At 63.3% G+C, this 187,018-nt stretch carries 152 protein-coding genes, 7 pseudogenes and 2 riboswitches (1 of these 161 cut by a window edge); of the genes and pseudogenes, 97 read left to right on the top strand and 62 right to left on the bottom strand.

Annotation, left to right across the window (positions count from 1 at the left end; all coding sequences use genetic code 11):
- Window positions 1-258, top strand: a pseudogene (locus AB0H22_RS08280) (hypothetical protein); the annotation flags it as partial.
- Here the strand turns inward: AB0H22_RS08280 and AB0H22_RS08275 are convergent.
- Entirely contained in the window at window positions 247-489 is a 243-nt protein-coding gene (locus AB0H22_RS08275; protein WP_358145942.1) for a hypothetical protein, read from the bottom strand. The pseudogene AB0H22_RS08280 and the gene AB0H22_RS08275 sit on opposite strands and share 12 nt — an antisense overlap.
- Before the next feature lie 91 nt (window positions 490-580).
- Here AB0H22_RS08275 and AB0H22_RS08270 point away from each other — a divergent pair, with 91 nt between their 5' ends.
- Window positions 581-1,831: a hypothetical protein gene (locus tag AB0H22_RS08270; protein WP_358145940.1), complete on the top strand. Its 1,251-nt coding sequence runs from the start codon at window positions 581-583 to the stop codon at window positions 1,829-1,831.
- Between the two features lie 171 nt (window positions 1,832-2,002).
- Here the strand turns inward: AB0H22_RS08270 and AB0H22_RS08265 are convergent.
- The 3 genes and pseudogenes from AB0H22_RS08265 to AB0H22_RS08255 all read right to left on the bottom strand — a co-directional run bounded on the left by AB0H22_RS08265 (window position 2,003) and on the right by AB0H22_RS08255 (window position 6,162).
- Window positions 2,003-4,050 (bottom strand): annotated as a pseudogene (locus AB0H22_RS08265) (phosphoenolpyruvate carboxylase).
- Between the two features lie 49 nt (window positions 4,051-4,099).
- Window positions 4,100-4,945, bottom strand: a complete 846-nt coding sequence (locus AB0H22_RS08260; RefSeq protein WP_358145938.1) for a glycoside hydrolase family 16 protein — start codon at window positions 4,943-4,945, stop codon at window positions 4,100-4,102.
- Between the two features lie 56 nt (window positions 4,946-5,001).
- Complete coding sequence (locus AB0H22_RS08255) at window positions 5,002-6,162, bottom strand: FAD-binding oxidoreductase (protein ID WP_358145936.1); 1,161 nt, start codon at window positions 6,160-6,162, stop codon at window positions 5,002-5,004.
- Window positions 6,163-6,281: 119 nt separating this feature from the next.
- Here AB0H22_RS08255 and AB0H22_RS08250 point away from each other — a divergent pair, with 119 nt between their 5' ends.
- On the top strand, window positions 6,282-7,526 hold the full coding sequence (locus AB0H22_RS08250; RefSeq protein ID WP_358145934.1) for a M20 family metallopeptidase: 1,245 nt from the start codon (window positions 6,282-6,284) through the stop codon (window positions 7,524-7,526).
- Window positions 7,527-7,535: 9 nt separating this feature from the next.
- Here AB0H22_RS08250 and AB0H22_RS08245 read toward each other — a convergent pair whose 3' ends face one another.
- The 4 genes and pseudogenes from AB0H22_RS08245 to AB0H22_RS08230 all read right to left on the bottom strand — a co-directional run bounded on the left by AB0H22_RS08245 (window position 7,536) and on the right by AB0H22_RS08230 (window position 11,240).
- On the bottom strand, window positions 7,536-8,186 hold the full coding sequence (locus tag AB0H22_RS08245; RefSeq protein WP_358145932.1) for a thioredoxin domain-containing protein: 651 nt from the start codon (window positions 8,184-8,186) through the stop codon (window positions 7,536-7,538).
- Window positions 8,187-8,208: 22 nt separating this feature from the next.
- Window positions 8,209-8,650: pseudogene (locus AB0H22_RS08240) on the bottom strand (DNA starvation/stationary phase protection protein).
- A 52-nt stretch (window positions 8,651-8,702) separates the two neighbouring features.
- Complete coding sequence (locus AB0H22_RS08235) at window positions 8,703-10,601, bottom strand: KUP/HAK/KT family potassium transporter (RefSeq protein ID WP_358146168.1); 1,899 nt, start codon at window positions 10,599-10,601, stop codon at window positions 8,703-8,705.
- A gap of 111 nt (window positions 10,602-10,712) precedes the next feature.
- Complete coding sequence (locus AB0H22_RS08230; protein WP_358145930.1) at window positions 10,713-11,240, bottom strand: helix-turn-helix domain-containing protein; 528 nt, start codon at window positions 11,238-11,240, stop codon at window positions 10,713-10,715.
- A gap of 61 nt (window positions 11,241-11,301) precedes the next feature.
- Between AB0H22_RS08230 and AB0H22_RS08225 the strand changes: the two genes are divergently transcribed.
- Window positions 11,302-11,946: a dihydrofolate reductase family protein gene (locus tag AB0H22_RS08225; protein WP_358145928.1), complete on the top strand. Its 645-nt coding sequence runs from the start codon at window positions 11,302-11,304 to the stop codon at window positions 11,944-11,946.
- 27 nt (window positions 11,947-11,973) lie between these two features.
- Here AB0H22_RS08225 and AB0H22_RS08220 read toward each other — a convergent pair whose 3' ends face one another.
- Together AB0H22_RS08220 and AB0H22_RS08215 are read right to left on the bottom strand one after the other, a co-directional pair.
- Window positions 11,974-13,170, bottom strand: coding sequence for a GGDEF domain-containing protein (locus AB0H22_RS08220; protein ID WP_255485633.1), 1,197 nt, complete (start codon window positions 13,168-13,170; stop codon window positions 11,974-11,976).
- A gap of 53 nt (window positions 13,171-13,223) precedes the next feature.
- Window positions 13,224-14,081: a LysR substrate-binding domain-containing protein gene (locus tag AB0H22_RS08215; RefSeq protein ID WP_358146166.1), complete on the bottom strand. Its 858-nt coding sequence runs from the start codon at window positions 14,079-14,081 to the stop codon at window positions 13,224-13,226.
- Between the two features lie 71 nt (window positions 14,082-14,152).
- Here AB0H22_RS08215 and AB0H22_RS08210 point away from each other — a divergent pair, with 71 nt between their 5' ends.
- Entirely contained in the window at window positions 14,153-15,157 is a 1,005-nt protein-coding gene (locus AB0H22_RS08210) for a bile acid:sodium symporter family protein (RefSeq protein ID WP_358145925.1), read from the top strand.
- Window positions 15,158-15,205: 48 nt separating this feature from the next.
- The gene (locus AB0H22_RS08205) at window positions 15,206-15,862 is read left to right on the top strand and encodes a restriction endonuclease (RefSeq protein ID WP_358146164.1); all 657 of its coding nucleotides are present in this window, start codon (window positions 15,206-15,208) and stop codon (window positions 15,860-15,862) included.
- Here AB0H22_RS08205 and AB0H22_RS08200 read toward each other — a convergent pair.
- Window positions 15,819-16,463, bottom strand: coding sequence for a DUF3159 domain-containing protein (locus AB0H22_RS08200; RefSeq protein ID WP_180749463.1), 645 nt, complete (start codon window positions 16,461-16,463; stop codon window positions 15,819-15,821). The two genes, AB0H22_RS08205 and AB0H22_RS08200, sit on opposite strands and share 44 nt — an antisense overlap.
- On the bottom strand, window positions 16,460-18,337 hold the full coding sequence (locus AB0H22_RS08195) for a S9 family peptidase (protein WP_180749462.1): 1,878 nt from the start codon (window positions 18,335-18,337) through the stop codon (window positions 16,460-16,462). The genes AB0H22_RS08200 and AB0H22_RS08195 overlap by 4 nt, the downstream gene beginning before the upstream one ends.
- Before the next feature lie 117 nt (window positions 18,338-18,454).
- Here AB0H22_RS08195 and AB0H22_RS08190 point away from each other — a divergent pair, with 117 nt between their 5' ends.
- Window positions 18,455-19,207 (top strand): MerR family transcriptional regulator, encoded by a 753-nt coding sequence (locus tag AB0H22_RS08190; RefSeq protein WP_358145923.1) that lies wholly within the window; start codon window positions 18,455-18,457, stop codon window positions 19,205-19,207.
- A 17-nt stretch (window positions 19,208-19,224) separates the two neighbouring features.
- Here the strand turns inward: AB0H22_RS08190 and AB0H22_RS08185 are convergent, their stop codons facing one another.
- A complete protein-coding gene (locus tag AB0H22_RS08185; RefSeq protein WP_180749460.1) occupies window positions 19,225-19,425 on the bottom strand; it encodes a hypothetical protein in 201 nt (66 codons plus the stop codon).
- Between the two features lie 10 nt (window positions 19,426-19,435).
- Entirely contained in the window at window positions 19,436-19,591 is a 156-nt protein-coding gene (locus AB0H22_RS08180; RefSeq protein ID WP_219602940.1) for a DUF6131 family protein, read from the bottom strand.
- Between the two features lie 313 nt (window positions 19,592-19,904).
- On the opposite strand from AB0H22_RS08180, the gene AB0H22_RS08175 reads away from it, so the two are divergent.
- A complete protein-coding gene (locus AB0H22_RS08175; RefSeq protein WP_358145921.1) occupies window positions 19,905-21,347 on the top strand; it encodes a hypothetical protein in 1,443 nt (480 codons plus the stop codon).
- A gap of 59 nt (window positions 21,348-21,406) precedes the next feature.
- Here the strand turns inward: AB0H22_RS08175 and AB0H22_RS08170 are convergent, their stop codons facing one another.
- Entirely contained in the window at window positions 21,407-22,819 is a 1,413-nt protein-coding gene (locus AB0H22_RS08170) for an NAD(P)/FAD-dependent oxidoreductase (protein ID WP_358145919.1), read from the bottom strand.
- Between the two features lie 200 nt (window positions 22,820-23,019).
- Between AB0H22_RS08170 and AB0H22_RS08165 the strand changes: the two genes are divergently transcribed.
- Window positions 23,020-23,220: a three-helix bundle dimerization domain-containing protein gene (locus AB0H22_RS08165; RefSeq protein ID WP_180749458.1), complete on the top strand. Its 201-nt coding sequence runs from the start codon at window positions 23,020-23,022 to the stop codon at window positions 23,218-23,220.
- Window positions 23,221-23,224: 4 nt separating this feature from the next.
- On the opposite strand, the gene AB0H22_RS08160 is transcribed toward AB0H22_RS08165, so the two are convergent.
- On the bottom strand, window positions 23,225-23,902 hold the full coding sequence (locus AB0H22_RS08160; protein WP_180749804.1) for a TrkA family potassium uptake protein: 678 nt from the start codon (window positions 23,900-23,902) through the stop codon (window positions 23,225-23,227).
- A 60-nt stretch (window positions 23,903-23,962) separates the two neighbouring features.
- Between AB0H22_RS08160 and AB0H22_RS08155 the strand changes: the two genes are divergently transcribed.
- From AB0H22_RS08155 to AB0H22_RS08085, 15 genes are all read left to right on the top strand, one after another.
- Entirely contained in the window at window positions 23,963-25,456 is a 1,494-nt protein-coding gene (locus tag AB0H22_RS08155) for a potassium/proton antiporter (protein WP_180749457.1), read from the top strand.
- 87 nt (window positions 25,457-25,543) lie between these two features.
- Window positions 25,544-25,713, top strand: a riboswitch (M-box (ykoK) riboswitch).
- Between the two features lie 410 nt (window positions 25,714-26,123).
- A complete protein-coding gene (locus AB0H22_RS08150; RefSeq protein WP_180749803.1) occupies window positions 26,124-27,794 on the top strand; it encodes an NRAMP family divalent metal transporter in 1,671 nt (556 codons plus the stop codon).
- A gap of 4 nt (window positions 27,795-27,798) precedes the next feature.
- On the top strand, window positions 27,799-28,071 hold the full coding sequence (locus tag AB0H22_RS08145; RefSeq protein WP_358145916.1) for a WhiB family transcriptional regulator: 273 nt from the start codon (window positions 27,799-27,801) through the stop codon (window positions 28,069-28,071).
- 303 nt (window positions 28,072-28,374) lie between these two features.
- Window positions 28,375-28,770, top strand: coding sequence for a pyridoxamine 5'-phosphate oxidase family protein (locus AB0H22_RS08140; protein WP_180749802.1), 396 nt, complete (start codon window positions 28,375-28,377; stop codon window positions 28,768-28,770).
- Window positions 28,771-28,779: 9 nt separating this feature from the next.
- Entirely contained in the window at window positions 28,780-29,061 is a 282-nt protein-coding gene (locus AB0H22_RS08135; RefSeq protein ID WP_180749455.1) for a glutaredoxin domain-containing protein, read from the top strand.
- 181 nt (window positions 29,062-29,242) lie between these two features.
- Complete coding sequence (gene car / locus AB0H22_RS08130) at window positions 29,243-32,788, top strand: carboxylic acid reductase (protein ID WP_358145914.1); 3,546 nt, start codon at window positions 29,243-29,245, stop codon at window positions 32,786-32,788.
- Window positions 32,789-32,805: 17 nt separating this feature from the next.
- On the top strand, window positions 32,806-33,252 hold the full coding sequence (locus AB0H22_RS08125) for a helix-turn-helix transcriptional regulator (RefSeq protein WP_180749453.1): 447 nt from the start codon (window positions 32,806-32,808) through the stop codon (window positions 33,250-33,252).
- 5 nt (window positions 33,253-33,257) lie between these two features.
- Window positions 33,258-33,668, top strand: coding sequence for a VOC family protein (locus tag AB0H22_RS08120; protein WP_180749452.1), 411 nt, complete (start codon window positions 33,258-33,260; stop codon window positions 33,666-33,668).
- Window positions 33,669-36,059 carry an excinuclease ABC subunit UvrA gene (locus tag AB0H22_RS08115; protein WP_358145910.1) on the top strand — a complete coding sequence of 797 codons (2,391 nt, stop codon included), beginning with the start codon at window positions 33,669-33,671 and terminating at the stop codon, window positions 36,057-36,059.
- A 90-nt stretch (window positions 36,060-36,149) separates the two neighbouring features.
- On the top strand, window positions 36,150-37,421 hold the full coding sequence (locus tag AB0H22_RS08110) for a lipase family protein (RefSeq protein WP_358145908.1): 1,272 nt from the start codon (window positions 36,150-36,152) through the stop codon (window positions 37,419-37,421).
- Between the two features lie 72 nt (window positions 37,422-37,493).
- The gene (locus AB0H22_RS08105; RefSeq protein WP_358145905.1) at window positions 37,494-38,828 is read left to right on the top strand and encodes a hypothetical protein; all 1,335 of its coding nucleotides are present in this window, start codon (window positions 37,494-37,496) and stop codon (window positions 38,826-38,828) included.
- Between the two features lie 557 nt (window positions 38,829-39,385).
- Complete coding sequence (locus AB0H22_RS08100; RefSeq protein ID WP_180749801.1) at window positions 39,386-39,796, top strand: MmpS family transport accessory protein; 411 nt, start codon at window positions 39,386-39,388, stop codon at window positions 39,794-39,796.
- Complete coding sequence (locus tag AB0H22_RS08095; protein WP_180749448.1) at window positions 39,793-42,696, top strand: RND family transporter; 2,904 nt, start codon at window positions 39,793-39,795, stop codon at window positions 42,694-42,696. The genes AB0H22_RS08100 and AB0H22_RS08095 overlap by 4 nt, the downstream gene beginning before the upstream one ends.
- Window positions 42,697-42,736: 40 nt before the next feature.
- Window positions 42,737-45,598 (top strand): RND family transporter, encoded by a 2,862-nt coding sequence (locus AB0H22_RS08090; protein WP_358145903.1) that lies wholly within the window; start codon window positions 42,737-42,739, stop codon window positions 45,596-45,598.
- 110 nt (window positions 45,599-45,708) lie between these two features.
- Window positions 45,709-46,047, top strand: coding sequence for a hemophore-related protein (locus tag AB0H22_RS08085; protein WP_358145901.1), 339 nt, complete (start codon window positions 45,709-45,711; stop codon window positions 46,045-46,047).
- A gap of 39 nt (window positions 46,048-46,086) precedes the next feature.
- Here AB0H22_RS08085 and AB0H22_RS08080 read toward each other — a convergent pair whose 3' ends face one another.
- Window positions 46,087-47,502 (bottom strand): hypothetical protein, encoded by a 1,416-nt coding sequence (locus tag AB0H22_RS08080; RefSeq protein ID WP_358145899.1) that lies wholly within the window; start codon window positions 47,500-47,502, stop codon window positions 46,087-46,089.
- Between the two features lie 332 nt (window positions 47,503-47,834).
- On the opposite strand from AB0H22_RS08080, the gene AB0H22_RS08075 reads away from it, so the two are divergent.
- Window positions 47,835-48,614: a methyltransferase domain-containing protein gene (locus AB0H22_RS08075; protein ID WP_180749800.1), complete on the top strand. Its 780-nt coding sequence runs from the start codon at window positions 47,835-47,837 to the stop codon at window positions 48,612-48,614.
- Window positions 48,615-48,803: 189 nt separating this feature from the next.
- Entirely contained in the window at window positions 48,804-49,760 is a 957-nt protein-coding gene (locus AB0H22_RS08070) for a sulfotransferase family protein (protein WP_180749444.1), read from the top strand.
- Between the two features lie 8 nt (window positions 49,761-49,768).
- Here AB0H22_RS08070 and AB0H22_RS08065 read toward each other — a convergent pair whose 3' ends face one another.
- The gene (locus tag AB0H22_RS08065) at window positions 49,769-50,554 is read right to left on the bottom strand and encodes a GAP family protein (protein ID WP_358145897.1); all 786 of its coding nucleotides are present in this window, start codon (window positions 50,552-50,554) and stop codon (window positions 49,769-49,771) included.
- 133 nt (window positions 50,555-50,687) lie between these two features.
- Window positions 50,688-51,455, bottom strand: coding sequence for a GAP family protein (locus tag AB0H22_RS08060; RefSeq protein WP_180749442.1), 768 nt, complete (start codon window positions 51,453-51,455; stop codon window positions 50,688-50,690).
- 162 nt (window positions 51,456-51,617) lie between these two features.
- Between AB0H22_RS08060 and AB0H22_RS08055 the strand changes: the two genes are divergently transcribed.
- The 3 genes from AB0H22_RS08055 to AB0H22_RS08045 all read left to right on the top strand — a co-directional run bounded on the left by AB0H22_RS08055 (window position 51,618) and on the right by AB0H22_RS08045 (window position 55,493).
- On the top strand, window positions 51,618-52,604 hold the full coding sequence (locus AB0H22_RS08055) for a class I SAM-dependent methyltransferase (protein ID WP_358145895.1): 987 nt from the start codon (window positions 51,618-51,620) through the stop codon (window positions 52,602-52,604).
- Window positions 52,605-52,891: 287 nt separating this feature from the next.
- Window positions 52,892-54,172, top strand: coding sequence for a glycosyltransferase (locus AB0H22_RS08050; protein ID WP_180749440.1), 1,281 nt, complete (start codon window positions 52,892-52,894; stop codon window positions 54,170-54,172).
- Between the two features lie 40 nt (window positions 54,173-54,212).
- Window positions 54,213-55,493, top strand: a complete 1,281-nt coding sequence (locus AB0H22_RS08045) for a glycosyltransferase (RefSeq protein ID WP_358145893.1) — start codon at window positions 54,213-54,215, stop codon at window positions 55,491-55,493.
- Window positions 55,494-55,504: 11 nt separating this feature from the next.
- Here AB0H22_RS08045 and AB0H22_RS08040 read toward each other — a convergent pair whose 3' ends face one another.
- A complete protein-coding gene (locus AB0H22_RS08040) occupies window positions 55,505-56,911 on the bottom strand; it encodes a cytochrome P450 (RefSeq protein WP_180749438.1) in 1,407 nt (468 codons plus the stop codon).
- Window positions 56,912-57,474: 563 nt separating this feature from the next.
- Here AB0H22_RS08040 and AB0H22_RS08035 point away from each other — a divergent pair.
- From AB0H22_RS08035 to AB0H22_RS08020, 4 genes are all read left to right on the top strand, one after another.
- Entirely contained in the window at window positions 57,475-57,702 is a 228-nt protein-coding gene (locus tag AB0H22_RS08035; protein ID WP_358146160.1) for an MbtH family protein, read from the top strand.
- 20 nt (window positions 57,703-57,722) lie between these two features.
- The gene (locus tag AB0H22_RS08030) at window positions 57,723-82,112 is read left to right on the top strand and encodes a non-ribosomal peptide synthase/polyketide synthase (RefSeq protein WP_358145891.1); all 24,390 of its coding nucleotides are present in this window, start codon (window positions 57,723-57,725) and stop codon (window positions 82,110-82,112) included.
- Window positions 82,109-90,289: an amino acid adenylation domain-containing protein gene (locus tag AB0H22_RS08025; protein WP_358145889.1), complete on the top strand. Its 8,181-nt coding sequence runs from the start codon at window positions 82,109-82,111 to the stop codon at window positions 90,287-90,289. Before AB0H22_RS08030 ends, AB0H22_RS08025 begins: the two co-directional genes overlap by 4 nt.
- Window positions 90,290-90,350: 61 nt before the next feature.
- A complete protein-coding gene (locus tag AB0H22_RS08020) occupies window positions 90,351-91,025 on the top strand; it encodes an isoprenylcysteine carboxylmethyltransferase family protein (RefSeq protein ID WP_358145887.1) in 675 nt (224 codons plus the stop codon).
- Between the two features lie 15 nt (window positions 91,026-91,040).
- On the opposite strand, the gene AB0H22_RS08015 is transcribed toward AB0H22_RS08020, so the two are convergent.
- Together AB0H22_RS08015 and AB0H22_RS08010 are read right to left on the bottom strand one after the other, a co-directional pair.
- Complete coding sequence (locus AB0H22_RS08015; protein ID WP_358145885.1) at window positions 91,041-91,484, bottom strand: hypothetical protein; 444 nt, start codon at window positions 91,482-91,484, stop codon at window positions 91,041-91,043.
- Window positions 91,481-92,434, bottom strand: a complete 954-nt coding sequence (locus tag AB0H22_RS08010; protein WP_358145883.1) for a carbon-nitrogen hydrolase family protein — start codon at window positions 92,432-92,434, stop codon at window positions 91,481-91,483. The genes AB0H22_RS08015 and AB0H22_RS08010 overlap by 4 nt, the downstream gene beginning before the upstream one ends.
- A 106-nt stretch (window positions 92,435-92,540) precedes the next feature.
- On the opposite strand from AB0H22_RS08010, the gene AB0H22_RS08005 reads away from it, so the two are divergent.
- Window positions 92,541-93,071 carry an ester cyclase gene (locus AB0H22_RS08005; RefSeq protein ID WP_358145881.1) on the top strand — a complete coding sequence of 177 codons (531 nt, stop codon included), beginning with the start codon at window positions 92,541-92,543 and terminating at the stop codon, window positions 93,069-93,071.
- 10 nt (window positions 93,072-93,081) lie between these two features.
- Here AB0H22_RS08005 and AB0H22_RS08000 read toward each other — a convergent pair whose 3' ends face one another.
- Together AB0H22_RS08000 and AB0H22_RS07995 are read right to left on the bottom strand one after the other, a co-directional pair.
- Window positions 93,082-94,314 carry a glycosyltransferase gene (locus tag AB0H22_RS08000; protein WP_358145879.1) on the bottom strand — a complete coding sequence of 411 codons (1,233 nt, stop codon included), beginning with the start codon at window positions 94,312-94,314 and terminating at the stop codon, window positions 93,082-93,084.
- Window positions 94,314-94,958, bottom strand: a complete 645-nt coding sequence (locus AB0H22_RS07995; protein ID WP_180749431.1) for a TetR/AcrR family transcriptional regulator — start codon at window positions 94,956-94,958, stop codon at window positions 94,314-94,316. The genes AB0H22_RS08000 and AB0H22_RS07995 overlap by 1 nt, the downstream gene beginning before the upstream one ends.
- Before the next feature lie 250 nt (window positions 94,959-95,208).
- On the opposite strand from AB0H22_RS07995, the gene AB0H22_RS07990 reads away from it, so the two are divergent.
- The 5 genes and pseudogenes from AB0H22_RS07990 to AB0H22_RS07970 form a co-directional block, all read left to right on the top strand.
- The gene (locus AB0H22_RS07990) at window positions 95,209-95,487 is read left to right on the top strand and encodes a hypothetical protein (RefSeq protein ID WP_180749430.1); all 279 of its coding nucleotides are present in this window, start codon (window positions 95,209-95,211) and stop codon (window positions 95,485-95,487) included.
- 50 nt (window positions 95,488-95,537) lie between these two features.
- Entirely contained in the window at window positions 95,538-95,843 is a 306-nt protein-coding gene (locus AB0H22_RS07985) for a hypothetical protein (RefSeq protein WP_180749429.1), read from the top strand.
- A 292-nt stretch (window positions 95,844-96,135) separates the two neighbouring features.
- Window positions 96,136-96,231 (top strand): annotated as a pseudogene (locus AB0H22_RS07980) (hypothetical protein); the annotation flags it as partial.
- 428 nt (window positions 96,232-96,659) lie between these two features.
- Window positions 96,660-97,028 (top strand): annotated as a pseudogene (locus AB0H22_RS07975) (hypothetical protein); the annotation flags it as partial.
- A 250-nt stretch (window positions 97,029-97,278) separates the two neighbouring features.
- Window positions 97,279-97,536 (top strand): annotated as a pseudogene (locus AB0H22_RS07970) (SDR family oxidoreductase); the annotation flags it as partial.
- On the opposite strand, the gene AB0H22_RS07965 reads toward AB0H22_RS07970, so the two are convergent.
- On the bottom strand, window positions 97,530-98,342 hold the full coding sequence (locus tag AB0H22_RS07965) for an alpha/beta hydrolase (protein ID WP_358145876.1): 813 nt from the start codon (window positions 98,340-98,342) through the stop codon (window positions 97,530-97,532). The pseudogene AB0H22_RS07970 and the gene AB0H22_RS07965 overlap by 7 nt on opposite strands.
- Window positions 98,343-98,361: 19 nt before the next feature.
- Window positions 98,362-98,781 (bottom strand): PPOX class F420-dependent oxidoreductase, encoded by a 420-nt coding sequence (locus AB0H22_RS07960; RefSeq protein ID WP_358145874.1) that lies wholly within the window; start codon window positions 98,779-98,781, stop codon window positions 98,362-98,364.
- A gap of 132 nt (window positions 98,782-98,913) precedes the next feature.
- Between AB0H22_RS07960 and AB0H22_RS07955 the strand changes: the two genes are divergently transcribed.
- On the top strand, window positions 98,914-99,597 hold the full coding sequence (locus tag AB0H22_RS07955) for a hypothetical protein (RefSeq protein ID WP_358145872.1): 684 nt from the start codon (window positions 98,914-98,916) through the stop codon (window positions 99,595-99,597).
- A 187-nt stretch (window positions 99,598-99,784) separates the two neighbouring features.
- Here the strand turns inward: AB0H22_RS07955 and AB0H22_RS07950 are convergent, their stop codons facing one another.
- Window positions 99,785-101,329: a carboxyl transferase domain-containing protein gene (locus AB0H22_RS07950; RefSeq protein WP_358145870.1), complete on the bottom strand. Its 1,545-nt coding sequence runs from the start codon at window positions 101,327-101,329 to the stop codon at window positions 99,785-99,787.
- A gap of 110 nt (window positions 101,330-101,439) precedes the next feature.
- Between AB0H22_RS07950 and AB0H22_RS07945 the strand changes: the two genes are divergently transcribed.
- From AB0H22_RS07945 to AB0H22_RS07910, 8 genes are read left to right on the top strand one after another with little or no spacing between them, the layout of a single operon-like run.
- A complete protein-coding gene (locus AB0H22_RS07945; RefSeq protein WP_358145868.1) occupies window positions 101,440-102,585 on the top strand; it encodes an acyl-protein synthetase in 1,146 nt (381 codons plus the stop codon).
- A complete protein-coding gene (locus tag AB0H22_RS07940; protein WP_358145866.1) occupies window positions 102,585-102,986 on the top strand; it encodes an iron-sulfur cluster assembly scaffold protein in 402 nt (133 codons plus the stop codon). Before AB0H22_RS07945 ends, AB0H22_RS07940 begins: the two co-directional genes overlap by 1 nt.
- Window positions 102,961-104,160 (top strand): cysteine desulfurase family protein, encoded by a 1,200-nt coding sequence (locus AB0H22_RS07935; RefSeq protein WP_358145864.1) that lies wholly within the window; start codon window positions 102,961-102,963, stop codon window positions 104,158-104,160. Before AB0H22_RS07940 ends, AB0H22_RS07935 begins: the two co-directional genes overlap by 26 nt.
- The gene (locus AB0H22_RS07930) at window positions 104,157-105,263 is read left to right on the top strand and encodes an ABC transporter permease (protein ID WP_180749420.1); all 1,107 of its coding nucleotides are present in this window, start codon (window positions 104,157-104,159) and stop codon (window positions 105,261-105,263) included. Before AB0H22_RS07935 ends, AB0H22_RS07930 begins: the two co-directional genes overlap by 4 nt.
- 5 nt (window positions 105,264-105,268) lie before the next feature.
- Window positions 105,269-105,985 carry an ABC transporter ATP-binding protein gene (locus AB0H22_RS07925; RefSeq protein WP_358145862.1) on the top strand — a complete coding sequence of 239 codons (717 nt, stop codon included), beginning with the start codon at window positions 105,269-105,271 and terminating at the stop codon, window positions 105,983-105,985.
- A complete protein-coding gene (locus tag AB0H22_RS07920; RefSeq protein WP_180749418.1) occupies window positions 105,982-106,287 on the top strand; it encodes an acyl carrier protein in 306 nt (101 codons plus the stop codon). The genes AB0H22_RS07925 and AB0H22_RS07920 overlap by 4 nt, the downstream gene beginning before the upstream one ends.
- A gap of 23 nt (window positions 106,288-106,310) precedes the next feature.
- Window positions 106,311-107,957, top strand: coding sequence for an AMP-binding protein (locus AB0H22_RS07915; protein ID WP_358146158.1), 1,647 nt, complete (start codon window positions 106,311-106,313; stop codon window positions 107,955-107,957).
- 10 nt (window positions 107,958-107,967) lie between these two features.
- Window positions 107,968-109,059, top strand: coding sequence for an NAD(P)-binding domain-containing protein (locus tag AB0H22_RS07910; RefSeq protein ID WP_358146156.1), 1,092 nt, complete (start codon window positions 107,968-107,970; stop codon window positions 109,057-109,059).
- Here the strand turns inward: AB0H22_RS07910 and AB0H22_RS07905 are convergent.
- Entirely contained in the window at window positions 109,014-109,913 is a 900-nt protein-coding gene (locus AB0H22_RS07905) for an amidohydrolase family protein (RefSeq protein WP_358145860.1), read from the bottom strand. The genes AB0H22_RS07910 and AB0H22_RS07905 overlap by 46 nt on opposite strands.
- A gap of 135 nt (window positions 109,914-110,048) precedes the next feature.
- Between AB0H22_RS07905 and AB0H22_RS07900 the strand changes: the two genes are divergently transcribed.
- Together AB0H22_RS07900 and AB0H22_RS07895 are read left to right on the top strand one after the other, a co-directional pair.
- Complete coding sequence (locus tag AB0H22_RS07900; RefSeq protein ID WP_358145858.1) at window positions 110,049-110,762, top strand: DUF1326 domain-containing protein; 714 nt, start codon at window positions 110,049-110,051, stop codon at window positions 110,760-110,762.
- 57 nt (window positions 110,763-110,819) lie between these two features.
- Window positions 110,820-111,614 carry an SDR family oxidoreductase gene (locus tag AB0H22_RS07895; RefSeq protein ID WP_358145856.1) on the top strand — a complete coding sequence of 265 codons (795 nt, stop codon included), beginning with the start codon at window positions 110,820-110,822 and terminating at the stop codon, window positions 111,612-111,614.
- Here the strand turns inward: AB0H22_RS07895 and AB0H22_RS07890 are convergent.
- Window positions 111,611-112,246, bottom strand: coding sequence for a helix-turn-helix domain-containing protein (locus AB0H22_RS07890; protein ID WP_358145854.1), 636 nt, complete (start codon window positions 112,244-112,246; stop codon window positions 111,611-111,613). The genes AB0H22_RS07895 and AB0H22_RS07890 overlap by 4 nt on opposite strands.
- Window positions 112,247-112,330: 84 nt before the next feature.
- Between AB0H22_RS07890 and AB0H22_RS07885 the strand changes: the two genes are divergently transcribed.
- A complete protein-coding gene (locus AB0H22_RS07885; protein WP_358145852.1) occupies window positions 112,331-112,810 on the top strand; it encodes a DUF3237 domain-containing protein in 480 nt (159 codons plus the stop codon).
- 93 nt (window positions 112,811-112,903) lie between these two features.
- On the opposite strand, the gene AB0H22_RS07880 is transcribed toward AB0H22_RS07885, so the two are convergent.
- On the bottom strand, window positions 112,904-113,185 hold the full coding sequence (locus AB0H22_RS07880) for a hypothetical protein (RefSeq protein ID WP_358145850.1): 282 nt from the start codon (window positions 113,183-113,185) through the stop codon (window positions 112,904-112,906).
- A gap of 223 nt (window positions 113,186-113,408) precedes the next feature.
- On the bottom strand, window positions 113,409-113,723 hold the full coding sequence (locus AB0H22_RS07875) for a hypothetical protein (protein ID WP_358145848.1): 315 nt from the start codon (window positions 113,721-113,723) through the stop codon (window positions 113,409-113,411).
- A 147-nt stretch (window positions 113,724-113,870) separates the two neighbouring features.
- Here AB0H22_RS07875 and AB0H22_RS07870 point away from each other — a divergent pair, with 147 nt between their 5' ends.
- Window positions 113,871-114,491 (top strand): CGNR zinc finger domain-containing protein, encoded by a 621-nt coding sequence (locus AB0H22_RS07870; RefSeq protein ID WP_358145846.1) that lies wholly within the window; start codon window positions 113,871-113,873, stop codon window positions 114,489-114,491.
- A gap of 3 nt (window positions 114,492-114,494) precedes the next feature.
- Here AB0H22_RS07870 and AB0H22_RS07865 read toward each other — a convergent pair whose 3' ends face one another.
- Entirely contained in the window at window positions 114,495-115,154 is a 660-nt protein-coding gene (locus AB0H22_RS07865; protein ID WP_358145844.1) for a DedA family protein, read from the bottom strand.
- Between the two features lie 232 nt (window positions 115,155-115,386).
- Between AB0H22_RS07865 and AB0H22_RS07860 the strand changes: the two genes are divergently transcribed.
- On the top strand, window positions 115,387-116,424 hold the full coding sequence (locus tag AB0H22_RS07860; RefSeq protein WP_358145842.1) for an endonuclease/exonuclease/phosphatase family protein: 1,038 nt from the start codon (window positions 115,387-115,389) through the stop codon (window positions 116,422-116,424).
- A gap of 4 nt (window positions 116,425-116,428) precedes the next feature.
- Here AB0H22_RS07860 and AB0H22_RS07855 read toward each other — a convergent pair whose 3' ends face one another.
- The 3 genes from AB0H22_RS07855 to AB0H22_RS07845 are packed head-to-tail and all read right to left on the bottom strand — an operon-like array spanning window position 116,429 to window position 118,521.
- A complete protein-coding gene (locus tag AB0H22_RS07855; RefSeq protein WP_358145840.1) occupies window positions 116,429-116,869 on the bottom strand; it encodes a hypothetical protein in 441 nt (146 codons plus the stop codon).
- 25 nt (window positions 116,870-116,894) lie between these two features.
- The gene (locus tag AB0H22_RS07850; RefSeq protein WP_358145838.1) at window positions 116,895-117,527 is read right to left on the bottom strand and encodes a phosphoribosyltransferase; all 633 of its coding nucleotides are present in this window, start codon (window positions 117,525-117,527) and stop codon (window positions 116,895-116,897) included.
- The gene (locus AB0H22_RS07845) at window positions 117,517-118,521 is read right to left on the bottom strand and encodes a LysR family transcriptional regulator (protein ID WP_358145836.1); all 1,005 of its coding nucleotides are present in this window, start codon (window positions 118,519-118,521) and stop codon (window positions 117,517-117,519) included. Before AB0H22_RS07845 ends, AB0H22_RS07850 begins: the two co-directional genes overlap by 11 nt.
- A gap of 149 nt (window positions 118,522-118,670) precedes the next feature.
- On the opposite strand from AB0H22_RS07845, the gene AB0H22_RS07840 reads away from it, so the two are divergent.
- A complete protein-coding gene (locus AB0H22_RS07840) occupies window positions 118,671-119,444 on the top strand; it encodes an SDR family oxidoreductase (RefSeq protein WP_180749405.1) in 774 nt (257 codons plus the stop codon).
- Here the strand turns inward: AB0H22_RS07840 and AB0H22_RS07835 are convergent, their stop codons facing one another.
- The 5 genes from AB0H22_RS07835 to AB0H22_RS07815 form a co-directional block, all read right to left on the bottom strand.
- Entirely contained in the window at window positions 119,445-119,855 is a 411-nt protein-coding gene (locus AB0H22_RS07835) for a hypothetical protein (protein WP_358145834.1), read from the bottom strand. It lies immediately after the preceding gene.
- Window positions 119,852-120,784: a metallophosphoesterase gene (locus AB0H22_RS07830; RefSeq protein ID WP_180749403.1), complete on the bottom strand. Its 933-nt coding sequence runs from the start codon at window positions 120,782-120,784 to the stop codon at window positions 119,852-119,854. Before AB0H22_RS07830 ends, AB0H22_RS07835 begins: the two co-directional genes overlap by 4 nt.
- On the bottom strand, window positions 120,781-121,068 hold the full coding sequence (locus AB0H22_RS07825; protein WP_358146154.1) for a cupredoxin family copper-binding protein: 288 nt from the start codon (window positions 121,066-121,068) through the stop codon (window positions 120,781-120,783). The genes AB0H22_RS07830 and AB0H22_RS07825 overlap by 4 nt, the downstream gene beginning before the upstream one ends.
- Window positions 121,069-121,330: 262 nt before the next feature.
- The gene (locus AB0H22_RS07820) at window positions 121,331-122,026 is read right to left on the bottom strand and encodes a Rieske (2Fe-2S) protein (protein WP_358145832.1); all 696 of its coding nucleotides are present in this window, start codon (window positions 122,024-122,026) and stop codon (window positions 121,331-121,333) included.
- Window positions 122,023-122,568, bottom strand: coding sequence for a sigma-70 family RNA polymerase sigma factor (locus tag AB0H22_RS07815; protein WP_358145830.1), 546 nt, complete (start codon window positions 122,566-122,568; stop codon window positions 122,023-122,025). The genes AB0H22_RS07820 and AB0H22_RS07815 overlap by 4 nt, the downstream gene beginning before the upstream one ends.
- Before the next feature lie 121 nt (window positions 122,569-122,689).
- Here AB0H22_RS07815 and AB0H22_RS07810 point away from each other — a divergent pair, with 121 nt between their 5' ends.
- From AB0H22_RS07810 to AB0H22_RS07800, 3 genes are all read left to right on the top strand, one after another.
- Window positions 122,690-123,889 (top strand): CoA transferase, encoded by a 1,200-nt coding sequence (locus AB0H22_RS07810; RefSeq protein ID WP_180749400.1) that lies wholly within the window; start codon window positions 122,690-122,692, stop codon window positions 123,887-123,889.
- Complete coding sequence (locus AB0H22_RS07805; RefSeq protein WP_358145828.1) at window positions 123,886-124,788, top strand: hydroxymethylglutaryl-CoA lyase; 903 nt, start codon at window positions 123,886-123,888, stop codon at window positions 124,786-124,788. The genes AB0H22_RS07810 and AB0H22_RS07805 overlap by 4 nt, the downstream gene beginning before the upstream one ends.
- 135 nt (window positions 124,789-124,923) lie before the next feature.
- Entirely contained in the window at window positions 124,924-125,481 is a 558-nt protein-coding gene (locus tag AB0H22_RS07800; protein WP_180749398.1) for an SRPBCC family protein, read from the top strand.
- Here AB0H22_RS07800 and AB0H22_RS07795 read toward each other — a convergent pair.
- The 5 genes from AB0H22_RS07795 to AB0H22_RS07775 form a co-directional block, all read right to left on the bottom strand.
- Window positions 125,478-126,107 carry a TetR/AcrR family transcriptional regulator gene (locus tag AB0H22_RS07795; RefSeq protein ID WP_358146152.1) on the bottom strand — a complete coding sequence of 210 codons (630 nt, stop codon included), beginning with the start codon at window positions 126,105-126,107 and terminating at the stop codon, window positions 125,478-125,480. The genes AB0H22_RS07800 and AB0H22_RS07795 overlap by 4 nt on opposite strands.
- 74 nt (window positions 126,108-126,181) lie before the next feature.
- Window positions 126,182-126,781, bottom strand: a complete 600-nt coding sequence (locus tag AB0H22_RS07790; RefSeq protein WP_180749397.1) for a helix-turn-helix domain-containing protein — start codon at window positions 126,779-126,781, stop codon at window positions 126,182-126,184.
- A gap of 11 nt (window positions 126,782-126,792) precedes the next feature.
- Window positions 126,793-127,740: an oxygenase MpaB family protein gene (locus AB0H22_RS07785; protein ID WP_180749396.1), complete on the bottom strand. Its 948-nt coding sequence runs from the start codon at window positions 127,738-127,740 to the stop codon at window positions 126,793-126,795.
- Window positions 127,741-127,788: 48 nt separating this feature from the next.
- On the bottom strand, window positions 127,789-128,205 hold the full coding sequence (locus AB0H22_RS07780) for a nitroreductase family deazaflavin-dependent oxidoreductase (protein ID WP_180749395.1): 417 nt from the start codon (window positions 128,203-128,205) through the stop codon (window positions 127,789-127,791).
- On the bottom strand, window positions 128,202-129,455 hold the full coding sequence (locus AB0H22_RS07775) for an NADH:flavin oxidoreductase/NADH oxidase family protein (RefSeq protein ID WP_180749394.1): 1,254 nt from the start codon (window positions 129,453-129,455) through the stop codon (window positions 128,202-128,204). The genes AB0H22_RS07780 and AB0H22_RS07775 overlap by 4 nt, the downstream gene beginning before the upstream one ends.
- Before the next feature lie 120 nt (window positions 129,456-129,575).
- Between AB0H22_RS07775 and AB0H22_RS07770 the strand changes: the two genes are divergently transcribed.
- Complete coding sequence (locus AB0H22_RS07770) at window positions 129,576-130,151, top strand: TetR/AcrR family transcriptional regulator (RefSeq protein WP_180749393.1); 576 nt, start codon at window positions 129,576-129,578, stop codon at window positions 130,149-130,151.
- 25 nt (window positions 130,152-130,176) lie between these two features.
- Here AB0H22_RS07770 and AB0H22_RS07765 read toward each other — a convergent pair whose 3' ends face one another.
- Window positions 130,177-131,250, bottom strand: coding sequence for a diacylglycerol kinase (locus AB0H22_RS07765; protein WP_358145823.1), 1,074 nt, complete (start codon window positions 131,248-131,250; stop codon window positions 130,177-130,179).
- Window positions 131,247-132,038, bottom strand: coding sequence for an SDR family oxidoreductase (locus AB0H22_RS07760; RefSeq protein WP_358145821.1), 792 nt, complete (start codon window positions 132,036-132,038; stop codon window positions 131,247-131,249). Before AB0H22_RS07760 ends, AB0H22_RS07765 begins: the two co-directional genes overlap by 4 nt.
- 92 nt (window positions 132,039-132,130) lie before the next feature.
- Between AB0H22_RS07760 and AB0H22_RS07755 the strand changes: the two genes are divergently transcribed.
- Window positions 132,131-132,985 carry a helix-turn-helix domain-containing protein gene (locus AB0H22_RS07755; RefSeq protein ID WP_358145819.1) on the top strand — a complete coding sequence of 285 codons (855 nt, stop codon included), beginning with the start codon at window positions 132,131-132,133 and terminating at the stop codon, window positions 132,983-132,985.
- Here AB0H22_RS07755 and AB0H22_RS07750 read toward each other — a convergent pair.
- Together AB0H22_RS07750 and AB0H22_RS07745 are read right to left on the bottom strand one after the other, a co-directional pair.
- Window positions 132,982-133,863 (bottom strand): AIM24 family protein, encoded by an 882-nt coding sequence (locus AB0H22_RS07750; protein WP_358145817.1) that lies wholly within the window; start codon window positions 133,861-133,863, stop codon window positions 132,982-132,984. The genes AB0H22_RS07755 and AB0H22_RS07750 overlap by 4 nt on opposite strands.
- A 41-nt stretch (window positions 133,864-133,904) precedes the next feature.
- The gene (locus tag AB0H22_RS07745; RefSeq protein ID WP_358145815.1) at window positions 133,905-134,582 is read right to left on the bottom strand and encodes a VOC family protein; all 678 of its coding nucleotides are present in this window, start codon (window positions 134,580-134,582) and stop codon (window positions 133,905-133,907) included.
- Between the two features lie 51 nt (window positions 134,583-134,633).
- Here AB0H22_RS07745 and AB0H22_RS07740 point away from each other — a divergent pair, with 51 nt between their 5' ends.
- Both AB0H22_RS07740 and fadD8 read left to right on the top strand, forming a co-directional pair.
- On the top strand, window positions 134,634-135,731 hold the full coding sequence (locus AB0H22_RS07740) for an LLM class flavin-dependent oxidoreductase (protein WP_358145813.1): 1,098 nt from the start codon (window positions 134,634-134,636) through the stop codon (window positions 135,729-135,731).
- Window positions 135,732-135,891: 160 nt separating this feature from the next.
- Window positions 135,892-137,481: a fatty-acid--CoA ligase FadD8 gene (gene fadD8, locus AB0H22_RS07735; RefSeq protein WP_358145811.1), complete on the top strand. Its 1,590-nt coding sequence runs from the start codon at window positions 135,892-135,894 to the stop codon at window positions 137,479-137,481.
- Here the strand turns inward: fadD8 and AB0H22_RS07730 are convergent.
- Both AB0H22_RS07730 and AB0H22_RS07725 read right to left on the bottom strand, forming a co-directional pair.
- Complete coding sequence (locus AB0H22_RS07730; protein WP_358145809.1) at window positions 137,478-138,074, bottom strand: TetR/AcrR family transcriptional regulator; 597 nt, start codon at window positions 138,072-138,074, stop codon at window positions 137,478-137,480. The genes fadD8 and AB0H22_RS07730 overlap by 4 nt on opposite strands.
- Window positions 138,064-138,483: a PaaI family thioesterase gene (locus AB0H22_RS07725; RefSeq protein ID WP_358145807.1), complete on the bottom strand. Its 420-nt coding sequence runs from the start codon at window positions 138,481-138,483 to the stop codon at window positions 138,064-138,066. The genes AB0H22_RS07730 and AB0H22_RS07725 overlap by 11 nt, the downstream gene beginning before the upstream one ends.
- A 68-nt stretch (window positions 138,484-138,551) precedes the next feature.
- A riboswitch (cobalamin riboswitch) is annotated at window positions 138,552-138,789 on the top strand.
- A gap of 139 nt (window positions 138,790-138,928) precedes the next feature.
- On the opposite strand from AB0H22_RS07725, the gene metE reads away from it, so the two are divergent.
- From metE to AB0H22_RS07705, 4 genes and pseudogenes are all read left to right on the top strand, one after another.
- Complete coding sequence (metE, locus tag AB0H22_RS07720; RefSeq protein ID WP_358145805.1) at window positions 138,929-141,208, top strand: 5-methyltetrahydropteroyltriglutamate--homocysteine S-methyltransferase; 2,280 nt, start codon at window positions 138,929-138,931, stop codon at window positions 141,206-141,208.
- A gap of 108 nt (window positions 141,209-141,316) precedes the next feature.
- A complete protein-coding gene (locus AB0H22_RS07715; RefSeq protein WP_358145803.1) occupies window positions 141,317-142,207 on the top strand; it encodes a mycobacterial-type methylenetetrahydrofolate reductase in 891 nt (296 codons plus the stop codon).
- Window positions 142,208-142,278: 71 nt separating this feature from the next.
- Window positions 142,279-142,809: a GNAT family protein gene (locus AB0H22_RS07710; protein WP_358145801.1), complete on the top strand. Its 531-nt coding sequence runs from the start codon at window positions 142,279-142,281 to the stop codon at window positions 142,807-142,809.
- A 97-nt stretch (window positions 142,810-142,906) separates the two neighbouring features.
- Window positions 142,907-143,731: pseudogene (locus AB0H22_RS07705) on the top strand (DUF6578 domain-containing protein).
- 72 nt (window positions 143,732-143,803) lie between these two features.
- Here the strand turns inward: AB0H22_RS07705 and AB0H22_RS07700 are convergent.
- The 3 genes from AB0H22_RS07700 to prpD are packed head-to-tail and all read right to left on the bottom strand — an operon-like array spanning window position 143,804 to window position 147,353.
- On the bottom strand, window positions 143,804-144,925 hold the full coding sequence (locus tag AB0H22_RS07700; protein ID WP_358145799.1) for a bifunctional 2-methylcitrate synthase/citrate synthase: 1,122 nt from the start codon (window positions 144,923-144,925) through the stop codon (window positions 143,804-143,806).
- Complete coding sequence (prpB, locus tag AB0H22_RS07695; RefSeq protein WP_180749379.1) at window positions 144,922-145,842, bottom strand: methylisocitrate lyase; 921 nt, start codon at window positions 145,840-145,842, stop codon at window positions 144,922-144,924. Before prpB ends, AB0H22_RS07700 begins: the two co-directional genes overlap by 4 nt.
- Window positions 145,839-147,353 (bottom strand): 2-methylcitrate dehydratase PrpD, encoded by a 1,515-nt coding sequence (gene prpD / locus AB0H22_RS07690; protein WP_358145797.1) that lies wholly within the window; start codon window positions 147,351-147,353, stop codon window positions 145,839-145,841. The genes prpB and prpD overlap by 4 nt, the downstream gene beginning before the upstream one ends.
- Before the next feature lie 118 nt (window positions 147,354-147,471).
- Between prpD and AB0H22_RS07685 the strand changes: the two genes are divergently transcribed.
- Window positions 147,472-148,893 carry a short-chain fatty acyl-CoA regulator family protein gene (locus AB0H22_RS07685; protein ID WP_180749377.1) on the top strand — a complete coding sequence of 474 codons (1,422 nt, stop codon included), beginning with the start codon at window positions 147,472-147,474 and terminating at the stop codon, window positions 148,891-148,893.
- On the opposite strand, the gene AB0H22_RS07680 is transcribed toward AB0H22_RS07685, so the two are convergent.
- The 4 genes from AB0H22_RS07680 to AB0H22_RS07665 are packed head-to-tail and all read right to left on the bottom strand — an operon-like array spanning window position 148,884 to window position 151,953.
- Window positions 148,884-150,119, bottom strand: coding sequence for an MFS transporter (locus AB0H22_RS07680; RefSeq protein ID WP_358145794.1), 1,236 nt, complete (start codon window positions 150,117-150,119; stop codon window positions 148,884-148,886). The two genes, AB0H22_RS07685 and AB0H22_RS07680, sit on opposite strands and share 10 nt — an antisense overlap.
- Entirely contained in the window at window positions 150,083-150,811 is a 729-nt protein-coding gene (locus tag AB0H22_RS07675; RefSeq protein WP_358145792.1) for an alpha/beta hydrolase, read from the bottom strand. Before AB0H22_RS07675 ends, AB0H22_RS07680 begins: the two co-directional genes overlap by 37 nt.
- Window positions 150,808-151,518, bottom strand: a complete 711-nt coding sequence (locus AB0H22_RS07670; RefSeq protein WP_180749374.1) for a class I SAM-dependent methyltransferase — start codon at window positions 151,516-151,518, stop codon at window positions 150,808-150,810. The genes AB0H22_RS07675 and AB0H22_RS07670 overlap by 4 nt, the downstream gene beginning before the upstream one ends.
- 57 nt (window positions 151,519-151,575) lie before the next feature.
- Complete coding sequence (locus tag AB0H22_RS07665) at window positions 151,576-151,953, bottom strand: DUF427 domain-containing protein (protein ID WP_180749373.1); 378 nt, start codon at window positions 151,951-151,953, stop codon at window positions 151,576-151,578.
- Between the two features lie 131 nt (window positions 151,954-152,084).
- On the opposite strand from AB0H22_RS07665, the gene AB0H22_RS07660 reads away from it, so the two are divergent.
- Window positions 152,085-153,257 carry an acyl-CoA dehydrogenase family protein gene (locus AB0H22_RS07660; RefSeq protein WP_180749372.1) on the top strand — a complete coding sequence of 391 codons (1,173 nt, stop codon included), beginning with the start codon at window positions 152,085-152,087 and terminating at the stop codon, window positions 153,255-153,257.
- An 84-nt stretch (window positions 153,258-153,341) separates the two neighbouring features.
- Here AB0H22_RS07660 and AB0H22_RS07655 read toward each other — a convergent pair whose 3' ends face one another.
- Complete coding sequence (locus AB0H22_RS07655) at window positions 153,342-154,598, bottom strand: KasA/KasB family beta-ketoacyl-ACP synthase (protein ID WP_180749371.1); 1,257 nt, start codon at window positions 154,596-154,598, stop codon at window positions 153,342-153,344.
- A gap of 372 nt (window positions 154,599-154,970) precedes the next feature.
- On the opposite strand from AB0H22_RS07655, the gene AB0H22_RS07650 reads away from it, so the two are divergent.
- From AB0H22_RS07650 to AB0H22_RS07575, 16 genes are all read left to right on the top strand, one after another.
- Window positions 154,971-155,888 (top strand): class I SAM-dependent methyltransferase, encoded by a 918-nt coding sequence (locus AB0H22_RS07650; protein WP_180749370.1) that lies wholly within the window; start codon window positions 154,971-154,973, stop codon window positions 155,886-155,888.
- Window positions 155,885-156,832, top strand: a complete 948-nt coding sequence (locus AB0H22_RS07645; RefSeq protein WP_180749369.1) for an SAM-dependent methyltransferase — start codon at window positions 155,885-155,887, stop codon at window positions 156,830-156,832. The genes AB0H22_RS07650 and AB0H22_RS07645 overlap by 4 nt, the downstream gene beginning before the upstream one ends.
- A gap of 180 nt (window positions 156,833-157,012) precedes the next feature.
- Entirely contained in the window at window positions 157,013-158,431 is a 1,419-nt protein-coding gene (locus AB0H22_RS07640; RefSeq protein ID WP_180749368.1) for an aldehyde dehydrogenase family protein, read from the top strand.
- Window positions 158,432-158,496: 65 nt separating this feature from the next.
- Window positions 158,497-159,363, top strand: a complete 867-nt coding sequence (locus AB0H22_RS07635) for an SDR family oxidoreductase (RefSeq protein WP_180749367.1) — start codon at window positions 158,497-158,499, stop codon at window positions 159,361-159,363.
- On the top strand, window positions 159,360-160,322 hold the full coding sequence (locus AB0H22_RS07630) for an NADPH:quinone oxidoreductase family protein (RefSeq protein WP_180749366.1): 963 nt from the start codon (window positions 159,360-159,362) through the stop codon (window positions 160,320-160,322). Before AB0H22_RS07635 ends, AB0H22_RS07630 begins: the two co-directional genes overlap by 4 nt.
- A complete protein-coding gene (locus tag AB0H22_RS07625; protein ID WP_180749365.1) occupies window positions 160,322-160,768 on the top strand; it encodes a MaoC family dehydratase in 447 nt (148 codons plus the stop codon). The genes AB0H22_RS07630 and AB0H22_RS07625 overlap by 1 nt, the downstream gene beginning before the upstream one ends.
- 356 nt (window positions 160,769-161,124) lie before the next feature.
- Window positions 161,125-161,991 (top strand): ABC transporter permease, encoded by an 867-nt coding sequence (locus tag AB0H22_RS07620; RefSeq protein WP_180749364.1) that lies wholly within the window; start codon window positions 161,125-161,127, stop codon window positions 161,989-161,991.
- Window positions 161,992-162,000: 9 nt separating this feature from the next.
- Window positions 162,001-162,861: an ABC transporter permease gene (locus AB0H22_RS07615; protein ID WP_180749363.1), complete on the top strand. Its 861-nt coding sequence runs from the start codon at window positions 162,001-162,003 to the stop codon at window positions 162,859-162,861.
- The gene (locus tag AB0H22_RS07610; protein ID WP_180749362.1) at window positions 162,836-164,368 is read left to right on the top strand and encodes an MCE family protein; all 1,533 of its coding nucleotides are present in this window, start codon (window positions 162,836-162,838) and stop codon (window positions 164,366-164,368) included. The genes AB0H22_RS07615 and AB0H22_RS07610 overlap by 26 nt, the downstream gene beginning before the upstream one ends.
- Window positions 164,365-165,417 carry an MCE family protein gene (locus tag AB0H22_RS07605; RefSeq protein WP_358145787.1) on the top strand — a complete coding sequence of 351 codons (1,053 nt, stop codon included), beginning with the start codon at window positions 164,365-164,367 and terminating at the stop codon, window positions 165,415-165,417. The genes AB0H22_RS07610 and AB0H22_RS07605 overlap by 4 nt, the downstream gene beginning before the upstream one ends.
- Window positions 165,414-166,439 (top strand): MCE family protein, encoded by a 1,026-nt coding sequence (locus AB0H22_RS07600; protein WP_180749360.1) that lies wholly within the window; start codon window positions 165,414-165,416, stop codon window positions 166,437-166,439. Before AB0H22_RS07605 ends, AB0H22_RS07600 begins: the two co-directional genes overlap by 4 nt.
- Window positions 166,436-167,575, top strand: coding sequence for an MCE family protein (locus AB0H22_RS07595; RefSeq protein ID WP_180749359.1), 1,140 nt, complete (start codon window positions 166,436-166,438; stop codon window positions 167,573-167,575). Before AB0H22_RS07600 ends, AB0H22_RS07595 begins: the two co-directional genes overlap by 4 nt.
- A gap of 32 nt (window positions 167,576-167,607) precedes the next feature.
- Window positions 167,608-168,810: an MlaD family protein gene (locus AB0H22_RS07590; protein WP_358145785.1), complete on the top strand. Its 1,203-nt coding sequence runs from the start codon at window positions 167,608-167,610 to the stop codon at window positions 168,808-168,810.
- Window positions 168,807-170,177, top strand: coding sequence for an MlaD family protein (locus AB0H22_RS07585; RefSeq protein WP_180749357.1), 1,371 nt, complete (start codon window positions 168,807-168,809; stop codon window positions 170,175-170,177). Before AB0H22_RS07590 ends, AB0H22_RS07585 begins: the two co-directional genes overlap by 4 nt.
- Before the next feature lie 44 nt (window positions 170,178-170,221).
- Window positions 170,222-170,962: a hypothetical protein gene (locus tag AB0H22_RS07580; RefSeq protein WP_358145783.1), complete on the top strand. Its 741-nt coding sequence runs from the start codon at window positions 170,222-170,224 to the stop codon at window positions 170,960-170,962.
- 12 nt (window positions 170,963-170,974) lie between these two features.
- Window positions 170,975-171,454, top strand: coding sequence for a DUF456 domain-containing protein (locus AB0H22_RS07575; protein ID WP_358145781.1), 480 nt, complete (start codon window positions 170,975-170,977; stop codon window positions 171,452-171,454).
- Between the two features lie 23 nt (window positions 171,455-171,477).
- On the opposite strand, the gene AB0H22_RS07570 is transcribed toward AB0H22_RS07575, so the two are convergent.
- Window positions 171,478-172,308: a tyrosine-protein phosphatase gene (locus AB0H22_RS07570; RefSeq protein WP_358145779.1), complete on the bottom strand. Its 831-nt coding sequence runs from the start codon at window positions 172,306-172,308 to the stop codon at window positions 171,478-171,480.
- The gene (locus AB0H22_RS07565) at window positions 172,305-173,591 is read right to left on the bottom strand and encodes a nucleoside permease (RefSeq protein ID WP_180749353.1); all 1,287 of its coding nucleotides are present in this window, start codon (window positions 173,589-173,591) and stop codon (window positions 172,305-172,307) included. Before AB0H22_RS07565 ends, AB0H22_RS07570 begins: the two co-directional genes overlap by 4 nt.
- A 115-nt stretch (window positions 173,592-173,706) precedes the next feature.
- On the opposite strand from AB0H22_RS07565, the gene AB0H22_RS07560 reads away from it, so the two are divergent.
- From AB0H22_RS07560 to AB0H22_RS07495, 14 genes are all read left to right on the top strand, one after another.
- Window positions 173,707-174,798 carry a phosphotransferase family protein gene (locus tag AB0H22_RS07560; protein WP_180749352.1) on the top strand — a complete coding sequence of 364 codons (1,092 nt, stop codon included), beginning with the start codon at window positions 173,707-173,709 and terminating at the stop codon, window positions 174,796-174,798.
- Between the two features lie 47 nt (window positions 174,799-174,845).
- The gene (locus tag AB0H22_RS07555; protein ID WP_180749351.1) at window positions 174,846-175,604 is read left to right on the top strand and encodes a crotonase/enoyl-CoA hydratase family protein; all 759 of its coding nucleotides are present in this window, start codon (window positions 174,846-174,848) and stop codon (window positions 175,602-175,604) included.
- A gap of 199 nt (window positions 175,605-175,803) precedes the next feature.
- On the top strand, window positions 175,804-176,736 hold the full coding sequence (locus tag AB0H22_RS07550; RefSeq protein ID WP_180749350.1) for a class I SAM-dependent methyltransferase: 933 nt from the start codon (window positions 175,804-175,806) through the stop codon (window positions 176,734-176,736).
- Window positions 176,737-176,738: 2 nt separating this feature from the next.
- A complete protein-coding gene (locus AB0H22_RS07545) occupies window positions 176,739-177,620 on the top strand; it encodes an SAM-dependent methyltransferase (RefSeq protein WP_180749349.1) in 882 nt (293 codons plus the stop codon).
- Between the two features lie 9 nt (window positions 177,621-177,629).
- Entirely contained in the window at window positions 177,630-178,556 is a 927-nt protein-coding gene (locus tag AB0H22_RS07540) for a class I SAM-dependent methyltransferase (RefSeq protein ID WP_358145776.1), read from the top strand.
- 12 nt (window positions 178,557-178,568) lie between these two features.
- A complete protein-coding gene (locus tag AB0H22_RS07535; RefSeq protein ID WP_358145774.1) occupies window positions 178,569-179,492 on the top strand; it encodes a class I SAM-dependent methyltransferase in 924 nt (307 codons plus the stop codon).
- A gap of 78 nt (window positions 179,493-179,570) precedes the next feature.
- Window positions 179,571-179,867, top strand: coding sequence for a hypothetical protein (locus AB0H22_RS07530; protein ID WP_358145773.1), 297 nt, complete (start codon window positions 179,571-179,573; stop codon window positions 179,865-179,867).
- A 13-nt stretch (window positions 179,868-179,880) separates the two neighbouring features.
- Window positions 179,881-181,461, top strand: coding sequence for a hypothetical protein (locus AB0H22_RS07525; RefSeq protein WP_358145771.1), 1,581 nt, complete (start codon window positions 179,881-179,883; stop codon window positions 181,459-181,461).
- A 41-nt stretch (window positions 181,462-181,502) separates the two neighbouring features.
- Window positions 181,503-182,132: a hypothetical protein gene (locus tag AB0H22_RS07520; RefSeq protein WP_358146150.1), complete on the top strand. Its 630-nt coding sequence runs from the start codon at window positions 181,503-181,505 to the stop codon at window positions 182,130-182,132.
- A gap of 41 nt (window positions 182,133-182,173) precedes the next feature.
- On the top strand, window positions 182,174-183,199 hold the full coding sequence (locus AB0H22_RS07515; RefSeq protein ID WP_358145769.1) for a glutathione S-transferase C-terminal domain-containing protein: 1,026 nt from the start codon (window positions 182,174-182,176) through the stop codon (window positions 183,197-183,199).
- 121 nt (window positions 183,200-183,320) lie between these two features.
- Window positions 183,321-184,418 carry a Re/Si-specific NAD(P)(+) transhydrogenase subunit alpha gene (locus AB0H22_RS07510; RefSeq protein WP_180749342.1) on the top strand — a complete coding sequence of 366 codons (1,098 nt, stop codon included), beginning with the start codon at window positions 183,321-183,323 and terminating at the stop codon, window positions 184,416-184,418.
- 3 nt (window positions 184,419-184,421) lie between these two features.
- A complete protein-coding gene (locus AB0H22_RS07505) occupies window positions 184,422-184,745 on the top strand; it encodes an NAD(P) transhydrogenase subunit alpha (protein WP_180749341.1) in 324 nt (107 codons plus the stop codon).
- A complete protein-coding gene (locus AB0H22_RS07500; protein WP_358145766.1) occupies window positions 184,742-186,175 on the top strand; it encodes an NAD(P)(+) transhydrogenase (Re/Si-specific) subunit beta in 1,434 nt (477 codons plus the stop codon). The genes AB0H22_RS07505 and AB0H22_RS07500 overlap by 4 nt, the downstream gene beginning before the upstream one ends.
- 87 nt (window positions 186,176-186,262) lie before the next feature.
- Complete coding sequence (locus AB0H22_RS07495) at window positions 186,263-186,652, top strand: hypothetical protein (RefSeq protein WP_358146148.1); 390 nt, start codon at window positions 186,263-186,265, stop codon at window positions 186,650-186,652.
- Here the strand turns inward: AB0H22_RS07495 and AB0H22_RS07490 are convergent.
- A protein-coding gene (locus AB0H22_RS07490) for a low temperature requirement protein A (protein ID WP_358145764.1) crosses the window boundary here: on the bottom strand, window positions 186,649-187,018 show its 3' portion. Its footprint extends 776 nt past the window's final position; the window shows 370 of its 1,146 coding nt (coding positions 777-1,146); its start codon lies off the right edge, out of view; its stop codon occupies window positions 186,649-186,651. The two genes, AB0H22_RS07495 and AB0H22_RS07490, sit on opposite strands and share 4 nt — an antisense overlap.

Here is a 187,018-nt window from a genome sequence, read left to right as displayed (position 1 = left end):
TGCCTCGATGCCGCACCGTCAGGCACCTCGATCGACGTCTGCAACAACACCTTGTTCGCGAACATGTCCACTAACTGCACCGCCGCATTCGGGCAACAAGGCGACCAGTACGACACCTGCCTACGGGCCGCCAACGACGAAATCGCCTGGGTCAAAGCCAACATGCTCACCGGCGCGCTATGTCAACCCGTCACACCAGCCACCAACACTCGCAGATTGCCCTCTAACGGCAACACGTACTGCGGATCAACGAACTAGCGGGGACACCTTGAACACCATCACGAACCAAACCTGCTCGGCTACAGGAGTATCCACGCGACGTTGGCTCCGTCGTGCCTCCAGCGCCGCGGCCATCGTTGCGATCGTGGCGGCGGCGGTGGGCGTACCGATCATCGCCCCCGAGTCAACACTCGGCTCCAACCCGATGGTGGCTATTGCGCGAGCCGACTGCCCACCGGACTGTGGTGGCGGTCCGGGTAACGGCGGCACCCCCTCGGGCCCGCCTGGCGGCGGAACAGAATTCGTACCACCTTCGATGCCAGCGATACCTTCTTACGAGCCTGGTCGTGGGCAACCACCTTTGGATCAGAACAACGGCATCTCCATCTACAACAGCGCAGCGCCTCAGCCGAGCCAAGCCGCTCAGCCCAGCCAAGCCCCTGTCCAAAACCAGGACGGCACTTACAACCGCGCCGCCAACGGCGAACAACAACCCATCAACTACAACAACGCCCCCAACAACCAACAACTCAACTCCGACTGGCAGCAGCTCAGCGACCAACTCAATAACCCGCAGAACCAACAAGCGCAACAGCCTGGGCAAGACAACGGACGACCAGATCAGACGGACGATTCAGACCACTCCGATACGTGCTCGATCGAAGGCATTCCTGACCTAGTGCCCGTCCAAAACATTCCTGACCCGGTGCCTATCGCTCCTCCAAGCGGTATTGGCACTGGCGCTCGCCTAGTTTCGGGAACGTCGAGATTGTTCGCGCCCACCTCACCGGGATGCGACGAGAAATCTACACAGACGAAAGAGATTTCTAGAGAACAAACGCTCCAAGATTGCACAGGCTCGGCCCCTGGCCCCTTCCCAGCTGGTGCGGAGCAGGCACTACAAGACGCGATTACGCGACGAAACACCCACCCAATGCCCCCCTCTGAGGGGACTTGGGATCGCTGGAGCCCCGGTATCCACCCGCCCCCTGCATCAGGTCCGACACATAATCAGGACGAAGCATTGCGCCTGAGCGAGAAGTTCTGGGACTTTGGCTTGCCTCGTGCCGAGCTTGGTCTTAACAACTACATACTGGGCGGCGGTGTGGACCAACCATTAGATGTGCAGGCGTTGATCGCTGATGTGCCTGAATTCTCGCAAAAGGTGAATTCTACGTTAGACCAATACGTACGTGATTTAGCTAAATCTAATGGACTTAAGCCAGGTCAGACCATTACTCCGTCGCAAGGTTGCGGATTTTCGACCGACTGGAATGTGTTCTCCACACCGAAAAAGGCACATCCCGATTGGTTCCTACTGTTGGGATCATTTAGCCTGCGGATTCGAGGAAATGTGTCCACTATCGAGATGACGCGCGATGGACAGCTGAATTATCAAGCGAGTTTTATTGTGGACGCTTATGATGTCTACGATTTCAACCCCAACGCTAACGGTACCGTCAACGACCTTATCGATCTCGGCTTGGATAGCGTCTACGATTTGAGTTTTGCGCAACTAGCAGGAATGAACGACACTGGTGAGGCGCGAGTCTACCGCGAATATGGCTCAGGTCCGCTAGAGGCTGTGGCCCGCTCAGTATCGGCGGGGTAGTGCCTTTCTGGATAGCAGCAATCGAAATGCCCGCAACAGGTGAGGCCTCAGACGCTCGAAACCTATGACGGTGCGCTGTAGCTCGTAATGCATAACCGCCGGATGTTGCAGAACGTTCGGTTGGACCGTTCATGGATGGTCGACAACGCCCGCGTGACGGAGCTGTAGCGGCTACCCGCTGTTGCGCAGCGCGGTGGCCAGACCGCTCGTCGTGAGCAGTATGCCGCGCTGCACCAGTTCGTCCTGGTCGCCGGAACGGTACCGGCGTAGTAGCTCAACCTGTAAGTGGTTAAGCGGCTCCAGATAGGGAAAGCGGTTGAACACCGAACGTGCCAGTGCCGGGTTATCGGCAAGTAGATCCTCATGCCCGGTGATCAGTTGATGCATGGCGATGGTCCTGTCGTGTTCAGCCACGATCTTGTCGAAAACCCGGTGCCGCAGCGCTTCGTCATCAACGAGTTCGGCATAGTGGGCTGCCAATCCCATGTCTGACTTGGCCAGTACCTGGGCTATGTTGTACAGCACCGTCTGAAAGAACGGCCATTGACGGTAGAGCTGCTGCAGTACCTCAAGTCGTCCGTCGCCTTCGGCGATCCACTGTTCAATCGCAGCTCCCGTGCCGTACCAGCCGGGCAGCATCAACCGCGATTGGCTCCAGGCCAAAACCCACGGGATAGCGCGCAGGTCGGCGATCGATGTGGTGGGCTTTCGGGACGTGGGTCGACTGCCGATATTGAGTGCCCCGATCTCGTTGACTGGCATCGAAGCCTTGAAATACTCGACAAAACCTGGTGTTTCGTGCACCAGTTCGCGGTAGCTGCGTTGAGCGCGAGCGGCAAGGTCATCGAGTATTTCGTAGGCTGTCTCGGCCGCCTCTCCCAATCCTTCGACATCGAGCAGTGTCGACTCCAACGTTGCGGCCAGCAGCGTCTCGAGGTTGCGATGGGCAGTGCGTGGTTAGGCGTACTTGGCTTCGTATCACCTCGCCCTGTTCGGTGATACGAAGCGATCCTGATACCGCCCCGGGCGGTTGGGCCAGGATGGCGTCGTAACTCGGGCCGCCGCCGCGACCCACGGTGCTGCCGCGACCATGGAAGAGCCGCAATCGAATTCCGGTCTTGCGGGCAGATTCCACTAAATCCAGTTCGGCGCGGTACAGAGCCCAGTTGGCAGCCAGGTAGCCACCGTCCTTATTGGAATCCGGGTACCCGAGCATGACCTCTTGGCTCTCGCCTCGGGCTGCCACCAGGGCTCGATAAAGCGGAATTTCCAGTGCTGCTTCGAGAATGGCGGAACCGCTTTGCAGGTCATCAATCGTCTCGAACAGCGGCACAATACCCACCGGGCAGAATGGGCGCGGCCGTGAAGCGTCCAGCAGCCCCGCCTCTTTGAGGAGAATCGCCGCCTCTAGCATGTCCGAAACCGATTGACATATCGAAATGATGTAGTTGGGAACCGCCCTGGGGCCGTAAGTCCGAACGGCCCGCGCGGCGGCGGCGATATCGAGCTCCTTTCGGGCAAGCTCAGAGAGCTCCGCATCCTCGCCGATCAATGGGCGGCGAGTGCGTAGCTCGGTGACAAGTACCTCGATGCGCTCCGGCTCCGACAGCGATCGATAGTCGGAATGCACGCCGGACCAGGCAGGTAACTCGGAAACCACCTCTTCGTGGACGTCTGAGTTCTGTCGCATGTCCAGCCCACTGAGATGAAAGCCGAAGACATGCACGGCTTCTCGTAGCGCGTGCAGCCGATCGTCCGCCAGTACCACGCTGCCGTGCGCGCGTAACGAGGCATCCACGATGTCGAGGTCTCTGATCAATTCATCCGGCGCGCGGTATGGGCTCAGGTTCAGATTTAGATCGTGCTCCCGCAGCGACGTGGACGGCGCGACGACGCTCCCGATGAATATCCTCGGCCACATTGGCCAGCAGCGCGAAATGGGTGAAGGCCCGAATGACGTGGATGGCCTGGTGGATGTCGATGCCGTCGAACAGTTTCGCGAGCTCGGCGCGATCGATCTCCGATCGGCGAACCCTGAATGACTCCACCCGCGCCCGCTCGACAAGTTCGAAGACTTCGTCGCCGCACTGCTCACGTACCGTTTGGCCCAAGATGGTGCCCAGTAGCCGGATGTCTTCGCGCATCGGCTCGGCGGCCTCCCGGCCCACCTGTGTCCGGGTAACGGCGCCTATCGGCGCAAGATCCGTAGCCTCAGCCATAGGTCGAGTATCCGTGGCAACGAGGCCGGTCGCACGACGAGCAGCTGAGCTACCAGACCCGTATCCAGTCGACGAGCATCTCCGCGGGGTAGGTGCCGCCGCGGGGATCGCCACCGCCGGATCCGGCCACCGCCAGATTCAGCACGGGAAAGACTCGATGGCCGGGATTGTTGAACGGCCAGTCCGCCAGGGAGTTGGCCGCGACCTCGAAGTACGGGGCGGCGCCGTCGGTGTAGTCCCGCCAGAAGCGAATCCCCTTGTCATCCCATTGGGTGCGCCAGGTGTGCCAGGCGTTGTCCAGGGACAGGTTGTGGGTCTTCCATTCCGAGCCGTTTGCCTTGGCGTGCACGGTGGTTGCGGCCGGCCAGCTGCCGTTGCCGTACCACTCGACGATGTCGATCTCACCGTCCTGGTCGCTGCCGAGCCAGAACGCGGGCCACGCGCCTGGGGTCAGGCAGTTGAACTTAATGCGCGCTTCCCAAGTGTAGCCGATACCGAGTTCTGTCGTGCTGTAGATCTTGCCGCCGTAGTAGGTGTTGCCTTCTTTTGCGGCCTTGATGACCAGATTCGAGTTGCCATCGAGGAAGACACTTTTGCGATCGTCACGGTATTGGCCGACATTTTCGGGAAGCTCCCAAAAAGTCGGGTCCTTCATGGACTCGCGAGCCTTCGACACCGCCCACTTGGATCCATCAGGCGCCGACCCGGCCGGGCCGTCGAACTCGTCGACGAAGACGTACTTGCCGGTGGGGGGTGCCGCGGGAGGCCGGTTGGGCGGGTTCTGTGGCAATTGTGGGCTGGCGGGCTGCGCCCACGCCTCCGGCATAGAAACCGCTGCCGCCAACATGCCAAGTCCTGAGAACGCCATCATGCGGCGCCGATCCATGTTCACCATCGACGCCGACGATAACAGGATTCGCCCGAAGCGGTCCGGGTGCGCAGAGGCCGCCGCTAAGGGTGGGTGCGCAGCGAGTCGCGGTCAGGCGCCAACATTGCCGAGGTCAGGCCTCGGGTGGCTAGATCACCCGGGATGGGGTTGCCTGTCGCCAAGGCCGCCCCCACCCGGGCAAGAGTCGGCGCCATCTGGATGCCGAACCCGCCTTGGGCGGCGCACCAGAAGAAGCCCTCGACGTCCGGGTCTTCGCCCACGACGGGCGTGCGATCGGCGGTGAAGGAACGCAGCCCCGCCCAGGCCGAGTTCACTGTCCGGATATCCAGAGTGGTCGCCGTGTTGATCATCTCGATGGCCCGCGCGATCTCCAGCTCATCGGGTCGGGGGTCTCCTGGTTGTTGGAGTGTTTCGTCGGCCGGTGAGCAGAGAAATTGGGCACCGTCGGGTTTGAAGTAGAAGGTGTCCGAGGCGTCCAAGGTCATGGGAAGTGAGCCGCCGGATGCCTCCTGAGGAGCGGGCACCATGAAGGCGGTGCGTCGCAGGGGCTGAATCCTGACCGGTCGCGCGCCCAGGGCTTGTGCGAGATCGTCGCACCACGCGCCCGCCGCATTGACGACGGTTGACGCTTGGAAGGTGCGACCCGCCGAGTCGTGCAGTGCCCATCTGTTGTGGCTGCGGGTACCGCTCACGATTCCGGCCGACTTCACGATTGTGCCGCCGCGCCTTCGTAAACCGCGTACATAACCTTGGTGCAGCCCATGGACGTCGAGCTCCATCGGAGTGTGATCAAGCACTGCCACTCGTGTGTGCCCAGGGCGCAGGAGGGGATTGATCTGCTCGGCGGCAACGCCATCGAGCAGCTCGGTGTGACTCTGCTGGTGACTGTCCCGCTGGTACAGCGTCCGCAGCGCTTCCTCGTGTGCCTCATCGGCGATGATCAACAGCGATAAGGGCTTCGTGAGTGGACCGTCGAAACCCTCTCGCGGAGCAGTGAAAAAGTCGCGGCCGGCCGCCGTCAACATCCGGATGACGGGATTTCCGTAGTTCTCGATAAAGGTGGCCGCCGAGCGGCCCGTGGTGTGGAAGGCGAGGGTCGATTCCCGTTCCAGTAGTGCAACGGTGTGGTGCTCGGCCAGCTCGTAGGCGATCGATGCACCCGATATTCCGCCCCCGACGACGATGACGTCGACAGAGAGTTCGGCATCGATGGATTGGCTCACGTGACGTGACCTCCGGTAAGTCTCGGCGAGGGTGACGGTCTCCCTGTGTTCGAGGGTAGGTCTTTGATATCGCCGTATTGTCGGACTGAGTCGCAGAAACACGCATAGTGGGAGGCCGGATGACGATCACGCTGCCCGACAACTGGGCCGACACCTTGGGTGATTTGGCCGACTTCTACCGCGATCTGCATCAGCATCCGGAGCTGTCATTTCAAGAACATCGAACCGCGCAAAAGGTCCAGGAGGCCGTCGCGCCGCTCGGGCTAGAGGTGACACCGCGTATCGGTGGTACCGGAGTGGTTGCCGTGCTGCGCAATGGATCTGGCCCGGTTGTCTGGTTGCGGGCCGACTTCGACGCGCTTCCGGTGCAGGAGCAGACGGGCCTCCCTTACGCGAGTACGGCCCGCGCCACGAACCCCGATGGCAGGGACGTTCCCGTGATGCATGCGTGTGGGCACGATATGCACACCACCGTGTTGGTGGGCACTCTTCGGTTGCTGCACGAGCTCAAGGAGGCCTGGTCGGGGACGGTGGTCGCGGTTTTCCAGCCCGCCGAGGAAGTCGGCGGCGGCGCAAACGCGATGATCGCCGACGGCATCCTCGATCGGTTCCCCAAGCCCGAGATCGTCCTTGGCCAGCACGTCGGTCCGCTACCGGCGGGGATGATCGCGTACAAGACGGGTACGGCACTCGCCGCCTCGGACTCGCTCAAGATGCAGCTGTTCGGGCGGGGTGGCCATGGCTCGCAACCGGAATCGACAATCGATCCGGTGGTGATGGCGTCGAACGTGGTGCAGCGGTTGCAGACCATTGTTTCGCGCGAACTGTCCCCGTTCGAGCCCGCTGTGGTCACCGTCGGCTACCTGCACGCCGGGGCGAAGGACAACATCATCCCCGACGACGCGGAGCTCGGTATCAACGTCCGCACCTTCAACGAGGACGTCCGGAGCAAGGCGTTGGCGTCCATCGCGCGGATCGCTCAGGCCGAATCGACCGCCTCGGGTGCCGACAAGGAACCGACGGTTACCTCGATGCACACCTTCCCGGTCACCGTCGTGGACGATGCGGCGATGCGCGCGATCGCCGCCGTGTTCCGTGAGCATTTTGGTGCCGACCGGGTGGTGGAGTCGCCCAACCCGCTTGCCGGGAGCGAGGATGTCGGAATTTTCGGAACCACCGCCGGGGTGCCCACCGCATTCTGGTTCTGGGGTGGGTACGAGCAGCAGCGCTTCGAAGCCGCTGCGGCGGCCGGAAAGCCGGTGCCGTCCAACCATTCTCCGGAGTTCGCGCCGGTGCTGGAGCCCACGCTGAGTACGGGGATCGAGGCACTCACCGTGGCGGCGTTGTCACGGCTTAACCCGTAGCACCTCGTATCACCGCGGAATCTTGTTGAGCCAGCTCGATTCTCCATCGACAGGTTGACCGTCGATGACAACCATGGGGACGCCGGATTTGGGGAAGGCCCGCAGCAGCGGCAGGTTGTTTGCCGCGATGACGCGGGCGTCAAAGGGGATCGGCAGACCGACTCTGATCAGATCCTGCGCGCTCTGAGGTGCGTTCACACGGCCGGCCAGCTCTGCCAGCTGGTCGTTACTCAGATCCGAGTCGCCTTCCTCCTCCGGCTGCTGATCCTTCGCATAGATCTGCTGGATGAAGCGCCAGGTGGTGTCACTCGACCGCGACTGATCGGCGACCACAAAGCTGGCATAGATCGCACGGCTGTCGTAAGTGCCACTGGCCGAATACTTATCGAGAAAGTCCACAAATCGGAGATTGATATGCAGCTTGCCGGACTCGATGCGGCGCCCGATCTCCTCTCCTTGGTCTTGAACCATCTTCCCGCTATAGGGGCAGAGCGGATCTAAATAGAGGTCAATCTGCCCGGGAGCCGCGGGGTCGCCGAGGGCGAGGACATCCCCGGCCGGCGCCGCGTCGGCCGCATGGGCCAACCCGACGTTGGGACCCCAGACCAGGACGGCGGCGAGTAGACCGATGATCGTTGCGAATCGCCTCACTACATGCACCGCTCCATCATGGCGTAAGCGGCTACACCTTCCGGTTCTCGGACTTGATCAGCCAGGCCAGCTTCTCCATCGACTCCGTCATGCACCGCGCGCAGGGTGTTCACCGCGGCGTAGGTGCGGGTGGTGATCAGGTCGACGATGTCACCGGTGCTGTGCTCGTAGGGAGGGAATTCCGGCAGGGTGGTGCTGGCGGCCACGGTGTCTGAACGGCCGTCGGGCAGTCCGTCGAGCGCGCGCATCCGCTCGGCGATGGTGTCGCTGGACTCACGGGCGAAGTCGACGAGTTCGTCGAGCTGCAGGTGTAGATCGCGGAAGTTGCTTCCCACGACATTCCAGTGGGCCTGTTTGCCTTGCAGATGAAGTTCGATCAGGTCGACCAGGACCTGCTGAAGGCTCGCGCTCAGCGCCGGTGAGGCCTGGAAATGTGTGATATCGGTTTCGGGTGTGCGGGCTGAAGTACTCATGCTTAGTACAATCCCACCTAATTTGGATCTATTCCAGATTAGGTGCAGAAGCTCACACGTCGATTCGCGAGCCCATGACGACCGTGCGATCCCTGGGGAGGCCGAAGTACTCGGCCGCGTCAGCGGTGATATGCGATGTCGCAAGGAACAGCTGCTTGCGCCACCGAGCCATCGTCGGCGCCGTGCCTTTCTGCAGCTCCAGTTTTGAGAGGAAGTAGGTGGCTTCGTCTATCGGGATCGGTTGTCCCTCGGTCTGCTCGGGGTCGAGTAGCTGCAGTGCGTGGGGGACGTTGGGTGTTTCCATGTACCCGAATCGTGCCGTGACGTGGATGATCCCGTCTTCGGCGTAGCCGAGATTGTCGATGGTCGTCCGCTCGGCGTCCTCCACGCGGGGAACCGGGGATGTCTCGATCGAGAGAATGACCACGTGCTCATGCAGTACGTGGTTGTGCTCGACGTTGGCCCGCATCGCCAGCGGCGTGGTGTCCTTGCTCCGGTTGAGGAACACCGCGGTGCCGGGTACGCGCACCACACGCGCCGTGTCCTCGTTGAGCTGGTCGACGAACTCCCGCAGCGGACCCTCGGCCTGCTCACGGGCGGGGGTCACGATGGTGCGGCCGCGCTCCCAGGTTCTCATCACGGTGAATGCGATCAATGCGATCAAGAGCGGCAGCCACGCGCCATGAACCAGCTTGGTCATGTTCGCCGCCAGGAACAGCAGATCCACGGTCAACAGCGTGCCCCCGCCAAGGAGTAGCAGCCAGAGCGGGGTGTTCCAGCGAATGCGGGCGACGTAGAAGAACAGCAGGGTCGTGATGGTGATGGTGCCGGTCACCGCCATACCGAAGGCGTACGCCAATGCGGCCGAGGTTTGGAATGCGAAGACCAGCGTCAGCACGGAAACCATCAGGACCCAGTTGATCCACGGCACGTAGATCTGGCCGATCGTCGATTCCGAGGTGTGGGCTATCCGCAGCCGTGGCAGGTAGCCGAGTTGTACGGCCTGCGATGCCACCGAATAGGCGCCGGTGATCACCGATTGGGACGCGATCACCGTCGCCGCCGTGGCGAGCAGCACCATCGGCAAGCGGGCCCACTCGGGTGTCAACAGGAAGAACGGCGCGGTGATGGCGGATTGATCACCGAGGATCAGGGCGCCCTGGCCGAAGTAGCTCAGGGTCAGCGCGGGGAGCGCAAGACCGAGCCAGCCGTAGGTAATGGCCTTGCGTCCGAAGTGACCCATATCGGCGTACAGCGCCTCGGCTCCGGTCACCGAGAGCACCACTGCCGCAAGTGCGAAGAAGGCGATGTGAAAGTGCCCGACCATGAAACCGACTGCATAGGTAGGCGAGAGCGCCTTGAGGATCTCCGGATGTTTGACGATGCCGGTTACCCCACAAGCACCGATCGCCGTGAACCACGCGATCATGACCGGCCCGAAGAACCGTCCTATCAAGGCGGTGCCGTGGCGTTGCACCAGGAACAGCCCGATGATGATCACCGCGGTGATGGGAACGATCCACGCTTCGAGATCTGGCTGAATGACCTTCACGCCCTCGACCGCCGACAGCACCGAGATGGCGGGGGTGATCATGCTGTCGCCGAAAAACAGGGCGGCGCCGAAGAGTCCGACACCTGCCAGCACCAGGGCGGCCCGACGGCCTTGTTTCCCACCCCATCGCGTCAACAGCGTGATGAGCGCCATGATGCCGCCCTCACCGTCATTATCGGCGCGCATCACCAGGGTGACGTACGTGAACGTCACGATAGCCATCACCGACCAAAAGATCAGCGACACAATGCCATACACGTTATCCGTGCTGACTGGTACGGGATGTGGGTCAGCTGGATTGAATACCGTCTGAATGGTGTAGATCGGGCTGGTCCCGATATCTCCGAACACCACCCCCAACGCTCCGACGACGACCGCCAGGCGCACGGTGTTGGCCAGTCCGGCGGGGCTGTGTGGTGACGCGGTCGCAGAGTCTTGTTGCACGGTGCGGTTCTCGTTTCTGCATCGCCCACCGCGGCATCCGGTGTGGCTGGTTGTGGCAGCCAGATATTAGCCCGAGCTTGGGCCGGCGGCCCGCTCATAGGCGGCGGTCAATTCGGCGAGTACACCGTTGACGGGTTGGGAATGCCTGTCCAGATGCGTGGTGCGTAGGTCGTCCATGAACCGCTCCCAGAGGGGCGGCCCTCCCGCGGCCAAGAGTTCGGCGCGTACCGACAGTTCCCGCGAGGCGGGCAACCACTGTGCACCCCAGGCGCCGAGGTGTGCCATCAACGGGACAAGCTGAATCGCGGCCTCGGTGAGGTGGTACTCCACCTTTTGGAGGTGGGTGGGGTCGTCGTCGCGGGTGAGCAGCCCGGCGCCGACCAGCTTGGCCAGCCGGCTGGCGAGCGTGTTCGACGCGATGCCTTCTTCCGAGGCGGAGAGCAGTTCGCGAAAATGGGTATTGCCACTAAACATAATGTCGCGCAGGACGATAAGGCTCCACCTGTCTCCCAGCAGCTCCATCGTCAGGTTGATGGGACAGCCCGACTTGCCCGGTGCCACGGGCAGCCGATCCGTGTCAACTGGTTGCGTCATGCAATCAGTCTAGGGTAGCTTTCAAAACCGATTGCAGATTGCAATCGGAAGGGATTTCGGAATGACTCAGCGCGTCCGCGTCCAGTGCTTCAGTGTCACCGCCGATGGCTTCGGTGCGGGAGAAGGTCAATCCGAGGAACGGCCCTTTGGGCACGCAGATCCGTCGAAGCTCATGTCATGGGCCGGAGCCACTGCCAGCTGGGTCAATCGCACCGATGCGGGCGGCACCCGCGGGCTCGATGACTACTTCACCCGGGACTGGGCGCGAAACATCGGGGCAGAGATCATGGGGCGCAACAAATTCGGTCCAGTGCGTGGTCCGTGGCAGAACCATGACTGGCAAGGCTGGTGGGGTAGTAAGCCTCCCTTCCGGACCCCGGTGTTCGTGCTTACCCACCACGAACGTCCTTCGTTCACCCTGGGCGACACTACCTTTCACTTCCTCAATGTCTCGCCGCACGAGGCGTTGGCACGTGCCTTCGAGGCCGCCGACGGGAAGGATGTGAGGATCGGCGGTGGTGTCGCCACGGTCCGCGCGTTTCTTGATGCGGGCCTCGTTGACACCATGCACGTGGCGGTCGCCCCGGTGGAGATCGGACGCGGTGAGCGGTTGTGGGACAGTCCCGACGAGCTCACCGACCGCTTCCACCTGGAGAAAATTCCCAGCACGAGCGGCGTTGTGCACCATCTGTTCTGGCGCCGCTGATATCACTACGGCGCGTTGGAACGCCAGCTAGGGTGTTGCCCGCTGGCGGTCGACTGAATGCCTACCCGCGGTGGCTCTGTCCTGGGCCGCGCGCTGTTTAGCCTTGTACATCTCTGCGTCGGCGGTGATCAGCAGATGGTGCACAACCGTCTCCAATGTGGGGGAATGTGCGGTGATGGTGGGAGGCATCGGTATCCAGGCCCCGCCCATGCTGGAGGTGACCGTCGGAAAATCGTCGTTCATGGCGAGGGCTTCGGAGACCATCCGCGGGATTCCGAGATGCACCGGCGGGTAAACGATTGCAACAAAGGCGAATTCGTCGCCCCCTAGGCGGGCAAGCAGGGTGTCCAGCCCGGCAACGGTGAACAACCGTTGTGCCGTTCGCCTGAGTACCTCGTCGCCGATGTGGTGGCCGTACGTGTCGTTGATCGCCTTGAACTCATCGAGATCGATGACCACCGCGACGACGATCTTGTTTTCGGTTGACCTCGGCCATGCTGCGCAGGCCTCCTGCAGGCCGCGCCGGTTGAGTACACCCGTGAGGGGGTCATGCCGGACCAGGTGATCGCGGGTTGCGATATACCTGGTCAATTGCCTTTTGCCTGTATACACCACCCAGCCGGCGGTGACGGCCGCCAGCGCGATCGTCACAACCGCGATGACAAGTTCGGGGTAGGACATGTCCCCGCGCGGTACCGCGCCGCCGACGGTAACCACGAACCCAGCCGTCAGCACCATTGACTGGAACTGCATGGCGCGGCGTCCGTGCACCAGGAAGACGTATCCGCTGACCGCCACGAGCCAGGCCATCTTGACGAAGGCGACTCCAGAGCTGGTCACCACAAGCAGCCCTATCGTGATCGCCGCATCGCAATACAGCACCCACGCGAGTGACTGGGGGTACGTCACCGGCCTCCGCATGGCAAACCGCACGCCCCACGCGAACGTGGGTAGCGATACGGCCAGACAGAGCATCGGGATGGTCGACATCCCCTCGAAAGCCAGCGTGATCGCGGCTGCTCCGATGGCGATGGAGCCGACCGCGGTCAACAGGGCGAGGGCTCGACGCACCCGGGCTTGTTCGAGGATGCGGATGTTTGTCTCGAAGATCTGGCTGCCCGAGGGCCGCGCGTAGCCGTACATCACCGGTGCGGTGTCCTTGTCATCGAACACTCCGATCAAGATTCTGGTGTCTGGGGTGACCACATCTGTCCTGGCGAACATAGCGCCTAGCGCCCCCACGCCGCAGCTTTGGGGGCCACGGGTCAGCCGAACCTCTACGCAGCACGCAGCCGGTGTGTGCTGGCGATAATCGCGTCGCACAGCGCCTGCTCGGGTTCTGATAGCACGCTGCGGCGGCGTAGCAGCACGAATTCCAGCTCGCCCAGGTCGGGTAGGCCGTTGTCGGCGACGGTGACAAGTCCTGCGGGCAGCAGTGATTCGGCGTGCGCCACCACACCCATACCTGCCAGTGCCGCCGCCCGCAGCCCCAGCTGGCTGTCACTGACGCAGGCGATTCGCCACGTGCGACCCTCGCGCTCCAGCGCTCGCAGCGCCGCATGCCGGGTCAGACTCGGCGGCGGGTAGGTGACGATCGGGACCGGGTCGCGCACGTCCAACGTGCCGGGCCGTCCCGCCCACACCAGCCTGTCGCGCCAGAGCAGTTCCCCGTGCTTCTCTCCGGGGAGACGCTTGGCCACCATCAGGTCCAATTCGCCTGCCGCCATGCGGTTTTTGAGGTACTCACTCAGCCCGACGATGAGTTCGAGGTCCACGCCCGGATGCGAATTCTGAAACTCGACGAGGACATCGGGCAGCTGGCGGGCAACCAGGTCATCGGAGGCGCCGAGCCGGATGAGCCCGGTGAGCTGAGAATGCGCGAAGTACCGATCGGCCTGCGCGTGGGCGTCCAGGATGGCGCGGGCGAAGCCGACCATCGCGGCGCCGTCGGCGGTCAACGCCAGATTGCGGGTATCGCGCCGGAACAGCTCCCGTCCGATGGATTGCTCCAGCCGCGCGATATGCCCGCTCACCGTGGACTGGCGCAGCCCGAGTATCCGTCCGGCCGCGGTGAACCCACCGGCGCGTTCGACCGTCAGGAACGTCCGAAGCTGCTCGGGGTCCAACATATCAATCACGATACTCGTTGAGAGATATCGCTTCTATCGGCTTTCGTAATCAGTATCGGGCTCATTACGGTGGCGAGGTGAGGTGGCTGGCGAAACTGCGCATCGATGGATTCCTGCTGGGGTTGTTCGCGGCCATGGGCGTCGGCCTGCTGATCCCCGCGCGCGGCGGTGCCGCCGACGTTCTCGACTGGGCCACCAAGATCGCCATCGCGGTGCTGTTCTTCCTGTACGGAACACGACTCGAACCGCGCGAAGCGCTCGAGGGTCTACGCCATTGGCGGCTGCACACCACGGTGCTGGCCGCGACCTACGTACTGTTCCCGTTACTCGGGCTGGCCATGAAGTTGTTGGTGCCCTCGGTGCTGACAAACGACCTCTACACCGGTGTGCTCTACCTGTGCCTGCTGCCGTCTACGGTGCAGTCCTCGATAGCGTTCACGTCCATTGCCCGAGGCAACGTGGCGGCCGCGGTGGTGAGCGCCTCGGTGTCTAACATGTTGGGCGTCTTCATAACTCCCTTGCTGGTCGTGCTGCTGATGCAAACCACGGGGGAGGCTACCGTCTCACCCACCGCGATCCTGGAGATCGTGGTGCAGCTGCTGGTGCCCTTCGTCGCCGGTCAGCTCTTGCGGCCCAAGCTGTATCGGGTGCTCTCACACACGACGCTCACCAAGGTGGTCGATCGTGGTTCGGTCTATCTCGTGGTCTACGCGGCCTTTAGCGCCGGGATGGTCGAACACGTCTGGCAGGGCATGGAGATCTCCCGGCTGTTGGCGGTGGTCGCGGTCAGCATCGTGCTGCTGGCGGTGGTACTGGGCGTCACGGCAGGAGTCGCGCGGCTGTTTCGTTTCGACAGGGCCGATCGCGTCGTCGTGATCTTCTGCGGATCCAAGAAGAGTCTGGCAACTGGGCTGCCCATGGCCACGGTGCTGTTCGCCGGACATCCGGTGGGCCTGATCGTGCTGCCGCTGATGATCTTCCACCAGATTCAGCTGATCACTTGCGCCGCGCTTGCCGGGCGGTGGGGGCGAGCCGCCGAGGCAGCCGAAACCGCGGAGGTTCCGGCGGGCGCCCGGCCGTAAGCAGGCACCGCCTGGATGTCTGTGGCCTGCTTTAGAGTTCGTCCTGTGATGCTGCGACGGTGGAGACGTAAGGCGATTCGTGCTCGGCGTCGCCTGTCGCGCGCGTTGATCGCACTCGCCGTCGTGGTGCTCGCCGGGCCGGTCCTCGCGATGGTCATCTGGCCGGCCGTCGTCGTGTATCGGAACACGGGTGACGCGCTGCTCGCCGCGTTGGCGCAGGTGGCCTATCTGGCGGCACCTTATGCCGTGTATGTGCTGCTGCGGGCCGCGGGATGGGGTCTGAGAGGTCTCGCCGACGCCGCCGCCCGTCGTCGGTATGATGCCCGATTGCATAGGTACACAACACTATCCGGACTAGCCGAGGTCGACGAGATGTCCGGCGTTGATTTCGAGACGTTCGTCGCGGCCCGCATGTATGGTGCCGGCTGGCATATCGAGACCACACCGGCAACCGGCGATTACGGTGTTGACCTGATAGCCACCAGTCGGCGTGATGTCGTTGCCGTGCAATGCAAGCGCTACTCCAAGACGGTGGGCGTCAAAGCCGTTCAAGAGGTGGTAGCGGGCGCAGTGCACTACGGCTGCCCGCGCACCATGGTGGTTAGCAATCAGGACTTCTCCCGCCAGGCGTATGCACTCGCGGCGAGCAGCAACTGCGAGCTTATCGGACGCGATCGGCTACCAGGGTGGCTGAACCAGCGCTGAGGCGCCTCTTTGAACGGCGCACGGCCCAGACGGCGACCAGCAGCGCCACCCCCAAAAGTGGGTAGCCCATGGCGATACGTGCGAAGGCCAACCATCCGACAGCGTCCTCGGTGTACAGCCATTCCTGCACAACAAATCTGGATAGGAAGACGGCCGCGATGGACAGGGTTGCCACCGCGTAGGCGAATCGCGACGGCCTGTCGTCGCGCCAGCGCTGCCCGCTGCCGGTGAGGCCGTGCCAGAGCACCCCGGCGAGCGGCCAACCCACCAGCACCGACGCCAGGAACACCACCGCGGCAAGGAGGTTAGTCCAAATGCCCATGAGGAAGAAGCCCTTGGCTGACCCGATCTGATAGGCGATTACCGCCGAGATCGCCACCCCGAACAGCCCGGAGACGGCAGGCTGCAGCGGCTGGTTGCGTAACCATCGCCACGCGGCGATCGCCAGCGCGGTGGCCACGGATATCCAGATCGCACCGGACAGGCCAAAGGTGCTGTTGCCCAAAGCAAACGCGACGCTGGGAAGCCCGGCATAGACCAGTCCGGACAGACCTCCGGCCTGTTCGAGCACTGTGGGCCTGCGTCCGGAGGTCTCGGTCACGTCACCCGCCGTCCACCCAGATGCCGGCCCAGGAACCGCTCCGTCGCCCGGAACAGATCGATCTGGTTCTCGGGATTGAGGAAGCCGTGGCCCTCGTCCTCCTTGACCATGTACTCGACGTCCACCCCGCGGGCGCGCAACGCTGCGACGATATTGTCGGACTCGGCCTGCACCACACGTACATCGTTGGCGCCCTGCACAACCAGCAGAGGTGTGCGTATCTGGTCCACCCGGGTGATGGGTGAGCGGGCCAACATATCGGCTTCCTGCTCGGGGTCGGCGGGATCGCCGACGTACAGGTACCAGTTGTTGGTCAGGTTCGGTCGCACGAATGGCGGGAGGGTCCGCATGAAGTTAGCGAGATTGGAGATCCCCACATAGTCGATGGCGGCTGCGAAGACGTCCGGAGTGAAGGTGACTCCGACGAGCGCGGAGTATCCGCCGTACGAGCCGCCGAAGATCGCGACTCGGCTCGGATCCGCGTAGCCCTGTTTGACGGCCCAGTCGACGGCATCGATGAGGTCGTCGTGCATCTTGCCGGCGAACTCGCCGATGGCGGCCTTCGTGAATGCCGTGCCGTACCCGGTGGATCCACGGAAGTTAACCTGCAACACGGCATATCCGCGGTTGGCCAGGAACTGCACCGACGGATCGAATCCCCAGCTGTCGCGGTGCCATGGACCGCCGTGGACCAGCAGCACCAGCGGCAGCCCGGCGGGTTCCACACCGACCGGCAGCGTCAGATATGAATGCAGACTCAAGCCGTCACGCGACGGGATGGTCACCGGAGTCATCGGTGCCAACGAGGCGGGGTTCAAGTGTGGATACGGTCGGAACAATTGTCGGCTCTCACCGGTGGTGTGGTCGTAGAAGTACGTGACGCCGGGATCCCGATCATGCGCGAAGCTGACCACCCAGCGTTGGCCGTTTTCGTCGGACGAGATCTCGCCCAGATCACCGTCCGACAACCCTGTCAGCTTGTCCAATACGGCGGCAAAGGACGGATCAAGCGCCCGGATCACCTGGCGTTCGCCGAGGTACCGGACTCCCAGCAGCTCACCGGTCTTCCGATGACGAATCAGGGCCGGCGCCAGGCCGAGCGCCGCCGAGAGGTCGAAGGCGGGGTGGCTATCGACTTCGGTCTCGTCGCCGGTGGCCAGATCGAGCCGAACCAGACGTGTGTGGTCGGAGTCGCGACTGGAACCCAGCCATAGCCCGGTGCCATCCGGTGTCATCTGGGTCGGGTGCATGCCCACCGGATAGTCCGCGCCGTTGTAGACGGCTAGGGATTCCAGCGCCCCGGACTTGAATCGAGAGAACTCGATGTTCCCCTCAGATGTCAGCGATTGCGTGAACACCCCGTGATCCGGGCTGCAGAACCAGGCCATCACGCCACCGGGATTCTCGGCCAGCATGGTGAGCTCACCGGACGCGATATCGAGCTCGTAGAGGTCGATTTGGTCGATCTTGCGGTGATTCAGCTGGATGAATGCTTTGCCGGGACGACCGTGGGGCTGCTCCAGTCCCAGCAGTCGCACCCCCGGAAACGGCGTCAGATCAACGGCCGGCCCGTCGGGGTCATCCAGGTCCACTCGGTACAGATGCCAGTTCTCGTCGCCGCCCGAGTCCTGCACGTACAGCAGCCAGCGCGGATCATCGGCCCAGAAAAAGCCGGTGACGCTTCGGGTTTCGTCGCGGGTGACGCAGTGTGCGTCGTCTGTGCTGTCACTGCCGACGGCTTGCACCCATACGTTGAGACGGTTCTTCCGCGGTGCCAGGTATGCGATCTTGGTTCCGTCTGGAGAGATCGATGCGGATGCGCGGCTGGGTGGATCGAAGAATTCTTCGACCTTGATGAGCTCGGAGAGTGCCATGCATCCAGGAAAGACTGTGCCGCTACGGCATACTCAAGGGATTCCGGAGTGAGGTGGGTCACGGTCAGCCAGGGCCGGGGTTGACCGTGCCGTAGCGGCATGGTGTCGAGTGGGGTTATGTCAGCGGATGTAGGAGGAGTGACGGTGGGCTGGAGCACTCGAGAGCTCGCCGAGCTCGCCGGCACGAGCCTGCGCACGGTGCGTCATTATCACGATATTGGCCTGCTCGACGAGCCCGAACGCCGTTCTAACGGTTACAAGAGCTACGGCGTTGCGCACCTGGTGCGGGTCCTGCAAATCAAACGCCTTGCCGGACTCGGTCTTTCCCTGCAACAGATCGCCGACATGGACGTGGCCAACGAGGATCCGCACGTAGCGCTGCGCGCTCTCGACACCGAGCTGGCGGCCACCATCGAGCGTCTCCGGCGGGTTCGCGCGGAAATCGGACAGATTCTTTCCAGTGCCGCGGTGGCGGATCTTCCGCCCGAGTTCGCCTCTGCCGCAGTCAATATGGAGCTGTCCGAGACAGACCGCTCAATGGCCTATGTCATGTCGCGGCTCCTCGGGCCGGAGGGGCTGCGGGTGTACATCGGCATGTTCCTGGATCAGCAGGACCGTGACCTCGACCGTGAGCTTGAAGATCTCCCCGCCGATGCCGATGAGCCGACGCGCGCCGACCTCGCCGAACGACTAGCTGTGCAGGCCCGCAGGCTGTACACCGAACACCCCGGAATGCTGGCATCAACGGCAGACGCGCCGCGTGGCCAGCAGTTCGTCGAACGCACCATTGCCCAAGCGCTGCTTGATCTTTTCAATCCGGCGCAGCTGGACGTACTGGTTCGGGTGGGTGTGGCGGTGAAGTCCTCCTGAGCGGTTCAGCCCGGATGTCAGGAGCTGGGTTGGGGGATGTTGCAGTGCGCGACTGTCGGATTGACCCCGGCGTAATTGAGCGGCCCGGCGATAACGGTCAACGCAATGGTTCCCGCGCTGGCACAGGTTTGCGGGCTATCGGTGAAATACCCGCGTTGAGCGACGGCGATTGCCCCGATTATCAGCCACACGGCCAGGAGCAGTCCGGCATAGCGCATGGTTTTCTCCTCAGTAGTAGTGGGAACGGCCGCCAATGGCGTGCCCCATGCGGCCCGCGACCATCAGGACCAGCCCGATGACCAGGAGTACGACCCCAATGGTCCACAAAAGCCCGATATTGAGTAGGAATCCGGCGGCCAGCAGTATGACGCCGAGGATGATCATGGCGCTCACCTAGTTTCAGTGCAGACGTGTACGCGGGTGGGTTGCTTACGCTGTCAACATTACGCCGCGCGGCGCACTTCAGGGAGTGGTTCGCGATACACGGGGAACCGCAGGGGCGTATTCCCGCGCTAGGGAGCCTAGCGGGGGTTCGCATGACGGCCCGGCCCGCTAAACGGCGTAACTGCTGAATGGGCGGTGGTGCGTCCGCGAAGGAGGGTGCGATCGAGGGGGTTGTTGAGTGATTCGGTGTTGCCGCGCCAGCCGGCTGTCTCGACGTTTCGTTTGAGGCCGAAAGCATTGCCGACGTTGACCGATGACTGGACAGTCGGAGGAGTCGAGCTGGGGAGCTCGGCTGATGGCAGGGGCCGAAAGTGGCAAGGTGATGGCAACAGACTTCGATCTGCACTCGCTGGTTCGGGTCACGGAAACACCTGATCCGGCCCAAGCAGTCCCGGAGTGGACGTCGCTTCAGAAACTGGGTTTCCGAATGCTTTTCACCATTGGTGGCGGGATGCTGCTGATCACTGGTGCTGTCATTCTGGTGGCCACGGTGTACGCCATTGTGGGGAGCGCCAATGTGGGCTCTTACCCACTTGAACCGGTGATCTGGCTGCTTGCGCAGATCGGCAGCTATCTGACTCGAGGTCGCGGTGTCGAGATCGCCGTGTCGGCCGGCTCAGACATGTTGTGGACATGGTGCTTTCATCTCGGTTGGATTGTGGTGGCGCTGCTGATCACCGCGTTATGGACCGGCATGGATCGGCGGCGCCGCAACTATCGGAGTCTGGCCGCGTCGCTGATTGTGTTCGCGCGCTTCGGGTTGGCGTTGGCGATGATTCTGTACGGGGTGTGCAAGGTGATTCCCGTCCAGATGGGGTACATGGCGCTGCCGGATCACCAGCTGCAGTTGGTGGGCGATACCAGCCTGTTCCATACGCTGTGGGGTTTCATGGGCGCCTCCGAGCCGTACTCGGTCGTTACCGGGCTGGTTGAAGCGGTGTCGGGAGTGCTGCTGTTGTGGAATCGTACGTGGCTGCTCGGGGCGCTCGGGTCGGTGATTGCCATGGCACAAGTGTTTCTGCTGAACATGTCCTACGACGTGCCGGTCAAGCTGGTTTCCGGCGAATTATTGTTCGTGGCAATCGGTATCACGTCGCCGTATTGGTCCAACATGGCGCGCGTCGTGCTCAATCGGGGTGAGACTCGCCCGATTGTGCTCTGGTCGCCACTCGGGGCGAGTAGACCCTGGTTGCGGCGAACCGGCGTGGTCGCCAAGTTTGGCGTCGCTGCGATGGTGCTGGCGTTCGCCGTGGTGCAGGGCGCGATGGGATACACCGTCTATCACACCCCGACCTCAACTCTCGACGGGGTTTGGCGCGCAACGTCATTCACCGTCGACGGGCGCGAAGTAATGTTAAACGGGAGGAGCCCGCGGCCGTGGACCAATGTGGCGATCACCGACCGCAACAAGGTGCCCGAAGCCGGCGTGGTCCGGTTTGTTGGCCAGACGCCGGAGGGTTACACCACCAGGTGGCTGCTCAAGATCGACGGGGATCGCCTTGAGTTACGCAAGCGAGAGTCGGATTCGGCCCAGGTTGTGCTACGCGCGCACCAGCCGGACAAGGACCGGCTGGTGTTGGCGGGCGAGTTGGACGGCAGGCAGATCGAGGGCACATTCGAGCGCCGGTTCATGGAACGCAGCAGAGCGGGTTTCCGGCTCATCAGCCCGCCGATGCCGGTGGATTCGTTACGGTAGTCCTCGACGTCGTGAACGTGGCCCTGCACTGTCGATCCGCAGCGTAATTCACGGATCCCTTACCGAAGATGTTTGAGTGCGGCATTCGCGGCATGCACACCGCACATTCCGTGTGCGCCCGGGCCGGGGGGAGTGGCCGCGGAGCAGATATACATGCCCGGGGTGCCCAAACTGTAGGGTCCCAGTGAAATCCGCGGGCCGAATACCAGCTGACGGATGTCCTTGGCGCCGGTCATGATGTCGCCGCCCACATAGTTGGCGTTGTATGCCGACATCTCGGTGGTCGAGCGCACGGCCATGCCGATGATGCGTTCACGGAACCCGGGCGCGAACCGCTCGATCTGCCCGATGATCGCCTCGGTAGCGTCTCCGCTGTAGCCAAAAGGCACGTGTGCGTAGGTCCACAGCGGATGGATATTGCCCGCGGAGCGCTGCGGATCGGCCAGATATTGCTGGCCGACTAGGACGAAGGGCTGCGCCGGCATGGCACCGGCGTGGATCTGCCGTTCGGTGGCGGCCACCTCGGCGTAGGTGCCACCGAGGTGCACGGTGCCGGCGCGGTGGGCGTTGGGGTTGGTCCAGGGAACTCCACTGTCGACCGCGAAGTCGACCTTGAAAGCGCCCGGGCCGTGGCGGAACTTCGCGAACGCACGGCTGACTCGCGTGGGCAGCAGATCGCCGAGAATGTCTGCGACAGCGCCGGGTTCGAGATCGAACAGGGTCAGATCGGCGTCTGGAAGTTGAGCGGCGTTCGCCACCCGAACCCCCGTGTGGACCGTTCCGCCCAGCTCGGCGAGAGATGCGGTCATGGCCCTGATGAGGGAACCGGTGCCGCCCGAGACGACGGGCCAGCCGTGCCGGTGCCCGGCGGTCATGATCCCCAGGCCGACCGCCGCCGTCATCGGGTAGTGCAACGGCCGGAAGGTATGTGCGGCGACGCCGCCGTAGAGTGCGCGGGCGGGCTCGGTGCGGAACAGCCGCGCGATCGTCGAGGCGGGTAGTGCTGCGGGTAGTCCGAATCGCGCCAGCTGGATCGGGTGGTGGGGCACACGCAATAACGGTGCCGTGATGTCTTCCGAGAGGGTGTCGAAATGCTCTGAGGGGTAACCGAATAGTGCGTGCCATCGGTTACCGTCGCGCCCCATCCGAGTGGCCGTGTCGTCGACCGACCGGTACAGCACACCGGCCGTGCCGTCATCGAGCGGATGCACACAGTCGATCTCGGGCAATAGCCAGCGCACACCGTGACGAGCCAGGTCCAGACTCGTCAGGAACGAGGACCCGATGGCCATCGGGTGCGCCGCGGCGCAGTGGTCATGGATCAATCCGGGCTCGAGCATCTCCGAGGAACGGCATCCGCCCCCGGGTTCATCAGTGGCCTCCAACACTGTGACCGAGATCCCTGCACGTGCCAGGGTAATTGCTGCGGCCAGCCCGTTGGGTCCGCTGCCGACGACGGTCGCCGTGCTCATGCAGTCTCCATACCGTCTGCGCAGTTGACGCGAAAGGCCAAGGCAACCAACGAATTACAGACGATCTGCACCGCGACATCCACCTCCGTCGTGTCTGACACCACAGTCTACAAACCGGTGCGGCGTGTTCTTGGCTGGCTGGATATTGTGCCCGTCGGGCCGGTTGACGAAAGTATGAACGGTGTGCAAATTTTGTCCCTGTGGCGGTAGTCGGCAAGCAGGCAGGTATCGGTGATCTTGTGGATCAGCTACAAGGTCGATATCCGAGCTTGACTCGCGACGTCGTGGAGGCGGTGGTTCGTGCCGAACACTCCCGCTTCGACGAGAGCCGATTGCGCGACTACGTTCCGCTCCTGGTGGAGCGGCGTGCACGCGAGGAACTCGCGCTGCTCAGCGTGTAGCGATCTACCTGTCGGGCAGCACTCCGGATCCGTGGATCGCGGCGCGAATCGCGGGTTCCGCGGTGCTGTTGGCAATGAACAGCATCTCGTCGCCGGCCTCCAATACGTCTTCGGGTTTAGGCAGCACGACCGTCCCTCCCCGAAGCACGGTGACCAACGCGGTATTGGGCGGCAGCGCCAATTCCTCCACGCGTCGTCCCACCAAGGGGTTGTCTTCGGGCAGAGTCAGTTTTGTCAGATCCGCACGGCCCTCTCGGAGTCCCATGAGACGAACCAGGTGACCGACATCGATCGCGCCCTCGACACCCGCCACCATGGCGCCTGGTGTGGAGACCGCGACATCGACACCCCACGCCTGACTGAACAACCACTGGTTGCGAATGTCATTGATGCGGGCCACTACCCTGGGCACGCCGAACTCGGATTTGGCCAGCAGGCCCACGACGAGGTTGGCTTTGTCATCGCCGGTGGCGGCCACCACGACATCGCAGGTTTGGATCCCCGCGTCCTCCAAGGTTTCCAGTTCGCAGGCGTCGGCGTTGAGCCAGTCCGCCGCGGGCACCGTGTGCGGCTCGAAGTTACTGCGTTCGCGTTCGATCAACAGGATTTTGTGGCCGTAATCGAGTAGCTCGCCCGCGACGGAACGGCCGACCTTGCCCGCGCCGGCAATCGCGACCCGCATCTTCCGTTCCGCCACCCCGCTATCGTGCCCTATTAATCGAAGTCAACCGACGGGAACCACGTGAGCTTGCACCAGCTGTACCTGGCCTTGCTCATCGGTGGCCTTGTACTGCTCGCCAGCATCGTCGGTACTCGCGTGGCCACGCGGATCGGATTTCCCAGCCTTTTGTTCTTCCTGCTGGTGGGGGTCGTTCTCGGCGAGGACGGGCTCGGTGTCGAGTTCGACAACGTGGAATTGGCTCGGAATGTGTGCACCGCTGCGCTTGCGGTGATCCTCGTCGAGGGCGGTTTGACCACACGGTTCTCCGATATCCGCAAGGTCCTCGCCCCTGCCGGTGCGATGGCCACGGTCGGTGTCGTCATCAGCACCGTGGTGACCGCGGTCGGCGCGCATGTGCTGTTGCGGATGGATTGGCAGCTGGCATTGCTGCTCGGCGCCATCGTGTCCTCCACAGACGCGGCCGCGGTTTTCTCGGTCTTGCGGGTGCTGCCGCTGCCACGCAGGGTGGCCGGACTGTTGGAGGCAGAGTCCGGTTTCAATGACGCGCCTGCGGTGATCCTGGTTCTGATGTTCAGTGTCATGCCCTTCGTGTTCGAGCCGAAGAGCGCGGTGATTCAGATCGTCTACGAGCTGCTGGCTGGTTCGGCGATTGGTCTCGGGTCTGGCTTTCTCGGGGCGATGGCCCTGCGTCGCGTCGCGCTGCCCGCGTCGGGGCTGTACCCGATCGCGACGTTCGGGCTGGGGCTGGTGGCGTTCGCCGCCTCGGGCAGCGTCCATGCCAGCGGCTTCATCGCCGCCTACCTGGCCGCGGTGGTGCTGGCCAATTCCGGTCTGCCGCACCGGTCTGCCACGCGATCATTCGCCGAGGGACTCGGTTGGCTGGCGCAGATCGGCCTGTTCGTCCTGCTTGGGCTGTTGGTTAACCCGACCGAGCTGGTGCATGACATCGTTCCGGCGATCCTGATCGGCTTGGTTCTCCTACTGATTGCCCGGCCGCTCTCCGTGGTGGGATCGCTTCTCGGATTTGGTATCCCGTGGCGGGAGCAGGCCTTTCTCTCGTGGGCGGGCCTACGCGGCGCGGTGCCTGTGGTGCTTGCAACCTTTCCCATCGTGGAGGGCGTGCCTAACAGTTACCGCCTTCTCAACATCGTGTTCGTCTTGGTGGTGGTTTTCACCTTGGTACAGGGACCGAGCCTGCGGCCCGTCGCGCATCTCCTGGGGCTGATCTCCCGGGAGGCCACCCGTGAGATCCAAGTCGAGGCAGCTCCTTTGGATGTGCTCGACGCCGAGCTGCTCACCATGAAGGTGCAGCCGGGATCTCGGCTGTGCAATGTGACCATCCTGGAGCTGCGGCTGCCCGATCCGGCCGTCGTCACCCTGGTCATCAGACAGGGCAATACCTTCGTTCCGCTACCCGACACCCGAATCGATTCGGGCGATGAACTCATGATTGTGACCACCAGTAAGACCCGGGCGTTGACGGAGTCGCGGTTGCGCGCGGTGAGCAGGCGCGGCAAGCTCGCGCACTGGTTCGATGAGTACGGCGAAGTCTGACCGATCCGCCGCGGATGCTGTCAAGCCGCTGTGAAGAATCGGTGTTGCGTTGACGCGCACCGTTTCTCAGGCATACAGTACCGATGTTCAGCACCTCGCTAGGTGAGGCTCCTGCACGAACACAGGCCACTGATCCGACGACGTCGAGAGACGCCCAGGGTTAGGACAGGTCTCCCCGGCCTAAGGGGTGACCCGAAGTGGCTTCCCACCAGGGATTACGTCGTGCAGTGCCGAAGCTCTGACGAGAGAGGTGATTGGGTCGTCCGATGTCGGGCGCCTGTCCTCCCGTTCGAGTGCCGCCTGGCCTGCGCTGATATGACGACCGATGCGGCATGGCCGCCCTGGCAGCAAGGAGGTGAGGGGACGAGATGAAGTCCGGCGATAGTCCGTATTCCAGCCCGGATCGAAAACCTGGAGTAATCCAGCACGTTTACATGTTCCCAGCCTTCCGCTGCGACACCGTTCACGCCTGACCTGACGCGAAAACATATGCGCCAGGCTTACTTTGGCGTGCCCGGAATCCCCTGCGCAGCGGACAAACCCCTGAAGGGCGGCAACTGCAATGGCATTCTTCAACGGCGTACCTCGCCGAAACCATCGACCCGCGGGGGCCCAGCCCATCGGGAGTTCCACCAACGGCCCGGCCTCCCAGACAGCGGGGGCCGTCATGGACAGTGCGCATATCGGCGACATCGTCGGTGCGTTGGGCACAATCGGCCAGCACGAGACGACGGATGGCCGCGGTCGGTGGCAGCGCTTCCGGATGTTGTTGGCAGTACTCGGCCCCGGTCTCATCGTGATGGTCGGCGATAACGATGCCGGTGGAGTCGCGACCTATGCCCAAGCGGGCCAGAACTACGGCATGGCCCTGCTATGGACGCTGGTGCTGCTCATCCCGGTGCTGTACGTCAACCAGGAGATGGTGGTCCGGCTGGGCGCGGTCGCCGGAGTCGGGCACGCTCGCCTCATCTTCGCCCGGTTCGGGCGGTTCTGGGGTGCCTTCAGTGTCGGGGACCTGTTCGTCGTCAACGCCCTGACAATCGTCACCGAATTCATCGGGGTGGCAATGGCATTGAGCTACTTCGGGTTGCCCCGGGTAATCTCCGTACCGCTGGCGGCGGTGTTGCTGTTCGCGGTGATCGCCGGGGGTTCGTTCCGGCGATGGGAGCGGTTCCTGTTCGCGCTCATCGCGATCAACATCGTCATGATTCCGATGGCGATCCTGGTGCACCCGTCCCTTACCACCACGGCGTCCGGTTTCGTGCCGTCATTCCCGGGCGGTCTGAACGCCGAACTACTGCTGCTCGTCGTCGCGATCGTGGGTACCACTGTCGCGCCATGGCAGCTGTTCTTCCAGCAGTCCAATATCGTCGACAAGCGGCTGACACCACGCTGGATCCGTTATGAGCGAATCGATCTCGCCGTCGGCATCGTCCTGGTGATGGCGGGTGCCATCTGCATCATGGCGGCGGCCGCATTCGGACTGGCGGGCACCGACGCGGTCGGCAATTTCACCGACGCCGGTGCGGTGGCACGGCTGCTGCATGATCATGTGAGCCCCGCGGTGGGTGCCTTGTTCGCCGTGCTGTTGCTTGATGCCTCGCTCATCGGTGCCAACGCCGTCGGGCTGGCCACCACGTACGCCTTGGGCGATACGTTCGGCAAGCGCCACTCGCTGCACTGGAAGATAAACGAGGCGCCTGCGTTCTACCTCGGGTACGGGCTGCTGCTGGGCATCGCCGCGGCGGTGTCGTTCAGCCCGGACCCGGTGCTGGGTGTCCTCACACAGGGCGTACAGGCGCTAGCCGGCGTGCTGTTGCCCTCGGCGACGGTGTTTCTGGTACTGCTGTGCAACGACAAGGCGGTGCTCGGCCCGTGGGTTAACTCCATGCGCCAGAACCTTTTTGCGGGGGTCATTGTCTGGGCGCTGGTGCTGCTCTCGCTGTCACTCACCGCGGCGACCTTCTTCCCTGACCTGACGACCGGACAACTCAAGGCATTCTTCGCCGCAGGCGCAGGTGTCGGCGTCCTGGGCGGGCTTGCGGTCGTCGTCGGGAAGAAGTGGACCGATCGTCGGGCTGCCGTACAGACGGCCGCGCAATTCGGCGGCCTGGACCCCGACGAGGTTCAGGATCTGGACTCGCTCCCGCAGGACCGCGCATTGCGGCGCGATCTCCTGCGCCAGGAGCGTGACTCCTGGCGCACCCCGGCGCTCGACACGCTGGGCCGCCCTGCCTGGTCACCGCTGCGGACGGCGGGAATGGTTGCGCTGCGCGGGTATCTGCTGCTGGCGGTAGTACTTGTCGCCGTGAAGATCGCCCAGACCATCATCGGGTAGCGATATGAAGTGGCTTGAGTGGGCGCGTTGCCGCGGCATGCCGACCGATCTGTTCTTCTCACCGGATCACGAGCGGGGGAGGGCTCGGACCCTGCGGGAGGCTCGAGCCAAACAGATCTGTCGGCACTGCCCGGTACGGGAGCCATGCAGCAGGTATGCCATCGCGGCGGGCGAATTATTCGGGGTGTGGGGGGCGACCACACCGCGGGAAAGACGCGACCGGAGCCGGGTGCCGCCTCGAGTGCGAGCACTAGACGTGGTTAGGAGAAACGAATAATATAGTTCGGTGAGCCGAAATTCTTCGCTGGACCAGGACAGCATGAATGCGTCATGGTGCGAGACAGTTGCGATTGCTCAAGCGATCGCCCTGGGCGACAAGGTTTCCGCGGCTCACATCCTGCGGACCAGCCAGCGCCGGCTCACGGTTTCCGAGGGTCTGTTGCATCTGCTCTCGGTGCTGATGCGTGCGGCTCCGGTCGGTGCTACGAGTTGGCTACTCGATACCGCCCGGGCCTGCACGCCGCCACCACCTATACCGAATCTTGTTTCAGTACAACCATTCCAGGAGGTCGCGTTCACAATGCCCACGCTCACCGATGAGATGAAGCGGATGCTCGGTTCCCAACTGGCGGTCCTGGCGACGGTGACCGACGGCACGACCCCCAACATCGGGCCCAAACGCTCGCTGCGGGTGCGCGATGAACGGTCTCTGATCTTCAATGAGAACACCGGCGGGCAGACACTGGCCAATATCCTTGCCGGATCAAAGGTTTCCGTTGCCGTGATCGACCGCGATGCGCTGGACGGGTACCGGTTCGTCGGTTCTGCCCGCATCCACGATTCGGGGCCGGCATTCGATGATGCCGTTGCCTTCGCGGAGGAGCGGGGACTGAAGTACCCGCGCTGCGCCGTCGTCATCGCCATCGAGGGCATCTACACACTTAAGCCGGGCGTTACTGCGGGGAAGCCCGTGTAGACATGGATCATGACGAAGCCCTTCCCGGCCTCTGACGAGGTCGTCGTGTACTGGCGGCCGGGTTGCCCCTTCTGCATCAAGCTGCGGACGCAGCTGCGCTTCACTCGGCTGCGCTACACCGAGGTGAACATCTGGGAATCGCCCGAGGCTGCCGCGTACGTGCGTTCCGTTGCCGACGGCAATGAGACGGTGCCGACCGTCAGCGTCGCGGGGCATCCGTTGGTGAATCCCTCGCGACAACAGCTGCTGGCGGCAGTGCGTAAACATGCTCCGCACGCATTGCGACAGTGACGCTCCTCACGCCGAGATGACGTTTGTGCGGGACTTCTCCGGCCTAGACCAGCATGAATGTCCACTCGGTAGGAGGGCCGCACCGCCACCCACAGGGAATAGTTAGCATAGGTATGTACTTTTCTACTGTGGGCGTAATCGCCCGTTCAAAGCAACGCGGACCGATCCCGAGGTATCTGGCATGACACAAACGATTTCCACACCAGCCGCAACGACCAGCCCTGATCTCAGGGAAGATCAGGCACTCGAGCGCCGCGTCGCGGAGGTCGTGTCCAACGACCCGCAACTGCAGGCGCTGTTGCCCGATGACGGGATTGCCGAGGCGGTCAATGAACCCGGCTTGCCGCTCGTCGAGGTGATCCGGCGACTACTGGAGGGCTACGGGGAACGCCCGGCGCTTGGGCAGCGAGCCATCGAATTTGTCACCGATGACAACGGCGCGACCTCCGTTGTGCTGAAGCCCGAGTACACCACCACCTCCTATCGCGAGCTGTGGAATCGCGCCGAGGCCATCGCCGCCGCGTGGTACGACCAGGGAATTCGTGACGGTGACTTTGTCGCTCAGCTCGGCTTCACGAGCACGGACTTCGCCTCGTTGGATGTCGCGGGACTACGCCTCGGGACGGTGTCGGTGCCGTTGCAGACCGGCGCATCGGTGCAGCAGCGCAACGCGATCTTGGAGGAGACGCAGCCCACGGTGTTCGCGGCCAGTGTCGAGTACCTCGATGCGACGGTGGAATCCGTGCTTGCGTCGCCGTCGGTGCGGCTGCTGTCGGTCTTCGACTACCACCCCGAGGTGGACAGCCATCGCGAGGCGTTGCGTGCGGCGCGCACTCGGCTCGATGATGCCGGTCGGGCCATCACCATCGAGCTCCTCGGCGAGGCCATCGCACGCGGACGCGAGCTCCCCGCGGCCCCACAGCCCAGCGTGGACCCCGATGCGCTGCGCCTGCTCATCTACACCTCCGGCAGCACCGGCACCCCCAAGGGCGCGATGTACCCGCAGTGGATGGTCGCCAACCTGTGGCAGAAGAAGTGGCTCACCACCGCGGTGATTCCGTCCGTGGGCGTCAACTTCATGCCGATGAGCCACCTGGCAGGCCGCCTCACGCTGATGGGCACGCTCTCCGGCGGCGGCACGGCGTATTACATCGCCTCCAGTGACTTGTCGACGTTCTTCGAGGACATCGCACTCATCCGTCCCACGGAGGTGCTGTTCGTACCTCGTGTGGTGGAGATGGTCTTTCAGCGCTACCAGGCCGAGCTGGATCGCTCGCTTGCCCCCGGTGAGAGCAACGCGGATATCGCCGAGCAGATCAAGGTGCGCATCCGTGAGGAGGATTTCGGTGGGCGTGTGCTCAGCGCCGGATCCGGTTCTGCACCTCTGTCTCCCGAGATGAACGACTTCATGGAATCGCTGCTGCAGGTGGCGATGCTCGACGGCTACGGTTCCACCGAAGCCGGGGCGGTGTGGCGCGACGGCATCTTGTCGCGTCCGCCCGTCACCGAGTACAAGCTTGTGAATGTTCCCGAACTCGGTTACTTCACAACGGATTCCCCGCATCCTCGGGGTGAGCTGCGCATCAAGTCGGAGACCATGTTCCCCGGCTATTACAAGCGCCCTGAAACCACTGCCGATGTCTTCGACGAGGACGGCTATTACATGACCGGCGATGTGGTCGCCGAGCTGGGAGCCGACCACCTCAAGTACCTCGACCGCGTCAAGAACGTCCTCAAGCTCGCCCAGGGTGAGTTCGTCGCGGTGTCCAAACTGGAAGCCGCCTACACCGGCAGCCCGCTGGTTCGGCAGATCTTTGTGTATGGCAACAGCGAGCGTTCGTTCCTGCTGGCGGTCGTGGTGCCCACACCGGAAGCCCTTGAACGGTATGTGGATTCGCCCGATGCGCTCAAGCCGCTGATCCAGGACTCCCTGCAGCAGGTCGCCAAGGACGCCGAACTGCAGTCCTACGAAATCCCCAGGAACTTCATCGTCGAGACTGAACCGTTCACCGTTGAGTCGGGCTTGCTCTCGGACGCGCGCAAGCTGCTGCGCCCCAAGTTGAAAGAGCACTACGGCGAACGGCTGGAGGCGCTGTACGCCGACCTGGCCGAAAGCCAGAACGAGCGGTTGCGTGAACTCGCCCGGGAGGCGGCCGGCCGGCCGGTACTGGATACGGTGACCGACGCCGCGGCGGCCCTATTGGGTGCCTCCGCCACTGATCTGGCCCCCGATGTGCGATTCATCGATCTGGGTGGTGACTCGCTGTCGGCGCTGTCGTACTCGGAGCTGTTGCGCGATATCTTCGAGGTGGACGTTCCGGTCGGCGTGATCAACAGCGTCGCGAACGATCTCGCCGCGATCGCCCGGCATATCGAGGCCCAACTGGCCGGTGACGCCACCCAGCCGACATTCGTTACGGTGCACGGCAAGAACGCGACCGTCATCAACGCCGCCGAGCTCACCCTCGACAAGTTCCTCGACGAGTCGTTATTGAAGGCGGCCAAGGACATTGCGCCCGCGACCAGCGATGTGAAGACCGTGCTGGTAACCGGCGGCAACGGTTGGCTCGGACGCTGGCTGGTGCTCGACTGGCTCGAACGGCTGGTCCCCAAGGGCGGAAAGGTGTACGCGCTCATTCGCGGCACCGACGTCGACGCCGCTCGGGCTCGGCTGGATGCGGTCTACGAATCGGGTGACCCGGATCTGTCGGCGCACTACCGTCAGCTGGCAGACCAGGGCCTCGAGGTTATCGCCGGTGACTTTGGTGATTCGGATCTTGGTCTGACACAAGATGTTTGGCAAAAGCTCGCCAGTGATGTGGATCTGATCGTGCACTCCGGTGCGTTGGTGAACCACGTCCTGCCGTACAGCCAGCTGTTCGGTCCGAACGTGGCAGGTACCGCCGAGATCATCAAGCTGGCGCTATCCGAACGGCTCAAGCCGGTCACCTACCTGTCGACGGTGGGCATCGCCGACCAGATCCCGGTAACCGAATTCCAGGAGGATTCCGACGTTCGCCTGATGTCGGCCGAACGCGAGATCAACGACGGCTACGCCAACGGGTACGGCAACTCCAAGTGGGCAGGCGAAGTGCTGCTGCGGGAGGCCCACGATCTGGCCGGTCTGCCCGTCCGGGTGTTCCGCTCCGACATGATCCTGGCGCACAGTGACTACCACGGCCAGCTCAACGTCACCGACGTGTTCACCCGCACCATCCAGAGCCTGCTGCTCACCGGTGTCGCACCGGCCAGCTTCTACGAACTGGATGCCGACGGCAACCGCCAACGGGCCCATTATGACGGTGTGCCAGGCGATTTCACCGCCGCGTCGATCACCGCGATCGGCGGCGTGAAGGTGACGGACGGCTACCGCAGCTTCGACGTGTTCAACCCGCACCATGACGGTGTCTCACTGGACACCTTCGTGGACTGGCTGATCGAGGCCGGGTACAAAATCGTGCGGATCGACGATTACGGTCAGTGGCTCGCCCGATTTGAGACGGCGCTCAAGAGTCTGCCGGAGCAGCAGCGACAGCAGTCCGTGTTGCCGCTGCTCAAGATGTACGAGAGGCCGCAGCCGGCGATCGACGGATCTGCCCTGCCGACCGCCGAATTCAGCGGTGCGGTGCGGACGGCCAAGGTTGGTGACGCAGGCGAGATCCCGCATGTCACCAAGGACCTGATCCTCAAGTACGCCGCCGACATCAGCCTGCTGGGGATGATCTAGCCGATAGAATCCCGCCTGTGACCGGTGCAGGCGGGGAGCAGCGTCTGCATGACCTCGCGCGGCTACGCCGGGTGCGCGACCGGATCGACCGCGAGTACGCGCAGCCGCTGAACGTCGAAGCGTTGGCACGCGATGCGCATATGTCGGCGGGCCACCTGAGCCGGCAGTTCAAGAGCGCCTATGGAGAGTCGCCGTACTCCTACTTGATGACACGACGTATCGAGCGGGCCATGATGCTGCTGCGCCGCGGCGACCTGAGCGTCACCGAGGTCTGTTTCGCGGTCGGCTGCTCATCACTCGGCACCTTCAGCACCCGGTTCTCCGAACTGGTGGGTGTGCCGCCCAGTGTCTACAAGGAACGAACCGCGGAGCACATCGTGGGCATGCCCTCCTGTGTCGCCAAGCGAGTCACCAGACCGATCAGGAATCAAGAAGCATCCCCTTCCGGGCGGCGGCTAGCGTGACCGTCATGGACATCACGATCAATGCGAGCTTCCTTCCACACACCGACCCCGAGGCCTCCCTGGCGTTCTATCGCGACGCCCTCGGATTCGAGGTCCGCAACGATGTCGGGTACGAGGGGATGCGGTGGATCACCGTGGGACCGGCCGGACGTCCCGATATGAACATCGTGCTCACACCGCCCGCCGCCGACCCGGGTATCACCGACGAAGAGCGCCAGACGATCACCGAGATGATGGCCAAGGGCACCTACGCCAGCATCATGCTGGCCACCGACGACCTCGACGGACTCTTCGAGCGTGTGCGGGCCACCGGCGCCGAGGTCATGCAGGAGCCCACCGATCAGCAATGGGGTTCACGAGACTGTGCCTTCCGTGACCCCGCCGGCTGCACCGTCCGGATCCAGGAGCTGTCCTGAATGGCCAAGAGCGCCAAAGTTACCCAGAATCATCCGGCTGACAACCATGACCTGATCCGGGTGCACGGTGCCCGGGTCAACAACCTCAAGGACGTCAGCGTCGAGCTGCCGAAACGCAGACTCACGGTGTTCACCGGCGTATCCGGCTCGGGTAAAAGCTCTTTGGTGTTCGGCACGGTCGCCGCAGAATCCCAGCGCCTGATCAACGAGACGTACAGCGCCTTCGTACAGGGATTCATGCCATCGCTGGCGCGGCCGGATGTCGACGTGCTCGACGGGCTGACAACGGCGATCATCGTCGACCAGGAGCGCATGGGGGCCGATCCGCGGTCCACGGTTGGCACGGCCACCGACGCCAACGCAATGCTGCGCATCCTTTTCAGCCGACTCGGCAAACCGCATATCGGTTCAGCTCAAGCCTTTTCGTTCAACGTCGCGTCGATAAGCGGCGCGGGAGCGGTCACCGTTCAGCGTGGGTCACAGTCCACGAAGGAACGTCGCGAGTTCAGCATCACCGGCGGCATGTGCCCGCGATGCGAGGGCAGGGGTTCCGTCAACGATATCGACCTCACCGCGCTCTATGACGAGAACAAGTCGCTCAACGAGGGCGCTCTCACCGTGCCCGGCTACAGCATGGATGGGTGGTACGGGCGCATCTACCGCGGCTGCGGATTCCTCGATGCCGACAAGCCGATTCGCAAGTACACCAAGAAGGAACTGCATGACCTGCTCTACAGGGAGGCGACCAAGCTCAAGGTCGACGGGGTTAACCTGACGTATCTCGGCCTGATCCCACAGATCCAGAAGTCGTATCTGTCCAAGGACATCGACGGCATGCAGCCACATATCCGCGCCTTCGTGGAGCGGATAGCCACCTTCACCACCTGTCCGGCTTGCCATGGGACCCGGTTGTCGGAGCTGGCCAGGTCCTCGAAGATCAAGGGCAAGAACATCGCCGAGGTCTGCGCGATGCAGATCAGCGATCTGGCCGAGTGGGTGGGAGGGCTCAAGGAGCCTTCGACCGCCCCGCTATTGGACAAGCTGAGGCATTCTCTCGACTCGTTCGTGGAAATCGGTCTTGGATACCTCTCCCTCGATCGACCCGCCGGGACGCTATCCGGGGGAGAGGCGCAGCGCACCAAGATGATCCGCCATCTCGGCTCATCGCTCACCGATATCACGTACGTATTCGACGAACCAACAATCGGCCTGCATCCTCATGACATTCAGCGGATGAACAATCTGCTGCTGCAACTGCGCGACAAGGGCAACACCGTCCTGGTGGTGGAGCACAAACCGGAGGCCATTCAGATCGCCGACCATGTCGTGGATCTGGGACCCGGTGCGGGCGCCGCGGGCGGGACTGTTTGCTTCGAGGGCACCGTAGCGGAGCTGCGGTCCAGCGATACCGTGACCGGGCGTCATCTTGACGACCGTGCCGCGCTGAAAGACTCGGTGCGAGAGTCGGATTCCTCCTTGGAGATTCGCGGCGCGAACACTCATAACCTGCAGAAGGTCGACGTCGACATTCCCCTCGGTGTGCTGGTGGTCATCACTGGGGTCGCAGGCTCCGGTAAGAGCTCTCTGATCAACGGTTCGGTGTCCAAGCTCGACGGAGTGGTCGCCGTGGATCAGGCCCCGATACGCGGTTCACGTCGCAGCAACCCGGCCACCTACACCGGTCTTCTGGAACCGATCCGCAAGGCATTCGCCAAGGTCAATGGAGTCAAGCCGGCGCTGTTCAGCGCGAATTCGGAGGGGGCTTGCCCCAACTGCAATGGTGCGGGTGTCATTTACACCGACCTGGGGATGATGGCAGGTATCGCCACGACATGTGATGTGTGCGAAGGCAAGAGGTTCGATGCCGCCGTGTTGGACTATCACTTGGGTGGACGCGATATCAGTCAGGTGCTGGCGATGTCGGTCGCCGACGCCCAGGCTTTCTTCGGCGATGCCTCCTCGGACAGCAATGCGAAAGTTCCCGCTGCTCATAAGATCCTCACCCATCTGAACGATGTCGGCCTGGGGTACCTCAGCCTGGGGCAGCCCCTCACGACGCTTTCCGGCGGCGAACGGCAGCGCCTCAAACTCGCCACCCATATGGGCTCCGATGGTGGTATCTACGTTCTTGATGAGCCCACCACCGGCTTGCACCTCGCCGATGTCGAACAGCTTCTCGGCCTGTTGGACGGCCTGGTGGATTCCGGGAAGTCTGTGGTCGTTATCGAGCACCACCAGGCTGTCATGGCGCACGCCGACTGGATCATCGATCTGGGCCCCGGTGCCGGGCACGATGGTGGCCGGATCGTCTTCGAGGGCACACCGAGGGATCTCGTCGCCGAGCAGTCAACCCTGACCGGGGAGCACCTCGCGGAGTACGTCGGCGTCTAGCGGCGCCCTCGCACCAGTCTGGTCGACTTTCCCACTACATCTGTTGTGAAGGCGAATTGTCTACGCTGTCCTGGACGCAGGAGGTAGCGCATGGCAACGAAGCCCGTAGCTGTTCTCGGTGGTACCGCATTGGCTGGGGTGGGAGCGGCGGTGGCAGGGATCGCCGGCACCGCGACCGCTTTGCGCAGTCCCTCGGTGGTGCGGCGGCTCAACAGCTGGGCGGCGCGCAGGCTGACTGCTGCGCAGCGTGCCGATCGCCATGCGGCCATTCTCCCCACCCCGATCCCGGGACCCGGCTTCTACTCCGATCCGGGCGATCTCTCCGACCGCGCCAACGGGGAAATTGTCCGCAAGCAGTATGTGCGGCCGCGTGTTCCGATTCCGGGTGCCACGATCCACCGGTTCATGGTTCGCTCCACCGACACCGCGGGAAATGCTGTGCCCGTGACGGCCACCCTCATCGAGCCGAACCGTCCCTGGCGAGGCGCGGGTGCGCGACCGGTGGTGGTGCGCAACCAGCCGATCAACTCGCTAGGCCTCAAGGCCGCACCGTCCTACCGCATCGAACGGGGCTTGTATGTCGACGTGCCCCCGCTGTTGCCATTACTGCTGGCCAAAAACTATGCGGTGCTGATACCCGATCACGAGGGGCCGCGGATGGCGTACTCGGCGGGCATCATGGCCGCACACGCGGTTCTGGACTCGGTGCGCGGGATGCGAAGAATAAGCGCGGATCTCGTCGAATCCCCCATGGTTATGGATGGGTACAGCGGCGGCGCCATTGCGACCGTGTGGGCCGCACAGGAGCAGCCGGCATATGCGCCGGAGCTTCGTTTCCGCGGAGCGGTAGCGGGAGGAACACCAACGGATTACGCCCTGTTGTATCGAAGAATGAATGGCGCCTTGGGATCTGGGCTGTTCGCCGCGGCGACGATCGGGCAAGCGCGCGAGTACCCGAGTATGGTGGAACTCTTCGACGATTTCGCGTTCTATGTGACGACCCTGATCAAGGATCTGCCGCAGCCGCCTCTGGCGGCCGCCGGGATTGCACGAATCGACTTGGATGTGTTGGCGGCCATTCCGGAGCCCTTCGAATCGGAGATCGCCCAGGATGTGATTGCCGCGAATAAACCTGGCGCCACGGCACCTACCATGCCGATCCTGCTGTACCACGGCACCAAGGACAAATTCCTCGGCGATCAGTTCATTCCGGAGGAGGGTGTTCTCGAGCTCGCCGCCAGCTGGCGGTCCAAGGGAGCGACGGTGGACTACCTGCCTGTGCCCGGTGAGCATCTGATCGCGGCCGGATGGGCGATGCCGAGTGTTCTGCGTTGGATGCGGAGCGCTCTCGGGGATTCGTAATCCACGAATCAGGATGTGAGTCAGGGTTTTCCCGGAGGCGGAGGCAGCCGCCGAATCGCTACGCTCGTTGACATGACGATCGCCGCGCCCGAACTATCCAGCACTGCTGAAGACGAGGGACCCGAGCCGACAGCTCGGTGGACTCCACTGCAGAAGCTCGGATTCCGCCTGCTCTTCACCATCGGCGGCGGCATCCTGGTGCTCTCCGTCTACGGCAACCTCGGGCTGTCCGATCTGTTCGAGCCGGTGCTCTGGCTGTCGGCTCAGATCGGGAGTTTCCTCATCCGTGGGCGCGGCATCGAATTGACCGTGTCCGCCGGCGGTGACCTGGTGTGGATGTGGTGCTACCACCTGGGATGGATTGTGGTGGCCCTGCTGATCACCGCACTGTGGACGGCGCTGGACCGCCACCGCCCGAACTACCGTCGCCTGGCCGCCTCGCTATGGGTCTTCGCGCGGTTCGGTCTGGCCATGTCGATGATTACGTACGGGATGGCCAAAGCCATCCCCACACAGATGGGATTCATGGCACTGCCCGACCGGCAACTTCAATTGGTCGGTGATACAAGCCTATTCAACACGCTGTGGGGATTCATGGGGGCCTCGGAGCCGTACTCGATCGCTACCGGGCTCGTGGAATTGGTCTCAGGGCTGCTGCTGCTGTGGAACCGCACGTGGGTGTTGGGGGCGTTGGGTTCGGTATTCGCGATGGGGCAGGTGTTCCTGCTCAACATGACTTACGACGTGCCGGTCAAGCAGGTGTCCGGCGAGCTTTTCTTGATCGCAATTGCCGTCACCGCACCGCTGTGGCCAAACCTTGTGCGGGTGGCGTTCAACCGCGGGACGCAACCAGCGCAGCTTTGGCGGGTGCTCGGTGCGGACCGACGGTGGCTGCTAAAGACAGGCATCGTGCTCAAATTCGGGTTGGCATCGGTGATGACGGTGCTCATTGCCTTTCAGAGCCTTGTGGTGTCCTCGACGTACAAGACACCCACTTCCAGCCTCGATGGTGTATGGCATGCAACGTCATTCACCATCGATGGGCGTGAGGCAACGCTGAACCAGGTTGAACCCGCACCTTGGCCCAACGTGGCCATTTCCCACCGTGACAAGGTGGCGGAGTTCAGTGTGATGACGTTCGTCTCCCAGACGCCCGACGGTCGCACCTCGTCGTGGACGCTCAAAATTGACGGCGACCGGTTGGAGTTGCGCAAGCGCGAGTCCGATCCTCCACAGCAGATACTGAATGTGCGGCAGCCGTCTCCCGATCAGCTGGTACTCACCGGGGAGGTCGACGGCAAGAGGGTCGAGGGCACCTACGAGCGCCGGTTCATGGAACGGAGCCAGTCCGGATTCCGTTGGATACAAACGGAAATGGACCCAGAAGCCGCGCACTCCCGGGACTAGCCGGGGCGGCTGCTAGCGGCACAGCGTATCCGTCCACGCCCTGCCAATGAGTAGAACGATCACGAGATACACAAGAGCACTGGATATTTCGCAATAGCGGGAGGGCTCGCGTGATGTGCTGTGGGCGATATGGCTGACGATGGTGGCGAAGAAGCGAGAAGCGGCCCTGCTCCCCGGAAGCCGAATGGGGTTTGGCTGTAACCAGATACGGTGCGAGGCAGGTCCGGGGGATAGATTTCTGGACGAGCAGTCCATTACCAAATCAAGGTGGCCGTCGGCCTAATCATCAAGGCATTGAGGCGTTTCCGGCCAAGATCTCGGTTTGTGTCGTTCGTGACGCACCAGCATGATTTACTCGTCGGAATCGGGTCGCGCGCAACGTGGCGTGCCGTACGTAGGCGGTGCTTCGCACGACCGAGCCTGGAGTGCAATCGCATTCGAAGTTCGGTTATCTGTTGTGTTCACATCCGATCTGGAGACGCATGTTTGTGCAGCTGACATGCTGCCGGGCACGCATACAGTCGGAGGGACTTGCGATTTTCAGGATTTTGAAGCGGCTGTGGATTCCGTTGGTGCTTGTGGTGGTAGCAGTTGCAGGCGGATTCACCGTGTCGCGGTTGCACGGTGTCTTCGGCAACGAGCGTCGCCCCGCGTACGCCAGCACCGAACGTGAGGAGAAGCGGCCGCACGACCCCAAGTACCTGGTCTATGAAGTGTTCGGTCCGCCGGGCACGGTGGCAACCATCAGCTATTTCGACGCCGACGCTGAGCCGCAGCTCATCAGGGACGCGACGCTGCCGTGGTCGGTGGAGTTCCCGATCACCGAGGCGACGGCCATGGGAAACATCACCGCGCAGGGCGACACCGACAGCATCGGATGCCGCATCGTCGTCGGCGATAAGGTCAAAGACGAGAAGATCCGGCACGGTGTAAGCGCATTGACCTTTTGCATGTTGAAGGCCGCATGAGCACTGCCGTCGAACCTCGCACGGAGCCGTTGCAGGTACAAAGCCGCCCGCCGTTCGTAGCGCGGATGATCCGTCGGCTGTCGGTGCCGATCATCCTTGGCTGGTTGGCAATCGCCGTAATTTTGAGTATCAGCGTTCCGTCGCTTGAGCAGGTCGAAAAAGAGCACGCGGTTGCGATGAATCCCGCGGCGGCGCCGTCGTTCCAGGCGATGCAGCGCATGGGCGAGGTGTTCGGCGAATCTAATTCCAGCTTTGTGGCGATGATCGTCCTGGAGGGGCAGCAGTCCCTGGGCGACGACTCGCACCGCTATTACGACGATTTGATTCGCCAGCTGAAGGCCGATACCACGCACGTGCAGCACGTCCAGGATTTTTGGGGCGACGCGATCACCCAGGCCGCTGCGCAAAGTGTCGACGGTAAGGCCACGTATGTACAAGTGGCCCTTGTCGATCCCCGAGAGGGGGCGTCGGCGAACCAATCCGTGGAAGCCGTCCGGGGCATCGTGGCGCGGACGCCATCGCCGCCGGGGGTCAAGGCCTATGTCACTGGCCCGGCAGCGTTCGCTGCAGATTTGGGCCCTGCCGGCAACAGAACGGTCCTCCTGGTCACAGGGCTGAGCTTCCTGGTCATCTTCACTATGTTGCTCTTGGTCTATCGATCGGTCATTTCCGTCATTCTCATGCTGGTGGTCGTCGGAATCGAGTTGACGGTCGCCCGAGGATTCGTGGCCTTACTTGGTGGTCTCGGGCTTATCGGAGTTACCACGTTTGTCGTCAATCTGCTGGTGGCGCTTGCCATCGCGGCCGGAACCGATTACGGCATATTCTTTACCGGGCGATATCAGGAGGCGCGTCAGGCCGGCGAGGATCGGGAAACCGCCTTCTACACCACCTTTCGCAGTGTTGCGAAAGTGGTCTTGGGTTCCGGCTTGACGATTGCCGGCGCGGTTCTCTGTCTGCACTTCACCCGGCTGCCCGTGTATCAAACTCTGGGTGTCGCCACCGCCGTCGGTATGGTCGTCGCGGTCGCGGTGGCCATCACTCTGGTGCCGGCTGTTATCGCCATAGGTAGCCGTTTTGGGCTGTTTGAGCCCAAGCGGAAAGTCATGGTCCGTCGATGGCGTCAGATCGGCACGGCAATCGTTCGGTGGCCCGCACCGATTCTCGTCGCGACATGCGCAGTGGCGCTTATCGGGATATTGACGCTGCCCGCATACCAACCAAGCTATAACGACCAGAAGTACATCCCGCAGGACATTCCCGCCAATGTGGGCTACGCGGCCGCTTCACGACACTTTCCGCAATCGTTGATGATGGCGCCGGACGTACTGCTGATCGAGGCCGATCACGATATGCGCAATCCGATCGATTTTCTGGTGCTGAACAAACTAGCCAAGGGCGTCCAAGCCGTCCCGGGCGTTTCCAGGGTTCAAGCGGTGACTCGCCCCGGTGGAGAGCCTCTTAAGCACACCACGATCCCGTTCATGCTCAGCATGAGTAGCGCGAGTCAATCGCATTTGATGCCGTTCCAGAAGAATCGGATGGACGACCTGCTGGTCCAGGCCGACGACATGCTGAAGACGATAGCCGTCATGAAGCGCATGCAAGCGTTGACGGAGCAGATGGTGGGCACAACTCATGACATGGTCGGAACAACACATGAGCTGCAAGAAATCATGAACGAGTTGCGGAATCATGTGTCGAATTTCGATGACTTCATTAGGCCGATTCGAAATTATCTTTACTGGGAGAAGCACTGCTACGACATTCCGGTTTGTCAGGCGATTCGATCAGTCTTCGACACACTCGACGGCGTCGACGAGGTCTCCGATAGATTGGGCGATCTAGTCGCAAACCTCGATCGACTGGACGAAGTCCTGCCGCAAATGGCCGAGCAATTTCCAGTGATGATCGAGACCATGGAATCCACGCGGAAAATGATGCTGTCCATGCACAGCACCATGTCGGGAATCTTGGATCAGATGGAACAGTCGACCAATAACTCCACCGCGATGGGTAAGACTTTCGATGCCGCCCAAAACGACGACTCGTTCTATCTGCCGCCAGAGGTTTTCGAGAACGAGGACTTCAAACGCATGATGGACATCTTCCTGTCACCGGACGGGAAGGCGGCCCGTATGTTGATTTCACAAAGGGGCGACCCCGCCACCACCGAGGGCATGTCGCTGGTAGAACCGATTGAAACCGCGGCCGCGGAAGCGCTCAAGGGCACTCCGCTACGCAACGCCACGATCTATCTCACCGGCACCGCAGCATCGGTGAAAGACGTGGTGGACGGCTCCAAATACGATCTCTTGATCGCGGCAACCGCGGCGCTCTGTCTCATTTTCGGGATCATGCTGGTCATGACGCGCAGTTTCATTGCGGCGCTGGTTATCGTTGGGACAGTGGCACTTTCGTTGGGTGCGGCGTTTGGGCTCTCGGTGCTCATCTGGCAGAACATCCTCGGCATCCCGTTGAACTGGGTGGTGCTTGCGATGTCCGTGATCATTCTTTTGGCGGTCGGTTCCGACTACAACCTGCTGCTGGTGTCACGGATGAAAGAGGAGATAGGCGCCGGCATTAATACCGGCATCATCCGGGCGATGGGTGGAACCGGCAAGGTGGTGACATCCGCGGGTCTCGTCTTCGCGTTCACCATGTTGTCGATGGTGGTCAGCGACCTCGTCACCATCGGGCAGCTGGGTTCGACCATCGGTATCGGTTTGTTGTTCGACACGTTGGTGGTGCGCGCGTTCATGACTCCCGCGATCGCCGCGCTGCTGGGGCGCTGGTTCTGGTGGCCACAGCAGGTACGCCAGCGTCCTGCCAGTGCATTACGTCGCCCGGCAGGCCCCCGTCCGTTGGTGAGTTTCCTTCTGCAGAAGGAAGAGCGCTAACCGTAATGAATGCGTTTACCTTCTGCCGGGTGAGGGCCGCGTGAGCACCCACCGGTTGGCCAATCGCAGGCCATTCGTAGCCGGGTTGATCCGTCGGCTGTCGGTACCGATCATCCTTGGATGGTTGGCGATCATCGCCGTCGTGACCTTCGCCGTCCCATCGCTGGAGCGTGTCGGGCGGGAAAGCTCGGTGTCGCTGGTTCCCAAGGCGGCGCCGTCGTTTCAAGCGATGCAGCGTATGGGCAAGGTATTCGGGGAGTCTGATTCCGACAGCGTGGCGATGATTGTGTTGGAAGGTCAGCAACCCCTCAGTGACGACGCGCACCTCTACTACGACGATTTGATTCGTCAGTTGAGAGCCGATACGACGCATGTGCAGCACGTCCAAGATTATTGGGGGGACCCGCTCACGGCGACGGGTGTGCAGAGCGCCGACGGTATGAGTGCCTACGTTCAGCTGAATCTTGCGGGTAACCAAGGCCAAGCCCTGGCGAACAAATCCGTGGACGCCGTCCGGGGAATCGTGGAACGGACGCCACCACCGCCGGGGGTCAAGGCCTATGTCACGGGCCCGGCGCCGTTGGTGGCGGATATGAACCACGCGGGCGACACATCTATTGTCAAAATCACGCTCGTGACGTTCGTGGTGATACTCACGGTGTTGCTTTTTGTATACCGCTCGATTGTCACGGTGATTCTTCTGCTGATCATGGTGGGAGTACAAGTGCAGGCGGCGCGGGGCATCGTCGCGCTCCTGGGCGACCATGGTGTCATTGGACTTTCGACCTTCGCGGTCAACCTGCTGGTGTCACTCGGGATCGCCGTCGGCACGGACTACGGCATATTCTTCATCGGGCGATATCACGAAGCGCGTCAGGCCGGCGAGGATCGCGAAACGGCGTTCTATACCACCTATAGCAGCGTCGCCAAGGTGGTCGTGGCCTCCGGGCTGACGATTGCGGGAGCAATTTTCTGTCTAAGTTTTACCCGGCTGCCCTATTTTCAAACCATGGGCATTCCCGCCGCGGTGGGAATGGTCGTTGCGGTTGCCGTGGCTGTCACGCTGGTTCCGGCGGTTATTGCGTTAGGCAGCCGTTTTGAGCTGTTCGAGCCTAAGCGGAAGATGATGGTCCGTCGATGGCGCTGGGTTGGCACGGCGATCGTTCGGTGGCCCGTGCCCATCCTCGCCGCGGCATGCGCTGTCGTGCTTATCGGCCTGTTGGCGCTTCCGGGATACAAGACCAGCTATGACGATCGACTGTATGTGCCCCAAGACATTCCAGCCAATGTGGGCTATGCGGCCGCTGAGCGGCACTTTCCCGAGTCGCGAATGACGCCCGACGTTCTGATCCTCGAGGCGGACCACGATATGCGCAATCCCGCAGACTTCGTGGTTCTGCACAAACTGGCCAAGGGCCTCTACGCCGTGCCGGGTATTTCGATGGTGCAGAGCATCACTCGACCCGAGGGCAGCCCGATCGAACGTACTTCGATTCCGTTCCAGATCAGCCTGCAGAGCGCCGGCATGCTCCAGATCCTGCCGTTTGGGAAAGACCGCATGGAAGACATGCTGAAACAGGCCGACGGCATGGCGAAGATGATCAATCAAATGCAGCACACCTACGATCTGATGCGCAACATATCCGGTATCACCCACGAGACGGTCGTCATGAACAGGGAACTGACGGCGACCGTTGATCGGTTGCGGAACTACATTGCAGACTTCGACGACTTCTTCAGACCGCTTCGCAATTACCTGTATTGGGAGAAGCACTGCGAAACCATTCCGATGTGCTTCGGGGTCAGATCCATATTTCAGGCACTTGACGGTACCGACCAGCTGAGCGATCAGACGCACCAGATCCTCGCGCGCGTAGAGCAGATGGACGGGCTTCAACGGGAGTTGATTGCCCTGTTCCCGCCGATGATCACGACCATGAAGGCAATGCGCGCCATGATGCTGACCATGCACAGCACCATGTCGGGGATGTTTGCGCTGATCGACGAAACGGCGGCCAACGCCACCTCGATGGGAAAGATCTACGACGGCGCCCAAAACGACGACTCGTTCTACCTGCCGCCAGAGGTTTTCGAGAACGAGAGCTTCAAACGCGCCATGTCCTTGTTCTTTTCACCGGACGGGAAGGCTGTACGTCTGATCCTGACGTATCGAGGCGATCCCGGGACGCCGGAGGGCCTTTCGCGGGTGGATGCGGTGCGGTCGGCGGCCGAGGAGGCGCTCAAGGTGACGCCGCTGGAGAACGCCAAGATTCACCTTGCCGGGACCGCGGCGACATTCAAGGACCTACGCGACGGGTCTGCCTACGATCTCTTGATTGCCGGCGTTGCGGCGCTCTGTCTCATTTTCGGGATCATGCTGATCATGACGCGAAGTTTCGTCGCGGCGCTGGTTATCGTTGGGACAGTGGCACTTTCGTTGGGTGCGGCATTTGGGCTCTCGGTGCTCATCTGGCAGAACATCCTCGGTATGGAATTGCACTGGCTCGTGCTGGCGATGTCCGTGATTATTCTTCTGGCGGTCGGTTCCGACTACAACCTGCTGCTGGTGTCACGGATGAAAGAAGAGATAGGCGCCGGCATCAATACCGGCATCATCCGGGCCATGGGCGGAACCGGCAAGGTGGTGACATCCGCGGGTCTCGTCTTCGCGTTCACCATGTTGTCGATGGTGGTCAGCGACCTGCGCGTCATCGGACAGGTGGGTTCGACCATCGGTATCGGTTTGTTGTTCGACACGTTGGTGGTGCGCGCGTTCATGACTCCCGCGATCGCCGCGCTGCTGGGGCGCTGGTTCTGGTGGCCACAGCAGGTACGTCAACGCCCTGCCGGCGGATCGCAGGATTCGGCGGCCCCTGGTCTTCTGGTTACGCAAGATGCCTAAGTTCTTGTTGGAGTTGACTTATGGCGGACCGGGTAAAGCGCGGGTGACATCAAGTTTGGCCCATTAGGGTCGGAATGGTTGAGAAGTATTAGTAGGAAGGATCTGTGCATATGTTTCGTCCGTCAATGGTCGACGTGGCCGCCGGACTTGGGGCACTGGCGTTTTCGCTGAGCGCCGGTGTCGGGATCGCCTCCGCGGACCCCGATCTGGATTTGGCCATCAACACAACATGCAGCTATCCGCAAGTGGTGGCTGCGCTCAATGCGCAAGACCCGCAGTTCGGTAAGGCATTCGCTCAATCACCGATACTGCAACGCGGCCTGCGTGAGTTCCTTGCGGCCGGGCCGGACAAGCGGGCACAGACTGCCCAAGATGTGGCGAACGCCCCGGCCTTCCAGCCGTATCTGGGAGTAATGGAACAGGCCTACAAGACCTGTCACAACTTCTGACCAGATTGGGCGTGAGCCTCTTTGGCTGCGTCCGATTGGTCAGTGGATCTCGCCGGTCAGGCCGAAATCGGCCAGCGTGAGCCCGGCCAGCTCACATAAAGCGGCCTTCGTATTGGTCGCGCCCGGTTGGTAGGCGCCGACGCTGATGAAGATCTTCCCGTTGAGGCGCCCGGACAGTATGAACATTCGACCGCCGGTTCGTTCAAGCAACTGTCGTCTTTCGCGTTGCCCGGTCGCACGTGCATTTTGGAAGTCGGCCATGGTGCCCGCTGGGTAGCCGATGAACGTGCTGAGATCGCCGAGGTAAGAACAAAACACAGACTGATCGGGGTCGGCGGGGATTCTGGTCACCATCCGCTTCAGCGTTCGCTTCGGCGCGAACGAGGGCAGCCACAGGAGTTGCTTCGAATCGTCCGACGTCTCCTTCAGGGTGGTCAGCGTCTGTTTGACGGCGGCTCGAACGTCACGCAGATCCGTTGTGAGCGAAGCGGGGTCGATACTGACGCGGGCATACGACAGCGCCATCGCACGGGTGTCTTCCTCTGTGCGGTCGCTGATGGGGATTTGCAAGGTGACTGCGCCGTCAGCTGAGCGTCGACGCCCGATCCGTTCCCCGAGCTTGGCGGCAAAGGCCGCAGCGAGCGTATGACTCGCGCCGCCAAGAGCTTCCGCACGGGCATCCCAATTGTCTAGCTCGACATAGATTGTGATGGCCGGTACGAGCACAGTGTCATCGGCGACGGCCGCGTTGAGAGCGGGTGGTTGCGGTGCCGGTGAATGCTCGTTCCCACTCTTGTCACGCGCCTGTTTCCGGGCCAGTTTTACTGCCGTCACAAGCGCCCGGGCGACCTTGGGTACGTCACGCGCTGTTTGCCGGGCGTCCTGGCCCACTGCGCGCAGTCGAGTGCGTGACAACGGTGACGGGTAACCAAGATCGCGTGTCTTGCCCAGGGCCGCTTCCACTATCACGAGCGCGAGCCCGAGGCCGTCGATCAGGTTATGCGAAAGCACCAGGCTGATCGCGGTTGTGCCGTCTTTTAAGGGAAGGACGCCGATATGCCAGCCGGGCCCGGATTCGGGGTCGATACGCACCTGTGAGCGTTCATCGACCCAGTCGCTGAACTCGACCCGTGGACGGGCATGCTGAGCGATCTCGATATCCGATTGCCCATGATCTGCCACCCACCGATGCCGGGCGATCGGAAGTGCTGGACGCTCGATGCGCCGGCCCAACAAACCTTGACCGAGATTGCGATGAAAGCGCCGCAGCGCATCGAGGTCGACATCGTGCCCGTATAGCCACGTAACCTGAATGATCACGTTCATGCCGGCGGCGCGATGCTCAGCCACTAGTGCTTCATCCGCCAAGGCGAGTCGGTTATCCGGCTGCGCAGCAGCTTTCGAAGCGCGACGTTTGTTCAGGGTTTCGCGCACACGACGTATCTGCCCAGGCACCGATCAGACTCCTTCGTTCTCTACGCGCGTTCACGGTGTCACGCTGCGGTTGCTCAGTGGCCGGTGAGTCGGCGCGGTGCCGCGGAAGACTCGAGCGAGGAAGTCCAGGAGTCCAGCCCAGCACCGTCGGGCCCACATTGATCGAATAGGTCGGGAGCCTAGCCGCTCGGTGGAGATGTCGTGGTGGAATCTTCCTCACCGCGGCCGCATGCTGTTCTGGTTGACGGGTGGACCCAGATCTGCGCCACCACAATCAGTTTCGCTGCTTTGAATTGTGACCGCCGTGTTTGATTTTGTGACTGTCGTGTCGAGCGGCACCGCCATGATCCATGATGTTCTACGTGGATAGCAGAGCCCGCGACATTTCGAGCATGCCTCGGGGCGGCCCGAACGCTTCGTGGCTGGACCGGAGGTTGCAGACCGATCGGCTGGAATACCTGGACCGCGACGACGTCGACGAGCTGAAGCGCAAGGTCATGTACTCGCTCGACCGTGCCGGGCGGCGACGATGGATCGGCGTCCATGAAAAATGTGCCCGGCTGGCGCTTCGCGAGGTGGCCGATGTGCGCTCTCCGAAGATCTTGGAACTTGGTGCCGGCCTTGGCGGGTTGTCACGCAAGTTACTGGAGATGCACCCCACTGCGCAGCTGACGATCACCGATATCGATCCCACTTTTGTGGCCACGGCGATCGCGGGCGATCTCGGCAGTCACCCGCGCGCAACAGTGCGAGAAATGGATGCCACCGAAATCGATGCCCCGGAAGGGCATTACGACCTCGCGGTATTTGCGCTGTCGCTGCACCATCTTTCGCCTGAACTCGCCGCCCAGGTGTTCGCCGCGGGGACGAGGGCGGCGAGGAAGCTGTTGATCGTCGACCTCCCCAGGCCGCCGGTGCCGCTCCACATCGCGTTGTTGGCGGTGGTGCTGCCGCTCACCAGGCTCTCGCCGCTGCAGCACGACGGGTTTATCAGCTCCCTTCGCGCCTATAGCCCGTCGGCGCTGCGTGCACTCGCTCAACATGCCGATCCAGCCATCACCGTCGAATTCCGGACCCGGCGAGGGCTGGCTCCGACGGTGGTAGTTGCCAGCCGTTCTCGGCAAACCGGTTGAGAGGCCGATCACCGCGATGTCATCACATGTGTTACACACGCATGATTCAATGTGCGACAGTCCATTACGCCGCGCAACTCGTTCTGGTCGGGTGTACTGCCAGGACCAGACCGGTCTATCGCTGGAGGATCTCATGGTGCAGCAAGACGCTCCTGCGCGGTGTGTGACATCGAGTGCAAAGTTGTGCTCGTGACCTCGGATAAGCAGGGCCGCCCTGTTGTTCTGTTCGTATTGGGCATGGCCCGGTCCGGAACCTCGGCGATTACCCGAGTTCTCTCGCTGTGCGGTGGCGCCCTCCCGTCGGCGCTCGCGGGCGCCAACCCGGCCAATCCGCGTGGTTATTGGGAGCCACGCAAAGCAATCATCCTCAACGAGAGGATCCTTCATCGCAACGGCAGCTCGAGGTTTGATACGACATTGCGTCTACAAGAGGAAGGTGCGTTTGACGCAGACGAGAAGGCCGCGTGCATCGACGAGATCCGGGCCTTTCTGACAACGCTGCCGCCCGCGCCACTGGTGATCATCAAAGACCCACGAATAAATCTGCTGTCCGGCATGTGGTTTGAAGCGGCACGCTTGGCGGGATTCGATGTGGCGACTGCAATAGCGGTGCGCCACCCGACCGAGGTCATCGCCTCGGTTGCGGCGCAGGCCGCAGCCTCGTCGGAGTTCTCGAGTGCGCTGTGGCTGAAATTCAATCTGCTGGCCGAGGCAGACACACGCGACGTGCCGCGCGTATTCGTGGGGTACACGAACCTCCTTGAGGACTGGCGTCGCGAAGTGAAGCGGATTTCAGTAGCGCTCGGGGTCAACCTCGATACCCAGGATGAGGTGGCGATCGAGGAGTTCCTCGAAACAGATCTACGGCGCCAGAGATACTGCGGCCCAGTGACAGAGCCTTTCGGCACTGACTGGATTTCCGTGGTCTATGAGGCACTGTGCGCAGCCGCGCGCGACGAGTCCTGGGATCAAGCTGCACTGGATCACGTTCTCGAGGCGTATCGGATAAGCGAACGCGGTTTCCGCACGATGTTTGAGGATTACCAGCGATTCCACAAACTCAGCCGGCGTACCCGGCCGTCGATGATGAAGCTGATCTACGAGATCATGGCGACCGCCAACGGGCGCCGTGGGACGTGGGCCTGACCGGCCACTCAGGCAATGCCGTTGACTACCTGAATGAGCCCGGCGACTGAGAAGATAGTGATCAGCATCTGCCGACGGTGAACCAGCGCCCAGTCGTGCAGCGGTCTTAGTACCGCAAGAGTTTTCGCGGGCGCGGCCAGATAGCTGACCAGGGTGATCTCGACAATCGCAAACATCCCGAAGACAAATAGGATGACGGCGATGATCTGTGTGCCGATCGGTGTACCCGAGGCCACGACGGGAGTGAGTACGAAGAGTACCAACATGGGTGGCGGAAGCCCGCAGAGCCCGAACACGAAGGCGACCCACAGGGCCCCGTTCTCCCAGGCATTTTGGAGGTGGCGGAGCAGCCGCCGAAATACAGACCCGCCCTCTGCTGCCGCGTCCTGCGGGTTACCAAACGGCGATGTTATGAGATTCGAGGTATCCGAATCCTGCGTCAGGGCAGCGGTGTTGCCGGCCGATACCGGTATGCGCGACCGTTGGCGGGCTGAGCGCACTGCCATCACCGCGGCGATTGACAACATGAGAAGGCCCATACCGAGGTTGAAGAACCGAGTAGTGGGGCTCTTGCCCGGCGTCGCCAAATCCTCCACAAAAGAGCGAAACGATGGCGCTATGTGCAACACCATCAGCGGTATCAGCAGACCGGCAAGACTCACGATCATGCTGCCGAGCCAGTAGGCCGCTAGGTTCTGGACCGGCCGAGGCCGCGAGATCATCAAGACGATGATGGCAAGTAGTACCGGATTGACCGCGAACATGATCGCCATCACGAGTAATAGACCCCACACGGCCCGGAACACTACCCATGTGACCGCGCTTTCTTGGGGGAATTCAGAACCAAAGCCATCAGCAACATCGATTGCCAATTTGGCGAACCCTTGTGCCCGAATGGGTTTCGTGTAGACAACTGGGCTTTGAGAGTTAGATGCCGCCGATGCCGTGGATCAGAAGCGATATCCCAGCCACTATGCACATGGCTATCAGAATCTTTCGACGGTGAGTCAAGGCCCAGTCATGTAGCAGTTGCACGACCGCTTGGGTTTTCGTCGGCGCGACCAGGTAACTGATCAACGTGAGTTCGACAATCGCCAGTACGCCGATGATGAATACGATGGCGACGGTGATCTGTGTCCCGAGTGTGGCGCCTGAGGTCACGATGATGGCGATGAGGAACAGACCCGCATCGGGTTCGATTCCGCCAAGTGCCAAGCCGATCAGGAACGCGACCCATAGGGATCCGCTTTCCCACGCGCTGGTGGCCCGGCGCAGCAGCCGGCGGAACACGGAACCGCCCTCGGTCGCAGTGCCTTCCGGGTGACCCAGCAGTCGCGTAATTGGGTCCGGTGTCTGCTTATCTGGCTCCGCGGTCAAAGCATTGGCGCTCGACGCTCGCCGCGAGCGTGCTGCTATCAGCGCTGCCACCGATAGCGCCAGCACACCCATGCCGAGTTGAATATGCCGAATGGTGGGGCTGTCCGCCACCCCCTCGGCGAATGATCGGACCATCGGTGTGACATGCAGCAGCGTCAACGGAACCACCACAGCGGGGATACAACCTATGAGACAGCCCGCCCAGTAGACGAGCAGATTCTGCACGGGCCGTGGCCTCGAGATCACGAGGAGGGTGATACCGAGACGTATCGGGTTGAGAGCCACCAGTACCACGAGTGCCAGTACTGAACCCCACACGTCCGGAGACTCTACGCGGTAGGTTCGTTGTCTGTGGTTCGTTTGAAAGTTGTTCTGTGGCCACCGGTCACAGGCACTTGGCCGGTATAGGGGTGTCGACTGTTGCTCGCGCATACGCGGCTCGCGTTCTCCGGCCACAAATTCGCGTAGAGGAGTTTTTGAATGACGGCGGTTACCAGTGAGTGCCGGCTATGCGAGTCGGCCGGCCCCCATCAAACGCTTGAAGTTCGCGAGATGATGTTCGGAACCCGTGAGCTGTTCGAATACTTCAGCTGCGCCGCGTGCGACACGTTGCAGGTTGTCCGGCCGCTCGAGGGTGAAGAGCTCATGCGGCACTACCCGTCGACATACTATTCTCACAATGGTTCGGCTCAGCCGAGGGCATTTCAATGGCTGGTCACACAACGAGATCGATTTAAATTACAAAGCGGCGGAAGGATATTCGGGTCCCTCCTAACGTCGCCCGTGCCGGAAGGCATCTTCCGGGTCTTGCTCGGCGGAGACGTTGTCGGAATGCTCGCTCAGCTGGGCGTGGCGCGAGATGCGCGGATCTTGGATGTGGGCTGTGGAAGCGGTGCACTGCTGGACCGGTTGGCCAGAGTCGGCTTCAACAGCTTGGCCGGTGCTGATCCATTCATCGCAAGCGATGGCGAGTCACGTGAACGCATTCCGTTGATGAAGCGGTATTTGGGTGACGTGACAGGCGAATTCGATCTCATCATGTTCAATCATTCGTTTGAACACATGCCCGATCCGGTCGCCACTCTCGAGGTGGCAGCCAAGAAGCTCGCTGCCGGCGGAATGTGCCTGGCTCGGGTGCCCACGACATCATCTGAAGCGTGGTCTATCTACGGGGCTGATTGGGTACAGGCGGATGCCCCTCGGCATATGGTCATTCCCTCGCGGAACGGGATGGCGCTGGCCGCGGAGCGAGCCGGTCTGCGCGTCGAGCAGACGTTTGATGATTCAACTTTTGGTCAGTTCACCGGGAGTGAAGCCTATCGAGGTGACGTTCCGGTAACCGACCCCAAAATCCTTACGATGTTCCGGCCCAAGCAGATCTGGGCATGGGAGAAGCGATCGAAACGACTCAATCAGCAGAACCGTGGTGACCAGACCGGTTTTGTCCTACGGGCCAAGGAACACTAAATCTGCACGGGGTGTCTAAGGGTAGAAGCGTATTCCTTTGCTCCCCAAATGATTCGCCATGACCGAAGGTCGCCGACGAGCCCTGATAGTGGTGAATGGGCGCCAAGATCCCGTCGCTGGGGAAACTCGATAATGCGACTGAGGACGGTCGACGGGTTCCCCTGTGCTTGTCGGAGCACTCGGTCCTTTGCCCAAAACTCTTGAATTTCAAGTTAATAGCGTGAGTATCGCGTTATGCTCCCGCTTCATTCCGCAGGACCACGGGAAGTGAAGGGCTGAGATCCGCGATGAAATTCGTACTGTCATTCTATGGAACACGCGGTGATGTCGAGCCCGGTGTCGCCGTTGGCCGTGAGCTGTTGCGCCGCGGCCACGATGTACGGATGGTCGTCCCGCCCGACCTTGTTGGCTTCGCCGAGGAGGCCGGGCTTGCGGCGATTGCCTGCGGACCGGACGTGCGCGTGTGGCAGGACGTGAACCGCGATTTCTGGGCACGATTTTTGCGGAACTTTTGGAAGAACTTCTGGAGGATCGGGGATCTGCGGGAGCTGCTGCGCGAAGATTGGCGGTTTTTGACTCAGTGCTGGGAGGACGTCAGCTCGACGCTGAAGTCGCAGGCGGAGGACGCCGACCTGCTCTTCACCGGTGTCCTCGGAGAGGAGGCAGCCGGCAACATCGCGGAGTTTCACGACCTCCCGTTCGCCACGCTGCATGTGTTTCCGATTCGTGCCAACGGCCAGCTCGTACCGGGAATGCCGGCGCGGTTCGGCCGCTCCCTTATGAGGCTTTCGGAGTGGTTGGGTTGGCCGCTGTTCAAAAGGCTCGAAGACCCGCAGCGGCGTGGATTAGGCCTACCGAAGGCCACCGCGCCCTCGCCGTGGCGGATCACCGAGCGCGGCTCGCTGGAGGTCCAGGCGTACGACGAGGTGTGCTTTCCCGGGTTGGCCGATGAGTGGGCGGAATTTGACGGCCGGCGGCCCTTCGTCGGTGCGCTGACATTGGACTTACCAACGGATTCCGATGACGAGGTAGCTTCGTGGATTGCCGAAGGAACGCCGCCCATTTGCTTCGGCTTTGGCAGCATGCCGGTCGAATCCGCAGCCGACACGCTCGCCATGATCAGCTCCGCTTGTGATCAGTTGGGCGAGCGGGCTTTGGTGTGCGCCGGCGGGAGTGACTTCAGTCATGTACCACTTTTCGAGAACGTCAAAGTGGTGGCCGCGATGAATTATTCGGCAGCCTTTCCCGTCTGTCGCGCGGTCGTGCATCACGGCGGCGCGGGTACTACCGCGGCGAGTCTGCGGGCGGGGGTTCCCACCCTGGTCCTTTCGACGGATCTCGATCAGACGCTGTGGGGTGCTCGCGTCAAACGTCTGAAAGTAGGCACCGCTCGGCGTTTTTCGGCCACGACCGAGGAGACGTTGGTGGCAGACCTACAGACCGTCCTCGATCCGCGATGTGTGGCCCAGGCCCGCGAGGCCGCCACCCGAATGACCAAACCCGCCGAAAGCCCTGCGACCGCCGCCGAGCTGTTGGAAAACTTCGCCCGCCTCAAGCGGGTTGGCTGATGGCAGAACACGCATCGGATGTAGCAGGCCAACAGCCGCGATGAAATTTGTGTTGGCAAGCTACGGGACGCGCGGCGATATCGAACCGTGTGTCGCCGTCGGCCGCGAGCTGCTGCGTCGTGGGCACGATGTGCAGATGGCCGTCCCGCCCGATCTCATTGGCTTCGTCGAGGCGGCCGGGCCTACGGCGGTTCCGTACGGACCGGATCTGCAGGCCGTTCTGGACGCGCACCGCGACTTCTGGTCGCATTTCTTCCGCAATTTCTGGAAGATCCGGGATTTGATCAGGTTGCGGCGCGAAGTCGTGGAGCCCTTTCTCCAGTGCTGGAAGGACATCGTCGCCACGCTGACATCGTTGGCTGAGGACGCCGATCTGCTCTTCACCGGCGTGAATTTCGAGGACGCCGCAGGAAATGTCGCGGAGTACTACGACATTCCGTTGGCCACGCTGCACTTCTTCCCATTGCGGTCGAACGGCCAGTTCGTGCCATTCCTGCCTGCGCCACTGGGTCGTTCGACAATGAAGGTGGGCGAGTGGCTGGCTTGGCAGAACGCGAAGAAAGTGGAGGGCATCCAGCGCGGTGAGCTGGCCCTACCGAAGGCCACGGCGCCCTCGCCGTGGCGGATTACCGAGCGGGGATCGTTGGAGGTTCAGGCGTACGACGAGGTGTGCTTTCCCGGGTTGGCCGACGAGTGGGCGGAACACGATGGCCTACGCCCCTTCGTCGGTGCGCTGACATTAGACTTACCAACGGATTTCGATGACGAGGTGGCCTCGTGGATTGCCGAGGGAACACCGCCGATCTTCTTCGGCTTTGGCAGCTTGCCGGTCGAATCCGCCGGCAAGACGCTCGCCATGATCGGCTCCGCCTGTGACCAGTTGGGCACTCGGGCATTGGTGTGTTCCGCCGGGTCTGACTTCGGCGAGGCCCCCTATGCCGAGAACATCAAAGTGGTCGGTGCGATGAAATATTCGGCAGCCTTTCCCGCCTGTCGCGCGGTCGTGCACCACGGCGGCACAGGCACCACCGCCGCGGGCTTGCGCGCGGGGGTTCCCACGTTGATCCTTTCGACGGATCTCGATCAGACGCTATGGGGTGCTCGCGTCAAACGTTTGAAAGTCGGTACTGCCCGGCGTTTTTCGACCACGACCGAGAAAACGCTGGTGGCAGACCTGCGGACCATCCTCGACCCACAAATCGTCACCCGGGCTCGTGCGGTATCCACCCGCATGACCAAACCCGCGGAAAGCGTGCAGGCCACAGCCGATCTCGTGGAGAGTCTTGCCGGCCGCGGTCGGCCGCGACCGAGGTCGAATTAGCGTCGGGTGTCCTACCGCCGCGAGTCGCCCGACCGTGTCGTGCCATGAGCGCCGGCGGGGCATCCCGGCATCGCGGCTGCCTGCACGCAGTTCCTGATCGCCCGAACTTGGACAATCCCCCCACGATGCGGCACGAAGGTGACGTGTTTCGCCTGCTGCTTTTCATCGGGTGCGGTGGTGATGCTCAACTCGACCCGACGCAGGATCTCACGCAGCACGATCCGTATCTCGACCATGGCAAAGGTGGCACCGAGGCAGCGGCGGTTGCCGCCGCCGAATGGTAACCAAGTGGTAGGGCTCAGTGTGGTGCCGAGCATCCGATCCGGATCGAAACTACCCGGATCCGGGTACACGGCGGCGCTCGCGTGCACGAGTCCGATCGCGGGGTCGACCATGATGCCTGCCGGCAGTCGATAGCCGCCCACCTCGACAGGCGCCTTCAGGACCCTGCCCGAGCTGAAGATCACCGGACGAATTCGCAGGGTCTCCTTCGCCACGGCGTCGAGGTACTCGTCGCCGGCCGGATCGCCCTCCGCGCTCGCATCGGCGGCCCGTACCGCCTTGGCCAGCGCAGACGGATGGCGGGTCAGCCGCTCGAGCACCCAGGACAGCGCTGTCGCGGTGGTCTCGTGTCCGGCCGCGATGGACGTCAAGAGGTGATCGCGTAGTTCACGGTCGGACATGGCGCGGCCGTCTTCGTCGGTGGCGCGGACCAGCATGGCCAGAATATCGGTGCGGTTGGCGAGGTTTGGATCGGCGCGACGGTCGGCGATCTCCGCGTAGAGCAAGGCATCGGTTTCAGCCATTCGCCTGCCCACTCCTCGCCACGGGCGATGGCGCCGCAGGCTTGGTTTCGTAATCGCCGGGGTTTCCCACGGTTTCATGTAAAGGAGCCGCGGTACGACCCTGCGCAGCGCGGCCAGCCGCACCGGATCGGTAGCACCGATAACAGTTCGCAGGATTACCTCGAGCGTGATCTCGGTCGTCATGGGGGCAACGGGGAAGGCCTCGCCGACAGGCCAGTCGGCGATGTTTGCGGCGGCGATCTCGGCCATCTGAGCGGCTTGGTGCGCGACTGCGTCGCGATGAAAGGCCGGCATGAGGAGACGACGCTGGTCGTGGTGTTCGTCCTCGTCGAGTACGAACAGAGAGCTGTCACCAAGGAGCCCGCGAAAGAACCAGTGCGCTTCGCCGGAATGATAGACCCGCGGGTCGCCTGCATACACCGTCTTGATGTCAGCAGGATCCGCAAGATATACGACCTTGCCCGACAAGGGAATACGAAGTGTGAACACGTTGCCGTATCGGCGTTGACATCCAGCCAGGAAGCGCAGACCTAGGGCCGCCATCAATACGGACTGCACCACCAGGGGAAGCGGAGGCCCGGGTGGCAGTGCGATTTTCGGGGCTTTGCTCACTTTGCATGATCCTCAGTGCTAGACGGTATGACAGCTCACATGTCGACCACTCCGGCTGCAACTGGGGCGAGTTTGCCTGTCGCAGATGGACACTCACTCCGGGGTTCTACGGTCGGTTCCACGGTACGAGTGTCGGGGCGGGCGCGCGAGCACTTTCGGTAGTTGGGCATGTTGCAGATGGGAATCCGGTCGGTCGAGCGGGCCGCGGTGTCCACGGGACGAATCTGATCACGGTGTCTAATGAACGAATCTGGTCACATTCGGTACCCCGTCGAGTGGCGCACGATACGTGCCACAGCCCATACAGCAAAGTCTAACCTCATCAGCATTGCCGGAGTGGCGACCAGGGCCGCGGGCTGCTCACGCGCGGTTTGGTAACGGCTATCAGCCAATTAACCGTTCAAGAGCCGATCATGCCGGGCAATCTGGTACCGCTCATCACCCGCTCGGCCGCGACTCAGCAAGTATTGGCGATTTTTCTAAAAACACGTACCGTCGACGAATTCTCGGTTAGTTTTAGAACAGGTTCCACTTATCGGGTGTGGATGGTTTCGGGAGAAGTGTTGAGTATCAATCCATTTGACGATGACAGCGGCAGCTTTTTCGTTCTGGTCAATGACGAAGAGCAGCACAGCTTGTGGCCCGCCTTTGTCGATGTACCAGCTGGTTGGCGGGTGGCTTACGGCGAAGCGGACCGCGCTGCCTGCCTGGACAACATAGAGCGACACTGGGCCAACATTCGGCCGAAGAGTCTGCGCGAGAGGTTGGCACAGGGTCGGACTGTTGATTAGTAAGCGGCGGGTGGGGACCGATGGAATGTGATCATGGGGGGCTTCCGCTTACGCGGGGTCAGCTGGATATCTGGCTTGCCGAAGAGGCCGGCCGCTCCGGTGTCAAATGGCAGCTGGGCATGCTTGGGCGGATCGAGGGCGTCATCGAGCATGCCCTCCTCGAACGGGCGGTGCGTCATGTGGTGCGCGAGGCAGAACCTCTCAGAGCTGCCTTCTCTGAGGTAGACGGCCAGGTTTTCCAGACGGTGGTTGATTATCCGGACGTTGAGGTTGCTCGCCATGACCTGACGGGTTCATCGGATCCTGTGCGTGACGCTTATCGGGTGGCGTCTGCAATCCGACGAACGCCGATGTCGCTGAGTGGCCCGTTGTTCAAGTTTGCGCTGATGCAGGTGCGGGCCGATGATTTCTACCTTTTCGTGTGCTGCCACCACATCGCGACCGACGGAATTGGCATGGGACTCCTCTGCCATCGGATCGCCGCCGTCTATTCCGCGATCGCTACCGACGCGCCGATTCCTCCCCCCATCTTTGGGTCGTTGAGGAATCTCGTCGATTGCGAGGCGGAGTACGAGGCCTCCGACGAGTACCTCGACGATGAGGCCTATTGGACCAAGAGCGGTCCGCTCGAGAACGAGCCGCATTTTGGTGCGTCACGCGTTGCCGCGCGCCGCACCAACGAGTATGAGCCTTCTGCGCCAGTCCAACTGGCTCCTTCTGTCGTTGCCAAGGCCCGTGAGTTGTCCCACGCGTTGGGGGTGCGTCGAGCCTCGGTGATCACTGCGGCCTGCGCGCTGTTGGTGCACGGCGAGCTCGGGGGCACTGAGGTCGTACTCGATTTCCCGGTGAGTCGACGGGTGCGCCCGGAGGCGCTGATGGTGCCCGGGATGAGCTCCGGGGTCGTGCCGTTGAGGTTGACGACGTCACCGGGGTTCACGGTGGCCGGCTTCTGCGAACATGTCGATCGGCGGATACAAGAAGCGTTGCAGCATCAGCGTTTTCCGCTACGTGCTATCGAGAGCAAGACGGGCTTCCAGCGCGGTGGGCAGGCGTCGAATCGTGCAGCCATCAACTTCATTCCGACCACCCGGTTGGCAGATTTTGCCGGTGCCGCTGGATCGGGGACCGTGACCCACACGGGCCTCGTGGATCAGTTTGGGCTGGTCTTTATCAAGAACGACGAGGAGCTCTTCCTCAGTACCTCGGGTGTCGGGCAGTTGTTCGCCGACTGCGATGCCCGTGCTCTAGCGGACCGGTTCGAGCGAGTGTTGTTGGCGATGACCGCCGCCCCAGCGCGGCCGCTTTCGGCGATCGATGTGCGCGATGAAGAGGAGAGCCCCCAGGTCGAGGTGTGGGGTAATCGGGGAGCGTTGGTCCGACCCGGGCCCCGGCCGGTGTCGATTCCGAAGTTGTTCGCCGAGCAGGTGGCCCGTGAGCCGGGGGCGGTGGCGGTCAGTTTCGGTGATAGTTCGATGACGTATCGCGGGCTGGATGCGGCCGCGAATCGTCTGGCGCACTTGCTTGTTGGACATGGCGTGGGTCCTGGCGAGCGGGTGGTGCTGCTGTTCTCGCGTTCGGTCGAGGCAGTCGTGGCGATTCTGGGGGTGCTGAAAACCGGTGCGGCGTATGTGCCGGTCGATCCTTCGGTACCTGATGCGCGGTTGGAATTCGTGCTGGCCGATGCCGGGCCGGTAGTTGCGGTGACTACCGCCGATCTGGTGGATCGGTTGGGTGGTCGCGGATTGACGGTTGTCGATATCAACGACCGTGCGGTGTACGGCCGGCCGAGTACTGCGCTACCTGTGGAGCCCGAGCCTGACGATATCGCGTATCTGATTTACACCTCGGGCACCACCGGCGTACCCAAAGGTGTTGCCATTCCGCACCACAACGTGACGCGGTTGATGGAGGCAATCGACGCTGAGCTGGAGTTGTCGCCGGGACAGGTGTGGGCGCAGAGCCATTCGTTGGCGTTCGACTTCTCGGTGTGGGAGATCTTCGGCGCCCTGCTCCATGGGGGGCGGCTGGTGGTGGTTCCCGATTCAGCGACGCGCTCACCGGAAGAGTTCCACGCCTTACTCGTCAACGAGCACGTCAGCGTGTTGAGTCAGACACCGTCGGCGTTTTATGCGCTGCACGCCGTGGATACGGTCCTTCCCGAATGTCGGCAGCTCGGTCTCAAGGCGGTGGTGTTCGGCGGGGAGGCCTTGGAGCCACAACGTATTGGGGCATGGTTGACCGATCATCCGGGGTTGCCGAGGTTGATCAATATGTATGGGATCACCGAAACGACGGTGCACGCCTCATTCCGTGAGATCACCGCTGCTGATGTGCAGAAGACGGTCAGCCCGATCGGAGTTCCGTTGTCCGATCTGGCGTTCTTTGTGCTCGATGACTGGTTGCGGCCGGTTCCGCTGGGTGTGGTGGGCGAGTTGTATGTCGCAGGCGCGGGTTTGGGCTATGGCTATGTCGGCCGGGCGCCGCTGACGGCGACGCGATACGTGGCCTGCCCGTTCGGCGGGTCGGGAGTGCGGATGTATCGCACTGGCGACCTGGTGTCCTGGGATGTCGCTGGACAGTTGCAGTACCTGGGACGGGCTGACGAGCAGGTAAAGATCCGTGGCTATCGCATCGAGCTCGGCGAAATCCATTCGACGTTAACGGCTCTCGACGGAGTCGAACAGGCGGTGGTTATCGCTCGGGAGGATCGCCCGGGCGATAAGCGTCTAGTCGGCTACATCACCGGCACCGCCGACCCCGCTGAGTTGCGTGCGGCGTTGGTCGACAGGCTGCCGTCCTACATGGTGCCCGCGGCGATCGTGGTCCTGGCTGCCTTGCCGTTGACGGTCAACGGCAAGCTCGACAAAGGAGCCTTGCCCGCGCCGGAATACCAACACATCGACCAGTATCGGGCCCCTACCACCACCACCGAGGAAATCCTGGTCGGTATCTACGCTCACATTCTGGGCCTGAACCGTGTCGGTATCGACGACTCGTTCTTTGAACTCGGTGGGGACAGCATCTTGTCGATGCAGGTGTCCTCGCGAGCGCGTGCCGCGGGCCTGGTATGTCGCCCGCGTGACATCTTCGTCCAGCAGACGGTGGCGCGACTGGCCCAGGTAGTTGCGGCGACTGGCAGTGCGGATGAGCCGGTCGATGAGGGTCTCGGGCCAGTGCTGCCGACCCCGATCATGCGGTGGTTGAAGAGCCTGGAGAGCGCAAACGGGTCGATCGACGAGTTCAACCAGACGGTGCTGGTGCAGGCCCCCGCGGATGTTACCGAGGACGACGTCGTAATCATGTTACAGGCCTTGCTAGATCGGCATGCCATGTTGCGGCTGCGTGCCGAGGGCGACGGCGCAGGCGGGTGGTCCTTGACTGTGCCTGAGGCAGGGTCGGTTGATGCCGCTGGATGCCTGCGCGCCGTGAACGTGCTCTCCGATGAGGCGCTGGTGGCGGCGCGGTCGCGGTTGAACCCGGCGGAGGGGGAGATGGTCAGCGCGCTATGGGTTACCTCCACAAGCCAACTGGTGTTGATCATTCATCACTTAGCCGTTGATGGGGTGTCGTGGCGAATTGTGTTGGAAGACTGCAATATCGCCTGGGCGCAGCATCGTGACGGGCAACCCGTAATTCTGCCGGGAGCGGGGACGTCGTTCGCGCGGTGGGCCGAATTGCTGTCTCAGTCTGCGCAGCACCCACAAGTCGTGGAGCAGGCCCAGGCGTGGCGGCAGGTGGCGGCCATCCCGGCGGCGTTGCCGGAGGTGCGCGTCGACGTGGATACCTACGAGACCGCCGGGCAGTTGTCGGTATCGCTGGATGCCGAGACGACGCACATGCTGCTCGGTGAGGTGCCTGCAGCGTTTCACGCGGGGCCGCAAGACATTCTGTTGATCGCCTTTGGGCTGGCGGTGGCCGAGTTCGCAGGCACCGGCCGTGCGCCGATCGCGATCGATGTGGAGGGTCACGGGCGCCAAGAAGGCCTCGCCGCCGAGGTTGACCTCTCGCGCACGGTGGGCTGGTTCACCACCAAGTACCCAGTGTCGTTGGCGGTCGGTGGGTTGCGTTGGACGCAGGTGGTGGGCGGTGACGGCGCGCTTGGTGCGGTGATCAAGGACGCCAAGGAGCAGCTTCGTTCCCTGCCAGACGGCTTGACTTATGGTCTGCTGCGCTATCTGAATCCCGATGTGGATCTGACTGAATCCGACCCGATGATCGCCTTCAACTACCTGGGCCGCCTGGGTGGGACCGCGGGCGGCGGGTCTGGCGATGCATGGCGGATATGTCCTGAAGGCTTGTCGTTGACCCGCACCGCCGGGGTGGTGTCCACGCCGCTCGGACATACCGTGGAGCTCAACGCCGCCACCGTCGACACCGATACCGGCCCATGCCTGAACGCAGACTGGACGTGGGCGCTCTCGGCGCTCGATCACACGCAAGTCGGTCGGCTGAGCCAATTGTGGTTCGAGGCCTTGACCGGCATCTGCGCGCATGTGCGAAGGGGCGGGGGCGGATTGACTCCGTCGGATATCGCCCCTGCCGAGTTGAGTCAGCGGCAGATCGATGAGCTGAGCCAGCAGTCCCGCATCGCCGACGTGCTGCCGCTAACCCCCTTGCAGCAGGGCCTGCTCTTCCACGCAGGCACCGCGCAGGGCTCGGACGACGTGTATGCGATGCAGCTGAGTATTGCGTTGAGCGGCTCGCTCGACGCGAACCGGCTCCGCGATGCGGTGCAGGCCGTGGTCAGCCGGCATCCACACCTGGCGGCCCGCTTCTGCGAACGGTTCGACCAACCGGTGCAGATCATTCCCACCGAGTCCGTAGTGCCCTGGCAATACATCGAACTGGACACCACCGTCAGCGCCAACACCGACGCTGAGGAACAGATCCGGGGGATTTGCGCCGCCGAACGCGCCGCGGTCTGCGATCTGAAGAACCAGCCCGCTATCCGGGCCGCCCTCATCCGCATCGCTGACGACCGGCACCGGTTCGTCCTGACCACCCATCACATCGTGCTCGATGGCTGGTCGATGCCGATCCTGGTACAGGAGATCTTCGCCGGTTTCAGTGGGCAACGGCTGCCCCCGGCCGCGTCGTATCGCAGCTTCGTGACCTGGCTGTCCGAACGGGATCGAGCTGGCGCCCAAGCGGCGTGGCGCGAGGCGTTGGCTGGTTTTGACACCCCCACATTGGTGTGTCCGACTGGCCGAGAGGTACTGGGGCAGCGAGGCATTGAATCTTTCCAGCTCTCCGAAGAGGTCACGCTGTCACTCGGCGTGCTGGCACGTTCGCATCACACCACCGTCAACACTGTGCTCCAGGGTGCCTGGGCATTGCTGCTCAGCTCGGTGACCGGTCAGCATGACGTCGCATTCGGCACGACCGTTTCGGGGCGTCCGTCCGAGGTCCTCGGCGCGGAATCGATGGTGGGCCTGCTGATCAACACGGTGCCGGTACGGGCGACGTTCCGGGCGGCCACCACCACCGCAGACCTGTTGCATCAGCTGCAAAATGCGCACAATGACACGCTCGAGCACCAGCACGTGGCGCTCAGCGACATTCACCGCATGACGGGTCAGGACAATCTGTTCGACACACTCTTGGTGTTCGAGAACTACCCGATCGACACCACGGCGCCATTGGGCGTCGACGGCCTGGCCGTCACCGAGTTCGATTTCCGTGAATCCAATCACTACCCCCTTGCCGTACAGGCTCTGCCGGGCCGCGAGTTGGGCCTTCGGGTTGAATACGACGCCGATATCTTCGACCTTGCGACCGTTGAGTCCTTGATCGAGCGGTTGAAGACGGTTTTGGTGGCGATGACCGCTGATCCGGGGCGGCCGTTGTCGTCGATCGATCTGCTCGACGAGGCCGCGCGTGCTCGCCTGGATGAGTGGAGCAACCGGGCAGTCTTGACTAAACCAGCGACGGCGGAGTCGATTCCGATGTTGTTCGCCGAGCAAGCGGCACGCACTCCCGATGGGGTGGCGGTGACCTTCGAGGGTCGGTCGATGACGTACCGGGAACTCGATGAGGCCGCCAATCGGTTTGCGCACTTGTTGTCCGGCCAGGGGGTCGGTCCGGGCGAGGTTGTGGCACTGCTGTTTTCCCGGTCGGCGGAGGCCATCATGGCGATTCTGGCCGTACTGAAAACCGGTGCGGCCTATGTGCCGGTAGACCCGGCTTTGCCGGTTGCCCGCATCGAGTTCATGTTGGCCGATGCCGCGCCGATCGTCGCGGTCACCACGGCCGGGGGGCGGTCGCGCCTAGACGGGTTTGACCTACCCGTCATCGATATCAATGAGACTGCTGCCGACGCCCAGCCCAGCACGGCGCTGGCCGGTCCGGCCACCGATGACATCGCCTACATCATCTACACATCGGGCACCACCGGTGTCCCGAAAGGCGTTGCCATCCAACACCACAACGTTCCTGAGCTATTTGGCTCACTCGACGCCAACGTGCCCTCAGGCCCGGGGCAGGTATGGGCGCAGTGGCATTCGTACAGCTTCGACGTGTCGGTGTGGGAGATCTTCGGCGCACTGCTGCATGGGGCGCGCCTGCTGGTGGTGTCCGAACCGGTTGCCGCATCACCACATGACTTCCATGAGCTGCTTGTCGCTGAACACGTCAGCGTGTTGAGCCAGACCCCGTCGGCAGCGGGCATGATCTCGCCGCAGGGTTTGGAATCGACGGCGCTGGTGGTGGCAGGCGAGGCTTGTCCACCTGAGCTCGTGGACCGCTGGGGCCCCGGGCGAGTGCTGATCAACGCCTACGGGCCTACCGAGGCCACGGTGTACGCCTCGATCAGTGCACCGCTCACCCCGGGGGCCGCGGTACCGATTGGCGCGCCGGTGGCGGGTGCGGCGTTGTTTGTGCTCGATGCCTGGTTGCGTCCGGTGCCGCCCGGGGTGGTCGGCGAGTTGTATGTGGCCGGTCGCGGTGTCGGCGTGGGTTATTGGCGCCGGTCGGGTTTGACGTCGTCACGGTTCGTGGCCTGCCCGTTCGGCGAGCCCGGTACTCGGATGTATCGCACCGGCGACCTGGTGCGGTGGGGCTTCGACGGCCAAGTGCAATACCTTGGGCGGGCCGACGAGCAGGTCAAGATCCGCGGGTACCGCATCGAACTCGGTGAGGTCCAGGCCGCTCTGGCCGCACTCGACGGGGTAAGCCAAGCAGTGGTGATCGCCCGCGAGGACGAGCCCGCCGCCCTGCGTCTGGTCGGTTACGTCACCGGCACCGCAGACCCAGGCCAGATCCGCGCCCAGCTGGTCGAGCGGCTCCCGAGCTACATGGTGCCGGCTGCGGTGGTCGCGATCGATGCGGTGCCACTGACGGTCAACGGAAAACTCGACAGACGCGCCTTGCCCGTTCCGGACTACGTCGACGGCGATCACTATCGCGCCCCGGCCAACCCGGTCGAGGAGATCCTGGCCGATATCTACGCTCGTGTACTCGGACACGTGCGCGTCGGGGTCGACGACTCGTTCTTCGACCTGGGCGGGGATTCACTGTCCGCGATGCGTCTGATCGCTGCGATCAACAATTCGTTGGACGCTGGCATTGCTGTGCGCTCCCTGTTCGACGCGCCCACGGTGGCCCAATTGGCCGGCCGTATCGGCGGGGAAGCGGCGCGGCTGGAGCCGTTGGTGGCCGGCGAGCGGCCCGCCGTGGTTCCGCTTTCATTTGCCCAATCGCGGTTGTGGTTCCTGGACCAATTGCAGGGGCCTTCACCGGTTTACAACATGACGGCCGCGTTCAGGATCGACGGAGCACTGGATGTCGAAGCGTTGGGTGCGGCGCTGGTCGATGTGGTGTCCCGTCACGAGAGCCTGCGCACTGTTTTCGCTGCTCCCGGCGGCATCCCCGGCCAGGTGGTGATGGACCCGGCAAGTGTCGAATTCGGTTGGGCCGTTGTCGACGCCACCGGCTGGACAGCCGGGCAGCTGCAGGAGGCCATTGACACCGCCTCGCGGCACGCCTTCGATCTGTCTACCGAAATACCCTTGAGAGCAAGACTTTTCCGTGTCTCCGAGGATGAGCATGTGCTCACCGCGGTGGTGCACCACATTGCGGCCGACGCCTGGTCCATCACTCCACTGGTTGCTGATCTGGGGATGGCCTATGCCGGTCGGTCCGCCGGGGAGGTTCCCGGCTGGGAGCCGTTGGCCGTCCAGTACGCGGATTACACATTGTGGCAGCGCGCGCAGTTCGGCGATCTTCAGGACAGCGGCAGCCGAATCGCGGGGCAGCTGAGCTACTGGCAGGACGCGTTGGCTGGGATGCCGGAGCGCATCGCGCTGCCCACCGATCGGCCGTACCCGCAGATGACCGATCAGCGCGGCGCGATGATCGCGGTGGACTGGCCCGTCGAGTTACAGCGGCAGGTTACCCGAGTGGCCCGTGAGCACAACGCGACCAGCTTCATGGTGATGCAGGCGGCTCTGGCGGTGCTGCTATCCAAACTCAGCGCGAGTTCCGATGTGGCGGTGGGTTTCCCGATCGCCGGACGCCGCGATCCAGCGCTCGATGAACTGGTCGGCTTCTTCGTCAACACCTTGGTGCTGCGGGTGGACCTGGCCGGAGATCCGACTGTTGCCGAGGTCCTGGCCCAGGTGCGCGCGCGCAGCCTGGCTGCCTTCGACAACCAAGATGTGCCCTTCGAAGTGCTTGTCGAGCGACTGAACCCGACCCGGTCTCTGGCTCACCATCCACTGATCCAGGTGGCGCTGGCATGGCAGAACATTGCCGGACTCGACATTGATGATTCAGCTACCGGGATGGCGTTGGGCGATCTGCGCGTCACCCAGATGCCGGTGGATACCCACACGGCCCGAATGGATCTCAGCTTCTCGATGGCCGAGCGCCGGACGGAGGCCGGTGAGCCGGCCGGAATCGGCGGGACGGTGGAATTCCGCACCGACGTGTTCGACGCCGACACCATCGAAACATTGATCGCTCGGCTACAGCGAGTACTGACGGCCATGACTGCAGACCCGATGGTGCGGTTGTCGTCGGTGGACCCGCTCGATGACGATGAACATGCCCGCCTTGCTGTGCTGGGCAACCACGCGACGCTGACTCGTCCGGCGCCCAGGCCGGTGTCGGTTCCTACGTTGTTCGCCGAGCATGCGAGGCGCTCTCCCGAGGCGGTCGCCGTAGTCTGCGGCGAGAGTTCGTGGACCTACCGGGAGCTCGATGATTCCGCGAACCGGCTGGCGCACTTGCTGCTCGAGCGAGGGGCAGGCCCCGGACAGAGTGTCGCGCTGTCATCCAAAAGGTCCGCCGAGGCGATTGTGGCGATCCTGGCCATCCTCAAAACCGGGGCGGCATATCTGCCGATCGATCCCGCGATTCCCGATGCGCGGTTGGAGTTCGTGCTGGCCGATGCCGGACCGATTGCTGCGGTCACCACCGCGGATCTGGCCGATCGGCTACAGAGAGATGGCTTGGCGGTCATCGATATTGGAGATATCCCGGCCGCCGACAGTCCGCCCGGTGGCGCGCTGCCCGCGCCTAATGCGGACGATATCGCCTATCTGATCTACACCTCGGGTACCACGGGTGTGCCCAAAGGCGTTGCGGTCAACCACCGCAACGTGACTCAACTGTTGGAGTCACTCGATGCCGGGCTGCCGCGCGGTGGCGTGTGGACCCAGAGTCATTCCCTGGCCTTTGACGTGTCGGTGTGGGAGATCTTCGGGGCACTGCTTCGTGGTGGGCGGGTGGTGGTCGTCCCCGAGGATGTGACGGGCTCGCCGGAAGACTTCCATGCACTGCTGGTACTGGAAAATGTTGACGTTCTCACCCAAACACCCTCTGCAGTAAGGGTATTACCGCGCGATGGCTTGGAGACGACGGCGTTGGTGGTGGTCGGTGAGGCCTGTCCGCCTGAGGTGGTTGCTCAGTGGGCGCCCGGTCGGGTGATGATCAACGCTTACGGTCCCACGGAGACGACGATGTGTGTGGCGATCAGTGCGCCACTGAGTGCCGGGCAAGCGGGACCGCACGCCGTTCCCATCGGCTCGCCGGTCCCCGGAGCCGCGATGTTCGTGCTCGACGAATGGTTGCGGCCGGTGCCGGTCGGTGTGATCGGCGAGTTGTATGTGGCCGGTGCGGGTTTGGGCTACGGATATGTGGGCCGGACAGGTTTGACCGCCTCGCGGTTTGTGGCGTGTCCGTTCGGGGAGCCCGGGGTGCGGATGTATCGCACCGGTGACCTGGTGTGCTGGGGACCGGATGGGCAGCTGCAGTATCTGGGGCGCGCAGACGAGCAGGTCAAGATCCGCGGCCATCGCATCGAACTTGGCGAAGTGCAGGCCGCTTTGGCCGGCCTCGACGGCGTCGAGCAGGCGGCGGTGATCGCCCGCGAGGACCGACCCGGTGACAAGCGTCTGGTCGGCTACATCACCGGGACCGCCGATTCCGGTGAGCTGCGGGCCGCGATGGCCGAGCAGTTGCCGCCATATATGGTGCCCGTCGCGGTGGTGGTGTTGGACGCGTTTCCGTTGACAGTCAACGGAAAACTCGATACCCGAGCGCTTCCCGCTCCCGACTATGTCGACGGCGATCGGTACCGTGCTCCGGCAGACGCCGTGGAAGAGGTGCTGGCCGGGATCTACGCCCAGGTTCTCGGGCTGGAGCGGGTAGGCATTGACGACTCATTCTTCGACCTTGGCGGCGACAGCATCCTGTCCATGCAGGTAGTGGCCCGAGCCCGGGTTGCCGGCCTGGTATGCCGCCCGCGTGATGTCTTCGTCGAGCAGAGCGTGGCCCGACTGGCGCGGATAGTCGAGGTAGCCGCAGGCTCGCGTGGCCCGGTCGATGAGGGTCTCGGGTCGGTGCTGACCACTCCAATCATGCGGTGGTTGAAAGGCGTGGAAACCACCAACGGCCCGGTCGATGAGTTCAACCAGACGGTGCTGGTGCAGGCTCCCGCGGGTGTTACCGAATCCGATGTCGTAACCATGTTGCAGGCCTTGCTAGATCGGCATGCGATGTTGCGGCTGCGCGCCGAAAACGACGGCGTGTGTGGGTGGTCGTTGATGGTGCCTGAGGCAGGGTCGGTCGATGCACGTGCGTGTCTCCAATCGATGGACACATTGACCGATGAGGCAGTGGTGGCGGCACGGTCGCGGTTGGATCCGGCCGTCGGGGTTATGTTTCGCGCGCTGTGGGTGACTTCCACGAGCCAGCTGGTGTTGATCGTTCACCACCTGGCTGTCGACGGGGTGTCGTGGCGAATTGTGTTGGAGGATCTCAACATCGCCTGGGCACAACACGGTGGTGGACAACCCGTGGTCCTGCCGGCGCCGGGGACGTCATTCCAGCGGTGGGCCGAACTCCTGGCCAGCCACGCTGGCGATCCCAACGTGGTTGGCCAGGCTCAGGTGTGGCGGCAGGTGGCGGCGGTCCCGGCGGTGTTGCCGGCGGCGCGCGCCGACGTGGATACCTACGCGAGCGCGGGGCAGTTGTCGGTATCGCTGGATGCCGAGACCACTCGCATGCTGCTCGGTGAGGTGCCTGCAGCGTTTCACGCTGGGACACAAGACATTCTGTTGATCGCCTTTGGGCTGGCGGTGGCGGAGTTCGCAGGCACCGGTGGTGTGCCGGTCGGCATCGACGTCGAGGGCCATGGTCGGCAGGAGGAGTTGTCCGCCGAGGTCGACCTGTCGCGCACGGTTGGGTGGTTCACCGCCAAGTACCCGGTGTCATTGGCAGTTGGTGGACTGTCCTGGTCCCACGTGGTGGCCGGTGACGGCGCGCTGGGTGCGGTGATCAAGGATGCCAAGGAACAGCTGCGTTCCCTGCCCGATCCGCTGACCTACGGTCTGCTGCGCTACCTGAACGCCGACGTTGACCTGGAGACGGCCGACCCGACGATCGCCTTCAACTACCTGGGCCGCCTGGGTGGCGCGGCCACCGAGTCATCCGATGATCTGTGGCGGATATCCGCGGAAGGCCTGTCATCGACCGGTGCTGCCGCGGCGATTTCGATGCCGTTGACACATACCGTGGCACTCAACGCCGGCGCCCTTGATACCGATACCGGTCCGCATCTGCAAGCCAACTGGACGTGGGCTTCCTCGACAGTCGATCACGCCCAGATCAGCCGGCTCAGCCAACTGTGGTTCGACGCCCTGGCTGGCATCTGCGCGCATGTGCGACATGGCGGAGGCGGATTGACCCCGTCGGATATCGAGCCTGCCCGGCTGAGCCAGCTGCAGATCGACGAATTGCAGCGGCAATACCGGATCGCAGACGTGCTGCCGCTCACCGCATTACAGCAGGGGATGGTCTTCCACAGCGGCAGCGGGAATGGCCCCAACGACGATCTATACGTGGTGCAGTTGGACATTACGGTCGACGGCCCGCTCGATCAGCACCGGTTGCGGGATGCCGTGCAGGCGGTGGCCAACCGCCATCCACACCTGGCGGCCCGATTCTGCGCACAATTCCATGAGCCGGTACAGGTCATCCCGGCTGACCCCGTGGCGGGGTGGCAGTACATCGATTTCAACACCGACGAACCCGAGGAGCAGGTCCAGCGGTTGTGTGCCGCTGAACGCGCTGCGGTCTGCGATCTAGCCCACCCGCCGGCCTTCCGGGTGGCGTTGATTCGGACCGGACCAGACCGGCACCGGGTCGTGCTCACCAATCACCACATAGTCCTCGACGGCTGGTCGCTGCCGATCCTGCTGCAGGAGATCTTCGCCGGGTACCGGGGGCAACGGCTGCCCGCGGCCACGCCGTATCGCAGCTTCATCAGCTGGCTGGCCGATCGCGACCTTGCGGCCGCGCGCGCGGCCTGGCGTGAGGTGCTGGCGGGTTTTGACGCCCCCACCCTTGTCAGCCCGTCGCAAAAGTCTGAGTCGGGGCGCCGTGGTGTGCGGGCGCATCGGGTGTCCGCACAAACCACCCGGGCGCTGGGCGAGCTGGCGCGCGCGCAACGCACCACCGTCAACACCGTGCTGCAGGGGGCTTGGGCGCTACTGCTCACCTCGCTGACCGGCCAGCATGACGTCGCCTTCGGCGCGGTGGTCTCCGGCCGGCCGCCGGAGGTCCCCGGTGCGGAATCGATGGTGGGCCTGCTGATCAACACTGTGCCGGTACGCGCGGAGATCACCGCGGTAACCACCACCATCGACCTGCTGGATCAACTGCAGCGCGCTCATACCAAGACCCTTGAGCACCAACATGTCTCGCTCAGCGAGATCCACCGCATCACCGATCACGACCGACTGTTCGACACCCTCTTCGTGTTTGAGAACTACCCGGTCGACACGAGCGCGTTATCGGGCATCGACGGGTTCACCATCACCGAGGTCACCACCCACGAATCGACCGATTATCCGCTGACGATGCAAGCCATACCCGGTGACGAACTGCGCCTGCGTATCGAATACGACACGGCAGTTTTCGACGAGGCCGGTATCGAGGCGCTCACCACACGGATTGAGGCGGTGCTGGAGGCGATGACCGCCGACCCCGGTCGGTCGCTGTCGGCGGTGGAGATACTCGACGAGACCGAGCGAGCACGCCTTCAGCGGTGGGGCAACCGGACCGTGCTGGCCAGCCTGCCGGTTCCGGCGTCGGTGCCGGAGTTGTTCGCTGTGCAGGTGGCGCGTGCTCCGGAGGCGGTGGCGCTGGTCTGTGGGGATCGGTCACTGACGTATCGGGAGCTGGAGGAGCAGGCCAACCGGTTGGCGCACCTGCTCGTCAGTCATGGGGTAGGCCCCGGCGAGCGAGTGGCGTTGATGTTCCCCCGGTCGACGGAGGGGATCGTCGCGATCTTGGCGGTGCTCAAGACCGGCGCGGCCTATCTGCCGCTCGATCCGGCGCTGCCGGCGGCCCGTATCCAGTTCATGCTGTCCGATGCCGCTCCCATCGCTGCCGTCACCACCACGGCGTTGGTCGACCGGTTCAACGGCCATGACCTGAGAGTCGTCGATGTCGGCGACCCCGCCGTCGCCGCCCAACCCAGCACGGCATTGACGGCTTCGGCTCCGGATGACATGGCCCACATCATTTACACCTCGGGCACCACCGGGTTACCCAAGGGCGTTGCGGTCACGCAGCGCAACGTGACTCAGCTGTTCGACTCGCTGCAGATCGGGGTGCCGCTGGAGCCGGGACAGGTGTGGACGCAATTCCACTCGTATGCGTTCGACTTCTCGGTGTGGGAGATCTGGGGTGCGCTGCTGCACGGTGGACGGCTGGTGGTGGTGCCCGAGCTGGTGGCCCGTTCACCGCAGGACTTCCACGAGCTGCTGGTGCGCGAACAGGTGACGGTGCTGACGCAAACCCCGTCGGCGGTGTCGATGCTGCCGACGGATGGTCTGGAGGCGGTGTCGTTGGTGATCGGCGCGGAACCCTGCCCGCCGGAGTTGGTGGATCGCTGGGCGCCGGGTCGAGTGATGGTGAACGTCTATGGCCCCACCGAGACCACGATGTGGTTGTGTGCCAGCGCGCCGCTTGCCACGGGAGCGGGATCACCGCCGATCGGCTCGCCGACGGCATGGTCGGCGTTCTTTGTGCTGGATGAGTGGTTGCGTCCGGTGCCCGCGGGCGTGGTCGGTGAGTTGTACCTAGCCGGTGCGGGAGTCGGTATGGGGTACTGGCGTCGCGCGGGCTTGACGGCCTCGCGGTTCATGGCCTGTCCGTTCGGGGAGCCCGGTACCCGTATGTATCGCACCGGCGACCTGGTGCGCTGGCGAGCTGACGGGCAGCTGGACTACTTCGGCCGCGCCGACGAGCAGGTCAAGATTCGCGGGTATCGCATTGAGCTCGGAGAAATCCAGTCAGCGCTGACTGCGCTGGAGGGAGTGGATCAAGCGGCAGTGATCGCTCGCGAGGATCAACCGGGCGATAAGCGCCTAGTCGGCTACATCACCGGGACCGCCGATCCGGTCAAAGCGCGCGCGGCGCTGGCTGAACGGCTGCCGGGCTACATGGTTCCGACCTCGGTGGTGGCCTTGACGGCGCTGCCCATGACGGTTAACGGCAAACTCGACGCCCGGGCGCTACCAGCGCCGGACTACCGGGATGCCGACCACTACCGTGCGCCCGCAGGCGCAGTCGAGGAGATCCTTGTCGGAATCTTCGCTCGAGTGCTGGATGTGGAGCGCGTCGGAGTCGACGACTCGTTCTTCGATCTCGGTGGGGATTCCGTGTCGACAATGCGTCTGGTCGCCGCGATCAACGCCAGCCTGGATACCGACCTTGCGGCGCGCACGTTGTTCGAGGCGCCGACAGTTGCCCAGTTGGCGCCGCGTATCGGTGAGGGCGCGGGTCGCCTGGAGCCGCTGGTGGCGGTGGATCGGCCCGCAGTGATTCCACTGTCGTTTGCCCAGAACCGGTTGTGGTTCGTCGATCAGCTGCAGGGGCCCTCCCCGGTTTACAACATGCCGGTGGGCTTGCGGCTGCATGGACGAATCGATGCCGCCGCGCTGGGTGCGGCACTGGCCGACCTGATCGGCCGTCACGAAAGCCTGCGCACGCGCTTCGAAGCACCCGAGGGCACACCTCGGCAGGTGGTGGAGTCCGATGACCGGGTCGACTTCGGCTGGGATGTCGTTGACGCCACGGCCTGGCCGGCGAGTCGGCTGGATGAGGCGATTACTGCCGCGGCCTGCCACAGCTTCGACCTGTCGTCCGAAATCCCCTTGCGGGCAAGTCTTTTCCGTGTCGCCGCGGATGAACACGTGTTGGTGGCCGTGGTGCACCATATTGCCGCCGACGGATGGTCGCTCACTCCGCTGGTGCGCGATCTGAGTGTGGCGTACGCCAGCCGGTGCGATGGCCATGCTCCGGACTGGGAGCCCTTGGCTGTGCAGTACGTCGATTACACGCTGTGGCAGCGCGCGCAGCTGGGTGATCTCGATGACAGTGACAGCCCCATCTCAGCGCAGCTGGCCTATTGGGAAGACGCGCTGTCCGGACTCCCAGAACGTGTGGCGCTGCCCACCGATAGGCCCTACCCGCCGGTTGCCGACCAGCGCGGCTCCACCGTGGACGTGGATTGGCCGGCCGAGTTGCAGCAGCAGTTGCGCGCGGTGGCCAGTGAGCACGGCGCGACCAGTTTCATGGTGATGCAGGCCGCCTTGGCGGTGCTGCTGGCCAATCTGAGTGGGAATTCCGATGTGGCGGTGGGTTTTCCGATTGCGGGACGCCGAGACCCAGCCCTGGACCAGCTGGTGGGCTTTTTCGTCAACAATTTGGTGCTGCGCGTCGACCTGGTCGGGGATCCCACCGTGGCGGAGCTGCTGGCCCAGGTGCGGCAACGCAGCCTGGCCGCCTACGAGCATCAGGACGTGCCCTTTGAAGTGCTCGTCGAGCGGCTCAACCCGACTCGAAGCCTGACCCATCACCCGCTGGTGCAGGTGGCGTTGGCCTGGCAGAACCTGCCGTGGCAGGACACCGGTCCCGCCGACGGGCTGAGCCTGGGTGATCTGCAGGTCACTCCGCTGTCGGTGGACACCCAGACCGCCCGCATGGATCTGACCTTCTCCCTTGGGGAACGCTGGACCCAGGCCGGTGAGCCCGCCGGGATCGGCGGTGCGGTGGAGTTCCGCACCGATGTGTTCGACGCGCACAGCATCGAAACGCTGATCGCTCGGTGGCGGCGAGTGTTGGCGGCGATGACTGCCGATCCCACTCAGCGACTTTCGTCCATCGATCTGCTCGACGAGGCTGAGCACTCCCGCGTGGATGGGTGGGGCAACCGGACGGTATTAACCACCCCGGCACCGGCCTCCCGATCAGTTCCGGCATTGTTCGCCGAACAGGTTGCCCGTGTGCCGGAGGCGGTCGCGATCAGCTTCGACGGCCGCTGCATGACCTATCGGGAACTCGACGAGGCCGCAAATCGGTTGGCGCACAGGCTCGCTGCCCATGGTGTGGGCGCGGGTGCATGCGTGGCGTTGCTGGCCGAGCGTTCCGCGGAAGCGATCGTGGCGATGCTCGCGGTGCTCAAAACCGGGGCCGCGTATCTGCCGATGGACACCGCGCTGCCGGACGCGCGGATCGAATTCATGCTCGCCGACGCCGTGCCGATCGTCGCGATCACCACCGTGGGCCTGGCCGATCGGCTGGCCGGGTGCGGCCTGCCGATCATCGATGCCGGCGATATCGCGGCCCCCGGCATCGAGAGCCTTTCTGGCACAGAACTATTCGTGCCGGGCCCGGACGATATCGCCTACATCGTCTACACCTCGGGTACCACCGGTGTCCCCAAGGGTGTGGCGATCACCCATCGCAACGTGACCCAGTTGTTGGGGTCGCCGGATACGTTCCTGGCGGGGCGGGCGTGGACGCAATGGCATTCCTACGCGTTCGACGCCTCGGTGGAAGAGATCTGGGGCGCGCTGTTGCACGGGGGACGGTTGGTCGTCGTGCCCGAGTCGGTGACGCGCTCGCCGGCGGACCTCAACGCCTTGCTGGTTGCTGAACAGGTCAGCGCGTTGAGTCAAACCCCCTCGGCGGTAGCGGTGCTCTCGTCCGAATCTTTGGGATCGGTGGCGTTGTTGGTGGCCGGTGAGCCGTGCTCGGCCGAGCTGGTGGACCGCTGGGCGCCCGGACGGTTGATGGTCAACGCGTACGGTCCGACCGAGACCACGATTTGTGCCGCGAGGAGCGCGCCCTTGGCTGGTGGGTCGGGGGCACCGCCAATCGGTGCGCCGGTGTCAGGGGCGGCGTTGTTCGTGCTGGACGGGCTGTTGCGTCCGGTGCCTGCCGGTGTGGTTGGCGAGTTGTACATCGCGGGCCGCGGTGTGGGTGTCGGATATTTGGGTAGGACGGGTTTGACCGCCTCGCGGTTTGTGGCCTGCCCGTTCGGGGGCGCCGGAACACGGATGTATCGCACCGGGGACCTGGTGCGGTGGGGCGCCGATGGGCAGCTGCGGTATGTGGGGCGCGCCGATGAGCAGGTCAAGATCCGTGGGTATCGCATCGAGCTCGGGGAAATCCAGGCGGTGCTGGCCGGGCTGGACGGGGTCGAGCAGGCAGCGGTGATTGCCCGCGAGGACCGCCCCGGCGACAAACGCCTCGTCGGCTATGTCACCGGGACGGCGAACCCGGCCAAGTTGCGAACCCAGCTGGCCGAGCAGCTGCCGGTCTATATGGTTCCGGCCGCCGTGGTGACATTGTCGGGACTTCCGTTGACGCCCAACGGAAAACTGAATACTCGTGCCCTGCCGGCACCCGAGTATCAGGACATCGATCATTACCGCGCACCGGGCACCCTCACCGAGGAGATCCTGGCCGGAATCTACGCGCGGGTGCTGGGTGTGGAGCGCGTCGGAGTGGATGACTCGTTCTTCGATCTGGGTGGGGATTCGCTATCCGCGATGCGTCTGATCGCCGCGGTCAATACCGATCTGAATGCGAGTCTTGCGGTGCGCACCGTGTTCGAGGCGCCGACGGTGGCCCAGTTGGCGCCTCGTATCGGTGGGGAGTCGAGCACGCTTGGCGCGTTGGTGGCAGGCGAGCGGCCCGCGGAAATTCCGCTGTCATTCGCCCAATCCCGGTTGTGGTTCCTGGACCAATTGCAGGGGCCCTCACCGGTTTACAACATGGCGACAGCGCTTCGAATCAGCGGGGCGCTGGATGTCGATGCGTTGGGTGTGGCGCTGGGCGACGTGGTGGCCCGCCACGAAAGCCTGCGCACCCTGTTCTCGGCAGTCGAGGGAGTGCCGCAGCAGTTGGTCGTGCCATCCGAGAGAACCCGCTTTGGCTGGGAGGTCGTCGATGCCACCGGTTGGACGGCGGCGCAGCTGCAGGAGGCCATCGGGGACGCGGCGCGCCACACATTTGATCTGGCCACTGAAATCCCTTTGCGGGCACAACTTTTCCGTCTCACCGGCGACGAGCATGTGCTGGCGGCGGTGGTGCACCATATTGCCGCCGACGCCTGGTCGATCACCCCGCTGGTGACCGATCTAGGGGTGGCTTACGCCAGCCGGTGCGCGGGCCAAGCCCCTGGTTGGGCGCCCTTGGCGGTGCAGTACGTCGATTACACGCTGTGGCAGCGCGCCGAGTTCGGTGATCTTCAGGACGGCCACAGCCGTGTCGCGACACAGGTTGCCTACTGGCAGGATGCGCTGGCCGGACTCCCCGAACGCGTGGCACTGCCCACCGACCGGCCCTACCCGCCGGCCGCCGACCAGCGCGGTGCCACGATGGCCGTGGAGTGGCCCGCCGAACTGCAGCAGCAGGTGGTCCGAGTGGCACGCGAGCACAACGCGACCAGCTTCATGGTGCTCCAGGCCGCCCTCGGAGTGCTGCTGGGCAAGCTCAGCGGAAGTACCGATATCGCCGTCGGGTTCCCGATCGCCGGGCGCCGCGACCCTGCGCTCGATGAGCTGATCGGGTTCTTCGTCAACACCTTGGTGCTGCGGGTCGACCTGGCGGGCGATCCCACCGTGACGGAGCTGCTGGCCCAGGTGCGTGCACGCAGCCTCGCCGCCTACGAACACCAAGACGTGCCTTTCGAAGTGCTCGTCGAGCGGCTGAACCCGACCCGATCCCTGACCCATCACCCCCTGATCCAGGTGGCACTGGGTTGGCAGAACGTCCCCGGACACGACAACGCTTCCGGTGCCGGACTGGCGCTGGGTGATCTGGAGGTCACCCAGATGCCTGCGGATACGCAGACCGCCCGCATGGATCTGAGCTTCTCTCTGGCTGAACGTCGAACCCACGCTGGTGAGCCCGCTGGAATCGTCGGGACGGTGGAGTTCCGCACCGACGTATTCGACGCGGCCGGCATCGAAACACTGATCAACCGTTTCGAACAGGTGCTAATGGCGATGACCTCGGATTCGGGTCGGCACCTGTCATCGATCGACTTGCTTGATGCCGAGGAACACGACCGCCTCGACGATATGGGTAATCGTGCGGCGTTAAGCGCCCCGGCCCCGGCCAAGTTGTCGGTCCCTGCATTGTTCGCGGCACGGGTCACCCACTCCCCGGAGGCGGTGGCGATCACCCACGGCGAGCGTTCAATGACCTATCGGCAACTCGACGAGGCCGCAAACCTGTTGGCGCACATGCTCATCGTGCAGGGCGCGGGCCCGGGAGAATGCGTTGCGCTGCTGATGGAACGCTCCGCGGAGGCGATCGTCGCCATGCTGGCGGTACTGAAGTCCGGGGCGGCGTATCTCGCGATCGACCCGGCGGTACCCGCGGCCCGGATTGAGTTCATGCTGGCCGATGCCGCGCCCATCGTCGCGATCACCACCAGCGGTCTGGCCGAGCGGCTGGACGATCGTGGGTTGGTGATCATCGATGTCGGTGATCTGTCGGATATCGATGACTCCGTGGTGGACTACCAACTCGGCACCGCACTCCCGGCCCCGGCCCCCGAGGACATCGCCTATCTCATTTACACCTCCGGAACCACCGGTGTGCCCAAGGGTGTGGCCGTCACCCATCACAACCTGACCCACGTGGCGCGATCAACGCCCGAGCACCTGCCGCAGAACCAGGTCTGGACCCAGTGCCATTCCTATGCCTTCGACTTCTCGGTGTGGGAGATATGGGCGGCGCTGCTGGGCGGCGCACGCCTGGTGGTGGTGCCCGAGTCGGTCGTGAGTTCACCCGACGATTTCCATGCCGTGTTGGTCAGCGAGCGGATCAACGTGCTCACCCAAACCCCTTCGGCCGCTGGGGCATTGTCCCCACAGGGGCTGGAGTCGGTGTCATTGCTCCTCGGCGGTGAGGCCTGCCCGGGCGAGGTGGTTGATCGTTGGGCGCCCGGGCGGACGGTGATCAACGCCTACGGACCCACCGAGATCACGGTGTACGCGTCGATGAGTGCGCCACTCATGCCGGGGTCCGGGGCCGCGCCCATCGGTGCGCCCGTCTCGACCTCGGCGCTGTTCGTGCTCGACGAGTTCCTGCGACCGGTGCCGGTCGGGGTGGTCGGCGAGCTGTACGTTGCCGGTGACGGGGTGGCGTGCGGGTATCTGGGCCGGTCGGGTCTGACGTCGTCTCGGTTCGTGGCGTGTCCGTTCGGGACATCCGGGGCGCGCATGTATCGCACCGGCGATCTGGTGAGCTGGCGCGCCGACGGACAGCTGCAGTATCTGGGGCGAGCCGATGACCAGGTCAAGATCCGCGGATACCGCATCGAACTCGGCGAAGTTCAGGCCGTGCTGGCCGCTCTGGAGGGAGTCTCGCAGGCGGTGGTGATTGCCCGCGAGGATCATCCCGGCACCACACGCCTGGTCGGCTATGTCACCGAATCAGTTGCCGGCGGGGCGAACTCGGCCGGGATGCGCAGCGCGATGACCGATCGTCTGCCCTCGTACATGGTTCCGGCAGCGATCGTGGTCCTGGACGCGTTGCCGTTGACGGTGAACGGCAAGCTCGACACCCGCGCGCTACCGGTACCCGACTACCAGGACGCCGATCGGTACCGCGCCCCTGCAGACGCCATCGAGGAGACGCTGGCCGGTATCTACGCCCAGGTCCTCGGGCTCGATCGGGTCGGGGTCGACGACTCGTTCTTCGATCTGGGCGGAGACAGCATTCTTTCCATGCAGGTGGTGGCCCGGGCACGGGCGTGCGGCGTGACGTGTCGGCCCCGCGATATTTTCGTCGAGCAGACCGTGGCCCGACTGGCTCAAGTGGTCGGGGTGGCCGGCGATGACGGTCCGGTGGACGAGGGTATCGGTGCGGTGGCCGCGACCCCGATCATGCGGTGGCTGTATGACGTGAAACGCACAGGCGGCCCGATCGACCAGTTCAACCAGACAGTGGTGGTCCAAGCCCCGCAGGGAGCCACCCAGTCCGATGCTGAGATGGTCTTGGGTGCCCTGCTTGACCGGCACGCGATGTTGCGGTTGCGGGTCGAGGACCCGAGTGGACCTGCTGGGGATGTCGGAGATTGGTCGCTTCTCGTACCCGAGAAGGGTTCGGTGCCAGCGCATCTGGATTCGGTGGACACGTTGTCCGATGAGGCCTTGATGGGGGCCCGATCGCGGCTGAACCCGGCTGCCGGGGAGATGGTCAGCGCCCTGTGGGTGGTGTCCACCGGTCAGTTGGTGTTGATCATTCATCACCTGGCCGTCGATGCGGTGTCCTGGCGGATCCTGCTCGAAGATCTCAACATCGCCTGGGGCCAGCATTGCCATGGTCAACCCGTGTCATTGCCGACAACCGGAACCTCATTTGCACGATGGGCGTCGCTGCTCGGCGAACACGCTTACGCCCCAACCGTGGTGGATCAGGCCGATGGCTGGCGACGAGTGTTGGCGACCCCGTCCGCGCTGACGGCGGCGCGACCCGAGCTGGACACGTATGCCACCGCCGGCCACCTCACGGCGTCACTGGACAGCGAGACGACCCGCGCACTGCTCGGTGAAGTCCCGGCCGCGTTCCACGCTGGGGTTCAAGACATTCTGTTGATCGCCTATGCGCTTGCATTGACACAGTTCCTGGGCATTACCTTGCCGGTCGCCATCGATGTCGAGGGCCACGGTCGCATCGAGGATCTAGGGGACCTTTCCGACCTCCCCGACCTCTCCGCAAGAATCGATCTGTCCCGCACCGTGGGCTGGTTCACCACCAAGTACCCGGTGGCCTTGAATGTCGGCAGGAATGTCGGGAGGCCGCACGGTGGGTTGCGTTGGGACCAGGTGGTGGCCGGCGATCCGGCACTCGGCCGCGTGATCAAAGACGCCAAGGAACAATTGCGCTCTCTGCCAGAGGGAATGACCTACGGACTGATTCGGTACCTCAACTCCGATATCGACCTGTCGGGATCCGATCCGACCATCGGATTCAACTACCTCGGCAGGCTGGGTGCGACCGGCGCCGCCCAGTCGGAATCCTTCGCTGGACTGTGGCAGGTCAGCCACGATGGAGCGGCGGTGTCCGCTGCTGCCGCGTCCATACCTATGCCACTCGGGCATACCGTGGAACTCAACGCAAGCACGATCGAAACAGAATCCGGCCCAAGCCTTTACGCCACCTGGACGTGGGCTCCCTCGATACTGGACGATACCCAGATCAGCCGCCTAAGCGGGCTGTGGTTCGACGCCCTGACCGGGATCTGCGCACACGTCCGTGAGGGCGGCGGTGGTCTGACACCGTCCGATATCACCCCCGCCCGGCTCACCCAGCAAGAGATCGATGAGCTCAGTCGGGACCATCCGATCGCCGACGTGCTGCCCTTGACGCCCCTGCAACGTGGACTCCTGTTCCAGGCCAATGCAACTCGCGGCAACGACGATGACGTATACGCCATGCAACTCGATGTCACCGTCACCGGCCCACTGGATGCCGACCGGCTGCGCGAGGCGGTACGCACGGTGATCAACCGCCACCCCAACCTGGCTGCCCGATTCGACAAACGATTCGACGAACCGGTACAGATCATCCCGGCCAACCCTAGCGTGCCCTGGCAGTACCTCGAAATATCCACGGAACAAACGAATATCAACCAGCGGATGCGGGAGTTGTGCGCCGGTGAACGCGCATCGGTCTGCGACCTGGTCCACCAATCGGCGTTCCGTTCGGCGCTGATCCGCGTGGCCGATAACGAGCACCGGTTTGTGATGACTTATCACCACATCGTGCTCGACGGTTGGTCACTGCCGATCCTGCTGCGGGAGATATTCGCCAGCTACTACGGGCAGCGCCTCCCTGCCGCCGGGTCGTATCGCAGGTTCGTGACATGGCTGGCCGACCGGGACGCCGATGCTGCTCGCACAGCCTGGCGTGAAGTTCTCGCCGGATTCGACACCCCGGCTCTGGTCGCTCCGAAGGGCCGGGTACCAGGACGACGCGCTACCGAGTCCTTCCGATTGCCCGCCGAGACCACTCGGGCCATCAATGAGCTGGCCCGCGCGCAACACACCACCGTCAACACCGTGCTGCAAGCCGGCTGGGCGCAGGTGCTCATGTGGCTGACCGGCAGGCACGATGTCGCCTTCGGCGTCGCGGTCTCGGGCCGATCGGCAGAGGTGCCGGGCGCAGATTCGATGGTCGGCCTGCTGATCAACACCGTGCCGGTGAGGGCCACCATCACTCCGGCCACCACCATCGCCGACCTGCTGGATGACCTACAGCGCCGTCACAGTGACACCCTCGAACACCAGCACCTGGCTCTCAGCGAGATCCACCAGGCCGTCGGTCACGAGCAGCTGTTCGACACCCTGTTCGTCTACCAGAACTATCCGGTGGAGTCGGTGGCGTCATCGATGGCCGACGGATTGGCCATCACCGAGGTCAGCGGCCGGGAGTACAACCACTATCCGCTGACCTTGCAAGCAATGCCCGGCACCGAACTGGTGCTGCGTGTCGAATTCGATACCTGGGTATTCGGCGTGAACCGAGTGCAGAAAGTAGTCGAGCGTTTCCAGCGAGTGCTGGAGGCCATGACGGGGGAGGTACTGCAGCAGTGACGGCCGATGTCACCAGGCGATTGTTGTCGATGGATCTGGGCAACACAGATGAGCACACGGAGCTGGACGTGTGGGGTAACAGGGCGGCCTTGGACCGGCCGGTGACGTCGGTGTCGATTCCTGAGTTGTTTGGTGCGCAGGTGGCTCGTGAACCGGGGGCGGTGGCGATTGGTTTCGGCGACAGCTCGATGACCTATCGCGAGCTGGATGAGGCTTCGAATCAATTGGCGCACTTACTTTTTAGGCATGGTGTGGGCCCGGGTCGGCGGGTGGCCTTGCTGTTTTCGCGATCGGTTGAGGCGATCGTTGCGATCCTGGGGGTACTCAAAACCGGTGCGGCCTATGTGCCGATCGATCCGTCGGTGCCTGATGCGCGGTTGGAATTCGTGCTGGCTGATGCCGGGCCGGTAGTTGCGGTGACTACCGCTGATCTGGCTGACCGGCTGGACGGTCGTGGGCTGGTGGTCATCGATATCGGTGATATCGCGGTGGACGGACCTGCTAGCGCGCCGCTGCTGGTGCCGAGCGGCGATGATGTTGCCTACGTTATCTACACCTCGGGCACCACCGGCGTGCCGAAAGGTGTTGCCATTCCGCACCACAACGTGACCCGATTGATGGAGGCAATCGATGCCGAGGTGGGGCTGTCGGCCGGGCAGGTGTGGTCTCAGTGTCATTCGTTGGCTTTCGATTTTTCGGTGTGGGAGATTTTCGGCGCGCTGCTGCATGGTGGGCGGCTGGTGGTGGTTTCGGATTCGGTGGTGCGGTCACCTGAACAGTTCCATGCCTTGCTCGTTGATGAACACGTCAGTGTGTTGAGTCAGACGCCCTCGGCGTTCTATGCGCTGCAAGCCGTCGACTCGGTGCATTCCCAGCCCGCACATCAGCTCGGTCTTGATGTGGTGGTGTTTGGTGGAGAGGCGCTGGAGCCTCAGCGTCTGAGGGAGTGGTTGGCTGATCATCCGGAATCACCGCGGTTGATCAACATGTATGGGATCACCGAGACCACGGTGCACACCTCCTTCCGCGAGATCGTTGCCACTGACGTAGACGGCACGGTGAGTGCGGTCAGCCCGATCGGGGTGCCATTGGGGCATCTGGCGTTCTCGGTTCTCGACGAGTGGTTGCGACCGGTATCGGTTGATGTGATCGGCGAGTTGTATGTGGCCGGTGCGGCTTTGGGCTACGGCTATCTGGGCCGTGCACCGTTGACCGCCACGCGATTTGTGGCCTGTCCGTTCGGGGCGCCGGGTACCCGGATGTATCGCACCGGAGATCTGGTGTCCTGGGGGTCCGACGGGCAACTGCAGTATCTGGGGCGCGCCGATGAGCAGGTCAAGATCCGCGGACATCGCATCGAGCTCGGCGAAATCCAATCGGTATTAACGGTTTTAGACGGCGTCGGGCAGGCGGTGGTGATCGCCCGAGAGGATCGTCCCGGCGATAAGCGGTTAGTCGGCTACATCACCGGCACCGCCGACCCTGTGGAGTTGCGTACCGCGCTGGCCGACAGGTTGCCGCCCTATATGGTGCCTGTCGCGGTAGTGGTTCTGCGGAGTTTTCCGTTGACGGTCAACGGAAAAGTTGACAAAAATGCCTTGCCTGCACCGGAATACACCGATATCGATCACTACCGTGCCCCGGCCACTCCCACCGAGGAAATCGTGGCCGGGATCTACGCCCAAGTCCTGGGCCTAGACCGCGTCGGTCTCGACGACTCCTTTTTCGACCTCGGCGGGGATTCACTGCTGGCAATGCGCCTGGTCGCCGCGCTCAACCGGTCCATGGATGCGGGCCTTGAGGAGCGTGCTGTCTTCGACGCTCCCACGGTCGCTCAATTGATGCTCTGTATCGGTGGTGATGAACGTCGGCTGGAGCCATTGGTCGCGGGAGAACGGCCCGCAGTGATGCCACTGTCGTTCGCTCAAAGTCGATTGTGGTTCATCGACCAATTGCACGGGCCATCAACGGTTTACAACCTAACGGTGGGGCTGCGCCTGCAGGGGCTCCTTGATGTCGATGCGCTGGCAGCTGCGTTTGCGGACGTGCTGGATCGCCACGAAAGCCTGCGCACGCTGTTCCCGTCGGTCGAGGGGATACCTCAGCAGTCGGTTGTCTCGGCCGAGCAGGCCGAATTCGGCTGGGAGGTTGTTGATGCCTCCGGATGGCCCGCAAGCAGGTTGGAGGCATCCGTCGAGGAATCAGCCCAGTACAGCTTCGATCTGTCGTCCGAGATTCCGATTCGAGCAAGGCTTTTCAGCACCGCTGAGGACGAGCACGTATTAGTGGCCGTGGTGCATCACATCGCTGCCGACGGTTGGTCGATCACCCCGCTGGTGGCCGATTTGGGTGTGGCCTATGCCAGCCGGTGCGTGGGGCAGGCCCCCGATTGGAAGCCGTTGGCGGTCCAATACGCCGATTACACGCTGTGGCAGCGCGCACAGCTGGGCGTACTCGACGACAGCGATAGCCGTATCTCCCGGCAACTGGCCTTCTGGGAGGACGCGCTGGCCGGGATGCCCGAACGTTTGGCGCTGCCGACCGACCGTCCCTATCCGTTGGTGGCCGACCAACGTGGCTCCAGGGTGGATGTGAGCTGGCCGGCGGATCTGCAGCACCGGATTGCTCGCCTGGCTCGCGAACACAACGCGACCAGCTTCATGGTGATGCAGGCGGCGCTGTCGGTGCTGCTGGCCAAGCTCGGTGCGAGTTCAGATGTGGCGGTGGGTTTCCCGATCGCGGGACGACGTGATCCTGCGCTCGATGAACTGGTGGGCTTCTTCGTCAACACCTTGGTGCTGCGGGTCGACCTAGCAGGGGATCCCAGCGTTACCGAAGTGCTGGCTCAGGTACGGGCACGCAGTTTGGGTGCTTTCGAGAATCAGGACGTGCCGTTCGAGTTACTCGTCGAGCGGCTGAACCCGAGCCGATCCCTGACCCATCACCCACTGATTCAGGTGATGCTGGCTTGGCAAAACGTGCCCGGGCAGATCGCCGATTCTCGCGGTGGATTGGCGTTGGCAGATCTTCAGCTCACCCAGCTACCGCTGGACACCCACTCGGCCCGGATGGATCTGTCGTTCTCGCTGTCCGATGGGTGGACCGAAGCGGGTGAGGCCGCGGGGATTTCGGGGACGGTCGAGTTTCGCACCGATGTGTTTGACACTCACAGTGTTGTGACCCTGATCGATCGGTTACGGCGGGTGCTCGAAGCGATGACTGCCGACCCGAACCGGCTGTTGTCAGCGATCGAGGTAATGGATGCCGAAGAGCTTGCCCGGTTGGATGGGTGGGGTAATCGGGCCGAGTTGGCTCGGTCCGTTACATCGGTGTCGATTCCGGCGCTGTTCGCGCAGCAGGTGTCCCGTATTCCGGGAGCGGTGGCGGTCTGTTCCGATGGTAGCCATTTGTCGTACCGGGAGTTGGATGAGTCATCGAATAGGTTGGCGCACTTACTTGTTGCGTATGACGTGGGCCCGGGTAAGCGGGTGGCGCTGCTGTTCTCGCGGTCGATTGAGGCGATCGTGGCGATAATGGGCGTGCTCAAAACCGGTGCGGCCTATGTGCCGATCGATCCGGCCGTGCCTGATACGCGGTTGGAATTCGTGCTCGATGATGCCGATCCGGTTGTCGTCGTGACCACCGCCGATCTCATGGATAGGTTGGATAGGTGCGGGGTGGTGGTTATCGATGTTGATGATCCGGCCGTCAACGTCCAGCCCGTTAGTGCGCCGCTGGTGGGGCCGAGCTCCGACGATATTGCGTATGTGATTTACACCTCCGGTACCACGGGTGTGCCCAAAGGTGTTGCTATTCCTCATCGGAATGTGGCCCGCCTGCTACAAGCGCTTGAGGCCGATCTGGAGCTATCGGCGGGACAGGTGTGGGCACAGTGTCATTCGTTGGCTTTCGATTTTTCGGTGTGGGAGATTTTCGGCGCGTTGCTGCACGGTGGGCGGTTGGTGATCGTGTCAGATTCGGTAGTACGGTCGCCCGAAGATTTCCATGTCTTGCTGGTCGATGAGCAGGTAAGTGTGTTGAGTCAGACGCCGTCGGCGTTCTATGCGTTGCAAACTGTGGATGCGATGGCCACCGAGCCGGCAGGCCAGCTCGGTGTCGAGGTGGTGGTGTTCGGCGGTGAGGCGTTGGAGCCACACCGTTTGAAGCCGTGGTTGGACCGGCATCCGGTGTTGCCGCGGTTGGTCAATATGTATGGGATCACCGAGACAACGGTGCATGCCTCGTTCTATGAGATCGTCGCTACCGATCTCGAGGGCACGGTCAGCCCGATCGGTGTGCCACTGGCCCATCTCGCGTTTTCCGTGCTCGATGGGTGGCTGCGGCCGGTTCCGGCCGGGGTGGTCGGCGAATTGTATGTGGCTGGTGCGGGTTTGGGATATGGCTATGTGGGCCGGACAGGCCTGACCGCCTCCCGGTTTGTCGCCTGCCCATTCGGGGTGCCGGGATCGCGGATGTATCGCACCGGGGATTTGATGTGTTGGGGTGCTGATGGGCGATTGCAGTATGTGGGGCGTGGCGATGAGCAGGTGAAGATCCGCGGACATCGCATCGAGCTCGGTGAAATCCATTCGGCATTAATGGCTTTGGATGATGTCGAGCAGGCGGTGGTTATCGCCCGAGAGGACCGCCCGGGCGATAAGCGGCTGGTCGGCTACATCACCGGCACCGCCGACTCCGGCCACATTCGCGCTCGGCTGGCCGAGTGTCTCCCCAACTACATGGTGCCGGCCGCGGTGGTCGCCTTGACGGCGTTGCCGTTGACAGTCAACGGGAAACTCGACAAAAAGGCCCTGCCTGCACCGGAATACACCGATATCGATCACTACCGCGCCCCCGCGACCCCTGTCGAGGAGATCCTGGCCGGCATCTACGCCCAAGTCCTGGGCTTGGACCGTGTCGGCGTCGATGACTCATTCTTCGACCTCGGCGGTGACAGTATTTCGGCCATCCAGGTGGTGTGGCGGGCCCATGGCGCAGGCCTGGCCGGTCGACCGCGCGACATCTTTGTCCAGCAGACCGTGGCCCGGCTGGCACGGGTGGTCAGGATGGTCGACAGCACCGACGGCGTGATCGACGAGGGTCTCGGCCCAGTAGTTTCGACCCCGATCATGCAGTGGCTGAAGGGGATCGACGGTCCGATTGGCGAGTTCAACCAGACGGTGGTGCTGCAGTCTCCCACCGGTGTCACCGAGGCGGCTGTTGTCATTCTGTTGCAGGCCTTGCTGGATCGGCATGCGATGCTGCGGCTACGCGCCGAGGACGACGGCGCCGGCGGGTGGATTTTGACGGTGCCCGAGGCGGGGTCGATCGATGCACATCGATGCCTGCAATCGGTGGACGTGTTGTCCGATGAGGCACTGGTGGCGGCGCGGTCACGGTTACATCCGGCCGCCGGGGTGATGCTGAGCGCATTGTGGGTGGCTACCACGAGCCAGCTGGTGTTGATAGTTCACCATCTGGCCGTGGATGGGGTGTCGTGGCGGATTCTGTTGGAGGACTTGAGCATCGCCTCGACCCAGCTGCGCGGTGGGCAAGAGGTGCTGTTACCGCCGGCGGGAACGTCGTTCCAGCGGTGGGCCGACCGGCTGGCTGAATACGCACACCATCCCGATGTGGTCCGCCAGGCGGATTCCTGGCGACAGGTGGGGGCGATCCCTTCGGGCTTGGCGGCACCGCAACCGACTGAGGATACGTTCGCCACAGCTGGAAACTTGACGGAGTTTCTGGATGCCGAGACTACGCACATGCTGCTCGGCGAGGTGCCTGCGGCGTTTCACGCCGGGGTGCACGAGATCCTGTTGATCGCCTTCGCCTTGGCGTGGGCACAACACTTGGGGACCGGCGGTGCACCGATCGCCATCGATGTGGAAGGTCACGGGCGCCAAGAGGAATTGGCGGAGCTGGATGGGGCTGCCGATCGCAATGTTGACCTCTCGCGCACGGTGGGCTGGTTCACTACCAAGTACCCGGTGTCGTTGGCGGTCGGTGGGTTGCGTTGGACGCAGGTGGTAGGTGGTGATGCGGCGCTTGGTGCGGTGATCAAGGATGCCAAGGAACAGCTTCGGGCCCTGCCCGACGGACTGACCTACGGGCTGCTGCGCTATCTCAACCCCGATGTGGATCTACCGGAATCCGATCCGGCGATCGGGTTCAACTATCTTGGGCGGCTGGGCGCCCCGGCAGCCTATGCGTCCGGAGATGTATGGCGTTTCAGTCAGGAAGGCGTGTCCTTGGCGGGCGCCGGGGCTATGCCCATTGCGCTGCCGCACACCGTGGAGCTCAACGCGGTCACCATCGACACCGACACCGGCCCACACCTGAACGCCACCTGGACGTGGGCGCCCACGGCACTGGATCGTATGGCGGTCACCCGGATCAACCGGTTGTGGTTTGACGCGCTGGCCGGTATCTGCGCGCATGTGCGAAGGGGCGGAGGCGGATTGACCCCGTCGGACATCGCCCCAGCCAGGCTCAGTCAGCAGCAGATCGATGAGCTGCAGAGTCAATCCCGGATCGCCGACGTGCTACCGCTGACCCCCTTGCAACAGGGCCTGCTCTATCACGCCGCCATCGCTAACTGCTCCGGCGACGATGTGTATGCGGTGCAGTTCGATATCGCGTTGAGCGGCGCGCTCGACGCGAATCGGCTCCGCGATGCGGTGCAGGCCGTGGTCGGCCGACATCCGCACCTGGCGGCCCGCTTCTGCGAACAGTTCGAGCAACCGGTGCAGATCATTCCCGCCGATCCCGTGGCGCCCTGGCGATACATCGAACTAGCCACCGCAGGTGCCGATGTCGATGAACAGATCGAGCAGATCTGCATTGCCGAACGTGCCGCTGTCTGCGATCTCGCCGAGCAGGCGGCATTCCGGGCTGCGCTCATCCGCATCGCGGACGACCGGCACCGGTTCGTACTCACCAATCACCACATCGTGCTCGATGGCTGGTCGATGCCGATCCTGATGCAGGAGATCTTCGCCGGCTATCACGGGATGAGGCTGCCCCCAGCCGCGTCGTATCGCAGCTTCGTGACCTGGCTGTCCGAACGAGACCACGACGCCGCTCATGCAGCGTGGCGTGAGGCGCTGGCCGGTTTTGACACTCCCATGCTCGTCAGCCCTCCGCAGAAGTCGCAGTTTGGGCGCCGAAGCGTTGACATGTTTCGGGTGCCTGCGAAGACGACACGCGCGCTTACCAAACTGGCGCGCGCGCAGCACACCACCGTCAACATTGTGCTGCAGGGTGCCTGGGCATTGCTCCTCAGCTCGCTGACCGGCCAGCATGATGTCGCCTTCGGCGCTGTCGTCTCGGGTAGGCCAGCTGAGGTGCTTGGTGCGGAATCGATGCTGGGCCTGCTGATCAACACAGTGCCGGTACGGGCGACGATCACGCCGACCATGACCACGGCCGATCTGTTGGATCAGTTACAAAACGCCCACAACGACACCCTCGAGCACCAGCATGTGGCGCTCAGCGACATCCACCGGATCACCAGCCAGGAAAGACTCTTCGACACCGTTTTCGTGTACGAAAACTATCCGACCGACACCGGAACGCAGTCGGGCGTCGACGGATTGACCATCACCGGTTTCAGCAGTCGCGACTACTATCACTACCCGATCGCGGTGCAGGCCGGGCCGGGCCGGGAATTGGAACTTCGCGTCCAATACGACACCGATGTGTTCGATGCGGAAAGCATTGAGGAGCTGATCGAGCGGTTCAAGCAGGTGCTGGCGGCGATGACCGCGCACCCGGGCCGCCGGTTGTCGTCCTTAGATCTGCTGAACCGGATCGAGCGAGAACGATGGAGTGGGTGGAGCAACGGGGCGGTATCGGCCAGGCCGGCCACCACGGCGGCGGTGTCCGCACTCGATGGTAATTATCGCCCACCGACCACCCTGGTCGAGCAGATCCTGGTCAGCATCTTCGCCCATGTGCTGGGTGTGGACCGTGTCGGAGTGGATGAGTCGTTCTTCGAACTGGGCGGCAATTCGCTTGGGTCGATGCGTGTAGTCGCCGCGATCAACACCGCCCTCGATGCCAACCTCACGATGCTTGCACTGTTCGATGCGCCGTCAGTCAGGAGTTTGGCCCAGCAGCTGGGCGAAAGCTCAGCGGATGAAGGCCCGGCCGTGTGCGCGGTCGGCGATCCGTAGGCCGCGACGCCCGCCACCCGGTGGCGGACATTCGATGCTGCGAAGGATGACAGGAGAATCCGTGAAAGCCATTGCAAAAGTGTTGGCATTCGGGCTCGTTGAGCTCGTTGTCTTCGGCTTGGCGCTGTTCCTGCTCGCCGGAACGTTCAACTACTGGCAAGCATGGGCTTTTCTGGCGGTATTCGCACTTTCGACGTGGATCCCCACCATGTACCTGCAGCAGGTAAACCCCGCTGCGCATGAGCGGCGTAAGCACGCGGGGCCGGTGGCAGAAACCCGAACGGTGCAAAAGGTTCTTATCGGCGGCTGGTACTTGTCGCTGGCAGCAATGGTGGTGATCAGCGCCCTTGACCACCGCTTTGGCTGGACGTCGGCGCCGGCGGTAATCTGCGTGGTTGGTGAGGTTTTGGTGGCAGTTGGGCTGGGTGTGACGAGCCTGGTGGTCATTCAGAACAGCTTCGCGGCCTCCACCGTCCAGGTGGAGACAGGCCAGACTCTCGTCTCCACCGGTCTGTACGGGCTGGTACGCCACCCCATGTACACCGGCAATGTGGTCACGGTAATCGGCTTCCCCCTTGCGCTCGGCTCCTATTGGGGGCTCGTCTCCGTCATACCTGGCCTGATCGTGCTTATCGTGCGCATCCGCGACGAAGAAAAGCTGCTTGCCGAAGAGTTGGACGGATACCTTGAGTACGCGCAGAAAGCTCGCTATCGCCTGGTGCCATATATGTGGTGACCGCTGCGCGGGCTGTCACGAGAACCATTGGGCACGTATGAATCCGGCGAGCAGTACTGCGAATCCGCCTATCTCTCCGGCGATGAGCAGCGCCATCGCCAGGTACAGTCCAGCGCTGGGCTTTTCGAGCTGATTGGTGGTGTCGCGCAACGCCCCGTGGACGATGTAGCTCACGATGGCCGCCACGAAAAAGAACACCAGCACCATCGCGGCCGTGAGATTCACCCAACCGGGCCAGGCGCTCAGCTCGACGAAAACTGCGGTGAGCAACGTGGCGAACGCGTAGAGCAGTGCGGCTCGATGCGCGATATCGACATAGGGATGAGCGAGATGGTTAGGACTGGTGATCATTTGTCGGTACTTCCAGACTCCAAGTCCGAGCGAGAGAAGGAAGATGAGCCCCGCCGCGAGCAGTGTTATGGCGGTGTCGGCGCTGAGCACATATCCGGCAGTGGTCATCGCACCTGTCCTTCTTCCACAAGTTTGGCGGGTCGTCCTGCGACGTGTCGTCGGTACCAACGGCGGCCATGCCAGCGCTGGTAGTGCCATACGGCGGTCGGCAGAGCGCCGCGTTTGTGTAACCAAAATCCTTTGGGTACTGAAAGAGTGGGTTGAGCCCGACCAATCGCTACTTCGGCAAGAACTATCCCGGGCCCGTCGGCGGCGCGCCGTTCGGCCAGTATTTCGCCGGTAGGCGTGGCGATCAGCGTTGAGCCTTCGAAGTGGCCCCGGTATGGCATGGGCAGCCACGGCATTGCACATGTCAGCGGGCCCGCATGGGCAGCATGTACCACCGGCGCACCGATGTACTGAGCGAATGATGCGGCTGCGGCTCGGGCAGTGGCGGCATTGGTGCGCTCGATGCGATCGAAGAGCGTGCGAGGTGTCCAGGACGGCACCGACCACCAGCCCGAGCCCGTCATGGCGAGGTCTACTCGGCCGCGGAGGCGGCGAGCGGTCTGGGTGCGCATCAGCTCCCAGCACACGGCGGCACCGATCTGGTGCTGACCGGCGGTGAGCACACCGTCGTCCGTGCCGCCCACATAGAATGCGTTCTCCCACATGGTGGGTAGGTCCTTGTCATGCCGTCCGACGACGCCACTCGGATCGGCGAGAAGATACGCGTTGCGGACCTCGCCATCGGGATCGCGGCACAGGAAGGAGCCACCGACGAGGGCTTGATACCGCCGGGCGAGCGTGCTGAGCAGTGTGGTTGCCGCTCCTTCCGGAGGCAGTGCGGCATCGATCAGTGCCTCGGTGAAACCGATTCCGGTAGAGAAGAACTCGGGGAGGGCGATGATCTTGGCACCCCGCTGGCCGGCCTCGTCGGCCAGTCGTTCGCACGCAGAGAGATTGGCTGGAATGTCGCCGAGTGTCGCGTCGAGCTGTATCGCGGCCACAAGAGGCATGATGTCTGATCCGTCCGCCGTTGGTACGTATCGAGGAGCGTATCGCCAGGGCTCAACGCCGAGGCGTTGAGCCCTGCTCTGTACACCTTGTGGACATTCATGGAACGTGCACACTGCAGGACGGCGGTCCGAATCGGCCCGGGAGACGGTTCGCGACCACTTCCACGATGAGGTCGAGCAGAACTGGGACGCCGTGCTCGCAACGTTTCCACACCCGCGGTACGAGCTGATTCCGCTCGGTGTGGTGTACGACGGCCATGACGAGGTACGGCAGTACTACATCGACACCCGGATCGCGTTTCCGGATCAGCGGCACGTAATGATTCGTCTCCGCCACACCGATGACGCGGTGGTTTGCGAGTTCTATCTCTTTGGGACGCACAGGGGGCCGTTCGGTGCGGTACCCGCGACGGGCAGCAGTTTCAAGGTGCGCATGACCGCCTACTTCATCTTCGACGGCACTACCTTGATCTGCGAGCGCATCTACTGGGATGTCTTGACCATGCTCAAACAACTACTCGGAGGACTCGACTTCGCCAGTCCGGCTGGCTATCTGGTGTTGGCGAAGGCGTTGTGGGGGATTCGTGCGTTGTCCTCGGCCCAACCCCAGGATGATGTCCACCGAATTCCGGACTGAGTCCCAGGCCCTATCGAAGCAGCTCGTCGACGACACGGACTACCTGCGCCGTACCGTCCTCGGCAGTCAGTACTTCGGCGATTTGCCGGGTACGTTCCTGGAGCTCCTCGTCGGAGACTGCGGTGTGGATCGCGGTGGCAAGCCGTTCGACCGTTAGGGACCGTTGCGGGATGGTGGCGGCGCTGAGCCCGAGCTCATCGAGGCGCCGAGCCCAGAATGGTTGATCGCCGAGGCCGGGCGCGGCGATGGTCGGGACTCCGGCGCGAAGCCCGGCTGCGGTCGTCCCGGCACCGCAGTGGTGCACCACCGCTGCCGTCTGTGGGAAGAGCCAGCTGTGAGGTACCTCGCCCACCGTCAGGATGTCGTCGGCGGATGCGTCGAGTCCCGCCCATCCGGATTGGACGATGCCCCGAGTACCGGCCCGGTGCAAGGTTTCCCGGGCGATCTCGGATATGCGCACGGCCTGTTCGGTCGATGTCATCGTGCTTCCGAGGCCGATGAACACCGGAGGATCACCCGCGGCTAGAAAGTCGATCAGTTCGGTCGACGGCTGCCACCGCGGATCGGCGGCCGGCCACCAGTAACCGGTGACGTCGAGGCCGGATCGCCAATCCGATGGGCGCGGCACGATATGCGGTGAGAAGCCGTGCAGAACTGGCCAGCTCGCTGCGGTGCGCCTTCTGCGGAGCGATCTGGCGGCCACGCTGGGTAGACCGAGATCTCGCCGGAAGCCGGTCACCACCCCGCCGTAGAGGCGGTCGATAAGCCAGGCGCCGGTACGGGAGGCGAGACGGTTGCCAGCAGAGCCCGCCGACCAGGCGCCGAGTGCCGCCGGGGGAAACGCGGCCGTGGGAGAGAATGGTTGTAGCCGGATCCCAACGGAGGGAATGTCTTTCGCCTCGGCGAGTGGATGCCCGGCCAGCTCCGAGAAGGGTGACAGCAGCAGTATGTCGGCGGGTTCGTCGCGTAGCGCGGTCAGTAGCGCGGTGCCGAGCATCCTCATGCCACGTGGCGCGAGGAAATCGGCAAGGCCCTTCATGACGTTGACGTCGGTCTCCTCGGGCTGCGCCCCGGGTTCGTCAATAGCCCGAAAATCCAAGCCGCAGTTGGTTATCAAGGAGGAAAAACGGCCATACGCTGCGATGGTCACATGATGGCCCGCTTGTTTGAGGCTTGTGCCGATCCCGGTCATCGGCGCTACGTCGCCGTGACTGCCGATGGCGGCGATGATTACTTGGGTCATCACACTCTCCTGACCACTCGGGTGTACATCTTTACCAGGTCCTCGGCATAGCCGAGCGCATCGAATTGGGGATCGTTCAGGATCTTCTCGACCACGGCGTTGACCGCTCCTCGCAACGCTATCGAAGTGGAATCGACTGGAAATGAGCCGAATTCGCCGGATTTCTGGCCCGCGCGGAGAATAGCTGATGGATCGAGCGCGGTCATTTGTTCGGCGAGTTCAGGTGTCTGTCCCAAGTCGCCCAAGCGCCGACCATCGCTGGGTTTGTAACTCGTCCCCAGTTGGGTGAGTGCCGTCAGTTGCACGCGGTGGGTATCGAAATAGGTGATGCTGGAACGGATATACGCGGAAAGCTGTTGGGTGGGGGTACTCGCGGCGTCCATCGCGGGCACCACGATGGTGAGCGCCGACTGGTACATCGCGGCGATCACCGCCTCGACGAGTCCGTCCTTGGATCCGAAGTGATACAGCACCACGCTCATCGCGATCCCGGCGCGTTCGGCGATCTTGCGGATGGAGGTCTGTGGATAGCCCACCTCCGCGATGACTTCGATCGCGCACGCGACGATCTGCTCGCGGCGCGCGACCTCCGTGAAGGTCGGTGGGCGGTCCGAATTAGATCGCATGATCGAAGTGTAGATCAATTGATCTAATCCTGGGAATGTTACCCCGGGTTAACGGTAGGTAAACGGCTATATATCATCTTTCCCAGACCCTAACCCCCATGGGGTACTCTGAGATTTAGCTGAGAATCAGCCGAACATCTCATAAGTTGGGAACTGGGTGACCTCTGAAGCCGTTGAACTGGGTGAATGCATCAACGTTGATGTCTTCGGCAAGTGACATTCACTTCCCGGGCCATTAGCAATTTGACCGAGCGGAAGGAAACACCACATGAAGAAGTCCCTCACTGCAATCCTCGGCGGCGCCGGTATCGCGCTCGCGGTCGGCATCATGGGCGCACCGATAGCGTTGGCGGGTCCGACGCCTCCCCCCGTGTGTTACGCCAGCGAGACCAGCGTCAACGCCACCGAGCTGCGCCCGTGCGTGGCGCCCGGGGACGTGGTCTACGAGCAGGGTGTGCACCAGCCGACTTACGAAGGTGCCAACCCGCTGGTCCCGCTGGGCACCAACCCGCACGTGCCGTATGGCACCAACAAGAACAACGGTTAGTAACCACGTCTAGTGGCTTCATCTTCGAAGACGCAGAAGGAGCACCACCCATGAAGAAGATCATGACCGCGACGCTCGCAGTAGTTGGCGCCGCAGGACTGTCCTTGGCGACAGCGGCCGCTGCATTCGCAGGACCCACGTCGGATACGGACGCCGTCATCAGCGACCTCAAATCCAACGGGTACCGGGTGATCGTCACCAAGGTGGGGTCGGACCATCCGGCGGAGTGCACTGTCCAAGGAGTGACACGGCAGTCCGGGGTCTCGAATGTGCAACCGGGACGGAACATGCGGAACCAGCCGACGACGGTTCCCAGCGCCGGGCAGAAGGTCGCGTACGTCACGTTGGCCTGCTAGCCGCCCGGCGAGTGGTGGCGACACTTGGTAGTGAGCGATCTGCTAACGATCCTCACTTGGTGTCGCCACTGCCCTGATCTCGTATGTTTTTCGATTGCCGTTGCGCTGCTGTGAATTTCAATGTCCGGTGCTCTGTCCACCGTCGACGTGCAGACCGCGACACCGCGTATAGACCACTCTCGGTCAATCAGGCCGACACCGCGGAATTTGCGAATTATCCTGATCGACAAGGCTTGTCGAGATATTCACGATATGCCCGCCGCTGACCTGTCAGGTGAAGACCTTTGAGCACTACGCCGAGGTGCACTATTTGACGAGCCCTATCCGGGCGTCAGTGGTGCGTGCGGGAGATCCACACGGCACAAACCTTTGGGCGGGTAGCGGATTCACATGCTTGAGTCGGGGCGCGCGGCCATCGTCCGCGATAAGTGGGCATTCCGTCTATTTCATGCGGAATCGGAACGCACGGATCGGCGAAAGTGGTAGCGCGCCTGGCGTCTCAAGGAGTGGGACGTGTGCCGGCTGAAAGGTGGGATAGGTAACAGAAAATTTCCTGCGTTAATACAAGAGATGCGCAGATGTGCAGGAAAAGTGACCAATGTGGTTAGGGTGCAGCAAATTATGAATCGAAGTCGTGGAACATTCAATAAACCCATGATGTCCTGCGATTTTGCCTGACTAGACGAACCACTACACATGCGCTACCGTAATCAGTAAGACGTTGGCGGACAGTAATTCCCGTCATAATTTCCAGCAAATATGACGGAAGCCACATATTTTGGTAGGTCGTCAAGCTGGTTGTTAGCGTCCCGTCTCATGTCTGATCTCGCTGCTTTGCTGGCGTTTATCCATCAGGTTTCGGGTACGCCGTATGTCTCGGGCGGAGACACCTCACGAGGCACTGACTGCTCCGGCCTTGCCTCCTGGGTGTCCAACGTCGCCACCGATCGCCCCGCGTTCGGTTCTCGGTTCAACACCGGGAACCAGGAGCGCGCGCTTCTCGCACGTGGTTTCAAGTACGGCACCGCTCCTGGTGCACTGGTAATTGGCTGGAACGGCGGTCATACCGCCGTCACGCTGCCCGATGGCACCCCTGTCTCCAGTGGTGAAGGAGGCGGCGTGAAGATCGGTGGTGGTGGCGCATACCAGTCGCAGTTCAAGCGCCATATGTACTTGCCGATCGACAACGCGGACACGGCAGATGCGGGCCCGTTGGATGTGCCCGCTCATGCCGAGGGTCCTGAGGTGATCCCCGCGACTGTGCTTGCGCCGCATCCCGGGCAGGCGCCCGCAGAAGAAGCGCCGGCCGAAGCGGACTCGGTCGAGATCTAAGGGATCTCCAAACTTATTGTACAACAACACAATTGTGATGCGCTGGTGTCGCCACTCACGCCTCCCGTTGGCCGTGAGGAACCCCGTCGATTCGCGCAAACGGTTGGGGTCCGACAGGATCAGGGTCAACTCCATGCACCCCGGCGTCGTCTACTCCCCGATGACGGCCCAGGCCGGATTTCAGGAGGGCGAGGGCAACATGCCCATCACCGCGATGGGGCGAGTGGGAGCCCCAGATGAGGTCGCGGGCGCTGTCTCCTATCTGTTGTCGGATGACGCCGGCTACATCACCGCTGCCGAGCTCGCGGTCGACGGCGAATGGACCGCCGGCGCCACCCTGAAAACAATGACGGGTCAGTGAGGTCGATTGATCGCGCTGATTAACGTGTCGATTTCCTTCGCAGCCTGGGCAGGCAGTTCCAACTGCGGGAAATGCGTGGTGCCAGCCAGGCGCGTGTAGCTGAACCACGGATTGCGTGATCGGAACTCGTCGTGCAGATCGTCGTACGCAGTGCGTTCGGGGTTGCAGAAGATGTGATGAACGGGCCGGGATTCGGTTAGCTTTTCCATGCGCGACATCGGTGAGCCCCAGGTGGCGTACGCATCCTCGATGACGCGTCCGGCGCGTGCCCACACGTCGAACCCGAATCCGCCCATCTCCGAGCGGATATGCCGATTGACGGCCGCATTGCCGCTACCGGCCAGCCACGCTCGGAGAAACCCCAACCGGCTGGACTGCCAGCCTTCCGGATCGCGGAATGCCCTGATACCGCTAAGGAATTCGGCAGGAGCCGGTGTCATGATCAGGTCCACGATCATGACGGAAGGCACCCGCACGGCGCCGAGAAGTTCGGCGAGTTCCAGCGCCGTCCACCCGGCATGGGCATGAGCCACGGGGACAATTGTCTGGACGCTCAGGGCATCGAGTAGTCCGATGACATCTGAAACCTGTTCTGCAAGACCAAAATCGGCAACCGGCGTGCGGTCGATCCCATGGCCACGCCAGTCCATGCGAAGGACGCGGTGGTGCGGGACGAGGTGGGGCAGTAGCTCGTCATACGCGCGGTGGTCGTGTCCCCAGCCGCTGAGCAGCAGGATCGCGGGTCCGTCGTCGAGCCCCTGGTCGTCGAAGCTGATCTGTGCGCCGTTGATGGTGATGGTGTACATCGTGAGCCTCCCCGGAATGTCAGAGCGCCGAGTGGACGCGGAGGGGATGGATACGCACGAGAGCCTCGCCGGGCGCACTGTGATGCTCGTGAACATAGGCCTCGGCGCGGTCTGCTCCCAGATACCGGGCGGTGATATCGATCAGGGTGGCGCGGACCGTCGATTCGTCGGGGTCCACCTTTGCGTGGCCCTGAACCTGCACATAGCGGTAAGGCTCGGCCGGTGTCGCCACGGTGATCACCACGCGCGGATCACGTTGTAATGCCCTGACTTTCAAGCTGTTCAGATGAGTGACGAACTGTAGGTGATCGTCGGCCAGCTGATACCAGATGGGCAGAATCAGCGGTCGTCCGTCGGCTCCGAGGTAACCGAGTTGCCCCACCAGAGCGGGGGTCGAGTCGAGGAACCGGCGGATGGACGGATCGTGGATCGAGGTCATGGATCCTCAACCTAGGATCTCAAGTGCGCTTGACGTCAAATCGTTCGTACCGGGTGCTTCGACACGCCGTGCGGTGGCGGATTCGTATCGCATACTTCCGCCATGAGATGGCGTGTCGGAATAATGGGTCGCGTGACGCGCATGATCGCGATCGGAGTGGCGGTGCTGGCGCTCATCGCGGCTGGGCTGCCCGCGGGATACGCCCATGCCGACCCGCAGGCATGCGTTCCGGGGGATCCGGCCCGGCCGCAAGCCGAGCTCTTCGCCACAAACAACACCGCGATCATCACCGATCCCGCGGATGGACGTCTGCACGACCCACTTGATGACTTCTCGCTGCAAGTGAGCGCGATGACCGTCCAGAATCTCGTTCTCCCCGTGCGATCGACACCGGTCGACGGTGTGTACTGGTCCCAGGACAACAACCGCATGACATACGAGCGTTCGCGTGCCTTCGAACTTGCCTGCGTGGACCGCGATGATCTGCAACGCATCGGTGAACAGGTACGTCGACAGTACGGTCAGGAATCGGTGCTCACCTTCGAATACCTGCAGGCCGGGGATGCCGGGATAAATGCGGTGGCCGTGGAGGTTCCGGGCATCGATCGGGTGCGGTTCCACGACGCGCTTACCGCGGACACCGCTGCGCGCGAGGCGCTGGTCGGCGGGTCCGTCACCGAAGATAACTGGTTGATGCTGATTGCGGACGTCAACGATGTCGACATCGCCCGGCGCTTGGTCCATGCTGCCGGTGGCAGCTGGCAGAACGCCACTATCCAATACGGAAAGCGTGAGTTCGTGGAGGCGCCCCAGTAGCGGTTCATTGCATCTGTTCAGCGGGCCGAGAGCACCCTGTACAAGCACGATTTCGTCGGGTGCGGCACCGTGGTTCGTTCCTTCGGTAGGGATAAGGCCCTGGGAGAGTTCGTGTTCCATATCGGGTGCCAAGCGGATTCCACGGCAACTGGGTTCCGAGTGCCGGCTGAGGCATTCCGCTAAGGAGTTACCACGTATCGACGACGGCTCTGCGTGGCGGCAGCGGCCCCCGCGTGGCCGCGGCGAAAGTCGATGCGACGAGCGACCGCGTATCGGCAGGGTCGATCACGTCGTCGATCTCGAATATCTGAGCGGCGTTGAGCGCCTTGGCATTCTCTTGCGCAGCGGCGGTGGCCTGACGCACGGCCTCTTCGCGAGCGGCCTCATCGGGAATCGCCTCCAGCTCCTTGCGCAGCCCCAGACGCACCGCGCCTTCCAGGCCCATGGGACCGAGATGCGCACCCGGCCACGCCACCGTCAGCAGCGGTTCGTGCAGACTGCCACCGGTCATGGCCTGCGCGCCGAGGCCATACCCGCGACGCAGGATGACCGCGACCAGCGGCACTCGCAATGCCGCGCCGGCAACGAGCATGCGCGACGCGCGCCGCACCAACGCATCCGCCTCCGCGGCGGGACCCACCATGTATCCAGGACAGTCGACCAGCGAGAGCACCGGCAGCTCGAATGCGTCGCACAGCTGCAGGAAGCGCGCGGCCTTATCGGATGCGGCGGCCGTGATTGCTCCGGCCATCACCATGGAGTTGTTGGCGAGCACGCCAATGGCTCGGCCCTCGATGCGCGCGAGCGCTGTCACCATCTCGGGAGCGAACTTCTCTCGCAGGAACGTCACCGAGCCTTCATCGGCAAGCGTTTCGATGATGGGTGCTACCGGATATGCGCGTCGCGCGCGCTCGGGAATCATTGTCCGCAAGACGGTTTGGTCGGCTTCTGATCCGGGATCTACCGAACCCTGGAAGTAGCCGAGAAGCCGTTTGGCGACGGCGACGGCCTGCTCTTCATCCTCCACGACCACATCGACGACACCATTGGGCGACTGGACCGACAGCGGTCCCACCTCATCCGGAGGCACGTCGCCGAGTCCTCCGCCCGCGATCATTGCCGGACCACCCATACCGATGGATGTGTCCTTGGTTGCCACGATCAGATCCGAGCATCCCGCGATCACGGCATTGCCGGCGAAGCACCGGCCCTTGACCACCGAGATCCGCGGCACGACCCCCGATAGCGCCGCCCACAACTTGAATGCGCGGACATCGAGCATCGAGACCACGGGGTAATCGGTGTCGCCGGGACGTCCGCCGCCACCCTCGGCGAAGAAGACCGTCGGCAGCTTCATGCGCTCGATGAGATCGAAGAGCCTGTCCTTCTTCTGGTGTCCGAGCGCACCCTGCGTTCCGGCCAGCACGGTGTAGTCATAGGACAGCACGGCACACGGATTGCCGTTGATTCGTGCGGTCCCGGCCACCAGACCATCGGCGGGTGTGCGGGCGATCAGATCGGCGACCTCCCGCCGCCCGCGTTGGGCGGCGATAGCGAAGCGCCCGTACTCCACGAACGAGCCGTCATCGACCAGGTCGGCGATGTTCTCACGAGCGGTGCGCCCGTCAGCGGCGTGACGACGTGCAACCGCGTCGGGCCGAGCCGCATCTTCGGTGAGCGCACGCCTCCTCAGTAGCTCCAGGTGGTCATCGCGCAATGGTTCGTCAGCCATGGTCCGGACTCTTCCACAGACCCCGGAAAGTCTGCGGGAACTTTTCCTCACCATGATTCGACCACTCCACCGGTGCCCCCTGTGGGCTAGGCGGTCAAAGGAGATATGCAGTGAAGTTGGTCACCATGCTGGGGATGCCCGGGGAAGCTCTCCGGGTCTCGCGTGACGAGTGGCAAGAATCGCTGACGGATGTGGTGCGCGAATCATTCGCGTTCCATGTCGAGCGCAACGGTTTCTACCGCGCCCAGTGTGAGGCCGTCGGCCTTACCCCGAGTGACATTCGCGAGTCGGCTGACCTGCATCGCATACCCCTGCTTCCGGTCAGCATGTTCAAACAGGCTGGGGCGCATGTGCTCATGAGCTGCGGGCTCGAGGATGTCGAGATCGAGATCCGGTCGACGGGCACGAGCGGCGTGCCGTCGGTGGCGCGGCGCGATTCGACGACGGTGACCCGGGCATCGGTCGGAATCTTCGGTGGTTACCGCGACTTCTTCGGTATCTCGCAGGGAGCGGGTCTGTTCCTATGCCCGTCCACCGCCGAGGTGCCCGAGATGGGGATGGTCAAGATCTTCAATCTCCTTACCGGGATGCTCGACGACCACCGCTACATCGTGCGCGAATACTCCTTCGACCCCGAGGAGGCGTTGGCGCAGCTACGGAGCTGGGAGGGGAGGATGACCAGGCACCTCATCGGCCCGCCGTTCATCATCGCTCGGTTCCTTAAATACCTGGAGCTGGAGGAAATTCCGCTCGCGCTCGACCCTGAATCGATGATCATCATGCTGGGCGGCTGGAAGCAGTACACGGGCAACTCCATCAGCCGAGAAGACTTCAACGAGAAGGCGCAACGAGTGCTGGGCATCGACCGCACTCGCATCCGCGACATGTACGGGATGATCGAGTCGAACATGCTCGCCATCGAATGCGAGCATCAGCGCAAGCATGTGCCGCCGTGGTGCTACATCTCGATCCGGGACGTCACCGATGCCTCCGTCGAGCTGGAGCCCGGAAAGACCGGTGGGATAGCGATCCTCGACGCACTGAACACCGCATACCCGGGATTCCTGCTCTCCGACGATATCGGTGAGGTGGACGAGGGGGACTGCCCGTGCGGCCGCACCGGTCAGACGGTGAAGTTCCGGCGGCGCCGCCAGGGCGCCGAATTGGGCTGCTGCGCCGTGAGTATCGAAAAGTACATCGACTCAAGGGAAGTTGTCGCCGAGTGCGAGCTGGTGGAGACCGGGGCGGGCGTCTAGTGCCCCGGTTCAGTCCGACGGTGGTCGACCACTTCACCAACCCCCGCAACTCGGGCCGCCTGACGCAGGCCGATGTCACCGCATTCATCGGGAACCCGGTGTGCGGGGACCAGATCCTGCTGAGCGCACTTATCCGGGACGAAGCCATCAGCCAGATCGGATTCGAAGCATACGGATGCTCGGCCTCGCTGGCCGTGGCGTCCATTCTCACCGAGCGTCTCACCGGGATGCCGGTGGAAACGATCGCGACCATCGAGGCGACCCAGGTGGCCGAATGGTCGGGAGGCCTCTCGCCGGAACAGCAGCACGTCGCCGCCCTCGGAGCTGACGTCGCTCAACGTCTAGCCAACAACTACCGCAACGGAATCCACGAAGATGTCAGCACCGTCCCTGGTTCTTAACCCACCATGTCCATCCGCGGAAGTGGTCCCGTCGGAGATCTACCTGGACTACGCAGCCACGGCACCCCTGCATCCGCGTGCGGCGCAGGCCATGCAGGACGGCCACCGGCTGGTCGGTAATCCGTCGAGCCGCCACGGCGCCGGCCGTGAGGCCGCCGACGCATTGACGGATGCACGGCAGACCATCGCGCTGATGTTCGAGGCCGACGCCGATGAGGTGGTTTTGACCGCCGGCGGTAGTGAGGCGAACACCCTGGCGCTGTGGGGAACCTTTGCAGCGGTGGGATTTCGGGGCCATCTGGTGACGTCTTCCATTGAACATCCCGCGGTCCTCGCGAATGCCCAGGCGCTGCAAGACCTGGGCGTGGAGGTGACCTTCGTGGATCCGGCCCCGTCGGGACATGTCGATTCCGAGGCGGTGGCGCGTGCGCTGCGCCCCGACACCGCGCTGGTCTCGGTGATGCACGCCAACAACGAGACCGGCGCCATCCAGCCCATCCGGGCGATCGCCGATATCGCGGTGCAATCGGCTGCCGCGTTCCACGTCGACGCCGTACACACCGCAGGCAAGCTCGACCTGACAAGTGTTGGTGCCACGATGATCTCGGTGTCGGCGCATAAGTTCGGTGGCCCGCGCGGAATGGGCGCACTGCTGGTGCGGCGCGGGCATCGGCTGCTGCCGGTGATGCGCGGTGGGCCGCAGGAGAACCGGCTGCGCGCAGGTACGGAAAACGTGCCCGGAGCACTCGGTATGGCCGCCGCGGTCGATGTGTGTCTACGTAAGACGTCGATGGGTTATCGGCTGGGAATGCGAGACCGACGCGAGCAGCTGCTCGATGGGTTGCGCGCGGTGGGCGGTGTCCATCTGAACGTGGCCGAACCGGTACTGGAGGAGACCATCAGCGTGCGCTTCGACGGTATCCGTGCCGACACCCTCGCCGACGATCTCGATATGCACGGGATCTACGTGTCCACCGGATCGGCCTGTCATGCCGGAGAAGACTCGGTTTCGCATGTGCTGCAGGCGATGCGGCTGACCGAAGATCAGGCGCGCGGTACCGTGCGCTTCTCTCTGGGCCCGGGCGTGTCACCCGACGATGTCGACAGAGTCATCGCGGTCACCAGCAGGGCGGTAAAGAGATTGCGTGCCATGGCGGGCGGAATTGTCCGATGATCGTCGCCGTCAAGAACCTTGTCGCGGAGCGTGCCCGGTTCGTCCTTTCGGTTATCGGGGTCGCTGTCGCGGTCATCCTGGTGCTGGTGATGTCCGGCATCTTCGTCGGCACCACGAATCAGGTGACCACCTACATCGACCACTCCAAGGGGGCGGTGTGGGTGGTTCAGCCGGGTGTCTCCCAGATGTTTCGCGCCGTGTCGTGGCTGCCCGCTGATGGTAGGGACCGGTTGCTGAAGGTCCCCGGCGTGCGATCGGCGGATCCGATTCTCGGCCTGCCATCCGATTTCGTGCACGATGGTGGACATACCGCGTACTTCGTCGTCGGATACGACACGGCCACCGGTGTGGGTGGCCCGTGGTCGTTGTCGGAGGGCCGCAATGTGTCTGGTTCCGGCGAGGTCGTACTGGACCGGGTGCTGGCCAAGAAGAACAAGATCCATGTCGGTGACACGGTGCAGCTCGTCGACGGTGATTTCACGGTGGTGGGGTTGTCCAACCAGACAGCCGCTGTGGGCAACTTCTACGCGTTCATTTCCTTGCCGGACGCGGCTCACCTGCTGCGGGCGGGAAGTCGTGTGTCCTACTTCCTTGTTCAGCCTGCCGATGGGTTCACCGCGGACCAGGTAGCGGGTGCCGTCCGAGAGGCGGCGCCGGGTATGGATGCGCTCACCTCGGACACCTTCGCCGAGAACAGCCGAGCAATTGTCATCTCGATGATCGGGCGGCCGCTGAAGACAATGATCGGGATCGCGGCACTGGTCGGGGTGGCACTTGTGGGTTTGACGGTTCTCGCGGTGACGACCGAGCAGATGAGTGATTTCGGAGTGCTGCGCGCGCTGGGTGTTCGGCCGGCACAGTTGTGCCGCACCGTGATTACCCAGGCCGCGCTGATCGCCGGGCTCGGATACCTGGTGGGTGCGGGAGTCACCTACGGGGTGCAGTTCCTGGTGAAAGATCGGTTGGGAGACGTCACTGTGGAGGTAACTCCCACCATGCTGGCCGCCATGGCTGCGGCCACCGGCATCATGGCGATCATCGGATCGCTGATCCCGGTCCGGCGGGTAACACGTATCGATCCCGCTCAGGCGTTCCGGAGGTGAGCGCGATGAACAGCTCTGAAAGCCCAAGCATGTCAAATGATCCCGTGCTGCAGCTGGAGGGCATCGAGCACCAGTATGGAACCGGCGATGCGGCGGTGCGTGCACTCCGGGGCCTGGATCTGACGGTGAAACCGGGTGAGGTAGTGCTGGTCGTCGGCCCATCGGGTGGTGGCAAGACCACTGCGCTCTTGGTCATGGGGCTACTACTGACCCCGCGGTCGGGGACAGTCAGGATCGGTGGCCAGGACGTCGGCGAACTCGATGAGCGGGAACGTGCGCGTCTTCGACTGCGATATCTCGGGTTTCTGTTCCAGGAGTACAACCTGCTTAATGCGTTGACGAGTGCGGAGAATGTGGCGCTGCCGTTGCGCTATGCCGGGGTCGGGAAGGACGCCGCCATGTCGCGGGCTCGGGAGCTGCTGGCCGAGCTCGGATTGGCGCATCGGACCAATCATCGTCCGTCGGCGCTCTCGGGTGGAGAGAAACAACGAGTCGCCGCGGCGCGTGCATTGGTGGCGCGCCCCGGTCTGGTCCTCGCCGACGAGCCGACGGCGAACCTGGATTCGGCCACCGGTAAGAAGGTGGCCGAGCAGCTCGCGGACGCGGCGAGAACTCAAGGGGCAGCGGTGGTGATCGTGACCCACGATCTGCGTCTCACGGATATCGCCGATCGGGTGCTGCATCTCGAAGACGGCGTGCTGCTGGAGAAGGAGAACCAATGACCGAAATCGCAGTGCTTCCCAGTGATATGGACGTTATCGATGCGCTCCGGGACTCCCTGACCAAGCTGCTGCCTCCGGAGGATCTGGCGCTTGTCGATCTAGATGCCGTCGATGCCAACACGCCACTGCTCAGCCTCCCCATCGACTCCGTGGTGTTGATGGCGCTGATGAACGACCTAGAAGACAGATTCACGGCGTTCATTCCGGAAGAGGAAGCGTTCGCGTTCACGGTGGTGGGTGATATCGGAACGTTCATCCGGCAGCGACTCCGTGATAAGGCGATACGCCGCGAACAGGCATGAGCGCTCACTCGATTCGTCAGCATGTGAAGGCGAATGCTCCGGCCATGGTGTCCGGTGCGATCGACTACGTCACCTTGTTGCGATCCGATCTGGAGCAGATCGACTTCTATGACTCGCGTACCCACCTGTACACGCTGGCGGGAGTGAATCTGGTTCGTACCATCCGGATTCGCGCGGCGGCATTGCGAGCTCGAGGCCTTGGGCGCGGCGATCGGGTGGCGATGATCGCCGCGAGCGACGAGGAGTACCTCACTACATTGCTAGCTGTGCTGCTGTTGGGCGCGGTACCGTGCGCAATTGCACCGCCGCCGACCCCCTCGCGACCGGAATCCGCGGGCGTGGCACACCTACGTGCGGCGCTGGGAGTGCTGAGCCCGGCAATGGTCATCACGCAACCGCGGGTGGCGGTGGCCATCGCGCACCCGGTCGTCGTGACGTATGACGAGCTGGCCGACTCCGATCCGATGGATTGGTCGCTGGGCTCGTACCCCGACCCCGGCGACATCCACCACATCCAGCTCACCTCCGGCTCTACGTCGGCGCCGAAGGCGGTGCTGTTGACTCACGGCAATGTGGTGCACAATTCCAGCGCAATCGCGTACGGGACAAGGGTATTACGGGGTCGGGCTCGGGTGTTCAGTTGGCTGCCGCTGTACCACGATATGGGTTTCATCCAGGTGCTGGCCGCGCTTCTCTACGGCCTGCGGGTCGGGGTGATGACCCCGATGGGGTTCCTACGAGATCCGCTGTCCTGGATACGACATATGACCCATCACGGGTCGACCCACACCGCGGGCCCACCATTCGCATATCGGGCCGTCTCTGACGCGATCACGCGCGGTGGCGCGCCGGCCGATATCGACTTGTCTGGTCTTCGTCACGCCTACGTCGGCGCCGAACCCATTCCGTACACGGTGTTGCGTGACGCCACCGAACGGCTGGCGCTGCTGGGGATGCGGACAGATGTACTGGTCCCGTGTTACGGGATGGCCGAGACGGTGCTCGCGACAACCGTTGCACTGCAGCCGTGTTCATCGGATCCGTCATCCTTCGGCAGGGTGCGCGCCTGGAGGCACCCGGATGACGATCAGCCCGCCGTGTCGTGCGGGCAGGTCGTCGATGGCCTGCAGTTGCGGATCAGTGCGCCCGATGGCAAGCCGTTGTCCGACGGTGCCGTGGGCGATATTCAGGTGAGTGGGCCGTCGGTGATGCTGGGCTACTTGACCCCGGAGGGAGGGGTCGCCGCCCCCGAGGACGGATGGCACGACACCGGGGACCGAGGGTTTCTCACCGATGGTGAACTGTTTGTAGTGGGCCGCCGCAAGGAGATGCTCATCGTGCGTGGGCGCAATTTCCCGCCATACGACGTCGAACGGGAGATCGACCGGATATCCGGCGCCGGAGGGGTTTCCGTTGTCTTCTCGCTGCTCGACGAACAGCGGGCTCGCGAGTCGTTGATCGCTGTCGTCGGAACCAGGGTGGCGGCGGATGAGTATGAGGAGCTTCGCACGCGGATAACCAGTGGCGTCCGTGCGGCCTTCGGGTTCTCCCTTGACGAGGTCGTGGTGGTGCCGGCCCGAACGATTCCGCTGACCACAAGCGGGAAACGTCAGCGGCTCAAGGTGCGCGAGCAGTATCGGGCCGGGCTCCTCGTTCCCGTGGGGGGTTGACGTGCGGCACATGTGGGATGCGGTGGTGATTGGCGCTGGGCAGGCGGGGCTCGCCGCTGCAACAGCACTGACGGACAGGGGATTACGTCCGATCGTCCTGGAGTCGGGTTCCGAATCCGGTGGTGCGTGGAAGCACTACTACGACAGTCTGACGTTGTTCAGCCCGGCCCGATACTCCGGCGTGGTGGGCAGGCCCTTCCCCGGTGACCCCGATCGCTACCCGCGGCGTGATGAGGTAATTGGATATCTGAGCGACTACGCGGCGCGGCTCGACGTAGAGGTGCGGTCGTATTCCCGAGTGACACGAGTCGGCAGGGAGGCGGCCGAATACACGGTGACCGCCGACGGCGGCGACGCGTTCGTCGCGCCGATCGTTATCTCGGCGACGGGCACCCACGGAAATCCCTACACGCCGGTTATTTCCGGGGCAGAGACCTACCGCGGTCGTCTGCTGCATGCCGGGCAGTACCGCGATGCAGCATCGTTCGCCGGTGAGCGGGTGGTGGTGGTTGGGGCGGGAAACTCGGCCGTGCAGATCGCGGTGGAACTCGCGGATACGGCGACGGTCACGCTCGCTACGCGTGGACGTCTGCGTCTCGTACCTCAACGCCCGTTCGGGCTAGACATGCATTTCTGGTACACACGAACGGGTCTCGATACCGCCCCGGTGGGGTCTTGGCTGCCGCGTCGACCGACCGCCCCAGTGTTCGACGACGGTCGCTACCGTGCGGCATTCAACGCGGGTCGTCCCGATTGCCGAAAGATGTTCACGCGCCTGCTTGGCGATGGGGTGGTGTGGGCCGACGGCAGCACCGAATCTGTGGATGCGATCGTGTGGGCGACGGGATACCGCCCGAACGTCGACTACCTTGTTGGCCTTGGCGCGCTGGATGCGTCAGGTGTTCCGCGGCACCGCAATGGTGTGTCGACGACTCATCAAGGGTTGGGTTACGTCGGACTGGAATGGCAACGGTCGTTGTCGTCGGCGACGCTGCGTGGGGTCGGCAGAGACGCCGCATTTGTCATCGATCATCTTCTACGGCAACGGGATACCGCTCATAGCGTTCGGTCTAGTCCAAATAACGCTGCGCCATTGCGGTAGAGGACACCGCGCACCCAGTCGTCGTCGACACCGGGGATGTCCCACAGCGCGGTGATCGCCTCGGCGTACCCGTAGGGGATGTTCGGGAAGTCGCTGCCGAAGAGGATCTTGTGGCCGAGGTCCCTAAGCCGCGGGAAGTCGGATTCCGGAAACGGTGCCTTCTCGTTGGAGAACGTGGTGAAGGCCATCGTGGTGTCGAGACGCACCTCGTCGTACTGCGCGCAGATGTCGAGGAAATCTGCGTACTCGGGCATGCCCATATGCGCGATGATCAGGCGTAGTCGCGGAAACTTTTTCAGCAGCGCCCGGATTGGCTCAGGTCCGGTGAATTCGCCCGGCGCCGGACCGGAGCCGCAATGGATCACCACGGGAAGTCCGGCGTCCTCGATGGGACCCCATACCGGAGCGAGTAGTGGATCGGTGGGGGAGAAGGCCCCGACCTGAATGTGGACCTTGAAGATGCCCGCGCCCGCCTCGATCGCCTCGCGCACGTAGTCGACGGCATTGGGTTCGGGAAAGAAGGTGGCGGTGTGAATGCAGTCCGGAGTCTGGGCCGCGAACTGGGCGGCCCACTGGTTCAGCCAGGCTGCCATCTGCGGTTTGTGGGCATAGATCAATGAGGTGAAGCGGAGCACCCCAAACTGCCGCAGCGTCGTGACCCGCTCGGACTCCTCGGCGCGATACGTGATCGGCCAGGACCGACCGACCAGCGGCCCCACCGAGTCGAAATAGGCCCACACCTTGTCCATGACGGGTTTGGGCATGAAGTGGGTGTGCACGTCCACAATCCCCGGGACGCCTAGCTCCTGCCAGATCTGTCTGACGGGCGCTGGGTCGAAAGCTGATTCGGGCATACGCCTATCTATATCAATCGATCCGGGGGAAGCAGCCATGGCCTAATACCCCCGAGGGGTACTTGCCAAGGGTGCTGACCGCTGCTACGTTCAACTTGTCAGATACCCCTAGGGGGTATAGAAAGGAATGGACGAATGTCGACAACGGAAACGTACGACTGGAACCTCAAGGGCGACTGGTTCGATGTGTGCAGCTGCAAGCTGCCCTGCCCGTGCAGCTTCGCGCAGGAACCCACACACGGAGACTGCCTGTTCACCTTGGTGTGGCATATCAGCGAAGGCCATTGGGGCGATGTCGATTTGAGCGGCCTGGGCGTGGTGGCTCAAGGCGAGTTCAAGGGGAACATGTGGATCGGTGATCCGGACGCGACCATGAAGCTGATGTTCTACATCGACGAGGCCGCTGATGCCCGCCAGCGCATCGCGCTCGAACGCATCTTCACCGGTAAAGAGGGCGGCTGGCCCGCCGAGTTCGCAAGCCTCATCGAGGAGCTGCGCGGTATCGAATACGTGCCGATCAACTTCAGTAAGGCCGATGATCTCGCGAGTTGGAGCGCGCAGATCCCCGGCAAGGTGGATCTGCACGTTGAGGCCTTGACCGGTCCGACCGCCGACCCCAGCCGCCGCGTGACTACCGCGAACGCGCCCGGGGCTGAAGTCGGGCCAGGCCAGATCGCGACGTGGGGAGTGGTCAAGAAGGATCATTCCGTGGGATTCGAATGGTCGCACGAGCATCGCGGCGATTCGAGTAAGCACTTCCCGTTCGACTGGCGTCCCGACGGCAAGGTTGAGGCTGTGTCGGAGGAATTGGCGTCGGCTCAGCAGGGCGGATGCTGCTGCTCGAACTGAGCGAAGTCGGACCGCGCCCGGGAATGAACCCGGGTGTGGTCCGACTTCGATAGTTAGGTGAACATCGACCTGACAGGCAAGACGGCGTTGGTTACCGGATCTACGCAGGGCATCGGACTGGAGATCGTGAGGCAGCTCGCCGCCAGTGGTGCGCGGGCCGTGGTCAATGGACGGTCCCAGGAACGTGTCGACGCGGCAATCGCCGACCTGGGGCATGACAGCGGCAATGGCACAGTGATCGGCGTAGCCGCCGACGTGACCACGGCGGTCGGTGTGGAGGTGCTGCGCGCGCAGCTCCCCGAGATTGACATCCTGGTCAACAACCTGGGCATCTTCGGCACCACCCCGGCGCGCGAGATCACCGATGAACAGTGGCGGACCTACTTCGAGGTGAACGTGATCTCCGCCGCGCGCCTTATCCGCTCCTACCTACCCGGAATGATCGATCGCGGATGGGGCCGCATCATCCAGATCGCCAGCGACTCCGCAATTGTCATCCCGCAGGAGATGATCCACTACGGCGTCTCCAAGACTGCGTTGTTGGGGTTGACTCGCGGATTCGCGAAGGACGCGGCGGGTTCGGGAGTCACCGTGAATTCGGTCATCGCCGGACCCACGCACACTGCGGGTGTGGAGGACTTCGTCTATGAGCTCGTCGACAAGTCGCTGCCCTGGGATGAGGCGCAGCGGGAGTTCATGACGAAGCACCGGCCGCAGTCGCTGTTGCAGCGCCTGATCGAGCCGCGGGAGATCGCCAATCTGGTCGCATACCTCAGTTCCCCCTTGGCCTCTGCCACTACTGGCGCGGCGGTTCGCGCCGATGGCGGATACGTGGATTCGATCCTGCCTTAGTGGCCGGTGGGCCTTGCGGAGAGCTGTTCGTCGATATCCAGGACGGTGACGAGGGTGCGTACCCACCATCGACGTTGTTGTCGGTGGTGGGTTGCATCTGGTTCGGGGATGCCCGCGCTGCGGCGAAATGCCGCCCCGTAAGCAGATTCGGTGGCAAGCGCCTGATGTAAGGCGGCGACGGCAAGACGGGTATCGGTGCGCGAAGGTCGGCGACCGTGGGATGGCTTCCGGGCTGCGTGGAGGGTGTCTACGACGGGGTCGAGAAGACCGGCGCCGCCATCGCGCCACCCCGCGGCGTGAAGGGCGATCGCCAACTCGCCGTAACCGTCTTCGTAGACATCGGCGATGGAGTCCACGAGCTCGGACACCTGTGCTCCACGGCTGACCCAGTCGTGGGTGGCGTGCTCGATCGCGGCGCGGATCCGGCTACCGCCGTGCTGCAGCAGTGCCACGAGCAGACCGTCGCGGCTCTTGAAGTGGTGGGTGATACCCGCGTCTGTCATGCCGATTCGGGTGGCGACGGCGCGTACCTCGACCGCATGCGGACCACCCTCGACCAGTAACTCCTCGGCAGCTTTGAGTATCAATGACTTTGCCTCATCTGGACGTCGGCGCGTTCGAGGCTGGCTCACACTGAAAGTCTACCTTGACTGCTCAATGCAACAGGACTATACCTTGACATTGCAAGGTATAGCGCATCGAAAAGGAGGCCAGTGATGCTGACGTTCGAGGAGAAACTGCCCGGTGTCGACAACGACATCTCGTTGGTGCCGCTCTTTAGAGGCGTGTGGCGGGTGGCTCCGTACGTGATCCTGCCCAACACCCCGGCCGGCACACGCGTTGTCATCGAAATCCCGGAAGGCAGGATGGAGGGGCGTGGGATCAGCGCGCAGACCCTGGGTGGCGCGAATGCTGACTGGTTCGTTATCGGGCCGGACGGAACCGGCACGGCAGATTATCGGGGAACCATGCAGACCGCCGACGGGGCGGCGATCTACGTCCACGGCCACGGTCGCTGTGACATGGCAGCAGGCTTTGCGGCCGGAGCGGTCTTGCGAGGGCACGCACATTTCGAGACCGGCAGCGACCAGTACCGCTGGTTGAACAAGATTCACGCGGTGTTCCGCGGTGTCGTCATTGGTGACGGCTCGGCGGGCGACGGTATCTACTACGACGAATACTTCGAAGTGCGCTGATGTCGGTTCGGCTCAACGGGCCCCGTCCCGGCCACAAGAAAAGGGCCACTTCCGTAGGCTGATTCGGAAGTGGCCCTTGTCCTTTCGGCGGGCTTAGTTAATGCCGCCGATGTACTGGCCGCTGGGGGGCGAGGTGTAGCGCATCTGCGGTCCGGAGTTGTTCATCGAGTATTGGCCGGTGCCCAGCCGGGCGTGGTCCCGGTTGTTGCCCCCGGGGCCGTCATTGCTGGCGCCTGCGACTGCGGAGACAGGTGCGGCGGCTAGCTCGATGGCGGCGTAGGTGGGCACCAGGATTGCGAGACCGATACCAGCGGCGGCGACAGCGCGACGGAGGTTGGTGGAGATTGCCTGCGAGGCGGCGGTAATACTGGTCATTTCGTCTGCGCTCCAATACTTTTGAACATCTTCTTGCGATGCTTCTGATAACGTGAGCGCGATCCGTTGCCATCCTGAACGGCCTGTGATAAGTCAGTCAGCCCGGCCCGGAATAATCGCGGAGACGGGGCTGTTCGATAAAGTAGGACAACCGAATACGCCAAACGCGGACTCCCACGGCCTTATGACCGGGTTGAGTCCGCGTTCGCGTATTCGGTTGGATTCAGTTGTGGGTGGGGCAGGAGATGTCGACGTACACCGTCGAGAAGGCGGTGGCGCCACGCAGGCCCTCGATACCCGTCACCACACATTGGGAAAGCGGCGCGTCGGCGATGCCATTCAGCTGGACTGTGTAGCCCTGCGCCTGCAGCCGGTCGACGGTGTCGGAGGCGGAGGATCCGCTACCCCCGGCTGCGGAGGCCTGCGCGGTGAAGGCGAACGAGGCCACGGCCATCGCTGCGAGCGCGGCCAGCGCCACCAGGAACGAAACTGCCGACCGGACGGCCGATTGTACGAATGGGGCGATGCGGGTGTTCATGGCAGTTTCCTTAGTGTCAAGAGAAGGTCATCAAAAGTTCTAATGCTTAGAAGAACCCCAAACCATTAGGAGGTATTTCCTCTGCACTGTTAGATAGGCCACATGGTTACAAGTGGCTTTATCCATTAGGCGAGATATGGTCGAAGCGTGGATACAAGCACGTCGAGCACGATCGCCGCCATCCTGGGGGAACCACTTCCCGTGGAGCTGATGAACACCGTTCGCGGTGGTCGCGGGGAGGTGCGGGACGCCCTGGATGGTGATGTCGCGGTGCACGCGTGGCTCAACGCGATGGCGGAACGCATCCTCGCCGAATCGGGTGCGCAGACCATCAGGTTCCCGTTGGAGGATGCGCGGATCGTTGCCGGTGACCTGCGGGCGCTGCGTGACGCGCTACGGTGCCTGGCGTCCGAAGTCACCGAGGATCCGCGACCCCCGACATCCGGTATTGCACATGCCCAGGCCGTCGCCACCATCAATACGCTCGCGCGCATCCGGGCCGAGCTGGTGTGGCCCGTGGACGGGGAGCCGACGAGAACCGTGACGGCGCGCGGATCGCAGGCACGGTTGACCGTGGGGCTAATCGCTCGTCAGGCGGTCGATTTCTTTGGTGGTCAGGGACGTCATCAGCTGCGCGCGTGCCTTGCTTCGCACTGCGTCTTGTACTTCGTCAAGGAGCACCCCCGGCGGGAATGGTGCACCCCGAAATGCGGTAACCGAGCCCGGGTCAAGCGGCACTATGACCGCCAAAGTCCGGCGGGTTCCTAGCGTTCAGCCGTTATCGGCGACCGCGCGCCGTCTATCCAGGTACACCTTGGCGGCCGTCGCGACGGCGGGGAGGGTCGACAAGATGGCGATCACCAGGATGATGATGTCCAGGTGCTCCCCGACGAACGCGATATTGCCCAGGAAATAGCCGACCGTCGTCAGGCCGATGCCCCATGCGGCGCTGCCAATAGCGTTGTACAGCAAAAATATTGGATAGCGCATGCCGGACATGCCGGCGATCACCGGGGTGAAGGTGCGAACCACACCGATGAACTGTGCGACGAGAAGCGTCTTGGGTCCGTGTTTGTCGAAGAACTCGCGAGAAGCCGTCAAATACCGCTGTTTGAAGAAGCGCGCATCTTCCTTCTTGAACAATGCCGGGCCCAGTCGACGTCCGATGAAGTAACCGCATTGACTGCCCAGCAGGGCGGCCACGGCGGCGCAGGGCGCCAGCACCTGGATCGAAATCGGGGAATTCGGCTGAGCGGCAATCAGTCCAGCGGAAAACAACAGGGTGTCACCGGGCAGGAAGGGGAAGAGTAGCCCGGTTTCGATGAAGACGATGATCATAACCCCGGCCAGGACGGCGCCCCCGAACAGCCCGCCTTCGCCAAGCCAGTACATCGGATCCATGACGTCCGCCGGCGCCAGACCCATGTCCATGGCTGGAAGCTAGCCACGGAACATTGCTGGACAGGAAACAACACGAGAACCCCGTCTGGCGCACTCGCGCTTGGCGGGCAATCCCGTATGACGGGTACGCGGCAACCGGGTGAACAATCTCGACGTGACCTCGTCCATTGGGGCGATACGGAGATCCTCCGAATACCGTGACGATCCAGAGATACTCGGAATATCGTGACGATCACAGGAGCATCGCTCAAGGGAGCTAGATATGGTCCGGACCACATTCAGTGTCGCGACGTTCAATATGTACAACCTGCAGGACGCAAAGGCCAAGCTGTACGCGACGACCAAGCCGTGGACGCCCGAGGAGTTCAAGCGCAAGACCGAGTGGGCGGCATGGCAATTGGGGACGGTTGGCGCCGACGTGATCGGGATGCAGGAGGTGTGGAGTAAGAGCGCTCTGGAGGCCGTCCTCGCGGTGGATCCGAAGGGACTGGCCGACGAGTACGACGTGCTGGCCACCCCGGCCGTCGGAACCTCGATCACCTGTGCGGCCCTGGTGCGCAAGGGCCTGCTCATCGGAAAACCCAAGTGGATCAACGACTTCCCGAAGGCCGTGCGGCTTGAGTCCAGGGATGATCCCGCTGATCCGCAGGCGCCCGTCATCGACGTCTCGATCACGAGCTTTTCGCGGCCCGTGTTGAACTTTCAGGTCCAGCTACGTGACGACGAGCCGGCCACGGAAGTCTTTGTGGTGCACCTTAAATCCAAGCTTCCCACGCAGATCAGTAGGGAATCCTGGTATAAGAATTCCTCGGCGACGTATCGGCCACATCAGCAGGCACTGGGTGACGGGATCTCGACCATCCGCCGAACCGCTGAGGCGGTGGCCGTGCGGATCCTCCTCAACGGGGTCATGCGAGATACGGAGACTCCGGTCATCGTGCTCGGCGATATGAACGACGGCAAGGAGAGCAACACCGCGAACATCCTTACTGCGCAGCCGCGCTACCTTGTCGGAGATTCGCAGGGCGGCAGCGACTTTGGACTCTATTCAGCCCAGACGCTGCAAGAGTACCGGGACACGCGCGACGTGTACTACACCCACGTGCATCAAGATCTGCGGGAATCTCTCGACCATGTGCTGGTTAGCGAGCAGTTCTACGACCACAGCCGTAAGCGGGTGTGGCTCTTTGATGGGCTGCTGATCAACAACGATCACCTCAACTTCGAGAATCACCGGGAGACCGGTACTGGGGACCACGGCATCGTCAGGGTGAGCTTCAAACATGACCCGGCGAAATGACCTTTTAGGACACGCTCAGCACTCGCCGATCGCGGAGTGGACTCTCCAGTGGCACGACCAGACTGCCCTGTAGGGCGATCATGATGCACATCTTGTCGACGGCTTCTGGCGGCGTGCCACCGCGCAGTGCGATCTCCACCGCGTCATCGGTCTCGTGAACGGTCGCGTGCACACCATGGCATTGCGGAGTACCGCTGGTGAAGTGCACGATCACCGCATTGCCGTCTGGGGAACGACTCCAGATGTCGAATGGCACCGGACGGCTGTCGACGATACGTGGGTCGTCCTCGAAAACCGTTGCCCCGTCCATCGGGGGATTCTCGGACGGGGTTGAGGTTGCGGTGGCGCCGGGGGTATCGGCTGCCGCGGTGGGTGTGTCGAGCCCGCGGTCGCCGCAACCCGCAAGCAGAACAAGGGACAAGACCGTCATCGCCACCGCACGCATGCTCTCAAGGTAGGCGCACGCCAGGCTATTTTGCGATCGGCAGCGACAACAGCGCGCGTACCTCCTCGTCGGAGACCTGGTGAAAGTCCTGGTAGGCATCGCCCACCGCGAGGAATCGGGTGGGAGAGGACGCAACGACGAAATCGTCGACAAGGGAATCGAATCGACCAAACGCCGACCGTGGCGCGACGGGAACAGCCGCTATCACCCGTGCGGGCGCCCTCTTTCTGATCGCCAGTAGCGCCACGCGCATCGTCGCACCGGTGGCAATCCCGTCGTCGACCAGAATGACTGTCTTACCTTCGATTTCGGTGCGGCAGTGATTCCGATAGGCATGCTCACGACGGGCGAGCTCGAGGCGCTCGTGGGTGGCCACGTCTTCGAGTTGTTCGGGGGTGATTCCCATCATGCGCACGATGTTCTCGTCGATAACCACTTGGCCCCCGCTGGCGATGGCGCCCATCGCGTACTCCTCGTGTCCGGGGACCCCGAGCTTGCGCACGACTAGCGCCTCAAGGGGGGCTCTCAAGGCTGTCGCGATCTCCCGCCCCACCGGTATTCCTCCACGCGGTAACGCGAGGACCACCACATCCTGCATCGTGTAGGGCGCAAGGATGCTCGCCAGTACGCGGCCGGCGTCCTGGCGATCACTGAACATCCGATATATGCGTGACATGGGACCGTCTCGGAGTGCTTCTCCGAATGCCTCCATCTTCCAACCGGGATGGCGTGCTGACAACAGCTGCGTCCTGGACGGCCTCGAACAGTGTGGCGCGGACGGTAGACACCGAATGAGGAAGCCACACGGCCTGAACGGGAACCAATGGGGGATCGACGATCTCGACTACCCGTACGTTGCCGTGGTAAACGTCCCCCGGGTCGTCGGTGACGAACGCGCAATGGTCTGGGTGTGCGAGCACCGCGGTGTACGGAGGTGTGCCCTGCACCGGATTGACCAGCAGTCGTGGTTCGAAACCACTTCGCCGGCAATGTGAAACCAACAGGTCCGTGTAGAACGAATGGCGGGGTGGGGCCCACACCACTATGGGAAACTCGGCGATTTCGGTGATGTCGATGCGATCACGGGTCGCGAGGCTGTGGGACTGCACCACGGCGATACGGAGCGGCTGATAGAGGAGAGTGTCGGTGGCCAAATCGGCGGGCATATCGACCCCGCGGCGGAGCGCCAGGTCGAGCGAGCCATCGAGCAGGCCGTCGTGCATGGCATCGGGAAAGACCTGCCGAACGGTGATTGACATCGATGGGTCGGCGATGACAGCGGGTTCGACAAGGCGATAGACCTCGTCACTCGATATTGCCGGGGAGTGGGCGATGACAAACGCGGGTTGTGGATGTGTCGCATTCCGCGTTGCGTTGGCCAACACTCGGATTCCCGCGAGCAGCGGCTTGGCACCGGTGTACAGCTCGCGGCCTGATTCGGTCAGTTGCAGGCTGCGCTGTGCCCGAGAGAACAGCGCCACACCGAGGTCGCGTTCGAGCTGGCGGATCGCGGAGGAAAGCGCCTGCTGCGTGATGAAGAGCTCGCTGGCCGCAGCGGCGAGTGTGGGTGCCTCCGCGGCCACCACGAACTGAAACAATCGCCGGGAATCCAGTAAGTCAGCTAGCGAACTGCTCTCTCTCGCCTCGTTCATCTGCAAATACAACTCCTATTTGTGTGTATACAAGAATTATATGGTTTTTCCTTGTGTTATCTAAACCTACGATTTCGAGGAGAGACATGGGTAACCATGGAGCCCACTCGTGAGGGCGAGTCCACGGATGTGAAAAGGGAGATAATCGAGTGACGAATCATTCACTAAATGGTAAGACAGTACTCATCGCTGGTGGTGGCAAGAATCTGGGCGGACTCATTGCGCGGGATCTCGCCGAGCACGGGGTCGGCGCCGTAGCCGTGCACTACAACAGCCCCTCAAGCAAGGAAGCTGCCGACGAGACGGTGGCCGCGGTGGAGGCGGCCGGCGCTAAGGCGGTTGCATTCCAGGGCGACCTGACTACGGGAGCAGCGGTAAGCAAACTGTTCGCAGATACGGTCGAAGCAGTGGGGCGGCCCGATATCGCGATCAACACCGTCGGCAAGGTCATCAAGAAGCCGTTCGCCGAGATCACCGAGGAGGAGTACGACTCGGCCAGCGCGGTGAACTCCAAGTCCGCGTTCCTGTTCCTCAAGGAGGCGGGTAAGCATGTCAACGACAACGGCAAGATCGTGACGCTGGTGACCTCGCTGCTGGGCGCGTACACCCCCTTCTATGCGGCGTACGCCGGTACGAAGGCCCCGGTAGAGCACTTCACCCGCGCTGCATCAAAGGAGTACGGCGAGCGCGGCATCTCGGTGACCGCGGTGGGTCCGGGTCCCATGGATACGCCGTTTTTCTACCCGGCCGAAGGTGAGGAGGCGGTCGCGTACCACAAGACCGCGGCCGCACTTTCGCCATTCTCCAAGACCGGTCTCACCGATATCGAGGACATCACCCCGTTCATCCGATTCCTCGTCAGCGACGGCTGGTGGATCACCGGACAGACCATCCTGATCAACGGCGGCTACACCACGAAGTAGTCACTGTTGCGGTAGCGGCCTCGTCTGGGACGTCGGGGTCGCCGCTGGCCGCCGTACGCGCTTGGTGAGTAGGACGCTCGCCAAGGCGACGGCGGCCAGTTCCGTCACCACGCTGATGACCGCATACGGCGCCGGATCCCAACCACGTTCGGAAAACCCGAACAAACCGACAGTGCGGGATAACGCGAACGACACCAGCGCACCGGCTGAACCCAGCGCGGCGAGTGCCACTATCCACTCGGGTGCGCCGACCGCGATCAGCACGGCCAACGCGATGAAGACACTGGCCTGAATCAGGAAGCCGGGTCCGACTGTCGGAATGTTTTGGTAACCATGCATGTACAGGTAGGCGTGGACATACCCACTGACGGCCAGCGTCGCGGACAGTCCGAGGCGAAGCACGATGTTCATAGCAGCTTGTCCTCCTTGATGGCGAGCGCCTGACTGCCCTTCAGGTAGCTGACCTCGCGAATGCCGAGGATGTCGTGCAGCTGGCCGGCTGGCAGCGTCATCGGTTTCGGAGCGGGACCATCACCCGGTTTGGGTAAGGGATACGCCGTCGTCGTACCGCTGTGGAAGGTGATGTTCCCTTCGGTTTTGGTGAACAGCTGGTGCACATGACCGTTGAGGCATGTCACCGACGCAAACCGCTTCAGGTAGCTCAGGGCCTGCGCGGAATCATCGGTACCCCAACCCCATTCGGGATACATGGCGAACAGCGGGATATGGCTGAACACGATGATCGGGGTGTCCGAAGAAAGGGGCGCAACGTCCTTTTCGACGAACTCGAGCTGATCGTTTCCCAAGTGTCCGAGCTTCTTCAAATTGAGCGTGTTCACCAGCCCGATCACATGGACACCGGCGATATCGAAGCTGTACCACCCGTCGCCGCGGGTGCCACCGCCGAAGACACTGCGGTACTTCTGTCCGGCATCGTCGACCGAATCGTGTTCCCCCGGAACAGTGAACACGTGCGGGGTGCCGAGCCCCGACATCATCTGCTTGACCTGATCGAACTGCTCATCGGTGGCCAGATGCGTGAGATCGCCCGTGTGGATGACGAAATCCGGGGTGTAGCCCAGGTTGTTGATCTGATTGATCGCGTGACCGAAGGAATCGACGACATTGGGGTTGGCGGTGCCGTTGAACCCGATATGACTGTCGCTGATCTGCGCGAAGCGCAATGTGGGGCGGGTGCTCGTGTTCACGGCGGCCGATCCTGCGACATGCGAGATCACTTCTCCGCCAGCCACGGTCAACGCAACCGCGGCGCCGAACCAGGCGGTGTGGCGGACCAGCTGCCGCCGCGTCATATCTTGTCGGCCGTGTTGCTCGGTCATTGCACTACCACCGTTGCCTTCATGAACGGGTGGATTCCGCACACGTACGGGTACGTGCCCGGCCGGGCGAACTGGTAGGAGAACGTGCCCTGAGCGTCCATTCCGGGTGATCGGAACGTGCCGTCCTCGGCCACCACGTTGTGCGGCTCTTCGTCCTTGTTTGTCCAGGTGACGGTCGTACCGGCGGGCACTGTCAGCGTCGTGGGATTGAATGCGAAATTCTCGATGTTGACCGCGGGCCCGGCGGGAGCGGGTGCCATCGGGGTGCTGCCGTGTGGTGCCATGCTGCCGGATATCGCAGGCATGCTGTGCCCGGACATTCCAGGAGTGCCGTTGGCATCGGAAGCCACCGTGATCGACAGCGGCGCATCGGATGGCGCGCTGCCACCACCGGAACATGCCGCCAGTGGGATCGCGGCTACCGCGACCAACGCGGCGCAGCGCGATCGAGATCTCAAGAAAAGCATGGGAGCCCCTTTTCATGACCGAGTCCGCGGTGAGTCGCGAACCACCGCACAGAGATTAGGGGCGGGGGTTACAGCCGGATCAGACCGGGCGGTCGGGTGCAAACACCTCGATGTGACCGTCGGCCTCGCGTACCTCCAATGTGGGCAGCGGTTTGGGGGCGATGGGCAATTGGTGGGTAATCACTCGCCCGTCGGTGGCGAACGATGTGGTGTGGCAAGGGCATTGCAGCCGGTCGTGCGCCCCGTCGAACCAGAGCTTGCATCCCTGGTGCGTGCAGACGCCCGATACCGCCTCGATCTTGCCGCCCACTCGACGCACGAACCCATTGACGAATCCGAGGTCGAAGGGATGCACCCCGCCGTCGGGGACCGCACTGCTGGCGGCGACGCGCTGCCAACTTCCGGTGTTGGGGACGATCTGGCCCGACGCCTGCTGGGGGTCGGTCTCGGGTTCCGGGGTCATGAGACGGTCGGCGGTGACGGCGACAGCGGCGGCAGCAGCGGCAGCCGAAGTGCCGACGAGGACGGTCCGGCGGGTGGGTGTCTGCCACCGCGTGTGCTCGGAAGACGCTGGAACATTGCCCATCTGATCGGCAAGGCGCCCGTGTAGATCGGCCAGAAAATCCTGGCTGGGAGCATCATCGCCGGGCCGGGTCGCGCGCAACTCGATCGCGGTTCGGATCTGTGCCGCCTCGAAATCGTCGGGGCGGAATGGCTTGGGTCGTCGACCTCGGAGCAGGTCGTCGACATAGCGGCGCAGCCCACGCGGATTCATGACAGGTCCTGTTCGTTGATCTGGGCGGCCAGGCGCAATGCGCGGTGTTGCAGCACCTTGGCATTGGCGACGGTGACACCCATCTTGGCGGCGGACTCCTTGATCGAACAGCTTTGCAGGAACCGGAGTTCCAGAATTCGACGATAGTTGTCCGGCAATGCGTTCAAGACCGCCTTCACGTGTTGCGGTGCGGCGCTGATGGATTCCTCGATGTCCGGCGGTCGGTCGGCGACATCGTCGATCGAGGTGATCTCGCGGCCCAGGGTTTCGCGCCAGTGCGCCGCAAGCACCGTGCGTGCCGCCGCCCGCAGATAGGCCCGCACCTCGGGCTTCGTCGCGGTGAGGCGCAGCGGGCGCAGCGCGGCAAGAAACACCTCGGCCGTCAGATCCTCGGCATCCGGCTTGTTGCCCACCCGCGCGAAGATGGTGCGGTAAACCCAGACGGCATTGTCCTCATACACGGACTGCCAGTCCGCATAGTGGTCGCTTCCATCCGGAACGGCTCGTAAGCCGCGCCGGGCGGTGGGATCACGTTGCGTCATCACCGTCGGTTGTCCCGTCCGAAACGTCCCTCACAAGGCAGGCGGAGATCCGCCCCTAGAGAAGTAGTGCCGGTGGTTACACGATGTCGGTGGCTGTTTGGTTCGGGGTAGCGTCACGGGGATGACGGGTGCTCTCGACGGGATCAGGGTGCTGGAACTGGGCACCCTGATCGCTGGGCCTTTTGCGGGTCGGCTACTGGGGGATATGGGCGCCGAGGTGCTCAAGATCGAGCCGCCCGGCTCGCCGGACCCGTTGCGCACGTGGGGGCAGGCCGAGGTTGACGGGCACCATGTGTTCTGGACGGTGCATGCCCGCAATAAGAAGGCCATCACGTTGGATCTGCGTACCGAGGCCGGGCGCGGGCTATTCCTTGATCTCGTCGAGAAGTCGGATGTGATCGTCGAGAACTTTCGGCCCGGCACCCTGGAGAAATGGGGGCTGGGCTACGACGTACTGACTCAGCGCAACAAGGGCATCATCCTGGTTCGGGTCTCCGGCTACGGACAGACCGGTCCTGATGCGCATAAAGCGGGGTACGCATCGGTCGCGGAGGCCGCCAGCGGCCTACGACATCTCAACGGCTTCCCCGGCGGACCGCCGCCGCGGATGGCACTCTCGATCGGTGACACCCTGGCCGGGATGTTCGCAGCACAGGGCGCCTTGGCCGCTCTCTACCGGCGGACTGTCACCGGAACCGGGCAGGTGGTCGACGCGGCATTGACCGAAAGTTGTTTAGCAGTACAGGAATCCACCATCCCGGACTACGACGTGGGTGGGGTGGTACGGGGCCCGTCGGGTACCCGGCTGGAGGGGATTGCCCCGTCGAACATCTACCAGGCAGCCGATGGCAGCTGGGTGGTGATCGCCGCCAACCAGGACACGGTGTTCCGTAGGTTGTGCGAGGCAATGGAACAATCAGAGCTGAGCTCCGATGAGCGATTCGTGAATCATGTTGCCCGCGGACGCAATCAGGACGAGCTCGACGCGATCATCGCCGACTGGGCGCTGCAGCGAAAGCCTGCCGACATCATCGAGGTGCTCAGTGCCGCCGGAGTGATCGCCGGTCCCATCAACACAGTCGCCGACGTGGTCCAGGACCCCCAGCTCAAGGCGCGGGAGATGCTCGTCGAGCATTTCGACGAACGACTCGGTCGGTCGGTGCTGGGACCGGGTGTGGTCCCGGTGCTCTCGGAGTCGCCGGGCAGCGTCCGGAACGCGGGCCCGGCGCGGCCCGGACAGCACAACGAGGAGGTCTACGTGGGGCTGCTAGGTAGGAGCGCCGCGGATATCGAGAGCCTTCGCGCCGAGGGGGTGCTGTGAGTCTGCCCGCCCATGTCACCATTCGAGAGGTGCTGCTGCGCGACGGTCTGCAGCTTGAGGCGCCGATTCCGTTGGCGGACAAGCTGAAACTGCTGGACGCGATCGCGGCGACGGGGGTACGTGAGGTGGAGGCCACCGCGTTCGTGTCACCCTCCAAGCTGCCGGCGCTCGCCGACGCCGCCGAATTAGCGGCCGAGCTGGGCAACTACCCGGATATCGAGTTCTCCGCGCTCGTTGCCAGTCCCAATGGCGCCAAACGTGCCATTGCCGCGGGGCTGACTTCAATCGAGTACGTCGTTTCGGCGGCCGACGGCCACAGCCGCGCCAATGTCGGCAGCACCAGTGCGGAGGCCACCGCCCGCATTGAGGAAATCGTCGCACTCGCGCATGATGTGGGTGCGACCGTGGAGGTCATCGTGGCCTGCTCGTGGGACTGCCCGTTCGACGGCCCCACCCCCGAACATCAAGTGCTCGAAATCCTGGGTCAGGCCCGCGATTGGGGCGTCGATCGCTTTGCCCTGGCCGATACCATCGGCACCACGACTCCGCGCCGGGTGGCGAATCTTGTTGCTGCGGTGTGGCCCATAGTCGACGGCGCACCGTTGGGTGCGCACTTCCACAACACTCGGGGATCGGGCCTGGCCAGCGCATACGCCGCCGTGCAGGCCGGGGTGACGCGGCTGGATTCCTCGATCGGCGGGCTTGGCGGCTGTCCCTTTGCGCCCGGTGCGACCGGCAACATCGCCACCGAGGATCTGGTGTACCTGTTGCGGGACAGTGGAATCGGCGTGGATGTCGATCTATCTGCTGCGATCGATGCCGCGCGGCTCGTGCAAGCGGTGGTGGGGCATGAGATTCCCAGCGCCTTGCTGCGCGCGGGAGATCGGCTGTCTGGATAGCCAGAAAGAATTCTCCGCAGGCCATTCTCAACGGTCGGGTGGTGGACTAGCATTCGACCGACCACAGGTCAGTTGCTGGACTTTTGTTTAGTAACGGGTTGGGCCTGCGTGTTTGGGTGATATTCAAGGAGGAATATGTCCACACACCTATGGATTGGGACAGCGGTGGGTCTGATGATCCTCGGCGGCCTACTTACGGTGGCGGCGCTATATGTGCTGTCCTACAGCGATAAAGGTCCCCGGCGATATGAGCTGACGGCGACCGGCCCGAATTATTTCGAAGAGACGGCTCCCTTCGCCGTGACCGCTGAGGTCGGCGTACCCGGTCCCATCGAGCGGGTGTGGAATCAGGTGGAAGAGGGTGGATACCTGGGGGTCATCCCGTTCGTGTCCTGCCCACAGCGTTCGGGAGATCGGCTGGCAACCCGGACTCCCGTGCTCGCGTTCTCCGAGAAGGTCGTGCGCAGTGAGGAAGGCCGCGAATTGGTGGCGATGGGGACGGGTGCCTCATTGCCGCCCATCTTTATCAAGTCGTTCGCTCAGCGCTGGGAGCTAGCCCCCGAAGGGAATCAGGTGCTAGTGCGGTGGACCATTGCCATCACTCCACGGTGGTGCGCATGGATCCCGCTGCGGTGGATGGCATTTATCGCGCGGCCGTTCCTGCGGACCGTGATGCTCCAAGCGATCCGCTAACGCGAACCCGCCGCAACCACCTCATTCGCAAGGAGTACAGGCCCTGTAACCAGGCCGCTGAACATGGTGGCGATGGTGTCGGCGACCTCGACCATCGTGACCGCGGGATCCTCGGATTCGGCGATGACGCTGTTGGCCGCGACGAAGATCGTCATGAGCATCCGTGCAGCCATCGATGTATGCACCCCGGCTTTGAGTTCACCGCGTTGTTCCAGCGCTTCCATGAGTTTGACCATCGGTGGCAGCACGATCGTTTCGTCGATATGGCGGTAGGTCTCCTCGCCCAGGACCATCGGCGCCTGGCGCATGAGTTCCCGGTACGTACTGTCGTTGAGCGATCGTGACAAGTAGACCCAGGCGGAGGCGGCGGCGACTTGCGGGCCGTTGGCTCCCGGCCTGTCCAGGCGGTGGATGGCGGTGGTGACGGTGTCGGCGGTCTCGGTCAGGCATTCGGTGAGCAGCGCGGTGAACATCGCCTGTTTATCGGAGAAGTGGTAGTAGAACGTGCCCTTACTGACTTCGATGCTGCTGACGATGTCGTCGACGGTCACGTTGTTGTATCCGGTGGTGGTGAAATGCCGGCGTGCGGAGTCCAGGAGGTCCGAACGGGTCTGTTCTGCGTACATCTGCCGCCGGGTAGCCATGCAGGCAGTTTAGTCAGAAGCCGACCGGAAGTCAGTTTCTGAACAGAGATTGTTCCTTACCAGACCAATCGGGCGAGGTAGGTCTGTGCATATCGCCGCACCGCCGCGGTATCGGTGATATCGAGGACGCCCGCACGGTTGGTGAGCAGTGAACCGACCAGGCGCACAAGGATTTCCGAGACCGCGAGCGCCGCATCGTCGGGCATTGTCGCACCGCTGTACCGAAGGGTCGAGGCGACCAGCGCGCTGGCGCGGTCGATGGCCTTCTCGCCCGAGGGTGTGTTGAGCCCGATGACCAGCTCGGGTTCGTTCTCGATGATGGTGCTGGCCAGCTGACTTTCGGTGATAAGCCGCATGGCCAGCGTGAAGCATTCGACGATGGCGCCCGCGGCGTCCTGGCCCTGTGCGGCAGGAGCCAGCTGGGTGAAGATCCCGAGGCTCTCGGTTTCGATGAGATGCTCGAAGAGCGCCTCCTTGGTGGGGAAGCGGCGGTAGAGGGTCCGTCGGCTCACCCCGGCGCGGCGTGCGATGGCGTCCATATTGGCGCGGCGCATGCCGTGTCGTTCGAACTCGGTGCGCGCGGCATCCAGCACGGCGTCGGCGGGCGGGGCGCTTGTCACCCCCTGAGTATTCGCCTCCTCGCGCAAGCTGCTCATCGGTGTGTGTTCTATGCCGCCCGGTTGTGCAGCGGGCGGGGGTCCACTCCCTCACGCTTCCAGGCCTCCGCGGCCCACGGCAGGTACAGGGCGCGTACCGGCAGCTTGTTGAACACCGGGTTCAACGCACGCATGACCTTGGCGAAACGCTGAAAACTGCGTTCCTTCTTGTCGTTCCACTCCAGGCGGCAGACGGCCTGCATCTGTGGCGGGAGCGTTCCGACGATCACCGTCCGGATGAAGGCGTTCAGCGGGGCAGACAACACCCGCCACATCGGTGCCGGAATCTGCTTGGGCCCGGGCACGCCCTGCCGGATGTAGCCCGTCGCGTAGAGGATGGTCTTGGTCGGCACGAACCGGTCGAACATGCCCTCCATGTAGGTGACGAACTCGTCGTAGGTCTGTGGCTGGTTGCGGGCGCTGACGCCGTAGAGGCGGTACCAGACCTTGCTCTCCTCGAAGATCTCCACCTTCTCCTCGTAGGACAGCCGGCGGACGAACGTATCGGTGATGTACAGCACCTGATCGACGAATGTCGCATGCGCCCAGTAGAAGAGCTCGGGGTTGAGGGCGTGGTAGCGCGTGCCGTCGCTGATAGTCCCACTGATGGGCTTGTGGAAATCCCGCACCGTCCGACCCCACTTTTGTGGGTCCGCGGAGTAGACCGTTTTCATGATGGGCGGGCCGGAACGGCGGGCCCGGCCGAGGGTGTCACTGAAGATCACCGAGTGGTCTTCGACGGCCTTGCCCAGCTGCTCGATGCAATTCTCGGTGCCGGCCAGCCGCTGGAAACCCAGGACCCCCCGGATATCGCCGTAGAACTTCCAAACCAGCGAATCCGCGCCCAGTCGGGGTGTCTCGACGGACGGGTCCGCTCCATCGTCGACGGGCATGGGGATTGCCTCGCGTAGTCCTTCGTCCAGGCTGACGGGGCGAGTGATGGCGCTCTGATCGACCATAACGCCAGACTAGCTCAATGGCACAAAAGTGCGCAACTGTGCCAAGGCTCAGTCGGTGAAGTCGATGCGCACCGAGACGGGTGTCGTCTCCAGTGCCTTGACGACGCGTGCGCCGACCGCCCCAAACTTGCGGCCCCGCGCGACGACATCGTCATCGGGTCGGAATTGGGCTATGCCGGTGCGCCACCGTTTTCCCTGCTTCAGCCGGACATTCGGGTTTGCGGCGATATTGCTGCCCCAGCCCGAGCGGGTGCCGTGCTGGCTGATGACCCAGGCACCGGTCGCATCGAACTGGACCGAGACGGGGACCCGTCGCAATTGCCCGGTCTTGCGGCCCGTGGTCTCCAGCTCGGAGGCCAGCGCCGTGCGCAGGCCGAGCTTCGTCAGGGCAGCGACAGCGGGATTCAGCAGGTATCGCCCCATGGCGCGCTCCCGGCGAAACTTGCGCAGCGTCTTGTCCGTCATGAACTTCTCCTTCTACGAAAGGCGTCGACACCATTGTTCTTAAGGAGCCGCAGCGCGGTGATCCAGGGGCCGACGGTGGGATCGGGGTCTGTGCCCGCACCCAGGCGGTGCAGTTGGGTGTTATGCCACTGGAGTTCCAGTGCGCTGAGGAATGACTTCGCCCTGCCGGTTCTCGCCAGCCATGCCGGCATCGGGAGGGACGCATCTGGGACGGTGAGCGTGTTCTGACGCGCGGTGAGCAGGCGGTCGGCGGACTCCGGGTTGACGGTGGTGGGACGCCCGAGTCCCACGACATCGCAATCACGCGATTGGACGGCTTCTGACATGGCGGTTCCTGTGCGGAACCCTCCCGTCACTGCCAGTGGCACATCGGCGGCGGCCTCGCGGGCAGTGCGGGCGTACTCCAGGAAGTAGGCCTCACGGGCCTGGGTCGACGCCGATGTCACCAGCGGGCGGCCCTCCATAGCCGGGGATTCGTAAGTACCGCCGCTGATTTCGATCAGGTCGATCTCCTCGGAGGCGAGTGCCGCGATGACTGCGCGCGACTCTTCCTCGGTGAAGCCTCCGCGCTGGAAGTCCGCGGAGTTGAGTTTGATGGCCACCGAGAACCCAGGGCTCACTGCGGCGCGGGTGCGCCGGACAACTTCGAGAACGAAGCGCATCCGGCGCTCGGGGTCACCGCCCCACCGGTCGGTGCGCTGGTTGGTGCGCGGCGACAGGAACTGTGCGACGAGGTAGCCGTGTGCGCCGTGGATTTGCACACCGTCGAATCCGGCGGCGTCGGCTATCGACGCCGTGGTGGCGTACCGGTCGATGATATTCTCGATCTCGTCGTCGGTGAGCTCGCGGGGCGCCTGCCACCCAGGGACGTTCATCTTGATGGCAGACGGCGCCACCGGCTGGGATGCGGTCGCCAGCGGGTTGGCTTGTCTGCCCGGATGATTGACCTGCATCCAGATCAGGCCGCCGCCGTCCTTGGTCGACTTGGCCCACCGGGACAGGCCGTCGAGATGCCTGTCGTCCTCGATGACCACGTTCCCCGGCTCGCCCAGGTGGCTGCGGTCGACCATCACATTGCCGGTCACGACGAGGCCGAATCCGCCGGTGCCCCAGCGGCGGTACAACTCGACGAGCCGATGGTCCGGGCCCTGGGACATATCGCCGAGCCCCTCGCTGAGAGCCGACTTCATGAGCCGATTGCGCAGAACCTGGCCTGAGGCCAAGGGAAGGGGATCGTGTAGGTCTACCACGCGGACGACGGTAGTACACCGATCGGTATACTGCAATATCTCGGTTATCTACCCACGTCGGAGGCGTCTGAGTAGACTGAGCGGTATAGTTAACACCTGACAAGTTTGGAGGCAGGCGGGATGTCGGCACGTGACACCTTGATCACCAGCGTGACTGGTTTGGTGCGGCGCAGGGGCGTCGCGGGAACTGGTCTCAACGCGCTGCTCGAGGACAGCGGTGTCTCGCGGCGGACCATCTACCTGAACTTCCCGGGCGGTAAGCAGGAGCTGGTCGCCGAGGCGACTCGTCTCGCGGGACAAGCGCTCACGGACATCATCAAGACGGCCGGCGACGGGATTGACCCGGTGCGGGGGATTCAGATGTTTATCGAGCTATGGAAGGCGCAACTCGGCGAGACCGAGATGCAGGCCGGTTGCCCGATCGTCGCTGCTGTGTTGGGGCGCACCGAGGCGCCTAAGGCAGCCGAGGTGGCTGCCGAGGCGTTCCGGGATTGGCAGGCGCTTCTTGCCGGACGGCTGGAGAACCACGGGGTGGGCGCGGATACCGCGCGCTCACTGGCGAGAACGATGATCGCCGCGATCGAAGGCGCGGTGATCATGTCGATTGCGGAGCAGTCGACCGAGACACTCGACGATGTCGGGCAACGTTTGGCGGAGCTTGTGCGGTTGTACGTCCCGTCCGAATCCACCGCCTAACCTTCACTCGCCGGCCCCGGCAGCTCTAGCCCGCCCTGCCCACTCCCGTGATCAGCGGTAGATCCAGCGTCGTGCGGATACCGGCATCGGCCGCGACGACGGCCGGGACCGCGTTGACCACACGCATCGCGGTCGCGATCAGGTTCGCGTAGTTATGATCGCCGTGCGCGCTGAACGAGCCCAAATCCAAGATGTAGCTGGGCTCCCCGGTGATCTCGACGCGGTAGGTGCCGCCTTCGTGTGCGGGCTGAGGCCAGTCCGGCGCCAGATCCTCGCGCAGGCGGGTGAAATGCTCGAGGACCGTCACGGCCTTGCCGTCCTTCATGCCGCGCACCTCGAAATGTAGTGCCGCCATGGTGCCGGCCGGGATATGTCCCGAGGAGATCTCGAAATCCTCCGGGGCGGATAGCTTTTCGTACATCTCGATGACTTCGTCCAACTCGATGCCGAGGCCCTTCGCGAGCTGACGCACCACCGAACCCCAGGCCAGGGACAACACGCCCGGCTGCAGCAGCATCGGCGTCTCGTCCATCGGCTTGCCGAATCCCATGACGTCGAACATCACCGTCGCGCTGTCATAGGTCGCGTAGTCGACAACCTCGATACAGCGCACCTCGTCGATGCGCTGGCAGGTGCCCATCAGCGCGAGCGGCAGCAGATCGTTGGCGAATCCGGGATCGATACCGCCGACGAAGATCGACGAATTACCTTCCCGTGCCGCGGTTTCAATGGGTTCAAGCATGTTCTCGGGCAGGACGCCCCACGGGTACTGCAGGAACACCGGAGCGCTGGCGGCGATATTGATACCGGCCGCCAGAATCGAGCGCTGGTCTTCGAGAGCTTCCATCAACCGGTTGTCGGTCATCGCCGTGTAGACAACACAGTCGGGCTTGAGCGCGAGGATCTCCGCGGCGTCGTTGGTTGCGGTGACCCCGGTGGTGATGTCGAGCCCGGCGAGCTCGCCCGCATCCTTACCGGCCTTGTCCGGTCCGGAAACCCATACGCCGACGAGTTCCATGTTCGGATCGGTGATCACCCCGGCAAGCGCATGCCGGCCGACATTGCCTGTGCCCCATACGGCCACACGTGCCTTGCTCATGACAGGTCCGGAAGCGGGATGTCGAGGTTGGGGGCGATCAGGCCACCGTCGACCTCGAGAATCTTGCCGGTGAGAAAGCTGCCGGCAGGTGATGCGAGATAGAGCGCGGCCGCGGCGATATCGGTCGGATCGCCCAACCGATGCAGGGGGGTGTTCTTCTCCAACGTCCCACGCACTTCGTCATTGCTCGCGACGATTTCCAATGCCGAGGTGAGGATGGATCCGGGGGCGATGCCGTTGACACGAATCCGCGGGCTCAGATCCATTGCCGCGGTGCGCGTGTAGTGAGCGAGTGCGCCCTTGGCCGTGCAGTATCCGAGGAAGGCCCGCCCGGGTAGGCGGCCCATGGTGGACGTGATGTTGATGACCGACGCGTTGTCCGACTTGAGTAGGTGTGGCACGGCGGCACGCACCAGCGCATGCCCGTTGAGGACATTGAAGGAGAAGGCCTCGGCGAGATCCTCATTGGTGGTGTCCAGGAAGGGTTTCGGCATGGTGCCACCCACGTTGTTGACGACGATGTCGAGTCGCCCGAACCGGCCGACGGCCTTCTGTGCCAGGGAAGCGGACGCTTCGGTATCGGAGAGGTCGGCGACGACGACCTCCGCCTGACGTCCCGTCGCCTCCACCTTCTCGGCGACCTCCCGCAGCTGGGATTCGGTGCGCGAGGCGATGACCACATCGGCGCCCGCCTGCGCAAAGGCCACGGCGATCGCCGCACCGAGTCCGCGGCCCGCCCCGGTAACGACCGCGACGTTGCCGTCGAGCCTGAATCGGTCCAGAATCATCTCTACCTCCGTGTCGAATATTCGACTACCTTGGGGCGAATAGTCGATGCACTGTAGACCTGGACCTCGCATCGCGCAAGAGGGGAGTACCCATGCCGGCCATCTCACCGCCGACTGCTCGCGTCGTGCAGATCGTGGAAATGCTTGCTGCCACAACCCAACCCAAGTCGATTAGTGAGATCGCCACGACCACTGGTATTTCTCGGGCCACCGCGACCGCGGTGGTGAACGAGCTGGAGGTCGCGGGGTGGGTGGCGCGTGACGATGAGCTTCGGTATCGCATTGGATCGGCTCTCCCACGCGCGGTTGACACCGCCATGCCTCGGGAGATTCAGGAAATGCTCGCCCGAATCGCGGTAGAGGCGCAGGCGGGAGCGACCGTCAGCCGAATCAGTGCGAAGACGTTGACGATCGTCGCCAAGGCGCAGGCCGGTCGCAGGGCCGTCGCCGGATTTGCGGTCGGCCAGACCATTCCGCTGGCATTTCCCGCGGGTTCGGCGGTCATGCCGTGGCGCTCCTCCGACGAACGGTCACAGTGGCTCGGTACTGCTCGTCGACTGAGTGCGCGTTCCGGTCAGCGCCTCGTACAGCAGGTTTCCGACTGCGGATACGTGGTCTACGGCCCCGATCACGATGACACCGGGATGGTTGACCTGCTCTCGGACTTGCTCGGTTCGGTGGGCTCGGAGGTGATGGAGGCGGCTCTGCGAGAACGGCTGCTGCGACAGCTGTCCCGGCTCACCTCGCGTCCCTATTCGCGCGGCGAACTGGGATCCGACGATGTGCTCCCGATCAGTTATCTGGCGGCGCCGATCTTCGAGGGTGCCGATGCCACGTATGAACTTCAGCTGGGCCCGCTGCTGCCCGGTGCGACTCGCGCCGAGCGGGAAGCCCTCATCACGACGCTGACGCGAGGGGCGCGGGAACTTTCGGAATTGTTGAACTAGCCCGCCGTGACGACGGGGACGCCCTCGGACGGTTGCACGATGACGAACCCCTGACCCTGGAACGAAACCTGGAGGGCCTCGCCCGAGCCGCGGCCGATGAGGGCACCGGCCTTGAAGCTTGTCTTGAGTTGGGTCTGCAGGTTCGCCGACCAGGCCACCACCGCATTGGTGTCGGCGAAGGTCGGCGCCTCGGCGGCGTTGAGGACGACAGGCGGACCGTCGGTGGTCAACGCGACCCAACCGGTGCCACGCAGTGTCGTGTTGAACAGACCGCCCGTCACCATGCTGGCGCCCTTTACCCGTTCGATGTTCCAGTTCAGTCCCGCGGAGAAGGCCAACACGTTCTTACCGCTGATCGACAGACCTGCGTTGTTCAGATTCAGCAGGTGCACATCGAAGGCGCGCTCGGCAAGGAACACATCGCCTTGGCCCGAGCACCGCATCAGCGGCAGGCCCTCGCCGGTCAGTGCCTTCTTGAGGAACTTGGCCGCACCGCCGCCCTCGAACGAGAAGTCGACATTGCCCTGGTAGGCGACCATCGACCCCTGGCGTGCCAGGAACGGCTCGCCGAGCCGTACGCGCAGCAGCTTCGCGTTCTGGTTGGAGATCGGTGTGGCCTCGTTCTCGCTGAACCGTCCGTCCACCAATTCTCCGGTGATGCCGGAGAATCCGTCGCCGACGGCCTGCGCCGCTGCCGCCGGTTGTGCCGGCGCCTGCTGGGTGACCTGTGGCCCGGCCGGTGCGGGGCCGCCCAGCGGAGCCGCACTGACCTTGCCCTGGTGTGCGACTTGATCCGTCCAGCGCTGGCCGTCATGCCAGCGGAATTCGAATCGTCCGTCGGGGTCGGGTTGCCAGCTTCCGGGGTTCGGAGTCGTCATGACAACCAAGCTAGCGGTGTTCGCTTAAGGGCGTCGTTCGATCAGGAACGTTGTTCGATCAGGATTGTGGGGACCGCCAGCCCCGGATCTTTGACGGTGGCAACCCGTGTTCCGGGCTTGTGGCCGTCTCGGATATCGCTGAGCGTGACATCGGCCGCCGTCAGACGGGCATACGAGGCGTCGATATCGGCGGTGCGCCAGGCGATTCCCCACAGCGAGTCGGGTCCGGCGGGGTCGGCTGCCTCGTCGGTGCGGAGTACAACCTCAACCACCAGGCCCGCGCACCGGAAGAACAATTGGTGGACACCCCAGGGCTGCAAGCGATCCAAACGCAGGTCAAATCCGAGCCGTCCGCACAGCGTCGCGATGATCCTGTCGCGGTTGGGGGAGATCAGCACCAGGTGATCAATCTGGCCGCTCTCGGGGGCTGACCGTGCGGGCGCGTCCGGTCGTTCAGTCAATCCCAGGGTGAGTCCGTCGGCCTGTCCCGTCGCGAGGTCTCCGCGAGAAGTCAGCGAGAGGCCGCGGCGTTCGAGGATCCGAGCATTGGACGATAGGTCCTCGACACGAAACAGTATCCCGGGGTGCGGTGCCCATTCGGGGAGCCCGAGGTAGAGCTGGGGGTGCGGAGTTTCGGTGCCGAGCAGCCGCGAGTAGGCGGCCTTTGCGTCAGCGAGATTTGGAACGTCCAGAAGCACCGAGTCCAGTTCGGTGATCATCAGAGCATTTCCTCCCTGCCGGACCGAAGTCCGCTTATGCATACTGGTGGTGTGCGCTTTCAGCTTCTCGACATTGTCTTCTACCTACCAAACCCCACGACGGGGGCGTTGACGCCCGCCGCCGACCGACTGAACCGCGTGGTCGAGACTGCGGTACTGGCCGAGAGCCTGGGCTTCGACTCCTTCGCGGTCGGGGAACGGCATGCGGGAGACGTGCTCTCCTCGGCTCCGACCGTGCTGCTGGGTGCGCTGGCCGCCGCCACCGACCGAATCCTGTTATCGACCGGCGTTACGGTGCTGTCCCTGCTGGACCCGGTGCGCGCCGCCGAGGACTTCGCCACCATCGACCAGCTGAGCCGCGGTCGCCTGGAGATCGTCATCGGGAAGGGCAATGAGGACCGGCAGTACCCGTTGATGGGACTCGATATCGCCAAGCAGTACGAGTACCTGCAGGAGAACTACGAGCTATTGCGTCGACTCCTTCGTGAGGAACACGTCGACTGGACGGGGGTGCACCGGCATCCGCTTACCGACGCCACCACGCTGCCCCGGCCGTACGACGGACCGTTCCGGATCTGGCATGGGTCGGCGACCTCGACGTTCGCCGTCGAACTCGCCGCCAAGTGGGGTGACCCGATCGTCACCGCAAATGCCCTGCAGCCCAAGGAGAACTACAAGGTTCTCATCGACAGGTATCGCGAGCTTTACGCGGAGAACGGGCACGACCCGGCGCAGCTGTACGTGGGCGCAGGATCGGGTGGCCTCTATCTGGCAGATACAACCGAACAGGCCATCGCGCAGTACCGGCCGATCTACGAGGCCAGGCTGGCGCAGATGGCCAAGCTCAAGGACCATCCGAAGGCCGTCGGCAAGTTTCCGTCCTTCGAATCCATCGAGGACGCGGCCGATCGGGGGCCGGTGCTGGCCGGATCGCCGGAACGGGTGGCCGAGAAGATCGTGGAGTGGCATGACGCCTTCGGTCACGAGTTCCAATCGATCTCGCTGAGTCCCGAGGCCGATTTCGAGGAACAGAAGGACACCCTGCACCGATTCGCCGAAGAGGTTGTCCCGCTGGTGAGAGCAGAGGTTACGTCGACGCTGTGGGGTACGCAGGACACGCAGCGGGCCAAGGGATTTACCGCGTCCTGAGCCCAAGCCTCACCGAAGAGCGCGCCGGTTGTGGCCGACTGCGCGGCAATCCGATTTGGCACGCCATAGTGGCGCTGACGGGCTCGTTCTTGCCCAAAACTAGAACATGTTCTAACGTCGAGCGAAGTGGCTGATCGGCGACTATTCACTGAGGAGTGCGATGCCTGATCTCTTTGACCCGCTGCACGGGTCGATCAACTCCGGGCACCTGCTGGTTGCTGCCCTGAAAAAGAACGCGAGCGTGCCCGCGCTGGTACTCGGGGATGTGACCCTCACCGGCGCCCAGATGGCCGATGAGATCAGCAGGTACATCCAGGCTTTCACTTCACTGGTGCCCGATCCGACTGACGGTCAAGGCATGCTGGCGCTCAACCGCCCCGAGGTGTTATTGGTGATCGGGGCCGGGCAGCTGCTGGGCACCCGACGCACCGCGCTGCACCCGCTCGGGTCCCTCGATGACCATGCCTATGTGCTGGCCGATGCCAAGATCACCACGATCGTCATCGACCCGACGCCGCAGTTCGTGGAGCGTGCCGCCGCATTGGTGGAGAAGGTGCCGACGCTGACCCGTGTGCTGACGCTCGGGCCCGTTCCGGCGGAACTGGCCGGGGTGGGGCACGACTTGGTTGCCGTGGCTGCGGGCTTTGCGGCGAAGCCGCTGGTGCCGATCAACCTGTCACCCGAACACATCAACGGGCTCACCTACACGGGTGGGACGACAGGTAAGCCCAAGGGCGTCATCGGAACCTCGCAGTCGATTCTCACCATGACGCAGATCCAGCTGGCCGAGTGGGAGTGGCCTGAGCGCCCCAAATTCCTGATGTGCACCCCGCTTTCACATGCCGGGGCCGCGTTCTTCATGCCGACCCTGATGAAGGGTGGGTCGATGGTGGTGGTGCCGAAGTTCGATGCGGGTGCCGTCCTGCAGGCGATCGAAGAGCACAAGATCACCGCCACCATGCTGGTGCCCTCGATGATCTACGCGCTGATGGACCATCCGGATTCACACACCCGCGACCTGTCCTCGCTGCAGACCGTCTACTACGGCGCCTCGGCCATCAACCCGGTGCGGCTGGCGGAGGCCATCGAGCGTTTCGGACCGATCTTCGCGCAGTACTTCGGCCAGTCCGAGGCGCCCATGGTGATCAGCTACCTGGCCAAGGGCGATCACGATGTCAAGCGGCTCTCCAGCTGCGGCAGGCCCTCGGCATTCCTGCGCACCGCGCTGCTCGGCGAGAACGACCAGCCGGTGAAGCAGGGTGAGCCCGGCGAGATCTGTGTGGCGGGGCCCTTGGTGGCAGGCGGCTATTGGGAACTGCCCGAGCAGACGGCCGACACCTTCAAGAACGGCTGGCTGCGCACCGGCGATATCGCGCGCGAGGACGAGGACGGCTTCTGGTTCATCGTCGACCGGACCAAGGACATGATCGTCACCGGTGGTTTCAACGTCTTCCCGCGCGAGGTGGAGGACGTTGTCGCCGAACATCCGTCGGTCGCGCAGGTCGGGGTCATCGGGGTGCCCGACGAGAAGTGGGGTGAAGCGGTGACGGCGATCGTGGTGCTGCGCGCCGATGCCGACCGTAGCGGTGGCGCGGTCTCCAAGATGACGTCCGAGATTCAGGCCGCGGTGAAGGATCGCAAGGGCTCGGTGCAGTCGCCCAAGCATGTGATCGTCGCCGAGTCGCTGCCGTTGACCGCGCTGGGAAAGCTGGACAAGAAGGCCCTGCGTCAGAAGTACGCGGCGGTCTAGCTTCCCTCCGCTCCCGAGAGAAGGTTCCGCGCGCTGGAGTGAATGAACTCGCGAAGCCATGGTGCGGGCTCGCCCTTATCGGGTAGATGCCGGCGTATCGCGGCATACGGCATGTCGATCAGTGTGAACACCATCTTGTCGAGCAGCTCGTGAGTCACCGCCTCGAAGCGACGTTCGGCGTACTCGCGTAATGCCTTTCGCACCCGAGAGTTCAGCGACGTGAGCTCGGCTGCGAGGGTATCGGGCCAGTGGGCGACCAGATCGGCCTTCTCGTACTGGAGTAGCAGCAGTGCCTCGTTGCGGTTCTGCTGGGTCCAGTCGAAGGCGTGATTGATCGTCGCCGCCAGTGCGTCGTCGGGGTCGGGCATCGCGAGCGCAGCAAGTATCCCGTCCTGGTAGCGCGTGATGGACCGCAGCCAGAGGCGGGCCACGAGCTCATCCCGGCTGGCGAACCGGTGGTACACCGAACCTGAGGGTGCGCCCAGGACCTTCCCGACGGCGGCCGCGGTGGCAGCCGACGGCCCACCCGAAGCCACCAAGCTCAGGGCCGCATCGAGGATGTCGTCCGCGGTGTACTGCGGCTTACGCCCCACTGCGCCGGACCATGCTCGTGCCCTGGGCGACCGCGACCAGCTTGGTGTGCCCGTCGTGATCCTCGACGGAGATCTCGCAGCGGCCGAGCGCCTTGGTGCGACCCGAGCTCACCAGGGATGCGTCGGCGAGCAGACGCAGACCGTCGCGCGCGGGGGCCACGTACTCAATGGTGTATCCGCTGGTCACGATGTCCCCGCCCAGGCCAAGGGCGCAGGCGTAGGTGATCGCGTTATCGGCGAGGTAACTCAGCACCCCGCCGTGAATGAACCCGCTCTGCTGCCGCAGCTCGTCGCGGATGTCGAGCGAGAGCTGAATTCCGGACTCATCGAGCCGGCTGATGGAGGCGCCCAGGAGGCGACTGAATGGCTGCGCATCGAGCACCTGTCGGGCCTGGTCCAGGGTGATCACAATATTAGAGAGTAGTCGCTAATAATTGCACGAGCCAGCGTGCATATGATGAAGATGCAGCTGGTCTGCTGGTATCGGTTTCGGCCGATGCCAGCATCGAGTGAAGCGCCGCCCAACAGGGCTGTTCGGCACGAGAGGGAACCCGGTGAGAATCCGGGACTGTCCCGCAGCGGTATGCAGGAACGAACGCCGTCTTAAGCACTGGGGAAGCACTAAGGAAGCCCCGGGAAGCGACGGCCCGTAGGAAAACCTGAGCCCGGGTAACGCCTGTAAGTCCGAAGACCTGCCAGCCGTGCCGGGTGCGCCGCACCCGGCGGATCATCGCTTCGCGGAATGGGCGTATGACCGAATCGGTTTCACCGAACAGATATCTGTTGCGGTGGGCCCGTGCTCGGTTCTTTCGTCCCCTGGCGGTGGCCACCCCGCTGTTGATGAAGGACTAGAAATGACGGATCAACCATCTGCGGCTTTTACCGCAACCACGCTCGGTTCGGCGCGCATCGGCCCACGCCGTGAGCTCAAACGGGCTACCGAAAGCTACTGGGCCGGACGCACCAGCCGCGAAGAGCTCGAGAAGATCGCAGCCGGGCTGCGGCGCGACAACTGGGCCGCACTCGCCGCCGCCGGTCTCGATTCCGTGCCGGTCAACACGTTCTCCTATTACGACCAGGTACTCGACACCGCGGTGCTGCTAGGCGCATTGCCGCCCCGTGTCGCGGGCATCGCAGACGACCTCGATCGGTACTTCGCCGCCGCGCGCGGCAATGACGAGGTGACACCGCTGGAAATGACGAAGTGGTTCGACACCAACTACCACTACCTGGTGCCGGAGATCGGGCCCGACACCCGATTCGAGCTGAACCCCGCCAAGTTGTTCAGCGAGCTGAAAGAGGCTCAGGCGCTGGGTATTCCGGCACGTCCGGTAGTTGTTGGGCCGATCACCTTCCTCGCGCTGAGCAAGGCCGTCGATGGTGCCGCCGCGACCATCGAGCGTCTCGATGAGGTGGTGTCGCTGTACGAGCAGCTGCTGGTGCAGCTTGCCGAGGCCGGGGTCACCTGGGTTCAGATCGACGAGCCGGTGCTCGTCACCGACATCCTGCCGAACGGCCCGGAACTGGCCGAGCGGGTGTATGGCCGCCTCGGTACGGTTGCCGATCGCCCCGCGATCTTGGTGGCCACCTACTTCGGTGACCTCGGGGCGGCCCTGCCCGCCCTGGCCCGCACACCGATCGAGGCGATCGGCGTCGACCTGGTCTACGGGTCGGCGGCGGGTGTGGCATCGGTTCCGGAACTCGCTGGAAAGACCGTTGTGGCAGGCGTTGTCGACGGCCGAAACATCTGGCGCACCAATCTCGAGTCGGCGCTGGGCACACTGGCGACGCTGCTGGGATCAGCGGGTGCGGTAGCAGTTTCTACATCGTGCTCGACGCTGCATGTGCCGTACTCGCTAGAGCCGGAGACCGAACTCGATGACCAGCTGCGCAGCTGGTTGGCCTTCGCCGAGGAGAAGGTCAAGGAAGTCGTCGTGCTGGCGCGGGCACTGAGCGAGGGGCGCGACGCTGTTGCCGCGGAGTTCGCGGCATCGAACGCTGCCGTCGAGTCACGCAAGACGGACCCGCGCCTGAACAACGGACAGATCCGTGCGCGGCTGGATTCGATTCTGGCGGATGGTGTTTCACGCGGCGATGCCGCAGAGCGCCGGCGTAGCCAGGGCGAGCGGCTGAAGCTTCCCGAGCTGCCGACCACCACCATCGGGTCGTTCCCGCAGACCACGGAAATCCGGGTGGCGCGCGCGGCATTGACCAAGGGCGAGATCGACGAGGCGGAGTACGTACGGCGCATGCGCGGCGAGGTTGCCGATGTCATTGCGCTGCAGGAGAAGCTGGGCCTGGACGTGCTGGTGCACGGCGAGCCGGAACGCAATGACATGGTGCAGTACTTCGCCGAGCAGCTCGACGGCTTCTTCGCCACCCAGAACGGTTGGGTCCAGTCGTATGGCAGCCGCTGCGTACGCCCGCCGATCCTGTACGGCGATGTGGCACGGCAGAACCCGATGACTGTTGAGTGGGCAACCTACGCACAGTCGCTGACCGCCAAGTATGTCAAGGGCATGCTGACCGGGCCGGTGACGATCCTGGCGTGGTCCTTCGTCCGCGACGATCAGCCGTTGGCGGACACCGCGAATCAGATCGCCCTGGCGATTCGGGACGAGACGGTGGACCTGCAGGGCGCCGGAATCGCCATCATCCAGGTGGACGAGCCTGCGCTGCGCGAGCTGCTGCCGTTGCGCACGGCGGACAAGCCCGCATACCTGGACTGGGCAGTCGGCGCGTTCCGGCTTTCCACCTCGGGCGTGTCCGACGCGACACAGATCCACACGCACCTGTGCTACTCGGAGTTCGGCGAGGTGATCGGTGCGATTGCCGACCTAGACGCCGACGTCACCTCGATCGAGGCCGCCCGCTCGCATATGGAGGTGCTCGACGATCTCAATGCGATCGGATTCTCCAACAGCGTCGGCCCGGGCGTGTACGACATCCACTCGCCCCGGGTTCCGACCAGCGAGGAGATGACGGCTTCGCTCCGCGAGGCACTGAAGGCCGTTCCAGCCCAGCGCCTTTGGGTGAACCCGGACTGCGGTTTAAAGACCCGCAAGGTTGACGAGGTGACTGCCTCGCTGGCCAACCTGGTGGCCGCCGCTGTCGAGGCGCGGTCCGGCGTCTAGATCTCGATTGCTGCGACCAGTCCCCCGCAGGAGCCCCCTGCGGGGGACTGGTCGCGTGCGAGATTTATTGGTGTATAAACCATTAGCGAGCCAAATCGGAGGTACCTGGTGTCGATGAATACCGTTGCATTGGAACTGGTGCCGCCCAACGTCGATGGCGGCCTCGGCAAGGCGTCGGAAGAGCTGCGGAAACTGTCCAGTTTCTCGGCGGAGTTCGGCATTGACGGGCGCATCGACCACGTGATGATCCCCTCGATGATCCTCGAGGACGCCGATCGACCGCTCGAGATGAAGCCGAAGCTGGATGTCGCCGACTATTGGTCGATCATCCGATCAGAGCTACCCACAATGCGGGGACTGTGCACACAGGTCACTTCCTTTTCGGATGAGACGTCGTTACGGAGCCGACTTGCAGGCCTGACGGAAGCCGGGATAGACGGCGTGATTTTCGTCGGTGTGCCGCGGACCATGAGCGACGGCGAAGGGTCGGGTATTCCACCGACCGATGCGTTGTCGAAGTTCGACGACATCATCGAGAACAGGGGAGTGATTCTGATTCCCACCCGCAGCGGGGAACAGGGTCGCTTTTCGTTCAAATGCGATAAAGGCGCCACCTTCGCGATGACCCAACTGCTGTATTCCGATGCGGTGGTTGGCTTCCTACAAGAGTTCACGCGGACGAGCGACCACCGGCCGGAGGTTCTGCTTTCGTTCGGTTTCGTCCCGAAGTTGGAGTCGAAGGTCGGACTCATTGATTGGCTGATCCAGGATCCCGGCAATGAAGCCGTCGCGCGCGAACAGGCCTTCGTCAAGTCGCTGGCTGCCTGCGAACCTGATGCCAGACGGCCACAGCTCGTCGACCTTTACAAACGTGTCATCGACGGGGTCGCAGACCTCGGCTTCCCCTTAAGCGTGCACTTCGAAGCACCGTACGGTCTTGCCAGGCCGGCCTTCGAAACATTCTCAGAGATGCTGGGGTACTGGTCACCAGCGCTCTAAGCGCTGTGGAAGCGGTGCGGTGGCGTGGAATTCCGTTGACCGTGATCGAGTCCGTGATCGAGACTCGTCGTATGGAACCCGTTGAGTTGCGGACAGAACGGCTGTTGTTGCGCCTCGTCACCGCGGCCGACGAGGCCGCCCTCGCACAGGCATGCAGCGATCCGCTGATCGCGCGATACGTCCCGGTGCCTTCGCCATACACCTCGCAGGACGCGCAGCGGTTCGTTGCGGCATCCGCCGCCGGGTGGGCCGGCGATGTGCAGTACGGTCTCGGTTTCTACCTGGCGGACTCGGGATTGTTGGCCGGAACTTGTGTGCTCAAGTGTGTGGAGCGCGGGGTTGTGGACCTTGGCTATTGGGCAGCCCCGGCTCACCGGCGTAGGGGACTCACGGTCGAGGCGGCGAGACGACTGTGCCAGTGGGGTTTTGACGAGCTGGATATCCACCGTATCGAGTGGTGGGCCGTCGTCGGGAACACCGGCTCACGCGCCGTCGCGGAGTCAATGGGTTTCCAGGTTGAGGGGCTGCTGCGCCGACGGGCGTATCAGGCTGGGGAACCGGCCGATTGGTGGGTAGGCGGATTACTGTCGCGGCCCGAGTGACGGGTATTGACGCAGGGCGTGGTGCTGGCTAACCTTGCGCTCGGTACACCGGGTCCGGAGCGTTCGTGCTCCGTCCGTCTAACACCCGGTGCTTTGAGTGATCAATACGGTTCCCGATCGGAACGAATCTCTTGTATACCTAGGTATTTCAAATTGGGAGTATCAATGTTGCGGTAGGACTCCCGAGATAGGTCAGGCTGTCGATTGGCAGGTCTGCGCCTACCCCGCAGAGAATGGCTACCTACTGGCGTCGGCGGCGGCGGTCGACTGGGACCAGGACCGCGAGATTATTCGGTTTCCCTACGGGTGTGCGAGTTGGGATCCAACACGCGGAGATCCCGCGAATGGTCTGGTAATCCTCTGGGCTACTTGACATGAGAGCCAAAGCTGGCCCCGTCTGCTTGGCGTTGTAGAGGAACTGTACGACGTGTCGGCCACCACGTATCTAGACGAGTCTGGTTGCGTGAACCATCGGCCAACGTCGTTTCAGTACCGACCCGTTGAACTTGCTACGAGATGGCCCGATGAGCCGCCAATGGGCGAGATCGGGCACCGAGTGACCACGGGATCCGTTGTGGGGCTGCGCATAACCTCGTTGGTTGAGCCAACCGAAGGTGACGTTGAGACGCTGCGCGACGAACGGGACCGTGGCCGAAGAGCGCTGCGCATACTTGGGCCGCCGGAAGCGTTTGGCGCAGTGATCCCGTCGGAGGGTGATCGAGTGTCGGTCGATCTCGCAGACCCTCGGCTGAGCTTGGACGATATACGCGGCTACAGTGGCGTGGTCGCCGGAACAGCGGGGCAGGTGAGTAGACCTGTACATTTTCCGCAGGGCTACACCATGTTTGAGAATGTCGACCGGAGCGGGAGCAGTCCCGACGAGTTGTTCATCCAATTGCTCTGCGACAGGATGCCGGACTAGCCGAATCGAGTGTGCGGTTTACGTCGATTATCGGCGAGATTTCGACGTAGACCGCACACTCGGCGGTCAAACTTACGACGCCAGGGAGCGTTGCGGCTTCCCTGAGTACTCGCTCAGCGGTCGGATCAAAGCATTCGCTGCGGCCTGCTCCATGATGTGCGCGGTCCAGCCCGTGATCCGGCTCATCACGAAGATCGGTGTGAAGCAGGGGATATCGAAGCCCATCAGGTAGTAGGCAGGCCCGGTCGGGAAGTCCAGATTGGGCTTGATGCCCGTCGCCGCGTCCATCTCGGATTCCAGCACCTTGTAGATCTCTAGCCACTTGCGCCCGTCACGAACCCGGGCCACGTCCTCAAGTGCGGCACGCATCGTAGGTACCCGTGAGTCGCCGTTCTTGTACACGCGATGCCCGAAGCCCATGACCTTCTCTTTGCGGGACCGCTTACCTTCCAACCAATCTGCAGCCTTGGCGGCGTCACCGATCTCGATCATGTCGTGCATGACGGCCTCATTGGCGCCACCATGCAGGGAGCCCTTGAGTGCACCGATCGCCGCGGTGACCGCACTGTAGATATCGGACTGTGTCGAGGTCACCACGCGAGCGGCGAAGGTCGAGGCGTTGAAGCTGTGCTCGGCATACAGGATCATCGACTGTTCGAACGCCGTGACGATCACCGGGTCCGGCACCTCGCCAAAGCACATCCGTAGGAAGTTCGCCGAGTAGCCGAGGTGGCTGTGTGGCTGAATCGGGTCCAGTCCGCGCCGCCGGCGCATATCGGCGGCGACGATGGTCGGCAGCACGGCGAACATGCGGAGCGACTTGGCGTAGTTGGCATCTGGTGTGCTGTCGTCCTCCGACGGATCCTCGGCACCCAGGACACTGATGGCGGTACGCACCACGTCCATCGGATGGCAGGTCTCGGGCAACTTGGCCAGCAGAGACATCAACGAACGGTCTAGTCGACGTTGCGCGCGCTCCCGTTGGGAGAACAGGCCCAACTCTCCCTCGTTGGGCAGCTCGCCGTGCCACAGCAGGTAGGCAACCTGCTCAAAGCTGCACTTGGCGGCCAGATCCTGTACCGGATATCCCCGGTACGTGAGCGAGTTGGTCTCGGGCACCACCTTTGAGATGGCGGTGGTGTCCACCACGACACCGGCAAGTCCCTTGTGAATGGTCGGGGTTGCGGTAGTCATCGGGCTCCTCCTCCATTGAGGCTGAAATTGAAGATCTCGGTGTCGAATTGGTTGTATTCGGAATAGCGGAGCAGTTCGTACAGGCGGCTGCGGTGCTGCATTTGGTTCAGCAAGCCCGACTGTGTTCCGGCCGTATCGATTTCACGTAGCCCCTGCTCGACCGCGAACATTGCCAGCCGCAGGGTGGTGACGGGATAGATGACGACGTTGTACCCGACCTCGCGGAGCTGCTCGGCGGTCACCAGTTCGGACTTTCCGAACTCGGTCATGTTGGCGAGCAGCGGAACGTCGACTGCGGCACGGAAGGTCTCGAACTGACCGATATCGTTGAGGGCCTCCGTGAAGATGAGATCCGCACCCGCATCGGCATAGGCCTTGGCGCGCTCGATCGCCGCGGGCAACCCCTCGATACCCGCAGCATCGGTGCGGGCGCAGATCACGAAATTGGGGTCGCGGCGGGCCGAAACCGCAGCCCGTAGCCGCCGGACCATCTCGGGGGTTTCAACGACCGCCTTGCCGTCAAGATGCCCGCACCGCTTCGGATTTACCTGATCCTCAAAATGGCAGCCGGACAGCCCGGCGTCTTCGAGCACGGTAACCGTGCGGGCGGCACTCATCGGCTCGCCGAAACCGGTGTCGGCGTCGATCAGTGTTGGCAGGTCGGTCATCGAGGCGATCTGCCTGCCACGTCCCGATACCTCGGTGAGTGTCGTCAATCCGATATCGGGCAGTGCCAGATCGGCAGACAGCACCGCCCCCGACACATACACACCTTCGAAGCCGATTTCCTGAATCAGCTTGGCCACCAGCGGAGAAAACGCGCCCGGAAAGCGCAGCAGTTCACCGGAGGTCAGGCCCTGACGGAACGCGGCGCGCTTGGTCGCCGCATCCGTGGCAGAGGCAAGGAGTGAGCTCACTTGAAGATGCCCTCCGGAGTGGTGGGTGCCTTATCGAGGACCACGGCATCCACGAGCGGGTTGAGCGCACCGAGCGATCCGGCCTTCAGGTCGATCAATCCCTGTGCCACGGAAAGGAATCGATCCTGCTCATGCTGCTCGATGACACCGTCGGACAACCCGGTGAACTTGTTGATGTAGTTCTCCCGGGCGAACGGGCGTGCCCCAAGCGGGTGCGCATCGGCGATCGCGAGTTCATCGGTGATCACCTCGCCGTTCTTAAGCGTCACCACGGCCTTGCAGCCGAAAGCCTTTTCGTCCGGGTTGGCCGAGTGGTAACGCCGGGTCCACTCGGGATCCTCGACGGTGCTGATCTTGCGCCACAGCTCGATGGTCTCGGGGCGGTGCGCGCGCTCTGGGGCGTACGACCGCTCGTGATGCCAGGTGCCGTCCTCCAGCGCGACGGCGAAGATGTACATGACCGAGTGGTCGAGTGTCTCGCGAGAAGCGTCCGGGTCGAACTTCTGCGGATCATTGGAACCGGTACCGATCACCACGTGTGTGTGGTGGCTCGTGTGCAGCACGATCGTCGCGATCTGCTCCAGATCTCCGATCCGGTCGCGCAACCTACGGGCCAAGTCAATGGGTGCCTGGCTCTGATACTCGGCCGAATGCTCCTTGGTGTAACTGTCCAGGATCGCGCGCTTTTCCTCACCGGGACCGGGCAGCGGCACCTCGTAGACACGCTCCGGACCGCCGAGCATCCAGGCGATGACGCCGTCCTCACCTTCCCAGATCGGGGAGGGTGCGCCTTCACCGCGCATGGCGCGATCGACGGCCTCGATGGCGACCTTGCCGGCCCACGCCGGGGCGTAGGCCTTCCAGCTGGAGATGAGTCCCTTGCGTGACTGTCGAGTCGCCGTGGTCAGGTGCAGGGCTTGACCGATGGCCTGATAGATCGTCTCGGTGTCGAGCTTCAGCATGGTGCCCAGACCGGCGGCCACCGAGGGCCCGAGGTGTGCGACGTGGTCAATCTTGTGCTCGTGCAGACAGATTCCGCGGGTGAGGTTGATCTGGGTCTCGTATGCGGTGGCCAGACCGCGAATGAGGTCGTTGCCGCCGATGCCGAGCTGCTGGGCCACGGCCACCAATGGCGGAATGTTGTCTCCGGGGTGTGAGTAGTCGGCGGCGAGGAAGGTGTCGTGGAAGTCCAGCTCACGCACGGCGACGCCATTAGCCCAGGCAGCCCACTCGGCCGAGTAGCCACCGCTGACGCCGAAGACGTTCGCACCTCGCCCACCGGAAGACACCGCATGCGCCTGCGCTTGGCGGCGCGCGACTGTGACGGGACGACGGATGACCGAGGCGGCGCTGACGGCGGCGTTGTCGATAATCCGGTTGATGACCATCGCCTCGGTATCGGCGGGAACGGCGACGGGATCGGAAGCGACTTCGGCGATCTTCCAGGCGAGGTGTTGGTCGCGGGGGAAGTCATCGGCGCTGCGGCGGGTGTGTACGGAGTGAACGTCCATGATCCGCACGTTACGCAGGCTTTCGAAGGATCAAAAGACCATGTAAATGCGTATTTCTGTATCCTTAGTTCGTACATCTTGCAAACATTGCGAATATGTAGAGGGTTATCCTCACCTCATGTCCAGACCGTTCGCCGGAGCGCGGTTGCGGAGGTTGCGCGAGGAGCGTGGCCTGACGCAAGCGGCGCTCGCGCGTGTCCTGGACTTATCGACCAGCTATGTGAATCAGCTGGAGAACGATGCGCGTCCGGTGACGGTTGCGGTACTGCTGCGGCTCACCGAACGGTTCGACTTGTCGCCGCACTACTTCTCGCCGGACTCCGACGCCCGGCTGGTCGCGGATCTTGGCGAGATCTTCACCGAGGCGGCGGTGGGCGAGATCAGCGATCTACAGCTCGAAGAACTTGTCGCCCGGATGCCCTCGGTCGGTCAAACGCTGGTTGGCATGCACCGCAGGCTGCGGGATGTCACTGCGGAGCTGGAGAGCTACCGAGCCACCGAGAACGCGGCCACAACCGGCGAATCGATACGAGAACCACTGCGTCCCATGCCGTTCGAGGAAGTCCGCGACCTCTTCTACGACCACAAAAACTATCTGGGTGAGCTCGACACCGCCGCCGAGGATTTGTTCGAGCATTACGGGCTGCACATCGGTGGGCTCGACGTCCAGCTGGCGGCGGTGCTCAAGCAGGACCACGGCATCGCCGTCACTGTGGATAAGGCTGGGGCACTATCAGATTCGGCGAAGCGTCGTTTCGACCAGGAGACCGGGGTGCTGCGCATCGCGCACTGGCTCACCCCCGGTCAGCGGGCCTTCCAGATGGCGACCCAGCTGGCACTGCTGACACAGACGGAGACAATGGCGGCGATCCTCTCTGGCGCCGAGCAACTGAGCCCGGAGGCGGTTGGCGTTGCCCGTATCGGGTTGGCCAACTACTTCGCGGGCGCATTTCTGTTGCCGTACAAACAGTTCCATCACGAAGCCGAAGCAGTACGCTATGACATCGACCTGCTGGCCCGCCGCTACGAAGTGGGGTTCGAGACGGTGTGTCACCGGCTGTCCACGCTTCAGCGGCCCTCGAGCCGCGGGGTGCCGTTCATCCTGGTCCGCACCGATCAGGCCGGCAACATCTCGAAGAGACAGTCAGCCACGGCATTTCACTTCTCTCGGGTTGGCGGAAACTGCCCGCTGTGGGTGATTCACAACGCCTTTTCGCAACCCGGTCAGTTCGTGACACAGGTCGCCGAGATGCCAGACGGTCGCCTGTACTTTTGGATTGCCCGGACGACGACGACGGCGACGGGTGGATTTCTCAGCACACCAAAATCATTCGCGATCGGTCTGGGATGCGATATCGCCCACGCGAATCGTCTCGTGTACTCGACTGGAATCGCGATTGACGATCCGTCGACCGCCGTGCCGATCGGACCAGGGTGCAAGGTATGCGTGCGCGAATCGTGCACCCAGCGAGCGTTTCCCTACATTGGCCGCAGCGTCCACGTCGACGAGGATGCCAGCAGCCGCCTCCCTTACACCTGATCGTTGTGCCGCAGCACCGTTGGCGCGGCGGCGATCAGTGCGACCAGCTGGATCACCCCGACCACCGCGATGAGCATGGGAATCGATACTCCGTACAGGTAACCCGTCAGTGCCCCGCCGATCGCGGTCGCCGTACCGAGCACGGCCGCGTACACCCCGTAGGCGGTGGCCCGGCGAGCCGACGGGACGAGATCTGCGACCACGGCACGCAGGGTGGATTCCTGAATCCCGACGGCGGTGCCCCACAACAGCGCACCGAGCACGATGCCCGGCAACGAGTCTGTGAACGCCAGCATCGGCACAATAGCCCCGATAATGGGTAACACGACAAGGGTTTTGGGTCCGATCCGGTCGTATGTCCAGCCGGAGAAGAGGGCCGACACGGCGGCGGCGGCCATGGCGACGGCGTACACCAACGGCACCCTGGCGGGCGCGAGCACGCCTTGCTGAACCATATGGAAGGACAGCACGCCAAAGGTCGCGAACCCGGAAACGGTGATTCCGGAGAATCCCGCATACAGCCAAAACCTCACCGGAAGTTCGAGTTTCTGACGCACGGCCGGTGCGCCGTGCACATGCCCGGCGTCCTCATATCGCTCGGGATGAGGTACCCGTCTACGCAACCAGAACAGCAGGGCAAGTGCCGCGGCGCCCGGAATGGCCAGCACGGCGAACGTCGGCAGATAGTTCCCTTGAGTGACGGTGAGCATGCCGGCCACCACGAGTGGGCCGGTGACGGCGCCGACTTGGTCCATGGCTTCGTGTACCGCGAAACCCTTGCCGCGACCGGTGACTGAGGTGGCGTGGGATAGCAGGGTGTCCTTGGCAGGGCTGCGCACCGCCTTGCCCACGCGTTCGGCGATGACCAGAGTGGCGGCCACCCACAGCACGCTGGCCATCCCCAGGAACGGGACCGTGATCACGGTCAGCGCGTAACCGGCGATGGTCCACGACCAGAACATGCGGGTGCGGTCCGTGAGGGGGCCCGATACCAGTCGCAGCGCCAGGGCGGCGGCCTCACCTATTCCCGTCACCACCCCGACGACGAAGGCAGTAGCCCCGAGCGATGCCAGCAGTGGTCCGGTGATGGAGCGGGCGCCCTCATAGACGATATCGGCGAACATGCTGATGACGCCGAAGGTGGTGATGAAGCGCCAAGCTGAAAGACGTTGTGGCACAGTCTGTGAATCTAGCCGATCCACTGTTTTACTTGCTCGGCGATCCATCCGCCGTCGTCGAGGGGAATGTCGTGTCCGGCGGTGGGATGGACTGCAATGGGTGCGTCAAACCGTTTGGCGATCGTGCGTGATGCCGAGGAACTCACGAGCCGATCGTGAGTCGAGGTCAGGACCAGCAGCGGAGTGTCGATGTGGGTCGGCATCCGGAAGGTGACGGCGGCGGTGATCTGGCGGCCGATGCTGGCGCTCGACGGTCGCTGGGTCTGCAGGTACCCCGCCCACCTCTGTGAGAGTGCATCGAGATCAAGATCGCTGTTGTTGGCGGTCTGTGCCAGGATCGCGCGCTCGCGAGGCACGTCGGCGCGGAATCGTCCGAGTATCAGGTTAGGTATCGACGATGGGCGGAACCGCTGCCATATCGGAGTGGAGGCGGTGCTCGAATTGATGATCACTGCGCGCTCGAATTCTCCGGGATAGCGCGCGCACCAATCGAGTCCGATCATGCCGCCGAGAGATATCGAGAGCAGCGACCAATCGTCGTTCCCGCGGTCGAGACGGGACCGGATGTCGTCGGTGATCGACGAGATACTTGCGGGCGAGGTGCGGTCGAACTCGGTGCCGAACCCCGGCGCATCCAGGCAGTCCACCTGAACACCAAGCGATTCGGCGAAGATCTGCGGGAACTGTTCCCAGTGGCGCTTCTCGCGGCTCAGGCCGCGTAGTAGCAGCCACCGTGTCATCGTTTGATGCCTACCGTGATCCAGTCAACGGTGATGAACGGCGGTGTGACGGGACGGTTGACCGGGCGTTGCAGTGCCACGTCAAATCCCGCACCCTCAAACAGCGCCCGCATTTCCACGGGGGTGGGCATGTTGGCGGGTACACGGTTGAGCAGCAGATTGTGCAACCCGGGTAGGCGTCGCTGACTAGGGCTTAGCGTGGCGACAGCCGCGAAGCCGCTGGGTGCAAGCACCCGGTGGAATTCTGCTAGCGCGGCAGGCTGGTCGAAGAAGTGGAATGCAGACGTCGACAGCACGGCGTCCAACGCCCCATCATCGAAGGGAAGATGTTCGGCCGGAGCAGTCAACCATTCGACGCGTCCGGAGCGGGCCTTTGCCTGCGCCAGCATGCCTTCGGACATGTCCACGCCGTACACTTTCTCCGGTGCCAGCTGGTCTGCGATCCGGGAGGCAAGAATGCCTGTGCCGCAAGCTATGTCCACAATCTGCCGCGAGCCGTGCTCGCGGAGCTGATTGATCATCTCGTCCTGCGGGGGGCTGTACACCCATTGCTGGAGCGGGCCCCAGTCGTAGGCCTTGGCGGCCAGACTCCAGAACCGGGTGACGTAATCGTTGAAAGCTCGCCGTTGAACCGCGGATGAGCCGCTTGCGCGAAGACCAGCAGGGGTGGATGAGCCGCTCGGGCGAAGACCATCAGCTGTCGTCATGGGCACAACGTACGCGAGCGGTGGTTGCGCTGCCAGAGGTGCACTCCGGCTTGGTGCTCAGCCACCGGAGATGGTGACCCTATTCGGGTAGAAGGCCAGATGGCGGGCAATCTGGGCGACCGCCGGGTAGGGGTCCTCGTAGGTCCAGACGGCGTCCTCGATGGTCCCGTCGGGTGTGTGCACCGAATAGTACGAGGCCTCGCCCTTGTACGGGCAGTAGGTATGGGTATCGGTGGGCTGCAGTACCTCCCAGTTCACCGCGTCGGGTGGGACGTAGTACACGGGCGGGTAGGTGGCCTCCTGCAGCCGCAGGGCATTGGTTGTGTCGGCGATAGTGACGTCGCCGGACGTGACCACGATGTGACTGGTGGAGGGCTCGATGTGGATCGGATGGTCCGGGCCGGGAACCAAATGCGGCCTGTCGGGGGAGGACATGTTTCCGAGAGTAGGCCTCTTTCAGAGGCAGCCGGCGGCCTTGTGTCACGGGTCGTAGATCCCAGCTCCGATCGGCTGTACCCCTTCAGTTTCTAGCCGACGCAAGGCCCGAGAGCGCTATGGTCTGCCACATGGCCGACCGAACTGACCCTGACGAGCTGTTCGGCATTGACGCGCTGCTCAGCGACGAGGAACGCGCGATCCGTGACAGCGTGCGTGCGCTGGTCAACGCACGCGTGGTGCCGAACGTCCAGCGGTGGTACGAGCACGGCGACTTACCGGTACGGAAGCTGGCGTTGGAGCTCGGCAAGATCGGTGTGCTCGGCATGCACCTGCAGGGTTATGGATGCTCCGGAACATCCTCTGTCGCATATGGACTGGCGTGCATGGAGCTGGAGGCGGGTGACTCGGGTATCCGTTCGTTGGTCAGCGTGCAGGGATCGTTGGCTATGTACGCCATCTACGCCTACGGCAGTGACGCGCAGAAACAGAAGTGGCTGCCCCGGATGGCGACGGGGGAGGAGCTGGGTTGTTTCGGTCTGACCGAACCCGATTTCGGGTCCGATCCCGGTGGAATGCGCACCTATGCCCGACGCGAGGGCACCGACTGGATCATCAGCGGCACCAAGATGTGGATTACCAACGGATCGATAGCCGACGTCGCGGTTATCTGGGCGCAGACCGATGACGGAGTTCGTGGCTTCTTGGTGTCGACGGATTCGGCGGGATTCAACGCCCAGACCATCCGCTCCAAGATGTCGTTGCGTGCGTCGGTGACAGCCGAGCTCATTCTCAGCGACGTTCGAGTACCGGAGAAGAACCGGCTGCCTCAGGCGATCGGGCTCAAGGCTCCGCTGTCGTGCCTTAACGAGGCGCGCTTCGGCATCATCTTCGGGTCGATGGGCGCGGCGCGCGAATGCCTGCGTACCGCACTCGATTACGCGCAGACCAGGGAACAGTTCGATCGCCCGATCGCGGGATTCCAGCTGACCCAGGAGAAGCTCGCGAATATGGCGCTCGAATACGGCAAGGGTGTGCTGCTGGCATTACATCTCGGTCGCCGCAAGGACGCGGGGACGCTCATCACCCCGCAGGTCAGCCTGGGCAAGCTCAACAATGTGCGCGAGGCTATCGAGATCGCCAGAACGGCCCGGACAATCCTTGGCGCCAATGGGATTTCGGGTGAGTATCCGGTGATGAGGCATGCCAACAACTTGGAGTCTGTATTGACCTACGAGGGGACCAGCGAGATGCACACGTTGGTGATCGGTCAGGCACTTACCGGAATCGCGGCATTCCGGTAGCGCCCTAACGCCGACACGCCGCCTAGTGGCGGAATCGTGCGATACGAATCCGCCGCTAGACGGCGTGTCGGGAAGAGCGTGCGGTTAGTACTTGCCGAAGGCGGTCGCCACATTGTGGCCGCCGAAGCCGAACGAGTTGTTCACGGCGTACTTGTAGTCGCCCTTACGGGGCTCCTTGCTGACGATGTCGAGTTCAATCTCAGGGTCAGGCGTTTCGTAGTTGAGGGTGGGAGGAATAACGCCCTCCATCAACGATTTCACCGTGATGATGGCCTCGACGGCACCGACAGCACCGACGGAGTGCCCGAGCGCCCCCTTGGGCGCGTAGACCGCGGCATGCTGCAGACCGGCGTGCCGGATGGCATTGGCCTCGGCCACGTCGCCGACGCTGGTCGCGGTGGCATGCGCATTGATGTGGTCGATGTCCTTGGGGTCCAGGCCGGCGGTCTCCAGGGCCCGGGTCATGGCGCGCGCCGCACCGAGGCCTTCCGGGTGCGGGGCCACCACGTGGTACCCGTCCGAGGTGATGCCCGCGCCCAGGAGGCGGGCGTAGATCCGCGCTCCACGGGCCTTCGCATGCTCTTCGGTCTCGATGACCATGAGCGCCGCGCCCTCGCCGAACACGAAGCCGGTGCGGTTCTTGTCGAACGGCCGCGATGCCCCAGCGGGGTTGTCGTTATTGGTCGAGAGCACGATGCGCATATTCGCGAATGCCGCGATCGGCACGGCCTCGATGACTGCCTCGACACCGCCGCAGATGGCGATATCGGCGTCGCCATACGCGATCTGACGCCAGGCGTGCGCGATGCCCTCGTTACCCGAGGCGCAGGCCGATACGGGCGTGATCACGCCGCCGCGCGCGTGGCGTTCCAGGCCGATGACAGCTGCGGGGCCGTTTGGCATGAACATCTGAACCGCCAGGGGCGAAACGACTTTGGTGCCATTGATGCGCATCGCGTCATAGGCCTCCATCATTTTCTCGGCCCCGCCGAGGCCGGTGCCAACCGAAACCGCCAGGCGTTCTAGATCGACGTCGGGAGCGCCGGCGTCCTCCCACACCTGACGACCGAGGAACGCCGCCAGGCGCTGCACATAGGACAGGCGACGATGCTCGATCTTCGTCATGTCCTTGTCGAAGTCGCGGACCTTGAGGTGCCCGCCGATACGCACCGGCAGGTTGTATTGGGCGACGAAATCGTCCTCGAGGGTGCGGATACCGCTCTCTCCATTGAGCAATCCCTGCCAGGTGCCCTCGATATCGGGCGCTATCGAGGTCGTCATGGCCATGCCGGTCACGACGATGCTCGGGAAGCCGCCGTTTGCGGTAGATGGTTTGTTCATTGTCTATATCCCCCCATGGACATGTCCGTGGCGACCACGCGCTATCCCCTTTCGAACTCATCGATGAGCTATCTGCTAGATGGAATTTTAATGAGCTGCCTGCTAGCGAACTCAGCCAGGGTGGGTCACGAGGTGGATTCAGACATGAACCCTATGCGAAATTTGTGTAGGAACTGCACGAATTGGCCAGGTGTGTCCTGGCGGTTGACTTCTCATCGTATGGCGCGTCCGATGGAGTGGGCAAATGAAGAAAGGGTCTAGTTACCTGGGCCCGACCAGGGTGAATGTGACCCGTCGCACAATGCCCGCCACAGCGGGAGATCTGTAGCATTGCTCACTACTGGGTCTAGTTTGCCTTGAGATAGGAGCGGCATGCGGGTTGATGGGGACACGTGGGACATCACCTCCAGCGTGGGTGCGACTGCTCTCGGAGTAGCCGCCGCACGCGCCACCGAAACACTGCGCCCCGACGCGCTGATCAGCGATCCGTTCGCGCGGATCCTCGTCGACGCGACCGGTAAGTCGACGGGTTGGGAACAGCTGGCGGCGGGTGACGTCGACTGGCCGGATCCCGAGGCCGGCCGGATCTACGGCCGGATGGTCGATTACCAGGCCACCCGCACCAACTTCTTCGACGCCTACTTCCTTGCCGCGACCGCCGCGGGTATCCGGCAGGTCGTCATCCTGGCCTCCGGGCTGGACTCCCGCGCATACCGCCTCGACTGGCCGACCGGCACCACCGTGTACGAGATCGATCAGCCCCAAGTTCTCGAATTCAAGGCCGCTGCGCTCGCCGGCTATCAGCCGACGGCGCAGCGACGCGGTGTGGCCATCGACCTGCGCGAGGACTGGCCGGCCGCGCTGCGTGATGCCGGGTTCGATTCCGCGCAGCCGACCGCATGGCTTGCCGAGGGCCTGCTGCCGTATCTGCCAGCCGATGCGCAAGACAGCCTCTTCGTCAACGTCGGAGCGTTGAGCGCGCAGGGCAGCCGCATTGCCGTGGAGGGATATCACGGCAAGCTGGTCATGGACGAGAGCGAGGAAGAGGCCGCCCGCCGTGAACAGGTGCGCGCCGCCTTCAAGACCGCCGTCGATGTCGACGTCAAGATCGAAAACCTTGTCTACGAGGACGAGAACCGGGCCGATCCCGCCGAATGGCTTGGGGCGCAAGGATGGTCGGTGACCAAGACCGACGCACACGACGAGATGGCGCGGCTGGGACGGCCGGTACCCGAGGACATCGAGCACGGGACATTCCGCGGCCAGCTGATCCAGGGAGAACTCCGGTGACCGACAGGACCGCACGCACCGAAGACGACAGCTGGGACATCGCAAGCAGCGTGGGCGCCACCGCGGTAATGGTGGCCGCAGCCCGTGCGGCCGAAACTCGCAGCGACACACCGCTGATCGACGACCCGTTTGCGCACCTTCTCGTCGAACGCGCGGGGGCTGGGGCCTGGTCGGTGATCGCGAGCGATGATCTGCGGCAGCAGCTCGCCGGGCTTGACCCAGATGCCGACCGCATCATGCAGTACGCGGTGGACTACCAGGCAGTGCGCACTCGATTCTTCGACGGATTCTTTGAGCGGACAGCCCACGCGGGAATCACTCAGGTGGTGATCCTTGCTGCCGGCCTGGATTCTCGTGCTTATCGGCTGGATTGGCCGGTCGGCACCACCGTGTACGAGATCGACCAGCCGCTGGTGCTGCAGTACAAGCGAGAGACGCTTGACGAGCACGATGTGCGGCCGGCTTGTCTCAGGCGGGAGGTGCCGGTCGACCTGAGGCAGGACTGGCCGGCGGCATTGCAGCAGGAGGGATTCGATGTCGCATCGCCCACCGCATGGCTGGCCGAGGGGCTCCTCATGTATCTGCCGACCGAGGCACAGGACCGGCTCTTCGAACTGATCGTGGGCCAGAGCGCGCCGGGCAGTCGGATCGCCGTCGAGGCCGTGGGGCCGGACAACGCCAAGAGGCAAGAGTTTCGCAGCAGGATGGGTGAACACTTCGACCGGGCTCGCAAGCTGGCGGGAATCGACGGAGAGTCACTCGATGTCGGGTCGCTGATGTACCACGACGAAAACCGCACCGATGTCCCGCAGTGGCTCGCCGGCCGCGGGTGGACGGTGCGGGCGATACCCGCCGAGGTGGAGATGGTTGATGCGGGCCGGTCGGCCTATCTCGAGGAGGACCTGCGCGGGAACACCCTGATCGAGGCCGAGCTCAAGGGCTAGCGCCAATGTCACGCGTTCCGCCAGGTGGCGTCGGCGTCTGGGGTGCGGGGGTTCTCAGGCCCCAACCGGTTGGTTACCATCGGTGATACAGCTCACTAAGCTGCCATCGTTAGTCCGTGTGTATGTGCGTGGCCTGCGGCGATGTGCTTGACGATGAGCGTGCAATCGAGAGGAACGGATATGACCACCGAGATCTCTACGCCCGCCGAGCAGGACGCTGCGCCCGAGCCCTCGCGCATTCCGGACATCGTCCGGGGCCTGCGGGAAACATTCGCGACCGGTCGGACCCGCGATTACCACTGGCGCAAGGCTCAGTTGGTCGGCCTGGAGCGACTCTTCTCCGAGAACGAGGCCGTCATCGCCACCGCGTTGCACGAGGATTTGGGTCGCTCCTCGGCCGAAGCCTGGATCGCCGATGTTGTCGGGTCGGTCGTCGAGGTCGTCTATGCCCGCAAGAACCTCCGACGCTGGATGCGACGCAGGCGGGTGCGGGGTCTTCCGCTCGCCCAGCTGCCGGCCAAGGCATGGTCGGTACCCGAGCCGTACGGCACGGTGCTGGTCATCGGTGCGTGGAACTTCCCGCTGTACCTGACGCTCGGGCCTGTGGTCGGCGCGCTGGCTGCGGGCAATACGGTGGCCATCAAGCCATCGGAGATCGCGCCCGCCTCGTCGGCGTTGATGGCCAAACTGATTCCGCAGTACCTCGACCCGCATGCAGTGGCGGTTGTCGAGGGAGACGGCTCGGTGACGCAGGAACTGCTCGCCCAGGGTTTTGACAAGGCACTGTTCACCGGTGGCGCCGAGATCGGCAAGCGCATCCTGGAAGGTGCGGCGCAACACCTGACACCGGTCGCGTTGGAACTGGGGGGCAAGTCACCCGTCTACGTGGCCGCCGATGCCAACATCGAGGTGGCCGCTCGCCGCATCGGATACATGAAGGGCCTCAACTCCGGTCAGGTGTGTCTGGCCCCCGACTACGTATTGGTCGACCCGGCGGTTCGCGATGAGTTGGTCGAGAAGATCACGGCTGCGTGGGCGGAGTTCCAGGCCGATAAGGAGTCCAAGGGACTGCGGATAGTCAACCAGCGCCAGTTCGATCGCTTGGTGGGTTACCTAGCCGCGACCGAAGGAGAGGTTGCCACCGGCGGTGGCACCGATGCTTCTGCGCTCACCATCGAGCCGACGATCGTGGTGGATCCGAGTGCGGATGAGCCGCTTATGCAGAACGAGATCTTCGGGCCGATCCTTCCTGTGCTGACGGCCGACTCCTTGAGTGACGCCATCGACTTCATCAACTCGCGGCCAAAGCCACTGGCTGCCTACGCCTTTACTGAGTCCAAGCAGGTCGGTAACCGATTCATCGACGACGTGCCGGCCGGCGGCACGGTGATCAACCACCTGCTCTACCACGCTGTCATCCCGAAACTGCCCTTTGGCGGTGTCGGTGCCAGCGGCATGGGCTCCTACCACGGCAAGGCCGGCTTCGACGAGTTCAGCCACCTCAAATCAACTCTGTACAAGAGCACCAAGATGGACCTCAAGCTGCCGTACCCGCCGTACCTGGAGAAGAACCTGAAGTTGATGAAAAAGCTTATGTAGCTAGAGGTTTCGTTCTCCGTATTATTCAGCAACCCAACGATGTGCCAAGTGAATAGGAGTTCTGCATGCCGGGAGTGCAAGACCGGGTAATTGTCGTGACCGGAGCCGGTGGGGGATTGGGGCGCGAGTACGCGCTCACGCTGGCCGGCGAGGGTGCCTCGGTGGTCGTCAACGACTTGGGCGGTTCCCGCGACGGATCTGGAGCCGGTTCGGCGATGGCCGACGGTGTGGTCGAGGAGATCAAGGCGGCCGGTGGCCGCGCCGTCGCCAACTACGACAGCGTCGCCACCGAAGAAGGTGCCGCCAACATCGTCAAGACCGCCATCGACGAGTTTGGGGCCATCCACGGTGTGGTGAGCAACGCCGGCATCCTGCGAGACGGCACGTTCCACAAGATGACCTACGACGGTTGGCATGCGGTGCAACAGGTTCACCTGTACGGCGGGTACAACATCACCCGCGCCGCCTGGTCACATTTCCGGGACCAAGGCTACGGGCGCATCGTGGTCGCCACCTCAACCAGCGGATTGTTCGGCAATTTCGGGCAGGCCAACTACAGCGCGGCCAAGCTCGGTCTCGTCGGGCTCATCAACACCCTCGCGTTGGAGGGTGCGAAGTACAACATCCACTCCAACGCGATTGCACCGATCGCAGCCACCCGCATGACCGCCGATATCGCCCCCGAGGCGGTGCTGGACAAGCTGCCCCCGTCCTTCGTGGCCCCGGTCGTCGGATACCTGTGTACCGAGGAAAGCACTGACAACGGTTCGGTTTTCGTGGTCGGCGGCGGCAAGGTGCAACGCGTCGCGCTGTTCGAGAATGCTGGCGCGGATTTCGATGCACCGCCGACGGTCGACGATGTCGCGGCGAAGTGGTCGCAGATCGCCGATTTGTCGAATGCCGTTAAGGCCGGCCCTCCGTCGCTCGCATGAAAGCGATACAGGCGCAGTCACTGTCGGGCCCGGAGGGGCTGGTCTACACCGATGTTGAGGAGCCGCGCGGTGACAACGTCGTCATCGTCGACGTCAAGGCCGCGGGAGTCTGCTTTCCTGACTATCTGATGACCAAGGGCGAATACCAGCTGAAGATGGAGCCGCCCTTCGTCCCGGGGATCGAAACCGCCGGAGTGGTGCGATCGGCTCCGGAGGGTTCCGGGATCAATCCCGGTGACCGGGTGATGGCATTCAATTTCATTGGCGGATATGCCGAACGCGTGGCAGTGGCTCCGTCCAACATCCTGCCCACCCCGCCGCAGCTGGACGATGCCGAGGCCGTCGCGCTTATCGCGAACTACCACACCATGTACTTCGCCTATGCCCGCCGCGGACAGCTTCGTGCCGGGGAGACGGTGCTGGTACTTGGTGCGGCAGGTGGAATCGGCACCGCTGCGATCCAGATAGCCAAGGGCATGGGTGCCAAGGTCATCGCCGTGGTCAACCGGACTGCTGCAACGGAATTCGTCAAGAGCGTCGGTGCCGACATCGTGTTGCCGCTAGAAGAGGGCTGGGCGAAGGCCGTGCGGGAGGCGACTGGCGGCATCGGTGTCGACATGGTGGTCGACCCGATCGGTGGACCCGCCTTCGACGATGCGGTGCGCACGCTGGCCTCCGAAGGACGGCTGCTGGTCGTCGGATTCGCGGCCGGTGCGATACCGACAATCAAGGTAAATCGCCTCTTGCTGCGTAACGCCTCGCTGGTCGGTGTGGCCTGGGGTGAGTTCCTGCGTACGCATTCGGAGTACCTGTATGAAACCCAGGCAGGGCTGGAGAAGCTGGTGGCGGAGGGCATGCGGCCACCCGTGAGTGCGCGGGTGCCGTTGTCCGAAGGGCGTCAAGCGCTTCAGGACTTCGCCGACGGCAAGGTGTTCGGAAAGATGGTATTGGTTCCGTAATGGCCAAGGTGTTCAACGGAATCGCCCAGGTCGCCATCGGCGACCTGGGTACCACCGATTGGCTTTTGGTGGACCAGGGGCGCGTCAACACCTTCGCCGACGCGACCGGCGATCACCAATGGATCCATGTAGATCCCGAACGCGCCGCTCAAGGTCCGTTCGGCGGAACCATCGCCCACGGGCTGCTCACCTTGGCCTTATTGCCGCAGTTCCAGTTGCAGCTAATCCGTGTCGACAACATCTCGATGGGAATCAACTACGGCTACAACAAGGTTCGATTCATCAATCCGGTTCGGGTGGGATCGAGGCTTAGGGCCCGAGGAGAGATCGCCAACGTCGATCAGAAACCCGGTGCCGTGGACGTGACGATCTTGACGACCGTGGAGATCGACGGCGCAGACAAGCCGGCCTGTGTGGCCGAATCGATTTCGCGGTACATCGCGTAGTGCGTCTGAGTGCCGCGTTAGCGGTCCGGGGGCACAGGGCATTTCATGCGCTCCATCGCAAGAGGCGAAGAACAACAAGGTCATAGGCGTGATACCTACTCTCGCCCAATAGAATCGCGACCGAGGCTTTGTCAATTGATTGGACACCCAACAGTGCAGGGTGTCGAAAATCTCACCGTGATCTACGACGATGTGTAGATCACGTCAGTCAGGTGTTATGTTACTGCTCAGTTCGGGCCTCGCTTTCTCTGTGACCAGCGAAGATAGTGGCCCGAGAGGTTTGGGACGAGAGGGCATCAGGTGGGTCTGCCAGCACACGGACGTGTTGCCGCCGAGCATTCGATCGTGAGTGCACGATGACCACGTTCGAGGGGACACGCCCGGCGCGGTCGGCCACGCCTTCACGCGATGCGGTATCCGGCGCCCTCAAAGAGTACGTACGCAAGCATCCGGTGCAGGCGGTGGAGACCGCGGGCAGCCAGATCGTGTTGGGCATCCGGTCGATGCAGTACATGTTCTCCGATCTCTTCCACCGCATGTTCCCGTGGAAGGAATTCATTCACCAGGGTGCGTTCATGGCCGGTAGCGCGGTGGTGCCGACGCTGCTCGTCGCGATCCCGATCGGTGTCACCCTCTCCATTCAGTTCGCCTTGTTGGCAGGCCAGGTCGGCGCTTCCTCCCTGGCCGGTGCGGCCAGTGGTGTCGCGATCGTGCGCCAGGGCGCCTCGCTGGTGGCTGCGGTGCTGATGGCCTCCGCGGTCGGCTCGGCCATTACCGCGGACCTGGGATCACGGACCATGCGCGAAGAGATCGACGCCATGGAAGTGATGGGTGTGTCGGTGATCCGACGGCTCGTCGTGCCCCGCGTCGCCGCAGCCGTCCTAGTGGGCGTCGGGCTGACAGGTACCACCTGCTTCGTCGGCTTCCTGGCGAGTTACTTGTTCAACGTGTATTTCCAGCACGGCGCGCCTGGCAGCTTCGTCGCTACCTTCGCCTCGTTCACCCGAGTCGACGATCTGATTCTGGCGCTACTCAAGGCCATTCTCTACGGTCTCATCGTCGCCATCGTCGCGTGCGATAAGGGGCTGACCACCAAGGGCGGTCCGGCCGGTGTCGCCAACTCGGTGAATGCCGCCGTCGTCGAATCGATCCTGATCCTCATGCTGGTCAACGTGCTCGTCAGCCAGGTGTACGTCATGGTCTTCCCCAGACACGGGATATAAGGGCGCGCCATGACTATCTCCGCATATCGCCCCAAGGGCGTCCAGCCGATCATCGACGCCGGGCATAAGGTCGGCCAGTCGGTTCGTCGTCTCGGGCACATGCTGGCGTTCTTCGTGGAGGCCATCGCGTCCATCCCGAACACCCTGCGCTACTACTCCAAGGAGTTCTTCCGGCTGCTGGGGGATGTGACCTGGGGTAACGGATCGCTGGTGACCGGTGGCGGAACGGTCGGCGTCGCCGCCGTACTGGGTGGCACGATCGGCGCCCTGATCGGTATCGAGGCTTACAACCTGCTGAACATCATCGGCCTGGGCCCGGCCACCGGATTCATCTCTTCCCTGGTGTCGACCCGTGAGCTGGCGCCGGTGATGGCTGCCCTCGCCTTCGCGATGCAGGCCGGTTGCCGGTTCACCGCGCAGCTGGGCGCCCAGCGCATCAACGAGGAGATCGACGCGCTGGACGCGCTGGCGATCCGGCCCATCCCGTACCTGGTGACGACGCGGCTGCTGGCGTCCACCGTCGCGGTCGTCCCGCTGTATCTGTTGTGCCTCGTCGTCAGCTACATCACCTGCCGCCTGCTCGTCGGGATCTCCAGCGGAGGCTCGATCGGCGGCGCCTACGACCACTACTTCACGATGATGTTGAGCGGCACCGACATCGTCTACTCGGTAATCAAGGCCGTCATCTTCGTGTGGATCGCCTCGACCATCCAGTGCTACTTCGGATTCAACGCCTCGGGCGGGCCCGAGGGCGTGGGCGTGGCCGCGGGGCACGCCATGCGCGCGGCCATCACCGTCGTGATCATCGTGAACATGCTTCTCACCATGGCGCTCTGGGGAGTCGATGCCGGCGCAAGGTTCGGTGGTTGATGTGAGCAATTCGATTTCCCCGAACGGACGTGGCTGGTCCGACCGTGCCCTGCTGCTCGGCGGTCTTTCGGTGCTCACCATCCTCGCGTTGGTGACGGGCCTGTTGCTGGCCAAGTCCAAGGGTTACCTGGAAGACACCGTCAAGGTCGAGGCACAACTGACGAACGTCGGCGACGGCCTGCCCGAGCGTGCCGACGTGAAGTTCCGGGGCATGCTCGTCGGCGCCGTCACTTCCGTCATCCCTGCCGAGGATGGCAAGCCGAACATCGTGCAGATCGACCTGAAGGCGGAGCACGCTCAAGGGATTCCGAGCACAGTCACCGCGCGCGTGGTGCCGAGCAATGTGTTCGCGGTCTCCTCGGTGCAGTTGGTCGACAATGGTGACGGCGCAGCGGTGCGCGACGGCGCCGTGATCTCCGAGGACACCAAACTGCCGACGGTGCTGTTCCAGACCACCACCAACAAGCTGCGCCAGGTGCTCGCCGCCACCGAACGGCAACGGGGCGATCCGCCGATCGGTTTGATCGGCGTACTTGGGGAGGCCACCCAGGGACGCGGTGACAAGCTGTTGACCTCGGGTGCGCGGCTGCAGAGCATCCTCACCGAGTTCAACGCTATGGTCACCGCCAGCCCCAATGATCCCTCGACGATCGCCGCGCTGGAGAAGATGACGGAAGCGCTCAGCACCACCTCGCCGCGGCTGCTGGACAATCTAGAGAACGCCCTGGTGCCGCTGCGCACCCTGGCCCAGAAGCAATCCGATGTGCGCGGGCTGCTCTCGGCGGGCTTGCACACGACCGGTACAGCCGCCACCGCCATTGATAACCACATCGACCAGATGATCGGAATCGGTACCCACCTGACCCCGGTCGTCGGAGTCCTCGCACAGCACTCGGACAAGTTCACACCGATCGCCTCACGTATCAGGGTGCTGTCGGATGCGATATTCGCCAATGGTTGGGATCCGGGTCGCCAGGTTCTCGGCCTCAACCTGATCCTGTCGTTTACCCCGGCCTGGACGTACGTGCGTGACGACTGCCCGCGGTACGGCGAACTCGCCGGACCCAGCTGCACGACCGCACCCGAGACGCGTCAGTGGATCGACATCCCCGAGGTACTCCAGCCCGGCAGCTACAAGCCGCCGCCGGATATCGCCCCGCCTGCGGGAACGATCTTCCCGCCGACGGCCGCCGACATCATGTTGCACGGCACCGGCCCGAACCCGCAGGAGTCCGACAGGGCCGCCAATCCGGTTCTGCCGCCCTTCGGCCCACCGCCTAACCCCGCACCTGCCGGGGTGGCTCCGGCCTCGTTCGGCGGGAACGTCGGCCCAGTGGGAAGCGCAATCGAACGCGAGCAGCTCGGCAAGGCACTGGGTGGGGACCCGAGCGCCTCGCAGCAGCTACTCCTCGGTCCGGTGGCGCGTGGGACGGCAATCTCGGTCAGTCGTGACGCATCGGATGCTGATGTCGCCCAACCCAATCCAGCACAGGGGGGTGGACGATGAAGAACTTCCGGGTCGCAGTGATCGGATTGTCGCTGTTCGTTGTCTTCGCTATAGGCGTGACGACTCTGGTGTACGGCACCTTGCTCCGTGACACCACGGGCTCGACCAAGAGCTACACCGCGATCTTCACCGATGTCACCGGTGTACGAGCCGGTGACGACGTGCGCATCGCCGGTGTGCGGGTGGGCCGCGTCGATTCGATCGAATTGGACGGCGCACTCGCCAAGCTGAAGTTCCGGGTCAAGAGCAACCAGAACCTGTACGGCAACTCGATTGTCTCGGTGACCTACCAGAACATCATCGGTCAGCGGTACATCTCGCTGTCCCGAGGATTAGAGGGTAGTCCGGAGCGTCTGGCCGAGGGCAGCGTGATCCCGGTGGAGCGCACCGAGCCCTCCTTCGACGTCGGCGCGCTGCTCAACGGATTCGAGCCGTTGTTCACGCTGCTTGACCCGAAGCAGGTCGACAACCTGTCCAACGGGCTCATCGACGCGTTTTCCGGGGACACCGGCGCGCTGGCCCACGTGGTCGCGCAGACCAGCGAGATTACGAAATCCTTTGCCGGACGGGATCAGTCGCTGGGTCAGCTCATCGACAACCTCAACACCGTCCTGGACAACGTCGCCAAGCAGAACGACAACCTGGACCAGCTCGTCGTCCAGAGTCAGAACGTCGTCGGCGAGCTGGATAACCGTCGCCAGAGCCTGGTGTCCTCCATCGGTTCGGCCACGCATGTGGTGAGCCGGATCCAAACCATCGGCGACAATGTGTACCCGCAGCTGCAAGAGATGCTCTACCGCCAGCCCGGTGCGGCCGCGCACATCCTGGCCAACCAAGACCAGTTCGCGTTCCTCGGTTCCAACCTGCCGCTGCTGCTCAAGGGTCTGGCTCGTACGACTCAGGATGGCGCATACGGAAATTCGTACGCCTGCGCGCTGAACATCAACGGCTTCTTCCCGGGACTCAACGACCTGGTTCCCGCGATCGTCCGGCACGCCACAAACGGTGGCGTCGCGAAGTACACACCGAAATGCCGAGGGATCGAATGAGCCCCCGTGAACGCACGTTAGAGGATCGCAGCAAGTTCTGGATCGGCATGATCGCCGTCGGTGTCGTCACCGCGATCATTGCCTCGATGCTGCTCTACCGCCAGATCGGATTCGGGTACACCCGGTACAAGGCCGAGTTCGCCCAGGCGGCGCAGCTCAAGGCGGGCGACTACGTCAGCGTCGCCGGTGTGGACATCGGCGAGGTGAAAAGCGTTGTGCTCGATGGCACCAAGGTGCTCGTTGACATGCGGGTGCGTGACGAGGTGAAGCTCGGCTCCGAGACGCAGGCCGCGATCAAGACCACCACACTGCTCGGCTCGCGGTACATCGAGCTGCGTCCGCGTGGCGCGGGTGTCATCCCGAACAAGCGAATCGCGTTGTCGCACACCGAGGTGCCCTACGACCTGCAGGCATTGCTCGCAGACACGGCCGCCACCTACGAACAGGTCGACACGGCCAAGTTGGCGCAGTCCATCGACATCCTGGCCAAACAGCTCGACGGGCTGCCCGAGGCACTGCCCGACGCCATGAAAAACCTCAAGGAGCTGTCGGGGATCGTCACCACCCGGCGGGGACAGATCGGCGAGCTGCTCAAGAGTGCGTCCACCGTGACCTCGACGCTGCATCGGCAGCAGGCGAACCTCGGCCACCTGGTGTTCCAGGGCCGGGATCTGCTGGGGGAGTTCGTATCCCGGAAGGCATCGTTCCAGCGCCTGATGGGATCGATCACCAAGGTGGTCGAGCTGTTGAGCAAGGTCGTCGTCAAGGACCGGCCTGCCTTCGAGACGCTATTGCGGCAGCTCAAGGATGTCACGGCGATGGCCAGTGACCACGACGACTACGTGCGAAACCTGTTGCAGATCCTGCCCGTACCGCTACGCAACCTAACCAATGCGACGGGCTCGGCGTACTCCATGAACATCAACCTGAACAACGGTCTGGTCGTCGACAACTGGATGTGCGCGATCAGCAGCCGTTCACAGCAGTGGGGCCTTCTCGAGTACTTCAAGGACTGCGCATGAGCGTGAACGTGACCCAGCAGGGTTCCAAGGCTCGCCGAGTGTTCTTGGTCGGCGCGGTTTCCGTCCTCGCGGTGCTGGCCCTGATCGGCGGCTACCTAGGTCTACGCAAGGCCGGCCTGGTGGATGACAAGATCACCGTCACCGCACAATTCGACGAGGGGTCCGGCCTTTTCGTAGGCAATGTCGTCGAAGTGCTTGGACTGCCGGTGGGCAATATCGAATCGGTGGCGGCCAAGGGCACCTACGTTGAGGTCAAGTTCAACGTCGACAGGGACGTGAAGGTGCCGGCGAACGTCATCGCGGCCGCGTTCACCAGCTCGGTGCTCACCGACCGGCACGTCGCACTGAGCCCGCCGTACACCGAGGGGCCGGTGCTCAAGGACGGCGACACCATCCCACTCGACCGCACCCGTACTCCTGTCGGATTCGACAGGGTGCTCGCCACCGTCGACAAGCTCAGCTCGGCGATGAAGGGCGACGGCAAGGGCGGTGGTCCGGTCGCGGACCTCGTCAATGTGGGCGCACAGGCCGCTTCGGGTAACGGCGAACAGGTCAAGACCGCCCTGGACGAATTGTCCAAGGCGCTGAAGATGACCACCGACGGCGCCGAGACCAAGGACCAGCTCTCCACCATCATCAAGAGCGTGAGTTCACTGGTGAACGCGATGTCGGAGAATGACAAGGCAATTCGTCAGTTCGGCTCTGCTGTACACGGCACCTCCGAGGTCTTGGCCGCCGAGCGGTTCGGGACTGGCACCACGGGACGTAAGGCGAACGAGGTCCTCAAGAACACCGCCGAGCTCATCGATAAGAACCGTGACGTCATCAAGGGTCTGCTCGGAAACGCCAACGTCACCGTGAAGTCGTTGACCGACAACCAGCGCGAGCTCAAGGAAACCCTGGATCTGCTGCCGCTGCTGCTGGACAACCTGGATCGCACCATCGACCCGGTGAACGGGTCGATCCGACTGCACCCGATGTTGGACAAGCTGCTGCTCGAGAGCCAGTTCAGCAAGGAAATCTGCAACATGATGGGTCTGCGGCAGCTTGGATGCAGCACCGGGACGCTGGCCGATTACGGTCCCGATTTCGGGCTGACGTACATGCTCGACGGCATGACCAGGATGGGGCAGTGATGAGGCCCCCGCAGGCGGGAGGGACCCCCAGCATGCGCGAAGAGCGTGGGACACGGATGCGAATTTCGAAGCTGAGGCTCGCCACTCTCGCGTCGGTCGGTGTTCTCGCCGTATCTGCTTGCTCCCCACCGGGACTCGACAGCCTCCCGCTTCCCGCCCCCAATATGGGCTCGGAGTCCTACAAGCTGACTGCGCGGTTCGCCAACGCACTCAACCTGCCCGCGAAGGCCAAGGTGCGTCTCGGCGGTGCCGATGTCGGCGAGGTCGAGTCGATGGAGGCCGTCGACTATGTGGCAGTGGTTCAGCTGCGGGTGCGGCAGGGTGTGCGATTGCCCGTCGGAACCACCGCCCAATTGCGTACGGCGACCCCGCTTGGCGACGTGTTCGTCGCCGTGACGCCGCCGGCTAAACCGACCGGTCAGCTCCTCAAAGACGGGGGCACCCTGGACCTGGAGAGCACGTCATCGGCCGCCACGGTCGAGGGCGTGCTGGCCTCCGCGGCCGTGCTCGTCAACGGCGGTGTCATCCGCAACCTGACGCACCTGGTCAATGGACTCGGAAAGTCTTCCGGCGGTGAAGGTAGCAACGGCATCGTCTTTGGCAACATCGTGAAGCAGTCCGATCAACTGATGGGCACACTCAACGGCCGTTCGGCGCAGATCCAGAACTCGCTGGACAAGACCTCCCAGTTGGCGTCGACACTGTCGTCTCGGGAGAAGACGATCAACGATCTGCTGGAATCCTCGGCGCCGGCACTGAATGCGATCGATCCAGATCAGGTGGGCGACCTCGCAGACACCGTGGGGCACATCTCCGATCAGCTGGCGAAATTCCCGTCGATCCAGGGCACCGATAGCCGCAGCATGATCGCCGACTTCAACTCGATCGCGCGCGGGTTCAACGACATCGCGACGAGCCCGGACACCAGCCTGGTCGCGCTGAACCGTTTGATACCAGTTGCCGTCAAGGCGAACGCGGGTAGCGCACTGGCCGTCGATGTCAACATGGCCAAGTTGGCACTCGGCAACTGGCCCGATGCCGGGTACAAGGGTGACCCGACATTCCACGGTCCCAAGCAGGCGGATTGGGGTTACCTCGTCGGCAGTTTCAAGTACGCGCTGTACCGACTGCAGGAGCGGGTCGTGGGTCAGGGTCCGAACCCGCCTGCGCCGAATCCTCCGGCGCCGGAGCCTGCTCCCGCGCCGGCCGCACCCGAGCCGGGACCGGGCCGATGACCGCGCCCGAGGTGAGGCCGGCCCAGTCCGGGGGTCTGCTGGAATCGATTTCCCGCGGACTGCTGGCGCTGTCCGACGTCTTCAAGCGCAGCTGGAAGTGGCTGTCCGTGGTCGGATTGGTTGCGATCCTCGTCATCTGCGTCGGATACGTGATGTTCGGGACCTTGAAGGTGAACCCGATCGAGTCCAAGTACCAGGTGAAGGTGCAGCTACACGAAAGTGGCGGGCTGCTGCCCAACCAGGAAGTCACACTGCGCGGGGTGCCGATCGGCCGGATTCAGTCCGTCAACCTCGAGAAGGGCGGCGTGGTCGCAACGGCGTCGATCGATGGCGGAGTGAAGTTGCCGGTCGGCAGCGAGGTGCGAGTCTCCGGGCTCTCGCCTGCCGGTGAGCAATACCTTGACTTCCGTCCGACGACCAACGCCGGTCCGTTCCTGGGGAACAACGGTGTCATCGCGTTGGGCCAGGCGACCACTCCCATGACCCTCGCAGAGGTTTTGGCCGACTCCGATGGTCTGCTGGCACAGCTCAATCCGGACAAGCTCAGCGTCATCCGTAAGGAGATCGGCGTTAGTGCGCAGGGTCCGGACAAGCTTGCCGATATCTTCGACGGCGGCACCTTCCTCATCACCACCCTCGATGGTGTGCTGCCGGAAACGGTGACCCTGCTCAAGTCCAGCAGGGTCACGTTCTCGACCCTCGTCGACCTCAACTCGGGCCTGGATGCCACCGGCCAGCAGCTGGGCAGCACCTTCGCGGGGCTGAAGAAGATGGACGGTGGATTCCGGACATTGCTCGGTACCACCCCGAAGGCGCTGACCGGTGTGGACAACCTCTTCGCCGACAACTCAGACACCATGGTGCAACTGCTGGGCAATCTCGCCACGGTTGCGCAGCTGAACTACGTGCGTGTCCCCGCACTCAATGCGCTGTTCCCCGGGCCGGAGGTGCGTGGATCAACATTGGAGAGCGTGGCGTCGATCTTCCACGACGGCGCCATCTGGGCGCTGGCCGACCTGCTGTACCCGCGGCCGACGTGCGATTACGCGACGCCGCGGAAGCCCGTATCGGACGCCAGCTTCTACGAGCCGGCGCTGTACTCCACGTATTGCGCCAACCCGGATCCAGCGGTGCTGGTGCGCGGCGCTCGCAATGCACCGCGTCCGGCCGACGATGACACCGCGGGTCCGCCGTCCAACGCGGATCTGGCCAAGGTGTCCGATCCGACGCCACGGGGCAAGTGGACCGTTCCGACGCCGTATGGTGGACCTCAGTGGCCTCTCCCGATCCCTGGGGATGCACCTTTGCCTCCCGAGGCGCCCGCGCCACCGCCCGGTTTCGGTAATACTTCACCTACCGGACGTTAGGCACGCCCGGATCGGTACCAGTAAGACGCGCAAGGAGCACAACCATGGCAGATGACGCTGTCGGCAAGGACGCCAAGAAGGCGGCTGCTAAGGAAGACGCGGATACCGCAGACTCCAAGAAGGTCGAGGCGGCTCCGGTCGCGGCGACCGAGGAAGCCGAAGCTACGGCGGACGAGGCAACGGAAGCCGCTGCCGAAGAGGTCGCCGATTTCGATGCGGAGGCGTCTGCGAAGGGTGCCGATGACTCCGATGACGAGGACATCAGCCTCGAACCGGATGACGAAGACAAGGACAAGCCGGGCGGTTTCCAGCGCCGCCATCTGACCTGGACGGCGGCCGCGGTCGCCGTGATCGCTATCGCCGCCGGCACGGCCGTCGTGGGGCGGCTTTACGAAGAGCAGCGCATCGAAGAGCGGTCCTCTAGCGAGGCACTGACCGCGGCACAGGAATTCGCCGGTGTGCTGACCAACGTGGACAGCGCCAAGCTTGACGACAACTACAACAAGACCATGGACGGGTCGACAGGCAAGTTCAAGGACATGTACGGCAAGTCCAGTGCGCAGCTGCGGCAGATCCTGGTGGAGAACAAGGCCAGTTCGCGTGGCGTCGTCGTGGACTCCGCGGTGAAGTCGGCAACACCGAACAAGGTTGAGGTGCTCCTGTTCATCGATCAGGCGGTGTCCAATGTCGCGGTGCCGGACGCTCGCATGGACCGCAGCCGAGTCCAGATGACGATGGAGAAGATTGACGGACGCTGGCTCGCCAGCGACGTCGAGCTGGCCTAAGACCCGCATCCGATGACTGTCGGTGGGCTACTGCTTGTCGCCTTGGGGATCGCCGTAGGGATCGTCGGCATCGTGGTGCCCATGGTTCCCGGAACCATGTTGGTGGTGCTCTCCATCGGCGCGTGGGCGCTGTTCGAATCGACCACGAAGGCCTGGGTGGTTCTCGGAATTGTGGTGGCGCTGGCCATCGTGACCACGGTGGTGAAGTATGTGTGGCCCGCTCAGCGCATGCGTGAAGCGGGGGTACCCACTCTCAGCCTGGTGCTTGGCGGGATCGCGGCGATCATCGGGTTCTTCGTGATCCCGGTGGTGGGGTTGGTGATCGGCTTTGTGCTGGGCACTTATCTCGCGGAGTTCATTCGACGCAGCAGCCAGAAGCAGGCATGGGGAGCCACCGTCACCGCGGTGAAAGCGGTTGCCACCTCGATCGGTATCGAGATGATTGGCGCGATGGTGTCGGCGGGAATCTGGCTCGGCGCCGTGCTTACCTGATTTCTCTCCTCTGCGAGCGAGGGTTAGGTGAGCGCTGTCCGTAGCGCGGTCAGGCCCTCGCCGTCGATCCCGGCGGCCTTCAGCATCGCCTCGGGAGATCCGAAAACGTTTGTGACTTGGCCGAATCCGGTGTCGAGGTACTCCTCGCGGACGCCGAGCACCTCATCGGACAGCATGGATGCCATGGTCTGTGCGAGCTCGGGTTCGGCGGCGGACATCTGTGCCGAGATATGGGCCCGCATCGCCCCGATTGCCGCATTGCTGAGGAGATAGTCGGCGGCGATATCGGTGTAGTCGACGCCCACCGTATGCAGCACAATCCCAATGAGGAAGCCAGTGCGGTCCTTGCCTGCGGCGCAGTGCACCAAAGCTGTTGCGCCGTTGGCGATTTGATCGGCCACTGCCTTCAGGGCGACGAGGGTGCCGGGGAGTTCGACGAACCGGCGGTACTCGGCCAGCATGAAGTTCACCTGCAGCGCCGGGTCGGGGCCGCGGCCCGAGGTGACGCTCTCGATCATCATCTGTCGATAGGCGACCTCATGCGGTGCACGTTCCTCACCGGGCACCGGGGCGGCGAACGGAACCTCATGCACCCGGATGTCACCGTCGACCCGGTCGGGGCCGGTGCGCTCGATCTCGGTGGCGCTGCGCAGGTCGTACAGGTCGGTTACGCCGTACGCCCGCAGTGTCTGGGCACCTGCCGTGGTCAGACCGCTGAGCTCAGAGGATCGGAACAGTACGCCAGGCCGAATAGTGACCGGAGAATCTGCACCGCCGACGTCCCGGAAGTTCCAGATGCCCTCTACCGTGCTGTCGGCGGGGGAGGCAGTCGATTCGGTGCTGGAGATCGTCACACCCCCACGGTAGCGGTCGGTGTTTCCGGGGTTTCGGGGTCTCTGCTGATGCCTTCACCCCGTTTGTGGCGGAACAGTACGAAGAACGCGATCGCCACCACCAGTGCGTATCCAGCGAAGCTCAGCCAGATGCCATGCCAGTTCTTGCTGTGGTCGGGGTTGGTGAAGAAGTACTCGATGACGGCTCCGCTGATCAGGCTGCCCAGCATGGCGCCCAACCCGTTGGTCATGAGCATGAACAGGCCCTGTGCACTCGCTCGAATGGTGGGACCGCATTGATCCTCGATGAATAGCTGGCCCGAAACATTGAAGAAGTCGAAGGCCATCCCGTAGACGATGCAGGACAGCACGATCATCCAGAGCCCGTCCCCGGGATTGCCGTAGGCGAACAGGCCGAAACGCAGGGTCCACGCCACCATGCTCATGAGCATGACCGTCTTAATTCCGAAGCGTCGCAAGAAGAATGGGATGGCCAGAATGAACAGCGTCTCGGAGATCTGCGAGATGGACATGATGATGGCCGGATGCTCGACGGCGAAGAGGTTCCTGTAGGCGTCGACATCGGCGAAGTCGTGCAAGAACGTATCGCCGTAGGCGTTGGTGAGTTGTAGGGCGCCGCCGAGCAGCATCGCGAAGATGAAGAAGATCGCCATCTTGCGGTGGCGGAACAGTGTGAACGCGGTGAGCCCGAATCTGTCGGCGAATGTGGTGCTGTGTGCGCGATCGAACTTCGGCGGGCACGGCGGCAGGGTGAAGGCGAAGAGCCCGAGAAGTACCGCCGCGGTGCCCGCGACATAGAACTGACCGGCCGAGGTTTCTAGGTTTAGCAGGCTCACGGTGTGCAGGGCGACGATGAATCCCACCGTGCCCCATACCCGAATCGGCGGGAAGCTGGTGACAGTGTCCTTGCCCACGTTCTTGAGAGCGTTGAAGGCGACGGTGACCGACAGAGACAGTGACGGCATGTAGCACAGCATGTTGAGGAGCAGAACCCAGAAGAAGGTCGTGGGACTGGTCACCAGGGGCAGGCTGAAGAGTGCCGCTGCACCGCCCAGATGCAATATTCCGTAAAGCTTTTCGGCGTTGACCCATTTGTCGGCGATCACGCCCAATATCGGCGGCGTGATGATTGCGGCGATGCCCATGGTGGAGAAGGCGGCCCCGAAGTGCGCACCCGACCAGTGCTTGTTGTTGAACCAGTACGCCCCAAGCGTCAGCAGCCATGCTCCCCATACGAAGAACTGCAGGAAGTTCATGACGACAAGGCGGGTGGACATCTTCATTGAGTACCCATAGTGATGGACGTCGGCGCAGTTGGCAGCGCAATCGGTTCGGAGAACAAGCAAAGAACGCCCCATCGCCTGTCTCGGGGTTTAGGCCGTCAGGTAAACATGTGTCATGCACAAGGATGTGTCCTCTTCGTCTGAACCCCTCATCGGCGACGCGACGCTCGACGCCGATGCCATTCCGCCGAGCCTGCTGGAGTACCTCAACCGGGAGCTGGGGGAGGAGGTCACGGTACGCAGGCTTTCCGCCGGACATTCGAACCTGACCTATGTGGTCACGGGAACCTCTGATACGCAGTGGATTATGCGGCGTCCGCCGTTCGGTCGGCTGCAGGCCGGCGCGCATGACGTGATGCGTGAGTACCGGGTGCTCGACGCGCTCAGCGCTGCGCAGGTGCGGGTTCCGCGTGTCACGCTGGCCAGCACCGATGCCGAGATCTTCGGCGCCCCGTTCTACCTGATGGAACGTCAGGAAGGCGAGGTGATCAGGGAGGTCTCACCGGAGTGGTTCGTCGGCTCGATACGGCGTGAGCTGGTCCTCGACCTGGCGGTCGCGCTCGCCGAGATACACAATGCCGATCCCACGCGGTTGGTGGAGGCCAAGCTGGGACGTGAATCCGGTTATCTGGCGCGGCAATTGAAGACGTGGGGCGGGCAATGGGAGTCCATCAAGGAGCTGCCCACCGGTCGTGATCTGGAGGACCACACGGCCATCACCGCATGGCTTACCCAGAACTACCCGGGGGATCGCCCGGCAGCCGTGGTGCACGGTGACTACAAGCTGGACAACGTGCTCGTCGACCCCGCAACGGCGCGGGTCACCGCGGTACTGGACTGGGAGATGGCGACTGTCGGCGATCCGCTGGCCGACCTGGGGTACCTGCTGTACATGACCCCAGAACCGGGCGGGGAGGTCGCGATGGCGGAGCTCACCGGATCGGTGACAGCGCAGGAAGGCTGCCCCTCCCATGCCGAGATCGCCGAGGCCTACCGCAGCGCCCGCACCGGCGACCAAAGCTATTGGACACCAGAAGATTTGATTTACTACCAGGTATTGGGCGGGTGGAAACTCGCCACGCTGCTCGAGGTGTCGTACCAACGGCACCTCGCCGGTACCACCGATGACCCGTTCTTCGCGGAGCTGGAACAGGGTGTTCCGAGACTGCTTTCGGTAGCTCGCAGCCTGATCCCGCCCGCTGGCTAGCATCAAGGAACAAATTCACCGACTCGCTCACTACCCAGAGGAATGCCATGGCCGACGAAGTCCTGATCGAACAGCGTGACCGTGTCCTGCTGATCACCATCAATCGTCCGGATGCGCGTAACGCGGTCAACAGGGCAGTCAGCCAGGGACTCGCCGCCGCAGCGGATCAGTTGGACAGCTCTGATGACCTGTCCGTCGCCATCATCACCGGTGCGGGTGGAAATTTCTGCGCCGGAATGGATCTCAAGGCGTTCGTGAGTGGTGAGGCGGTGCTGTCCGAGCGTGGCCTCGGCTTCACCAACGTGCCGCCGAGTAAGCCGATCATCGCCGCGGTGGAGGGCTTCGCACTGGCCGGTGGCACCGAACTCGTGCTGTCCTGCGACCTGGTGGTGGCGGGCCGGAGCGCTAAGTTCGGCATTCCCGAGGTCAAGCGGGGTTTGGTGGCCGGTGCCGGTGGCCTGCTGCGTCTGCCGAACCGGATCCCGTACCAGGTCGCGATGGAGCTGGCGCTGACCGGTGATTCCTTCACCGCAGAGGATGCCGCCAAGTACGGGTTCATCAACCGGCTCGTAGACGATGGGCAGGCGCTGGACGCCGCGCTGGAGCTGGCCGCCAAGATCACCGCGAACGGCCCGCTGGCCGTTGCCGCCACCAAGCGGATCGTGATCGAGTCGGCGAGCTGGGCGCCCGAGGAGGCCTTCGCCAAGCAGGGCGAGATCCTCATGCCGATCTTCGTGTCCGAAGACGCCAGGGAGGGTGCGAAGGCGTTCGCCGAGAAGCGCGCGCCCGTCTGGAAGGGCAAGTAGCTTCACTTTTTCCGCGGAGGCAGTGCCGCGCTCTCCTGAGTTGAGAGCCACCGCTCTTCTCGAAAAGGAGAGCGGTGGCGCTCCCAGTCAATCGGCGTACTGTAGTTAGTTGTGCGAACTTGTCACTAGTAAATGCCTGTGACCAGTACTTTTGAATGTACGCACAGCTGACATGCACGCTTTTGATGGGAGACCTGCTGTGGCCAGAACCGAAGGTGATACGTGGGACATCGTGACGAGCGTGGGCGCTACTGCGCTCATCGTGTCCGCGATGCGTGCGGTGGAGGCGCGTAAGCCCGAGCCGCTTGCACGGGACGACTACGCGCAGCATTTCGTCGCCGCGACCAAGGCTGAGGCGCCGATCTTCTCCGAGTTGCTGGAGGACCCCGCGGTCGCCCAGGAGCCCGATGTGCAGCTGTTCTCGAGCTACCTCGGGGCACGGACCAAGTACTTCGATGAGTTCTTCCTCGCGGCGGGGGAGGCCGGTATCCGGCAGGCGGTGATCCTGGCGGCCGGACTCGATGTCCGTGGATATCGTCTGCCCTGGGCAGCGGGCACCACCGTCTACGCGCTTGACCTCCCCAAGGTGCTCGAGTTCAAGGCTCGGGTTCTTGACGACCACGGTGTGCAGGCCATGGCCACCGTCCATGATCTGCACGTCGACTTACGTGACGATTGGCCGGCAGCACTGAAGGCCGCGGGATTCGATTCCACGCAGCCGACGGCATGGCTGGCCGAGGGCCTGCTCCCCTTCCTGCCCGGCGCGGCCCAGGACCTGCTGTTCGAGCGCATCGTCAACTTGTCCGCGCCCGGAAGCCGGGTTGCCGTAGAGGATTTCGGTGCTCCCGGAAACCAGGCGGACCGGATGTCCAACGCGATGGAGAAGGACGACGGCGTACTGCAGCGGATATTCAAGAGCATCGTCGAGGAGGATGGGCCGCCGTCGAGCCTGTGGTTCGGTGATGAGCGCGAGGATCCGGCGCAATGGCTGACCGGGCACGGTTGGACCGTCGAGGCGACCACTGCGGGTGAACTGTTGAAGCGATACAACAGGGCTCCGCTGGCCGGTGAGCACGATCTGACCGACGCCATGGGGCAGAGCAGGTACTTCACCGCGGTACTCGGCGCGTAGCCATGGTGCGTACCGACGGAGACACCTGGGACATTGTCACAAGCGTCGGCTACACGGCGCTCGCGGTTGCGGCCGCACGCGCACTGGACGCGAAACTGGATCCGCCACTGGCACATGACGAGTACGCCGAGAGGTTCGTCGCCGCCGCCGGTGAGCCACATCTTGCCGAGGCCGTGGCCAGCGGTGATATCAGTGGCTTCGCCGGAGCCAATGCGGGGTGGGTTGGCGTGCGAACCAGATTCTTCGACAACTTCTTCGCCGATGCTGCCGGGGCGGGGGTTCGTCAAGTGGTGATACTGGCTGCCGGATTAGACGCTCGTGCATACCGATTGCCCTGGCCCACCGGGACGACCGTCTTCGAGGTGGACCAGCCGCGGGTGCTCGAATTCAAGGATCAGGTGCTCGCAGCGGTTGATGCGGGCCCGGCCGCCGGCCGAGTGCCGGTGGCAGTTGATCTGCGCGACGATTGGCCGAAGGCGTTGGCGGGAGCGAGATTCGACGCTCAGCAGCCCACCGCGTGGGCGCTGGAAGGGCTGCTGCCCTATCTGCCCGGCCCGGCGCAGGACGCACTCTTCGAGAAGCTGCACGAGCTGTCGGCTCCGGCGAGCTGGATTGCGGCCGAGCTCGGACCTAGACCGGGGGAGATCGCGGAATTCGAGCGGGACATGCCGCCGGATTCTCCGGGCCGTCCTCGGGTGTCCGAGCTCTGGTATGACGATCCCCGACGCGATACCAAGTTGTGGCTTGCGGAAAGAGACTGGGCTGTTAAGGAAATCGATCTCGTCAAGGCGGCCGTTGGATATGGACGTCCGTTCGGCGAGCAACCGCGCTCGTTCGAGACATTGCTTCGCACTAAGTTTTTCACCGCTACCCGGACAAGCTGAGAGGGCTCCATGACAAATATCGAGGACAAGAACTGGACCCGCAGCGAGGGCGACTCGTGGGACATCGTGTCCAGTGTGGGCTACACGGCGCTGGGTGTAAGCGCACAGCGTGCCGTGGAAAGCGAGCGGCTCGACGCGCTGATAGACGACCCGTTCGCCAAGCACTTCATCCTCGCGGCGGGTGAACCCCATTTGATCGAGACGATAACGAAACGCGATGCGCCGCGCGCATCTCCGTTCGAATACTTACGTGGGATGGGCATGCGCAGCCGATTCTTTGACGAGTACTTCCTGGACGCCGCGGCCTCCGGCATCCGGCAGGCGGTAATTCTGGCCGCGGGGCTGGACTCGCGGGCGCATCGGTTGCCGTGGCCGGTCGGCGTCACGGTGTACGAACTGGATCAGCCGGAGGTTCTCTCCTTCAAGGACCGGGTGTACTCCGAGCAAGGCGCTTCACCGACGTGTGATCGTCGGGCCGTCGCGGTGGACCTGCGTGATGACTGGCCCGCCGCGCTGAAGGAGGCCGGATTCGATCCGAGTCTGCCCACCGCGTGGTCGGCGGAAGGCCTGCTGCCGTATCTGCCTGCAGCAGCACAAGAACTGCTGTTCGAGCGGATGGTTGAACTGTCGGCCCCCGGTAGCCGCGCCGCTATCGAGGGGCCCGCGGGTTCGTTGGGTATGGCTCAGTTCGCCAAGGTCGAGCAGAAGTACCGCTCCGAGAAGGACACCTTCGGCAAGATCGATATCACGGAGCTGTTCTACGACGAGGAGAAGACGCCGCCCGTCGAGTGGTTCTCCGGTCGCGGATGGGACACGCAGGGATTAGACATGTTTCAGCTCGCGGAGCGATACGGCGTGCAGTATCCGGAGGTTCCCGAGGACATCAGGGAGCTGGCTGGTGCAATGCACTACCTGACCTGCACGCTGTCGGACTGAAAGGGCCACATAATGACCAACATCGAGGACAAGGACTGGTCGCGCAGCGAAGGCGACTCCTGGGACATTGTGTCGAGCGTCGGGTTCACCGCGCTGGGCGTGGCCGCCGCGCGCGCGATTGAGAACACGCAGCCCGAGCCCCTGGTTCGCGATCGGTACGCAGAGCATTTCGTGCGCGCCGCGGGCGAACCGCATCTGATCGGACTTCTGGACAATCCCGTTGATTCGTCGAATCCCACTAACGCGATGCGGCAGATCGGATTGCGCAGCAAGTTTTTCGACGAGTTCTTTGTGAGTGCAACGAATTCCGGTTGCAAACAGGCGGTGATCCTGGCGGCCGGACTGGACGTGCGCGCGCATCGGCTGCTGTGGCCGGAGTGCACCAGGGTCTTCGAGCTGGATCAGCCCCAGGTTTTGGAGTTCAAGGACCGGGTGCTCGCCGAGCAGAGTGCCACGCTCACGAGCGATCGGCGTGAGGTCGCTGTTGATCTCCGTGACGACTGGCCTGCGGCGCTGCTTGCCGCGGGTTTCGATCCTGACGTTCCGACGGCGTGGTCGGCCGAAGGACTGATCGTCTATCTACCCTCTGCGGCACAGGATCTGCTGTTCGAGCGGGTCGTCGCATTGTCGGCTCCGGGAAGCCAGATCGCCGTGGAAGCAACCCGCGGTACACCCGATATCGCCAAGTGGGGCGAGATCATGAAGAAGTACGCCGACGACAGCCATCCCATGTCGAAGGTGGACATCAGCTCACTGTTCTACGACGAAGAGCGTGCCGACGTCGAGGACTGGCTGGCCGCGCGTGGCTGGACGGTCAAGGGCGCACACGCCCTGGAACTGGCCGCCGCCTACGGGGTGGATATCCCGGAGCTGCCCGAGGACGTTGTCGCACTGGTGAAGCAGGGCAACTACCTCACTGCCGTTTTGCCCGGCTAGCCGGCCTATCCCCAGGGGCTGGTTGGGGATAGCGTTCCGGGCTAACATGCGGGAGGGCCATGTTCGGAGGGGGAGCTCATGAAAATCGATCCGGTAGCGACGGAGAAATGCGCCTCGCAGCTCGACGCGACAGACGCGCATGTTGAGTTCGCCAAGGGAAAATTACGTGCCACCGAGGGCAAGGACCTTGGCGACCTCGGCGATGCGATGAACGGCGCGCGGAACCGAGTGTCAGGTGCACTTGGCACGGTTGCGGCTGTGCAGAAAGAGATTTCGCAGAACATCAGGAAGTGCACGAAGGCGCTTGTCGAGATGGATCAACGTAACGCCGGCAATCTGAGCGATGCGGGCGTCAAGTTCCCGGTCCTGAACTAGGGCCCGGTGCGGGATGACTCTGGGAGACACGCAAAAGCAACTTGAGCAGGTAATCGCCGACCTTCGGCAGATCGGGGAGATCTCCGTAAGCACGGTCTGGCCAATCGCCAGGAAGGTTGTCGGTGCCGTCCGGAAGGTCATCGCCGTGGCTACCGAGCCACCTCCGCCCGACCCGGCGACGGTCAGAGAGGTGGCAGCGCGCTGGCGTGAAATGGCGCCCGCCATGGGCGAGTGGCACGCCAACGACGTTCAGCAGGCTCAGAACACGATCCCGGAATCGGTGTGGGGACGGACCTCTGGTGATCCCTACGGCGAGACAACCGGGGACAAGGCGCGCACCAGTATCGCGAACTTCAAGACGCGATCCACGACGATAGGTCCGGCAGGAACCGGGGTCGCGAGCTCGCTCGACACCTTTGGCGGATCGATGGAGAAGGCGCGCGACCGTTGGCATAACGCGTTCAAGTCCTTGAAGGACGATGTCGACTGGCACAACATTCCGAAAGCGCCTTGGGATGCGGTCCCGTATGTGCGAAAGCTCGTGGGTGACGTCGTACACGGCGTGGAGGAACTAGCCGGCGCGTACGGCGATGCCGACAAAGCAGTGAACGTGGCCAAGGGTGAGCTCGGAAAGGCAGTGGAGGGCATCACACTGCCCGACCACACCTCGGTGGCTGCCGGTGCCATCGGTTCGGTAAACAACTGGTCCGATGTCAAGGACGATCGGGATGGCCATAAGGACGGAACCGGCTTACGGCCGGGCGTACAGGAACGGGCCGATGCCAATCTGGTGGCGATGAGTCCGGAGGATCGCGCCAAGGCGCAAGCGATGCTCGATGGCGCGAAAGATGAGGCTCGGCGGAATTGGGTTTTAGCGGCCATCGCACGAGGCTCGGATATCCCGACACTGGAGCGGTATTCGGAAAAGCTTGCCTTAATGTCAGATCAACAGGTGCGTGAGCTTGATCCAGTGGAGTATGCCAAGAATCACCCGGATATTTTGAAGCAGCCGGATGGCACCACCTGCGGATCGTCCTCGCTTGTCGTGGCCAAAATGATCAATGACCCGCTGTATGCCATGAAGATGCTCACGGGCTATGACGCGGCTGGGTCCGAACCACCACAGCCGGGACAGTCGATAACCACATCCGAGGTCACGTCCAAGTTCGCGGAGGAAGCCAAGAAAATGCACGACTCGACGAATAACGCGATCGTCCCCGGCTGGGGTAGCACCTGGCCCGAGTCGTTGGGAACTCCCCCAGGTGGCGCCGCGGACGAGATGGGCAAGCCCGGTGGCCCTGGTGTTCCGGGCAGCACATACCAATTCGAAGTCGCGAATCCGCTGAGCCCGTCGGGGGACTATCAAGCGATCAGTGCGGCCGTCCAGTCCGGGCAGTCCGTTCCACTGTTCGTCGGCAGTGGCGTCAACGGACACATTGTCTTAGTCACGGGCATGCAGGGCGACTCGCTCGAAATCTACGAGCCCTCGTCGGGCCAGAAGATGACGATCCCCAAGGAGGATTTCGTCAACAACAGAATCTCGTTTGGTGGCGATACGCGCTATCGGCCATGGGGCGAGGTGATCCCAAGGTGAGAATGCCCAGACTCTTGTCGGTGCTGTTCCTCGTGTTCGTGATGGCTGCGTCATGTCCGAAGCATCCGGAGATCTTTGAGCCCAACGAGATTGACACGGCCCGTTCCGCGCGATTGGCCGCGGACGCCTGGCTCGCTCCTGCGAAGGTTTACCACGGCTCGTACAACGGACTCAATAACATCTCGCGTGAAGCGGCAGTTAGAACAGCGTCGTTGGGATCGGGTGATCCTTTGGAAGTTATCGCTCGGGAGACGCGTAAAGCACTGGCGAACGGGTGGTTCCTGACCTACGTGCATTGCGGGAAGATTGCAGGCCCGATGACGTCAAGCAGTGTGGAACCGACCCTTTCGGGCATTGAGGTGAATTTGGAGAAATCACCGGCCGATCCCGACTCTGCAGCGATGGCGCAGTTGACGGTCTATCGCACAGATCCTGACCCAGGCGGTCAAGGAATCGTCAAGATGGAGATCAATGCCTTTGCGCGGTATCACTCGGACAAGGGCTGGCCGAATCTGCCGAGCATCCCGATTGACACCACGTGTCTAGTGGTGGCAGCTGTGCCCACGGCCGGCGTTAAGACGACATCGGCGTTTCCTCACGGAATTGTTCAGGGACTAGCTGGCGGCCAGCCGCTCAACGAGAAGGGTGAACCTGACAAAACAGCCGGGTGAACCCCGCCAGCCCAATGACCGAGGGTGCCAGACTGGAGCGCGTGAGCCAGACTCCCGAGAACACCAAGTACGTCGAACCCGGTGAATTCAAACGGGACACCAACTACATCGACACGCGGATTACCGCGGACGGTCGTGACGGCTACCCGGTAGAACCTGGCCGGTACCGACTCGTCTCAGCGCGTGCCTGCCCGTGGGCCAACCGAACGCTGATCGTCCGCAGGCTCCTCGGGTTGGAAAATGTTCTGTCACTGGGGCTTTGCGGTCCTACACATGACACGCGCAGCTGGACCTTCGATCTTGACCCCGGTGAGGTGGACCCCGTCCTGGGCATCCACTTCCTGCGCGACGCCTATCTCAAGCGGTACCCGGACTATCCGCGCGGCATTACGGTGCCTGCGATCGTGGAAGAGTCCACGGGAGAAGTCATCACCAATGACTACGCGCAGATCACGCTGGACTTCTCCACCGAATGGGCCGAATACCACCGCCCCGGTGCACCGCGGTTGTACCCGGAAGAGCTGCGCACCGAAATCGACGAGGTGAACCGTCGCGTCTACACCGAGGTGAACAACGGTGTGTATCGGTGCGGATTCGCCGGCGGTCAGGATGAGTACGACGCGGCCTACCACCGGCTGTTCACGGCTTTGGATTGGTTATCGGAAAGGCTTGCCGGGCAACGGTATCTCGTGGGAGACACCATCACCGAGGCGGATGTGCGGCTGTTCACCACGTTGGTCCGGTTCGATCCGGTGTATCACGGGCACTTCAAATGCAATCGCGAAAAGCTTGCCGAGATGCCTGTGCTGTGGGCGTATGCACGCGATCTCTATCAGACGCCGGGCTTTGGCGACACTGTTGACTTCGGGCAGATCAAGGAGCACTACTACGTGGTCCACACCGACATCAATCCCACGCGTGTGGTCCCGAAGGGGCCGGATCTGGGCGGTTGGCTCACACCTCACGGGCGCCAGGCGTTGGGTGGCAGCCCGTTCGGTGAGGGAACCCCGCCAGGGCCTCCGCTAGAGGCGGAACGAGTGCCGAGCATCGCGACCGCCATCGACTGAGGGCGGTCCTTGCCCTGGTTAATGACATTTGCAAGATTTACAAAAACGGAAGACTTGTTAACAAGCATGCCTTTCCATAATATCCGTCGGCATGCTGCACCACAGGGTGAAAGGCGAGTAGATGACCGATCAACCAGTCACTATTGGAGTTGTCCGCGAATCGGGCGAGGGCGAGCGCCGCGTCGCGCTGGTGCCGAAGGCGATCGCCGGATTGATTGGCAAGGGTGTGAACGTCGTCATAGAAAGCGGCGCCGGAGAGCGCGCGCTGCTGCCTGACGAGCTGTACACCGTGGCCGGTGCAACCGTGGGCGACGCCTGGTCGGCCGACATCGTCGTAAAGGTCGCGCCTCCCACGGCCGCCGAGGTCGCTCGCCTGCACGAGGGGCAGACCCTCGTGGGCTTCCTGGCGCCGCGCAACGCGGACAACAGCATCGGCGCTCTCAAGAGCGCGGGTGTGCAAGCCTTTGCGCTGGAGGCGATTCCGCGCATCTCCCGTGCTCAGGTGATGGATGCGCTGTCCTCGCAGGCCAACGTTTCCGGATACAAGGCGGTGCTGTTGGCGGCCTCGGAGTCCACCCGGTTCTTCCCGATGCTCACCACCGCGGCCGGAACCGTGAAGCCCGCGCTGCTGCTGGTACTGGGTGTCGGCGTGGCCGGCCTGCAAGCATTGGCGACCGCCAAGCGGCTCGGTGCTCGCGCTACCGGCTACGACGTGCGTCCCGAGGTGGCCGACCAGGTTCGCTCAGTGGGCGCACAGTGGCTCGATCTCGGCATCGACGCGGCCGGTGAGGGTGGCTACGCCCGCGAGCTCACCGACGAAGAGCGCGCCCAGCAGCAGAAGGCGCTCGAGGAAGCCATCAAGGGATTCGATGTCGTCATCACCACGGCGCTCGTTCCCGGGCGTCCCGCACCCCGTCTGGTGACCGCGGCGGCGGTCGAGGGCATGAAGCCCGGTTCGGTAGTGGTGGACCTGGCAGGGGAGACCGGCGGCAACTGCGAGCTCACCGAGCCCGGCCAGACCGTCGTCAAGCACGATGTCACCATCGCTTCACCGCTCAACCTCCCGGCGACGATGCCCGAGCACTCGAGCGAGCTGTACTCGAAGAACATCACCACCCTGCTGGACCTGCTCATTACAGACGGCGCACTCGCACCGGACTTCGACGATGAGATCGTCGCGGCCTCCTGCGTGACCCGTGCCGCAAGAGAGGACGCATAGCTCATGTATGACCAGCTATTGGCCAATCTCGCGATCCTGGTTCTGGCCGGGTTCGTCGGGTTCGCCGTTATCTCCAAGGTGCCCAACACCTTGCACACCCCGCTGATGTCCGGCACCAACGCCATTCACGGCATCGTGGTCCTCGGCGCGCTGATCGTGCTGGGCGAGCTGCCCGCCGACGCACACTGGGGTGTGCGGATCATTGCGTTCGTCGCGTTGATCTTCGGCACGCTCAACGTGATCGGCGGCTTCCTGGTGACCGACCGCATGCTCGGAATGTTCAAGGGCCGCAAGGCTGCCCCTAAGTCGGAGGCGGCTGACAAATGAACTATCTCGTCACAGTTCTCTACATCCTCGCGTTCGGACTTTTCATCCTCGGCCTGTCGGGCCTGACGGGACCGAAGACTGCGGTTCGCGGCAACTGGATCGCGGCCACCGGTATGGCGATCGCCGTCATCGCGACCCTGATCAAGGTTCGGGATACCGCCCCGATCAACTGGATACTCATCGCCGTTGGTTTGTTGATCGGTGTCGTGCTTGGTGTCCCGCCGGCCAAAAAGACCAAAATGACTGCGATGCCGCAGCTGGTCGCGCTGTTCAACGGTGTCGGCGGTGGCACGGTCGCGCTGATCGCGTGGACCGAGTTCATCGAGACCGACGGTTTCAAGACGTTCCGCGGCGACCAGCACCCGACCATTGCACTTGTGATTGGCTCGCTATTCGCCGCCGTCATCGGCTCGGTGTCGTTCTGGGGCTCGCTGGTTGCATTTCTCAAGCTGCAGGAATCGATTCCGAAGAACGTCGAGAAGCGACTTGTCGCTTCCGCCAAGATCTTCCAGGCCACCAACATCTTGTTGCTTATCGGTGCTGTCGCCGCGGCGGTGTGGATCGGCCTGAACGCAGGAGTGGGCACCCCCTTCTGGGCGATTGTGATTGTGCTGGTGCTGGCTGGTGTCATGGGCTTGTTGGTGGTGTTCCCGATCGGTGGCGCCGATATGCCCGTTGTCATCTCGCTACTTAATGCACTGACCGGATTGTCGGCTGCGGCAGCCGGTTTGGCGCTGAATAACACCGCCATGATCGTGGCGGGCATGATCGTGGGCGCCTCGGGTTCGATCCTGACCAACCTGATGGCCGTCGCGATGAACCGGTCTATTCCGGCCATCGTGTTCGGCTCCTTCGGCGGAGATGGCGGCGGTGCGGCTGGCCCCGGCGGCGAGCAGGGCACCGTCAAGGCCACCAGTGCCGCCGATGCGGCCATCCAGATGGCCTACGCCAACCAGGTGATCGTGATCCCCGGTTACGGCCTGGCTGTCGCGCAGGCTCAGCATGCGGTCAAAGAGATGGCCAGTCTGCTGGAAGCCAAGGGTGTCGAGGTCAAGTACGCCATCCACCCGGTGGCGGGCCGTATGCCCGGACACATGAACGTCCTGCTTGCCGAGGCCGATGTCGAGTACGACGCCATGAAGGAAATGGACGATATCAACGGCGAATTCAGCCGCACCGATGTCGCCATCGTGATCGGTGCCAACGACGTCACCAACCCGGCGGCGCGCAACGATCCTTCGAGCCCCATTTACGGCATGCCGATCCTCAACGTTGATGAGGCGCGGTCGGTCATCGTGCTCAAGCGCTCGATGTCATCCGGATACGCCGGCATCGAGAACCCGCTGTTCTTCGGTGACAAGACCTCGATGCTGTTCGGCGACGCCAAGAAATCGGTGGCCGAGGTTACCGAGGAACTGAAGGCGCTGTAGCGCAACCAACGTCATCGAGTGCGAGCTGCGTGCGGAAATCCAGTGGGAAATCCGCGCCAGGCTCGCACTCGGCGTATGAAGGTGCCTATGCGCGGGATGCTGGCGGTCGTTATCGGGGCGTGCGTGTTGATGACTCCCGCAATGGCCGCTGCGGCGCCGCATGATTGCGCCTCGGTGGACCGGGCGCGGGCTCAGATTCGGGGGCTGTCACAGGAGAATGGGGTAGCGGTTCGGCAGACGGCCGTTGCGCGAAATCACGCGATAGCGGCATTGCTCCGGACGGCTGCGGGCGATACCGCAGACCTGACGGTGCGTGACCGGGCGCTGGATGCCGGGGCAGCCGCGGAGCACTACGCCAACGTGATGGCTGCTGCGACCTCTGTGGACGGCGTGCTTGAGCCACCCGGTGACGAGATGGCTCGCGCCGTCAACACGATGGCCGCGTTGGAAGCGGTCTGCCCGATCCCTGGCGGCTAGGCATCCTCGATGCGCCGCCAGGTCACCAGGGCGGCGGCCAACGCCGCCAACCCGGCAAGCCAGTACAGCGGATGCGGTAGTGGCGAAATGGCGACCGCCGCAACGGCAATAGCCGGTAGCCCGATGTTCAGGATGGTGTCGCGGCGTTGCAAGAGCAGTACCAGCCACGCCAGTACCAGATAGATGGCGAACGGGACCGTGATCGTGAGGGCGGCGACGGTTGGACTCAGGTGGCTCTTGCCGAGCCCCTCGTCGACGGCGATTTCGAACCCCGCCGACAGCGCGGCGACTGCGGCGAAGATGAAGTAGTGGCTGTAGCCCCACAGCAGGGTCGACCGAAGGGACGCGTCCTTGCACTCTTGTTCC

The organism is Mycobacterium sp. NPDC050853 (assembly GCF_040653875.1).
Classification (GTDB): Bacteria; Actinomycetota; Actinomycetes; order Mycobacteriales; family Mycobacteriaceae; genus Mycobacterium.
This window is presented reverse-complemented; position numbering and strand designations above follow the sequence as displayed.

Bases quoted from the DNA above. Each gene is read 5' to 3' on its own strand.
- AB0H22_RS08260 (WP_358145938.1), bottom strand. From the start codon at position 4,945: ATGGTGAACATGGATCGGCGCCGCATGATGGCGTTCTCAGGACTTGGC.
- AB0H22_RS08250 (WP_358145934.1), top strand. From the start codon at position 6,282: ATGACGATCACGCTGCCCGACAACTGGGCCGACACCTTGGGTGATTTG.
- AB0H22_RS08230 (WP_358145930.1), bottom strand. From the start codon at position 11,240: ATGACGCAACCAGTTGACACGGATCGGCTGCCCGTGGCACCGGGCAAG.
- AB0H22_RS08225 (WP_358145928.1), top strand. From the start codon at position 11,302: ATGACTCAGCGCGTCCGCGTCCAGTGCTTCAGTGTCACCGCCGATGGC.
- AB0H22_RS08220 (WP_255485633.1), bottom strand. From the start codon at position 13,170: ATGTTCGCCAGGACAGATGTGGTCACCCCAGACACCAGAATCTTGATC.
- AB0H22_RS08205 (WP_358146164.1), top strand. From the start codon at position 15,206: ATGCTGCGACGGTGGAGACGTAAGGCGATTCGTGCTCGGCGTCGCCTG.
- AB0H22_RS08195 (WP_180749462.1), bottom strand. From the start codon at position 18,337: ATGGCACTCTCCGAGCTCATCAAGGTCGAAGAATTCTTCGATCCACCC.
- AB0H22_RS08190 (WP_358145923.1), top strand. From the start codon at position 18,455: ATGTCAGCGGATGTAGGAGGAGTGACGGTGGGCTGGAGCACTCGAGAG.
- AB0H22_RS08185 (WP_180749460.1), bottom strand. From the start codon at position 19,425: ATGCGCTATGCCGGACTGCTCCTGGCCGTGTGGCTGATAATCGGGGCA.
- AB0H22_RS08180 (WP_219602940.1), bottom strand. From the start codon at position 19,591: ATGATCATCCTCGGCGTCATACTGCTGGCCGCCGGATTCCTACTCAAT.
- AB0H22_RS08175 (WP_358145921.1), top strand. From the start codon at position 19,905: ATGACTGGACAGTCGGAGGAGTCGAGCTGGGGAGCTCGGCTGATGGCA.
- AB0H22_RS08170 (WP_358145919.1), bottom strand. From the start codon at position 22,819: ATGAGCACGGCGACCGTCGTCGGCAGCGGACCCAACGGGCTGGCCGCA.
- AB0H22_RS08160 (WP_180749804.1), bottom strand. From the start codon at position 23,902: ATGCGGGTCGCGATTGCCGGCGCGGGCAAGGTCGGCCGTTCCGTCGCG.
- AB0H22_RS08150 (WP_180749803.1), top strand. From the start codon at position 26,124: ATGGACAGTGCGCATATCGGCGACATCGTCGGTGCGTTGGGCACAATC.
- AB0H22_RS08145 (WP_358145916.1), top strand. From the start codon at position 27,799: ATGAAGTGGCTTGAGTGGGCGCGTTGCCGCGGCATGCCGACCGATCTG.
- AB0H22_RS08140 (WP_180749802.1), top strand. From the start codon at position 28,375: ATGCCCACGCTCACCGATGAGATGAAGCGGATGCTCGGTTCCCAACTG.
- AB0H22_RS08135 (WP_180749455.1), top strand. From the start codon at position 28,780: ATGACGAAGCCCTTCCCGGCCTCTGACGAGGTCGTCGTGTACTGGCGG.
- car (WP_358145914.1), top strand. From the start codon at position 29,243: ATGACACAAACGATTTCCACACCAGCCGCAACGACCAGCCCTGATCTC.
- AB0H22_RS08120 (WP_180749452.1), top strand. From the start codon at position 33,258: ATGGACATCACGATCAATGCGAGCTTCCTTCCACACACCGACCCCGAG.
- AB0H22_RS08115 (WP_358145910.1), top strand. From the start codon at position 33,669: ATGGCCAAGAGCGCCAAAGTTACCCAGAATCATCCGGCTGACAACCAT.
- AB0H22_RS08110 (WP_358145908.1), top strand. From the start codon at position 36,150: ATGGCAACGAAGCCCGTAGCTGTTCTCGGTGGTACCGCATTGGCTGGG.
- AB0H22_RS08105 (WP_358145905.1), top strand. From the start codon at position 37,494: ATGACGATCGCCGCGCCCGAACTATCCAGCACTGCTGAAGACGAGGGA.
- AB0H22_RS08095 (WP_180749448.1), top strand. From the start codon at position 39,793: ATGAGCACTGCCGTCGAACCTCGCACGGAGCCGTTGCAGGTACAAAGC.
- AB0H22_RS08085 (WP_358145901.1), top strand. From the start codon at position 45,709: ATGTTTCGTCCGTCAATGGTCGACGTGGCCGCCGGACTTGGGGCACTG.
- AB0H22_RS08075 (WP_180749800.1), top strand. From the start codon at position 47,835: ATGTTCTACGTGGATAGCAGAGCCCGCGACATTTCGAGCATGCCTCGG.
- AB0H22_RS08055 (WP_358145895.1), top strand. From the start codon at position 51,618: ATGACGGCGGTTACCAGTGAGTGCCGGCTATGCGAGTCGGCCGGCCCC.
- AB0H22_RS08050 (WP_180749440.1), top strand. From the start codon at position 52,892: ATGAAATTCGTACTGTCATTCTATGGAACACGCGGTGATGTCGAGCCC.
- AB0H22_RS08045 (WP_358145893.1), top strand. From the start codon at position 54,213: ATGAAATTTGTGTTGGCAAGCTACGGGACGCGCGGCGATATCGAACCG.
- AB0H22_RS08030 (WP_358145891.1), top strand. From the start codon at position 57,723: ATGGAATGTGATCATGGGGGGCTTCCGCTTACGCGGGGTCAGCTGGAT.
- AB0H22_RS08015 (WP_358145885.1), bottom strand. From the start codon at position 91,484: ATGACCACTGCCGGATATGTGCTCAGCGCCGACACCGCCATAACACTG.
- AB0H22_RS08010 (WP_358145883.1), bottom strand. From the start codon at position 92,434: ATGCCTCTTGTGGCCGCGATACAGCTCGACGCGACACTCGGCGACATT.
- AB0H22_RS08000 (WP_358145879.1), bottom strand. From the start codon at position 94,314: ATGACCCAAGTAATCATCGCCGCCATCGGCAGTCACGGCGACGTAGCG.
- AB0H22_RS07990 (WP_180749430.1), top strand. From the start codon at position 95,209: ATGAAGAAGTCCCTCACTGCAATCCTCGGCGGCGCCGGTATCGCGCTC.
- AB0H22_RS07985 (WP_180749429.1), top strand. From the start codon at position 95,538: ATGAAGAAGATCATGACCGCGACGCTCGCAGTAGTTGGCGCCGCAGGA.
- AB0H22_RS07965 (WP_358145876.1), bottom strand. From the start codon at position 98,342: ATGTACACCATCACCATCAACGGCGCACAGATCAGCTTCGACGACCAG.
- AB0H22_RS07960 (WP_358145874.1), bottom strand. From the start codon at position 98,781: ATGACCTCGATCCACGATCCGTCCATCCGCCGGTTCCTCGACTCGACC.
- AB0H22_RS07950 (WP_358145870.1), bottom strand. From the start codon at position 101,329: ATGGCTGACGAACCATTGCGCGATGACCACCTGGAGCTACTGAGGAGG.
- AB0H22_RS07935 (WP_358145864.1), top strand. From the start codon at position 102,961: ATGTCAGCACCGTCCCTGGTTCTTAACCCACCATGTCCATCCGCGGAA.
- AB0H22_RS07930 (WP_180749420.1), top strand. From the start codon at position 104,157: ATGATCGTCGCCGTCAAGAACCTTGTCGCGGAGCGTGCCCGGTTCGTC.
- AB0H22_RS07925 (WP_358145862.1), top strand. From the start codon at position 105,269: ATGAACAGCTCTGAAAGCCCAAGCATGTCAAATGATCCCGTGCTGCAG.
- AB0H22_RS07920 (WP_180749418.1), top strand. From the start codon at position 105,982: ATGACCGAAATCGCAGTGCTTCCCAGTGATATGGACGTTATCGATGCG.
- AB0H22_RS07910 (WP_358146156.1), top strand. From the start codon at position 107,968: ATGTGGGATGCGGTGGTGATTGGCGCTGGGCAGGCGGGGCTCGCCGCT.
- AB0H22_RS07905 (WP_358145860.1), bottom strand. From the start codon at position 109,913: ATGCCCGAATCAGCTTTCGACCCAGCGCCCGTCAGACAGATCTGGCAG.
- AB0H22_RS07900 (WP_358145858.1), top strand. From the start codon at position 110,049: ATGTCGACAACGGAAACGTACGACTGGAACCTCAAGGGCGACTGGTTC.
- AB0H22_RS07885 (WP_358145852.1), top strand. From the start codon at position 112,331: ATGCTGACGTTCGAGGAGAAACTGCCCGGTGTCGACAACGACATCTCG.
- AB0H22_RS07880 (WP_358145850.1), bottom strand. From the start codon at position 113,185: ATGACCAGTATTACCGCCGCCTCGCAGGCAATCTCCACCAACCTCCGT.
- AB0H22_RS07875 (WP_358145848.1), bottom strand. From the start codon at position 113,723: ATGAACACCCGCATCGCCCCATTCGTACAATCGGCCGTCCGGTCGGCA.
- AB0H22_RS07865 (WP_358145844.1), bottom strand. From the start codon at position 115,154: ATGGACATGGGTCTGGCGCCGGCGGACGTCATGGATCCGATGTACTGG.
- AB0H22_RS07860 (WP_358145842.1), top strand. From the start codon at position 115,387: ATGGTCCGGACCACATTCAGTGTCGCGACGTTCAATATGTACAACCTG.
- AB0H22_RS07855 (WP_358145840.1), bottom strand. From the start codon at position 116,869: ATGCGTGCGGTGGCGATGACGGTCTTGTCCCTTGTTCTGCTTGCGGGT.
- AB0H22_RS07850 (WP_358145838.1), bottom strand. From the start codon at position 117,527: ATGTTCAGTGATCGCCAGGACGCCGGCCGCGTACTGGCGAGCATCCTT.
- AB0H22_RS07845 (WP_358145836.1), bottom strand. From the start codon at position 118,521: ATGAACGAGGCGAGAGAGAGCAGTTCGCTAGCTGACTTACTGGATTCC.
- AB0H22_RS07835 (WP_358145834.1), bottom strand. From the start codon at position 119,855: ATGAACATCGTGCTTCGCCTCGGACTGTCCGCGACGCTGGCCGTCAGT.
- AB0H22_RS07830 (WP_180749403.1), bottom strand. From the start codon at position 120,784: ATGACCGAGCAACACGGCCGACAAGATATGACGCGGCGGCAGCTGGTC.
- AB0H22_RS07825 (WP_358146154.1), bottom strand. From the start codon at position 121,068: ATGGCACCACACGGCAGCACCCCGATGGCACCCGCTCCCGCCGGGCCC.
- AB0H22_RS07820 (WP_358145832.1), bottom strand. From the start codon at position 122,026: ATGAATCCGCGTGGGCTGCGCCGCTATGTCGACGACCTGCTCCGAGGT.
- AB0H22_RS07815 (WP_358145830.1), bottom strand. From the start codon at position 122,568: ATGACGCAACGTGATCCCACCGCCCGGCGCGGCTTACGAGCCGTTCCG.
- AB0H22_RS07810 (WP_180749400.1), top strand. From the start codon at position 122,690: ATGACGGGTGCTCTCGACGGGATCAGGGTGCTGGAACTGGGCACCCTG.
- AB0H22_RS07800 (WP_180749398.1), top strand. From the start codon at position 124,924: ATGTCCACACACCTATGGATTGGGACAGCGGTGGGTCTGATGATCCTC.
- AB0H22_RS07795 (WP_358146152.1), bottom strand. From the start codon at position 126,107: ATGTACGCAGAACAGACCCGTTCGGACCTCCTGGACTCCGCACGCCGG.
- AB0H22_RS07790 (WP_180749397.1), bottom strand. From the start codon at position 126,781: ATGAGCAGCTTGCGCGAGGAGGCGAATACTCAGGGGGTGACAAGCGCC.
- AB0H22_RS07785 (WP_180749396.1), bottom strand. From the start codon at position 127,740: ATGGTCGATCAGAGCGCCATCACTCGCCCCGTCAGCCTGGACGAAGGA.
- AB0H22_RS07780 (WP_180749395.1), bottom strand. From the start codon at position 128,205: ATGACGGACAAGACGCTGCGCAAGTTTCGCCGGGAGCGCGCCATGGGG.
- AB0H22_RS07770 (WP_180749393.1), top strand. From the start codon at position 129,576: ATGTCGGCACGTGACACCTTGATCACCAGCGTGACTGGTTTGGTGCGG.
- AB0H22_RS07765 (WP_358145823.1), bottom strand. From the start codon at position 131,250: ATGAGCAAGGCACGTGTGGCCGTATGGGGCACAGGCAATGTCGGCCGG.
- AB0H22_RS07760 (WP_358145821.1), bottom strand. From the start codon at position 132,038: ATGATTCTGGACCGATTCAGGCTCGACGGCAACGTCGCGGTCGTTACC.
- AB0H22_RS07755 (WP_358145819.1), top strand. From the start codon at position 132,131: ATGCCGGCCATCTCACCGCCGACTGCTCGCGTCGTGCAGATCGTGGAA.
- AB0H22_RS07750 (WP_358145817.1), bottom strand. From the start codon at position 133,863: ATGACGACTCCGAACCCCGGAAGCTGGCAACCCGACCCCGACGGACGA.
- AB0H22_RS07745 (WP_358145815.1), bottom strand. From the start codon at position 134,582: ATGATCACCGAACTGGACTCGGTGCTTCTGGACGTTCCAAATCTCGCT.
- fadD8 (WP_358145811.1), top strand. From the start codon at position 135,892: ATGCCTGATCTCTTTGACCCGCTGCACGGGTCGATCAACTCCGGGCAC.
- metE (WP_358145805.1), top strand. From the start codon at position 138,929: ATGACGGATCAACCATCTGCGGCTTTTACCGCAACCACGCTCGGTTCG.
- AB0H22_RS07710 (WP_358145801.1), top strand. From the start codon at position 142,279: ATGGAACCCGTTGAGTTGCGGACAGAACGGCTGTTGTTGCGCCTCGTC.
- AB0H22_RS07700 (WP_358145799.1), bottom strand. From the start codon at position 144,925: ATGACTACCGCAACCCCGACCATTCACAAGGGACTTGCCGGTGTCGTG.
- prpD (WP_358145797.1), bottom strand. From the start codon at position 147,353: ATGGACGTTCACTCCGTACACACCCGCCGCAGCGCCGATGACTTCCCC.
- AB0H22_RS07685 (WP_180749377.1), top strand. From the start codon at position 147,472: ATGTCCAGACCGTTCGCCGGAGCGCGGTTGCGGAGGTTGCGCGAGGAG.
- AB0H22_RS07680 (WP_358145794.1), bottom strand. From the start codon at position 150,119: ATGGATCGCCGAGCAAGTAAAACAGTGGATCGGCTAGATTCACAGACT.
- AB0H22_RS07675 (WP_358145792.1), bottom strand. From the start codon at position 150,811: ATGACACGGTGGCTGCTACTACGCGGCCTGAGCCGCGAGAAGCGCCAC.
- AB0H22_RS07670 (WP_180749374.1), bottom strand. From the start codon at position 151,518: ATGACGACAGCTGATGGTCTTCGCCCGAGCGGCTCATCCACCCCTGCT.
- AB0H22_RS07665 (WP_180749373.1), bottom strand. From the start codon at position 151,953: ATGTCCTCCCCCGACAGGCCGCATTTGGTTCCCGGCCCGGACCATCCG.
- AB0H22_RS07660 (WP_180749372.1), top strand. From the start codon at position 152,085: ATGGCCGACCGAACTGACCCTGACGAGCTGTTCGGCATTGACGCGCTG.
- AB0H22_RS07655 (WP_180749371.1), bottom strand. From the start codon at position 154,598: ATGAACAAACCATCTACCGCAAACGGCGGCTTCCCGAGCATCGTCGTG.
- AB0H22_RS07650 (WP_180749370.1), top strand. From the start codon at position 154,971: ATGCGGGTTGATGGGGACACGTGGGACATCACCTCCAGCGTGGGTGCG.
- AB0H22_RS07640 (WP_180749368.1), top strand. From the start codon at position 157,013: ATGACCACCGAGATCTCTACGCCCGCCGAGCAGGACGCTGCGCCCGAG.
- AB0H22_RS07635 (WP_180749367.1), top strand. From the start codon at position 158,497: ATGCCGGGAGTGCAAGACCGGGTAATTGTCGTGACCGGAGCCGGTGGG.
- AB0H22_RS07630 (WP_180749366.1), top strand. From the start codon at position 159,360: ATGAAAGCGATACAGGCGCAGTCACTGTCGGGCCCGGAGGGGCTGGTC.
- AB0H22_RS07625 (WP_180749365.1), top strand. From the start codon at position 160,322: ATGGCCAAGGTGTTCAACGGAATCGCCCAGGTCGCCATCGGCGACCTG.
- AB0H22_RS07620 (WP_180749364.1), top strand. From the start codon at position 161,125: ATGACCACGTTCGAGGGGACACGCCCGGCGCGGTCGGCCACGCCTTCA.
- AB0H22_RS07615 (WP_180749363.1), top strand. From the start codon at position 162,001: ATGACTATCTCCGCATATCGCCCCAAGGGCGTCCAGCCGATCATCGAC.
- AB0H22_RS07610 (WP_180749362.1), top strand. From the start codon at position 162,836: ATGCCGGCGCAAGGTTCGGTGGTTGATGTGAGCAATTCGATTTCCCCG.
- AB0H22_RS07605 (WP_358145787.1), top strand. From the start codon at position 164,365: ATGAAGAACTTCCGGGTCGCAGTGATCGGATTGTCGCTGTTCGTTGTC.
- AB0H22_RS07600 (WP_180749360.1), top strand. From the start codon at position 165,414: ATGAGCCCCCGTGAACGCACGTTAGAGGATCGCAGCAAGTTCTGGATC.
- AB0H22_RS07595 (WP_180749359.1), top strand. From the start codon at position 166,436: ATGAGCGTGAACGTGACCCAGCAGGGTTCCAAGGCTCGCCGAGTGTTC.
- AB0H22_RS07590 (WP_358145785.1), top strand. From the start codon at position 167,608: ATGCGCGAAGAGCGTGGGACACGGATGCGAATTTCGAAGCTGAGGCTC.
- AB0H22_RS07585 (WP_180749357.1), top strand. From the start codon at position 168,807: ATGACCGCGCCCGAGGTGAGGCCGGCCCAGTCCGGGGGTCTGCTGGAA.
- AB0H22_RS07580 (WP_358145783.1), top strand. From the start codon at position 170,222: ATGGCAGATGACGCTGTCGGCAAGGACGCCAAGAAGGCGGCTGCTAAG.
- AB0H22_RS07575 (WP_358145781.1), top strand. From the start codon at position 170,975: ATGACTGTCGGTGGGCTACTGCTTGTCGCCTTGGGGATCGCCGTAGGG.
- AB0H22_RS07565 (WP_180749353.1), bottom strand. From the start codon at position 173,591: ATGAAGATGTCCACCCGCCTTGTCGTCATGAACTTCCTGCAGTTCTTC.
- AB0H22_RS07560 (WP_180749352.1), top strand. From the start codon at position 173,707: ATGCACAAGGATGTGTCCTCTTCGTCTGAACCCCTCATCGGCGACGCG.
- AB0H22_RS07555 (WP_180749351.1), top strand. From the start codon at position 174,846: ATGGCCGACGAAGTCCTGATCGAACAGCGTGACCGTGTCCTGCTGATC.
- AB0H22_RS07545 (WP_180749349.1), top strand. From the start codon at position 176,739: ATGGTGCGTACCGACGGAGACACCTGGGACATTGTCACAAGCGTCGGC.
- AB0H22_RS07540 (WP_358145776.1), top strand. From the start codon at position 177,630: ATGACAAATATCGAGGACAAGAACTGGACCCGCAGCGAGGGCGACTCG.
- AB0H22_RS07535 (WP_358145774.1), top strand. From the start codon at position 178,569: ATGACCAACATCGAGGACAAGGACTGGTCGCGCAGCGAAGGCGACTCC.
- AB0H22_RS07530 (WP_358145773.1), top strand. From the start codon at position 179,571: ATGAAAATCGATCCGGTAGCGACGGAGAAATGCGCCTCGCAGCTCGAC.
- AB0H22_RS07525 (WP_358145771.1), top strand. From the start codon at position 179,881: ATGACTCTGGGAGACACGCAAAAGCAACTTGAGCAGGTAATCGCCGAC.
- AB0H22_RS07520 (WP_358146150.1), top strand. From the start codon at position 181,503: ATGGCTGCGTCATGTCCGAAGCATCCGGAGATCTTTGAGCCCAACGAG.
- AB0H22_RS07510 (WP_180749342.1), top strand. From the start codon at position 183,321: ATGACCGATCAACCAGTCACTATTGGAGTTGTCCGCGAATCGGGCGAG.
- AB0H22_RS07505 (WP_180749341.1), top strand. From the start codon at position 184,422: ATGTATGACCAGCTATTGGCCAATCTCGCGATCCTGGTTCTGGCCGGG.
- AB0H22_RS07500 (WP_358145766.1), top strand. From the start codon at position 184,742: ATGAACTATCTCGTCACAGTTCTCTACATCCTCGCGTTCGGACTTTTC.
- AB0H22_RS07495 (WP_358146148.1), top strand. From the start codon at position 186,263: ATGCGCGGGATGCTGGCGGTCGTTATCGGGGCGTGCGTGTTGATGACT.